Raw genomic sequence first — 229630 nt, 5'->3', positions numbered from 1 at the left:
GCCGAAGGGGCGTGATCGCGGTGGCTTCGAGCGCGACCATCGAGCGGGGGACCGCCGCCGGTCACCGCGTGGACGAAGCCGCGGCTCGCCAGGTCGCGGCCGCGTTCCTCGAGGCCGTCTCGGCCCCCGAGGACCTGCGGGTGAGAGCGGCGTACGCACAGCTGTCCCGTCAGGCCGACTCCTGGTTCGCCCGGCTCACCGCCCCGGCGGTGGGCGATGCCGTACGGGTCGTCTTCACCCGGCTCGACGAGCCCTATGCCGACAGCTCCGAGCTGCTGGAGTCCGTTCGGTCCCACCGAGTCTTGGAGCTGGTGTCGGTGGCGCACGACAAGGAGCGTCGCCATCCCTTGCTCGATGGGATGGTCGGTGGTTCACATGATCGGTTCCGCGCGGTCCACGACATCGTGAGCCACGGGTGGCTCGGCCACGACTTCAGCCGGGACGGGGAGTACTCCGCCTGGTTGGCTGAGGACCGCATCTACCGAGGGGTGGCCCGATGGGTGCTGGGGACGGAGCTCCATGCCCACCACTCGGTTCGCTGGACGACTGGCAGCATCGCCCCGTTCAAGGCGGTGCTCCTCCCGCCGAACCTGCTCCGCGCCTCGATGGACGCCGGGCACCCCGTCGCGCTCTGACCGGGGGCACCGGGGGTCACTCGAACCGGGGCATCGCCAGGAGGACGGCCGTTGCCTCCTCCAGATCGTCGTACTCCGCGAGGATCACCTCGCCGTCGTAGGTCGTGCGGCCGAAGATGGCCCACCGCTCGCTCTCGACCAAGGTCGCCTCGCCGTCGACGCTGATGCCTTGGTCCACGAGCTGGCACAGCGCGGCGACGTCGCGAAGGAGCCGGCCGGTCAATGGTGAGGCCGGATCCCGTGGGGCGACCTCTTGGGTGCGATCCGAGCCTGGATCTGGATGGACTCCCATGGCGAACAACCTCCTGTCAGCCCGGGTGGTGGAGAGGGCCGACGATGTTCGGACAAGACAGGCCCCGTCGCTGTGACACCAGCACCCGCCCGGATGGCGATTTGTCACACCCGGCCTGGCGATCTGGTCTTGCGGGGGAGACCTCTTCGCCATTCCCCACCCGGAGGACCAAGGCCATGTCGTTCTACCTGTCCACCCCGCAGCTGCGACCCACGGGAGTGGAGCCGCTCGAGTTCATCGAGGATCCGGTCCTGCCCGACGACGGTCCGCCGCGGCGCAGCGGCGGCTCTGACGGTTCCGTTGCCGAGGATCGACGGGCAGCTGTGGGGACGGCGTCGGCGAACGACGCCGCCATCGACGCGGAGCAGGTGCTCGTCCGAACGCGGGTCCGCCGCCAGCGGGTGGCGGTCTGGTGGTCGGCTCGGACACAACGGCGGTGAGCGCGCTGGGCCCCCAGCCCCTCTCGGCTCCATCTCTCGAGCGCCTCGGCCCCCTGCGGTCGGTCCGCACCCCCGTCCTCGATGTCGCTTACGTCGATGCCGGCCCGGTGGACGGTCCAGTGGCCGTCCTCCTCCACGGCTTTCCCTACGACATCCACAGCTACGTCGACGTCGTCCCGCTCCTGGCGCAGGCGGGCCTGCGGGTGATCGTCCCCTACCTCCGAGGGCACGGTCCGACGCGCTTCCTCGACCCGGTGACGCCGCGATCAGGTCAGCAGGCCGCGCTCGGGTCGGACGTGGTCGAGCTCCTCGACGCGCTCGACGTTCCTCGGGCCGTGCTGGCCGGGTACGACTGGGGTGGCCGGGCCGCATGCGTCGCCGCCGCGCTCTGGCCCGACCGGTGCGTGGGGCTCGTCACCGTGAACGGTTACCTCATCCAGGACATCAGCACGGCCGATTGCCCGCTCGACCCGGTCCTCGAAGCAGGGTTCTGGTACTTCTTCTACTTCGCAACGGAGCGCGGCCGGCGAGGCCTGCAGGACAACGCGCGCGAGATCGCCCGAGTCATCTGGAGCCGAAACTCGCCCGCATGGACCTTCGACGACCAGACGCTCGATCGTGCCGCAGAGGCGTTCGCCAACGACGACTACGTCGACGTCGTCATCCACTCGTACCGCCACCGCCTCGGCCTCGCCGTCGGCTCGCCGCGCTACGAGGCGCTCGAGCGCCGGCTCGAAGGTCAGCCGCCAATCGCTGTTCCCGCGATCACCATCGATGGCGAGGCTGACGGCAACTTCCCGGCAACCGACGGCGCTCGCGATGCGCGTCGCTTCGTCGGCGATCGACAGCACCGGCGCGTCCCGAACGCAGGGCACAACCTCCCGCAGGAGGCGCCGGGCGCGTTCGCAGAGGCCATCATCCAGCTGGCGCGCCAGAACTGAACTGCGCCACCGCTCAGCCATCGGCCGCCGAGTGCGAACGATCGTCTGAGCGACCGGCTGTCGACCTGAGCGGATCTGCTCGGGCGCGAACGGGCCCCCGGGGTGGGGAACCACCCGGGGGCCCGGAACGCCTTCGCCGCTGGGAGCAGCTCCGTCGGGTCAGGCGACCGATGCGGGGCTGGTGGCGGCGACCGCCCCGATGATGGTCTCGGCCACCTCAGCCGGTCGCGAGACGCTGATCGCATGCGAGGCGCCGGGGATCTCGACCGTCCCCTTGGATCCGGCACGCTCGGCGACGAAGCGATGGAGGTCGGCAGGGATGTTCAGGTCCTGCTCGCCGTACACGAACCACGACGGCAGCCGCTTCCACGCCGGCTCGGCCGAGACCAGGCCGTCGGAGAGAGCCGCCTCGGTGACGGGTCGCTGGGTCGCGGCCATGAGCTCGGCTTCCAGCTGGTGCACGTCGGCGGCGAACTGGTGGCGGAACCGATCCCTGGTGATGGCGAACTCGTTGCCCCCGGTTGCGACCGGGTAGGCCGTGAGGGCCTCCGCCAACGAGCTGCCCTCGAACATCGTGGAGAGCTGGAAGGCCGATTCGCCGGTCTCGGGCGCGAAGGCGGCGACGTAGACGAGCGCCGTCACCGAGTCGAGCTCGGCGGCGGCTTCGGTGATCACCATGCCGCCGTACGAGTGGCCGACGAGGACCACAGGTCCGCTGATGGAGCCGACGACGTCTCGGACGTACGCCGCGTCGCCGGCCAAGCTGCGGAGCGGGTTGGCGACGGCGACGACGTCGCACGGGCCGTGCCCGCTCACGCCGACGAGCCGTGGGTGGTGCACGAGCCGTTCGATGACCGGGTTCCAGCTCGAGGACTCGGCGAACGCGCCGTGCACGAGCACGACGGTGGAGGTTGGGTCTGACATGGGGGTATCCCTTTCGTGGCTGGCCACCGGATGGCGTGCCAGGTGGTTGTGGTGGTCGCTGGAGGGTGGAGGTGCGCGGAGGGCAGCCCCCGCGTCAGGGGTGGAGCACCCGGCGCAGCACGTCCGTCGCCTGCTCGATCGCCGCGGAGGTCGCCTCGGTCTCGCGCAGCGGGTTCAGCATCATGAAGTCGTGGACCGTGCCGTCGTAGCGGACGCTCGTGGTCGGCACGCCGGCCTGGGTGAGCTTGCGGGCGTAGGCCTCGCCCTCGTCGCGCAGGACGTCGTTCTCATCGACGATGACGAAGGCCGGCGGAAGGCCGGCGAGGTCCTCCAGGGTGGCCTGCAACGGCGACGCCGTGATCTCACCCCGACCGGCCGGATCGGGAAGGTACGCGTCCCAGAACCAGGCCATCGCCTGGGCACGGAGGTACGGGCCCTCGGCGAACTCGCGGTAGCTGGCCGTGTCCTGACCGGCGTCGGTGACCGGGTAGTAGAGCGACTGGTGGACGAAGGACACGTCGCCGCGCTGCTTCGCCAGGATCGTCACCGCCGCCGTCATGTTGCCGCCCACGGAGTCTCCGGCGATCGCGATCCGGTCGGGATCGAGGTCGTAGAGGCGTCCCTCCGCGACGATCCACTGCGCCGCCGCGTAGACCTGCTCGATCGCCACGGGGTAGCGGGCCTCGGGCGATCGGTCGTACTCGACGAAGACGACGGCAGCGTTGGTGCCGATGGCCAGCTCCCGCACGAGTCGGTCGTGCGTCCCGGCGTTGCCGAGCACCCACCCTCCGCCGTGCACGTAGAGGATCACCGGGAGCGTCTGGTTGGCCCCGACCGGTCGGACGATGCGCAGCGCGACGTCGCCGACCGCGGCGGGGATCCCGATCCAGGCCTCGTCGACGTCCGCCATGGCGATGGGTGCGGCTTGCACGTCATCGAGCACCTTGCGCGCCGCGTCGGGCTCGAGCTCGTAGAGGAAGGGGGGTCGCGAGGTGGCATCAGCGAACTGCTGGGCTGCCGATTCGAGGATGATCATCGTTTGCTCCTGGGGTCACTGCCGTGAGGCGTTGAGGTTCGGGTGAACGGTGTGGAGACCACACGGCACCTGCTCCCGTGACAGCCCAGGGCCAGGCCGCAGCCGACGCGTGCTTCGACGCTCGACCCGCGGTCGGGTCGCTGGCGATCGACATCCCGCGCGGTCACAGATCGGCGGCCGACGCTGTCTGCGGTTGCCAGTCGATCGTGAAGCACCGTGACCTGGTGAGGGCCACGAGAGGTTGCAGCCGGCCCGCGAGCGCCACCGTTGCGTGGGCGATGCTGCGCTCGCCCGGTGTCTCTGGGAGATCAGCGCCGAGCTCGTCGGCCTCCCTGGCGACGTGGGCTGGCGGGCCGGCCCCCTCGAACCTGGCGCTCAGTCGCCGGCGGCGGGAAGCATGAGAAGGGCGTCGCGACAGGTCTGCGCGCACGCCCGGCACGCCTCGGCGCAGATCCGGCAGTGATCGTGCAGGTGGCTGTGCTTCGCGCACTCATCGGCGCACGCGTCGCAGGCCGCGACGCATGCGTGGAGGATGGCGCGGACCGTGGCCCGGTCGGGTTCGAGCAGGCGGCTGACCACGTCGGCCGTGACGCGACAGACCGCGGCGGCATCGAGGTCGAGGCGGATGCAGCGCCGCAGCATCGCCACGGTCTCCTCCGCGAGGCAGGCGTCGGCGCACACGAGGCACACCTGGGCGCACTCTTCGAGACCGTGGAGGATCTCGGCCAGCTGCTCCAGCTGGAGCGCGCCTCCACTCGTCGGGTGGCTCTCGAGGATCGGCTGGGCATCGGACATGGCGGTGCTCTCATTCGCATCGTTTCGGCGGCGGAGTACGGCCGATCGAAGCGATGACCATCTCGTGCCCGAGGAGACCAGAGCCAGGTCACACCTGTGACACCCCCTGCGAGATCGATTCGTCAGGAGCGCATCTCGAAGGCTCGGCGTGGACCCCACCCCGCCGGCTCGGCGTGACCGCTCGATCTCCGGACGTTTCGCCAGTTCGGAGTGATCGCTGCGCCACGTATCGTGACGACGAGCGCCACCACCACCGGCGTCCGCAGGGCGGTCCTCGACGCGATGGTGATCCCCCCGCCGGCCTCGCATCTGCGAGACCAACCGACATGTGAAGCAGAGGCAGAAGAGTGGACGACGGCAGCGCAGTGGTGACGATCGGGCGCGAAGAGGAACGCCGGACCCTGGCCGATGCGCTCAGCCACGGGGGACGCGGACCGGTGGCGGTGGTGGTCGAGGGCGAGCCCGGGATGGGCAAGACGGTCGTGTGGCGCGAGGCGCTGGCGCAGGCGGAGGCCGACGGGTGCCAGGTGCTGCGGTGCCGACCGGGCGAGGCCGAGGTCGACCTCGCCTACGCCGCGCTCGGCGACCTCCTCGTGGACCTGCCGGCGGGGGCGTTCGATGGCCTTCCCCGGCCGCAACGCGAGGCGCTCGACGTGGCCATGATGCGGGCGGCGCTGCCCCCGGAACCGGTCCCACCGCGAGCCGTCGGCCTCGCTCTGCTCGGCGTCATCCACCGCCTCGCCGCCGACCAACCGGTCGTCATCGGTGTCGACGATGCCCAGTGGCTCGACGAGCTCTCCGAGGGGGCCCTCGCGTTCGCCACGCGCCGCCTGGCCGATGAGCCGGTGGCCGTGATCGCCACCCGGCGTCTCGGGCCGACGCCCGGCTACCCCGCCGACCTGGCCAACGACCTCCCCGGCGGGGTGCGGACCGTGCGTCTCGGCCCCCTCGGCGACTCCTACCTCGACCAGATCCTCCAGGCGCGCTTCGGTGCTGCCGTCGCCGCCAGCGCCCGTGGGCCCGTCCAGCGGGCCGCCGGCGGCAACCCGTTCTTCGCCCTCGAGCTGGCGGGCGCGGTCGCCGCCCACCGGGACGAGCCGGGCTCCGGCGATGACTTCCCGATCCCGCCGAGCCTGATGTCGCTGGTCGGGAACCGTCTCAGCCGCCTCGGCCCGGAGGCCCTCGAGGCGGTCGAGCTCCTCGCCCTGGCGGCCCGCCCCACGCAGGCCCTGCTGGCCCGACTGCTCGGCTCCGCCGAGGCGCACGATGCCGTCGATCAGGCCGTCGCCGCCGATGTCTTCGAACGCGATGGCGAGCGCATCCGCTTCAGCCACCCGCTCCTGACCACGGGCGCTCTCCGTCGCGGCGGGCCGGAGGAGCGCCGCTCCCTTCACCTGCGCCTCGCCGGCGCCGTCGATGAGCCCGAGGAGCAGGCGCGCCACCTCGCCTTGGCCACGGACCAGCCCGACGCTGCGGTCGCAGCGACGGTCGTCATCGGGGCTGACGCCGCCCAGCGGCGTGGGATGCAGGCGGTCTCCGCCCAGCTGCTCGACGACGCGTGCCGGCTCACACCGCCGGCCGATCGCCACGAGCTCCACGAGCGGATGACCCTGGCGGCCGAACGACACCTCGACGCCGGCAACATCGCGCGTTCTCGCGAGGTCCTCGAGGCGCTCGTCGCAGATGTCGGTCCGGGCGTCGAGCGAGCCCGGGCCCTGACCGTGCTCGGCAAGGTCAGGACCTACACCGAGGGCTTCGGGGCGGGGGCCGAGACGTTCCGCGAGGCCCTGGCCCACGCCGACGACGACCTCGCGCTCCAGGTGGTCATCCACGATGCCCTCTCCTGGTGCGAGCACGGCATCGGCGGCACCGAACCGGCCGAGATCCACGCCAAGGCCGCGCTTGCGGCCGCTGAGCGCCTGGGTGACCCCGACGCCATCACGGCCGCCCTGGGGCTCAACGCGTTCATGGATGCCGAGAGCGGCCGCGCCACCGACCCCACCCCGCTCGGGGAGGCGATCGCCCGCCATCCCCCCAGCGAGTGGCGGCAGATCCTGGGCCGGGCCGACTGGATCCACGCGCTGCTGCTGGCGTGGGCGGGAGACCTCGACGCTGCCGGCCCGGCCTTCGAGAAGCTGCGGGACGAAGCCATCGCCCATGGCGACGGGAACTCCCTGCCGGTCCTTCTCTTCAACGTCGCCGAGATCGAGCTGCGAGCCGGCTCCTGGGACGCGGCCCGTGCCAGCGCCAGGGAGAGCCGCGAGGTGGCGGTCGAGATGGGCAAGGCCAGCGACGCCACCATGGGTCTCGCCATCGAGGCGATGGTCGACGCGCACCTCGGTCGGGTCGACGCGGTCGAGGCGGCCATCGCGGAGGCCTTGCCGTCGGCCCGAGCGCTCAGCCACCAGTCGACCCAGCACCTGCTCGCGGTCAGCGGCTTCCTCCAGGTGTCGCTCGGGAACTACCAGGATGCGTGTGTCATCCTCCGGGAGCTGGCCGGGAACCTTCGAGACGCCCAGATCCACCAGCCCGGCGTCTACCGGTTCCACGGCGATGCCATCGAGGCCGAGGTGGGCGCCGGTCACTTCGACGAGGCGGGGGTCCTGCTGGCCGACCTCGAGGGCCTCGCCGGTGAGGGCCACCGCCGGGTCAGGGCGATCGCGCCGCGCGGTCGAGCGCTGCTGCTCGCCGCGCGCGGTGACCTCGACGAGGCTGCAGCCGGACTGCAACAGGCGCTGGCCACGGACCCGCCGGTCGAGCCGTTCGAGCTGGCCCGGCACTGGATGGTCCTGGGGATGATCCAGCGGCGTCGACGTCAGCGGGCCGCCGCCCGCGACGCCCTCACCACCGCCCACGCCATCTTCGTCGACCTCGGCGCCGCGCTCTGGACGGCGCGGGCCGAGGCGGAGCTCAGCCGCACCGGGGTCGGGCCCGCGGGCCGGAGCGGCGACCTCACTCCCACGGAGCGCCAGATCGCGGAGCTGATCGCGTCCGGGCTGACCTACCGACAGGCCGCTGACCAGCTCTTCATCAGCCCGAAGACGGTCCAGTGGAACCTGTCCAAGGTGTACAGCAAGCTCGGGATCAGCTCCCGCGCCGAGCTGCCTGGCCGCCTCGCCGCCGAATCCTGACCAGCGCTCCTGGGTGCCTGGCTGGTTCGGCCTGGCCGGACCAGCCAGGAGACCAGCCATCCGGCCGATATCGCCGCCGATCGTTCGTTCGTACCGTCGCCTCATCGGGTCAAGGGACCCGTCGACCACTGCCTGGTCGAGACGGTACGGGAGCACGAGATGTCCGATCAGAGGTCCGGATTCGGTCCAACCAGCGTCGATGACGACGGGTCGCTCGATGAGGAAGCGACCGACTTCACGGCCCTTCGGCCCCGGCTCCTGGGCATCGCCCAGCGCATCGTCGGGGATCGAGCCGAGGCCGAGGACGTGGTGCAGGACGTGTGGCTGCGGTGGCAGGGGTGCGACCGGACCCGGGTCCTGAACGTGACGGCGTACTTGGTGACCACCACCACCCGGACTGCGATCAACGCGAGCCAGACCGCTCGTGTTCGCCGTGAGTCCCCGATGGCTCCGTCGCTGTCGGATTGCCTGCTGGCGGATCTGACCCCGGGCCCCGAGGTGGGCTTCGAGCGGGCCGAGGACCTGGACAGGGGGCTGCGGAGGATCGCAACGCGGCTCGCACCCCTCGAACGGGCCGCCTTCGTCCTGCGCGAGGGGTTCGGCTACCCGTATCCGAGGATCGCTGAGATGCTCGACCTGACCCCCGCGAACGCTCGGAAGATCGTCAGTCGGGCCGGGATGCGCCTCCCCGGGGCCCATCGGCACGGCATCGACGAGGTCGATCAGCGCCGCCTGCTCACCGCCTTCGCCACCGCCGCAGCGACCGGCGAGATGGCTGGCCTCGAGCGGATGCTCCTTGGCGCCGTGAGCGATCGCCCGCTCCTGGCTCAAGCGTGCTGAGGACGTTCGCCTCGCTGTGCCTGACCGGTCGCTGGCGGGAGTCGCAGAGCGACCAAACAGCCGGTTGCCCTCACGCTGAGTGCCCGCCTCCAGGCATCGGGGGACCAGGACTCCATCCCGCGTCCATCCCGCCTACCGACCCGTTCGAGGCCGTCCCAGAGGGTCGTGACCTGGCCATTTTCGTCCGGTTCGGTCCGGGTTGATCCCAGGTTCGACGGGCTGAACCGCCTCCGAAGCGATAGGTCCCCAGTTCGATTCCGGGCGTGGGCACTCAGAGCTGGCTGCGGCAGTCGTCGGTGTCCTTGCGGAACGAGAGCCGGTAAGGGCCCTCGGCGGCGGCGTCGAGCCACGTCGCCACCGCGGGGTTGTGGTTGGGGTTGAGCAGGGCCAGCTCGGCCATCAAGATCCGCGACTGGCTGTTGGCGTCCTTCGAGTACCCGAGGTCGTCGAGCAGCGCGCAGGCCGACCCGCCCCGTTCGATCAACGACAGGCTGGCCCGGTCGAACGCCCTGGCCCCGGCCGGGTCGGCCAGCGTGACGCCGCCCTCGTAGAAGGCCAGCAGTGAGCTGCTCGTCGGGTGCATGTCGTCGCGGAACGCGAACTTGCCCTCGGCCATCTCGGCGGGCTTCGGCACGAACAGGAAGTGGCCCTCGTCCTGGGCGGCGACCTTCTTCAGGACCTGCTGGTTGTAGCCGTCGACGAACCTCTGGGTGGAGGCCCGCTTGTCGGCGGGGACCTTGGTCAGGTCGAAGAACAGCTCCTCGAGGGCCACGACGGCGTTGGGGGCGTTGGTCCGGTAGAAGCCGGTGAGCTCGGTGCGGAGGTCGGACCAGAACTCGGCGTCGTCGGTGGCGGTGGCGTAGGCGTAGCTGTAGTTGGTGCCCATCGTGTCGATGACCAGCGGACGCTCCTTGGCCGAGCACGTGGCCGTGAACGCCTTGAGCCCCTTGGCGTGCGAGCGGTGGACCGTCCCAGGGGCGGCGAGGATCTTCACGTACTGCCGGCGATCGCCTTTGCCGACGACCCCCTCGTTGCCCAGGATCCGGCCGATCAGCTCGTTGGCGGTCTCGGGGATCACGGTCGCCTGCTCGGTGTTCCTCGAATCACCGAGCAGGACCACCTGCCGATCGCAGCCGTGGGCGTTGGGGTCGTCGTCCGAGCTGCAGGCCACGAGGCCGCTGGCTCCGACGGCGACCAGGAAGACCACCGCGGCGGCGGCCCTGGCCCGAGACGCCGAGCGCTGGTCCACCAGGCCCTTACTCAGCGGGCTTCATCTTCTCGAGCATGGCGCCCATCTGGCGGTGGACCAGGTTCACCGCCTGCAGCGGGCGGATCATCACCCGGAACTCGACGATCTTGCCGTGGTCGTCGCAGCGGATGATGTCGACGCCGTTGACGTACTTGCCCTCCACGGTGGTCTCGAACTCCAGCACCGCGGTGTCGCCCGCCAGGACCTGCTTGGTGTAGCGGAACCCTCCCCCGCTGCCCTCGGCGTCGGCGGCGCTGGTCGGCGCCGCCTTGTCGCCGGGCAGGGTCTGGCCGGCCGCCTCGAGGTACAGCTTGGTGATGGCCTTGCCCTGCTGGGGCGTGAAGACGATCGGCGAGTAGAAGACCACGTCGTCGTGGAGCAGCACGTCGAGCCCTCCTTCGAGGCGCCCCCGCAGGAACTCGTGCCACTGGGCGATGGTCTGTTCGATCATCTCGACCTCCGGGTCAGCAGGCGCCGAGCAGGACGGGCGCGAACGGCACCGTACTGACCGCTGGGGTGCTACATCGGTACGATCGCCGTCGGCTGCGGGACGATCGATCACCGCACCGACGCTCTCGGGGGAGCCAACCGATGATCCGCACCACCCGCGCCAACCCAACCGGTGGTGCCCTACGGCGCCGCCGCGTCGCGCTCGTCGCGTCGGTCGCCGTGGCGGGCTCGCTCGTCCTCGCCGCCTGCGGGGGCAGCTCCTCCGACGGCGCCGATGCCACCAAGGCGTCCACCACGACCACTGCCGCGCCGGTCACCGCGGCCCCTGCCGGCCACGAGGCGACCGGACCGGCGGTCCCGTCGAAGGGCTGCGGCGCCGGCGCCGGCTCCACCAGCGAGCTGACGCTCGACAAGCAGTTCGTCGACGACAGCGACCGCTGGTTCCTCGTCACCACCCCGGGTGCCACCGCCGCCGACGAGCCCCTGCCGCTCGTCCTCGACTTCCACGGCCTGGCCGAGGGCGCCGACATCCACGCCAAGCTCTCCGACCTGGCGCCGTTCGCCCAGGCCCACGGCTTCATCCTCGTCAGCCCCAACGGCACCGGCAGCCCGGTCCGCTGGCAGGTCGACCCCGACATGGCCACCAACCCCGACCTGCAGTACACGTCCGACGTGCTCGACCAGGTCGAGGCCGAGCACTGCGTCGACACCTCGCGGGTCTACGCCACCGGGCTGTCCAACGGCGCGTTCATGTCGTCGACGCTGGCGTGCGCCATGTCGGACCGCATCGCCGCGGTGGCCCCGGTGTCGGGCCTCACCCACCCCGACGGCTGCGCCCCCACCCGGCCCGTTCCGATCCTCGCCTTCCACGGCACGGCCGACCCGATCCTCCTGTTCAACGGCGGCATCGGCGACAAGCTGGGCCACGTCCTGGGCACCGCCGACGGATCACCCGACGCCCCGCTGCCCGAGGCAGATCTGAACGGCAAGGGCTACCCCGCCACCGCCCAGGCCTGGGCCACCGACAACGGCTGCACCGGCAGGCCCGACGACACCGACCTCACCAAGACCGTCGTGAAGCGCACCTGGGACTGCCCCGCCGACGGCACGACCGAGTTCGTGATCGTGAAGGGCGGCGGTCACTCCTGGCCCGGCAGCGCGTTCAGCCAGAAGATCGTCAACGCCGTCGGCCCCACCGACATGAGCGTCGTGGCCGACCAGCTGATCTGGTCGTTCTTCCAGCGCTTCCAGCTCCCCGCCACCTGACGGGCCGGCTCAGCCGGCTTCGGAGCGGAGGGCCACCGGGTCGGCGCTGAGGCGCTGGGCCACCCACACCGGGATGATCGACAAGGTGATGACGACCACCGCCACCACGTTGACCGTGGGGAGCTGGTTGGGCCGGAAGATGTTGTTGAAGATCCACTGCGGCAGCGTCTCCATGCCCGGGCCCGCGGTGAACGTGGTGACCACGATCTCGTCGAACGAGAGGGCGAAGGCCAGCAGGCCACCGGCCACCAACGCCGAGCGGATCAGCGGGAACGTGACGTAGCGGAACGTCTGGAACACGTCGGCGCCCAGATCGGCCGAGGCCTCGTCGACGTTGGGCGCCAAGCGCCGCAGCCGCGCCACCACGTTGTTGAACACCACCACGATGCAGAACGTGGCGTGGGCGATGACGACGGTGATGTACCCGAAGTCGAAGCCCATCTCCCGGAACGCGGCGTTGAGGGCGACGCCCGTGACGATGCCGGGCAGGGCGATCGGCAGGACGATCAGCAGCGAGATGCTGTCGCGCCCGAAGAACTTGAAGCGGTTGACCGCGTACGACGCCAAGCTCCCCAGCACGAGCGCGATCAGCGTGGCCAGCAGCGCCACCTTCACCGACGTGAGCAGCGCGTCGCGCGGCCCAGGAGCGTGGAACGCCCGGTGCCACCACTTGGTGGTGTACCCGGGAGGCGGCCACGTGAACGTGCGCGACGTGCTGAACGAGAGGATGGCGATCACGATCAGCGGCACGTAGAGGAACGCCAGGACCAGCGCGGTCAGCAGCCGGAGGGCGATGCGGGCGGGCAGCGAGAGGATCATCAGAGGTTCTCCAGCGCGCCGCTGCGGCGGACCATCAGGAGGAACAGGATCATGATCAGGACCGGCACGAACGCGAACGCAGCCGCCTCCGGCAGGAGCCCGGCGCCGAAGTCGCGGTAGATCACGTTGCCGATCATCTGCGCCTTGCCGCCGACGATCTGCACGGTGATGTAGTCGCCGAGCGACAGGGAGAACGTGAAGATGGCGCCGGCCAGGATCGACGGCTTGAGCAGCGGCAGCACCACCGACCAGAACGTCCGGCCCGCCTTGCCACCCAGGTCACCCGAGGCGTCGAGCAGCGAGTCGGGCATCTTCTCGAGCCCGGCGTAGATCGGCAGCGCCATGTACGGCAGCCACAGGTACGCCAGCACGATGGTGGTGCCGACGACGCCGAACCCGGGCGAGAACCCGAGCACCTGCTTCATCACGCCGGCCGACGGATCCAGGATCGCCCGCCAGCAGTACGCCTTCACGAGGTAGCTCGCCCACAGCGGCAGCACCAGGGCGACGGCGAGGGCGCGCCGCCAGCGGGGCCGGGCCACCTTGGCCATGAAGAAGGCGATGGGCAGCGCCAGGCAGAGGTCGATCACGGTGACCGACGCCGCGATCCCCACGGTCCGGAAGGTCACCGTGCGGAAGGTGGGGTTGTGGATCAGGTCCGAGAAGTTCTCGAAGCTGACCGTCTTGACCAGGTCACCGGTGAACGCATCGGTCGTGTACAGCGACGTCAGCAGCAGGGCGATGAGCGAGCCGAGGTAGATGACCAGCAGCCAGATCAGCGGGGCGCCGAGCATGGCGCCGAGCTGGGTCCGCGGGTGACGGGTCAAGAAGCGCGACACGCGCCGCCCGGGCCCCGAGGGCCCGGGCGGTGGTGCCGCTTCGGTGGGTGCGACCGCGGTCACGAACCTCGGAGGTCGTTCCAGGCCGCGGTCCACTTCTGGTAGTCGACGCAATCGTCGCCGCTCCCGTCCAAGCACTTCTTGGTGGGGGTGGTCCAGTAGTAGAGCTGCTTGGCGAACGCCGCGTCGTCAGCGTGGTACGTCTTGCAGAAGTTGGGGTCGGTCGTCTCCGTGCACGCCTTCGGGTTGGCCGGTGCCTCGCCGAAGTACTCGGCCACCTGGGCCTGCACCTTCGGTGACGTGATGTGGTCCATCCACTTGTACATGCAGTTGGGGTGCTTGGCCTTCGACGACACCATCCACGTGTCGGACCAGGCGGTGGAGCCCTCCTTCGGCAGCACCGTCTCCACCGTGCCGGGCTTGTCGGCCTCGATGGTGTTGGCGATGACCTGCCAGGTGGTGCCCAGCTGCAGGCTCCCCTTCTCGAACGCGTCGACGGCCTTCAGGTAGTCGGACCAGTACTCACCGACGTTGGGCTTCTGCTGCTTCAGCAGGCTGATGGCCGCATCGAACTGGTTCTGCTTGAGGGCGTACGGGTCCTTGATGCCCAGCTCGGGCTTGGTCTTCATCAGGTACAGGGCGGCGTCGGCGATGTAGATCGGCGAGTCGTAGGCCGTGAGCTTCCCCTTGTAGGGCGAGTCCTTCTCGAACACCGCGCCCCACGAGTCGGGGGCGGGGGTCACGTTGGACTTGTTCCACATGAGGAGGTTGGCGCCCCACCCGTGCGGGATGCCGTAGTTGACCCCGTCGGCCGAGTTGTAGTGGGTGTCCTTCAGGAACGACGAGATGTCGGCGTAGTTGGGCACCAGGTCGGTGTTGACCGGGGCGACGTCGCCGCCCGCGATGAGGCGGAGGGTGGCATCACCCGAGGCCGACACGCCGTCGTACTCGCCGGTCTTCATCAGCTGCACCATCTCGTCGGAGGTGTTGCCGGTCTTGACGTTGACCTTGCAGCCCGAGCTCTTCTCGAAGTCGGAGACCCAGTCGACCTTCGGGTCGTTGGAGCCGTCCTCGGCGTACCCGGCCCAGGCGATGATGTTGAGCGCACCTTCGCCGGCACCGAGCTTGGTGGGGGCCTTGGCCCCGCTGCTGCCGCTGCTGGAGCTGCCGCTGCTCCCGCACGCGGCCGCCGTGAACGCCAGCGCGGTGGCGACGGCGAGACCGGCGATGAGCCGGCGCTTCCTGTGGGTGGTCATGGCTTCCCCCTGGGGGTCGGTGGATGTGTCCTTCTGAGATCGGATGCGGGTCAGGTGGGCTCGGCCGACAGCACGGCGTCGGTGAGCACCTCGTCGGAGGCCGGATCGGTGGGCCGGGGAGCGATCGGCAGGACCTGGTCGAAGCGGCGGTCCCAGGCCAGGCGGACCGGGGTGCCCGGCGCGGTGCCCTCGCCGGTGGCCGCCCGGTTCTGCTCGACGACGACCACCTCGCCGCCGCCGTCGAGGTCGACGATGACCCGCGTGCGCTCGCCCAGGTAGACGGACGACCGGATGGTGCCGGTGGCGCGGATCTCGCCCTCCGCCGCGTCGTGCGGCGCGTCGGCGGCGATCAGCGTGATCTTCTCGGGCCGCACGGAGAAGGCGTCCTCCGACCCGCGCAGCCGGTTGGCCACGGTCCCGTCGAGCACGTTCGACGTGCCCACGAACCCGGCGACGAACGCGGAGGCCGGACGCTCGTACACCTCCGACGGCGTACCGACCTGCTCGAGGTGGCCGTTGGCGAACACCGCGATCCGGTCGCTCATCGACAGGGCCTCGTCCTGGTCGTGGGTGACGAAGATGAACGTGATGCCCACCTCGGTCTGGATGCGCTTGAGCTCGACCTGCATCTCCTCGCGCAGCTTCAGGTCGAGGGCACCGAGCGGCTCGTCGAGCAGCAGCACCCGGGGGCGGTTGACCAACGCTCGGGCGAGCGCGACGCGCTGCCGCTGCCCGCCCGAGAGCTGCGTGACCCGCCGCGAGCCGAAGTCGTCGAGGCGCACCATGGCCAGGGCATCGGCGGCGCGCGACCGCCGCTCGGCCTTGCCCACCCGCTTCACCTTCAGGCCGTACTCCACGTTCTCACCCACCGACAGGTGGGGGAACAGGGCGTAGTCCTGGAAGACGGTGTTCACGTCGCGGTCGTAGGCGGGCAGCCCGGCGACGTCGGTGCCCCGCAGCACGATGCGCCCCTCGGTGGGCTGCTCGAAGCCCGCGATCATCCGCAGGCACGTCGTCTTGCCCGATCCCGACGGCCCCAGCAGCGAGAAGAACTCACCGGCGCGGACCGTCAGGTTCACGTGCTCGACGGCAGAGACGGAACCGAATCGCTTGCTGACATCGATCAGGGCAACATCATCGGTTGAGGCTTCGGTCACGGCGCCCCCTTGTCCAGATGGGCCGAAACTACCAGTCATCCTCCGAGCAGGCACCGGATGTGGGGTCCTGGTCATTCACCCTCCACCGATGAGTCCGGGCCGGTGCACCCGTCCACATGGACTGATTACCCTTGCGTCGGGGCAGTGGTGAACTGCTTCGACCCGTCCCGAAAGGCCTCGTGATGCACGCACCCCTCCTCGGAGGTCCTCGCTGATGGCCCGTCCCACCTGGACCGGCGTCGTGAGCTTCGGCCTCGTCAGCGTGCCCGTGAAGGCGTACACGGCCACCCGCGACAAGGACGTCCGCTTCCACCGCATCGAGCGCGGCTCCGGCGCCCGCATCAAGCAGCAGAACCTGTCTGCGGCCACCGGTGAGCCGGTCGAGGACGACGACATCGTGATGGGCTACGAGCTGGCCCCCGGCCGCCACGTCACGTTCGAGCGCGAAGAGGTCGCCGCGCTCCGCCCCGACAGCACCAAGGCCATCACCGTCCTCGACTTCGTCGACCTCGACGAGGTCGATCCGGTCTACTTCGACAAGACCTACTGGCTCGGCCCCGACGGGCCCGCTGCCGCCGAGCCCTACGACCTGCTGCTCGAGGCCATGGAGCAGCGCAACCGCGTCGCCATCGGCCACGTGGTCATGCGCAACAAGGGCCGCCTCGCCGCCATCCGGCCCATGGGCGGGCTGCTCGCCATGTCGACCATGCGCTACGCCGACGAGGTCATCTCCCGCGACGACATCGACGAGCTCCCCGAGGACCGCCCCGAGGCCGATCAGCGCGCCGTCGACCTGGCCCTGCAGGTGGTCGACACCATGACCGCCGAGTGGGACCCCGAGCAGTACCCCAACACGTACACGGCCGAGCTGCTCCAGGCCATCGAGGCCCGCTCCGACGGCGTGGTGGCCGAGCCCGAAGCCGGCGAGGAGGGCGAGGCCCCCGTCATCGACCTCATGGCCGCCCTGCGCGAGAGCGTGGCCGCCGCCAAGGAGAAGGCCGCGGCCGAGGCCGGCGACGCCGGAGCCGCTAAGGCCAAGCCCGCCAAGAAGGCCGCCAAGAAGACCGGCTGACCCTCAGGTCAGAGGGGTGGCAGCTGCTGGTGGAGGCCGAGCAGGTCGGCCATCGGGTCGCCGACGTCGGCCAGGCGGGCCGGGAGGGTGCGGACGGTCCAGCGGTCGGGCGCGAGGTCGGGGTCGTCGAGCTCGTCCCAGGTGATGGGCACCGAGACGGGGGCGCCGTCTGCGGCGCGAGGGCTGAACGGGCCGACCAGCGTCTTGTTGCGGATGTTCTGCGTGTAGTCGAGGCGGGCCTTGCCGCCGCGGTCGGCCTTGGTCCACGCCCAGCTCACGAGGTCGGGCACGAGGTTGCCGACCATGATCGACAGCTTCTCCACCCAGGCCAGGGTGTCGTCGAAGCCGAGGCCGGGCTCGACGGGGATCCAGATCTGGATGCCGCGCTTGCCCGTGACCTTGATCCCCGCCTGGAGGCCCAGCTGGTCGAGGGCGACCTGGTGCATCTTGGCCAGCAGCACGACCTGCTCCCACGTGGTCTCGGTGCCGGGGTCGAGGTCGATGAGGGCCCAGTCGGGCTCGCGGCTCGTGGCGCAGCTCGACGTCCACGGGTGGTACTCCACCGCCGCCAGGTTGGCCATGTAGAGCAGGGTGGCCGGGCGGTCGACCACCACGTACCAGCGGGTCTCGTCCTTCGCCGCGTCCTCGTTGGGCCACTGGGTCATCCACTCGGGGGCCCGCTTGGGGGCGGCCTTGGCCCAGAAGCCGCCGGCGTCGGTGCCGTTGGGGTGGCGGACCATGTTGCAGGGCCGGCCCGCGAAGTACGGGAGCATCGCCCCCGACACCTGGCCGAGGTAGCGCAGCAGGTCGCGCTTGGTCACGGGCTCCTCGTCGGGGCGGGCCGGGAACAGCACCTTGTCGAGGTTGCTGACCGTCAGGTCCACGCCGTCGACCGCCCACGTGCCCTTGGCCCCCATGGCGTCGAGCGCGGCCAGCTCGTCGGCCGACACCCCCGCCTCGGCCGGCACGATCAGCCCCGGGCCCGGCCGGCCTGCGACACGCCGAGGAACGCGCCGAGGCGCTCGAGGCCGGCGGGCGTGGCCGGGACGAAGTCGGTGAGCTGCGGCGCGTGGATGAGGTGGGCCGAGTGCTGCGCCCGCGAGATGGCCACGTTGAGCCGGTGCCGCGACAGGAGGAACCCGGCCCCGCGCGAGCTGCTGTCGGCGGCCGAGGCGGCCATCGACACCACCACCACCGCGGCCTCGCGGCCCTGGAACTTGTCGACGGTGCCGACCGCCACCGCGGGGAGCCCGGCCCGGTCGAGGCGCTCTCGGATGCGGTTGACCTGGGCGTTGAACGGGGCGACCACGATCACGTCGAGCGGGCCGAGCGGGCGGGTCCCCGGATGGTCGCGGTCGTGCGGATCGGTCCAGGTGCGCCCGATCAGGCTGGCAGCCAGGCGCACCACCTCGTCGGCCTCCTCGTTCGACGCGGCCCGGTTGCCCTGGTGGGCGACGAGGTGGGTGTGCAGGCCGGGCTCGACGCCGTCGAGCGTTCGGTCGCGGGTGCCGGCCTCGGCCTCGAGCCGTCCGTCGTACGCCAGGCCCGACACGACGGTCGTGAGCTCGGGGCGCATCCGGTAGGTGCAGGCGAGGAAGTAGCCGAGCTCGGGCGGCAGGGTGTCGTGGCCGTCGGTGAGCCAGCCGAGCGCAGCCCGGTCGACCGGCTCGGGGTGCAGGGCCTGGCTGACCTGCGGGAGCTGCTGCGGGTCGCCGAGCAGCAGCAGCCGGGGCGCCACCCGCGACACGGCGATGGTGTCGGCCAGGGAGAACTGGCCGGCCTCGTCGACGACCAGCAGGTCGAGGGTCCCCGCCGGCACCCGCTTGTTGCTGACGAAGTCCCAGGTGGTGCCGCCGATCAAGCAGCCGCCCGCCTCGGGGCCCGACGTGGCGCAGGCCAGCAGCCCCGCGTCGTCGGTGGCGGTGCCGAGGTGCGACCCGCTCCCCTTCTCCTTCTTGAGCACGCGGGCCGCGTCGACGCCCTCGTGCACCACCTTGTCGAGGAAGCCCTCCACGGTGCGGTGCGACTGGGCGACCACCCCGATCTTCCACCCCTCGTCGATCAGGGCGGAGATCACCCGGGCACCGGTGGTGCTCTTGCCGGTGCCGGGCGGGCCCTGGACCGCCAGGTACGACCGGTCGAGGTCGTGGAGCGTGCGCACGATGGCGGCCGCCACATCGTCGCCCGCGGCAGGCAGGCCTCCGCCGCTGATCAGGCGCGGGGGCAACCGTTGCAGCAGGTCCATCGCCGGCTGCTCGGCGAAGGTGCCGTCGGCGCGCAGGCAGGTGGCGGCCAGCGCCAGGATGGCGGCGGCGAGCGGTGTGCCCTCCAAGCCGTTGTCGGCGCTGATCGCCGCGGGGAACGGGTCGTGCTCCGCGGCGATCGCCGAGACCTTCGCCGGGAGCGACTCGGTGAGCATGACGAGGTACTGCTCGCCAACCGGCTCGATGGCGTCGAACGTGATGGTCTTGGCGACGCCGCGCTCCACGCCCACCGGGTGGGTGGCGTGGCCGGGGACGGGCGCATCGTGGATGGCGAACAGCTGCCGGTCTCCGGGCGTGAGCTTGAACGAGCCGGGCAGGTCGACCAGGGCCCGGAACGTGCGCTCGAACTTGGTCTTGGGCCGGTGCCAGTCGGCGACCACGGTGATCTCGGCCTGCTGCAGCACGATCATCTCGCCGTCGTGCTCCCAGTCCTCGACCGGCGCACCGACCCGCCGGAAGTGGTCCCACCAGAACGGCAGCACCTCGCGGCGGTGGTACTCGAGCGCGGCGGCGATCATCAGCACCGCCTGCTGCTGGGGCGTGCGCTGGGTCCGGGGGATGTCGATCAGCGGGGCCCGCAGCAGCTCGGCCAGCTCGCGCGCGGGGTTGGGCTTGGCGGGCGGCGTGACCGTGGGGGCCGCCGCATCGGCCGCCGTGGGGCGCTCGCCACCCGGCAGGGCGAGGAGCCAGTCGCGCAGGCGCAGGGTGGAGAGGCAGTCGTAGTCGTTGTAGGCGCGCAGCGCTTCGAGCTTGGCCGCGGCCGCGGCGTCGTCGCCGTCGTCGCGGAGCGTCTGGAACTCGGCGTACCAGACGATCGACTCGGCTCCGCCGGTCACGCCCTCGTCGTCGCGCTGGAGGTCGTCGCCCATGTAGAGGGGCTCGAGCTTCTTGATGCTGTAGCTGCGCTGGGAGACGCGCACCGAGCGGCGGACCACCCCGTACAGGTCGACGAACACGCCGTCCTTCAGGAGCGTGTCGAGCTCGTCGGACCGGGTGCCGTAGCGCTGCACGAGGCGCTTGAGGGCGGTGACCTCATACGGCGCGTAGTGGTACACGTGCAGCCCTTCGAAGCCCGGCGTGCTGCGGCGGGCGGTAAGCCAGTCGATGAACTGCTCGAGCGCGAGCCGCTCCTGGTGCCGGTCGTGGGCCCAGATGGGGTCGTAGTGCGGGCCGCCGTCGTCGCCGTGGATGATCGTGCCCCACAGGTACTCGAGGCCGAGGTCGGTCCAGCCCGCTTCGAGGTGGAGGGGGTCGCCCTCGAAGTCGAAGAACACGTCGCCGGGGTTGGGCTCGGGGATGAGGGCGATGCCGGACGGATCGATCAGCTCGGCGGAGACCTCGCCGTCGGGCTGCTCCAGGCTGCGACTGGCGTCCTGGCCCGCTTGGAGCACGGCCTGGGCGTGGAGCTTGGCGAACACCTGCTCCTTCATGGCCTCGGGGGCCTCGGTGGCCGCGGCCAGCTGCTCCACCGTGGCGATGCCGGCCTCGGCCAGCACCCGGCGCTGGTCGACCCGCATGCCGGCGACGAGCAGGAGGTCTCGCCGGTCCTCGGCCGCCGCCTTGCAGTAGGGGCATCGGCCGCACTGGCGCAGCGCCGGGTCGCCCCACAGCGGAGCGGCGAGCGGGAGCTCGAGCAGGTGGCGCATCCGGTCGGCGCGGTCGACGAGGATCGGCCGCAGGTCGGCGTAGCGGTGGGTGCTGGTGGTGCCGTCGCCCAGCCAGAGGTGGACGTCGATCGGCGCCGGCAGGCCCATGGCCTCGATCTGCGAGGCGTACGACGCCAGCTGGAGCAGCGCCTCGACCCGGGCGTGGCGGGCGAACTTGGTGTCGGCGGGCTCGTAGCGGACGATGCCGTCGGCGCCCGGCGTGCGCACCAGGAAGTCGGCCAGGCCGTGGAAGCGACCATCGAAGAAGGCCCCCTGGAACACCACCTGGGCGCCCTTCTCCATCGCCAGCCGGGTGGCCTCGTGGGCCGCCTCCAGCTCGGCGCGGCTCTTGGTGCTGGGCTGGGCGATCTCCACCACGCCACCGTCCCCGCCTTCGCCGTAGCGCCCGATCAGGTCCTGGTGCACGGTGTCCTCGTGGCCCAGGCCCAGGTCGGCCGCCCGGGCCATCAGCGCGTCGGCCGGCACGACGAGCGGTGCCACCAGGTCGGCCTTCTCGGCCCGCTTCTGGAGCAGCTGGTACTCGCAGCGCAGCGCCGTCACCAGGTCGCTGGCGCTGAACACCCAGTCGTCGTCGAGGCGGAACATCGAAGGCGAGTGTTCCACCTCCCGCGGCCTCCCGCAGACGACCGGTCCGATCCTGCCGGCGGTTCAGGCGATGGGTGGCTCCCGCACCACCTCGGTGGGTGCCTTGTCGGGACGGCGGCCGAGGTAGCGGGGGTGGCGGAGGTGGTCGGTGCCGGTCCACTCGGCGAAGCCCACCTGCACGACCATCGTCGGGTCGACCCAGTGGACCCGCGGCTCGCGGACCGGGTCGGCGAACGGCGCGTCGGGCCGTTCGATGGCCGCCAGCTCGGCGTGCAGGGAGCGGAGGGTGGCGTCGTCGAAGCCGGTGCCGACCTTGCCGGCGTACCGGAGCCGGTCGCCGTCGTAGTAGCCGACCATCAGCGCGCCCAGCCCCGACCGCGCGCCCTTGGGCTCGGTGAAGCCGCCCACGACGAACTCCTGGGCGGCGGTGCACTTCAGCTTCAGCCAGTCCTTGCTGCGCCGGGGCTGGTAGGTCGACGCCAGCCGCTTGGCGATCAGGCCCTCCCACCCGAGCTTGCACGCCTGGGCCAGGAGCTCCTCGGCGTCGCCGGGCAGGGCCTCGCTGCGGATGAGCGGACCGCCCCAGTCGATCACGTCGCGCAGCGCCTCCTGCCGAGCTTCGAGCGGGAGCGTGCGGATGTCGTGCCCGTCGAACCAGAGGAGGTCGAACACCACGTACTGGACGGCGATGTCGGGCCGGGCCGGCTCCCGCTTCCCGGTGCGGTACGAGGTGGTGGTGCCGAGGCGCTGCTGGAGCTGGGAGAAGCTCGTCTGGCCGTCCTCGAAGACCACCACCTCGCCGTCGACCAGCAGCGACCCCTTCGCCCGGGTCTCCAGCGCGGCCGTCACCTCGGCGAACGTCTCGTCGTAGACCTGGCCGTTGCGCGACCGCAGCCGCACCCCCTCGCCGTCGGCCCACGCCAGCACCCGGAACCCGTCGAGCTTGCGCTCGAACGCCCAGGCCTCGTCGAACTGCCGTCGGTCGGTGGTGGTGGCGGCCATCACCGCCACGTCCGCAGGAGCAGCCTTCGGGTCCGTAGCCATCGCCCGCAAGCACACCACATCCCGCCACCCCCACGAACTTGTTGCAACCAGTGCTGCATGGAGCACTCCGTGCAACAAGTTCCGGGGGGGGGTGGGCGGTCGACCCCCACGAACTTGTTGCAACCAGTGCTGCATGGAGCACTCCGTGCAACAAGTTCGGGGGGGGTGGGCGGTCGACGGCGGATGCCGACGGCATGCGCCGGTGAGCGTCCCTACAATCTGACGTCCGGGTGAACGAGGGGGAAACTCACCGCATGGAACACACGTCGTCATCGCGCTCGCTGTCTCGCCGGCGGTTCCTGCAGCTGTCGGCCGCCGCGGCGGCCACCGCCGCGGTGGCGTCGAGCTGCAGCTCCGGGGGGAGCGGCGGCTCGGCCGTGTCCACCACCCGGGCCGCCGCCAAGCCCAAGGCCAAGCTGACCGACATCGACCACGTGGTGATCTTCTTCCAGGAGAACCGCTCGTTCGACCAGCTCTACGGCACCCGCAAGGGCGTCCGGGGCTACGGCGACGCGGACGTGCTGACGCTGCCGAACGGTAAGCCGATCTGGTACCAGCCGGCCACCCAGCACCCCGACGGCTACATCCTCCCGTTCCTCCAGACGGCGAAGGGCCCGGGCGGCCAGTGCAGCGCCGACCCCGACCACAGCTGGGAGGCGCAGCACACGGCGTGGAACGGCGGGAAGATGGACGGGTATGCCCAGACCATGGGCCAGCAGGCGATGGGCTACCTCGGCGCCGACGACCTGGTCTGGTACAACGCGCTGGCCGACGAGTTCACCCTCGCCGACCGCTGGCACTGCTCGGTGCTCGGCCCCACCAACCCGAACCGCCACTACCTGATGACCGGGACGATCGATCCGGGCGCACTCGGCGGCGGGCCGGCCATCGACAACAGCGGCACCGCGTACACGTGGGAGACCTATCCCGAGCGGCTGCAGCGGGCCGGGATCAGCTGGACCGTGTACCACCAGGCCGACGACTTCGACGACAACAACCTCAAGTTCTTCAAGCAGTTCCACGACCTGCCCACCACCAGCGACCTGTACGAGTCGGCCATGCGCAACCGCGAGGTCAGCGAGTTCGAGGCCGACTGCGCGGCCGGCAACCTGCCGCAGGTGTCGTGGATCGTGGCGCCGCAGGCCCTGTCGGAGCACCCGATCTTCGCCCCCGCCGCCGGGCAGGCCTACGTGTACCGGCACCTCAAGGCGATCATGGCCAACCCCAAGCTGTGGGCGAAGACCGCGTTCATCTTCAGCTACGACGAGAACGGCGGGTTCTTCGACCACGTGCCGCCGCCGGTCCCCGACCCGGGCACGAAGGACGAGTTCGTCAACGGCCTGCCGATCGGGATGGGGCCGCGGGTGCCCGGGCTGGTCGTGTCGCCGTGGAGCCGGGGCGGCAAGGTCGACAGCCACGTCTACGACCACACGTCGACGCTGCGGTTCCTGGAGGAGCGGTTCGGCGTGGAGGCCCCGCTGATCTCGAAGTGGCGGCGCGAGACCGCGGGCGACCTGCTCGACGCGTTCGACTTCGACACGTTCGACCCCTCGGTCCCCAAGCTGCCCGACCCCACCGCGCAGGCCGCCGAGGTCACCGCCAACTGCTTCGGCCCGCAGGGCCCCAGCGTCCCCGAGAAGCAGACCGTCCCCGTCCAAGCCTGACCCCCGGCTCATCCCGCGGGCGAGGCGCGTACGCTCCGGCGCGTGCCTGCCCCCCGCCCTCACGTCTCGCTCGGCATCCCCACGTTCGGGGTGCCCGCCACCGGGGACTGGCGGCACCTGCTCGACCTGGCCCGGGCGGCCGATGCGGCCGGGGTCGACCGGCTGGTGCTGCCCGACCACGTCGTGCTGGGCCCCCACACCGCCGACTACCCGTGGGGCCGCTTCCCCACCGACGCCACGGCCGACTGGCTCGAACCGCTGACCACCATCGCCGCGCTGGCCGCGGTGACCGAACGGGTGCGGTTCCTGACCGGCATCCTCGTGGTCCCGGTCCGGCCTGCCGTGCTGCTGGCCAAGACGGTGGCGACGATCGACGTGCTGTCGGCCGGGCGCATCGACCTGGGCGTCGGCGTGGGGTGGCAGCGCGAGGAGTTCGACGCGGTGGGCCTCGACTTCACCCACCGGGGGGCACTGCTCGATCGGACGATCGCCGACTGCCGGACGCTGTGGTCAGGCGGCCCGCTCGACGTGACCGGCGTCGACGGGATCGACAGCCAGGTGTGGTGCGCACCGGTGCCGGTGCAGGAACGCCTGCCGGTGTGGTTCTCCGGGACCCTCGGCCACCGCAACCTGCAGCGCATCGTCGAGCTGGGCGACGGGTGGATCCCGATCATGGGCTCGACCCCGGATGAGGTGGCCGACGGCATCGAGCTGCTGCGCGCCGGGCTCACGTCAGCGGGCCGCGATCCGGCGGCGCTCCAGGTGCGCGCCGCGCCCGCGCTGGTGCGCGACGACCACGGCGTCGACCTGCCGGCCACCCTCGCCGACGTGGCTCGGCTCGTGGCCGCCGGCGTGACCGACGTGCACCTCCCGCTCAAGGCGTTCGCTCCCGACATGGGCGACACGGCTGCGGCCGGCGCGGCGATGGCGCGGATCGTGGAGGCCGTGGCCGCCGCCTCCTGAGTCGGTGGCCACACGCAACGCACCAGAGCGGCGCGCCTGCCAAGCTCCCCTCCTCATCACAGACAGGGGACACGGATGGACGCGCTGGAAGCAGCAGCCGCCTCGGGCGATTCGATCAACGGGCTGGGCACCCACTTCATGCTCGACCTGAACACCTACGCGTACGGCAACACGCTCGGGTTCGAAGGGGCCGACTTCTACCTCGCCGGCCGCTGCGGCGTGCTGGGCGATGCGCCGGCCAGCGTCGTGTCGGCGTCGATCATCTTCTGGGAGCCCGACTTCGTGGCCGCTTCATGGGCCCGGTCCGACGACGTGATGCCGCGCGAGAAGGCCGCCGAGGAGTTCGCCGGCGTGTGCCACCGGTGGGCCGACGCCCACCTGAGCGACGACGTCGACGCGGCGCGGCTGGCGGAACTGGCGGGCCGCCTGGGCGATGCCGCCTCCACGGCCGGCGCGCCGCTGTTCGCCGGGTGGCGAGGCCTCGACGAGCCGGCCGACGATCAGGCCAAGGCGCTGGCCGTGCACCGGGTCAACGCGCTGCGGGAGCTGCGCGGCGCCATGCACGGCGCGGCCGTGCTCACCCAGGGCATCAGCCCGCACGCCGCCGTCGCCCGGCGCACGCCGTACATGCTGCCGGTGTTCGGCTGGCAGGAGCCGCACCCCGACAAGGACGAGGTGCGCGACGCCTGGGCCCTGGCCCAGGCGGCCACCGACCGCGCCCTCGCCCCGATGTACGAGGCGCTCACCGCGGACGAGCGAGCGGAGTTCGTCGACCTGGTCACCGAGGCCCAGGCCACCGTCATCGCGGCCTGACGGCGCGCTCGCCCTCCCGTCGAGGGCTCCTGCGAACGCTGTCCCTTTCGTTCACCCGCCTCGCCGGGGTGCTGGCCCGCTCGAGTCAGACGATGAGGCCGAGGCCCTTCTGGCAGTGCGGGCCACCCCAGTGCTCGACGATCTTGCCGTCGCGCATCCGCAGGATCGCGGTGCCGTTGATCTCGATCCGCTCGCCCGAGGGCGGTAGATCGAAGAACGGCTCGCCGTCGAACGTGCCGCGGACCGACCAGTTGGAGACGATCAGATCCTCGTGCTCGATGAGCAGCTCCACGGAGAACTCGTAGTCGGGGAACGCCGAGCGCACCTGCTCCCACCACTCCTGCTCGTCGCCGCGGACGTCCTCGCCGACGCGGTGGGCGGCGAGCCGATCCGTCACGTGGCTGTGGAACTCGGGAGCCCAGAACGAGAACACCGCCTCCGTGTCCCCCGCGAACATCGCGTCCGAGTAGTCCCCCAGCACCTTCAAGTTCTCCGACATGGAGCGGACCATAACGACCGCACCCCCCGCCTGCTCGCTCGACCCGGGTTGGGCCCGCGCCGGACGGGGCATCCTGTCGGCATGCTCATCGCCGAAGCGTTCGTGCTGCTCGCCCTCGCCCCCAACGGGGCGCCTGCCCGCGGCGCGGCCAACCAGCCCGCGGCCGAGGTCGGTGTCACCGGAGCGCTGATCGCCGAGCTGGTCCTCGACGGCCACGTCACGCTCGAAGGGGGACGCATCGGGCTCACCGGCACCGCACCCGACCATCCGCTGCTCCGCCAGGCGCTCCAGAACGTGGGGCTCCGGAAGGGCCGCAAGCTGAAGTCGCAGCTGGCGTCGATCCGGCACTCGGGGTGGAGCGAGGTGGTGGACGGCATGGTCGCCGCCGGGGTGGTCGGTCGGCAGCGACCCGGGCGCCTGGGCCCGACGCGCCACCCGGTCCTCGACCTGGCGGCGCAGGACGCCGTGCTGGGCGCGGTGCGGGCGGCGGCGGCGAGCGACGGGCCAATCGAGCCGCGGACGGCGACGCTGCTCGCCCTGTCCGGCCCGTGCCAGCTGCTCGAGGTGGTGGCGCCGGACCGGTCGGCCCGCAAGCACGCCAAGCAGCGGATCGATCACGCCACCGATCAGATCCCGACGGCCCGAGCCGTGCAGTCCGTGGTCGACGCCGCCCGCTCCACCATCGAAGCCGCCGCCAGCGTCGCCGTCATCGCCTGACCGCCGCGCTCAGGCCGCATCGACCTCGAGGTCGACCGGGTCGCCGACGTGGATGGGGCCGGAGGAGAGGACGCGGAAGACCGTGCCGGCTCGACGGCGGAGCGCGTGGCGGGCGCCGTCGCCGATGACGTCGTCGAGGAGCTTGCACGGAGCGGCGATGCGGACCACCTCGAGCTCCACGCCGCCGATCGTGATGTGCTCGCCAGGCTTGGTGGGGATGGCGCCGTGGGAGATCGTGATGTTGCGGCGGGTGGAGCCCGGCTCGATGGGCGACCCGAGCGCGGCGGCACCGTCGACCAGGTCGGCAAGCGACTGGACCGTGACGTGGCGGTGGCGGGTGCCGTGGTAGCGGTCGCCCACCAGGCCCTTGCCCGCCTCGGCCTCGACCGTGTCGACCGACTTCATCGGCAGGCGGGTGGCCGGCGCGATGTGGATGTCCACCACCGTGGGCGGATCGATGGGAGCGGCCTCGGCTTCGGCGGGCATGCCCCCAGCCCAGCACATCGATCTCAGGTGCTGGGCACGGGTTCCGCTGGGCAGACTGGCGGCGGAAGGAGATCGGCGTGACGCTCTGGTTCACCAGCGACCTGCACCTCGGGCACGAGAACATCATCCGGTACTGCGACCGGCCCTTCGCCGATGCCGACGAGATGGATGCCGAGCTGGTCCGCCGCTGGAACGAGCGCGTCGCACCCGACGACACCGTGTGGGTGCTGGGCGACGTGGCGCTCGGCCCGATCCACCGATCGCTGGCCCGGGCGGCCGAGCTGGTGGGTGACAAGCGCCTCGTCAGCGGCAACCACGATCGCTGCTGGCCCGGCAACAAGCAGTGGGAGCGGTGGGTGGACCCGTACCGCGAGGCCGGGTTCTCCGAGATCGTGACCGAGGCGACCGTCGATCTGGGCGACGGCGTCGTCGTGCCGATGTGCCACTTCCCCTTCCGAGGCGACTCGCACGATGACGACCGCTTCGTCCCCTACCGGCCGATCGATCACGGCGGCTGGTTGCTCCACGGCCACATCCACGAGCGGTGGAGGGTCGACGGTCGCCAGCTCAACGTGGGCTGCGACGTCTGGGACTACGCGCCGGTCGATGCCACCACCCTTCGAGCGGTGATCGCCCAGGGCCCGGCGTTCGTCCCCGGCGGGGGCTGACGACCGACCGCTCAGGGCTCGGCGGCCAACCACTCGATCAGCGGGGGACGGACGGCCGCGCACCGGGGGCCGCCCTTGTCGTCGGTGAGGCCGAGGCAGCCGACGAGCACGCCGCGCCCGGCCGCCTCGGCCAGGGTGGTGGCGGGCACCCCGTCGAGCATGACCTTCGCCCGCCGGAACATGGCGAAGGCGCCGTCGCCATCGACATCGCCCCACGACAGGTAGATGAAGCGGTCGCCGGGCCGACCCTGGATGTGAGGACCGACGACATCGAACCCGGCGTCGACCGCCTTCACCGCCACCTCGGTGGTCCAGGCCGCTGAGGCGGCATCGCCGGGCGTCAGGTCGAGCAGGTCAGCGGGATGCCCGCGCCGGGGCACGCCGACGTGCACGTTGGCGTGGCCTTCGGCCGGCTCGTCGGAGGCGGCGAAGGTGCGGCCGGGGAGGTCGTGCGCCTCGATCCGGATCAGCATCGAGGCATCGTCGCCCGGTGCTGGCGGAGCCCGCGCCGACGGACCGCGGCGGGCTCAGCCACCCATCATCTCCTGGGCGCGGCGGGCCATCTCGTCGTCGTCGACGTCTTCGATGTGCGAGCCGAGGCTCCAGCGGTGGCCGAACGGGTCGATCACCCCGGCCATGCGGTCGCCGTAGAACTGGTCTTCGGGGGCGCGCACGGAGGTGGCGCCACCGGCGATGGCCTTGTCGTAGACGGCGTCGACGTCGTCGACGTAGATGCTGAGCTGGACCGGCGACCCGCCCACCGTGAGGGGGCCGAGGTTGCCGACTTCGGGCCACTCGTCGGCGAGCATCAGCACCGAGTCGCCCAGCAGGAGCTCGGCGTGGCCGACGCGCCCGTCGGGCGAGCGCATCACGTCGCCGCGCTGCTCGAACCCGAACACATCTCGGTAGAACGCGATGGCGTCGTCGGCGCCCTTGACCGCCACGTACGGCGCCAGGCGGGGGTAGTTGTCGGGGATCGGGTTGACGGCCATGGGTGCCTCCGGGGCGTGCGATCGCGGACGGCGCGCCCGTCCACCGCCCCAGCCGACCACACCATCACCCGGCCCGCCACCGATCGCGGCCGCTCAGCGGATCTGGCGGACCGGAGGTTGCTTTCCCCAGGCTCGATCGGCGGTCATCACCTCGGTCTGGAGACGATCGGCCAGGGCCAGGCAGAGCCGGTCAGCCAGGGACAGCTCGGATGCTTCGACCCAGCGCTCGGCGGCCCGCTCGGCGTCGGCAGCGGTGACCGGCTCGACCGAGATCCCGTAGCTCTCGAGCACGGCGCGCGCCACCGGCCAGTCGCGACCCAGGAAGGCCACCTTCTGGGCGACCTCCGACCAGTTCGCCGCTCCCGCGACGGCACCGTCCTCGAGGGCGCGCTCGACCACGTCGTCGCCCTTCTCCCCGTTCAGGAACGCGAGGAGGGCGGAGGCATCCAGGACCATCACGGACGATTCTCGATCGCAGCGGCGTGGCGGCGGTCGGCCAGGAGATCACCGACCGGATCGGTGCCGGTGAGGCCCGCTCGGACGCGGGCCCTCGCCTGTTCGCGGGTGAGGAGGAGCACGCCGGCATCGGTCTCGACGAGCACGAGGGGCGAGCCCGCGGCGAATCCCGCACGCTCTCGGAGCTCTGCGGGCACCACCAGACGGCCGCGATCTCCCATCGTCACTGCATATGCACCACTCATGGAGTGACCGTACCACTGACCCTTGGCTTGTGGGATTCTTTGGTCTGCGCCGAGGCGAGCCGAGCTCATGACCGCAGGTGCCGTGTTGGTTCCATGACCCGACCGTACGGCGAGGGTGTGACAGCGAAACGGGCCCTGACCTGGCGAATCGGACAAGTACGAGGTCAGGAGCCCGGGGGCGTCAGTCCTTGTGGACCTCGTAGTTGCCGTAGCGGATCGGGGCGCGGAAGCGGGCGATCTCGGGGTGCTCCTTGGCGGCCGCGCCTCGGGCCCGGTTGCCCATGCTGGCGATGATCTCGCCGATGCCGTGGGCGTGCTGGGGGCTGGCCAGGCTCGTGATCTCGTTGCCGATCTCGACCACCGACGGCTCCTCGGTGTTCCCGTAGTCGCCGAAGATCGGGTAGATCGACGCCCCGGCCTGGACCGCGAGGTACAGGTCTTCACGGGTTCCGCCGGCGAACGGCTCCATGACGACGTAGCCGTGCTCGTCCTTCGCGTCTCGAGAACCGCTGCCGGCCTCGATGACGAGGTGGCCGTGGTCGGAGGTCATGAGGTTCATGAACTCCTGGCGGGTGCGGGTGTTCTGCTGCTTGCGGAAGTTGCGCACCCGGCGGTTGAGGTCCTCGTCGGTGATGTCGCCCTCGTTGACGGCTTCGCCGCCGCTGACCGGGAACGTCTTGAGCACGTTGGACGCCTTGCGGAGGATGTCGTCGATCACGTTGAGGCCCATCACCTCGAGGTAGCCGAGGAGCCGGCCGATCATCAGCGTGGTGCGCGTGTCGAGGCGGTCGAACCCGTACCGGTGGGCGGCGCGCGTCAGGTAGCCGAGGTTGAAGCCCACGTCCTGGAACTCGAGGTGCGAGCCGACGAACACGAACGAGTGGCCGTCCGCGAGGCGCTCGAAGAACTTCTCCCGTTCGGCGAAGGCCTCGAACACGTCGATGTTGTCGCCGGCGAAGTCGCCGTGGAGGATCTCGAGCAGCCCGAGGGCCGACTCGGTCTCGGCCGACGACAGCGGGTTCGACCGCAGGAACGCCTGGTCGTGGTTGATGGCGTCGGGCCGGGGCTTGGCGTTCAGCCGCTCGATCGGGATCGGGTTGAAGATCGACGCGAACTCGACGCCGCCCACCTGCTGGGCCGACTCGTAGAGCAGCTTGTCGAGCTGGCGGTGGACGCCGAACATCTCGGCGATCTCCTCCGCCGCCCGGTGCAGCAACCCGTCCTGCTTGGGGGCTGCGACGAGCGAGAGGTCGGGTTCCGTGCTCACGAGACCGGGGCTCCGGTCGGGGCCGGCAGGCCGGACCTGCCGGCCTCCCTGGTCGAGGCGGGCGGGGCGGCAACGAACAACAGCATTGGTGGTGTGACCTGCCCGAGGCCCGGTTCGTTACCCATGCGGGGTGCGCTCAGGGCGGTGACGTGGGGCGATGCCGGTCGACCGGACGGACCTCGGCCGCTACCGTCGGCCGCATGGCGTGCTTCGTCGTGCTCCCCGGTGCCGGCGGGCGCGGTTCGGACTGGTGGCTGGTGCAGGGCGAGCTGGAAGCGCTCGGTCATGAGCTGGTGGGGGTCGACCTCCCGTGCGACCAGCCGGTCGGGCTGGAGGCCTACGTCGATGCCGCGGTGGCGGCCATCGGCGACCGTCGTGACGATCTGGCCGTGGTGGGCCACTCGCTGGGCGGGCTGATCGCGCCGCTGGTGGCCGATCGGGTGCCCGTCGGGCTGCTGGCCTTCGTCACGGCGATGGTGCCGTTGCCGGGCGAGACGGGTGGCGAGTGGTGGGGCGACGTCGGCCAGGGCGAGGCCATGGCCGCTCAGCACCTGCCCGACGGCTCCGACGAGACCGTGTTCCTCCACGACGTGCCCGCCGAGGTGCTGGCGCAGACGGAGCCGCCTCGCGGCCAGACCGACACGCTGTTCGCCGACCCGTGCCCGCTCGAGACGTGGCCGACCGTGCCGACGACGTTCCTGCTCTGTCGAGACGATCGGTTCTTCCCCGCCGAGTGGATGGCCGACGTGGTCCGCAACCGCCTCGGCATCGAGCCGACCGAGATCCCCGGCGGCCACTGCCCCTACCTGAGCCAGCCGAAGGCCCTGGCCGCCGCGCTCGACCACGCCTGGCGCACCCGCTCCGACCTCCCACCCGTGGCTCTCGGCGAACTGGGTTCCTGAGCCAGCCCATCGGCGCGAGGTGCTGGGCTTGCTCAGGGAGACCGGACGGCGACGCCCGGCAGATCCGCGAACCCGGATCGATCGGCGGTGATGACCTCACGCGCGGTAGCCGCAGCGGTGGCGGCGATGATCAGGTCGTGAGCTCCTCGGAGCCGCCCGCTCCGGCGGACGGCGACGAGCAGCGACCGGTGGGCCTCGGCCACCGTCAGGTCGTAGGCGATGATCGGAAGGGCGGCGACGAGATCGTCGAGGAACGCTTGGCGACGGGCCTTGCGCTTACCGGTGGCGATGCTCACCCCGACACCGAGCTCGGCGACGGTGATGGCCGCGAGCGCCGGTGCGTCGTCGTCATCGAGGAGGTCGACGAGCCGGGCTGACGATCGTTCGACGTCGATCAACGTGCTGGTGTCGAGCAGGACGAGCCTCAAAACCGCTCCTCAGGGACCAGTTGCTCCCGTAGGGCAGCAACCTCGCCGGCCCAGGCATCGTCGATCTGGTGGCGCCCGAGCAGGACCTTCAGATCCGCGCCCGTCGCCGCGGCCACCGGCTCCAGCCGCGCGACCACCCGGCCCCGCCGAACGATCGTGTAGCTCTCGCCCCGGTGCTCGACCCCGTCGAGGAGATCTGCGAACCGTCGAGATGCGTCCGTGGCTGAGATCTCCGGCATAAGGATCAGATTATCTGATTTCTGACGGTTCACCGACACCACGTCGCACGTCCTCGCTCTGCGGCTCCGGTCCATGCGGATGACCGTAGAGAGGGGGTCTGACACCGAACAGGCGATCTGACCTGCGGAAACGGACATCCTCTGGCCAGGGGCCTCTGATGAGGGTCGAGCGCGACGAGGGGCCCGGCATCGCGGCCGGGCCCTTCGCTGGGGTGTCCCTCTGGGGTCAGTGCTTGGCGGCGTACTCGGCGCTGTTGAGGTAGATGAGCGCTGCACCTTCAGCGGCACCGGTGGCCTTGCGGGCGGCGACGGCCTCGGCGTAGCGGGTCTTCGAGGGCATGGTGCCGAGCAGCTTGAGGCCGATGACCACCGAGTCGACCTCGGGGGCGAGGTGCCGCACCCCTTCGCTCGACTCGGAGAAGGCGACCATCACGTCACCCCGGGTCATGCCGCCGGCCATCTTGGTCACCCAGTGCTGGAGGCCGGGAGCGTCGGGCTGGCGGTCGAGCACGTTCTTGTAGACCAGCGTCACGAAGGCGGCGTTGGTCGTGTTGCCGTACTTGGTCTTGAACTCGCTGGAACTGGCGAACGACGAGGCCACCTTCGACAGCGACGTGCCGCCTTGGTGCTTCTTCACCCAGAAGTCGAGCCCGCCGAGGTCGGGCTGGCGGCGGAAGAAGGCGTCGTAGAGCCGGGCCACCGGGGCCAGGTCCTTCGTGCAGCTCGAGCCCTGGGCCAGCGTGGCGATGACGTGGGCGGTGGTGGTGCGGCCGTTGGTCAGCGCCGTGGTGGTGGCCCCGACCTGCTTGGCGTCGCCGCCCAGGTGACCGGTCACGGCTGCATCGAACTGGCCGAGGTCGGTGTGCGGGCCCATCGATTCGGGGAGGCGGATGAGGGCGTCGTACGTGCCGTTGGTGTCGCCCGGGACGAGGTTGGCATCGTTCGACCAGAAGGCGGTCACCGTGCCGTCGTCGCTGACGACCGGGTGGTTGTTGCCGAGGCTGGAGATCGTCCCGTTGGTCGCGGTGTCGAGGATGCTCGTGGTCCCGGCGAAGAGGTCCCGGCGGTAGAGGCGGTCGAAACCGTTGCCGGCACCGGCCAGGTTGGTCGCCCGGGACTGGAAGACCACGTAGAAGCCGTCGCCGCTGATCGACACCTGGTCGGACGTGTCGTTGCCCTGGACGCCCTGGTTGTTGCGGCTGACGAGCCGCATGATGCCGGTGGTGAAGTCGTAGACGAACGCATCGCCCTTGACGCCGTTGGCGTCGCCGGCGACGAGGTTGGTGGCGTAGCTGTAGAAGGCCACGTACCGGCCGTCATCGCTCATCGACGCGTCGAACGTGTAGCCATCGGCCTTCACGCCGCCCATGGCCCTGCTGGCGAGCTCCGTGGTCTTGTTGACGCGGTCTCGGCGGAAGGTGGCACCGCCGGGGTTCAGGTTGCCGGGGACCAGGTTGTCGGCATCGGACCGGAAGGCCACGTAGCGGCCGTCGTAGCTCATGGCCAGCTCGTCGGTGCTCGTGCTGGCGATGGCGCCGGCCTGGGTGCTGGACAGGTCGACCCGGGTGGCGACGCCGTTGGGCAGGTCTCGAGCCCACGTGTACCCGGTGTCGTGGTCGCTCCAGACCACTGACTTGCCGTTGCCGCTGATGGCGGCGCTGGCCGCGTACGACGCCACGTTGCCGGGCAGGTAGCTGACCCGGGTGGTGGTGTGGGCGGCGCGGTCGCGGAGGTACAGGTCGGCCTCGGCGTAGGGGGCCTTGGACAGGTTGGTGGCGAGCTCCGAGTTGAACAGGATCCGGTTGCCGTCATCGCTGATGTCGAGGACCCAGCTCTCCTGGTTGGCGGGCTGGCCGGCATCGTTCACCGAGACCAGCTCGACCTTGGTGGTGAGCAGATCCTTGACGTAGGTCTGCCCGTCGCGATCGCTGTAGGTGGCGAACCGGCCGTTGCCGGAGAGGCGCGGCGCGGTGGTCCCGCCCGTGAACTGCTTGCCCGCCGGCGAGTCCGCCTGGACGGTGGCGGTGATGGAGTGCGGCACCGGAACCGCCGACGCGGGAGACGCCCGCAGCGGCAACAGGGTGCTGGTCAGGGCCAGAGACAGGCCGGTGATGGTGGTGATGAGCGTTCGGGTGGAGGTCATGAACAGAGCGTGCGCCCACCCACGACAGGAGTGATGAGCAATCGATGCTCATCGTCGCGTTGGCCCTGCTTGCGGACTAAAGCGACGTCAGGGACGGCTGGCTCCGCCGACACGGTCGAGGAGCAATCCCGACGCAACGGGTCGAGCGCATTCCAGTGCAGCCAGCTCCCCGGGGGGCCGGAACACCCCTACGACGTGACGACCTTGGCGCGGTGGTAGCGGACCGAGGCCAGTGAAAGTCGATGACCGCGAACCTCACGCAGGCGGCCGAGGGATACACCAGTGAGGGTGCACGTGATCGATAGATCGTCTTCGATCTGGATGGCACCTGCATCGAGCCGCACGTGGTCATTGGGACAGAGGCACAAGAGGTTCGGGAGGGAATCGGGTCCGTCATGCGGGCGGCCGAGGGGGACGACGTGGGCGCCTTCGGCGTATCCACCACCCGGCACCAAGACAGCTTCTCCGCACACCTGGCATGCGAAGCCGTGTAGCTCCTTCACCTCACGAGCGACAGCGGTGTCGCGAATGCGGCGGGTAACCACCCCTGAACGGTGCCGAATCTCTGGGTGGAACTCGGGAGCGGAGAGCATTGATGCCTCCCCACCGATCCCTTCGAGCTTGAAGCGGCAGACCTGGAAGCCACCCTTCCCAGTGTCTCGCCAGACCTCCGTCACGGCATAGAGACCGTCGTATCGATATCCGCTGCTCGGCGCATGCGGCGATCTCAACTCCGGACCGCGAAGAACCCGAACAGGGCTTCCCACTCGGTGGGCATTGCGTAGTCCTTCGTTGCCTCCAGTGAACGTCTGATCGTGCGTGTGCACACCATCCGTCTTCCCACCTTCACCGGTGTAGAGGATGAGGCTGCCGTAGTCGAGATCGTCCTCGTACCCCTCGTTCAGCGCCACCGCGACGCTCAGACGAGTCGTTCCATCAAAGTCGATCCCTGCGCCATGTTGTCGATGCATCGACAAGTGCATCGCCGCCTTCCGACCCGAATAGGTCGTACCTACGGGGACGCCAGGGATGGCGCCAACGACCGCTGCCCGCTTCGCCATGTGATGCGCCCTCCCGAGCCGCATCCCTCCACCGCGCAAATCGGACACTAGGGGACCCAACCAAGAGACCGCTGTCCGCGTGGCTACGCCGGGCCCTACGACCTGCTCGATGCACTCGCCTCGCGACCACCGGATCTCGCTCGTCAGGTGTCGACCTCGAAACAACCGATCAGACCGCTCTCAACACCGCGACGGCAAGACTCACGGCGAGGAGAGCGCCGCCTGCCAGCCATCCGAAAAGCGCGGCCCGCCGGTTCACCCAGAGCAGCGTGATCCCTACCGCAACGGACATCAGCGCCGCCAGCCCCAATGCAATCCAAAGCTCGCTCCGGAGAACGAAGCACAGAAGCGCAGGGAGGATCACTCCCGCCAGAAACGCCGAGATCCCCTCCCACAGCGCCTCCGCCGGCGCGAGGACGCCGTGCAAAACGAAGAACGGTTCTGGCTTGGCCGCTGCGTCGAATTCATCGCGGGCCTCGAGGTAAGTGGCGAGGTTTCGGCAACCTGCCTCGAGCGACTCCGTGTCGATCACCGAGTCCCCACCGCTTAAACACCACGACGCGATCCATCCTCGCAACTCCCGAACGGACACCACCGGGCATCCGTCGATCGATCGCGTACCCATCGCGCTAGCTCGGATCCGACCGCACAGCACGACGACCGCCCCAACCTCAAGAGGAAGGGCGATCTGAGGTGAACCCAGGAAGTGACCGACAGACCGTCGGCTCCTGGTCGCCTGGTGAGCCGCCTTAAGAAGACGATCATCCGGGCTATCGAGGTCCCACGGCTCGGCACTCCACTTGGTCTCAACGATCAGCGCACGAGCCCGGCTCACAACGAGGTGGTCCACGTCCCAGGTCTTGAACGAGATCCGGTCGAACGAATGGGCTTCCTTGGCCAGCCCTCGATGGATCTCCTCAGACACCTGCTTCTCTGCGGATGACCCCATCGACCGTTGGGCTGAACCCGTGACCATGATCAGGACGTACACAGGGAACGCGAGGCCGAGGACGATCATTGCTCCCGCCAGAAATCCACCCCACCACCCTCCGATCCACTCGCCGGCGACGAGGCCAAGTGCCGCGAGCGCGACTGGAACGCCCACCAGCAGAGGCCAGTTCGCCCGAAACACATCCCACTGCCGGCGCCGGCTTTCACGCTGCGCCCATCTGCCCGCGCGACCATCAGCCCGAACCCAGCCCTCACTCGAACCCACGCCACCCACCCCCTCGCCGCTCGGCGCCGGTCAGTGTAGAAAGCCGACGGTTGTCCCCAAGAGTTCGTGCATCCAGTGCTCTCCCGAACGAACGGCCGGGTGCCCTCGCCCCTAGCCCTCGCTCGCCGCGCCGCCGCGAGACCGGCCGAGCACTACCCGATCATCGGCGAGCGCTGTAAAGCTCCGGCAGCTCTGGAACGCGACTCCAGTGACTGACCATCCATCGGTCCCGCGGGGCCGAGCGGTCGGGGCGTGCTCAGGCGGAAGGGACCCGCTCCAGCACCGCTACGGGGATCGTGCGGTCGGTGAGCTGCTGGTAGGTGTCGAAGTCGGGGTAGGCCTCGGCGGCCAGGGCCCAGCACTGCTCGCGCTCGTCGCCCTCGACCTCACGGGCCGTCGTCGGCCAGCGGTCGGCGCCCACCTGCACCTCGGTCTGGTCCGCAGCCATCAGGTTCCGGTACCAGTTGGGCGTCACCGGGTTGCCGCCGTTGGACCCGACCACGATCAGATCGTCACCCCGGGTCACCAGCATCAGCATCACCGGGCGGGGCTCGCCGCTCTTGCGCCCCACCACCTCGAGCAGGAAGACGGGCTTGCCGAACATCTTGTTGCCCTTGGTGCCGCCGCTCTCACGGAACTGCGCCACCTGCTTGTGGGTCCCCTTCGCGACGAGGTGGGGGAACCGTCGACTCATGAAGTTCGCGGCACGTCCGGTGATGCTGGCCATCGGGGCACCGTAGGCGGCGGTCGACCTCCCTCCGTGAAGGCGGCCATCCGGTTGTCGCTCCGACGTGGCCACGAGGAGCGACCCGCCGCCGCCCACACCACCGTCCTGACCAGCCCGGACCCGATCGGTGCGGCGGCGGTGCCCTTCGGTGTCACCCCCCATCGGTATGGTCCCCGACATGACCTCGGCGACCGGCGGATGGGTGCGATACGGCACAGACGCCGCCACCGCGCTGCGCGTCGAGATCTCCCGCATCAAGGGCGCCGAGCCCCTCGCGCCGGTCACGGTGGTGGTGCCGTCCAACCAGGTCGGCGTGTCCACCCGGCGCCTGTTGGCCTCCGGCTCGGTGGGGTCGGTGTGCGGGGCCGGTCCCGGGCTGATCGGGGTCACGTTCGTCACGCCGTACCGCCTCGCGGAGCTGCTCGGGGCCGCACCCCTGGCCGAGCAGGGCCGCCGTCCCGTGTCGGTGCCCATCCTCGGCGCCGCCGTCCGCCAGGCCCTCGCCGCCGAGCCGGGCGCGTTCGGGCCGGTCGCCGGCCACGCGGCCACCGAGACCGCGCTGGTGGCCGCGCACCGGGAGCTGCGAGACCTCGACGGCTCGGCGCTCGATGCGCTGGCCGCATCCAGCGTGCGCGCCGGCGAGGTGGTCCGGGTCCATCGCGCCACCCTCGAACGGCTCGCCGCCGGCTGGTACGACGAGGAGGACCTCATGGCCGCCGCCACGTCCATCACGGCGGCCGGCCACACCCCTGCGGAGGTGGGGGCGGTGGTGGTGCACCTCCCCCAGCGGCTGTCTCGCCACGCCGCCGACCTGCTGCGCACCCTCGGATCGTCCACCCAGCTCAGCGTGATCGCCGGCACCACCGGGGTGGCCAAGGCCGATGCCGAGGTGGTCCGCTCGGTCGGCCGCCTCGGGGTCGATCTCGGGCCCCCGCCCGACGAACCGGTCCTGGGTGCCGCCGTGTCGGTCGACCGCACGCGCATCATCACCGCGTCTGATGCCGACGACGAGGTCCGCGCCGCCGTCCGCACGGTGGTCGATGCCGTGCGGGCCGGCACCTCGCTCGACCGCATCGCCGTGCTCTACGCCGCGCAGGAGCCCTATGGCCGCCTGCTCCAGCACCACCTCGACGCGGCCGACGTGCTGGCCAACGGATCGGCCACCCTCCCCCTCGCCGGCCGCCTGGCCGGGCGCACGCTGCTCGGGCTCCTCGCCCTCCCGTCCACCGGGCTGCGCCGACAGGACGTGTTCGCCTGGCTCACCGGCGCCCCCATCCTCCACCAGGGCGCCTGGGCCCCCACCACCGCCTGGGAGCGCATCTCACGAGACGCCGGCGTGGTGGCCGGCCGGGCCGACTGGGACCACCGGCTCCAGCACCTCGCAGACCGGCTGAACGCCCAGGCCGACCGGTTCGAGCTCGAAGCCCAAGAGGACGAGGCCACCGACTGGCGGGTCACCCGCGACCGGCGAGACGCCGCCCGTGCGCTGGAGCTGCGCGGGTTCGTGCTGGGCCTCGCCGACCGGCTCGCCGGAGCGCAGGCCCCCAGCCCCTGGAGCGACCGGGTGCGCTGGGCCAAGCGCCTCCTGGCCGACACCCTCGGCGGCGCATCCAGGCGCACCTCGTGGCCCGAGGCCGAGCGCCGCGCCGCCGAGCGGCTGGTCCTGGCGCTGGATCGCCTGGCCGTGCTCGACGATCTCGAGGGTCCCGTCGGGCTCGACGTGTTCACCCGCGCCCTCACCGTCGAGCTCGAAGCAGACCTCGGCCGCGTCGGCCGCTTCGGCGAGGGCGTCCTGGTGGGACCGGTGTCGATGGGCGTCGGGGTGAGCCTCGACCTGGCCATCGTCGTGGGCATGGCCGAGGGCACCTTCCCCTCCACCCTCAGGGACGACTCGCTGCTGCCCGACGAAGACCGAGACGCCGCCGGGGGCCAGCTCCCCCTCCGGTCCGGCCACGTCGACCGCCTCCACCACCAGTTCCTCGCCACCCTCGGCGGCTCCACCCACCAGGTGCTCTGCATCCCCAAGGGCGACCTGCGCCGCAGCCGCGAGCGGGTGCCGTCGCGCTGGGTGCTCGACGTGGCGTCCAGCCTCGCCGGGGCCACCTGGTGGAGCGACGACCTGCTCCACGCCAAGGCCCCGTGGATCACCCACCTGGCCTCGTTCGACGACGCCGTCCGCACCGCGTCGTCGCCGGCCACCGACCAGGAGCACCGGCTCCGCACGCTCCTCGCCCGCAACGCGCCCCGCGCCCAGCTCCAGGCCACCGCCGCAACCGTCGACGGCACGCTCGCGGCCGGCATCGAGACGGTCGACGCCCGGTGGAGCACCGCGGTCACCCGGTTCGACGGCAACCTCGGCGGCCTGCCCATCCCGTCCCCGGTCGAGCGGGGCACGTCGGCCACCAGCCTGGAGTCGTGGGCGAAGTGCCCCCACGGCTACTTCGTCCAGCACGTGCTGCGCGTCCAGCCCGTCGAGCAGCCCGAAGACGCCCTCCAGATCACACCCATCGACCGCGGCAACCTGGTCCACCGGGCCCTCGAGTCGTTCATCCAGTGGGCGCTCGACGAGGAGCGGGTCCCCTCGCCGGGTCAGGCCTGGACGGCGGAAGACCACGACCGCCTCCGCGCCATCGCCACCGAGCTGTGCGACGAGGCCGAGGCCGACGGGCTCACCGGGCGCTCGCTCTTCTGGCAGCGAGACCGCGGCAAGATCCTGGCCGACCTCGACCGGTTCCTCCACGAGGACGACACCCACCGGGCCGCCACCGGCGCCAGCCCCGTCGCCACCGAGCTCCCGTTCGGCATCGGCGCCTTCGACGCCCTGGCCTTCCCCTTGGGCGATGGACGATCGGTCCCCCTGCGGGGCATGGCCGACCGCGTCGACCGCTCCGCCGACGGCACGCTCCACGTCCTCGACTACAAGACCGGGAGCACCACCCCCTACCGCGGGCTGAGCCCCGACGATCCGCACCAGGGCGGCCGCCGCCTCCAGCTCGCCGTCTACGGCCTGGCCGCCCGCCAGCACGTGCACGACCCGGCCGCGCCGGTGCGCGCCGAGTACTGGTTCACCTCGTCCAAGGGCCGCTTCGAGAAGCTCGGCTACGACATCACCGACGAGGTGCTCGCCCAGGTGTCGGCCGCCATGGCCACCATCGTCGACGGGATCGAGGGCGGCCTGTTCGCCCCGCACCCCCAGCCCCACACCACGTCACCGTTCACCGACTGCCACGCCTGCGACCCCGACGGCCTGGGCACCACCGAGGTCCTGCGCCAGTGGGAGCGCAAGGTCGGAGACCCCGCCCTCGCCCGCTACCTCGATCTCATCACGCCCCCCGAGCCCGAGCCGGCCCTCGCAGCGGAGGAGGCCTCGTGAGCCCGGCGCGAGCCAGCCGTCCGTCGCCTCCCGACCAGGACCAGCGAGACATCGTCCACCAGGCGCTCGGCACCACGCTGTTCGTCGAGGCCGGCGCCGGGTCCGGCAAGTCCACCGCCCTGGTCGGCCGGGTCCTCCAGCTGATCACCACCGGGGCCACCGAGCTGCGGTCCATCGCCGCCATCACCTTCACCGAGAAGGCCGCGGCCGAGCTGCGCGACCGCATCCGCCAAGCGCTCGAACGAGCGGCCGAGCAGGCCCGGACCGACGGCGACGGCACCACCGCAGGCCGGTGCGCCGATGCCATCGACCAGCTCGACGGCGCCGCCATCGGCACCCTCCACGCCTTCGCCCAGCGCCTCCTCGCCGAGAACCCCATCGAGGTCCAGCTCCCGCCCCGCGTCGAGATCCTCGACGAGGTCACGTCCGACGTGCAGTTCGAGCAGCGCTGGTCCGCCTACCAGGACCGCCTCCTCGAGGACCCGGCGATGGAGCGCACCCTCCTCCTCCTGTTCGCCACCGGCGTCAAGCCCGTCGCGCTGCGGGCCCTCGCGCTGGAGTTCGACCGCAACTGGGACCTCGTCGCCGAACGGGTCCCCGCCACCGCGCCCGAGCCGCCGCAGATCCACGATCGGCTCGAGGCCGCGCTCGCATCGGTCGATGCCGCGTGCGCCTCGCTCGCCCACTGCACCGACACGGGCGACAAGCTCGCCGACCGGCTCGGCCAGATCACCGAGTACGCCACCGCGCTGCGGAAGATGGACGACGAGCTCGATCTGCTCGACGAGCTGAGTGGCGTCGGCGCCATCAAGCCCCCCAGCTTCAGCGTCGGCAACATCGGCGCCAAGGGGAAGTGGGCGTGCGACGTCCCCACCCTCCGCGCCGAGGTCCGCGCCGCCGGCGACCAGCTCGAAGCGGTGAAGGGCGAGGTGGCCCAGGCCTGCGCGAAGCGCATCGCGGCCGCCATGCGCTCGTTCACGCTCGACGCCGCCGCCGCCCGCCGAGAGGCCGGCCAGCTCGCCTTCCACGACCTCCTCGTGCTGGCCCGCCAGCTCGTCCGCCAGCACCCGTCGGTGCGCGAGCGCCTCCACCGCCGCTACCAGCGGCTGCTGCTCGACGAGTTCCAGGACACCGACCCCATCCAGATCGAGATCGCGGTGCGCATCGCCGCCGCGCAGCCCGGGTCCGACGACGCCGGCTCCCTCCCCTGGGACCAGGTCGAGGTGGCACCTGGCCACCTGTTCGTGGTCGGCGACCCGAAGCAGTCGATCTACCGCTTCCGCCGCGCCGACATCCGCCTGTTCCTCGACGCCAAGGACCGCTACGGAGCGCACGACGGCCTGGTCACCCTCTCCACCAACTTCCGCACCGGCGAGCCCATCATCCGCTGGGTCAACCATGCGTTCCAGGCGCTCATGTCCGAACCTCCAGGGGTCGACTCCGTCTTCGCCTCCCAGCCCGACTACGTGCCGCTCCACGCCGTGCGTCCCGGCCCCCGCGTCGGCCCCGCGGTCTCCGTGCTCGGCCGCGAGCCCCTGACCGAAGGCTCGGCCGGAGACCTCCGCGCCGCCGAGGCCCGGCAGGTGGCCGCCACGGTCGCCCGGATCCAGGCCGAGGGGTGGAGCGTGGGCGACGAGTCGGCCGACAGCGGCTGGCGCGAGCCCAAGCTCGGCGACATCACGGTGCTGGTCCCCGCCCGCACGTCGCTCCCGTTCCTCGAAGACGCCCTCGAGTCCGCCGGCATCCCCTACCGGGCCGAGTCGAGCAGCCTGGTCTACGTGTCCCGGGCCGTCCGAGACCTGCTCATGGCGCTGCGGGCCATCGACGACCCCACCGACCAGCTGGCCATCGTCTCGGCCCTGCGCAGCCCCCTGTTCGCCTGCGGCGACGACGACCTGTTCCGCTTCAAGGTGCTCCAGCACGGCACCTTCAACCACCTCGCCCGCCAGCCCGACACCGTCGAACCAGGTCCCGTGCTCGACGCGCTCACCTACCTGGCCACGCTGCACCGCGAGCGGCACTTCACCTCGCCCGCCGAGCTGGCCGACCGGGTCGCCCGAGACCGCCGGCTGTTCGAGCTCGGCTTCGCTGAAGGCCGCACGCGAGACGTGTGGCGCCGGCTGCGGTTCGTCATCGACCAGGCCCGGGAGTGGGGCGAGGCCACCGACGGCAACCTCCGCGAGTACCTGCAGTGGGTGGCCCGCCAGAGCAGCGAAGGCAGCCGGGTCGCGGAAGCGGTGCTCCCCGAGTCCGACGACGACGCCGTGCGGATCATGACCATCCACGCCGCCAAGGGCCTCGAGTTCCCCATCACCATCCTGAGCGGCATGTCCACCGCCCCCCAGTCGTGGCCCTCACCCGCGCAGGTGGTCTTCCCGTCGGGTGGCGGGGTCGGCTACCGGTTCGGCAAGGCCGTCTCCACCCAGGAGTTCGAGGACTGGAAGCCCATCGACGAGCAGATGGCCTTCGACGAGCGGGTCCGCCTCCTGTACGTGGCGTGCACCCGGGCCAAGGACCACCTCGTCCTGTCCCTCCAGCGCAAGGCCCGGCGGTCCGCACCCGAGCCGTCCAAGCGCACCAACGCCGAGCTCCTCCTCGCCGGCACCGGCGACCTCCTCGACCAGCTGCCCGACGCGGTGGCACCGGAGGTCGAGGTGGCGGCGGTGTTCCCGGCCTCGCCGCCGTCGCCCCCGCTGCCCTTCGACCAGTGGCGCGCCGAGCTCGACGCTGCCCTGGTCGCCGGGTCCCGGCCTACCACCATCGCCGCCACCGCCCTCACCGCCGAAGGCACCCCCGACCTGGCCCGCGACGAACCGACCGATGCCGATGCGGGCGGCGGACCCCTGGACGCACCACCGCACCAGGCGCCGTCCGATCAGGCGCCGTCCGACCAGGCCCAGGCCGACGAGGGCCAGCCCGCCGAGGCCGGGCTCCAGAAGCGGCCTCGAGACCTCGACCTGCCGCCGTGGCTGAAGGGCCGGTACGGCACCGCCGTCGGGCGCGCCGTCCACGGCACGCTCCAGACCATCGACCTGGCCCACCCGGCCGGCCTGACCGGCGCCGTCGCCGCCCAGTGCGAAGCCGAGGCGATCACCGAACGAGCCGCCGAGGTCGAGGCCCTGGTGCGCGCCGCGCTCACCTCGCCGGTGATCGCCGCGGCCACCGCCGGCCCCCACTGGCGGGAGGTGTACGCCTGCACCCCCACCCCCGGCGGCCGCCTGCTCGAGGGCTACATCGACCTGCTCTACCGGACCCCCGCCGGCATGGTCATCGTGGACTACAAGACCGCCGCCACCGACGACCCCGACGAGCTCGCCCGGCGGGTCGAGGGCTACCGCCTCCAGGGGGCGTCCTACGCCCTCGTGGTGGGCGAGACCACCGGCGAGCCCATCGCCCGGGTGTGCTTCGCGTTCCTCACCCCCAACGGCGCCGTCGAGGTCGATCTGACCGACATCGAGGCCGCCATCGGAGAAGTGAACGCCCTGGTCGCAGCGGGTGTCGAGCAGGTCACCGCGTAGCCGCAGGCCACGCGCCATCCGTCCCGCTGTCAGACCCCCTAGGTACGTTGCAGTCGTTCCCGAAAAGGCGATCCGACATGCCCTTCTCCTACCTCCACGCAGCAGACCTCCACCTCGACACGCCGTTCACGTCCGTGAGCGGCTACCCCGAGCGCGTCGGTGCGGCCCTGCGGGAGGCATCGCTCGAGGCCTGGGATGCGCTGATCTCCACCGCCATCAACCGCCAGGTCGCCTTCGTGGTCCTCGCGGGAGACATCTACGACGGTGCCGAGCGGGGCATCCGGGCCCAGCGGGCGTTCCTCGACGGGGTCACGCGCCTGGCCGAACACGGCATCCGCACGTTCCTCGTCCACGGCAACCACGACCCGGTCACCGAGGGGTGGACGGCCATCACGTCGTTCCCCGCCGAGGTGCACCGCTTCTCGGAGACCCAGGTCGAGTCGATCTCGTTCGAAGCGGGCGGCGAGCAGGTCGTGGTCCACGGCACCAGCTACGCCGTCTCCGCCACCACCGACAACCTCGCCCTCCAGTTCCCGAGCGCATCCCCCGGCGCGTTCAACATCGGCCTGCTCCACGCCAACCTCAGCGGCCTCGGCTCCAAGCACCAGGACTACAGCCCCTGCTCGCTCGACGATCTGCGTCGCACCGGGTACCAGTACTGGGCGCTCGGGCACATCCACCAGCGCCAGACGCCCCACGCCGGCCACCCGTGGATCGTGTACCCCGGCAACATCCAGGGCCGCACTCCCCGCTCCTCCGAGCGCGGCGCCAAGGGGGCCGTCATCGTGGCGGTCACCAACGGCGTCGCCGCCGAGCCCGAGTTCGTCGCCCTCGACCGGGTGCGCTTCGTCGACATCGCGGTGGCCATCGACGACGTGATCGACACCGGCGTCCTCCTCGACCGGCTCGAGGCCGCCGCAGACCCCGCTCGCCACGGAGGCCGCGGCGTGCTCGTGCGAGCCACGGTCGAAGGCAGCGGCCGCCTCCACCACGAGCTGATCACCCAGGCCCGCCGAGACGAGATCCTCCGAGACCTGCGAGACCGCGGCGCCGGCGCCGCGCCGTTCGCGTGGTGGGAGCGCATCACCTGGAAGACCCGCTCGTCGGTCGATGTGATCGACATCCGCCGTCGAGAAGACTTCGCGTCCGACCTGCTCCGCTTCATGGACGAGGCCGCGCCTGCGGTCACCGCCGGCTGGATCGATGAGCTCCCCTCCGACGTCGTGCGGGAGCTGGGGGAGCTCCTCCCCGCCGCCGACGCCCCCGCCATCTGGGAAGCCGCCCAGCGGCTCGCCCTCGAATCCGTCACGGCGCTCGAGCCATGAGGATCCACGGCTGGCACATCGACGGCTTCGGCGTCCACCACGACCAGCAGGTCCAGGACCTCCCGCGCGGCCTCACGGTCATCACCGGCCCCAACGAGTCGGGCAAGTCCACCCTCCAGCACTTCCTGGCGGGCGTCCTCTTCGGCTACCCCAACAAGGGCCGGCCCGACCGGCACGATCCCGTCAACGGCGGCAACTACGGCGGCCGCCTCTTCGTCACCGACGAAGAGGGACGGCCGATCATCATCCACCGCGGCCTGCGCAAGAGCTCGCTGCGGCTCAGCACCGCCGACGGCGATCTCGACCCCTCCGAGCTGGCCGCCCTCGTCGGCGGGGCCAGCAAGGAGCTGTTCCAGAGCGTCTTCGCCGTGCACCTCGCAGACCTGGCCGAGCTCAAGGCGCTCACCGCCGACCAGGTCCGCGAGCGCGTCTTCTCCGCCGGCATCGTCGGGGCCGGCAAGACGGCCGAAGCCGCGCTGGGCGAGCTGGGCGCGGCCCGAGACATGCTGCTGCGCCCTTCCGGTCGCGGTGCCTACCTGCTCAAGTCGCTCCGGGAAGACCTGGCCACCGCCCGAGGCCAGCTGGCTGCGGCCCGCACCGAAGCCGACCACCTCCCCGACCTCCTCGATCAGATCCGCGCCCTCGACGCCCAGGCGGTAGACCTCCGCCAAGAAGCCCGGGCCGTCGAGCTCCAGCTCGAGCTGCTCCGTGCGGTCCAGGCCCTCTGGCCCGCTTGGTCCGCCGCGCGCACCGCTCACGAGGAGCTCACCGCCCTCGGTCCCGTCCCGGCTTGGGACCAGCGGGCTGTCGCCACCCTCCGCGGCGCGGTCACGCTGCGGGCCGAGCGCACCTCAGCGCTGGCGTCGGCCACCCAGCAGCTCGCCGCCGCCACCCAGGCCGCCGAGGCCCTCCCTGTGCCCGGCCCGGCGGTCGCGCTGGCCGAGCCCATCGACGCCATCGCCAAGCAGGCCCACACCGAGCTCCAGCGGCGCGAACGGATCGCCGAGCTGCGTCCTCGTCTCGCCGCCCACCGCGGCGAGGTCGGCGCTGCGCTCGAGCTGCTGGGCCCCGGGCACGATCTCGCCTGGCTCAAGGAGCAGGCCCCCCGGGTCGAAGACGCCGCCGGCCTGCGCACCGTCGCCGCCACCACCGATCACGCCCGCCAACAGGCCGAGGCTGCCTCGGCCGCCCACCGCCGCGTCACCGCTGAGCTGGCCGAAGAAGCCGAAGACCTGCAGCACGCCGCCACCACGGCTGCGGCCGCCGGCGGACCCAGCGCCGAGTCCGCCGCCCGCTACCTCGATGCCACGGCCCGCCTCGTCGCCCTCGTCGGTCAGCGAGACGCCGCCACCCGCCACCTCGCCGCCGCCTCCCAGCGCACCCCCGCTCCGCCCGCCGCCCAGCCCGAACGCGTGCGGCCCCGCGGCCGGCCGGTGGCGATCGCTGGCGTGATCGCCGTGGTCGCCGCGCTCGTCCTGCTCGGCGCCGGCGCCCCCCTGGCCGCCGCCGTCACCGTCGTCGTCGGGCTGGCCCTCGTCGCCGGCGGTGCCGCGCTCGGGCTGGGTGCCCGCACGGCCCCCGCCGCGGCCTCGGCTGCCGCCACCACCGCCACGGTCGACCCGCTCACCACCCACGTCACCGACGAGATCGCCCAACTCGACGCCGAGCTCGTTCCCGTGCTCGCCACCTTGGAGCTCGATCACGCGCCCACCGCGTCGCAAGCGGCCGAGATCCAGAGCCACGCCCACCGCCTCGCCTCTGCCGCCCACGATCGAGACGCGGCCAAGCGCCACACCGCCGACCGGCTCGACGCCCACCAGCGCAGCGCCGCCCGCCGTGCCGCCGCCACCGACGCCGACGTCGCCCGGACCGGCCGAGCCCTCACCGAGGCCCAGCAGGCCTGGACCACGTGGCTGGGGGCCCACCACCTGCCCACCTCGCTCGACCCCGCCGGGGCCGCCGAGTTCCTCACCACCGTCGATCGGGCCCGCACCGCCGCCCACGCCGCCACCCTGGTCGAAGCAGACCTCGACCAGGCCCAGGGGCAGAGCGACGCGTTCGCTGCCGCCGTCGCACCGCTGGCCGAGCAGCTCGGGCTCGACCCGCACCAGGATCCGCTGACCACCGTCGACCTCCTCGCCACCGCCGCCCGCCAGGCCCACCGCCAGGCCCAGGCCATCGAGCAGGCCGCCGCCCTGGTCGAGCACCGCCGCGGCGATCGGGATCAGGCCATCGCCCACCTCGACCGAGCCGATGCCGAGCTCAAGACCCTGCTCGGCGAGGTCTCCGTCGCCGATGCCGACGACGCCCTCGACCAGATCGAACGCGTCGAGCACGCCCGCCGGCTCGGCGCCACCATCGACGAAGCCGAGACCAAGCTCGCCGCCGCGCTCGGCCCCGCCGACGAGCAGCTCCGGCAGGCGCGCAACCTCCTCACCGACCCCGACGCCGACCCGGCCGTCTGGGCCGCGCAGGTCCGCCAGCTCTCGCACCAGGCCTCGGCCGCGCACCAGCAACGAGACGGCGTCCTCCAGCAGCGCTCCACCGTCCAGGGTCAGGTCGACGTGCTCAGCGCCTCCGCCGACATCGCCTCGATCGAGCTCCGGGTCACCGACCTCGAGACCCAGCTCGTCGACGCCGTCACCCAGTGGGCCTCGTTCCACCTCGCCCACCAGATGGTCGAAGGCACCCTCGCCCGCTACCAGCGGGAGCGTCAGCCCGAGGTCGTCCAGCGCGCCGGCACCCTGTTCGAGCAGGTCACCGACGGCCGCTACACCCGCCTCGAGGTCCGCGGCACCGAGGTCGTCGCCATCAACCGAGCAGCCCAAGAGGTGCCGGCCACCGCGCTCAGCCAGGGCACCACCGAGCAGCTCTACCTGTGCATGCGCTTCGCCCTCGCCGAGTCGTTCTCCAAGACCGCCTCGCTGCCGCTGCTCCTCGACGACATCACGGTCAACGCCGACGCCGAGCGCCTCCCCCGCCTCGCCCAGATGATCGCCACCGTCGCCGAGACCAACCAGGTCCTCGTGTTCAGCTGCCAGGACCGCATGGTCGAGCTGCTCCAACAAGCAGACCCGCAGGCCCGCACCATCACCCTCCCCAGCCAGCACCACACCAGCCAGATCGGCCGCGCCGTCAGCTGATCAGCCCACCGGCTACTGGCGGGCCCACTTCTCGCCGACCTCGAGCCGCTGGCGCAGCTGGCCCACCGTCGCCTCGGTGATCCGGCCCACTCCCGACAAGCGGTTCAGCTCACCGTTCACCTGGGCGTGCGTCTGACCCGTGCGGCGCACCAACGTGGCCACGATCTCCGCGTTCTGCTCGCGCAGCCGGCGCTTCTCCTCACGCCGAGTCCGGGCGATGTCGCCACCGATGCCGATGTCGACGCCCAGATCACCCAGCGGCCGACGATCCCCGGCGAGCGGAGGGGGTGGGGCGAGCGTCAGCACCAGCTCCGGATCGTCGTCGAGGCCCGGATCGAGGTCGTCGTCGACATCGTCGATGTCGAAGGCGTCGTGCGCCTGGTGGTCCGTCGCCACCGCGGAGAGGGCGGCGAACAGCGACATCTGCTCCTCCGTCCCCGTGTCGAGCGCGGCGGGGTCGCGCTCGAAGCGCTCCTCCTCGCGCTTGCGCAAGCTGTGCCGGCGCTGGTCGGCGATCTGGAACGCTCGGGTGCGCAGGCGCGGATCGTCGGGGATGAAGAGGTACGCCTTCTGGTTGCGCAGCCCCGGCGTCCACCGCACGAAGCGCCCCACCGCCTGGCGGAAGAACAGCTCGGTCGTGGTGGTGGTGGCGTACACCCCCACCCGCAGGCGCGGGATGTCGACGCCCTCCGACACCATCCGCACCGCCACCAGCCACGGGGCCGTCCCCGCCGAGAACTCGGCGATGCGCGCCGACGCATCGGGGTCGTCGGAGGTCACCACGGTGGCCGCCTGCCCGAACCGGTTGCGCAGCAGGGCCGAGATCCCCCGGGCATGGTCCTGGTCGCTGGCGATCACCAGCCCACCAGCCGCCGGGTGCGTCTCGCGGATCTGGTCGAGCCGGGTCACCGCCTCCCGCAGCACCGTGGGCAGCCACTCGCCCTCGAGCGACAGCGCGGTGCGCAGCCGCTGCGACGACCGGGCCTGATCGAGCGCATCGTCGAACGACGCCGAGTTCATCGATCCGTCGGGCGCCGTCCACTCCATCTCGCCGCCGGTGCGGGGGAAGTACACCGGCCGCACCACGCGGCCGTCGCCCAGGGCGTCGCCGTATCCGTACTCGTAGTCGGGCGCCGCCTCGTCGAGCACGTAGTTCACGAACGGGATGGCGCTCGTGTCGCTGCGGAACGGCGTGCCCGAGATGGCCAGCCGCCGCACCGAGGTCTCGAACGCCACCCGCACCGAATCGCCCCACGCCCGGTCGTCGGCCGCATGGTGGATCTCGTCGAAGATCACGAACGAGTCGGTGGCCACCCGGCGCAGCACGTCGGCGCTCGACGCCACCTGCTGGTAGGTGGTCACGATGCCGTGCATGTCGGCCGGCAGGGCCCCATCGGCCGCCGACCAGGCCGGGTCCAGGTGCAGCGCGAAGCGGGCCGCCGCCTGGGCCCACTGGACCTTGAGGTGAGCGGTGGGCGCCACCACGATCAGGCGCGACCGGGGCCGCTCCGACAGCACGTGACGGGCCACCGTGAGCGCGAACGTCGTCTTGCCGGCGCCGGGCGTGGCCACCGTCAAGAAGTCGTCCTGACCTGCGGCGACGTACTTCTCGAAGGCAGCCTTCTGCCACGGCCGGAGCCGGATGCTGCGGGTCAAGGCCTGCGGAGCGGGGGGAGGGACGACAGCAGCACGGGGAACCGATTGTGCCACGCCGGCACCCCTCCTCCCGACCCGCGGCAGGGTGATCTTCGACCGTCGGAACCCCACCGAGGTCAGCGCCCTGATCGAGCCCGGGCCGCAGCCGCCGACCGCGGCCGACGCCGGGTCGGCCGGCCTCAGACCACCCGGATGCCCGTGCGCTCGGCGAACCCATCGGCCGCGTCGGACCAGCTGGCGAAGGCCGCCTCGGACCCGCGCTCGCTCGGCGACCAGGTCCGCAGCAACCCGGTCCCGTCGGCCGTCTCGGAGGCGTCGACGATCGACGACCCATCAGGGTGGATGCGCGCGTACGGCCGCGACGGCACGCCCGAGCAGGTGACCGAGATGGCCGCCATGGCGTGGACATCACCCCGGTCGAGGGCCGCCCCCACCAACCGGTACCGGAGGGTCTGGTCCCAGCGGCGCAGCCGCACGTCGAGCATCCAACCCCCATCGTGGCTGCGAGCCACCGATGATTCGCTCAGCGCCGTCGACGCCGCCGCGACCGCCTCGGCTCCCGACGGCAGCTCGACCGACAGCCCGAAGTACGGATCGCAGATCAGCTCGGCGCCGCCGCTTCCGCCCACGAGGACGGCGGCGTGCAGGTCGACCACCGGCGCCTGCTCGTCGACGCGCCGCGTGGCCGCCACGCGCACGGGCCCGATCCCCGCCGCATCGACCAGGGCGGCCATGACCGTGGCGAGCACCCAGCACGACCACGTGGGCGACGGCGCGCCGCCGGCGGGCCGCGTCGCCTTCGCCTCGAGGTGGTCGAGCACCCGCCGCGCCAGGAGGTCAGGGTCGGCGCCGGGCGGCACCTCGCCAGACGCGATCGACGCCAGCTTCGCCGTCGACCCGACCGGCACGAGCGTGGGCAGCACCTCGGCCAGGGCACCCGCTCCATCGTCGGCCGCCCACCCGAGCGCGTCGCCCAGATCGCCCGCCAGCCCGGCATCGATCGCCCACGGTCGCTCGGTCTCGGCCACACCCGAGTCTCCCGCCCGACCCCGTGCTCCGCCCAACCAGTTCCCCGCCCCCACCCGCACCCCCGCCAGCCGGACCCCGCCAGCCGGAAGTTTTCTGGTCGATATCCCACCCCATCGGGGGAAGATCGACCACAAAGGGCGGGGCCCACCGTTCTCTGGTCGATATCCCACCCCATGGGGGGAAGATCGACCAGAAAAGCGGGCAGCGAGGGGTTAGTCGGCGAGGAGGTCGGCGGCGAGGCTGGCGATGGCGGTGTCGCGGCGCTGCTGGCGGATCATGTGCTGGTCGAGGCCGGCGGTCAGGTAGCCGACGCTGAGCCCGGTGTCGGGGTCGCCGAACGCCAGCTGGCCGCCGGCGCCGTTGTGCCCGAACGCTCGCGGCGACACCATGCGGCCCATGCCGCGGCGGTGCGACAGACCGTCGTCGCCGGCGACCACCAGGCCGAGGGTGCGGCCGGCGGGCACGCCCCAGATGTCGGGCAGGTTCATCCGCACCCGCTGGGTGCCTTCGACCAGCGCCTCGTGCGACCACTGGTTCGCCGGGTTGGCCATGAGCCCCTGGTACAGCAGGGCGAGGTCTTGGGCCCGGAAGACGCCGCCGCCGCCGGGCACGCCGATGCGCCGAGCGTCGGGGTCGTTCAGGGTGGTCAGGGCGCCGATCGCCACGTCGGGCGGGATCAGGGCGCCCACGTCGATCGAGATGCCGAACGCCTCCTCCATCTCGTCGGCCGTCGGCGGCGTGCCCACGCCCACCGCGTCGAGGATCCCGTCTTGCTGGTCGAGCGGGATGCCGAGCAGGCGCGGCAGGCCGAGCGGCGCGGTGACCAGCTCCTCGATGGCGTCGGCGTGGTCCATGCCGGTGACCTCGGCCAGGATCTCGCCGAGCACCCAGTGGCCGGCGGTCGGGTGGTACACGTAGGCGGAACCGGGCTCGAGCGTGAGCCGCCAGCGCGAGAACGCCTCTCGCCGGCCTTCGGTGGTGGCCCACCGGTTGGGACCGAGCGGCGCCCACGGGAACCCGCCGGTGTGGGTGAGCAGCTGCTCGACCGTCACCACGTCCTTGCCGTTGGTGGCGAACTCGGGGATGTAGGTGGCAGCCGACGCGTGGATGTCGACCATGCCCTCGTCGATCATCCGCCAGATCGCCGCGGCCACCAGGGCCTTGCTGGCGGAGAAGCCCAGGAAGCGGCTGCCGGCGGGAGCGCCGTACGTGGCGTCGACCACGACCTCGCCGTGGTGGGCGACCGCGATCGACACCGCCGGCGACAACCCCTCGTCGACCTCCCGTTGGACCCGTTCGAGCAGCCGGTCCACCTTGGCCGGGTCGATCGACCGGTCCGAGGAGCCGGACGGCGAGGAGGACGAGGAGGCGGCGCTGGCGTCGGTGTCGGTCACGTCCCGGACGGTACGCCGACCGAGCCGGCCTCGCTCAGCAGACCGGTCAGCCGGCCTCGAGGGACAGGCAGGCGTCGGCGCCCTTGATCACCCCGGTGCGGTAGGCCTTGACCCGCTGGAACGCGTCGCCCCCGCCGTTGGCCGAGCCCGAGCCACCGGAGGAGCTGGTCTGCATCAGCACGGCGACGCCCTCGTCGAGGTCGCCGGGCGACAGCACCAGCTGGTACGACTCAGGCGGGTTCGGCGGCAGGAGCGCGGCGGCCCAGGAGCCGGCGAGGCAGTCGCCCTGGAGCGCGGCGCTGGCGTCGTCCTTGGCGGTGCCGAGCTGGTGGACCGCATCGAGCCCGTAGCGGGTGGCGAACAGGGTGGCGACGGCGAAGTCACCGCCCTGCTGGTAGATCTGCGGGATCGTGTCCTGGGCGTCGTAGCCCACGAACCGGTCGGGGATGCAGACGAACACCGACGAGCCCGAGGTGGACTTGCCGCCGCAGGTGGGCGGGTCGTCGGGCGAGAACGCCACCGGGTCGCCCAGCGGGTCCCAGGCCTTGCCGTCGGTGCTGAGCTTGGGGAACGTGTCGGTCCAGTAGGCCTTGAGCGACGGGAACACCAGGTCGGTGATGCCCGGCTCGTCGGTGGTGCCGGTGAGCTGGAGGTTGCCGTTGGCGTTGGCATCGCCCGGGTCCGAGTAGGGGAACTCGTAGGGGGCGGGATCGCCGTCGCGGAACTCCGCGCAGCGGGTGACGCCGTCCTCGAAGCCGTCCTGGAAGGCGCCGACCCGGTCGAAGCCGCTGCCGTGGGCCATCTGGTCGTCGGCGGCGCCGCCGGGGGCGTCGCGCAGGGCGAGGATCCCGGTGATGGCGGTGTCGAGATCGGAGGTGGTGATGGAGAAGCGCTTGCTCTCGCCGTCGGACACGTGCTTGGTCCAGGCGCCGGCGAAGCAGTCGGCCTGGAGCTCGGTGATCACCGACGGCGCCGAGAACTGGGCCCGGTTCTGGATGGCGTGACCCCACTCGTGGGCAATGACCATGGCGACGGTGAAGTCGCCGTACTGCTTGGCCAGCTGCGGCATGAAGCTCTCCTGGTCCCACACCACCGCGTCGCCGTTGGGGCAGTAGAACGCGTTGTTGAGGAGGGCGGAGATGTCGCTGCTGGTGGCGCAGGGGACGGTGCTGGCATCGGTGCTGCTGTCGATGGCGTAGAGCCCGCCCGAGATCGGCTGGTAGTCGCCGCCGTACGCCTTGGGGAACTGGGTCTTCCACCAGTCCTGGAGGTCGGACACGGCGTTGCCGATGACGTTGTCGACCTCGCTGCCATCGGATCCGTTGATCTGCACGTCGGCGGGCGGCACCGCGGCGGCGGTGGTGGTGGCGGGGGCGCTGGTGGGCGGCGTCACGTCGCTGCCGAGGATGTTGCTGTCCTGGCGCTTGGGGGTGGTGCCAGAGGCCACCTTCTGGCCGGCTTGCACGCCGCACGCGCTGAGGGCCAGCAGCCCGACGAGCACGACGGCTCGCCGGCGGTAGTAGGTGGCCCGGGTGGGTGTGTTCACGACGTTCTCCTCCATGCCCACTCGGGCAGCGGGGACCATTTGACCATGGACCCCCCGAAAGTCCGAGTAAGGCGGGCGAAGGGTTCGCGTCAGGCAGAACATGCCCTTCACCAGCGTGGGAGGCTCTGCCCATGGCTCTCGATCCCGCCGCCGTCGTCGCCCGCACCCACCGCGCCTGGGACGACGAGATCCAGCCCGCCCTCACCGACTACATCCGGGTGCCGGCGCTGTCACCGGCGTTCGATCCCGACTGGGCCGCGCACGGCCACCTCGACGCGGTGGTCGACGCCGCCGCGCTGTGGGCGGCCTCCCGTGCCATCGACGGCCTGTCGATCGAGGTGATCCGCCTCGCCGGGCGCACGCCGATCCTCTGGTTCGAGGTGCCCGAGTTCCCGGGCGATGGCAACCAGGGGAGCAAGGGCGTCGACGCCGACACCGTGCTGCTCTACGGCCACCTCGACAAGCAGCCGCCGATGGAGGGCTGGCGCGAGGGCCTCGGCCCGTGGGACCCGGTCGTCATCGACGATCGCCTCTACGGCCGAGGGGGCGCCGACGACGGCTACGCGGCCTACGCGTCGTTGGCCGCCATCGAAGCGGTCCAGGCCGAGGGCGGCACCCACGCCCGCTGCATCGGCCTGATCGAGTGCAGCGAGGAGTCGGGCAGCCCCGACCTCCCCGCCTACGTGGAGCACCTGGCCCGGCGCATCGGGGCCCCGAGCCTGGTGGTCTGCCTCGACTCCTTCTGCGGCGACTACGAGCGCATGTGGACCACCACCTCGCTGCGCGGCCTGCTCGGCGCCAGCCTCACCGTGCAGGTGCTCGACGAGGGGGTGCACTCGGGCAGCGCCGGCGGCGTCGTCCCCGACTCCTTCCGCATCGCCCGCCACCTCCTCGACCGGGTGGAGGACGCCGCCACCGGCCGCGTGCTGGTCCCCGAGCTGTGGGTCGAGGTGCCCGAGGGCCGCACCGGCGAGATCGCCGCCGTGGCCGCCGACCTGGGCGACGCCCTCACCTCCACCTACCCGTACCGCGGCGCCACCCAGCCGGTGGTGCCGTCCACCGACCCGGCGCAGCAGCTCACCGCCAAGACCTGGGAGCCCACGCTGACCGTCATCGGCGCCGACGGCCTCCCGCCCACCCAGACCGCGGGCAACGTCCTGCGCCCCGCCACCGCCCTCGCCCTGTCCTTCCGCCTCCCGCCCACCGTCGACGCCCTCCTCGCGGCGCGCGCCGTCGAGCAGGCGCTCACCGCCGACCCGCCCCACCGCGCCACGGTCACCGTCCACATCGACAGCGCCGAGGGCGGCTGGGACGCGCCGCCCACCGCGCCGTGGCTGGAGGAGGCGATGGCCGCGGCCAGCGAGGCCACCTTCGGGCCGCCGGCACGCAGCCTGGGCGAGGGAGGCTCGATCCCGTTCATGGGCATGCTCGGCCGCCGCTTCCCCCACGCCCAGTTCCTGCTGACGGGGGTCCTCGGCCCGCACTCCAACGCCCACGGTCCGAACGAGTTCCTCCACCTCCCCACCGCCCGCAAGCTCACGGCCGCGGTCGCCCTGGTCCTCGACGCCCACGCCGCCCGCTGACCCCCACCGTTCGGGCGGGTGGAGTCAGGCGGGTGCGTCGAAGGTGATGACGATGGCGGTGCGCTCGGCCTTCCCGACGAGCGACTTCAGCTTGGTACCGATCGACAGCACGAACGCCTGGATGCCGTACTTCTTGCCGATGGCGCTCACGACCGCGTCGAGGTCGGCGCCCTCGGTGACCACCACGGCGGTGGCCGGCACCTCGTCGGCGCCGTCGGCCACCCTGCCCCGCATGTCGCACGCCTGGAGCACGACCTTCGGGTTGCGCCGGATGCGCTTGACCTTGAACGACCCGCCGTCGGTGGTGAACCCGGCCCTCCCGTCGGCCAGCGGGGCGATCCACACGGGGACGGGCACCGCCGCTCCGTCGCGCTTGTAGCTGACGAGCGACACGTACGTGGCCGAGGCGATGTCCATCCCGGTGACGCTACCGACGAGCGCTGGTCAGAACGGCGTGGGCGCCGACCCGCCCGGCGGAGGTGGCGGGGTGGCCGGCGGCGGTGACGGCGGCGGGGGCGCGGCGTGGTCGATCTCCGGCGCGGCCGATGGCGCGGTGGCGACCGAGGGCACGAAGCGGGCAGCCTCGTCGGCCTCGAACAGGTTCCACGACGGCACCTCGACGAACCGGGCGAAGAGGCTGCCGGGGAACTGGGTGCGCCTCGTGCGGAGCACCTCGATGGCGTCGTTGTAGAAGCCCCGGGCGGACGCCACCGACTCCTCGGCATCGGCGATGCGCGCCTGGAGGTCGACGTAGACCGAGTCGGCCTTCAGGTTCGGGTTCGACTCCGCCAGCGCCACCGTGGTCTGCGCCGCCGCCTTCATGCTCTGGTCGGTGGTCTGGGCGTGGGCGAGCGTGGCGTCGGACGGGAGGGTCTCGGTGGGCGGCGGCGTGGGGACGGCGCGCAGCTCGGCCACGGCCGCCTGCACCTCGCGCTCGTGCTCGCCGTAGCCCTTGACCACCTCGACCAGGTTGGGCATGAGCTCGGACCGGCGCTGGAGGCTGATGTCGATCAGCGACCACGCCTTGGCCGCCTGCTCCTTCACCTCGACCTGGCGGTTGTAGTTGCGGAGCAGGGTGATGAGGAACAGGCCACCGACCTCGAGGCCGAGGGCCCAGATCACCAGGAACCACTTGACCTCGTCGAACAGCGCATCGCTGGCGGTGCCCACGAAGATCGCCGTCATGAGCAGGCAGCCCAGCCCGCACAGCCGCGCCGTCCACCCGTTCGACGACGCCACCTGGGCCTCGGACTTGGTGGACACCAGCAGGTCGTCGTCGCCCGAGAACTCGAGCCCCGTGGCGTCGGTGCGGGGCCGGGCGGTGCCCATCAGGTAGATCGGCGCGCCGGCGGCGATGGCCTGCTCGGTGACCCGGTACTTCCCCGAGAGCGACGAGATGGGGTTGGCGGTGTCGGGCGTGTTGTCGAACCACCCTCCGTCGACGGTGGGGGCGAGGGCGAAGCTCGTGTCGGCCATGCTCCGCTGGCGCTCGACGACGTCCTCGCCCACCAGCACCCACTGGCGCAGCTGCCAGCGGCTGTAGGGCGGTGCGAACCCGCGGTCGAGCTCCTCGCAGAGCCCGCGCACCGGCTCGAGGTCGGCGCCGCGCGGGCGGATCAGGACGCGACCGGTCTGGTCCTGGATCCAGAACGGCGCCGCGGTGGAGCGCTTCTCGACGGTGACCCACTCGCTGTCGTCGCCGGACTTCTGGTAGCGCTCGAGCTCCCAGCTGAACCAGACCGCCGGCGTCTGGGTGAACGGGGTGACGATCGGCTGGTAGAGCGGGACGGCCTGGCCGACCACCTCGTTGCGCCCGACGAAGACGCCCCGGCACGTGCTCGTGGGCGTGTCGTCGATCGTCCACTTCTTGCGCCAGCTCGACAGGCACAGCCAGCCGAGGACGAGCGCCACCACCCCGCACACAAGGATCCACACGCCCGCCGGTCTACCAGCACCCGGCCGCCGGGCCGGCCAGGGGTGGCGGGACGCGCCCCGTACGATGGGCACCGTCGTCCACCCGTCGTTTGGAGCATCCGGCCCCATGGCCTCCTCGCCACGTCACCAGAAGCCCGACGAGATCGCGGAGGAGGAGCCCGGCCACGGCCACGGCACCCGGGCGGTGATCGCGGCGCTGCTGGCCAACCTCGCCATCGCCGTCGCCAAGTTCGCGGGCTTCGCCATCACCCGCTCCTCGTCGATGCTGGCCGAGGGCGTGCACTCCGTGGCCGACTCCGGCAACCAGTGCCTGCTGCTGCTCGGTGGACGGCGGGCCAAGAAGGCCGCCAACGAGGAGCACCCGTTCGGGTACGGCAGCGAGCGCTACTTCTGGGGCTTCGTGGTGGCCCTCGTCCTGTTCTCCCTGGGCTCGCTGTTCGCGCTGTACGAGGGCATCCACAAGATCCAGCACCCCGAGCCCATCGACAGCCCGCAGTGGGCGTTCGGCATCCTCGGCTTCGCGATGCTGGCGGAGGGGTTCTCGTTCCGCACCGCCAAGAAGGAGACCGACAAGATCAAGGACGACGCCAGCTACTGGCAGTTCATCCGGCGGGCCAAGCAGCCCGAGCTGCCCGTGGTCCTGCTGGAGGACTTCGGTGCGCTGATCGGCCTCGTGCTGGCCATGACCGGCGTGGGCATCTCGGTGGTCACCGACGACGGGCGCTGGGACGGCTACGGCTCCGTGGCCATCGGGCTCCTCCTCGGGGTCATCGCCATCGTGCTCGTGGTCGAGATGAAGAGCCTCCTGATCGGCGAGTCGGCCACCAAGAAGGAGGTCGAGGCCATCCGCGCCGCCATCGAGATCGAGCCCGACGTCATCCGCGTCATCCACCTGCGCACCCAGCACCTCGGCCCCGAGGAGCTCCTCGTGGGCGCCAAGGTCGAGTTCCTGCACGAGCTGACCGTGGCCGAGGTGGCCGGCACCATCGACCGCGTCGAGCGCACCATCCGCGCCGGCGTGCCCTCGGCCCGGGTCATCTACATCGAGCCCGATGTCCACAAGGCGCACCGGGCCCCCGGCTTCGTCCAGGAGCACGAGGGGCACATCAACCCCGACGATCCGGCCTACGTCGGCATCACCGGCCACCTGCCCGAAGGCGACGACGGCGACGAGATCTGGTCCTGACCGACCGCTGGTCGGCCGGCTGTTGACGCCCGCCCGAATACCTGATGGGGTTGGTCGGGAATGGGGGCGGGTCCGACTAGGTTGACCGTCCCTGCACGCTTCGACGAGACAAAGAAGAGGGATCACCATGCCAACCCTGCGCCTGGGCGACGACGCCCCAGATTTCACCGCGGAGACCACCGAAGGCACCGTCAACTTCCACGACTGGAAGGGCGACAGCTGGGCCGTGCTGTTCTCGCACCCCAAGGACTTCACCCCGGTCTGCACCACAGAGCTCGGCCGCGTGGCCGCCCTCAAGGACGAGTGGGACAAGCGCAACGTGAAGGTCATCGGCATCTCCGTCGACACCTCCGAGAGCCACGAGGGCTGGGCGCAGGACATCAAGGACGTCACCGGCAGCGAGCTCAACTTCCCGCTCATCTCGGATCCCGACAAGAAGGTCGCCGACCTCTACGACATGATCCAGCCGAACGCCAGCGACACCATGACCGTCCGCTCGGTGTTCATCATCGGCCCCGACAACAAGCTCAAGCTGTCGCTCACCTACCCCGCGTCCACCGGCCGCAACTTCGACGAGATCCTCCGCGTGATCGACTCGCTGCAGCTCACCGCCAAGTACAAGGTGGCCACTCCGGTCGACTGGAAGGACGGCGAGGACGTGATCATCACGGGCGCCGTCTCCAACGAAGACGCCGAGGCCCAGTTCCCCGGCTACACCACGGTCAAGCCGTACCTGCGCACCACGCCGCAGCCCGGCAAGTAGCTCGTCCGGCGCTCCGGCCCGCCCACCAGGGCCGGCCGACCGGCGCACGCACGCCACGAAGGGCGGTCCCCCGGGGCCGCCCTTCGTCGCGCCCGGGCTCAGGCGGCGGGTGGTTCGGTGGGCTCGGGTGGCTCGGGCGGGAGGCCGAGGATGACGCGGGTGACGGCGATGAGCTCGGCTCGCACCAGGTCGTGGGGCTCGTGGTCGAGGAGGGCGCCGCCGAAGTCGTCGAACCCGGTGATGCCGCCGAGGGCGGCCAGGATCCGCACCCGTTCGGCGAGCGAGAGGTCCTGGCGGGTGGCCATCGCCTCGACGCGAGCGTGCAGCCGGGTGTGGTCCTCGAAGAACTCCGACGTCTCCGCGAGGGTCTCGACCGCGCTGCGGTTGCGATCGGCCAGCTGGAAGAGCCGGTAGTTGTCGAACATGTTGTCGAGCGTCCAGGTGAGCATGGAGGCCCAGTCCTCCATCGACTGGGCGGCGTCGATCCGGTCGATGAGGTTGGTCTGGAGGTCCACGATCGGTTCGAGCAGGGCCCGGAGGATCTCCTCCTTGGACTTGAAGTGGTAGTAGAGCGCGGCCTTGGTGAAGCCCAGCGGCTCGGCGATCTCCCGCAGCGACGTGCCCTCGTAGCCCTGCTCGGTGAACAGGTCGACGGCCACGTCGAGGATCCGGTCCCGGGTGGATGGCCCGTGAGCGGGCTCAGCGGGCCCGGCGGGTTCGGCGGTGGTGCGAGCAGCCATGTGACACAGATTACTTGACGGCCGGTAAGTTTCCCACTTACCGTGCGGCAAGTAAGGAACCGAACCCACCGGTCCACCACGAACGAAGGTCCCCCATGGCAGAGCTGCCCATGATCCAAGCCGAAGGCCTGTACAAGCGCTACGGCACCACCCAGGCGGTCGACGGCGTCAGCCTGTCGGTCCCCCGCGGCACCATCCTCGGCGTCCTCGGCCCCAACGGCGCCGGCAAGACCACCACCGTGCGGATGCTCACCACCATGACCAAGCCCGACAAGGGCTCGGTCCACGTGGCCGGCGTCGACGTGGTGGCCGACCCCCGGGCCGCCCGACGCCGCATCGGCGTCACCGGTCAGGACGCCACGCTCGACGAGCTGCTCACCGGTCGCCAGAACCTGATGATGATCGGCCAGCTCTCCAAGCTCCCTCGAGCCGACGCCGCGGCCCGGGCCACCACCCTGCTCGCCGAGTTCGACCTCACCGACGCCGGCGATCGCCTGGCGAAGGGCTACTCCGGCGGCATGCGCCGCCGGCTCGACCTGGCCGCCAGCCTGGTGTCGCGTCCCGAGGTCCTGTTCCTCGACGAGCCCACCACCGGTCTCGACCCCACCAGCCGCGTGCGCATGTGGGACGTGATCCGCAACCTGGTCGCCGACGGCACCACGCTGCTGCTCACCACCCAGTACCTCGACGAGGCCGACGAGCTGGCCGACGCCATCTCGGTGATCGACCACGGCAAGGTGATCGCCCACGGCACCGCCAAGGAGCTCAAGGCCACGGTCGGCGGCGAGCAGCTCGAGCTCACCCTCAGCGCGCCCAGCGAGCTGGCGGTCGGCGCCCTCTCCGCGCTCGTCACCGGCGCCATCACCACGAGCGACGACGGCCGCACCATGCGCGCCTCGGTCAGCCCCGGCGCGGGCAAGGCCACCGCCATCATCCGCGCCCTCGACGACGCGGGTGTCGCGGTCGACGACGTCCAGTTCCACCACCCGTCGCTCGACGACGTGTTCTTCGCGCTCACCGGGAACCCGGCCGAGGCGCCCGCCGACCCCGAATCCGATCCCGAGCTCAGCGAGCAGGTTGCCTGATGACCACCATCACCTCACCCACCAGCACCATCCCGACCGCCATCACCGACGCGCCTGCCTCCACCATCGGCCGGGCGAAGGAGTGGGTGGCCGACGTGGCCGTCCTCACCTACCGCAACCTGCTGCACGTGCGGCGCGAGCCGGCCCAGCTGTCCGACGCCACCATCCAGCCGGTGCTGTTCACGCTGCTGTTCGTGTACATCTTCGGCTCGGCCATGCACCTGCCGGGCAACGCGGCGTACCACGACTTCGCCATCGGCGGCCTGGTCACCATGAACCTGACCACCGCCTCGATGGGCACGGCCGTGGGCATGAGCTCCGACCTGTCGACCGGCATGATGAACCGCTTCCGCTCCCTGCCGATGTCGCGCAGCGCCATCCTGGCGGGGCGCACCATCTCGGACCTGCTCGCCGCCACGCTCTGCGGCACCATCGTGCTGCTCACGGGCTTGGTCATCGGCTGGTCGGCCCCCAACGGCATCGGCGGCGTGATCGCCGGCATGTCGGTGGCCCTGCTCTTCGCCTACTCGCTGAGCTGGTTCACCGCCTGCATCGGCCTGGCCGTCGGTGATCCCGAGTCGGCCCAGGGCGTCGGCCTGGTCATCCTCTTCCCCATCGCCTTCTTGTCGACGTGCTTCGTGCCGGCGGCCGGGCTGCCCACGGTGCCCCGGATCATCGCCGAGTGGAACCCGGTGTCGGCCGTGGCCGGCTCGCTGCGCGAGCTGTTCGGCAACCCCAACCCCGCCAGCCTCAGCCACAACTGGCCGGCCCAGAACCCGGTGCTCATGGCCGTGCTGTCGAGCCTGGCCATCCTGGTGATCTGCGTCCCGCTCGCCAGTTCCATGCTGCGCAAGCGCACCACCGACTGACCCGCCCGACCGACAACCCGCTGAGCGCTGGTCGATCTTCCCCCTCACGCGGGGACCATCGACCAGCGTTCCGGCGCGTCCGGGCTTGCTGGTCGATCTTCCCCCTCACGCGGGGAGGATCGACCAGAGAAGATCGGGGGGGGTCAGGTGGGGACGGCGCGGGAGGCCAGGGCGAAGACCCGGAGCCAGCCGGCCCCGTCGATCCCGAGCCGGGCCAGCTGGTGCTCGACCCCGCCGGCCAGCTCCTCGGCCTCGGGCAGCCCCAGCCGGTCGGCGACGGCCGAGGCCGCCATCTCGACGATGACCTTGGCGACCCGGTCGTCGGTGGGCAGCACCGCGCTGCGGGCCTGGGTGATCCGGCGGTGGGCCTCGGCCTCGCCGTGATCGCCCGCGGCGGCCTCGATGGCGGCGGCGGAGCTGGCGATCGCCCGGTCGAGGTACGTGGCCCCGACCGCCCCGTCGACCGCGTCGGCGATGGGCCCGGCTCCACCCGTGGCCGCGGCGGCCGCGGCCAACGCCTGGACGGCCATCACGTTCGGGTCGGAGTCGGTGCGGGCGCGGGACAGGGCGTCGAGCGCACGGGGGACGTCGCCCGCCATGAGGGCGGCGGCGCCGAGCACCGCCGCGGAGTCGTCGCCACCGAAGCCGGCAGCCGCCATCACCTCGATCTCCTCGAGCACCGCCGCACCCCGTTCGGGCTCGCCGATCTGGAGCGCGGCCGCCAAGCGGGAGAACCGGGCCGGCAGCCCGTCGCCGACGCCGGCGTCCTTCCCCGGGTTGCCGGTGCGCACGAGCAGGGCGAAGCCCTCCTCGACGCGGCCGGCCATGACCAGCGCCCGGCCCAGCACGGCGCCGGCCTGGGTGCCGCCGTAGCGGTCGCCGAGCGACGTGAAGGTGCGCTGCGCCTGCTCGGCCATGGTGACGGCCTCGTCGGTACGACCCGACCAGAGGCGGATCGACGCCACGAGCATGAGCATCATCGCCGTGGCCCACGGATCGCTGCGGGCCCGGGCCTCGTCGAGGACCTGCTCGCCCAGCGCCTGGGCCTCGGGGACTCGGCCCTGCTGGAAGCGCACCCAGGCCAGCAGGCCGAGGCTCCAGGCCAGGCCCTGCGTGTCGACCACGTCGCTGAACATGGACACGGCGGTCTGGAGGCGCCGGTCGGCCTCGTCGGGACGACCGCTCACGAAGGCGGCCCACGCCAGGTTCTGCGACGCCCAGCCCTGACCGGCGAGGTCGCCCACCTCCTCGAACGCGGCCAGCGCGGCCTCGGCCGACAGCTCGGCGGCGGTGACCCGGTTGCCGAAGATCTCCACCATCCCGCGGCGCCGCAGGGCCTCGCCCAGGCCGGGCAGGTCGTGCAGCTCACGGAACCGGTCGGCGGCCGCCGACATGGTGGCGATGGCCGCGTCGATGTCGCCTTCCTTCTGCTCGATGGTGCCGCGGGCGATGAGCGCCTGGGCGGCGCACGCACCGTCGCCAGCGCCCTCGGCCAGGCGCAGCGCCACCTCGGCATCGCTGCGGCCCAGCGCCAGCTCCCATCCCTCGGCGGCCGACGACGATCGGGCGAGGTGCAGGCGGATCGCCTCGGCCACCAGGGCGGCGGACTCGGGGTCGGCGTCGTCGACGGTCAGCTTGCCGTCGACCTCACCCAGCAGGTCGAGCGCCTGGGTGTAGAGGCGGATGGCGGCGGGGAGGGCCTGATCCCGTCGGGCGCGATCGGCGGCTTCGGTGACCCAGTGCCGGGCCTTGTCGGCGAGGTCGGCCGGGAACGCGTCGGTCCGGGCGTTCGGGCCCAGCTCGGCGGCCAGCCCGACCGCGGCCCCGTAGTGGTGGGCGAGCTGGTCGACGAGCCACGGCGGGCGGGGGTCGGTGTACTCGGCCTTCGTCTCGATGTAGTGGGCGATGCCCAGGTGGCACTTGGCCCGCTCGGCCTTGGTGATGGTCTGGTACGCCACCTCGCGCACGAGGTCGGACCGGAACCGCCAGCCGTCGCCCTCGATCTCCATGATCTCGTCGGCCGCCAGCTCGGCCATGGCGGCATCGAGATCGAGGTCTCGGTGGAGCTGGCGGTTCATCTCCCGCAGGCCGTTCATGGGCCCGCGCTGGCCGATGACCGAGGCGTCCTGGAGGACCATCCGCAGCGAGGGCGACAGGTCGTCGAGGCGGGCCGCCACCAGGCCGCGCAGGGTGTCGGGGAGGGCGGCGACGCGGCCCGGCTCGGCCACCGCTTCGCCGTCGAGCAGGCTGACCAGCTCCTCGAGGAAGAACGGGTTGCCGCCGCTGCGATCGAGCAGGGCCTCGCTGACCACCGCCGGCACCGGCGCGCCGACGAGGTGCTCGAGCAGCTCGGCCGCGGCCTCGCGGCCCAGCGGATCGAGGTGGAGGGTGAGGGCGTTGTGGCGCCCGTGCTTCGGCGTCCACTGGTCGAGGAGGGCGGGACGGGCCGTGGCCAACACGACCACCGGGCAGTGGTGGATGGCGCCGAAGACCTCGTCGATCAGCGTGAGGACGGCCTCGTCGGCCCAGTGCAGGTCGGAGATCTGCAGCACGAGCGGCCGGCGGCGCGCGGATGCACCGGCGTAGGCGCCGAGCGCCCGCCCGGCCTCCTGGCGGATGGTGATGGGGTCGGCTTCGGGCTGGGGCTCGTAGCCCAGCAGCGTGAGCAGGCCCTCGGCCGTGCGCTGCACCTCGGGATCGGTGGTGCGGCGCTCCATGGTGGCCGCCACCGCCTCGCGCACGGCGATGCGGGCCTCGGCCAGGTTGGCGCCGTCGGGGACCTGCAGGCCCGAGCGCAGCGCGTCGGCCACCGGCCACCACACGTTGGCCTCGCCGTACGGCACGCAGCGGCCCTCGCGGACGATCGCGTTGTGGGTCTCGACCGCCGCGCTGGCCACCTCGTCGGCGAGACGGCTCTTGCCCATGCCCACGTCGGCCACCAGCAGGCACAGCAGCGCCCGTTCGTGGCGGATCGAGCTGTCGATGGCGGTGGTGAGCAGGCTCTGCTCGGCGGCCCGGCCCACCAGCGGCACGTCGACCCGGCGGGCCCGGTACCCCGGCGGGAGCGTGGGCGCCACGGCCACCCAGGTCTCCACCAGCTCGTCGCGGCCCTTGGCGTCGAGCAGGCCCCGCGGCTCGTAGGCGATGTTGTGCTGGGTGGCAGCGTGGGTGGCCGGGCCCACCAGCACCTCGCCGGGCTGGGCGTGGGTCTGGAGGCGGCTGGCCGTGTTGACCACGTCGCCCATGGCCGTGACCGAGCCCGCGGCGCGCATGGCGCCCACCAGCACCTCGCCGGTGTTGATGCCGATGCGCATCTGGAGCTCCTGGCCGATGGCCTCGGCCTCCTCGCAGAGCGTGGCCTGCATGCGCAGGGCCGCCCGGACGGCCCGCTCGGGGTCGTCCTCGTGGGCCGTGGTGGCGCCGAACAGGGCGACCAGGGCGTCGCCGACGATCTTGTCGACCTGGCCGCCGAAGCTGGTGATGTCCTCGGCGAGGCGGTCGAAGCAGCGGTCGACCAGGTTCTTGACCCGCTCGGGGTCGAGGCGCTCCGACAGCGAGGTGAACCCGACCAGGTCGGAGAACAGCACGGTGACCACGCGGCGCTCGTCGTCGACGGTCCGCAGCGGCCGCCCGCACGACGCGCAGAACCGGGCGTCGGCCGCCGCCGTGGCCCCGCATGCCGAACACGTCATCGCCGCAGCATACGTGCGCTAGCCAGAGTTAGCGCGTGTCGGTTTCCGGTGGTTTTCTGCCCTCGGCACCGGCCGGGATCGGACGGCTTCGCGAGCGCGATCCGGCAGGATGAGGGCATGGCGCTCGATCCCACCGACCTGTCCGACGAGGTGCTGGCCTTCCTGGGCGAGTACCAGCTCGCGTCGCTCACCACCGCCCGACCCGACGGCACCCCCCACGTGGTCCCCGTGGGGTTCTCGTTCTCGCCCGACGACGGGCTCGTCCGGGTCATCACCTGGGCCGCCAGCAAGAAGGCCCGCAACGTGGCAGCGGCGCCGGGCGGGCGGGCCGTCGTCTGCCAGGTCGATGGGGGCCGCTGGCTCTCGCTCGAGGGCGTCGCCACCGTCACCGACGACCCGGCTCGGGTCACCGCCGCGGTCGAGGGCTATGCCGGCCGGTACCGCCAGCCCAGCGAGCGCGAGGACCGCGTCGCCATCGAGATCCAGGTCGACCGCATCCTCGGCCGCGCCTGAGCGCACCTCGGAGCGCGCCGGCGGTCAGCGGGCGGCGAGGTCCTCCTCGATGAGGTCGTGGTTGAGCCAGCGGGCGGCGCGGGTGCCCGAGTCGGCGGCGCCGGTGAGCTGGTGCGTGGGGTCGACCGCGCTGCCGATGGCGTAGACCCCAGGCACCGACGTGACGCCCTCGCGGTCGGCCGCCACGAAGCCGTGCTCGTCGAGCGCGGCGCCGAGGCCCACGGCCAGCGAGCTGCCCGCGACGGGCAGGCCCACCACGAACAGGCCACCGCACGGCACCACGGTCCCGTCGTCGACCTCGATGCCCTGGAGACGGCCGCCGGTCTGGACGATCCGCACCGGCACCCGGCGCTCCACCTCGATCCCCGCCTGCTCGGCCGCGGCCATGTCGGTGGCAGCACCGGCGAACGCCACGATGTCGTCGGACCACTGGGTGAGGATGCGGGCCATCATCGGCACCTTGGTCTGGTCGCCGATCAGCGCCAGGCGGCGGTCCTGCAGCTCCCATCCGTGGCAGTACGGGCAGTTGGCGGCATCGCCACCCCACACCTCGGCCAGGCCGGGCAGGTCGGGCAGGTCGACGCGGCCGCCCGTCGCCAGCACGACGCGGCGCGCCACCAGGTCTTCGTGGCCGTCGACCGCCACGGTGAAGCCCTCGTCGTTGCGCGCCACGGCACCGACCCGGCCATCGATCACGGTCACGCCGTAGACCGCCACCTCGTCGCGCAGCAGGGCGACCAGCTCGGTGGGGGCGACGCCGTCGCGCGTGGGGAAGCCCTGGCTGTGGGCCACCCCCTCGTTCATGGGGTGCCCGGCGTCGATCACCACCACCCGACGGCGAGCGCGCCCGAGCACGAGCGCCGCCGTGAGCCCCGCCATCGACCCGCCCACGATGGCGACGTCGAAGCGGTCGGTCGAGCTCGGGGTGGAGGTGGCGGGTTCGGTGGCGTCCATGGGGACGAGGGTACGAACCGCTGATCGAACTGGCACACTTGTTTGCCTATGTGGCAAGACCGTGATGTGGAAGCCGTCGTGCGGGAACGGGTCCGGGCACTGCGCCTCGACCAGGGCACCTCGCTGGCGGAGCTGGGCGAGCGCTGCAACATGTCGGCGTCGATGATCAGCCGGCTCGAGACCGGCGAGCGCCGCCTCACCGTCGACCACCTGGCCGCGCTGGCCCGGGGGCTGGGCGTGGCCGTCGACGAGCTGCTCGCCATGGACACCGACGAGCCGCGCATCAACCCGGTGGCCCACAAGGCCCGCGGCATGACCGTCTGGCCCCTCAGCCACGGCCCCTCCGCCAACGGCATCGTCGCCCACAAGATGCGCTTCGCCTCATCGCGCCGCAAGCCCGACCTCCAGCAGCACCCCGGGCGCGAGTGGCTCTACGTGCTCAACGGCCGCCTGCGGCTCATCGTCGGCGAGCGCGACCACATCCTCAACCCGGGCGAGGCCGCCGAGTTCTCCACCACCCGCCCGCACTGGATGGGGGCCATCGACGGGCCCGTCGAGGTGCTCACGCTGCTCGGTCCCGAAGGCCAGGCTGCCCACCTCCACCCCACCGACTGAGCGAGCGAGCGAGCGGGGGCTACTCCTTGGTGGAGCGGGCGCGGAAGATCAGGCGAGGGCCGCGGTCGTAGGTGAGCCAGTTCCAGGCCCAGTTGGCGAAGACCGAGATCCGGTTGCGGAACCCGGCGAGCATCACCAGGTGGAGGCCCAGCCAGGCCAGCCAGGCCGGGAAGCCGCGGAGCTTGATCCCCAGGGGCAGCTCGGCCACCGCCCGGCTGCGGCCGATGGTGGCCATGGTGCCCTTGTCGCGGTAGTGGAACGGGGCCGACGGTGCGGGCCGGCCGGCGGCGACGCAGCAGATCTGGCGCGCCACGTGGCGGCCCGACTGGATGGCGACGGGTGCCAGCTGCGGGAGCAGGGTGCCGGCTCGGCCCTTGGCGTCGACGATGGCGGCGACGTCGCCGATGGCCCACACGCCCGGGTGGTCGGCCACGCTCAGGTCGGGGAGCACCTCGATGCGACCGCCGCGCCCCGTGGTGAGCCCGAGCGCCGCACCCACCGGGTTGGCCTGCACGCCCGCCGCCCAGATCAGCGTCTGGCAGGGGAGCTCCTCGCCGTCGGCGAAGGTCACCTGGTTGCCGCGGGCCCGCGCCACCTGCACGCCGAGGCGCACGTCGACGCCGCGCTCCTCGAGCGCCCGGCGGGCGTGGCGCTGCGACACCGGGCTGAACGGTCCGAGCACGTGGTCCTGCATCTCGACCAGCACCACCCGGGCCCGATCGATGTCGAGCTGCGGGAAGTCCTTGCGGAGGACCATCTTGAACAGCTCGGTGAGGGCCCCCGCCACCTCGACGCCGGTGGGACCGCCGCCGACCACCACGAAGGTGAGCGCGCCCTCGTCGATGAGCGCGGGCTCGGCGTCGACCGCCTCGAAGCGCTCCAGGACGTGGTTCCGGAGCCGAACCGCGTCGGCCAGGTTGTAGAGGGGGAAGCCGTGGTGGTCGACACCCGGGATGCCGAACGTGTTGGTGCTGGCGCCGGCGGCCACGACGAGGTGGTCGTAGTGGAGGTCCTCGACCTCGTGCTCGTCGTGCTGGAGGTGCAGCACCTTCGCTCCGAGGTCGGCGCCGATCACGGTGGCCTGCCGGAAGGCGAGGTTCTCCTGGCGGGCCACGATGCCGCGCACCGGGTAGGCCACATCGGCGCTGGCCAGACCAGAGGTGGCCACCTGGTACAGCAGCGGCTGGAAGGTGTGGAAGTTGTTCTTGTCGACCAGCGTGACCCGCACCGGCGCATCCGCCAGCTCCCGAGCGGCGGCGAGGCCACCGAACCCGGCCCCCACGATGACGACGTGCAGCGTCTCCATGCCCCCAGCCTACGGGCCCGCCCTCGCCCTTTGTGCGTGATTTCACAAGACCCGGCCGCCCATGCGATCACGTAGCTTCGGGGCGATGAGCAGCGGCTACTCGGGCACGCCCCTGGCGAAGAAGCTCGGCATCCGAGACGGCGAACAGGTCGCCCTGCTGTCGGCCCCCGCCGGGTTCGCCGACGTGCTGGCCGAGACGCTCCCGAACCGGGTGGCGGTGCGGACGCGGGCCACGGGCACCGCAGCGGTGATCGTCACCTTCCACACCGGGCGCTCGCACCTGGAGGGCCGAGTCGACGCGCTGCTGCGGGTGCTCGACGTCGACGGCGGCCTGTGGATCGCCTGGCCCAAGCGGGCCAGCGGCGTGCCCACCGACATCACCGAGGACACGGTCCGCGAGGTGTTCCTCCCGATCGGGCTGGTCGACAACAAGGTGTGCGCCATCGACGACACGTGGTCGGGTCTGCGGGTGGTGTGGCGCAAGGAGCTCCGCGCCGGGCGACGGGCGCTCGCCGATGGCTGACCAGGGTCTCCGCATCGGCTGCTTCCCGGGCTCGTTCAACCCGCCCACCGTCGCCCACCTCGCCGTGGCCGAGGCCGCCGTCCGCGCCGCCGGGCTGGACCGCATCGACCTGGTCCTGTCCCGCGTGGCCCTGGGCAAGGAGGACGTGTCGGAGCCCACGCTCGACCAGCGGGCCGCCGTGCTCGCCGAGGTGGCGGCCACCCGGCCGTGGCTGGGCGTGGCCATCACCGACGCGCGGCTCATCGTCGACATCGCCGAGGCCTACGACGCGGTCGTGATGGGCGCCGACAAGTGGCGGCAGGTCACCGACCCGGCCTGGTACGGCGACGATCCGTCTGCGCTCCAGGCCATCGCGGCGCGCGACGCGGCCGTCGCCCGGCTGCCCCAGGTGCTGGTGGTGCCCAGGGCGGGCGACCGGCCCGACGAGGTGGCCGGGGTGATGGCCGTGCTCGAGATCGACGAGGCCCACGCCCACGTCAGCGCCTCCGAGGTGCGATCGGGCGCCGCCCACGCAGCCGATTGGATCCTCCCCGAAGCCCGGCGCGGCTCGGACCCGGTCTGATGCTGTTCCCCGCGCCGCTGTGGCCGCGGATCGCGTCGGGCGAGGTCACCGTCGCCTTCCGCTCGTGGAAGCGCCCGACCGTGAAGGCGGGCGGCACCCTCATCACCCCCGCCGGCCAGCTCGCCATCGACCGGGTCGAGGTCGTCGATGCCGCCAAGATCACCCGGGCCGACGCCCGCCGGGCCGGGTTCGACGACGCCGACGCCGTCCGCACCCACCTCGGCACCGACCCCGACCCCGACCCCGACCGCCAGGCGTACCGGGTCCGCTTCCACCTCCTCGGCGACGATCCCCGCATCGCCCTGCGGGCCGACGATCACCTCTCGGCCGACGACCGCGCCCTGCTCGACCGCAAGCTGGCCGGGCTCGACCAGCGCTCCCCCACCGGACCGTGGACCACCGCCACGCTCGCGGTGATCCGCGACCACCCGGCCGTGGTGTCCACCGACCTGGCCGAGCGCCTCGGCGACGAACGGCCCCGGTTCAAGCTGAGGGTCCGCAGGCTGAAGGCGCTCGGTCTGACCGAGAGCCTCGAGGTGGGCTACCGGCTGTCGCCCCGGGGCGCTACCTACCTGGCGGGCGACCCCACCGCGCCGGGCGGCTGACACCGCGGGCACCAGTAGGTGCTGCGGTTCTGCTCGCCGTGGCGGCGCATCTCGATGGGCGTCCCGCACACCCGGCAGGGGCGCCGGACCCGCCCGTAGACCGCGAGCGATCCGGGTGGGCCGGCCACGGTGGTGCGCTGCGTGGTGGTGAGGTTGTGCAGCAGGAGCCGGTTGGCCGCGGCCAGCAGGCGGCGGCGCACGTCGTCGGGCACCTCGGCCAGCGGGACGAACGGGTCGACCCGGCACCGGTGGAGGACCTCGGACTTGTACACGTTGCCGATCCCCGACGCGAGCCGCTGGTCGAGGAGGGCGACCGCCACCTCCGTCTCGGGGTGGGCGGCGGCCTCGGCCTCGTAGCGGCGGAGCGCCTCATCGAGGTCGGGGCCCGTGGTGCACAGGTCGGGGCCGAGGTGGCCGATCGGGTCGAGGTCGGTCCCGAGCGCGCCGCCGGGGTGGTCTCGCCGGTACGTGGCGACGGTGGGTGCCGAGAAGCACACCGCCTCCCAGCCCGGGACCGCCACGAGGGCCCGAAGCAGGTGGCGGGGCTTCCGCCACCGGGCCCCCTCGGGGTAGAGGTGCCACGACCCGGGCATGCCCAGGTGCGTCCGCAGCGTGAGGCCGTCGTCGAAGGAGATCAGCAGGTGCTTGCCCACCGCTTCGACCTCGGTGATGGTCGACCCGGGGACCGGGCGGTCGCCGAGCAGGCGCGGTGCCTCGAAGCGGGTGAGCACCGCGCCGACCAGCGCCGGCCGCAGCCGGTTGGCGGTGCGGTGGAGGGTGTCGCCCTCAGGCACGACGGACCGGGCCGAGGATCAGGGCTCGGCCTTGTCGCCGGTCCACTCCTCGTCCTCGGTCTTCCACTTCAGCGCCCGCTCCTCGTTGAGCCGGCGCCAGTCGGCGGCGGCGTCGGCCGAGGGGTACGGGCCGAGGGCGTTGTCGGGATCGTCCCGGTGCTCGGCCTCCTCGGCCCGCTCGTGGGTCAGGCACCAGTACCAATCGATCGCGGGCATGGGGGCCTCCTCCACGGCGGACCGGTTCCACCTGCCTCCGACCATACCGACGACGCGGCCGCCCGGGTCACGAGACCAGGAGGACGGCGCGGTGGTAGGCGCCGGCCACCACCAGGCACGCCGCTCTGAGCAGGGGCGACCGGCGGACGCAGTCGGTCCGCATGTCCTGCAGGAACTGGTCGGTGGCCCGGACCCGACGGGCGTGGGTGTCGATCCCCCCGCCCCAGAGGGCGTCGAGCCGCTTCAGGTTGCGCCAGGCGAAGTCGTGGCGGATGCAGGCGGCGCGGAAGTCGAACGCCGGGCCGGTGTCGGGCGACGACGAGCACAGGTCGGTGCTGACGTCCCAACGGCGGGTGCGGGCGGCGCGCGCATCGAGACGGGTGGGCTGGTCGCGCCACCAGCGCAAGACCGTGGCCGGCGCGACGTGCTGGGCGGCGGCCTGCTCGCTGATCCACCAGCCCTGGAACTGGGGCAGCGGCGTGGCGTACAGCAGGTGGTCGAGCTGGCCGGTGGTGGGTTTGGGTGCGCACCCGGCCATCAGGCCGACGAGGGCGACGGCGAGGGTGGCGATCACGGCCCCGAGACGACGGGGGGCGGCAGACGACAGGCGGCAGGGGTTCACGGTAGGACCTCCGGAGGGAACGGCGGGGAGGCCCTGGCGGTGCACGGGCGAGGTGTCGGGGGAAGGTCTAGCGCAGCACGTGAAGTGGTTTCCACCCCTTTCCGTGCCTGCCCATCATCAGCGGCTGCGGAGGATCAGCCCCCGGTAGCCGTCGGCGAACCCGGCGGCCCGCAGCGCATCGGCGTGGGGCGACTCGCGCGAGGGGGCGCCGTCGATCTTGGTGAGGTCGAGCGAGCGGCGCCGGCCGGTGCGCACCACCGCGGCCAGCGCGTCGGCCCAGCGTTCGGGCCGGTCGGGCGAGAAGGTGACCAGGCTGCGCCCGCCCTTCTCGACGTAGGCCGCGGCCTCGCCGTCGACCAGCACCACCAGCGCACCGGCGGCCCGCGCCGGCCGGCCGTCGGTGACGGGCCACGGCAGGGACGCGCCGTAGGGCTGCGCCGGATCGGTGGCGGCCAGCACCACCACGTCGGCCGCATCGGAGCCGCCCCGGCCGTCTCGCCCGCCGAGCGCATCGGCGGCCCGGGGCTCTCGAGCCGACCGCAGCCGGTCGACGGCGCCCGGCACCGCGAACTGGGCTGCCCCCAGGCCGGCCACGAAGTAGCCCCGGCGGACCGCGCCCCGCTCCTCGAGCGCCTTGAGCACGGGGTACACGCCGGCGAAGCCGCCGAGCGTGCCTTCGCCGAGGGCCGCCTCCCGGGTGAGCACGCCGTAGCGCTCGAGCAGCTGCATGGCGCGGGCGTGGGTGACCTCGGTGGGCGTGGGCGAGGGCTGGCCCGGCGCGGCCACGCGCAGCGCGGCCACCAGGGACCACCGGCCGGCGCCCGACGGCGGGCCGAGCTTGGTGAGCCGACCGGGCCGGGGGCGGGCCCGCCCGGTGGTGGTGCGCTTCGACGACGCCGACGCCGCCACGAACGCCCGCAGCGGGGCGAGCGAGTCGTTGGTGACCTCTCCCGCCCACACCAGGTCCCAGAGGGCGGCGAGGACGGAGGGGTCGTCGTACGGGGCGCCGGCATCGGCGACGGCCCGGACCAGGTCTCCCCAGAACGACGCGCCCCGCTGTTCGAGGTGGGCGCGCAGGGCGTCGTGGATGGGGCCGTCGGGCTGCTCGTCGGACGCCGGTTCGGGGACCAGCAGCTCGACCTGGTCCCGGAACACCAGCCGCACCCGGCCATCGGTGGACCCGAGCGGCGAGGCGCCGATCCACACCAGGTCTCCGGCGGTGCAGAGGGCGTCGAGGTCTGCGGGCCGGTACTCGGCCATGCGGGCGGGGAGCACGTCGGTCTCGAGCACCGATGCCGGGATGGACGCCCCGGCCAGCACCGACAGCGCCTCGACCAGCCCGTCGATGCCCCGGCGGGGCAGGCCCACGCCCTGCCACGCGGGCAGGAACCGCCCGAGCGCGGCGGCCCCCACGGGCTCGACCTCGGACCGCAGCACGGCGAGGGACCGGCGGCGCAGCTGGCGCAGGACGTCGGGGTCGCACCACTCGCGCTCGGCGCCGCCGGGCCGGAACTCGCCGCGCACCAGGCGGCCGTCGGCCACGAGCACGTCGAGCACGGGCCGGACCCGGCCGGCGTCGATGCCCAGGCGGGCGGCCAGCTCACGATCGAGGAACGGGCCGTGGGTGCGGCCGTAGCGCACCACCAGGCTCTCGAGCGGAGCATCGACCGGGTCGGTGAACACCCCCGGCAGCCCCACTGGGATGGCGCAGCCGAGCGCGTCGCGCAGGCGGCCGGCATCTTCCGACGCGGCCCAGCGGTCCTCGCCCGCCATGCCCACCGAGATGATCCGGCGGTCGTCGGCCAGCGTGGCCAGCACCGAGGGCAGCAGCTCGGCCAGCTCGTGGGTGGCTCTGGCGGCCAGCTCCTGGGAGGTGAGCGGGCCCAGCACGCGGAGCAGGTCGGTGACCTCGTCGGCGTCTCGGGCCCGGCGGTTGGATGCCAGCCGCTGGAGCTCTGCCTCCAGCTCCTCGAGCACGAGGGGATCGAGGAGCTCGCGCAGCTCCTCGGCCCCGAGCAGCTCCCGCAGCAGGTCTCGGTCGAGCGCCAGGGCGGCCGCCCGCCGCTCGGCCAGCGGCGCATCGCCCTCGTACATGTAGACGGCGATCCACCCGAAGATCAGCGACTGGGCCATGGGCGACGCCTGCGGCGTGTCGACCTCGACCACCCGCACCTTGCGGGACCGCAGGTCCCGCAGCAGCCCGCGCAGCGCCGGCAGGTCGAACACGTCGTTGCAGCACTCGCGGGTGGCCTCGAGCAGGATCGGGAAGCTCGGGTGCTTGGCCGCCACCGCCAGCAGGTCGGCGGCCTTCTGGCGCTGCTGCCACAGCGGCGTGCGCCGGTCGGGTCGGCGTCGGGGCAACAGGAGCGCCCGTGCCGCCGCCTCCCGGAAGCGCGACGCGAACAGGGCCGTGCCCGGGAGCATCGTGATGATGATCTCGTCGATCTCGTCGGGGTCGATGAGCAGCTCGTCGGTGGGCAGCTGATCGACGGCCTCGGGCAGGCGCAGGACGATGCCGTCGTCGCTCCACATGAGCTCGACCTCCATCCCCCACCGCTCGGCCAGCCGGGCGCGCAGCGCCATGGCCCACGGCGCGTGCACCTGGGCGCCGAACGGGGACAGGACGCAGATCCGCCAGTCGCCGATCTCGTCTCGGAAGCGCTCGACGACGATGGTCCGGTCGTCGGGGACGGCCCCGGTGGCCTCGGCCTGGTCGGCCAGGTAGCCGAGCAGGTTCTCGGCCGCCCACGAGTCGAGGTCGTGGCGCTGGTGCAGCCGGGTGACCGCCTCTTCGACCGGCAGGGCGCGGATCTCCCGCACGAACTCGCCCAGCGCCGCCCCCAGCTCGAGCGGGCGGCCGGGACCGTCGCCGTGCCAGAACGGCATCTTGCCGGGCTGCCCGGGCGCCGGCGTGACGACGACGCGCTCGTGGGTGATGTCCTCGATGCGCCAGGTGGACGCGCCGAGCAGGAACGTCTCGCCGGGCCGCGACTCGTACACCATCTCCTCGTCGAGCTCGCCCACGCGGGTGCCGTCGGGGAGGAACACGCCGTACAGCCCGCGGTCGGGGATGGTGCCGCCCGAGGTGACCGCCAGGCGCTGGGCGCCGGCCCGGCCGCGGATGGTGTCTCCGGCGCGGTCCCAGACCACGCGAGGGCGCAGCTCGGCGAACTCCTCCGACGGGTAGCGGCCGGCCAGCAGGTCGAGCACCGCCTCCCACACCTCTTGGCTGAGCTCGGCGAACGGCGCGGCCCGCCGCACCATGGCCGCCAGATCGGTGACGCTCACCTCGTCGAGCGCCACGCTGGCCACCACCTGCTGGGCCAGCACGTCGAGGGGGTTGCGGGGGTAGGTGGTGTGCTCGATGAGCCCGTCGTGCATGCGCTGGGCCACCACCGCCGCCTCCACCAGGTCGGATCGGTGCTTGGGGAAGATGCGACCCTTGCTGGGCTCGCCGACCTGGTGGCCGGCCCGGCCGATGCGCTGGAGGCCGCGCGACACCGCACCGGGCGATTCGACCTGGATCACCAGGTCGACCGCGCCCATGTCGATCCCAAGCTCGAGCGACGAGGTGGCCACCAGGCCGCGGAGCCGGCCGGACTTGAGATCGTCTTCGATGATGAGCCGCCGCTCCTTCGACAGCGACCCGTGGTGCGCCTTCACCAGGTCGACGTCGACGGGCGGGGCGCCCACCGCCTCGGACGACACGAACTCGTGTTGCTCAGCGGCCAGCTCGTTGAGGCGCGTGGCCAGCCGCTCGGCCAGCCGGCGGGCGTTGACGAAGATGAGCGTGGACCGGTGCTCCTGGACCAGCTCGAGGAGCTTGGGGTGCATGGCCGGCCAGATCGACTTGCGCACCGGACCGCCCGCCGCTGCGCCCGCCACCGGCCCCTCGATCACCGTGCCGAGCGACCCCATGTCCTCGACCGGGACCACCACCTGGAGCTCGAGCGGCTTGCGGGTGCCCGCGTCGACGACGGTGACCGGGCGCCGCTTGCCGGGCGCCTCGAACCCGCCCAGGAACGTGGCGATCTCCTCGAGCGGGCGCTGGGTGGCCGACAGGCCGATGCGCTGCGGCGGCACCTGGCACCGCTCGACCAGCCGCTCCAGCGTGAGCGCCAGGTGCGAGCCCCGCTTGGTGGCGGCCAGGGCGTGGATCTCGTCGATGATCACGGCCTCGACGTTGACCAGCGTGTCGCGGGCCGCCGACGTGAGCATGAGGTAGAGCGACTCGGGCGTGGTGATCAGCAGATCGGGCGGGTGGCGCACCAGCCGCCGGCGCTCGTCGGCCGGCGTGTCGCCCGTGCGCGACCCGACGGTGGGCGTGTGGACCGGGTGGCCCGCCCGCTCGGCGGCGTGGGCGATCCCCACCAGCGGCGCCCGCAGGTTCTTCTCGACGTCGACCGCCAGCGCCCGCAGCGGCGAGATGTAGAGCAGCCGGGTGGGCGCCTTGGGATCGGGCGGCGGCGTGGTGAGGAGCCGGTCGATCCCCCAGAGGAAGGCGGTGAGCGTCTTGCCCGAGCCGGTGGGCGCCAGGATCAGCGTGTGCTCGCCCGACGCGATGGCCGGCCAGCCCTGCTCCTGGGCCTGGGTGGGCGCGGCGAAGGAGGTCTCGAACCAGTCCCTGACGGGCGGGGAGAACAGATCCAGCGCGGCGATGGCCGCAGCCTACGGATCAGGTCTGACAGCGGGTCCGGGCGGCGGCCACCCGGCAGAGGCCCATCAGCCGCCGGTGGTCGTCGTCTTCTCGGTGGTGGTGCCCGCGCCGGGCAGGTCGCAGGCCTTGGTGAGGGCGTCCTGGAGCGCCGACAGCTTGGCCGTGTCGCCACCGTCGGCGAACCCGCCGGAGAGGTAGTCGAGGGCCTGATCGCGGTCGACCTTCTCCTTGGAGCAGGCCTGCTGCTCATCGGTCATCCCCGAGGTGAGCGACCCGATGAAGAGGTCGACGATGTCGACGCCGCAGGGCTCGAACGCGGCGACCAGCTCCTCGCCCTGCTTCGCCGTGAGCCCGAGCGAGGTCCCGTCGAAGCTGGGATCGCTGACCTGGGCCACGGTCACGTCGTGGCCGTGGAGCGTCTCGACCGTGATGGCCTTCACGAACTTCGGCCCGACGCAGGCGGCCTGCTCCTTGGTCAGCACGAGCTGGCCCTGATCCGGGTCGCCGGCGCTGAGGTTGCTCACGAACGCCGCGGCGTAGTCGTCGGCGGTGATGCCGGCGACGGCCTTCGAACCGCCACCGGACCCGGATCCGGACGTCGTGGAGGTGGCCGCGGTCGTGGTGGTGGCAGACGAGCCGTCGGAGCCGCCGGAGGAACCGCACGCGGTGACGGCCACCGCGAGGAGGGCAGCACAGGACAAGGAGACGAGCGTTCGCATCGGGCGAGACTACGGCAGGCGGCTTCGAACCCGGACCGGGCGAGGTACCCTCGCTCCGTGGCCGAGTTCCAATCCCGTGAGTACCACCCGGCGTTCGAGGAGTACTGCGAAGCCATCTTCGAGCTCCACGAAGACGATGTCGAGGTGATCCAAGCCCGCATCGCCGAGCGCTTGGGCGTGTCGCGCCCCGCGGTGTCGGAGATGAGCCGCCGCATGGAGTCGGAGGGGCTGGTCGAGATCGATCGCACCATCCGCCTCACGGCGTCGGGCTCGGAGCTGGCCGAGCGCGTGGTCCGCCGCCACCGCCTCGCCGAGCGCCTCCTCACCGACATCCTCGGGCTGTCGTGGGCCGACGCCCACCAGGAGGCCGGCCGCTGGGAGCACGTGATCTCCGATGCGGTCGAGGCCGCCATCGTGCGCCTCCTCGAGGATCCCACCACCTGCCCGCACGGCAACCCCATCCCCGGCTCGGGCTACACGGCCCCTGTCACGGTCGCCCTGGCCGACCTGGCCGTGGGCGACGGCTTCACCGTGAAGCGCATCCCCGAGGAGCTCGAGTTCACCCCCGGGTTGCTCGACTTCCTCGAGGACGCCTCGATCCAGCCCGGACACACCGGCACGGTCACGGCCAGCTCCCCCGACGGCACCACCACGGTCGAGATCGATGGCCGCCACGTGGGCGTCGGCTCGTTCGCCAGCACCCGCATCCTCGTCGCCGCCTCCTGAGGCCGCTCCGGTGAGCAGCGCCGAGATCGACGAGTACCTGGCCGAGCTCGACGAGCCCAAGCGGTCGACGCTCCAGGTCACCCGCGAGCGCATCGCGGCGGTCGTGCCCGACGCCGAGCAGTGCATCTCGTACAACATGCCCGCCTTCCGGCTCGACGGGAAGGTGGTCGCCGGGTTCGCCGCCTTCAAGCACCACCTCGCCTACCTGCCCCACAGCGGGAGCGTCCTGCGCGAGCTGAGCGACGAGCTGGCGGGCTACACGTGCACCGACGGGTCGCTGCACTTCCCCATCGACGAGCCGCTCCCGGCTGAGCTCATCGAGCAGCTGATCGCGGTGCGCCGCGCGCAAGCAGGCGTCTGACCGCCACCGACGGGGGCCTCAGCCGACGGGCTGAGGCTCGGGGGCGTCGATCGGGGCGAGCACGTCGGGCAGGTCGCCCTGGTGCACGATCGTCAGCAGCTTGGTGGCCCGGGTGAGCGCCACGTAGAGCGCCCGCATGCCCTGCGCCTCTTCGGCGAGGATCCCGGTGGGGTCGACCACCACGGTGGCGTCGAGCTCGAGGCCCTTGACGATGCCGACGGGCACCACGGTGACCTGGTGGTTGAGGCCCTGCTCGATGGCCACCCCGTGGTCGATGCCGACGAGGTCGAGCGCTGCGGAGCACTCGTCGACCCGCGAGGCCGGACAGATGATGGCGACGTTGCCGGTGCCGACCGCGGCGATCTCGTCGCGCACCGCCTGCACCACCGCCGGGGCCAGCTCGTCGTCGAGATCGACGCGCCGGAACACGGGCGGACGGCCGTCCTGGCGGACGGATCGGGGCGGCAGGAGGTCGGGCGCCGACCGGGCCAGCACGCGGGCGGCCAGGTCCATGTTGGGGCCGGGGATGCGGTAGCCGACCGTGAGCTGCTCGCGGTGGGGCGGGCGCCGGTTGGGCAGCAGGGACAGGATCTCGTCCCAGTCGGCGTGGGCCCAGGCCCCGGTGGACTGGGCGATGTCGCCCACCACGGTGAGCGAGCCGTTGAGCGAGCGGCGGCTGATCATGGCCAGCTGCATGGGCGACAGGTCCTGCGCCTCGTCGACCACGATGTGGCCGTAGGTGCGGATCTCGTCGTCGTCGCGGCGCTGCTTGCGGGGCTTGGGGCCGAGCATGGAGCGGGCCTCGTCGAGCAGCGGCACGTCGTCGTGGGTCCACACCACGTCGTCGATCGACTCCGACCGGGGCCGGTGGAGCAGCTCGACGCGCTCCTTGGCCAGGTGGCGGCCGGCCGCCAGGTACAGCAGCGCCTTCGATCCGTAGAGGTCGTGCAGGAGCTGGGCGGGCGTGAGGACCGGCCACATCTCCTCCAGCGCAGCGCGCACGTCGGGGTGCTTGCGGACCTGGCGCCACACCTCGGTGGGCTCGAGCGGCGTGCGGGACGAGTTGGCCAGGTGGAACGCCACCTCGCGCTCGACGAACCGCCGGCCGGCGTTGTGGTGGCGGTACCGCCGGCGGGCGTCGCGGACGATGTCGGCCGACGTGCCCACCGACAGGTGGAGCGTCTGCAACCCGAGGCCGATGCGCAGCGAGCGCCGCAGCGGGCGCTTGCGGTCGCGGACCGCCTTGGCCAGGACCTGGCTCATGATGGCGTCGCCCTTGAGGCGGGCCACCCGCTCGCGGTCGCGGCCGCGGATCTTCACGCCGTCGACGAGGTCGGCCAGCACGGCCAGCTCCACGCCCGACTCGCCGAGCGATGGGAGCACCTGCTCGATGTAGGCGAGGAAGAGCCGGTTGGGGCCGACCACCAGCACGCCCTGGTCCTCGAGCGGGAAGCGGTGCGTGTAGAGGAGGTACGCGGCCCGGTGCAGCGCCACGACGGTCTTGCCGGTGCCGGGGCCGCCCTGGACCACCAGGACGCCGGGCAGCGGGGCCCGGATGATCTCGTCCTGCTCGCCCTGGATGGTGGCGACGATGTCGCCCATGCGCCCGGACCGGGCCGTCTCCAGCGCGGCGATCAGCGTGCCCTGGCCCTGGAGCCCGGCCGCCTCGCCCAGGTCGAGCGCGTGCTCGCCGAAGAGCTCGTCTTCGATACCGAGGAGCTGGCGCCCGCGGGTGGCGAAGTAGCGGCGGCGGGCGAGACCCATCGACTGCCGGCCGGTGGCCCGGTAGAAGGGCTCGGCCACGGGTGCCCGCCAGTCGACGACGACCGGCTCCTGGTTCTGGTCGGCCACGGCGAGGCGCCCGATGTAGAAGGTCTCGCCACCCTCGTCGGGCTCGCGGTCGACCCGGCCGAACAGCAGCGACGCATCGCCCAGGTGGAGCTGCGTCAGGCGGTTCGTGACCGTGTCGTAGATGACCTCGCGCTCGAAGCGGGCCTGCTCGGTGCCACCCGATCCCACCTCGACCATGCCCTTCAACCGGTTCGCCGAGGTGCGCGCCTCGTCGAGGCACTCGTACGCACGGTCGATGTAGGCCTGTTCAGCAGCCAAGTCGGGATGGATCGGCATGTGGTTCTGCGGCAGTCCTTCTGGGCGACGGACCCCTTTTCGGGGATTCGAAAGCTTAGCCCCGCCCGCCCCCGATCGGACCGGTCACCTCCGGCGCAGGTCAGGCGCAGGTCAGGCGCCCAGGTCTTCGCCGATCTCCTTGAGGGCGTCGCGCAGGGCCATGCGGATGCGGCGGGCCTCGGCGGGGAGCAGGTGGGCCACGAGGCCTTCCCCGGGCTTGCCGATCTCGTCGACCGTCAGCACGATGCGCGGCTCGGCGTCGTCGTAGTCGTCGGCGATGGCGATCGCCCACGACACGGGGGCCAGGTCGGGGTCGTCGGCCACGACCGGGTCCTGCGTGGGGTCGAACGGATGGTCATCGATCGAGCGGCGCATGGCTGCATCCAACCACGGCGCGCCGGTGGCAGGATGCGTCGATGCTCGAACGATTCAAGGCGGGGTACGAACACTTGTTGGGCCTGGAGCCCGTGCCGGGCGTCGACTCGCCCACCGACCCGGCCACCGAGGCCCAGCACCGCGCCGTCCTGGAGCTGCTGGTCGCCACCATGTTCTCCGACGGCACGGTCAGCGCGACCGAGCTCGAGGAGATCGACGCCTTCAGTGGCGAGCACCAGTGGGACACGCCCACGTTCTCGTTCAGCCAGGCGCTCGGCTCGGCCACCTCGACCGTCCGCAACGCCCGCGACCGCGAGGACGGCATCGACGCCCTGCTCGCCCAGGCCTCCTCGGTGATCACCGAGCCGGAGCTGCGCGCCACCGTGGCGGCGGCCTGCCGGCTGGTGGCTTCGGCCGACGGCACCACCGACGATGCCGAGTCGGCGTGGATCGCCGCCGTCGAGCGCACCTTCGGCGGCTGACGAAGCCCCGGCAGCGACCGGGATGGGGCGGGGCGGGGGCCCACCGATAGCCTCGGCCCGTGGTCAGCGCCGACGCCCCGTTCCTCCGAGCCTGCCGACGGGAGCCCCACGACCGGGTCCCGGTGTGGTTCATGCGCCAGGCCGGGCGGGCGCTCCCGGAGTACCGGGCCATCCGCGGCACCGGGACGATCGTCACCGCCATCCGCACTCCCGACCTGGCCACCGAGATCACCCTGCAGCCCGTCCGCCGCTACGGCACCGACGCCGCCATCCTCTTCTCCGACATCGTCACGCCCATCGAGGCCATCGGCTTCGGCGTCGACATCGAGCCGGGTGTGGGCCCGGTCGTCGAGCAGCCGTTCCGGTCCGCCGACGACCTGAAGCGGATCCGCCCGCTCGACCCCGAGGCCGACACGCCCTTCGTGCTCGAGACCGTGCGCAACCTGGTCCGCGAGCTGGGCGATGTGCCCCTGATCGGCTTCGCCGGCGCCCCGTTCACGGTGGCGGCCTACCTCATCGAGGGCCGGCCCAGCCGCACCTACGAGAACACCAAGCGGCTCATGTACACCGACCCCGAGCTGTGGTTCGCGCTGATGGACCGGCTCGCCGACCTGGCCCTCGCCTCGCTCCACAGCCAGGTGGCCAACGGCGCGTCGGCCGTGCAGCTGTTCGACTCGTGGGCCGGGGCCCTGTCGCCGTCCGACTACGTCCGCTACGTGATGCCGGCCTCGCAGAAGGTGCTCGAGGGCATCGGCTCCACGGGGGTGCCGCGCATCCACTTCGGCGTGAACACGGGTGAGCTGCTCACCCACATGCGCGACGCCGGCGCCGACGTGATGGGCATCGACTGGCGCATGGACCTCGACGATGCCCGCACCAAGCTCGGCGACGGGACCGCGCTCCAGGGCAACCTCGATCCGGTGGCGGTGCTGGCCGGTGCGGAGGTCGCGCTCGACCGGTCCCGCGAGGTGCTGCGCCGCGCCGGCGGGCACCGCGGCCACATCTTCAACCTGGGCCACGGCGTCCTGCCCGACACCGACCCTGAGGTGCTCGAGCGGGTCGTGGAGCTGGTCCACACCGAGGGCAAGGTCACGTGACCGCGCCACCCGCCGCTGGTCGCGTCGGCGTGGTGGTCATGGCCTACGGCACCCCCGCCACCCCCGCCGACGTCGAGCCGTACTACACGCACATCCGGCGCGGCCGCCCACCCACGCCGGAGCAGCTGGCCAACCTCCAGCTCCGCTACGACGCGCTCGGCGGCACCTCCACGCTGGCCCAGCGCACGGCCGACCAGATCGCGGTGATCGCCGCCGCCCTCGAGGCCGAGGTGCCCGGCCGCTTCGTCGTCACGCTGGGCCAGAAGCACGCCTTCCCGTTCATCGAGGACGGCGTGGCCACCCTGGCCGCCCAGGGCGTCGAGTCGATCATCGGCGTGGTGCTGGCCCCGCACTACTCCGGCTTCAGCGTCGGCGAGTACCAGGCGCGCGTGGCCGAGTCGGCCGCGGCCGCCGGCCTGCCGGCCACGGGGATCGAGCGCTGGCACGACCTGCCCGAGTACCGCACGTTCCTCGCCGCCGCCATCGCCGACGCCCTCCCGCTGCTGCCGCCTCGGACCGAGGTGGTCTTCACCGCCCACTCCCTGCCCGAGCGCGTCCTGGCCGGCGACCCGTACCCCGACGAGCTGCGCACCTCCGCGGAGGCGGTGGCTGAGTCGATCGACCTGCGCCACCGTGGCGTGATCGACGGTCCCGCGTCGGTGGGCGACCCGCGCTGGTCCACGGCCTGGCAGAGCGCCGGCGCCACCCCCGAGCCGTGGCGCGGCCCCGACATCCTCGATGTGATCCGAGAGCGCGGGAACACCCGCGAGGTGGCCGGCATCCTGGTCTGCCCCCACGGCTTCGTGGCCGACCACCTCGAGGTGGCCTACGACCTCGACATCGAGGCCCGCCGCGTGGCCGCCGAGGCCGGCATCGAGTTCGCCCGCACCCGTGTCCTCAACGACGACGCCTACGTCCTGAGCGCCCTGGCCCGCCGCATCGCGGCCATCGCCGGCCCGGTGCCGTGACCCGGCCCGACCACGTCGTCGTCCTCGGCGGCGGCCTGTCCGGCCTGGTGGCGGCGTACCGGCTGTCGCAGGGCGGGGTCCACGTCACCGTCATCGAGCCCCACCGGCTCGGCGGCAAGCTGCAGACGTCGGTGGTGGCCGGGCGACCGGTCGACGAGACGGCCGATGCCTTCCTCCTGCGGGTCCCGTGGGCGCTCGCCCTGTGCCACGACCTCGAGCTCGACGGCGAGCTGATCTCGCCCGCCGAGCGCACCGCCCACCTCTTCCTCGACGGCGCCCGCCGCGCCATGCCCGGCGGCCACGTCATGGGCGTCCCCACCGACCTCGACGCACTCGCCGCCACCGGCGCGGTGTCGGCCGCCGCCATCGACCGGGCCCGCGCCGACCTCATCGCGCCGGCCGACCCGCACGACCCCTACGTGACGGGCGACGACGTCGCCATCGGCCCGTACCTCCGCCGCCGCCTGGGCGACGAGGTGGTCGACCGCCTGATCGATCCGCTGCTGGGCGGCATCAACGCCGGCGACACCACCACCATGAGCCTGGCCGCCGTCGTCCCGCAGCTCGACGCCGCCGCCCGCTCCGGCGACCCGAGCCTCATCCGATCGTGCCTCGCCCAGCGCGAGCGGGCCGCGGCGTCCGGCGCCTCACCCGACGCGCCGATCTTCGCCACGCCCATCGGGGGCATGGCCCGCATCATCGACCTGCTCCTCGCTCTCATGCCCGGCGTCGACATCCGCGTCGGCCACGGTGCCGATGCCATCGAGCGCACCCCGGCCGGCGTGCGGGTCACGGTGGCCGACGGCTCAGTGGTCGAGGCCGACGCGGCCATCGTGACCACGCCCGCGCACGTGGCCGGGCCGCTGCTGGCGTCGGCGCTGCCCACCGTCGGCGCGGCGCTCACGGCCATCGACCACTCGTCGATCGCCATGCTCACCATGGCCTTCGACGGCGAGTCGATCGGTGACACCGCCGGGGCCAGCGGCTGCCTCGTCCCGCGCGGCGAGGGCACCCTCGTCACCGCGATCTCCTACGCCACCTCCAAGTGGGCCCAGCTCCGAGACCCCGAGCGCGGCGACGTGATCCTGCGCACCTCGGTGGGCCGCACCGGCGACCTGCGCTTCGCCGACCTCGACGATGCCGCCCTCACCGAGCGGGTCCTCGCCGACCTCGACCAGATCGTCGGCGTGAGCGCCGCCCCCACCGAGGTCCGCATCGGCCGCTGGGACCGCTCGTTCCCGCAGTACGCCCCCGGGCACCTCGACCGCATCGCCGCCGTGCAGCAGGAGCTGGCCGCCACGCCGATCGCCCTCGCCGGCATGGCCGTCAACGGCGTCGGCATCCCCGCGTGCGTGCGGTCGGCCGAAGACGCGGTCGCCCGGCTCGGCGTCACCTGGCCCACCCGCCGCAGCCTCAGCACCTGACCGACCCGCCGGACGCCTCGCCCTGATCCCTTCCGCCCAGCCGCCGTCGGCCAGACTCGTCGGCTGATGTCCGAGCCGTCCGCCACCCCGTCGAGCACCGACCCCGACGAGGGTGACCTCCCGCGCTGGCTGCGGCTGCGCCACTCCCCCACGTTGAAGGCGGTCGTCGCCGGGCTGCTGCTCGCGGCGTCGATGCCGCCGTGGGGCTGGTGGCCGCTCGCGTTCATCGGCATCGCCGTGCTCGACCGCCTCCTGGCCGGCACCACCTGGAAGCAGCGCCTCTACCGCGGCTCGATGGTCGGCTGGGCGCTGTTCACGCCCACGGTGTTCTGGATCGTCCAGCTCACGGCCCCCGGCTACGTGATCGCGGTGCTCTTCTTCGGGTTCCTGCTCGGCGCCTTCTGCATCGCCGTGCCGCCCCGGGCGGGGCGGGCCCTCGGCCTGATCGGCGTCTGGGTGCTGTGCGAGTCGCTGCGCGCGGCGTGGCCGTTCGGCGGCGTCCCCCTGTCGATGCTCGCCGTCGGCCAGGTGGCCGGGCCGCTGTCAGCCGTGGCCCGCATCGGCGGCGTGCTCGGGATGGCGGGGGTCACCGTGGCCCTGGGCATCGCCCTGTCCGCCCTCTCCACCCGCCAGTGGGCGAAGGCCGGCGCCCTGGTCGTCGTTGCGCTCGTCGTCGTCGGCGTGGCGGTGGTGGCCCCCAACGGCACGCCCACGGGCAAGGAGATCGACATCGCCCTCGTGCAGGGCGGGGGCGCCCAGGGCACCCGCGCCATCAACACCGACCGCCGCAAGGTCTTCCAGCGCCACCTCGACGCCAGCGCCAAGGTCCCGCCGGGCATGGACCTGGTGCTGTGGCCCGAGAACGTGGTCGACACCGACTTCGCCGTGCAGAAGGCCCAGGAGGGCGTGGAGCTCCAGGAGCTGGCCCGCCGCCTCGACGCACCGTTGGCCGTCGGCACGACCGAAGGGGTGAGCGACACCAGGTTCCGCAACTCGCAGCAGGTGCTCGACGCCCAGGGCAACTGGGGCGACCGCTACGTGAAGGTCCAGCGGGTCCCGTTCGGCGAGTGGGTGCCGTTCCGGTCGCTCATCGAGAAGGTGGCCCCCGACACGCTCGCCTCGCGCGACGCCACCGTCTCCCACCAGTCCGGCCTGCTCCGCACCAAGGCGGCCCCGCTCGCCACGGTGATCTCGTGGGAGGTGTTCTTCGGGCACCGGGCCCGCTCGGCCGTGCGGGCCGGCGGCCAGCTCCTCTACAACCCGACCAACGGCTCCACCTACACCGGGACGTTCGTGCAGACCCAGCAGGTCGCCAACTCCCGCCTCCGGGCCATCGAGTCCGGCCGCTGGCTGGCCCAGGTCGCCCCCACCGGCTTCAGCGCCTTCGTCAGCCCGACCGGCCAGGTCCACCAGCGCACCGCCACCCGCGAGCAGGCGGTCCGCGTCCGCCGCGACGTGCCCCTGCGCACCGGCCTCACCTGGTACACCCGCTACGGCGACACCCCGTGGCGCCTGGCGGCCGCCTGGCTCCTCGCCGGCGCGTGGCTCCTGGCCTGGTTCAGCGCTCGGAAGGGCCGGTCGGCGATGGAGCGTCCACCTCGAGCAGGAGCGTGACGGGCCCGTCGTTGACCAGCTCGACGGCCATGTCGGCTCGGAAGCGGCCGGTGGCCACGGTGGCGCCCAGCGACCGGAGCTCGGCGCCCAGCTCCTCGATCAGCGGCTCGGCCTGCTCGGGCGAGGCGGCGGAGATCCACGACGGTCGACGACCCTTGCGGGTGTCGCCGTAGAGCGTGAACTGGCTGATGACGAGGACCTCGCCGCCCACCTCGCCCACGGCCAGGTCGGGCCGCCCGTCGGGCCCGTCGAACACCCGCAGGTGCCACACCTTGGCGGCCAGCGCCCGAGCCTCGTCGACCCGGTCGGCATGGGTGACCCCGACCAGGACGCACAGCCCGGGACCGATCGCGCCCGTGACCTCGTCGCCCACCGTCACCGACGCCCGCGTCACCCGTTGCACCAGCGCTCGCATGGCGAGATCCTGCCCCACGGGTCCGCCCAGCCCGGCGATCGCGACGTGACACCTGGCACCTGCCGGCGGGAATCCGGGGAAAAACGGACCGGTTGCAGGGAGGCTGGCACCCCGCTCGCTTGACCCAGTGGTCAAGAACCCGAAAGGCTAGGCGTTCCATGGCCTCAGCTGACCGTCCCCTTCGCATCGCACTCCTCGCCTACCGGGGCAAGCCCCACTGCGGTGGCCAGGGCGTCTACGTCCGCCACCTCTCGAAGGCGCTGGTCGACCTCGGCCACGAGGTCACCGTGTTCGGCGGTCCGCCGTACCCCGAGCTGGACCCGCGCGTCCCGCTCGTCGAGCTGCCCAGCCTGCAGATCTACAACGACTACTTCCCCATGCGGCAGCCCGGCCTCTGGGAGCTCAAGAACTGGAAGGACTGGCTCGAGGTCAGCGCGTTCACGTTCGGGACCTTCCCCGAGCCCCTCGCGTTCACCATGCGCGCCTGGGACGAGCTCAAGAACCGCACCGACGAGTTCGACATCGTCCACGACAACCAGTCGCTGGGCTTCGGGCTGCTCGCCATCGAGCACGAGGGCCTGCCGGTCATCGCCACCATCCACCACCCCATCACCGTGGACCGCCGGCTCGAGATCGAGCACGCGCAGGGCTTCTTGAAGAAGTTCAACCTGCGCCGCTGGTACGCCTTCGTCGACATGCAGACCGAGGTGGCCCGCCGCCTCAAGCGCGTCATCACCGTGTCGGAGAACTCGTTCAAGGACATCCACGCCGACCACAAGGTCGACACCGACCGCATGCACATCGTGCCGGTGGGCGTCGATCCCGAGATGTTCCTCCCGGTCGCCGGCGTCGAGCGCAAGCCCGGCATGCTGATCACCACCGCCAGCGCCGACGTCGCCATGAAGGGCCTCCGCTACCTCCTCGAGGCCGTGGCCAAGCTCCGCACCGAGCGCCCCGACGTCACCCTCACGGTCATCGGCAAGGCCAAGCCCGGCGGCGAGTCCGCTCGCACCATCGACGACCTCGGCCTGTCCGACGCCGTCACCTTCGTGTCGGGCGTGAGCGACGAGCGCATCGTCGAGCTCTACTCCGAGGCCGAGATCGCCGTCGTCCCCTCGCTCTACGAAGGCTTCTCGCTCCCGGCCATCGAGGCCATGAGCTGCGCCATCCCGCTGGTGGCCACCACCGGCGGCGCCGTGCCCGAGGTCGTCGGCCCCGACAACGAGACCGCCTTCCTGGTCCCTCCCGGCGACGGCGAGGCCCTGGCCAGCAAGATCGCCTACGTCATGGACAACGAGGAGATCGGCCGCAAGGTCGGCCTCGCCGGCCGCCAGCGGGTCATCGACCAGTGGAGCTGGCGCCACACCGCCGAGAAGACGGTCGAGGAGTACCGCGCCCGGCTGGCCCAGAAGTAGCCGGGACCACCACACCATGCTCACCGTCAACTTCGACCGCCTGGGGCTCAAGCCCGGAGACCTCGTCCTCGACATGGGCGCGGGCGCCGGCCGCCACGCGTTCGAGGTGTACCGCCGTGGCGCCCACATCGTGGCGCTCGACTACTCCCTCGCCGACCTCAAGGACTGCTCGGGCCTGTTCGCCGCCATGGAAGACGCGGGCGAGGCCCCCGCCGGCACCCACTGGGCCACCGTCAACGGCGACGGCACCGGCCTCCCGTTCGGCGACGACACGTTCGACTACATCATCTGCTCCGAGGTGATGGAGCACATCCCCGACGACGCCGCCGCGGCCCGCGAGCTGGCCCGGGTGCTCAAGCCCGGTGGCCTGCTCGCCGTCACCGTGCCCACGTTCCTGCCCGAGCGGATCTGCTGGGCGCTCTCCGAGGAGTACCACGCCCCGTTCGTGCCGGGCGGCCACGTGCGCATCTTCACCGAGGTCGAGCTGAAGAACCGCTTCACCACCGCCGGGCTGGTCCCCGAGGGCACCCACCACGCCCACGCGCTGCACTCGCCGTACTGGTGGCTGAAGTGCGCCGTCGGCCCCACCAACGACGACAACCCGCTGGTCCAGGCCTACCTGAAGCTCCTCACCTGGGACATCATGAAGGCCCCCAAGCTCACCCGCTGGACCGAGAAGGCCCTCAACCCCGTCTTGGGCAAGAGCCTCGTGCTCTACGCGCGCAAGCCGGCGAACGCGGCGGAGCCCGTCCGTGGCTGACATCACCGTGCCCGAGGTCGACGGGGTCATCACCGCCGCCGAGGTGCAGGCCACGGTCGACGCCATCGCCGACTGGCAGCTGCCCAACGGCATGGTGCCGTGGTACCCGGGCGGCCACGCCGACCCGTGGAACCACGTCGAGGCGGCCATGGCCCTGGCGCTCGGCGGCCGCGTCGCCGAGGCCGAGCGGGCCTACGACTGGCTGGTGGGCCTGCAGCGCCCCGACGGTGCCTGGCACCAGTACTACGTCGAGGACGGCATCGAGGACGACAAGTTCGACCTCAACGTGGTCGCCTACGTCGCCGCCGGCGTCTGGCACCACTGGCTCCTCACCGAGGACCGCGGCTTCGCCGAGACGATGTGGCCGGTGGTCGAGAAGGCCATCGACTACGTGCTCGAGCTCCAGCAGCCCCGCGGCGAGATCCTCTGGGCCCGTCACGCCGACGGCACCCCGTGGCCCTTCGCGCTGCTCACCGGCTCGTCGAGCATCTGCCACAGCCTGCGCTGCGCCATCGCCCTGGCCGAGCTGCTCGACCACGAGCGCCCCGATTGGGAGCTCTCCGCGGCCCAGCTGACCCACGTCATCCGCCACCAGGAGGCCGACGCCTTCGCCCCGAAGCACCGCTGGGCCATGGACTGGTACTACCCGGTCCTGGGCGGCGTGATCCTGGGCGAGACCGGCAGGGCCCGGCTGGCCGACCGCTTCGACACGTTCATCGACGACGGCCGCGGCGTGCGCTGCGTCAAGGACCGGCCGTGGATCACCGTGGCCGAGACCTGCGAGTGCCTGCTGGCCCACCTGGCCGTCGGCGAGCGCGAGACCGCCGAGCGCCTGTTCAGCTGGGTGCAGCAGTACCGCGTCGAGTCGGGCCGCTACTGGACCGGCACGGTCTACCCCGACCTCACCCACTTCCCCGCCGACGAGCAGTCCACCTACACCGCCGCTGCGGTGGTGCTGGCCGCCGACGGCCTCTGGGGCGCCGGGCCCACCTCGGCCCTGTTCACCGATCACGACGCGGTCCTCCCGGCCCTGATCGACATCACCGAAGAAGACGACGCCTCGGCCGAGTAGCCCCCGCCCCTCGCCATGAGGGCGAGTTCGTGGAGCGTCAGGCGCCGGGGGCGGTGAGGACGCGGAGGGAGCCGACGGCGCGGCGCTCGACGAAGCCGTCGTCGAGGGCGCGGAGGTAGATCTCGTACGGGGGGCGGCCGCCTTCGGCCGGGTCGGGGAACACGTCGTGGATGCAGAGCGTGCCGCCGGCGGCGACGTGGGGCGTCCACAGGTCGTAGTCGCGGTGGGCGGGATCGTGGCCGTGGCCGCCGTCGATGAACAGCAGGGCGAGGGGCGTGGTCCAGTGATGGCCGACCGTGGGCGAGTCGCCCACCAGGGCGACGACCGAGCCCTCGAGCCCGGCGTCGAACACGGTGCGCCGGAAGGTGGGGAGCGTGTCCATGCGCCCGATCTCCTGGTCGACCAGGTCGGCGTCGTGGTGCTCCCAACCGGCCTGGTTCTCCTCGGAGCCGCGGTGGTGGTCGAGGGCGAACAAGATGGTCCCGGTGGTCTGGGCGGCCGCACCCAGCCAGACCGACGACTTCCCGCAGTACGACCCCACCTCGAGGTACGGACGGTCGGCGACCGACCCGCTGGCCTCGAGCGCCGCCTCCCAGAGGGCGTCGCCCTCGTCGGTGGGCATGAACCCGCGGGCGGCGATGGCCGCCTCGTGCAGCGCCGCGGGCATGGGGGAACGGGGATCGATCACGAGGGCAGACACTACGTGGGCCCGGTGCCGGGCCCACCACCTCAGGTGGGGGTGAGGCCGGCCTCTTCGAGCTCGATGTCCTCGTCGTACGGCGTGTGGTGATCGGTGCCGAACATGATCTTGTCGAGGAAGATGTACTTGAGGACCCAGAGGGTGCCGAAGCCGGCGATGTTGGCCGCCATCACGCTGATGGTTCGCTCGAGGTCGTTGCCCTTGGTGAGGTGCACGGCCAGGGCCACGGCGCCGGTGGACAGGATCCAGCCGGCCACGGTGAACGCCCAGAACGGCAGGACCTCGCGGCGCAGGTGGGCCTTGCCCTTCTTGCCCCAGACCCAGTACTTGTTCAGCGCGAAGGCCGGGATCGAGGTGATCATGGTGGCCGAGAGGTTGGCCGGGATGGCGCCCATCTTGAGCACGCCGAAGAACAGGATGATCAGCATCTGGGTGATGCCGACGCAGATGACCGACGTGGCCGTGTAGCGGATCGCCCGCTGGCCGGCCTCGGTCTTCGAGTGCGCCCAGAGCGCAGTGGGATGGAGCTTGTTCACGGAGAACCGATGGTAGGTGGCGGCAGCACTCACGATGTAGTCAGTCGGCACTTCCGGGCGGTGGTTGAGGCGTGCCCTGGATGGCGCGACGGCGTGCGGACCGTGCCACGATGCCTCGATGGAACAAGCGGCGGTCGACCAGCTGGTAGCGCTCCTGGACCTGGAGGACATCGAGCTCAACCTGTTCCGCGGCCTCAGCCCGGAGATCGACCAGCAGCGCGTCTTCGGTGGGCAGGTGGCGGGCCAGGCGCTCGTCGCGGCCGCCCGCACCGTCGACGAGGACCGGTCCGTGCACTCGCTGCACGCCTACTTCCTCCGACCGGGCGATCCCCGGGTGCCGATCCTGTACGAGGTCGATCGCCAGCGCGACGGCCGCAGCTTCACCACCCGCCGCGTCGTGGCCATCCAGCACGGCCGACCCATCTTCAACCTGTCGGCGTCGTTCCACCGGCCCGAGGGCGGCTTCGAGCACCAGTTCGAGATGCCCGCCGGGCTCCCCGATCCCGACGACCTCGAGGACTTCGCCACCCGGTGGGCGCCCTACAAGGACCGCCTCGGCGACTGGTACACCCGGCCGCGGCCGATCGACACCCGCTACGTCGACTGGGCCCCGCCCGACCGCGCCGACCCGCTGCCGCCGCGCCACAAGGTCTGGGTCCGCGCCAACGGGGTGCTCCCCGACCAGCCGGTGCTGCACGACTGCGTGCTGGCCTACCTGTCCGACATGACCCTGCTCGACACCACGCTGCTGCCCCACGGCGGCACGTTCATGAACCAGCGGGTCCAGATGGCGAGCCTCGATCACGCCATGTGGTTCCACCGTCCGTTCCGCGCCGACGAGTGGCTCCTGTACGACCAGGACACCCCGTCCGCGTCCGACGGCCGCGGCCTCGCCCGCGGGTTCTTCTTCACGCAGGCCGGCGATCTCGCCGTCTCGGTGGTGCAGGAAGGCCTCATCCGGAGGCTCGAGGGGTGACGGCCCGGATGCGGACCTCACTCGCCGCGCCCCTGCTCGCCGCGGCGGTCTGCGTCGGGCTGCTCGCCGGGTGCGGCAGCGACGGCGGCGATGCCGGCCAGACCACCCCGTCGGTGACCCAGGTCGGTGCCGAGAGCTCCACCACCGCCCCGGCGGGGACCGAGAGCACCACCGGCACCACTGCCGGCGCGCCCGAGATCGATTCGGTGGTGGCCGCGTCGGTCCACACCCCCACGGTGCTGACCTCCCGGCCCGGCGACGGCGGCCACCTGTGGGTGGCCGAGCGCGCCGGCCGCGTGCGGCGCATGGCCATCTCCGACGAGGGCAACACCCTCACCCCGGCCGCCGACTACGCCCTCGACATCTCCGACCAGACCACCACGGAGTCCGAGCGCGGCCTGCTCGGCCTGACCTTCTCGCCCGACGGCAAGACGATGTACGTCAGCTTCACCAACTCCCAGGGGAACTCGCGGGTGGTCTCGTACGCCATGGACGGCAACGAGGCGGATGCGTCCACGGCCAAGACCCTGTTCGCGGTCGACCAGCCGTATCCCAACCACAACGGCGGCAACATCGCCTTCGGCCCCGACGGGAAGCTGTGGCTCGGCCTCGGCGACGGCGGGTCCTCCGACGACCCGGAGAACCGGGCGCAGAACCCGTCGACGCCGCTGGGCAAGATCCTCCGGATCGACCCCGCCAGCGCCAAGAGCGAGATCGTGGTGTCGGGCGTCCGCAACCCGTGGCGCTGGTGGTTCGACACCGACGGCAGCCTGTGGATCGGCGATGTCGGCCAGAACCACGTCGAGGAGATCGACCACCTCCCCGCCGGCAAGATCGATGGCGCCAACCTCGGCTGGAGCGGATACGAGGGCAAGCAGCCGTACCTCGACGGTCCCGGCCGGCGCCCCGCCGACGCCATCCCGCCCGTGTTCGAGTACACCCACGACGGCGGCAACTGCTCGATCACCGGCGGGTTCGTCTACCACGGCAAGGCCATCCCCCAGCTCGATGGCGCCTACCTGTTCGCCGACTACTGCGCCGGACGGCTCCGGGCCATCACCGTGGGCTCCGACGACAAGCTCGACCACGAGTACGACCTGGGGATCGACATCGAGAGCCCGATCTCGTTCGGCGAGGACCAGCAGGGCGAGCCCTACGTGCTCTCCGAGGGCGGCAACATCGTGCGCCTCATCCAGGCCAGCTGACCCTGCCGGTCCGAGCTGAAAACGACGAGAGCCGCCGACCCGAAGGCCGGCGGCTCTCGTTCAGCGCGTGCTGAAGATCAGATCACGCGGACGTTCTGGGCCTCTTCGCCCTTGCGGCCGGGGGCCACGTCGAACTCGACCTTCTGGCCCTCGTCGAGGGACTTGTAGCCGTCGCCGGCGATGTTGGAGAAGTGGACGAACACGTCGTCGCCCTGCTCCCGAGAGATGAATCCGAAGCCCTTCTCAGCGTTGAAGAACTTCACGGTACCTGTGGTCATGCTTTTCCTTAAGTGTTGACCGGGCCCTGTGAGGGCTCGGCGCACGTGACCCGTTTCGATCACGTTGCAGATGAACGTTACTGCATTTCGGGACGAGTGTGTTCTTTCGTTGTAAATCATTTCCTGACCAGCCGCGTCACGCGCCCCGCCGAACTCGGTGGCCGTCCGGGCCGGACTCCGCGAGGCTCTCGCCGTGCCGATGCTGATCCCGCCGGTGGTGCCTCCCGGGCAGATGGCTGCGTCTCCGCAGCCGGTGATCGTGGGCGACGGGATCCGGCTGCGGCCGTGGGCACCCGACGACGCCGACGTGGTGCTCGAGGCGTTCGAGGTCCCGGACATCCAGCACTGGCACTTCCGCCGGCTGGACAGCGTGGAAGAAGCCGAGGGTTGGATCGCCGCCACCGAGACCGGCTGGAGGACCGAGGTGCAGGCGCACTGGGCCATCGTCGCCGCCCCGGGACCGGACCGCCCGGTCGGGCGCATCGCCCTGCGGCCCGAGCTGGCGGCCGGCGCGGGCGAGATCTCCTACTGGTTGCTGCCGTCAGCGCGCGGGACGGGCACGGCGACCCGGGCGACGCTGGCGCTCACCGCGTGGGCGTTCGCCGAGCTCGGCCTCCACCGCCTCGAGCTCAACCACTCGACCCAGAACCCGGCGTCGTGCCGCGTGGCCGAGCGGGCCGGGTTCGCGGCCGAGGGCACCCGTCGCAGCGCGCAGCTCCTGGCCGACGGCTGGCACGACCTCCACGCCCACGCCCGGATCGGCTGACCCCGCCCGGTCCTGCGGCGCGGTCAGCCGGCCCAGGGCGGGTCGCCGATGACGATGCGGTCGAGCGGTGAGCGGACCGTGCCGAACCGGCCGTCGTCGCCCACCCAGCTGTGGTGGGCCTCGGTGACCTCGTCGCGGGTGCGGGCGACGTAGTTCCACCACATGACGAGCTGGTCGGGGAACGGCGTGCCGCCGAGCAGCAGGACGCGGGCGGGCGCGTCGGCGGTGAGCGCCAGCTCGCGGCGGCCGACCCCGAGGTAGCCGAGGCGCCCGGGCTCGAGCAGCGTGCCGTCGACCGCCACCGCTCCGTCGAGGACGGCGACGGCGTGCTCGTGGGTGGGCGCCAGCGGCACGGTGGAGGTGCCGACCTGCAGGGCGAGGTCGGCCCCGAAGTGATCGGTGTCGCGGCGCGCCGGCGACGTGGTGCCGGCCAGCTCCCCCACCAGGACGGTGGCCGCCCCGTTGTCGAGCTCGACGCGGGGCAGCTCGAAGTGGTGCTCGAACGCCGGGGCACCGAACCGCGTGGCATCGGGCAGCGCCACCCAGAGCTGCACCCCGTGGAGGGTGCCGTCGTAGACGCCGCGGGTCTCTTCGGAGTGGGAGACGCCGGCGCCCGCGGTCATCAGGTTGAGCTGGCCGGGCCGGATCACCTGCTCGGAGCCGAGGCTGTCGCGGTGCAGGACCTCGCCGTGCAGCAGCCAGGTGACGGTCTGGAGGCCGATGTGGGGGTGCGGGGCGATGTCGAGGCCGTGCTCGGCCGTGACCGGGCCCGGGCCCATCTGGTCGACGAAGCACCACGCGCCCACCGTGCGGCGGGCCCGGTACGGGAGCACCCGCTGCACCTGGAACTCGCCCACCTCGGCGGCGCGGCCCTCGGTGACCTCGATGTCGGCGGGAGGCACGCGATCGCTCATGGCCCTGTTCTACCGAGTCCGATCAGCCGAGCGCGGCGTAGACGGCGCGCTCGAACGCGGCGTTGGCCGCCAGCACCTTGGGATCGTGGAACGGCAGGACCTGGGTGGCGAAGACGCCCGTGACCCGGCGGGTGCGGTCGATCCAGTAGTAGGAGTTCGCGGCGCCGGCCCACGCCAGGCTGCCGGGCGACCGGCCCTCGGCCGTGGCCTCGGTGTTGATCAGGAAGCTCAGGCCCCAGGCGGCCCGCTGGCCGGGGAGGAGCTCGACGTCGGCGGTGAACGTGGGGTTGGTCGACGACCAGCCGGTGGCCGAGAGCTCGCCGAGGTGGTCGCGGCCCATCTCGTCGACGGTGGCCTCGGCCAGGACGCGCGCCCCGTCGAGCGCGCCGCCCTCGAGGATCATCCGGGTGAAGCGGAGGTAGTCGGAGACCGTTGAGTACAGCCCGCCGCCGCCCGACGCCATCTCGTAGGGGGTGCCGTCGGTCAGCGCCTCGTTCGGCAGGGCGATGAGGCCGTCGGGCATGCTCAGGGTGAGCGCGGCCAGCCGGGCGTGGACCGCGGCCGACGGCTGGAACGACGTGTCGACCATGCCGAGCGGGCCGAGGACGTGCTCCTGGAAGTACGCCCCGAGGTCCTGCCCCGACACGGTCTCGACCACCCGGCCGGCCCAGTCGACGCCGATGCCGTAGGACCAGCGGGTCCCCGGGTCGGCGGTGAGCGGGTGCTCGTAGCTGCCTTGCGAGTTGCCGGGCGCCGGCTCGATGGTGGGCAGGTGCTGCGCGAGCACGGCGTCGGCGAAGTCGTACCCGAACCCCGACGTGTGCGTGAGGAGGTTGCGCAGCGTCACCGGGCGGGTCGGCGGACGCAAGCGGGCGACGCCGTCGCCGTCGAACCCGTCGATGACCTGGACCTCGGCCAGGTAGGGCACCAGCTCGCCGGCCGGCTCGTCGAGCGTGACGCGGCCCTGCTCCACGAGCTGCATGACCGCGGACGCCGTCACCGCCTTGCTCATCGAGAAGATCCGCACCACCGAGTCGGTCGCCATCGGCGCTCCGGCAACGGCCTCGCCGGCGGCGCCGAGGTACGCGCCCCGGTCGGACCAGGCGGCGGCGACCACGCCGGGAGCCGCCCCATCGGCGACGGCACCCGCGAGCACCCCATCGATGTCGGCGTCCATCTCGCCCTCCGTACCGTCGTGGATCGGAGGGGACCCTACGACCACCCCTGGCGGGCCGCTCCCCCCAGGATCTGACGGCCCGTCAGGGAGAATGTGCTCGAACGGGCGGCGGGCAGCAAGACTCGTGGGGAAAACGAGAACACGTTGCAGAAACGGACCTAGGCCTGATGTCTGAGCACGAGCAGATCGAAGCAGCGCGGGAGCGCTACAAGGCCGAGCGCGAGAAGCGCCTGCGCTCCGACGGCCAGGCCCAGTACTCCCAGCTCGACGAGGTCGACGAGGCCTTCGACCACGATCCGTGGGTCGAGCCCGGCTTCACCCGGGACCCGCTCACCGAGTCGACCACCGTGGTCATCGTCGGCGGCGGGTTCGCCGGGATGCTCACCGCCAAGGGCCTCATCGAGCGCGGCGTCACCGACTTCCGCATCATCGACAAGGCCGGCGACTTCGGCGGCACCTGGTACTGGAACCGCTACCCGGGGTGCATGTGCGACGTGGAGTCGCTGATCTACCTGCCGCTCCTGGAGGAGACCGGCTACACGCCGTCCATGCGCTACGCCCCGGCGCAGGAGATCTTCGAGCACTGCCAGCGCATCGGCCGCACCTACGACCTGTACCCGCACGCGCTGTTCCAGACCGAGATCGACACCACCGTGTGGGACGACGACGCCGCGCGCTGGACGGTCACCACCTCCCGCGGCGATCAGCTGTCCACGCAGTTCCTCATCACGGCCGGCGGCATCCTGCACAAGGCCAAGCTCCCCGCCATCGAGGGCATCACCGACTTCGAGGGCCGCGCCTTCCACACCGCCCGCTGGGACTACGGCTACACCGGCGGCAGCCCCACCGAGCCCATGGACCACCTCGCCGACAAGCGCGTCGGCATCATCGGCACCGGCGCCACCGCGATCCAGGTGGTGCCGCAGCTCGCCAAGAGCGCCAAGGAGGTCTACGTCTTCCAGCGCACGCCTTCGCCCGTCGGCGTGCGCGCCAACGCGCCCATCGACCCCGACTGGGTGGCGTCGCAGCCGGATGGCTGGCAGCGCGAGCGGATGCTCAACTTCACCCAGGCCGTCACCGGCGACAAGCCCGCGGTGAACCTGGTGGGCGACGGCGCCACCCGCCTCCTGTGGGACGACACGCAGCAGGCCGCCGCCACCCCCGAGGAGCAGACCGAGCTGGAGCGCCTCGACTTCGAGGTGATGCAGGGGCTCCGGGACCGGATCGACGAGGTCATCGACGACCCGGAGACCGCCGAGAAGCTGAAGCCCTGGTACGGCAAGCACTGCAAGCGCCTCTGCTACCACGACGAGTACCTCCAGGCCTTCAACCTGCCCAACGTCCACCTGGTCGACACCAACGGCCTGGGCGTGCGCCGGGTGACCGCCGCCGGCCCGGTGGTCGACGGTGTGGAGTACCCGCTCGACCTGCTCGTGTACGCCTCGGGCTTCGAGGTCACCACCGGCCTCGTGAGCCGCCTGGGCTTCGACCCGGTCGGCCGCGGCGGCGTGAAGCTCAGCGAGCGCTGGGAGGACGGCGCCCACACGCTGCACGGCGTGCTGACCAACGGCTTCCCGAACCTGCTGGTGTGCCACTTCATCCAGGCCGGGTTCGGCCTGAACTTCCACCACTACCTGGCCGAGCTGACCACCCACCTCACCGCCATCGTGGCCACCTCGGTCGAGGAGGACATCGTGTCGATCGAGGCCACGGTCGAGGCCGAAGACGAGTGGCTCGCCCTCCTGTGGGAGGCGGGCAAGGGCTTCGGCCGCTACTCCGCCTCCTGCACGCCGAGCTTCCACAACAGCGAGGGCGCCCGGACCATGGCGGCGGCCCGCAACGTGGTGCACCCCGGCAACCTCATGAACTACGCCGCCCACCTGGAGCGCTGGCGCGAGGCCGGCGACCTCCCCGGCACCACCGTCGTCCGCGCCGACGAAGGCGCCGAAGCGGCGAGCTGACCGGCGGTAGGGTCCATCCGATGCGCCAGGAGACGGTGTTCGACGCCTGTGGCGGCACGGACGGGGTGACCGCCCTGGCCCACGCCTGGCACGAGCGGGTCCTGGCCGACGAGGTGGTGGCCCACGCGTTCAGCCACGGGTTCCACCCGGACCACACCGCGCGCCTCGCGGCCTACTGGGCCGAGGCCCTCGGCGGCCCCGCCACCTACTCGGACCGGTACGGCGACGAGAGCACGGTGGTGCGGATGCACAGCGGCAACGGACCCCACGACGACATGGACCGCCGGGCGATCGCGTGCTTCGACGTGGCCGTCGCCGACACCGGTCTCGACCAGGATGAGGAGCTCCGCCGGGTGCTCCACGACTACTTCGCCTGGGCCACCACCTCCACGATGGCCCGGTACCACCACTCGGCCGACGACGTGCCCGACCACCTCCGGCTCCCCCACTGGTCGTGGACCGGCCTGGTCGATCCCGACGAGGCCCCCTAGGCGGTCGGCTTCTGCCAGACGGAGACGTGCTGCGTGCTCTCGGCGGTGAACGGCGAGCGGTGCCAGTCGCTCCACCGCTCCTGGCGCACCAGCCCGGCCATGGTGGCCATGAGGTCCAGCTCCGACGGCCACACGTAGCGGTGGAGTGACCGGAACACCTCGGCCCGACCGTCGCCGATCCGGTAGTGGTGGGAGACGAGGCGCTGCTCGACGACGTCGTACTCGTCGATGCCCACGTGGCCGTCGGACACGTCGAACGGCACGAGGGTCTCGCCCACGGGCAACCGGCGCAGGCGCGGCACGCCGACCTCGACGACGAAGTGGCCGCCCGGATCGAGGTGGGCCGCGGCGTTGGCGAAGCAGGCCACCTGCTCCTCCTGGGTGAGCAGGTTGCCGATCGCGTTGAACACCAGGAGGACGAGCCCGAACGAGCCGTCGGCCCGGGTGGTGGCCATGTCGCCGACCGCCACGGGGATGGCCTCCCCGCCGGGCTTGGCCCGAAGCTCGGCCACCATCGCCCGGGACAGCTCGATGCCGGCCACGTCGAGGCCGCGCTCGCGCAGCGGCAGGGCCACCCGCCCGGTGCCGATGGCCAGCTCCAGCACCCGCCGACCCGCGGCCAGCCCGGCGAGGAAGGCCACCGTGGGCTCGAGCTCCTCGGGCGCGAACCGCACGGCGTGGTCGGCGTCGTAGGTGGGCGCCACCCGCTCGTCGAAGATCCCGTCGGCGCCCACCGGTCCAGGCTCGCCGCGCCGCCGCATCCCGGCACCACCGATTTCGCCAGCGGGGCGGCGGTACAGTCCGCAACCTCGGGCCGCGGCGGCACCGCGGCCGCCGCTGCCAAAGGAAACCCACACGATGAGCCACGATCGCCGCTTCCGCTTCGGGGTGCAGACCTCCACCGCTTCATCGGGCGAGGAGTGGGCCGCCCTCGCCCAGAAGGCCGAGGACCTGGGCTACGCCACCATGTTCCTCCCCGACCACTTCGGCGACCAGCTGGCGCCGGTCCCCGCGCTCGCAGCCGCAGCCGCCGCCACCACCACGCTTCGCGTCGGCGCCCTGGTGTTCGACAACGACTACAAGCACCCGGTGGTGCTGGCCAAGGAGCTGGCCACGATCGACGTGCTGTCGGGCGGACGGCTCGAGATCGGTCTCGGCGCCGGCTGGATGACCAGCGACTACGAGCAGTCGGGCATCCCCTACGACAAGCCGTCGGTGCGGGTCGACCGCTTCGAGGAGGGCCTGGCCGTGATCACCGGGCTGCTGAGCCCCAACCCGGTCACGTTCGAGGGGGTGCACTACCAGGTGACCGCCATGGACGGCCGGCCCAAGCCCATCCAGCAGCCCGGCCCGCCGATCCTCATCGGTGGCGGCCTCAAGCGCATGCTGACCCTCGCCGGCCGCCACGCCGACATCGTCGGCATCAACCCCACCATCCCCAACGGCGCCGTCGATGCCGAGGCGGCGCGCTCGGGCCTGGCAGCCGTCACCGACCAGAAGCTCCAGTGGGTCCGCGACGCGGCCGGCGAGCGCTACGACGAGATCGAGATCAACCTCCTCAACTACGCGTGCATCGTCACCGATGACCGCCAGCAGGTGGCCAAGGACTTCGCCCCCCTGTTCGGGATCTCGCCCGACGACCTCCTCGAGTTCCCGCACGCGCTCGTCGGCACCGTGGACGAGATCTGCGCCTCGATCGAGGCCAACCGCGAGCGGTACGACGCCTCGTACATCGTCGTCCAGCGCGACGCCATGGAGGCCATGGCGCCCGTCGTGGCCCGCCTGGCCGGCACCTGACCGACCGGCACCTCCGAAGCGGCGCGCTAGCGCGCCGCGTCGGGATCCGTGACCCGTTCGTACGTGACGTGGATGGCGTTGGTCGATGGGCGGACCTCGGCCTGCCGGTAGCGCCGGCGGGTGCCCCGCCCGAACAGCGGGGTCCCACCGCCCAGCAGCATCGGAGCGATGTGCAGGCGCAGCTCGTCGACGAGATCGCCGTCGAGCGCCTGGGCGATGACGTCGCCCCCACCCATGATCACCACGTGGCCCTCGCCGGCGACCAGGCGCGCCTGCTCGATCGCCTCGGATACCCCGGCCGCAAAGGTGAACCGCATGCCGAGGTCGCGCTCGAGCCGCACCTCGCTCGGGGGCGAGTGGGTGACGACGACGAACGGCGGCGTCCCGACCTGGTCGGCGCCGTAGCCCATCGTCTCGTTCCAGCCGTGGGGGCCGTCGACCGTGTCGAAGAGCCGTCGGCCCATCACGACCGCCCCGCTCACCGCCGTCGCCCCCTCGAGGATCTCGGTGTCCACCCGATCCTGGGAGAAGACCCACTCGTGGAGCTCCTCGGCGTCGCCGAGGCCGTGCTCCACGTCGGCTCCCGGCCCGGTCACGTACCCATCGAGCGACATCGTGATGTCAGCGATCACCTTGGTCACGACCGGCTCCTCTCTCGAACCCCTCTACCCGCTCAGACTGCCTGCGAATCCTCCACTCATCGCGAGCACCTCGGCCGAGGCCGCCGCGCCCTGCGGGCCGGCACCACCACTGGTCGAGAGAAGCGGCTACTGGGTCCGCCACGAGCGGACGATGACGAGCTGGGTGCTGCCGGGCTTGCGGAGCTCGACCAACGCGCGGGCGGTGACGTCTCCCTCTCCGGGACTGGTGGCGGTCGCGGTGATCACCACGTAGCGCTTGTCCGTCGCCGAGGTCCCGACGGTGAAGATCGGGACGCTGCCGTCAGAGGTCCCGCTCAGCTTGAGGTGAGCATCGTGGATCACCGCACCGCCCCGGAAGACGCTCAGGCCGTTGGGCCCGTCCAGGTCGGCGTCGGCGTTCGGCGCGTAGAACAGCCCGTGGATGGCGACGGCAGGGCTGCCGCCGCTCGTGTCGAACACGGTGTCCGGCGGCGTGGACCTGAGGTACCCACCGGCCGTGGCCGGCACGCCGACGAAGGAGACCCGGGGGGTCACGCCGGTCTCTGCCGGTCCCGGAACCCGCGAGTGCAGCTCGAACTCGTCGTTGTTCTTGAACGACAGGTTCGAGCTCCCACCGAAGATCCATTCGACACCGAACCCCGTCCCGCCGCCGCCCGGCATGGCGTCTGCGTTCGCCCGGCACGGGGTGGTCAGCGGCGACACATCCGAGGGGTTCGAGCCGCCGGTGACGGTCCGGCCGACGGGCACCTGCCAGCTCCCGATGTTCTGGAAGTAGTAGACGCCGCTGACGAAGTAGTTCTCGCCGAGCAGGTCCGGGGCGGCGGTGTAGGTCCCGGGATAGAAGACCCGGCAGCTCCCGTAGGTGTCGGCCGCCTTCGGGGCCGCGGGGACCGGGGGCAGGACATGAGGCGGGTCGGGAGGCGGAGCGGTGGTGCACTGCCACGAGTAGGGCGGCGACGGCGTGACGGTCAGCCCGGAGGGCTTGGTCATCGAGCCGGGACAGGTGGCGCCGTGCTGGTACACGGACCCCTCGGTGTTCTTGAAGCTCCCGGAGATGGCGCCCTGCACGTACAACGGGCCGTTCAGGCCAGCAGTGCCCCCGGCCTGCTGGAGGAGGTCGCCGGTGATGATCGCGGCCCAGCCGGAGGCACCGAGCGGCAGGTCGCCGCCCGGGGCGACCTGGCACGACACCGTCGCCGTGCGTCGGTTCACGATCGCCGGGGCCAGCGCCGACGGGCTCTCGGTCGTGCAGGCGGTGGGGTCGATCCGGAGGCGAGCGATGGCCTGCTCGATGCCGGCGTCCGCCGCGTAGGTCCGCTCGGTCCGGCTGCGCACGATGACGGTCGTCTTGAGGTTCACCGTCACCAGGTCGAGCACACCGGCGATCAGCACGCCGAACACGATCATGAACACCAGCACCAGGAGCAGCACCGTGCCCTGCTCGCCCTCCCGGGCCGGGCGCCGGCTGCGGGGCGCGCTCACGTGACCACCAGGGACGCGGACCCGGCCGAGCTGGCGCCGAGGATCGTGATGGTGTGCGAGCCCGGGTCCCACTTCGGGCCGGTGGCGATGGTGGCCGTCCAGGTCGAGCCGCTCGAGGTCAGCGCGGCGGTGGTGTCCGTGCCCTGCGGCGCGTACTTGATCTGCAGTCCACTGCACGTCCCGCTGGTGGCCACGGTCACGGCCACCGGTGCGATCAGCCGGCCGTTCGGGGCTCGGCCGACCGGGTTGGGCGAGGCCACCACCGAGGTGATCGTGCACGGTACGAACGGGCTCACGGTCAGCCCGATGGTCGGTTGCTGCACCGCGACGGTGCCCGTCTGCACCACGGTGATCGCCTTGGTGCCGGCCGTCCATGCGTAGGCCGACCGGCCGAGCGACGCGGTGTACGCGCTGCCTGAGGCGGTCAGGGCGACGGTCACCGGTGCGGCGGCTCCCGGCGTGAACGCCAGCGACAGCGGCGTGGCGCACAGGCCGGTGGTGGTCAGCGACACACCCACATCGGCCGCCAAGGCGCTCCCCGCGCCCATCGCCGCGGGGTTGGGCGTCAGCGTCGCCGCCGCCACGGTGCACGGAGGCGAGACCGTCAGGCCCAGCGTCGGGTTGAGCACGGTCGCCGGGACGGCCTGCCCGATCGTGAGGGTCTTGGTGCCCGACGTCCACGCGTAGCCGGCCTTGCCGAGGCTCGCCGCGTAGGTCGTGCCGAAGGGGATCAGCGGGACCGTCACCGCCGAGCCCGAGCCCGGGGTCAACGACACGGTCAGCGGCGCGACGCACGACCCCGAGACCGACACGGAGACCGACACGTCGGCGGCGAGCGTCGTGCCCGAGGCGATGGCCACCGGGCTGGGGGTGGCGCTGGAGCTGTCGACCTTGCAGGGCAGCGGCGGGGCCGTGGTCGGGACCGCCGGATCCGGAAGGGCCGCCGGTTCGGTCGGCGTCCGGCTGTGCCCGGTGACCTCGAAGCGCTGCCCGGCAGGTGCCCGCAGGGTCACGGCGAGGGTGACCGTCGTGGTGCCGTCGGTGTCGGTCTCGACGGTGGCGGATGCTGCGGCGACGCCCTCGGCGATGGAATCGGTCGTGGCCGGCGCACCGACGGTGCAGGAGGACCGGAGGAGATCTCCCTGGGCGCTGTCGAACCGGTAGGCCACCACCCGCTGGTCGTCGCCGGGTCCCGCCGAGACCGGGAGCCGGACCACGTTGGCGCCCTCGTCGCTGCCGGCGCAGCCCGTCGCGGCGGGGGTGGCCGTGATGCCGGCCGGCGCGGCGCTGGCGACGTCACGGGGGAACGAGTTGGCGACGATCTCCGAAGCATGGGAAGCGGCCAGCCGCTCCGTGGTGGCGCCGGTCGTGCGGAAGCCGACGGTGAGGGCGCCGGCGATCGCCCCGACGATCAGGCCGCTCATGACCACGTAGAGCAGGACCTCGATCAGCGTGGTGCCCCGCTCACCTCCGGAGACCAGGGCGCGGTCGCGGGTGCTCATCCGTCCAGCTCGCCCTTGACGAACTCCAGCTGCTGATGGAGGCCGCCGCCCGGGTGGTCCACCACGATGGTGATCCGCTGGAGCGGGAGATCGTTGGTCGCGTTGTCGTAGCAGGTGGTCCCGTAGGTCGTGCCGTCCCAGTAGGTGATGGCCGTGATCTGCACGGTCGAACCGCTCCACCCCGCGGCGCTGGCGGCCTGGCGGGCGGCCGCCAGGTACGACGCGCTGGTGGGCGACGCGCAGGTCACCTTCGGCGTCTCCTTGACCCGCTCGGCGGCGCTCACGAGCACCCGCTCCACCGCAGACCGCCTGCGGTGGTAATCGGACGAGCGCACCGCTGCGCCCATGGCTCCGAGGACGCCCACGACGAGCCCACCCATGAGGGTCACCGTGATCAGGACCTCGATCAGGCTTGCACCACGCTCGCTGGCGGGGGAACGTTCGCTACGCACGTGCGCCCCCTCCAGTCCCGCAACAGCGGGGGTACGGGCCTCAGGTGCACGACGGCGCGAGGGACCTCACACTGCGCCCGGGGGAGGCGCCGTGCGTCGGATGGGGTTCAAGTCCGCCGGTAACCACGGCTCCTGAAGACGAGGACGGTTCCGGCGGGCACGGTGGCACCGAGACGGCGAGGCGAGCACATGGCAGGGCCTTCCAAGGGGGTGGTGGCCCATGAGCCGGTTTCGCCCTTCGCTCCCCCTCCGAAGAACCCGCGACCAAATCGGAGGGATCATTGCTCTCATGGTGGTGAAGGTGTCCGTCCATCTCTGGACAAATGTCAGTAGACATCACGGAGCGCGGCCATGTCAAGGAATTCGCTACGTAGAGTGTTGACCACACCGCGGTCGGGTTCGCTCCGCTACCCCTCGTCGAAGGTGGAGCGGAAGACGGTTGCCCCGGTCTTCGCTCCGTCCAAGTAGCCGTAGGTCCCGTGGTCGCGGAGCTCGGTGGCGGCTTCCACCACCGCCCCGAGCGCGGCCAGGGCGAACCAGCCGCCGACGGAGATCCGCCGGACGCCGAGGGCGGCCAGCTCGGCCACCGGCGGGCATCCGGGGCGGGCGACGACGTTGACCGGCCGGTCCACCTCGGCCAGCAGGCTGCGCAGGGCGTCGGGCTCGGTCACGCCGGGGGCGAAGAGCACGTCGGCTCCCGCCTCCTGGTAGCGCTGCAGCCGGGCGATGGTGTCGGCCAGGTCGTCCCGGCCCCGGATGTGGTTCTCGGCCCGGCCCGTGAGCACCAGGTGCACCGGTCCGCGGTGGGCGGCCTCGGCTGCGGCCGCGACCCGATCCGCCGCCAGCTCGACGTCGTAGATCGCGGCTCCGTCCCAGTCCTCGACCGAGCACCCGGCCAGGCCCGCGCCGACGGCGAGCTCGATCGTCTCGGCCACCCCCTCGGGCTGGTCGGCGAAGCAGTTCTCGAGGTCGGCGGAGACGGGGAGGTCGACGGCCGCGACCACGGCCGCAGCGTGGGCGATGGCCTCGTCGCGGTCGACCGCTCCGTCGAGCCGGCCGAGCGTCGCCGCGAAGCCGCTGCTCGTGGTGGCCAGCGCCTCGAAGCCCAGCGCCGCCAGCACCTTGGTCGAGCCGAGGTCCCACGGGTTCGGCATCAGCAGTGGGGACGGCCCCTCGTGCAGGGCGAGGAACCGCTCGGCCTTCTCCGCTTGCGAAGCCACAACACGACGCTACCCACGCTGGTCGCCGCTTGCTTGGGGTGACGCGGCCCTCCGGGCCACCGACCGCCCCGGGTGTCGGCTACTTGCCGTCGAAGAAGTCGTCGTGGGCTTGGGGGTCCTCCGGGAGGTCCCACAGGTCGAGGACCTTGCCGTCACGGAGACGGAGGATGTGCACCTCGTCCACCGCGATCGACGCGCCGTCGGGGCGGGTCGCCGTCTCGCGCATGACCACGGCCGCGTGCTCGTCGTCAGCGTAGATGCCCTTGATGTCGAGGGCCTGGGTGCCGGCGGTGAGCTCGAAGTTGTGGACCAGCGCCGCGGTGATGGCGTCGCGGCCCTTGTGGTCCCCGCTGTTCGGGCCTTCGCCACCGAAGTGGAACACGCAGTCATCGGCCAGGTCGGCCAGTGCGCCCTCGAGGTCGCCCTTGGTGAACGACTCGTAGGCGTGGCGGACCACGGCGACGTTGGGATGCTCGGCCATGACGGCCTCCCTTCTCCCGGTCGGCGATCCACCGACCGCCTCGCGACCCTAGGCCCGCCCCTCGCCGAGCGCTCGTGAGCGTCCAAGCGCCATCGAGGTCCAGCACGGTCGCTGGCCGCGAGGCTCAGGCGTCGCCGGTGTAGCGGTAGACGTTGGTCTCCCTCGGCTCGAAGCCGAGGCGCTGGTAGAGGCGGTTGGCGGCCTCGCGGCTGGGACGGGAGGTGAGGTCGACGGAGCGGGCGCCGTGCTCGGCCGCGACGTCGATCGCGTAGCGGTTGAGCGCCTCGCCGACGCCCTGGCCGCGGGCGTCGCCGTCGACCACCACGTCCTCGATCCAGGCCCGCAGCCCGGTGGGGATGCGGAACAGGACCAGGGTGAGCGACCCGGCGATCGAGCCGTCGTCGCCCCGGGCGATCAGCAGGTAGGTGGCCGGCGAGGACACGATCTCCTCGAGCTGGTCCCGGTTCGGCGGCGGCGACGAGGACGAGAGCTGCGGCGTGAGCCGGACGAACGCTTCGACCAGCTCGTCGGTGACCTCATCGGCGATGGCAACGGTGACAGGCATCGGCGACGACCCTAGGGCCAGCCCGAAACCCGAGCGGTCGCTCGTCTCGCGGGACAGCTAGATGTCAGCGGATGGTCACCGTCTGTGTATCCGAGCGACGACTGGACGCAACACCAGACTCGTACCGTCAGCGCCATGAACTGGCTGCCCCCCTTGCTCCGTGGTCTCGGCACCGCTGGTGCCGCGGCCAACGCTCGAGCCGAGCTCGAGACCGCCCACGTCCGCAACCTGCAGGCCGCCTTGGTGGTCCAGCGGGTCAACCGCTCCGGCGCCGGCCATCCCCTGTTGCCGGCCGCCGAAGTACGGGTCGCCTGACGACCCACTGGTCGAGCGCCGGGTTCCGGCTGTCCCCCCAGGACCCGGCGCTGACCAGCGACGTCCCCTTCCGCGGCGCGCGGCTGGGGTCAGTCGCGGGCTTCCTCGGTAGCGTGTTGGCGTGAGTTCCCTCCGCTGGCACCACCGCCCGAAGCTCCGCCAACCCGTCCTCATCGCCGCCTTCGAAGGGTGGAACGATGCGGGCGACGCCGCGTCGGGAGCCGCCCGCTGGCTGGCCGACCGCTACGGCGCCGAGCTGGTGGCCACCATCGATGCGGAGGAGTTCTTCGACTTCACCACCACCCGGCCGATCGTCGAGATGCTCGACGACGGCAAGCGCCGCATCACCTGGCCCGACACCGAGCTGTGGTCGGCCGCCACCGATGCGCCCGCCGACCTGATCATCATGGTGGGCCACGAGCCGCACCTGAAGTGGCGCACCTACAGCAAGGCGGTCACCGAGGCCGCCGATGCGCTCGGCTGCTCGATGGTCCTCACCCTCGGCGCCCTGCTGTCCGACGTGCCCCACACCCGTCCCACCGCCGTGTCGGGCACCGCCGACGACGCCGACCTGATCGAGCAGCTCGACCTCACCCACTCCACCTACGAGGGCCCCACCGGCATCGTCGGCGTGCTCCACGCCGCCTGCCAGGAGCGGGGCATCCCGTCGGCGTCGCTGTGGGCTGCGGTCCCCACCTACGTGTCGGGAGCGCCATCGCCGAAGGCCACCTTGGCCCTGGTCGAGCGGGCCTGCACGCTGCTCGGCCTGCGCCTCCCGGTCACCGACCTCCAGATCGCCACCGCCGCCTACGAGCGCCAGATCGACGAGCTCGTCGAGGCCGACGAGGACACCGCCGCCTACGTGGCCGGCCTCGAGGAAGCCGCCGACGACGAGGAGCGGGACGCCGAGTTCGGCGGATCGGGCGGCTCGGGCGAGACGCACCCCGAGGGGCACCCCTCCGCCCACCACGAAGACCTCGCCCCGCTCGAGGAGGCCGACCCCGACGCCTTGGTCGAAGAGGTCGAGCGCTTCCTCAGAGGCGACTGACCCCGGTCACCCCTGCCAGGGCGGGTCTCGGGGCTCGTCGAAGAAGACGGGGTTGGGCGCGTTCCGGATGGCGGCGAAGGCCATCTCGCCCCACTGCTGGTAGCCGGCGAGCGGGGCGGGGAGCGCGTCCTGGGCGAACCAGCCGACGCCGGTGGTCTCCAAGGGATGGGCCTTCAGCTCGCCGCCGACGGCCCGGCAGTGGAACACCAGCGAGTACAGCGGGACGTGCGTGAGGCCGAGGCGCAGGCCATCGAGGACGGCGATAAGGCCCACCACCTCGCAGTGGATGCCGGTCTCCTCGGCCACCTCCTTCACCGCCACCTCGGCCGGCGAGTAGCCCACGTCGGCCCAGCCGGTGGGGTACAGCCAGATGCCAGAGTCGGACCGCTGGATCAGCAGGATCTCGCCGGCGTCGTTGCCCACCACCGCGCCGATGGCGACCTTGGGCGTGACGTAGCCGGGCACGCCCTTGCCGACGCCCTTGAGCCACTCGTCGATCTGGGTCTCGTGGTCGACGCCGAGGCTGGTGTGGTGGCGGATGTCGGCCGCGACGGCCAGCACCTCCTCGAACCGCTCCCGCTCGTACAGGCTCTCGGTGAACCCCAGCCCGGTGCGGGCGATGCCCGCCAGCGCCTCCGCCCACCGCAGCAGATCCGTCTCCGTCAGCGCCGGACGGTCGCCCCCATCACCCATGCCCGGACCTTACCGGCGAGCACCGGGGGCTCGTTCACGTCACGGCGTGGAGGAGCGAGCGCTCGAGCTCGGCGCGGAGGGCAGGGTCGGTGAGGAGCGTGCCGTCGGTGTGGGTGACGTAGAAGGCATCGACGATGAGGTCGCCGAGGGTCTGGATCTTGGCGGTGCGCACGTCGAGGTCGAACTCGGCGAACGCCCGCGACACCTTGTAGAGCACCCCGATGCGGTCGCGGGCGTGGACCTCGACCACCGTGGCGACGGTGGAGGCCGCGTCGTCGAAGCGCACCGCCGGCGGCGGCAGGTCGGGCCGCGACGCCTTCGGCGCGTAGGCCCGGACCCGAGCGGCGAGCCGGGCCTCGATGGCCATGCGCCCCTCGAGCGCGGCGTGCAGCGAGTCGGTGATGCGGTCCCACGGGATGAGCGAACCGAAGCGCGACGTGACCTGGAAGATCTCCAGCGCCATGCCGTCGACCGCGGTGGCGTCGGCGGCGCGGACCTCGAGCCCCTCGATGGCGAGGACGCCGGCCACCCGGCTGAACAGGCCGGGACGGTCGGCCGTGATGACGGTGACCGTGAGGCCGCTGGTCTCGACCACCGTCTCACCGCCGGCCATGACGGCGGCCTGGTGGGCGTTCGGGAAGTCGATGGTGGACAGCGAGGACTGGGCGCCGCCCTCGAAGTGGTGGTCGACGCGGCGGACCAGCTCCCGCACCAGCTCGGCCTTCCACGTTCCCCACGCGGCGGGGCCGGTGGCCAGCGAGTCGGCCTCGGTCAGCGCCGCGAGCAGGTGGAGCCGCACCGGGTCGCCGACGGCGGTGGCCACCGTGGTGATGGTGGTCTCGTCGGTGAGGTCTCGGCGGGTGGCGACGTCGGGCAGCAGGAGGTGGTGCCGGCACATGTCGACGAGCACGGCGGTGTCGTCGGCGTCGAAGCCCATGCGGGGGCCGATCTGCGCGATGAGCTCCATGCCCACCTCGGTGTGGTCGCCGGGCCGGCCCTTGGCGATGTCGTGCAGCAGTGCCCCCATGACCAGTAGGTCGGGCCGCTCGACCTGGTCGACGAGCGCGGCCGCGTTGGCCGCGGTCTCGAGCAGGTGCCGGTCGACGGTGAACCGGTGGTAGGCGTTGCGCTGGGGCCGGTTGCGCACGCTGGCCCACTCGGGGAGGTAGCGCTCCCACAGCCCGGTGTGGTCGAGCGCCTCGATCACCCCGATGGCGTGGTGGCCGCAGAGGAGGAGGTCGATGAAGCGCGCCCGCAGGGTCTCGGGCCACGGCTCCACCGGCATCGGCGAGCGCTCGACCAGGCGGGCGAGGGTGGCCCGGGAGATGCGGGCGTCCTTGTCGGCGGCCACCACGGCGACCTCGAGGATGAGCTCGGGCCGGTTGGCCGGGTCGACGCTGCCCTCCAGCGTGAGCTGGCCCTCGCGGACGACCATGCCCGGGGCCCGTTCCCGGCTGCGCCAGCCGAGGAGGCTGATGGATGTGGCCAGGCTGGCTCCGACGCGGTCCCAGGTCTCGTCCGCGATCCACGCCACCACGCGGGCCGCCGACGCGATGCCGGCCATGAGCTCATCGGCCGACATGCCGAGGGCGGCGCCCACCGCGTCCTGGTCCTGGAGCGTGAGCCGGTCGCCGACGCGACCGGTGGAGCGGTGCAGCTCGACGCGCGCCGCGAACAGGGTGCGCTCGGCTTCGGCGAGGGCTTCGGCGTCGCCGTCCTCGAGCACGGGCCGGGCCGCCTGCGCCCACCGCAGGGCGTGGATGTCGCGCAGCCCGCCCCGGCCCTCCTTCAGGTCGGGCTCGAGCAGGAAGGCCACCTCGCCCTGCTGGGTCTGACGGGCGGCCACGGAGTCGCGCAGCATGGCGAGGAACCGCTTGGCGCGCTTGTTCCACTGGGCCGCGGCCGCCGTCTGGAGCTCGGCGGTGAGCGTCTCGTCGCCGGCGAGGTGGCGCATGGTGAGCAGCGACGTGGCCGTGTCGAGGTCTTCGGAGGAGAGGTCGAGCGCCTCCTTGATGGTCCGCACCGAGTGCCCGAGCTTCAGACCCTCGTCCCAGATCGGGTACCAGATGCCCTCGGCCACCTCGGCCGGGGCCGACCGGCCCCGGTGGAGCAGGAGCAGGTCGAGATCGGAGGCCGGGGCGAGGTCGCCCCGGCCGTACCCGCCGACGGCCACGAGGGCCACGTCGAGGTCGGGGTGGTCCGCCGTGGCGGCGGTGAAGCGGTCGACCAGCCAGGGGTCGACCGTTCCCCGCCACGCCTCGGCGAACGCGCACCCTCGCAAGGACCCGTCAGCCAGCAGCCGGTCTCGATCGGTTGCCAACGTCATGCGGGGTCCTTGCTCGGGTCAGATTGCGTCGGGACCTTGCTCTCCCGTGCGGATGCGGATGACGCTCTCCACCTCGGAGATCCAGATCTTTCCATCACCGATCTTGCCCGTTCGAGCAGCAGCCACGATCACATCGACCAGCGCCTGCACCTGGGACTCCTCGACGACCAGCTCGAACCGCACCTTCGGCACGAAGTCGACCTGGTATTCGGCGCCTCGATAGACCTCGGTGTGGCCTGCTTGCCGGCCGAAGCCCTGGACCTCCGTCACGGTCATGCCCGCCACGCCTGCGCCCTTGAGCGCTTCTTTGACCTCGTCGACCCGGTACGGCTTCACCACTGCGGTGATCTTCTTCATGACGTCCCTTTCTAGAGGTTGTTGTACGCGGTCTCGGAGTGCAGGACCTGATCGAGCCCGATGTCCTCGGTCTCCTCATCCACCCGCAGGCCGATGGTGGCCGAGACGCCCCTGGCGATCGCATAGGTCACGACGAACGAGAAGGCGAACACGACCACCGTGCCGACGGCCTGGTCCTTCAGCAGCTCGAGGCTGCCGCCGTCCATGAACAGTCCGGGGTGGGTGACCGCCGGGTTGATCGCCTTGTCGGCGAACAGGCCCAGGACCAGCGACCCGAAGATGCCGCCGACGAGGTGGACGGCCACCACGTCGAGGGCGTCGTCGAGCTTGATCTTCTCCTTGATCTCGAGCGCCAGGTAGCAGATCGTGCCGGCGGCGAAGCCGACGATCATCGCGGGCATGGAGCCCACGAACCCGGCGCACGGGGTGATGGCGACCATGCCGGCCACGGCTCCCGACGCCGCACCCAGCGTGGTGAGCGACTTGCCCTTCACCCGCTCGATCAGCAGCCAGCCGAGCATGGCGGCGGCCGGCGCCAGCAGGGTGTTGATGAACGCCTGGGCGGCGATGCCGTCGGCGGCCAGCGCGGACCCGGCGTTGAAGCCGAACCAGCCGAACCACAAGATCCCGGTGCCGAGCATCGTCCAGGGCAGGGCGTGCGGTGGCATGTGCTCCTTGCCGTGCCCCTTGCGGGCCCCGATGACCATCAGCACGGCGAGCGCGGCGGCTCCGGCGTTCACGTGGACGACGAGTCCTCCGGCGAAGTCGAGGGCACCCATCTTGGCGAGCCAGCCGCCGCCGAACGCCCAGTGGGCCACGGGTGCGTAGACGACCAGCAACCAGATCCCGATGACGAGGGCGTAGCCCCCGAACTTGAGCCGGTCGGCCGTCGCTCCGGTGATGAGCGCCGGCGTGATGATCGCGAACGTCATCTGGAAGACGATGAACAAGATGTCGGGGATGGGCAGCCCGAACTGATCGTTCGTCATCCCGATGTTCTTGAGGCCGACGTAGTCGAAGTTCCCGAGCCAGCCTCCGTCACCGAAGTTGCCGAACGCGAGCGATGCCCCGACCAAGGCGAACAGCACCGCCAGCAACCCGATGGCGAAGTAGTTCTGCATGAGCATGGCCAGGAAGTTCTTCGCACGGACCATGCCGCCGTAGAAGAACGCCAGGCCGGGGGTCATGAACAGCACCAGGGCGGTGGAGATCATGACCCAGGCGATGTTGCCTGCGTCCACGGGAGCACCTCTCAGTTGGGGAAAGAATGGCGACATCTTGGTCCGGGCGACGTTGCCTCCCCGTGTTCCCGGTGTTTCGTCTGAGCAAATGCGTTCACAACTCTGACGGTTCTCTGTTGGTTCCCTTCCTGACCGGCACCCAACGCGTCGCGGGCGCGTCGATGCCACGAACCTGTCGCCCGCTCCATCGGGCTGCCGCCGGGCGGGGAGCTAGGAGAGGGTGGAGCGGGCCGCGAGCTGGAACGCGTCCCACAGCGGCGACACCGCCGGGGCGTACGCGAGGTCCAGATCGACGAGCTGCGTGGCCGTCATCCGCGCCGTGATGGCGGTGGCCAGGGTGTCGATCCGCTTGCCGGACCGGTCGGCGCCGACGAGCTGGCCACCGATGAGCCGCCCGGTCCCGCGCTCCGCGAGCACCTTGGCGTGCAGCGGCTTGGCCCCCGGGTAGTAGCCGGCTCGAGTGGTGGCCTCGACGGAGCCCACCTCGTACTCGATGCCTGCAGCGTCGGCCTGCGCCATGCTCAGGCCGGTGCGGGCGATCTCGATGTCGCACACGCGCGTGACGGCGGTGCCCAGGACGCCCGGGAAGCTCGCGTAGCCGCCACCCAGGTTGACGCCGGCCACGCGACCCGTCTTGTTGGCGACGGTGCCGAGCGCCACCAGCACCCGCTGGCCGCTCACCTGGTGGATCGTGTCGGCGCAGTCGCCCGCCGAGTAGATCCCCTCCCGGCTGGTGCGCTGCCGGTGGTCGACCTTGATGGCCCCCTTGGCGCCGGCCTCCAGGCCGGCGTCGAGCCCGATCGCCGAGTTGGGCGCGACGCCCAGCCCCAGGACGACCAGGTCGGCATCGACCGGCCCCGAGGCGGTCAGGACCCGGCCGGGCTCGAACCCCTGCACCCTCGTCCCGAGGCGCAGGTCGATGTCGAAGCGGCGGATGGCGTGGCCGACGTGGACGCCCATGTCGGGATCGAGGGTCCCCATCGGCTGGGCGTTCGAGTCGACGAGGGTGACCTTGGCCCCGCGCAGCACGAACGCCTCGGCCATCTCCAGCCCGATGTACCCGGCCCCCACGACGGTCACGGCGCGGCAGCGGCCGGCCTCGACCGCGTCGAGCAGGGCGCGCGCATCGTCGAGCGTCTGCACGCCGTAGATGCCGGGCCCGTCGATCCCCGGCAGGTCGGGGCGCATTGGCCGCGAGCCGGTGGCGATGTGGAGCAGGTCGAACCCGAGGTGGAGGGTGCGCTCCTGGTCGACGGCCCGCACCTCGAGCCGCCGGGTGTCGAGATCGATGCCGACCACCTCGTGACGGGTGCGCACATCGATCCGGAAGGCGTCGCGCAGGTCCTGCGGCGTCCGCACGATCAGGTCCTCGAGCGCACCGACCGAACCGCTCACGAGATAGGGGATGCCGCACGCCGAGTACGAGACGTAGGTGCCCTTCTCGAGCACGACGATCTCCAGGTCGGGGCGGCCCCGGCGCGCGTTGGTGGCGGCCGTCATGCCCGCGGCATCACCGCCGATGACCACCAAGCGGTCTGCCATGCGGCGCAGACTACCGATCCCCGGCCCAGGCCCGAGGCCAATCCCCCGCACTTCGCTCAGAAACGGTGGTTTGGGCACGACCGTGCGAAACTGGAGCCATGGCCGTGCGTCAAGACTGTCGCCACTACTCCACGCGCACCGTGGCGTCAGGGGAGCAGGTCCAGCGATGTCGCGTGGATGCCAACGACAAGGCACCCTTCGCCTGCCCGGAGTTCTGCTTGTTCTTCGAGCCCAGATCCATCACCGACGCCGGCTGGCGGCGCTTCGAGGGCGAGGACGACACGTGAGGATCACCGCCAAGGTCGATTACGCCGTACGGGCCGCCATCGAGCTCGCCCGGGCCTACCCCACCGACGACTCCCGGCCCGTGCCGCTCACGCGGCAGGCCATCGCCGAGGCCCAGGACATCCCGTCGAAGTTCCTCGAGCACATCCTGGCCGACCTCAAGCGGAGCCAGATCGTGGGCAGCGTGCGGGGCGCCGACGGGGGCTACTGGCTCTACCGCCCGCCCACCGAGATCACGATGGCCGACATCATCCGTGCGGCCGAGGGCCCCTTGGCCGACGTGCGAGGCGAACGGCCCGACGCCCTCGACTACCCCGACGACCTGGCCGCCCTCCAACGGGCCTGGGTGGCGGTGCGGGCCAACCTCCGTGCGGTGCTCGAGCACGTCACCCTGGCCGACCTCCGCGACGGCCAGCTCATCCCCGCCGTCGACCGCCTCGCCGATCCCGACGACGCCTGGCAGCTGCACTGACCGTTCAGGCCGAGCGCGCCCAGGTGCTGAGCAGCTTGGCCAGCGGGCCGGCGCTCCCCCAGAGGTAGCCCTGCACCAGCGAGATCCCGCCGAGGGCCGCGAGGGCCACCTGGTCATCGGTCTCGACGTCGGCCGCCAGCACCTCCATCTCGAGCGCCTCGGCGCCGGCGACCACCGATCGCAGGAGCGCCACGTCGGCGCCGTCGGACGGGATGAGGCCGGTGAGGCTCAGCCGCAGGCAGGCGACCGGGATGTGGCGGAGCTGCTGGGGCCGCAGCGCACCCGAGCCGAAGTCGGCGACGGCGAACCGCACGCCCAGGGCGGCCAGCGCCGCCACCGATCCGGCGCGCACGCCCTCGGCCAGGTCGGCCTCGTCGGCCACGAGCACCAGCCGCGCCGGGTGGAGCCCCGAGCGGCGCAGGACATCGGCCACCACGTACGGCGTGCCCGGCCACGCGACGCGGCGGCCGTCGAGGCGCACCGACACCCACCAGCCGAGCTCGGCGGCGATGCCCCCGGCGAGCTCGGTGGCCACCGCCTCGAACAGGTCGTCGCCGGGACCATCGGTGCCGATCGCGGCGGCGAGCTCGACGCCGCGGATGCGACCCGACGCCCGGTCGAACACGGGCCAGTAGCGCGCCTCGGCCGACCGCGCCTCGGGGCGCGCCAGCAGGGTCCTCGTGCGCTTGGCCATCACCGGGGCAAGTCGACCCGACGCCGGATCATGACGATCGGCGCGAACTGGTTCGAGGTCAGCGCAACCGGAGGCGGAGGTCGACGAGGTCGATGTCGTGGCCGGCGAGCTCGATGGCCCCGAGGTCGGTGCTCCAGAACGCGGCGCCCTGCCAGGGATCGGGTCCGTCCTCGGGCGCGTACGCCGCCGAGACCACCGCCACCACCCGGTAGGTGCCGGGCGCGACGTCCTTGAGCTCCCACCTGCCGTCGGAGCCGGTGAAGGCCGCCTGCACCAGGACGCCGTCGTGGTCGAACGCCTCCACCAGCACGCCGGGCACCGGCAGGTCGGCCTGGCCGATCTCGGGGTGGGGCCTGGTGGCGCGACCGGTGAGCCGAGCAGGGACCAGCGGCGCCACGACGGTGGTGGTCGTGGTGGCCGGGTCCGTGGTGGTGGTGGTGGTGGGGCGCGGCACCTGCGTGGTGGTGGCCGGCACCCCGGGACTCGGTGATGCCGGGACCACCGATCGCGGGGCCGTGGTGGGCACCGCGGTGGTGGCCGGCGCGGTGGAGGGCACCGCGGTGGTGATGGTGGGCTCGGAGCGGGAGGCCGAGGGCGACGAGGTGCTGGCGGCGTCGACCGAGGTGGCAGAGGTGGGCTTCGTCACCACGCTGCTGGACGGCACGACCCGGGTGGTGGCGACCGCGGCCGCCTCGTCCGGGCCACCAGGCCCCGGGGACCGGCCGGCGCCGGCCAGGCCCGCAGCCGCAGCGGCCACCACCACGACGACCACGACGACCGCCACCACCGTGGTGCCGATCCCGCCGGCTGCGGCTCCGCCCGCCGCGGCGCCGGCACCCGCACCACCGCCGCCCGCGCCACCACCGGCGGATGCGTGGCCGGCCACCGCCACCCCGCCGAGCGCGCCGGCGCCGGCCGCTCCCGCCGCGGCGCCCGTGGCCGCCAGGCCCTTCGCCCACAGCCCCGCCGTGAGGAGGCCGAACGGAGCGACGGCGCGGAACGCCCCACCCATGACGTCGACCCCTCGCGTGACGTCCCGGCACGACGGGCAGCCCTCGAGGTGGGCCACGACGTCGTCGAAGCCCTCAGGGATGCAGCCGGCCGCCACATAGGCACCGAGGCGGCCGTTGAGCGCGGCGCACGCATCGTCCACGCCGTGGTGGCGGTACGCGTCGAGGTAGGCGGTCAGCAGGCCTTGGCGGGCCCGGTACGCGAGCGCCGAGGCGGTGCCGGCCGACACGCCGAGCATCGGGGCGATCTCGGCCGGCTTGCGCCCCTCCACCTCGGTCAGCCACAGCACGTTGCGCCACCGCTCGGACAACCCTCGGAACGCCTCCGACAGGAGCACGTGGGCCGACGGGTCGTGGTCGTCGAGCGGCTCGGGCGCCACCGGCTCCTGCTCGGCGGCGGTGGGCTCATCGACGGCCCAGAGCTCGACCACCTCCGACTGGCGGCGACGGCGGCGCTGGGTGCGCCACGCCTCTCGCCGCACGGCGGTGGTGAGGTAGTAGCGCAGCGTGTCGGTGGGCCCCTTGCCGTTGCGGACGGCCGCGAAGACGCGCAGGAACGCCACCTCCGCCACGTCCTCGGCGGCGGAGGAGTCGCCTTGCGAGAGGGCCCGGCGGGCGGTGGCGACGGCGTGCGCGCGGTGGCGCTCGTAGAGGATCCCGAACGCCCCGGCCGACCCGTCGCGGGCCGCGTCGAGGAGCAGGGCCTCGTCTCGGGGATCGTCGTGCGCCCCGGTGGGCAGGTGGGCGGCGCGGGGTTCGGTGGAGGTCACAGCGTCAAACGGGGGTCGGGGCCAGGACGATGCGGTCTCACGTTCGCCCAGAGAGACTTCACTACGAGGTCAAACCCCCGAAGGCCGCCGTCATGACGGCGACGCCAAGAAATCTTCGGATCTCTTCCAGACCGTGGCGACCGGCCCGCCACGATCGCCCATCCTGCCCGCTCAGCGGCGACCCTCCGCGCGCCGGCGGGCCAGCACCACGTGGGCCTTGGCCGCGCCCCACACGATCCCGGGCTCGTGCAGCGCCGGGTGGAGATCGGCGAACGAGGCCGGGGCCAGGCCGTACACGTCGTCGGGGAAGGCCCGCTCGGCGAACTCGTCGCGCACCACGGGCGGCACCCCGGCGCCGGCCAGCACCTGGGTGGGGTACCGCACGGCCGACCGCAGGACCGCCAGCGGACCGGTGGCCTGAGCGTCGACGTCCTGCTCCAGCAGGGCGCGCACCTCGGGCCCCACCTGGGCCGCCGCCTCACGCCCGGCGTCGGCCGCCGCCCCGGCCAGCGCCCGGGACGAACCGGGGCGCCACGCCTCGGCGAGGTCGTGCACGCAGCGCACCACCCAGCCCGGCAGCGCCCGCTCGATCGCATCGGCCAGGACCGCGGCGTGCGCGGCCAGGAGCTCGTCGTCGGAGGGGCCCGGAGGGGGGTTGTCGGGGCCGGGCACGAACGGCGAACCTAGCGGGGTGATCATCCGCGCGTTCTCCGTGTTCGAGGGGATCGTCTACCACTGCGGGCTCATCGACGGCACCAACCCGTGCCGGCCCACGCTCGAGGTCGACGCGGTGATCCGGCCCGGCGATGCCGATGCCGGACCGCTGCTGCTGCCCCTCGCGGACTACGTCACCATGGCCGGCGGCGCCGCGGCGGTGCGGACCTGCATCGAGCGGTTCCGGACGAGCGGGCGCATCGTCGACCACCTCGGCGTGGCCCACCTCGCCTTCCCGTTCTGGACGCCGCTGCAGCTCGACGCGCCTCACCCGGTCGGGTGACCGCCATCAGGAGCGTGAGGGCGACCGGTACCGTGGTGCGGTGCTCGCTGCCCCCCGATGGACGATCTGCCTGCTCCTGGCCGTCGTCCTGGGGGGTGCGCTGACGGCTCCGGCCAGCCCCGCCACCGCCGATGACCTGCCTCCGGTCGAGACCAACATCATCGGCGGCACGAAGGCCACCGCCGGCCAGTTCCCGTTCGCCGCCGCGCTGCTGCGGCGGGGCGAGAGCCGCACCGCCGGGCTGGCGTGCGGAGCCAGCGTCCTGTCGCACTCGTGGGTGCTCACCGCCGCGCACTGCCTGCTCGACGAGGACGACGAGTACCCCGACAGCCAGTACGGCAACTACGTGGGCCCCTCCAAGTACGACGTGCTGACGGGGACCACCAGCCTCACCGGGACCGGAGGCCAGCGCCTCCGGGTGGCCGCCATCTACGTGCACCCGTCGTACGACGTCGCCGACCAGGACGACGACGTGGCCCTGCTGCGGTTGGCCCGCCCCACCAGCTCCGCCGCCGTCGCCGTCATCGGGACCTCCAGCGCCGAGCTGGCGCTCGACGACACCGGGGCGGCGGCCACCGCGGCCGGTTGGGGGCTCACCAGCCCGCCACCGTCGCGCACCATCTCGCCCGACCTCCGCTCCGTCGGGCTCCCGGTGCAGAGCGACGCCACCTGCACCGCCGCCTACCCGCCGGGCAAGACCGACCCGTTCGGGAACATGACCGAGTACCACGCCTCCAACATGCTGTGCGCCGGCCCGATGAGCGGCGGCAAGGACAGCTGCTCGGGCGACTCCGGCGGCCCGCTCCTGGTCCGCGCCCCCGACACCAGCTGGCGGCTCATCGGGACGGTCTCGTTCGGCATCGGGTGCGCCGAAGCCGGCCACCCAGGGGTGTACCAGCGGCTCACGACGACGTCGTCGTGGATCGCCCGCACCCGTCGGCTCGGGCCGTTCAACCCCGACGGCAGCGCCTTCATCGCCCAGCAGTACCGCGACTTCACGGGCCACCAGCCGTCGGCGGGCCAGCTGTCGTCGTGGCGCACCAAGCTGGCCGGCCAGCCCGGTGCCGACCTCATCACCGCGCTCGCCGCGTCCGACACGTGGGACCGCAACGCCGGCATGAACATCCGCCTCTACCGCGCCGCGTTCCTGCGCAACCCCGACACCGCGGGCCTCGCCTACTGGGTGCAGCAGCGGTGGGGCGGGCGCAGCGCCGGCTGGATCGCCAACCAGTTCACCAGCTCCTCGGAGTTCGAGGGCCGCTACGGCGCCCTGACCGACGACGGCGCGTTCCTCACACAGCTGTACCAGAACGTCTTCCACCGCGACCCCGACCCGAGCGGCCGCGACTTCTGGCTGCACCGCCTCGGTGCCGGCGAGCGCCGGGGCGACGTGCTGCTGTCGCTGTCGGACTCATCGGAGTACCGCAAGAGCACGGCCACCACCGTGCGCATCATCGCCACCCGGTTCGGCCTCCTGCGGGAGGCGCCCACCCCCTCGGTCCTCACCGCCAGCGCCGCCATGAGCCAGCGGGCGCTGATCGACTCGCTGAGCGCCTCGTACCGCTACGCCTCCCGGTTCAGCGGGTGAACGAGGAGCCGGCGGCGGACGAGCCGGCGCCCCGGACGGCCACGCGCCGCACGATCATCACCGGCGTCGCCGCGGCCCTCGCCGGGGCAGGGGCCGGCGCCGCCGCCGTGGCCCTCAGCTCCGACGATGCCGAGGCCGCCCCCCGGATCGCCGCCGGGAGCGTCGCCGGTGGCGACGGCGGGCCCTGGCACTACGTGGCCCCGGGCGGATCGATCCAGGACACCATCGACGCCGGCGCCCGGGCCATCCAGCTGGGCGACGGCTCGTACCCGGTCGACCGGCCCCTCGTCCCCACGCCGGGCTGCACCATCCGCGGCATCGGCGAGCGCACCGTGGTGGTCGCCACCACGTCGATGGCCGCCGTGGTGGCGGTCGGCGCCGGCGGGCCCATCGGCGGCGTCACCCTGGCCGAGCTGGTCGTCGACGCCGCCAAGAAGGCCGTCACCGGCATCGACATCGACATCGTGGGCACCTCGGGCAACCTGCGCGGCGAGCCCGACGCGGCGTGCCGGTTCGACGACCTGTGGGTGCTCGATCCGGTGCAGGACGGCATCGTGTACCGCGGCACCGACACCCAGGCGTGCACCACCACGCGCACCCGGGTCCGCCGCGCCGGCCGCCACGGCTACCGCATCGAGGCGCCCGACAACACGTGGATCGCGTGCGAGGCCACCACCTCGGGCACCGGCGGCGCCGGGTTCTACGTCGGCGTCGCCATCGACGGCTCCGACGGCATCGGGGCCGCCAACCTCCACTTCCACGCCTGCAAGGCCTGGTACTGCCGAGGGTACGGGTGGCACATCGCCACCGGCCGCAACTCGTTCGTGGGCTGCGAGGCGCAGGACACCGCCGGCCACGGCTGGCTGATCAGCGCCGCCCGCAACACGTTCAGCGGCTGCATCGCCGACACCGCGGGCATGGCCGACGTCGGCGGGACGGCGGCGACGGCCGACGGCTTCCACGTGGTGCCCGGCGCCGAGCTGTCGCTCACCGGCTGCCTGGCCTTCGACCGCGAGCCCGGCGGGCTGCCCGCCCAGCAGCGGTACGGGTTCAACGTGCCGAAGGCCCTGGTCGACGACGGCCTGCTCGTCGCCCCCACGGGCTGGGGCAACGTCGACGGCCTCATCAACGAGCGCCGGTAGCCGACCTGTCAGGGTGGAGTACCAGGCCAACCACCCTCGAAAGGGCCCAGTGAGCACCCGGACGCCGCCCGATCCCGCGGGCACCGATCCCGTCGACCCCGACCTGAGCGTGATCATCTCGACCTACGCGCGCCCGGTCCAGGTCCGAGAGGCGATCGCCGCGGTCGTGGGCCAGGACCACCCCGGCGCCATCGAGACCCTGGTGGTGTGGGACAAGAACGAGCCCGAGTGGGAGCTCGCCAGCGACGATCCGCACCGGCCCGTGCGGATCTTGTTCAACGACCACGGCAACGGCCTCCCCGGCAGCCGCAACTGCGGCGCCGAGGCGGCCACCGCCCCCGTCCTCGGGTTCTGCGACGACGACGACCTCTGGCTCCCCGCCAAGGCCCGCCGCCAGCTCGCCCTGCTCAAGGACACCGGCGCCGACTGCTCCACCACCGGCCTCGAGGTGCTGATCGACGGCAACGTCATCCCCCGGCGCGGCACCGACGGCATCCTCCGCTACGCCGACCTCCTCCGGTCGCGCCGGATGGAGGCCTACATGGGCACCGCGGTCGTGCGCGCCGAGGCGTTCTGGAACGAGATCGGCCCGCTCGACGAGCACATCCCCGGCGGCTACGCCGAGGACTACGACTGGATGCTGCGCGCCACCCGGCACCAGCCCGTGGTCGTCGATCCCGAGCCGCTGCTGCGCATGCGCTGGATCGTCCAGTCGCACTTCCGCGACCAGTGGCCCGACTGGGAGGCGGCGCTGGGCCAGGTGCTCGAGCGCAACCCCGAGTTCTCCAGCGAGCCCAGAGGCCGGGCGCGCATCGAGGGCCAGATCGCCATCGCCATCGCCGCCCAGGGCCGCCGCAAGGACGCCCTCCGGCAGGTGCGCACCACCCTCGGCTGGTCGTGGAAGGAGCCGCGCGCGGTGCTGGCGCTGGCCGTGGCGGCCGGGGTCCCCGCCGAGAAGCTGAGCGCCGCGCTGAACAAGCGCGGCCGAGGGCTGTGACCGTTCGCAGCCGCCCGTCGTCCTCGCTCGCGGCGGTCACCGACCTGCTGGACCTGCAGGCCGCTCCGGCCGGTGACGCCGCCGCCGACCGCACGCGCCTCGGCGTGGTGTCCGATCGCTTCCTCGTCCCCGTCGGGTTCCCCGATGCCACCGCCGAGGCCTGCCTCGCCTACCTCGGCCTGCGCGATGCCCGGACCCGCGTGACCCGCGGCGCCGTGGGCCTGGCGCTCAAGGCCCGCCTGGCCCGCGTCGTCATCGGTCGCGAGCTCACCGCCGCCACCGGGCCCGGATCGCTGCTCGCCCACCTCGACGACCTGCTGCACGACCCCGACGAGGAGCCCGGCCTGGCGGTCGGCGTCGGCCTCGGGTCGATCGACGAGGTGTGGAAGCCCACCCTCCAGGTGTTCCGCCCCGACGGCACGCCGGCGGCGTTCGTGAAGATCGGCCTGGGCCCCGTGGCCGACCGGCTGGTCGCCACCGAGGCGGCCACCCTCCGAGCATGGGCCCGAGACCCCGACCCCCGGCTCGTCGTCCCCGACCTGATCGCCGAGACCACCTGGGACGGCATCCGCATCGCGGTCGTCGCTCCGCTCCCCGCCGACGTGCGCCGCCTCCCGCTCGGCGCGCCGTCGGCCTGGGCCGTGCGCCAGCTCGACGGCACCACCACCGCCACGCCCTTCGACGCGCCCTGGTGGACCGACCGGCGCACGGCGTGCGCCGACCAGCCCGCCGTCGACCGTCTCCTCGACCGGGTGGCCGAGCGCCACGACGGCGACGAGCACGAGTGGGCCCGCTGGCACGGCGACTGGGTGCCGTGGAACCTGGCCCGCTGCCACCGCGGGCTGGTCGCATGGGACTGGGAGTACTCCGAGCCCGGAGCGCCCGTCGGCCTCGACGAGGTCCACGGCGCCTACCAGCACGCCCGTGTGGTCCAGGGCCGCCCCATCGCCGAGGCCCTCACCACCGCCCGCCGGGGAGCGACCGCGTGGCAGGCCGACGCCCACGTCGCCATGCTGATCACCCGCAGCGCCGAGCTCGAGCGCCTGGGCGGATCGCCGCCCGCCGACCAGCCCGAGCTGCTCACGGCCGCCGCCGCCGCCATCGGGGCCGGCGCGTGACCGCCCCCGAGGACACCACGACCGCGGCACCAGCCCCCGCGGCGCCCGGATCGGTGGGTGCCGTGGCGCGCGGCGGGGCCCTGAACCTGGTGGGCTCGATCGTCTACGGCGCCGCCAACTTCATCCTGCTCGTGGTGCTCAACCGGGTGCTGGGCACGGCCGATGCCGGCATCGTCCTCGTCGCCATCGCCATCTTCAACATCCTCGAGACCGTCGCGGAGCTGGGCTGCGGCACCGGCCTGGTCCGGATGATCAGCCGCGACCGGGCCATGAACGAGCAGGAGCGCCTGCGGGCCACCGTGATCGTGGCCGTGGTGCCGGTGGCCGTCGCCTCGGTGTTCTTCGCTGCCGTCCTCTGGGTGCTCGCCGAGCCGTTCGCACAGCTCCTCGCCTCCGACGGCGACACCCAGCTGGTCGCCCACGTGCTGCGGGCCATGGCGCTGTTCATGCCGTTCGCCACGCTGCACTCGGTGCTGGTGTCGGGCACCCGCGGCTTCAACACGATGATCCCCCAGACCGTCATCGAGCGGGTCGGCCGGGCCACGGCGCTGCCGATGGTGGTGGCGATCGCGGTCGGCCTGGGGATGGGCCCCGTCGGGGTCGGCGCCGCCTGGGCGGCCACCACCGTGGTGGCCCTGTGGTTCTCCTCCCGGTCGATGTGGAAGCGGGTCAAGCGGGCCACCGCCAACAAGGGCCTGACCCCGATCCCGGCCGACCTCGCCATGGCCCGCGAGTTCTGGGCCTTCACCGCGCCGCGCGCCATCGGCCAGACGGCCGAGGTGGCGGTGAACTGGATCGACACCGTGCTGATCGGCGTGCTGGTGTCCACCACCGCCGCGGGCATCTACGCCTCGGGCACCCGCTACATCCTCCCCGGCGTCTACGCCGCCGCGGCCCTGATGCAGGTCACGGGACCGCAGATCAGCGGGCTGCTCTCGAAGGGCCTCAAGCACGAGGCGTCGCAGCTCCTGAAGGTGGTGTCGGGCTGGCAGACCGCGGTGATGTGGCCGCTGTACCTGGTCACCGCCCTGTTCCCCACGCCGCTGCTGCGGGTGTTCGGGCCCGAGGTCGTGCAGGCCAAGGGGGCGCTGGTGGCCATCTCGGTGGCCATGTTGGTGACGGCACCGGTCGGACCGGTGCCTGCCGTGATCCTGATGGCGGGCCGCAGCCGCCAGGCCATGTTCAACACGCTCGTGCTGGTGGTGATCAACGTGGGCGGCAACCTGCTGTTCGTCCCCACCCACGGCATCACCGCCGCCGGCATCACGTGGGGCGCCACGATCCTGGTGGCGGCGCTGCTGCCCGGGTGGCAGACCAGCCGCTCGCTGGGCATCGCCACCCTCGGCCGGCCGGCGGCGGTGGCCGTCGCGGTGTCGGCGGTGACGATCGGCCTGATCGGCTTCGGGGCCCGCATCACGCTGGGTGACGACGTCTCCGGACTGCTGGTCACCAGTAGTGTCGGCGTCTTCGCGTACGCGATCGGCCTCACCCTCGTGCGGTCTGAACTCCACCTGGATGCCTTGTGGAACGGCATCCGCCGCCGATCCTGAACCCGCAGACCTAGGCATGAGGACCGAATGAGCGAATTGGAAACCGGCTTCCGGATCGGCGACGTGGTCGCCATGATCACCCGACGATGGCCCATCATCGTCGGCTTCGCCGCGGTCGGGCTGATCGCCGGCTACCTGGTCTTCTCCAGCGCGCCCACCTCGTACAGCGCGACCGCTCGCGTGCAGGTGAAGCCCATCACCATCAACGAGTTCGACCCCGGCAACAAGAGCGACGAGGTCGACATCGCCACCGAGAAGGAGCTCGTGAAGTCCGACGCGGTCGCCGAGACGGTCCGCAAGGCCCTGAACCTCAGCGGCGAGAACCGAGCCATCCTCAGCCGCGTCGTGGTGGCCGTCGACACCACCACCAAGTCCGATTCGATGGCCATCACGTTCGCCGGCGACAGCGCCGAGCAGGCCCAGAAGGGCGCCAACGCCGTGGCGGCCGGGTACCTGAGCGCACGGGAGTCGGCGGCCAAGAACACCGTCGACTCGTCGCTCTCCCGCGTGAACAGGCAGATCGCCGATGCCCGGCAGACGCTCACCGACGCGCAGGCCGCCGTCGACGCCGCGCCGCCCCAGAGCGCCCAGCGCACCCAGGCCCAGGTGGCCGCCCAGGCGGCGCAGAACAACCTGTCGACGCTGCAGGCCTCGGCCTCGCAGCTGAACCAGTTCGACCCCAAGACGGTCGGCGTCTTCTACCGGAAGGCCAGCCTGCCGGCGGCCACCACGTCGAAGATGGCCATGGGCAAGGGCGTCGGCGTGTTCGGCCTGTTCGTGCTGATGGGCCTGGGCGTCGCCTGGCTGATCGACCGGCGCGACGGGCTGGGCGGAGGGCGCCGCCGCGTCGAGCAGATCGTCCCCGGCGCCAACATCCGGATCATGCCGGGAGCCGAGCGCACCCAGGCCTCGCCGGCCGAGGTCGACACCGCCATCGACCGCCTCGCCGTCGAGCTGGTCGCCGGTGGCGCGCCCGGCCGTCCCGTGTCGGCGCTGGTGATCGGCGCCGGGATGGAGCCCCCCGTGGCCCTCGCCGAGGAGCTGGCCTCGAGCCTGGCCTTCGCCGGCATCCCCGCCCTGTTCGTGCTGGCCGGATCCTCTGACCGCGAGCTGCGCCACGCCCACAGCGTCGTGTCGTTCGCCGACCTGGTCACCTCCGGCGCCAGCATCGCCGGCCCCGCCGGCCTGCCCGCCACCGCCGGCGATGCGTCGCTGTCCGCCGCACCCACGGTCACCTGGCTCCGGCCCAAGGGCTCGGCCGAAGCCGCCGGCCTGCTGCGCCGGGCGGTGGTCGACTCGCTCGTCACCCGCGCCGGCCGGGAGCGCTACGAGGCCGTCATCTTCGTCGCCCCCTCGCCGAGCCGCACCGCGGCCGGCACCGCCCTCGGCCAGTGGGTCGGGCGCACCGCCATGATCGTCGGCCCCGACGAACGGCCGCAGGCCGAGGCCGTGGCCACCGCGCTCGCCGAGGCCGACGTGCGCGTCACCGAGGTCGTCTGGACGTGACCGTCACGGGGGACGCGGTCGACGCCGACCCGGTTCCCCGCCCCACCCCACGGGCGCGGAGCCTGCGGCCCACGCTGGCCACCTGGCCGTTGTGGTCCATGACCGCGGCCATGCCCCTGGCCTACCTGCTCGGCCTGCAGGGCCTGGTGTGGTGCCTGCCCGCCGTGGTGTTCGGCGCCCGGATCCTCAGCGACCGCAAGGTCCGCTTCCCCAAGTCGACCATCCCCCTGATCCTGTTCCTCGGCTGGATCCTCCTGTCCACGGCGATGATCGGCTCGGGCACCGGGTACCTGCTCTTCCTGTACCGCTGGCTCCTCTTCGCCGGCGCCCTCACCACGTTGGTGTGGCTCGTCAACGTGCCCGAGGAGCGGGTGCCGTCGATGCAGATCATCGACTGGATGGCGGCGCTGTGGATCTGCCTCGTCGTGTTCGGGTACCTCGGCATCCTGCTCCCCGACTTCGTCCAGCGGTCCCCGTTCCAGATCATCCTGGGCCCGATCGGCCGGATGGGCTTCGTCGACGAGGTCTCGCGATGGCGGTTCGCCGAGACGCAGTCCGCGCTCACCGGCTCACCGCTGCCGCGCCCTGCCGCGCCGTTCAACGCCACCAACGGCTGGGGCGCCGCCATCGGCATCCTCACGCCGTTCTTCATCCGGTCGTGGATCGTCCAGCCCGACCTCCGCCGCCGCCGGATCGGCTACGCCCTCGGCCTCGCCGGCGTGATCCCGATCCTCGTGTCGGTCAACCGGGGGCTCTGGATCAGCCTCGGCGTCGCCCTCGTCTACTACGCCGCCCGCAAGGCGCTGCGCGGCAAGCTCGGGCCGTTCTTCGTCCTCGTCGGCACGATGATCGCGGTCACCGCCCTCCTGGTCATCACGCCCGCCGGGCGGCTGGTGCAGGACAAGATCGACAACTCGACCAAGTCCAACGACTCCCGCGCCAACCTCTACGGCGAGGCGTGGCACGGCGCGCTCCAGTCGCCGCTCATCGGCAACGGCGCCCCCAAGCGCGCCGAGGGCGCCGACCCCAAGCTGCCGCCCATCGGCACCCACGGGATGCTGTGGTACCTGATGTACGTCCACGGGTTCGTGGGGATGGCGCTGTTCCTCGCGTGGCTCGCCGGCGAGGTGCTGCGTTCAGGACGCGTCAGAACGGCCGATGGGTGGTGGACGCACCTGGCCCTCGTGATCGGGTTGGTGCAAGTTCCGTTCTACGGCCTGCTCCCCCAGGTGGTGCTCTTCGGCATCGCCGCGGGCCTGTCGCACCGAGAGGATCCAGGATGACCACCTCCCCCGCCACCACGGGCGGCCGGGCCGCGGGAGGGCGCACGCTCGACACGACCGACGCCCCCCTGCTCACCAAGGTGCGCCGCAGCCGCGCCGGCACCGCCCTCACCGATGCCGGGAAGGCCACCCTGCGCGCCTACGGCGTGGCCACGGCCGGCCGCCGCCGCGGTCCCGAGCTGGTGGTGGTCGGAGCCAAGCGCGGCGGCACCACGTCGCTCTGGAAGTACCTCGACTCGCATCCGGGCATCCTCCCGACCTTCCCCCGGGCCGAGCAGATCAAGGGCACCTACTTCTTCGACGAGGAGTGGGCGCACGGCGAGCGCTGGTACCGGTCGCACTTCCCCACCGACCGCACCCGGGCCCGCGCCGCTATGGAGCTGGGCTACGAGCCCATCGCGTTCGAGGCCAGCCCGTACTACCTGTTCCACCCGCACGCCCCGGCCCGCGCCCACCAGACCGTCCCCGACGCGCTGATCGTCGCCCTGCTCCGGGACCCGGTCGAGCGGGCGTTCTCGCACTACAAGGAGCGCCGGAACCACACCGAGCCGCTCGCCTTCGCCGATGCGATCGCCGCGGAAGCGGACCGGACGGCCGGCGAGGAGGAGCGGATGCTCGCCGATCCGAGCGTGATCTCGATGGCGCACCGGCACCAGACCTACGTGGCCCAGAGCCGCTACGCCCCCATGCTCGAGCGCTGGATCGGAGCCTTCGGGCCCGACCAGGTGCTGGTGGCGCCGGCCGAGGAGTTCTACGCCGACCCCCAGGAGCTCTGCGACCAGATCACCGACCGGGTCCACCTCCCTCGCCACGACCTGGGCAGGCCAGAGCCTTTCAACAGCGAGCCCAGTGCCGATATGGATGACGAGGTCCGCACCGCGCTGCGCGCTTCGTTGAAGGACGACATCGAGGCGGTCGAGCAGCTGCTCGGCCGGCCGATGCCCTGGCCACGCTGAGGTACCCCGGAAGCCATGCGAGTGCAACGACCGAGCAAGCGGACCCTGATCGTCGCGGCCTCGCTGACCCTCCTGGCGGCCATCCCCCTCGTCAACGCCGTCCGCACCAACTCGGCCTCGGCGGCGGACGCGGTCGCCGGCGACGGCACCACCCCGGCCACGGCCGGCGCCTCGTGCTGGGGCATCAAGCAGCAGTACGCCTCGTCGGCCACCGGCACCTACTGGCTCAACAGCGCCGCGCTGGCCCGGCCCCAGCAGTTCTGGTGCGACATGGCCACCGACGGCGGCGGCTGGGTCCTCATCGGCCGCGGCCGCGACGGCTGGACGTTCAACCCGCTCGGCCAAGGCAGCGCGGCCACGGTGCGCGGGACCACCGACGGGCAGGCGGCGTTCGCACCCGCTGCGCTCGACACCGGCACGATCAACGACCTGCTGGCGGGCCAGACGGTCGACACCCTCACCGACGGCATCCGCCTCGAGCGCTCCACCGCCACCGACGGCAGCACCCGGCAGGACTACCGGCTCTACCCGCAGTCCAAGCACTGGACCTGGAGCCTCCCGGCGGGGCAGCTCCTGACCAAGGTGGCCATCGACGGCACCACCTACCTCGGCTCCAACACCGCCAACACGACCACCACCGCGTACGGCCAGACCACCAACGCGCTGTCCGGTGTGACCGGCGCCCGGCAGCTGTTCACCACGGCCTGGGCCAACCACCACAAGGTGCAGGGCTTCTCGTTCGGCAGCGGGGTGAAGGGCGGCTCGAACGCGGCGTCGAACCACCTGTGGACCTACGGCACGGAGGGCAGCCCGCTGGCCTTCACCCGCGTGTGGATCCGGCCCCGCGTCGCCAACGACGCCGCCGGCTTCACGCCGCTGCCCAGCGCCGGCCTGCCCGCCCAGCCGCTGCCTGCCCAGCTGAAGAGCAAGTCCGAGGCCGCACCGTGGGGCGTGGTCGGCCTCGACCACACCGACGAGCCCACGATCGAGCCCTACAACACCACGGTCCTGGCGATGAAGGTCACCGCCGACCGCACCTTCGTCGGCGGCCGCTTCACCGGCGTGCAGAACGGCCCCACGGCCTCGCCGGTCGCCCAAGCGCACCTGGCCGCGTTCGACCTCGACGGCAACTGGATCAGCAGCTTCCGGCCCACCGTCGACGGCCGCGTGTGGAACATCGTCGCCACCCCCGACGGGAAGCTGATCATCGCCGGCGACTTCACCAACGTGAACGGGGTCGCCAACACCGCCGGCCTGGCCGCGCTCGACCCGAGGACGGGTGAGGTCATCACCGGCTGGAAGGCCAACATCGCCCGGTCCAACGGGTCCCGCCCGCTGGTGCGGGCCCTGGCCCTCCGGGGCACCACGCTGTACGCGGCCGGCACCTTCAACCGGGTCACCGCGGGGACGTGGAGCACCATCTCGGTCACCAACGCCATCAGCCTCAGCACCGCCAACGGCAACCCCGGAACGTGGCGGCCGCGGCCCTCCGCATCGACGGTCGACCTCCGCGTCACCGACAACGGCGCCCGCGTCCTGATGGCCGGCTACTTCGCCGACATCAACGGCGACACCAACCAGGGCTACTTCGGCATCACCGATGCCGCCACCGGGAGCCCGACCCCGGGGATCGGCGCGTGGATCCCGTCGACCGGATCGAGCGCCAAGTACCAGCAGGCCGTCCTCGACCTGGGCGACGGGCGCATCATGGTGGGCGGCTCCGAGCACGACGACCAGGTGTGGGACCGCGACCGCACGAAGCTCATCGACTCCACCATCACCAAGCAGGGCGGCGACACGCAGGCGCTCGAGCTGTTCGACGGCAAGGTGTACCTGGGCTGCCACTGCGGTGACTGGGTGTACCAGGGCACCAACAACTGGTCCTCGCCCACCGGGTTCCGCTCGGTCGAGGCGATCAACCTGGTCGGCGCGTTCGATGCCGGCACCTTCGAGTACGACACCGGGTGGTACCCCTCGGGCCTGAAGGGCGAGAAGGGCGAGGGCATCTGGGCCATCGACAAGGACAGCCGCGGCTGCCTGTGGGTCGGCGGCGACCTCGTGCGCGGCGCCTACTCCGGCGACGCGGCCACCGACTGGCTCGGCGGGTTCGCCCGCTTCTGCGCCGCCGACGCCACCGCCCCCACGCCCCCCGCCAACCTTCGGTCCACCCCCTCGGGCGGCGGCACCACCGTCAGCTGGGCCGCGTCGACCGATGACAGCGGCACCGTGTCCTACGACGTGTACCGCAACGACCGGGTCATCGCCACGGTCTGGGGCACGTCGTACGACGACCCGAGCGTGACGGGCACCCAGCGCTACACCGTGCGCGCCGTCGACGCCCGCGGCAACCGGTCCGCGGCGCCGGCTCCGATCAGCGTCAACGGCCCGTCGCCCAAGATCGCCACCGCCATCGCGTTCGGCAGCACCTGGCGCTACGCCGACTCCGGCGCCGATCAGGGCACGGCGTGGAGGTCGGCCACCTTCGCCGACTCGGCGTGGAAGCGCGGCCCCGCCCGCCTGGGTTGGGGCACCACCGATCTGGCCACCACCCTCACCGCGAAGCCGCAGACCGCGTACCTCCGCTCGTCGTTCGACGTGGCCGACCCGGCATCGGTGCGCGTGGTCGAGCTCAGGCTCAAGGTGGCCACGGGCGCGGTGGTCTACGTGAACGGCGTCGAGGCCGGTCGGGTCAACATGCCCGCCGGGAAGATCACGTCCACCTCGCCGGCCGCCGCGTACGTCGCTGGCGCCGCCGAGACCGCCACCAACACCGTGGTGGTGCCGGGCACCATGCTCGTCGCCGGGTCGAACAGCATCGCCGTGGAGCTGCACGCCATGACCGCCGGCGCCACCCGAGGGTTCTTCGACCTCGAAGCCACCACCTACGGGTCCGGCGGCGATGCCCAGGCGCCCGCCGCGCCGGGCGTCAGCGCCTCCGCCTCCACGGGCCGGGTCGACCTCACCTGGACCGCGGCCACCGACGACACCGCGCTCGGGGGCTACCTGATCTCCCGCGACGGCACCACCATCGCCGCCACCGGGCCGACCGCCATGGGCTACGTCGACGGCGAGGTCGACACCACCGGCGCCCACACCTACGTGGTGACCGCCTACGACACCAACGGCAACACCGCACCATCGGGCCCGGTCGCCACCAAGGCCCAGGTGAACAGCGCGCTGCTCGCCTACGGCGCGGTGTGGCGCTGGTCGTTCACCGAGGCCGGCCAAGCCACCGGGTGGGCTGCCCCCGGCTTCGACGACAGCACCTGGGCCACCGGCCCCGCCGAGCTCGGGTTCGGCGACGGGGACGAGAAGACCGTCATCTCGACGGCCGCCGCGCCCCGGCCGCTGACCGGCTACTTCCGGATCACGGTCACGGTCGACGATCCGGCGGCGTTCCAGAGCGTGCTGGCGGAGCTGATCCGCGACGACGGCGCCGTGGTCTACGTGAACGGGGTCGAGGTGGGCCGCGACAACATGCCCGCCGGCCCGGTCACCGGGACCACCAAGGCGCCGGTCGCCATCACCGACCGCACCGCCGAGCGGACGCCCGTGAGCATCAGCGTCCCGGCGTCGGCCTTCGTGCCCGGCGCCAACACCATCGCGGTGGAGGTCCACGGCAACGATCGCTACACCGGCGATCTCAGCTTCGATCTCAAGCTGACCGGCCGTCCCTGACCCTTCCCCGCCCTTCCACCACGAAGCGTGGTGAAGAAGGCCGACTTGTCACGCTCCGTGAAAGCCCCTACCCTGCCACGAAGCGTGACATCGTCCCGAACTGCACACGCTCCGTGTGCAAGGGACGCGGGAGGCACCACCAGCGATGCGCAATCGACGACCCACCAAGCGGACCACGTTCGGAGCAGCCCTCGTCGGGCTCCTCGTCATGGTCCCTGCCTTCGTCCTGGTCAGCGGCGACGGGGCGCAGGCCGCCACCGCCGCGGCCGGTGACGGCACCACCGCCGCCACCGCCGGGGCCTCGTGCTGGGGCATCAAGCAGCAGTACCCGTCGAGCGCCAGCGGCACCTACTGGCTCAACACCGCCGCCCTCGAGCGTCCACAGCAGTTCGCCTGCGACATGACCACGGACGGCGGTGGCTGGGTCCTGCTCGGCCGCGGTCGCCAGGGCTGGACCTTCAACCCGTTCGGCCAGGGCAGCGCGGCCACCGTGCGCACCACCACCGATGGCAGCGGCGCCTTCTCCCCCGCCGCCCTCGACAGCGCCACCATCCAGGCCCTGCTCAACGGCCAGACCGTCGACACGCTCGCCGACGGCATCCGCGTCGAGCGGGCCACCAACACCACCGGCACCACCCGCCAGAACGTGAAGCTGTTCCCCAAGTACAAGGACTGGACCTGGAGCTTCGCCGCGGGCCAGCTGCTCAACAAGGTGGTCATCGACACCACCACCTACAACGGCTCCAACACCTACGACACCTCCGCCAGCACCGCCGGCCAGACCACCAACGCCCTCTCCGGCCAGCAGGGCACCAAGCGCCTGTTCACCTGGGCCTGGACCAGCCACGCCAGCAAGGCCGGCTTCTCGCTCGGCAGCGGAGTGAACGGCGGCTCCAGCAGCAGCACCAACTTCCTCTGGACGTCAGGCAGCGAAGGCAGCCCCATCCCGTTCAGCCGGGTGTGGATCCGGCCGCAGATCCTGAACAGCGCAGCCGGCTTCAGCCCGATCCCGGCCGCCGGCTTCACCGCCACCTCCAAGCCCGCCACCCTGAAGAACCGCTCCGAGTACGCCAACTGGGGCGTGGTCGGCATCGACCACACGAACGAGCCCAACATCGAGCCGTACAAGACGAACGTCCTGGCGATGAAGGTCACGGCCGACCGCACCTTCATCGGCGGCCGGTTCACGGGGGTCCAGAACGGCCCGGCCGCCTCGCCGATCGCCCAGCCCTCGCTGGCCGCGTTCGACCTCGACGGCAACTTCATCTCGACGTTCCGCCCGCAGATCGCCGGCCGGGTCTGGGACATCGCCCTCACCGCCGACAACAAGCTGATCATCGCCGGCGACTTCACGAGCGTGAACGGCCAGCCCAACACGCAGGGCCTCGCCGCCCTCGATCCGGTGACCGGCGCCTCGATCACCACCTGGAAGGCCAACGCCTCCCGGGCCGACGGCACCCGATCGTTCGTCCGGGCGCTCGACGTGCGCAACGGCGTCGTCTACGCCGCCGGCAACTTCAACCGGGTCGTCGGCGGCACCTGGAGCCCGATCTCGGTCACCAACGCGGTCGGCGTCAGCGCCGCCGACGGCTCGCCCACCACGTGGCGGCCCCGCCCCAACGGCTCGACCGTCCGCCTCCAGGTCACCGACGACGGCACCCGGGTCCTCATGGCTGGGTACTTCACGAGCATCAACGGCGACACCAACCAGGGCTACTTCGGCATCGTCGACACCGCCACCGGTGCCCCCATCAGTGGGCTCGGCCCGTGGCAGCCCTCGATCGGCGCCAAGGCCAAGTACCAGCAGGCCGTGGCCGACCTGGGCGACGGCCGCGTCATGGTCGGCGGCTCCGAGCACGACAACCAGGTGTACGACTGGAACCGCACCAAGCTGCTCGACTCCACCATCACCAAGCAGGGCGGCGACACCCAGGCCCTCGATGCCGTCGACGGCAAGGTCTACATGGGCTGCCACTGCGGCAACTGGGTCTACGAGGGCACGAACAACTACTCCTCGCCCAGCGGGTTCCGATCCGTCCAGCCCATCAACCTCGTCGGCCAGTGGGACGCCGCCACGTTCACCTACGACACGTCGTGGTACCCCTCGGCGCTCAAGGGCGCCTCGGGTGAGGGCGTGTGGGCCATCGACAAGGACAGCCGCGGCTGCCTGTGGGTCGGCGGCGACCTCGTCCGCGGCGCCTACTCCGGCAACGCCGGTGCCGACTGGCTCGGCGGCTTCGCCCGCTTCTGCGCCGAGGACGTCACCCCGCCCTCCGCACCCACCAACCTCACCTCCAGCACCTCGGGCTCGAGCGTGATCCTCAAGTGGGGCGCCTCCACCGACGCCAGCGGCACCGTCGCCTACGACGTGTACCGCGACGACCGGGTCATCGGCACGGTCTACGGCACCACCTACACCGATCCCGAGGTCGCCGGCAGCCACCGCTACACGGTCCGCGCCGCCGACACCCGGGGCAACCGTTCGGCGTCGCCGGCACCCATTAACCTCAACGGCCCCTCGCCGGTGATCGCCCAGCCCGTCCTCTTCGGCACCAGCTGGAAGTACCTCGACACCGGCGTCGACCAGGGCACGGCCTGGCGGGCCACCGGCTTCGCCGACGCGCCGTGGCCGGCCGGCAACGGCAAGCTCGGCCGCGGCCGCACCGACATCGCCACCACGATCGGCGCCACGAAGCCGCTCACGCAGTACTTCCGCCGCACCTTCACCGTGGCCGACCCGGCGTCGGTGAAGACGCTCGACCTGAAGCTGTACGAGATGCAGGGAGCCGTGGTCTACGTGAACGGCGTCGAGGCCGGTCGCCTGAACATGCCCGCCGGCGCCATCACCGCCACCACCCCGGCCGCCAGCTACCTGGCCACCGCCGACGAGAGCACCACCAAGACCGTGACGGTTCCCGGCTCGCTCCTCGCGGCCGGCACCAACTCGATCGCGGTCGAGGTCCACTCGGTGACCGCCGGCGCCGGCCGCTCGGTGTTCGACCTCCAAGCCACGCTCTACGGCCCCGGCGGCGACACCACCGCACCCTCCGCCCCCTCGCTCACCGTCGGCGCCACCACCGCCGGGACCAACCTGGCGTGGACCTCGTCGACCGACGACCTGGCGCTCGGCGGCTACTCGATCACCCGCGACGGCCAGCCGCTCGCCGTGACCGGACCCACCTCGGTCGGCTACCTCGACACCACCGCCGACCCCGCCGTGCCCCACGCGTACGTCGTGACGGCGTTCGACATGGACGGCAACACCGCGGCCTCCAACACCGCCAACCTCGGGCTGGTCGCCAACCCCAACCTCCTGGCCTACGGCGCCTCGTGGCACTGGTTCTACGCCGAGGGCGGCCCGGCCACCGGATGGGCGGACGCCGCGTTCGACGACAGCACCTGGGCCACCGGTCCCGGTGAGCTCGGCTACGGCGACAACGACGAGAAGACCGTCATCTCGACGGCTCCGACGCCCCGGCCGCTGACCGCCTACTTCCGCACCACGGTCGACGTCAGCGATCCGACGGCGTTCACCTCCATCGTCGCCAACCTGATCCGTGACGACGGTGCCGTCCTGTACGTCAACGGCGTCGAGATCGGCCGGGACAACCTGCCCGCCGGGCCCATCGCGTTCGCCACGCCGTCGTCGACCATCATCTCGGACCGCACGGCCGAGAAGACGCCCGTGCAGTTCACGATCCCGTCGTCGGCCTTCCACGCCGGCGCCAACGTGATCGCGGTCGAGGTCCACAACAGCGACCGCTGGAGCGGCGACCTGTCCATGGACCTCAAGCTCACCGGCCAGCCCTGACCAGGGGCGCACTGAAGATCAGGCGGATCCGGCCGATGGGTTCCCGGATGGATGGAACCAAGGCTGGACGATCGCGCCTGCTCCTCGCCCTGGTGGCGGTGGCCACGCTGGCTGCCGTGGTCACCGTGGTGCGCGGCGGCCAGGACGACCAGGCCGCCGCCGCGGTCGCCGCGGCCGGCGACGGCACCACCGCGGCCACCGCCGGCGCATCGTGCTACGGGATCATCCGAGCCCTCCCCTCGAGCCCGTCGGGCACGTACTGGCTCTACACCCCCGCCATGGACCGGCCGGCGCAGTTCTACTGCGACATGACCACCGAGGGCGGCGGCTGGGTCCTGATCGCCCGGGGCCGGGAGGGCTGGACGTTCTCGCCCACCGGCCAGCAGGGCGCCTCCGCCGTCCGCAGCCCCGTCACCGGCTCCGCCGCGTTCGCGCCGGCCGCGCTCGACAACCCGACCATCACCGGGCTCATCAACGGCGCCTCGCCCGCCAACCTGGGTGACGGCATCCGCGTCGAGCGCTCCACCAACACCGCGGGCACCACCAAGCAGCAGATCAAGATGTTCCCCCGCTTCTCGAAGTGGACCTGGATGTGGAGCGGCGGCCAGCTGCTCAACAAGATCACGATCGACGGCACCTCCTACGCCGGCTCCAACACCCGGGACACGTTCGAGACCGACATCGCCGGCCAGACCACCAACAAGCTGGCGGGCGTCCAGGGCACCAAGCGCCTGTTCACCTGGGCCTGGTCGAACAACGACAACCAGGCCGGCTTCACCTTCGGCAGCGGGGCACCCGCCGGGTCCACCAGCGCCACCAGCTACCTGTGGCGCCAGTCGTCGAACGCCTACGCCATCCCGTTCACCCGAGTGTGGCTGCGGCCCCGCCTCGGCAACTCGCTCAACCCACCGGCCATCCCGCTGAGCGGCTACGGCGCCTCGCCCGAGCCGGCGGGCCTGAAGGACCGCAGCGAGCTGGCGCCGTGGGGCGTGGTCGGCCTGAACCACACCGGCGAGCAGACCGTCGAGCCGTGGAACACCAACGTGCTCGCCGTGAAGGCCACCGGCACGCGGGTCTTCGTGGGCGGGCGCTTCACCGGCGTGCAGCACGGCCCCGGCGCCGCCCCTGTCGCCCAGCCGTCGCTCGCTGCGTTCGACCTCGACGGCAACTGGATCAGCACCTTCCGCCCGGTCATCGCGGGACGGGTCTGGGACATGGTCCTCACCGCCGACAACAAGCTGATCATCGCCGGCGACTTCACCAGCGTGAACGGCGTCGTGAACACCCGAGGCCTGGCCGCGCTCGACCCCACCACCGGCGCCGTGATCGCAGGTTGGAAGGCCCGCGTCAGTCGCGTGGGCGGCACGGCGTGGCGCGTCCGCACGCTCGACCTGCGCGGCTCGTGGATCTACGCCGCCGGCACCTTCGACCGCGTCGTCGCCGGCACCGACACGGTCCCCGTCGCGATCGCCCACGCCATGAGCATCAGCACCGCCAACGGCGCCCTCGGCACGTGGCGGCCGAAGCTGAACGGATCGGCGGTCGACGTCTCGGTCACCAACGACAGCACGCGGGTGCTCGTCGCCGGGTACTTCACCTCGATCAACGGCAGCACCACCCACGGCAACTTCGGCATCACCTCCCTCTCCACCGGCGCTCCCGTCGCCGGCACCGGCGCGTGGAGGCCGTCGACCGGCACCACCACGTCCAACCGCTACCAGCAGGCCGTGGCCGACCTGGGCGACCGGCTCCTGGTCGGTGGCTCCCAGCACAGCACCCAGCTCTGGAACAAGACCCGGACCACGCTGATCGACTCCGACATCACCAAGCCCGGCGGGGACACCCAGGTCATCAAGCTCGTGGGGGCCAAGGCCTACATCGGGTGCCACTGCGGCGGGTGGATCTACGAGGGGACCAACTCGTACACCTCGCCGCCGTCGTTCCGCACGATCGAGTCCATCAACCTGGTCGGGGCGATCGACACCGCCACGTGGACCTACGACACGTCGTGGTTCCCGGCGTCGCTCAAGGGCGCCAGCGGCGAAGGCGTCTGGGCCATCGACAGCGACAGCCGGGGCTGCCTGTGGGTCGGCGGCGACCTGGACCGAGGGGCGTACTCGGGCAACGCCGCCACCGACTGGCTCGGCGGGTTCGCCCGGTTCTGCCCGCTCGACGCCACGGCGCCCACCACCCCGGGCTCGGTCGCGGTGGCCAGCACCGGCACCAGCCGCAAGGTCACCTGGACCGCCGCGACCGATGCCAGCGGCGCCGTGACCTACGACGTGATCCGCAACGGCCGCGTCATCGCCACGGCCTCGTCGGCCACCCTCACCTACGTCGATCCGGATGCGCCGGCCGGCACGCAGTACACCGTCCGGGCCGTCGACGCCCGCGGCAACCGCAGCGCCTCGTCGGCGCCCAAGACCGTCTGATCATCGGCCGAAGCAGGACATCTGTCCTGGTACGTTGCCGCAGTGGTCGCACAGGAACGTCTCGGCGAGGTGGCAGAGCAGCTCGACGCCGAGCGGTTCGTGGGGCGGCGCCGGGCGCTCGACCTGGTCGACGCCGCCGTCACCGGCACCAGCTCCCACCGCATCGTCCACGTCCACGGGCCCGGCGGCGTGGGCAAGAGCGCGCTGCTGCGCGCCATCGAGCGCCAGGCCCGCGACCGGGGTCGCGAGGTGGTCCACCTCGACGGCCGCCTGGTGGCGCCCGCACCGGATGTGCTCGCCGCCGAGGTGGCCCGCGCCGACGCTGAAGGCTCGGTGCTCATCATCGACGAGGTCGACGAGCTGGCCCCCCTGCGCTTCGAGCTCCGCAGCCTGATCCGCTCGACGCTGCCGGCGTCGAGCGTGGTCGTGCTGGCGGGACGCCGGCCCCCGGGCCGGGAGTGGTTCGATCAAGGGCTCGAGGCCATCTCGGTGGAGGTGGCCCTCCGCCCCCTGACGATCGCCGAGGGACGGGAGCTGCTCGAGCGCTACGACATCACCGATGCCACCGTCGTCGAGCAGCTCCTCACGTGGGCCGCCGGGTACCCGCTGGCGCTCACCGTCGGAGCCAACCTGCGCGGCACACCGGTCGACAGCGAGCTGCGCGCCAACGTGGGGGCAGACACGACCGATGGCGGGCTCGACGACGTGATCGTCGCCCGCCTCGGCGGCCGGGAGCTCGCCGGGGTCGATCCCGACGTGCTCGACGTGGCCTGCATCGCCCCCGCCGTCGATGCCCGGCTCCTGGCAGCGGTGCTGCCGGGCCGGGCCACGCGGACGGGCCTGGCCCAGCTGCGGGCGCTGTCGGTGTCGGAGCCGCTCGGCCAGCGCACCACCCTGCACCGGCTCGTCCGGAGCGCGCTGCGGTCCCGCCTGCGCAACACCGATCCCGACCGCTACCGCACCACCGTGGTCCGCGTGGCCGACCACCTGCGCAAGCGGGCGCTCACCGAGGACCCGATGATCGTCCTCGAGCTCGCCAGCCTGGTCGAGCACCCCGAGCTGCGCCTGAGCTTCGACGCGAGCACCACCCACTACGCCGACCACCCCCGGCCGGGCGATGTCGAGACCGTCGAGGCGTTCACGGGCGCCGGCGGCACGGCGTGGTTCGCCCGCTTCCGCCGCTGGTGCGAGGAGCAGCCGAACCAGGCCATCACGGTGCGCCGGGCCACGGGCGAGCTGGTGGCCATGTCGGTCATCTGCATGGCCGACGAGATGCCGCCGTGGGCCGAGGACGACATCGAGACCGGCCCGTTCCTGCGCCACGCGCGCGCCGCCGGCCGCCTGGCCGAGTCGGGGCACATGCACGACACGATCATCATGGAGGACCCTGACGACGCCGCCGCGATCGCCGAGGTGATCCGGGTCGGCAACGCCGGCGCCCTGGCGGCAGGCGCGGTGAGGACCCCTCGGTACGTGTACGTGACCGCCACCGCGTGGAACGAGCACGACGGCACCGCGCCCCTGGGCTACCAGGACGTGCCCGAGCTGCGCCGCCACGACGATGAGCGCGAGCTCTCGACGATCATGACCGACTTCGGTCCCGACGGGGCGGTCGGCCAGATCTACAACCTGGTCCTCATGGAGCAGCAGGTGGAGCCCTCACCCCAGGCGGGCGTCCAGGCCCTGGCGCTGGTGGCTGCCCTCCGCTCGTTCCACGACGACGTCGCCCTGGCCGCCAGCCCGCTGGCCCCCGCTGACGCCGGCGACGACGAGGCCGAGCGCGCCGAGGCCGTCCGGGAGGTCGTCCGCCAGTCGATCGACGCGGCGTTCGGGCCCTCGGCGCCGGACCAGGAGCTCCGCCGGGCGATCGAGCGCACCTACCTCGACCCCGACGGCGGCCACGGCGTGGCCCAGCGCGAGCTGCACATGAGCCGGTCGAGCTTCTACCGCCACCTCCAGAAGGCCCGCCAGCACCTCGTCGACCGCGCCGCCCCTCCGCCTGCCTGAGCACGGGCGCGCCGACGCGCCCAGGATCAGTGGTCGATCTCGGTGCCGTCGGGGCGGTAGACGTGGAGGCGGCCGCGCTGGTCTCGGCGGACGGTGAAGCCGTGTTCCTTGAGCCGGTTGTGCCTCCCGCACGCGGGTCCCCCGTTTCCGGGGTTGGTTCTCCCGCCGCTGCGTCTCGGCTGCAGGTGATCGGCCTGGCAGTGGGCGATCTTGACGCCGCATCCGGGCCAGTAGCAGGCGACCGAGGAGAGCATGACGGCTTCTCGGAGCGGTCCGGTGAAGAGCTTGTGGAGCCCGCTCATGTCGAGCACGACGCCGTCCCATCCGACCACCGCACGTCGGATGCGCCCGGCGAAGGCGTTGGCGAACGCCTCGGTGGGGTCGATGGGGTGCCCTGCGCCCGTCTCGCAGCGGAACTCCCGCCCGGGGTGGTCTGCCGGGTCGTGACCCGTGGCCTCGTCGCTCCCGCCCGCGTCGTGTCCACCGCACGACGGCTCGGTGGGCGCGGCGTCTGGTGCGGCGGTCTCCGCATCGCCTGCGCGAGGAGCCATGTCCGCGTCGTCGGGAAGCGGTCCGAGATCTGGGACCGGCCGGGGCTCGACGTTCGCTCCGGCGGCGCGGCGGGCCTCACGCTCGAAGGTCTCGTTGTCCATGACGATCGTCAGGTCGATGGGCGCACCGCCGGGCGTCGCGGCGAACGCGTTGGCGGCGAGCTCGAAGATCCGCGCCACCGCATCGGCGTCGCGCTGGTCGAACGTGCGCGCCAGGTGCTCGACCGTGGTCGCCTCGCCATGGACATCGCGAGCCTCCGCCCAATCGGCCTGGAACTCGGCCTCGACGAACGCCCGGAAGATCGCGTGCATCTGCGCTCCGGTCAGGCCGCCGACGAGGCACAGCAGCTCCCAGCCTCCATCGAAGTCCTGCAGCAGCCGCGCGCGACGGTTCTCGTGGGCCCGCCGAGCTCGATCGGCGGTGCCGTCCTCGTCGACCATCCGCACCCAGTTCGTGAGCCGCCGGTCGAGCTCCGCGTACTCGAGCACCGCCGCGAGCTGAGCGACCTGGGCGTCGATCTTGACGAGCTCCGCCTGCACGCGGGGGTTCACGTACACCAGCGAGATCCGGTCCACCTGGCACGCCCCGATGCGGCCCGTGGCGAGGGCGAGCTTCACGGCCGGCATGGCCGCGAACATCCGTCGAGCCCGGTCCCGCCGCTTGGCCTCCGGCTCCGACAGGTGGCTGACGAGCCCGACCATCACCCGGCCGGACGCATGGCCATCGACGAGGTGCAGACCTCGCTCCTCGATGGTCTCGATCACGTCGATCTGCTTGGACCGCATCCGCCGCCCGTACCGCTCCACCCTCCGGGCCAGCGCCGCGGCCTCCATGATCGACCCCGGGTCCAGCTCGAGCGCATCGAGCGCATCGAACGCCGCGTCGAGGCCAGCGAACACTGCCTGCGCACGAGGATCGGAGACGGCAAAAACCATGCCCTGATCATACGAAGGGGGTATGACAACGAAGCCCTCTCTGTCCGTTTCGATGCCTTCTGATGTCCGAATCGCAGGCGACGCCGACCGCGGCAGCAGGGCCCACCGCCCGGACGTTCGCCGAACCGCCCAGGTTGGCGGGGCTCCCCTACGCTGGATCGCTGCCCCGGCCGCAACCACCGCCGTCGATCCCGAGGAACCGTCCTGATGCCCAAGCCTGCTGTCGTCCTGCTCTCCGGTGGGCTCGATTCGTCCACCGTCGTGGCCATGGCGCAGCGCGACGGGTACGACGTGCACGCCCTGTCGTTCTCGTACGGGCAGCGGCACACGGTCGAGCTCGAGTCGGCGAAGGCCGTCGCGGCGGTGGCGGGTATCGTGGACCACCGGATCATCAACATCGACCTGGGGGCGTTCGGCGGCTCGGCGCTCACGGACTCGTCGATCGAGGTGCCCAAGCACGACTCGCCCGATGAGGCCGACGACGGCATCCCCGTCACCTACGTGCCCGCCCGCAACACCATCTTCTTGTCGTTCGCCCTGGCCTTCGCCGAGGTGATCGGATCGTCGGACATCTTCATCGGGGTCAACGCCCTCGACTACTCGGGCTACCCCGACTGCCGCCCCGAGTTCGTCGCCGCGTTCCAGGACCTGGCCCGCCTCGCCACCAAGACCGGCGTCGAGGGCAGCACCCAGGTCACCATCCACGCCCCGCTCATGGAGATGACCAAGGCCCAGATCTCCACCGCCGGTACCGAGCTCGGCGTCGACTACTCGATCACCACGTCCTGCTACGACGCCGACGACGACGGCAACGCCTGCGGCCGCTGCGACGCCTGCCACCTCCGCCACCAGGGGTTCGTCCAAGCCGGCCTCGACGACCCCACCCGGTACCAGCCCGGCGCCGCACCCGCATGACCTACCTGGTCAAAGAGGTCTTCCTGACCCTCCAAGGCGAAGGCGCCCAAGCCGGGTCGCCCGCCGTGTTCTGCCGCTTCAGCGGCTGCAACCTCTGGACCGGCCGCGAGGAGCACCGCCACCTCGCCATCTGCCAGTTCTGCGACACCGACTTCGTCGGCACCGACGGCCCCGGCGGCGGCCAGTTCAAGACCGCCGCGAGCCTCGCCGACCACGTCGCCGCCACCTGGACGGGCGACGCCGCCGACGGAAACCGCCTCGTCGTCTGCACCGGTGGCGAGCCCCTGCTCCAGCTCGACGACGACCTCGTCGACGCCCTCCACGCCCGCGGCTTCCGCATCGCCATCGAGACCAACGGCACCCTGCTGCCACCCGACGGGATCGACTGGATCTGCATGAGCCCGAAGGCCGGGGCCGACCTGGTGCTCACCCGCGGCCACGAGCTCAAGCTCGTCTACCCGCAGCCCCTGCTCACGCCCGCCATGGTCGAGCACCTCGAGTTCGAGCACCTCTTCCTGCAGCCGATGGACGGTCCCGACCGCGACGCCAACACCAAGGCCGCCATCGCCCACTGCCTGGCCCACCCGCGCTGGCGCCTCAGCGTCCAGACCCACAAGTACCTAGGAATCCCCTGATGGAGATCTACAAGCGCTTCACCTTCGAAGCCGCCCACCACCTGCCCAACGTGGCTCCCGGGCACAAGTGCGCCCGCGTCCACGGCCACGGCTACCAGGTGACGATCACCGTGACCGGCCCGGTCGGCGCCGAGTCGGGCTGGGTGGCCGACTTCGCCGACCTGTCCGCCGCGTTCGCGTCCGTCCTGAGCGAGCTCGACCACCACGACCTCAACGGGATCACCGGCCTCGAGAACCCAACGGCCGAGGTCTTGGCCATCTGGATCTGGGACCGCCTGGCCCCCGCCCTCCCGGGCCTGAGCGCCGTCGACGTGGCCGAGACGCCCACCAGCGGCGCCATCTACCGCGGCCCCGCCACCTGATCCTCCGCTACGGGAGGCGGGCGAAGGTCTCGGTCTCGATGCCGCCGCGGGCGCGCTGGGTGACGTGGACCTCGACCCACGTGGGCGCGGCGGCCCGGGTGACCTCGGTGGCGATGTCGACGGCCATCTGCTCGGCGAACACGGCGGCGTCGCGGAACGACCAGAGGTAGAGCTTGAGCGACTTCGACTCGATGCAGCGGGCGCCCGGCTCGTAGGTGATGACCACGGTGGACAGGTCGGGCTGCTCGGTGACCGGGCACATCGAGGTGACCTCCTCGCACGTGAACCGCACCTTGGTGCAGCCGTCGGGGGCCGGGAAGGTCTCGAGGTGCTCCACGGGGTGGCGCACCGTGGCCCCCAGGATCGTCAGCCCATCGGTCGCACCCTGTTCAGCCACGGGGCGATGGTACCGGCCGCCGACCGGTGAACGCCCGGACGCGAGACGCCCGCCCGGCTGGAGAGCGGCGGGCGGGCGTCGAGGCCCTCGCGGGCGAGTGTCAGGAAGCGAGGGGTCGAGATCGACGGCGATCAGGCCGGGGTGTACACCCGGACGTAGTCGATCTGGTAGGTCTCGTCGGCGGGGTCGCTCCAGTCGACCCGGTTGATGCCGCTGGTGGAGCAGCTGCCCGGGGCGGTGCCGGCGATGCTGCACCGGTTGAGCTGGTCGAGGTAGCCGAGCGTGCCGTCGGGGCTGCCGACCCAGCGACCGCCGACGGCCAGGTTCAACGCGATGTCCCAGGTGGAGGCGGCATCGGCCGAGCTGGTCCAGGCGTGCTTGGCATCGACGTAGGTGTGGACCTGGACGTCGTCGACGTAGAAGGTGAAGCGCACGCCGGCGGGATCGGGGGTGATCTCCACCGCCCACGTGTGGAAGCCGGGCTTGTTGGCCGGGTTCTCGAACGCCGTGGTCTTCTTCGACACGTTGCTGACCCCGTCGAGGTGCAGCGTCTGGGTGGTCTTGCCCGGCACCTGGGAGTGGAAGTACTCCATGATGTCGACCTCGGCCGTGCCGGCCCCGTTGTGGTGGCGCAGCCAGAACGCCGGCCACAGGCCCTGGGCGTGGGGCAGCTTGGCGCGCATCTCGAAGCGGGCGTAGCGCGGGTAGTAGGTGCCGGTCTCACGGGACCCGACGAACCCCGACGTGTAGTTCATGGCCCCACCGCTGGGGCAGGTGACGGCCTGCTTCTTGGCCACGATCCGCAGCGAGCCGGCCGACTCGGACACGTTGTTGGGCGTGTTGCACTCCAGCTCCAGGTTCGAGCTGCCGTAGTTCGAGTGATACGGCTGCCACCTCGACCCGTCGAGCGCCGTGTCGTTGAACTCATCGCCGCCGACGAGCTTCCAGCCCGCCAACCCCGACGGCACCGCCGTGGTGGTCGTGGTGGTCGGAGTGATCGGAGCCGCCGTGGTGGTGGTGACCGCGGGGGCGGCCGTGGTGGTGGTGACCACCGCGCCGCCGGCGCCGCCGGAACCACCGGAGCCGGGGACCTCGGCCTGGGCGGCGGGCTGGCAGGCCGCCAGGCCGAGCATCACCAGACCGGCGAGGAGGGCTCGACCAGCGAGCGGGGACTTGGGGTGGGTGAACATCGCCTTACCAACTTCGTGAACGTCCAGTTCTGACGTTGTTGGTTACGGCGCGGCCGGCGCGGCGCTTGAGCGCAGAGAGCGACAAATTCACCACTTTGAGCGATATTTCGCACCCGGTCACGGGCTTCTCACGCAGTGCGGTCAGAATGCCACACTGCGTATCGCGTCAGGTAGCGGAAGGACCACCGAGAGCGAGGTTCAGGTTCCCGGAGCGGAAGCCTTCGAGGTCGAGCGTGACGTACCGGTACCCGGCCGATCGGACCGCGTCGACCACCTCGGTGCGCCGCTCGACCACCTCGGCCAGGCGGTCGACCGGGACCTCGAGCCGGGCCAGATCGCGGTAGTGACGCACCCGCAGCTCGCCGAACCCGAGCGCCTTCAGCGCCGCCTCGGCCGCCTCGACCTCGGCCAGCACGCCGAGGGAGACGGGCGTGCCGTACGGGATCCGGCTGGCCAGGCAGGCCGCCGCCGGCTTGTCGGCCGTGCGCAGGCCCAGGTGGCGGCTGAGCTCCCGCACCATGGCCTTGGTGAAGCCGGCCTCCACCAGCGGGAAGCGCGCCCCCCGCTCGGCCGCCGCCTGCTGGCCGGGCCGGTGATCGCCGAGGTCGTCGACGTTGACGCCCAGCACCACGGTGGCGCCCGCCGCCTCGGCCAGCGGGCCGACGGCATCGATCAGCGCGGTCTTGCACCAGTAGCAGCGGTCGCCTTCGTTGGCGACGTAGCTGGGGTTCTCGAGCTCGTGGGTCACCACGGGCTGCCAGGTCAGGCCCCACTCGGCGGCGAGCGCCTCGCAGTCGGCGTGCTCCGCTCCGGCGAGCGAGGCCGACACGGCGGTGACCGCAGTGGCGCCCGCCGGCCCGAGCACGTCGTGCGCCACCCATGCCACCAGGGCGGAGTCGGCGCCGCCCGAGAACGCCACCACCATCGGCCCGATCTCGTGGGTGACGGCTCGCAGGCGCGCGTACGCCTCGCCCACCTCGGGCGACAGCGCCGGAGCGTCGACGGCGGTCACGACGGGAGCGCGACGGTGGACGGCACGGACCTGCGGATCAGTCCGGGACGCCGGCAGCGTCGAGCACCTCGGTGAGGGAGCCCACCGCCCCCGAGATGAACTGGCCGAAGTCGGCGTACTTGGCCGACGCCTCGTCGAAGCGCATCTTGTAGACGACCTCCTTGAGGTCGTCGGGCTTCTGGGCGAACAGCGTGACGCCCCACTCGTAGTCGTCGACGCCGGCGGACCCGGTGATGAGCTGGACGATGCGGCCGGCGAACTTCCGTCCGCTGGCGCCGTGCTCCATCATCAGCTCCTTGCGCTCGTCGTAGGGCAGCGTGAACCAGTTGGCCTTGCGCTCCCGCTTCTTCGACATGGGGTAGAAGCACCAGGCGCTCATGCCATCCGGCGGCAGCACGGGGTACAGGCGGGCGTTGGCCATCTGCTCGGGCAGGCCCTGGGCGTACTCGGACAGCTCGGTCATCGACAGGTACGAGTCGATGATGGTGAGCCCGGCGACGCTCAGCGCCGTCTGGAACGACTTGAGGCGCCACCAGTCCTTGCCCAGCGCCATGAAGGCGATGTCGGCCTTGTGGCCCAGCACGGCGACGGGGACGACCTGGAGGTCGTCGGCCTGGGCCGCCTTCACCGCCGCCTCGATGGCCGCCCGATCCGTCCCCTCGCCGACCGTGCAGAACAGGTGGAGGACACCGACACCGATGGAGGACTCGAGGGGCTCAGGCATGGCACGAGGCTACCGCCGCACCCCCTTCCGGCCCACAGCCCGGAGGCCCCCCAGCGACCGCGCGAGGGTTTCCGGGCCAGTGGCGTCACGATCGCCGCCGAGGACGGTTGGTGCAGTCGGTGGGTCGGGGCGGGGCGGATTCGCCCTCCTGCGTCGTCCCGACTCGCCACCCGTGCGGTAGACCGTCACCCATGGCCGCTCCCCCGTCCGACCCGTCGCCCAGCGACGTGCTGCTGGCCGACATCGCCGCCAACAAGCACGACCCCAAGGGCCTGCTGCTGGTGGTCTCGTACCGGGTGGCCTCCGAGGCTCGCCGGTTCGGGCAGGGCTCGCTGTTCAAGCGCCTCTTCGTGCTGCCCGTCCTGCTGACCTACCGGGTGGTCGTCGAGTGGGTGCTCGGCGTGGAGCTCCCCGCCCAGGTCGTGGCCGGCCCGGGGCTGCGCATCCGCCACGGCCAGGGCCTGGTGGTGAACACCGGCACGGTCCTGGGGGCCAACGTGATGCTGCGCCACAACGTCACCATCGGCAACATCCGGCGCGGTCCGGGCGACACCACCGGCTGCCCCACCATCGGCGACGACGTCGAGCTCGGCGCGGGTGCCGTCGTGGTCGGTCCCATCACCGTGGGCGCCGGGGCGCTCATCGGCGCCAACGCCGTGGTCAGCCGCGACGTGCCGGCCGGCGCGGTGGTCCGCGCCCCGCTCCCCGCCGTTATCGAGCCCACCGCCCCTGGGGGCGAGCGCAACCCGGATCTCGACGACGACCCCGACCTCGGCGACCTGGGCGACGATCCGGCCCGGACCACCACCTCCTGACCCGCCCGGGTCAGCTGGCCGACTCGCCCCGGATGGGGACCACGTTGCTGACCGCGGCATCGGCCGCGGCGCCAGCGGCCTCCGCCGCCTCGCCGCCGGCCCGGCCCTCGCGGAGGAGCCGGCGCCAGCGGTTGCGGTTGAACGTGACCGGGTCGGTGGTGGCGATGAAGCCGTTGAGCAGCTCGACGAAGCGCTCGGGGTCCTGGTGGTGCGGGAAGTGGCCGGCGTCGGCGAAGATCTCCAGCTGGCTGCCGGGCATCATCTCGTGGGCGATCTGGGCGTGGGCGACGGGGATCACCGCGTCGTGCGCACCCCAGATGAGCAGGACGGGCATGGCCTCGGCGAGGTAGCTGCGGTCGAGCATCGTGACGACCTGGCCCCGCCAGTCGACGACCGACCGCAGGGTCCGCGAGAACGCGCCCCGGGCGGCGACGTCGGGCAGCGCGTCGAGCACGCGGCTCAGCTCCTCGGCGTCGCGGCCCATGTCGGTGCCGCTGCGGCGCAGCAGCTCGATCCCGGCCATCGCCGTCAGCCGCACCGGCGGGAACCGCAGGAACGGGAGGAACAGGTCGGCAGCCGGCGTCGACGCCAGGCGCAGGAACGGGCTGACCTCGCGCGACACGCCGCCGCTCGACACCAGCGCCAGGCGCTCGACGCGGGTGGGGTGCTGGTAGGTCATCTGGGCGGCGACGCCCCCGCCGAGCGAGTGGCCCACCACCGTGGCCTTGTCGATGCCCAGCACGTCGAGCAGGTCGCGCATGCCGTTGGCGTAGGCGGCGACCGAGTAGTCGGCGCGGGGCTTGTCGGACTCGCCGTGGCCCAGGAGGTCCGGGGCGATCACCGTGTACTGCTCGGCGAGGGTGCGCATCAGGGGCACCCAGCTGGCCGAGCTGTCGCCGATGCCGTGGAGCAACAGCAGCGCCGGCCCCGATCCGCACACCCGGTAGGCGCGGCGATGGCCGTGGATCGTGACGAACTGCGTGGTGGTGTCGAACGGTGCGGCACGCGGCCTGCGTCGCCTCGATGGTCCGGCCATGTGCGCTCGTCCTCCCCGGCGCGCACCCCGGTGGCGCGGCGCCCGTCCCCTGACGTGCCCAGCAGGATACGGCCGGCCCGTGACCGGACCCGAACCCGTCGTGTGAACGCTCTGTGACCGGGCACCCTGCCCGCTCCCATCGGATCCGAGCGCCGGCGGGTGATGGAGGACGGCAGGACGGGGCGCGACCTGCGGAGGATCGGTACGCTTCCGCAGGCAGGTGCTCGGCGAGAGGGACGATCCCCATGGCCGTTCAGGCAGTCGTGCTGGGAGCCCCCAACACCCCTGATCGTCGGCGGAGGACGACCTCGTGACGCGGGCCGACCCCGTCGCCGCGTCCGCCCCGGACCGCGCTGGCGTCCCGATGGCGATCAGCCCGTTCATCGGGCGCGCCGCGGAGCTGCGCGAGCTCGAAGCGCTCCTCGGCGAGCACCGGCTGCTGACGGTCACCGGACCGGGCGGATCGGGGAAGACCCGGTTGGCGCTCGAAGTGGCGCACCGGGCCCAGGGTGCGACCGTGGTGGGCGTCATCGAACTGGCCCCGGTCGCCCGGCCCGACCTCGTGGGCGAGGCGATCCGCGTGGGCCTCGACGTCCCCGAGCGCCCCGACCAGGAGGCCCGGGACCTCATCGTCGCCGCGATCGGAGACCAGCGCGAGCTGCTGGTGCTGGACAACTGCGAGCACGTGATCGAGGCGGTCGCCGACGTGGTCGGGTTCCTCCTGGCCCGCTGCTCACGGCTGGTGGTTCTCACCACCAGCCGTGAGCGCCTCGGGATCCCTGGGGAGGTGGGGTGGGTGGCGCCGGCCCTGGCCCTGCCGCCGCGGGGCACCACGGCGCCCGCCGCGATCGCGACCGCCGATGCCCTGAGGCTGTTCGACGAGCGGGCCCGTCTCGTGCAGCCGTCCCACGTCCTCGACGCCGACAGCGCACCCGTCGTCCTCGATCTCCTGCACCGGCTCGATGGCATGCCCCTCGCGATCGAGCTGGCTGCCGCGCTCCTTCGGGTGATGAGCCTGAACGAGCTGACCCGGCACCTGGCGGAGCACGCCACGCTTCCCGACGACCCAGGGCGGCGCGCCACACCCCGCCACCAGACCCTGACCGCGTCCATCGCGTGGAGCCACGACCTCCTGACGGCGCCGGAGCAGATCACCTTCCGCCGCCTTGCGGTCTTCGCCGGCGGGTTCGGGATCGACGCGGCGACGGCCGTCGTACCGGACCCGGTGCTCGATCGGCGATCCGTCCGGACGGTCCTGACCGGGCTGGTCGACCGATCGCTGGTGCAGGCCGAGCGCGGTGGCGATGGCGAGATGCGGTTCTCCCTGCTCGAGACGCTTCGGGCCTTCGCCTTCGAACGGCTGGAGGAGGCCGGCGAGGCCGCGGCGGTGCGCGACCGCCACCTCGGCTGGGTGCAGCAGATGGCGAGCGAGGCCGAGCCCGCCTTGACCGGTTCGGCGCAACGGCCGGTCCTCGACCGGCTGGAGCTCGAGCACGCCAACCTGCGGGCCGCGCTCGACTGGGCGACGAGGTGCGGCCGCGTCGACGACGCCGGTGCCATCGCCGCCGACCTCACCTGGTTCTGGAAGCTGCACGGCCACCTGACCGAGGGCCTGGCGGTGCTCGAGCTCGCGGCCGACGACGCCACGCTCGAGCCGGACCTCGGACGTCGGGTCCGCTGGTCGCAGTCCGACCTCCTCTACTGGGCCGGCCGCTTCGGGCCCAGCTACGAGCTCGCCGTCGAGACCCTCGAGGAGGCGGAAGCTGCGGGCGACGACTGGATCGTGGCCCGCAGCCTGTGGGGGATGGCCAACGTCGAGTGCTTCATCGCGCCGCCCGCCGCGCACGAGCACGCGAGGCGGGCGGCTGCGGTGGCCCGCACCACCGGCGACGCGTGGTGCCTGGCCGTCTCCCTGCAGGTCCAGGTCCTGACCTCGGCTCCCGATGCCCCCGGTGCCGCTCCGTGGATCGCCGAGGCGGAAGCGATCGGGATCGAGCTCCGCAACCCCCAGCTCGACGCGTGGAACAGCGTCCTCGCGGTTCGCCGCTTCGCCGAGAGCGCGGCGTGGCCGGCGGCCGACAGCTGGTACGAGCGCGGGTTGGACGCATCGCTCGCCATCGGCGACGCCCCGACCCGCGTCACGCTCACGTTCATGCACGCCGCGACCATGCTCGAGCGCGGCCGACCCGAGGTCGCCGCGGCAGCCGTCGAGCGGTGCCGCAGGCAGGTGAGCGATCAAGGCGCCGATGCCTACCAGGAGCTCCTGGAGGCGACCGACGCCCGGATCCTCGTGCGGACCGACCCCACCGCGGTCTACGCGCGGCTCATCGATCGCCCGCTGCCCACGGGGGCGGTGGTGTCGGTGCTCGATGTGCTCCCCCGAAGCGTGGCGGCTCTGGCGGCCCTGCTGATCGAGGGGCCCGAGACGGCGCAGACCTGTGCCGAGGCCCTCGAGCTGGCGCGTCGTCTCGGCAAGCCGGAGTCGCTCGTGAACCAGCTCCTGGTGTCGGCGCTCAGCGTCCTCGACCACGACCCCTCCGCGGCGGAGGCCCTCCTGCACGAGGCGCTCGAGACCCTCGGCGGTCCTTCCGCGGTGGCGCGGGCCCACCTGCTGGAGGCGCTCGGCGCGGCCGCGGCCGCCCGGCAGCTCGACCTCGACGCGGCCCGGCTCATCGGTGCGGCCCGGGCCTGGCGGGCCGGCCACGGGTGCGCAGCGCCGGTGTGGACCCTGCGCTCCATCGCCCCGCTCGAGCACGACGCCCGGTCACGGATCGGGTCGGAGGCCTTCGACGCGGCCGTGGACGAAGGAGCGACGATGACGCTCGACGACGCCACCCGGTATGCCCGTCGACGTCGTGGCGTGCGCGGCCGCGCCCCTGCAGGCTGGTCGAGCCTCACGCCGACCGAGGCCCGGGTGGTCGACCTGGCCGCGGAGGGGCTCACGAACCCGGCGATCGCGGCGCGGCTCTTCGTGAGCGTCGGCACGGTCAAGACCCACCTCAACCACGTCTACGCCAAGCTCGGCCTGACCAACCGGACCGAGCTGGCGGCCGCGGCCGCCCGGCGCAACGCCCCGCAACCGCACGCCGCCGCGCCGCACGATCAGCCGGTGTAGGCCGCCGGGGTGACCGGGGCGAGGGCGGGGGCGGGAGGCGCGGCCGGCGGAGTGGTCGGCGAGGCGGTCAGCGGAACGTTCGTCGTCACCGGTTCGGGATCGAGCTGCGACGTGTCGATCGTCCCCGAGTAGGTCCCGGCGCCGACGCCGTACGCATCGCTCCTGCCCTCGAAGTGGAGGAGTCCGGTGAGGCCCCGCAGCGGACCCGTCGCGCTGACGATGGCCGCGTCGAGGAGCGTGAGCTGCGTGGCGTCCTGCGTGAAGTGCTCCTTGAAGGTCACGGTGCCGGCACCCAGGTCGGCGACGGTGCCGGTGAAGACCTCCACCAGGTTCCCTTCGCTCTCCTTGGTGACGGGGTCGTAGGTCACGGTCCCGAAGTACTGCGTGCTGCCCGTGAAGGTCCCGCCGAAGTTGGTGCTGTTGCTGGTCTGGGCGAGGAGCTTGGTCGGGTCGTCGGGATCGGGGGCCACGATCGGGGAACGGCCGATCGGGGTCTCGTAGGTCCCCGTTGCGGGTTGCGGACCGGGGCCCGCCGCCCCGGCCAGCTGTGGCACCACGCCCACGACCGCCAGGGACACCATCGACATCAGGACAACGAGCACACGGGTCTTCGCCATGGACCCGATGGTGCGCCCTCGTGCGCACGAGTACATCCACCGATGGGTGGAGATCGCGGGACGGGGACCGCCGGACAGGGCCACGAACGCGGCCGTGCAGCGGCGGGCCGAGTTAGGTTCCCCCGTGGCGGCCGAGGGTGCCGCCCGTGAGGAGTCACCATGGTCCGCCGCCTGCTCGCCGTCCCCGCTGTGGTCGCCGTCGTCATCGTCGGCACCGGCCTCGCCGCGTGGGCGCACGTCACCGTGGACCCGGGATCGGCGCCGAAGGGCGGCACCGACCAGGAGCTCACGTTCCGCGTGCCCAACGAGGACAACACGGCGAGCACCGTCAAGGTTGACATGCAGATTCCCAGCGATCCTCCGCTGGTCGGGGTCGAGGCCGCGTCGATGCCCGGCTGGAAGGTCGAGGTGAAGACGGTGAAGCTGGCCAAGCCCATCACGACCGACGACGGGACCATCACCGAGGCGGCCAGCGAGGTGATCTGGACCGGCGGCTCGATCGCCCCCGGGGAGTACGGCGACTTCCGGCTGATCGTCGGCCAGCTCCCCGACGACGCCGACCAGGTCAGGTTCCCCACCATCCAGACGTACTCGGATGGCCGCGAGGTGTCGTGGATCGACGACACCCCCTCGGGTGGAGGCGAGGCCGAGCACCCCGCGCCGGTCCTCACCCTGACCGCCGCGGCCGACACCGGAGGCGCCGACACCGGTGGCGCCGCCACCACGACCACCCCCGCCGTCGCAGTCACCGCGGCGAGCCAGTCCGATGTCGACGACGCCAACTCCAAGGCCACCATCGGCATCGTCATCGGCATCGTCGGGGTCCTGGTCGGCGCCGCGGCGATCGTCATCGCCCGCCGCCGCAGCGCGACGGACTGACCGGACCCTCGGCCCTCGTCGTCGCCTGGCACGACGGGGGCAGGTTCGACCCGAGCCCGAGCGCGAGCGAGGGGCGGCGAGCCGAAGCTCAGCCACCCCTCGATCGGTGCAACACGACGGGTCTGGACCGTGCGGCAGGAGCCGCAGCGAGACCCGCTCGGACTAGAAGTCCTCCATGCCTCCACCCATGCCGCCGCCGCCGCCCTCGGCGGGCTTGTCGGCGATGACGGCTTCGGTGGTGAGGAACAGGGCCGCGATCGAGGCCGCGTTCTGCAGCGCCGAGCGGGTGACCTTGGCGGCGTCGGGCACGGCCGGCAGCATCTCGCCGTAGGTGTCGTCAGCAGCGTTGTAGCCCTGGGTGCCGGTGAGCTCCTTGACCTTGGAGACCACCACGCCGCCTTCGAGGCCGGCGTTGAGGGCGATCTGCTTGAGGGGAGCCTCGACGGCCTTGGCCACGATGCGGGCACCGGTGGCGATGTCGCCCTCGAGCTTGTCGGCGGCCTCGAGGATGGCGGGGATGGCCCGGATGAGGGCCACGCCACCGCCGGGCACGACGCCCTCTTCGATGGCGGCCTTGGCCGTGCTCACCGCGTCTTCGATGCGGTGCTTCTTCTCCTTGAGCTCGGTCTCGGTGGCAGCACCGACCTTGAGCACGGCGACGCCGCCCGACAGCTTGGCGAGGCGCTCCTGGAGCTTCTCACGGTCGTAGTCGGAGTCGGTGTTGTCGATCTCGGCCTTGATCTGCGACACGCGGCCGGCGATGTCTTCCTCGGAGCCGCCACCTTCGACGATGGTGGTCTCGTCCTTGGTGATGATGACCTTCTTGGCCGAGCCGAGGAGGTCGAGCGTGGTGGCGTCGAGCTTGAGGCCGACGTCTTCGCTGATGACCTGGGCGCCGGTGAGCAGGGCGATGTCCTGCAGCATGGCCTTGCGGCGCTCGCCGAACCCGGGGGCCTTGACGGCGACCGAGCGGAACGTGCCGCGGATCTTGTTGACCACGAGGGTGGAGAGGGCCTCGCCCTCGATGTCCTCGGCGATGATCACGAGGGGCTTGCCGCCCTGCATGACCTTCTCGAGCACGGGCACGAGGTCGCGCACGGCGGAGATCTTCGACGACACGAGCAGCACGTAGGCATCGTCGAGGACGGCCTCCATGCGCTCGGGGTCGGTCACGAAGTAGGGGGAGATGTAGCCCTTGTCGAAGCGCATGCCCTCGACGAAGTCGGTCTCGATGCCGAACGTGTTCGACTCCTCGACGGTGATGACGCCGTCGCGGCCGACCTTGTCCATGGCCTCGGCGATGGCCTCGCCGATCTCGGCGTCGTTGTTGGCGGAGATGGAGGCGACCTTGGCGATCTGCTCCTTGTCGTCGATCTCGACGGACAGGGCGTGGATGCTGATGACCGCGGCCTCGACGGCGGCTTCGATGCCCCGCTTGAGGTCCATCGGGTTGGCGCCGGCGGCGACGTTCTTCAGGCCCTCGGTGACCATGGCCCGAGCGAGCACGGTGGCGGTGGTGGTGCCGTCACCCGCGACGTCGTCGGTCTTCTTGGCGACCTCCTTGACCAGCTCGGCGCCGATCTTCTCGTAGGGGTCTTCGAGCTCGATGTCCTTGGCGACGGAGACGCCGTCCTTGGTGATCGTGGGGGCACCCCACTTCTTCTCCAGCACGACGTTGCGGCCCTTGGGGCCGAGCGTGACGGCGACGGCGTCGGCGAGCTGGTTCATGCCGGATTCGAGGGCACGGCGAGCCTGCTCGTCGAAAGCGATGATCTTGGGCATCCCTGGGTTCTCCTGGAGGCGGATGACGGTGACTAGCTGATGACACGGCTAGCACTCCCCGATGGAGAGTGCTAACAGCCAACCACTTCTCGCCACCGTTAGCAACCGCGGGGCGAGACTGCTAACCAGCACGGCCCGGTCCGACCCTCCGCCGGGCGGGTTTCACCACGCTGTGCAGCGCAAACGGGTCGTACGACCCATCTCGATCCCACGCCGCGCACCGATGGATAGGGGCCGGGTCGCTCAGGCGATCCGGCGTGTGCGGGCGGGCCATCAGCAGCTGGAGGGAGGCTGCTGGTGGTCCGCCGCCAACCAGATGGACCGCTGCCACCCGTCGGCGTCCCATCGAACTGGACGTCGCCGGTGGGGTGACGGGCGGATGGTCCCCAGGCCGTTCGTGCCGATCCCCTCCGGCAACGTCCGCCGACCGGGCGCGCCGAAGGAGCGCCTCGCCCGGCGATCAGCTCGGAGCCGGGTGGGTCAGATGCCGCCGGCGACGGCAGGGATGATGGAGACGGTCTCGCCGTCGGCCACCGCCGTGTCGAGGCCGTCGCGGAAGCGCACGTCGTCGTCGGCCACGTAGAGGTTGACGAAGCGGCGCAGGCCGCCCTGGTCGTCGAGCAGGCGGTCCTTGAAGCCGGGGTGGACGGCCTCGAGCGAGGTCAGCACCTCGCCGACCGTGGAACCCTCGAGCGAGACCTCGGAGGCGCCGCCCGTGAGGGTGCGGAGGGTGGTGGGGACTCGGACGGTGACGCTCATCGACGGGGACCTCGGCTCGAACTCGACCCGGCGACCGCCGGGGCGCACGTGATCGTAGTAGCGGCCTCGGACCGTTCCACCACGGCGGCTCCCCGCGAACGACAGGTTTCGGTTGGGATGCCTTCATGGTGGCGCAACGCTGACGACGCCATCGATCCGTACCGTGGTCGGGGAGCTGCAACGGGAACGACGCCCAGGGTTCGGCACCTCGCCGGCACCCGTCTTGCCCGGGAACGGTTGACCGATGACGATGACGCCCATGACCACGTCGAGCGACCAGCGTGGGGTGCGGTCGCATCCCGAGCACGCGTTCGACCTCGCCACCGTGCTGGCCGACAAGGTCGCCACCGGGACCACGGTCTCGGCCTGCATCCCCGCCCGCAACGAGGACGCCACCGTCGGCTTCGTGGTCGCCGCCATCCGCGGCGCCCTCATCGACGGGGCCATCGCGGCTCACGGCCACGCCCTCGTCGACGAGATCGTCGTGGTCGACGACCACTCCACCGACGGCACCGCGGCGGTCGCCCGCGCCGCCGGGGCCCGCGTCGTCGACGCCGCCTCCGTGCTCGCCCACCACGGCGAGGGCCACGGCAAGGGCGAGGCGCTGTGGAAGTCGGTCCACGAGTCCACCGGCGACATCGTGGTGTGGGTCGACGCCGACATCGTCGACTTCGACCCCGACTTCATCCTGGGCATGGTGGGCGCGCTGATCTCCGATCCCGAGATCGACTTCGTGAAGGGCCACTACCACCGGCCCGAGGCCCACGGGGTGGGAGGGGGCCGCGTCACCGAGCTGCTGGCCCGGCCGCTGCTGTCGCTGTACTTCCCGGAGCTGGCCGAGATCGCCCAGCCGCTCGCCGGCGAGTACGCGGGCCGCCGCACCCTCCTCGAGCGGCTGCCGTTCGTGGTCGGGTACGGCGTCGACGTGGCGCTCCTCATCGACGCCGTGCGGATCGCGGGCATCGAGCGCATCGCCCAGGTCGACCTCGGCGTCCGCCACCACCGCAACCGCACCCTCGACGAGCTCGGCCCCCAGGCGCTCGCGGTCGGCCAGGCCATCCTCGACCGCGCCGGCGTCCGGCCGCCCGGCACCGCCGTCCTGCACCGCCCGGGCAAGGACCCGCTGCCCGTCCCCATGCACGAGCGCCCCCCGCTCTCGTCCCTCTGACCCGACGCGCCTCCGCGCCGCGGGCTGGGTAGAACCGTGTACCAGCGACCACGTTCTGCACGCGCCGAGCGGCGGGGACCGGCGCGGCGGGGCGGTCAGACCCAGACGGCGATGCGGCGGCCGGTGGCGGGGTCGAGCTCGGCCGGGTCGCCCAGCGCCAGGGCGCGGCCGTCGGCGTGGCGGAGCGCCGACCAGGCGGCCGCCGCGGCATCGAGCACGTCGTCCACCGGGACGCGGCCGGCGGGCCCGAGATCGGCAGGCAGCACGATCGGCGGCTCGGCGGCGCGCAGCAGGGCGAGGCGGTGGAGCGTCCCGCCGGCGGTCTTCTTGTACTCGGGGACGTCGGCGCCGTTGAGCTGGCGGAACGACGCCTCCGGGAACACCTCGACCAGCCGCTCGTCGCCGAGGGCGAGCTCGGCCGCCTCCCGGATCCTTGCCATCAGCCCCATCGCCTGGGCGCTCATCTTGGGCATGCCGATGGCGGCGAGGTGGGCGTTGGCCTCGGCCTGCGAGGTGAAGCCGATCGCGCTGCGGTGCGGCGCCCAGAAGACGCTGCTGCGCCGGATGCCGACGAACGCCTTGGCGGCCACGTCGGCGTGGCGCTTCGGGCCGTCGACCAGGCCGATGGGGATGTCGACCCCGACGACGCGGACCGGATCGCCGGGCGCCGCCGCGTCGACCGCGGCGATCAGCCCGGCCAGGGCGGGGGCGAGGTGGGCGCCGGCGAAGCCGTGGTCGTCGATGACGACCCCGACCCAGCCGTGCCGGCCCGCCGCATCGACCCCCAGGGCGCGCACGATCAGCCGGCGAGCCGGGCCTTGACCAGCGCCGAGACCTTCTTGCCGTCGGCCTTGCCGCCCACCTTGGCCATGGCCGCCTTCATGGCCAGGCCCATCTGCGAGGGCTCGGAGAACCCGCCCTCGGCGAGGGCCTCGTCGACCAGGGCCTCGATCTCCTCGTCTGACACCGGCGCGGGCAGGTAGGCCGCGAGGACGTCGCGCTCGGCGAGCTCGCGCTCGGCGCTCTCGGTCCGGCCGCCGGCGGTGAACGCCTCGGCCGCCTCGTCGCGGCGCTTGGCCTCCTTGGCCAGCAGGGCGACCACCTCCTCGTCGGTCAGGTCGTGGACCTCGTCGCCGGAGACCTTGGCCTCCTTGATGGCCGCCAGGGCCATGCGGAGCACGGAGAGCTTGAGCTCGTCGCGGGCCTTCATGGCAGCGGTGAGGTCGGTCTGGATCTGGTCGGCGAGCATGCGGGTTCTCCTGGCGTCGGTCCCGCCACTGTGGCCCATGGGACCGCGACCGGGCACCCCGGATCCCCGATCGGGCCCTCCGACCAGGAAGATCGCTGCGGATTCGGGAGGGACCAGCGCCGGGCGCCCGTAGCCTTGAGCGGATGTCTCCGGCCCGATCGCTCCTCGAACACCCGGGGATCGAGGCCATCTTCGTGCCGGGGAGACCGGCGCGGACCGGCCGGTTCGCGCTCTGGGAGCCCGGCCGCACGCCGGCCACGTTCACCGACGCGCTCGACGTGGTCCTGCCGGCCGGAGACTCCGTCCGCCAGCGCACGGTGCCCGTCACCTACGTCGACCTGATCGACGTGCTCGACGCCCTCGTGGAGCTGGCGCCCGACGCGCCCTGCGGCGCCTCGGTGCACGGCTGGGCCGTGGCCGCCCGCAGCGCCCTGCACCTGATCGCCCGCGGCCGCCTGCTCCCCGCCGTCGACGAGGACGGGATCGACGGCTGGCGGATCGGGCCGCTCGACCCGGCCGACCTCGAAGCACGCGACGGCGCCGCCGATGCCCTGCCCCCCACCGCCCACGCCACCGCGCTGCCGGGCACCGCGCCGCGCCGGGTGTCGTCACCCCGGTGGCTGGTGGCCCGGTTCTGGGACGCCATCGCCGACGCGTACGTGCGCACGGCCGCGGCCGCACTGGTCTCTGGCCAGGAGGCGTTCGCCGTGCGCGAGCGGGTGGCCCTCGTCCCGGCCCGCGGCGAGGTCGTCCGGTCCGAGGCGTCGGTCCTGGGCATGGAGCTGGCGTCGGCCACGTGGGGCGGTTCGGCATCGGTCCCGTCGTGGCTGCAGTCGACGTCGTCGTCCGCCGAGGCCGACATCACCGTGGCCCTGCGCCTCGACGACGCCGGCACCCACGCCACCGACCCCCAGCACGCCGCTCCGGTGGACGCCGCCGCTGACGCGACCACCGACACCGACGCCGACGCCGACAGCACCGCCGTCGACGGCACCGAGCTCGACATCGCCTCGGCGTCGACGTTCCGCGCCGTGCTCGAGGTGGGCAGCATGGCCGACCGGAGCCTCGTGCTCGACGCCGTCGACCTCTGGGCCGCCCCGCACGCGGTGGCCGAGCGGTTCGGCGCCAACGTCGAGGACTCGGTGCTGCTGACCCTCCGGCGCGGAGCACGGGTGTGGGCCCCCGTCGGCCGCCTGCTCGACGAGGCGCGGCCGTCCGAGCTGGAGCTGACCGGCGCCGAGGTCGAGGACCTCCTCGGACCGGTGGCCACCGAGCTGGCCGGCTCGGGCATCGAGGTGAAGTGGCCCGCCGGCGTCCTGCAGGCCGTCGACCTCAAGCCGGTGGTGGCCTCCGACAGCCTCGGAGCCGACCGACCCGCGGGGATGAGCTTCGACACGCTGTGCGAGCTGCGCTGGGACGCGTCGATCGACGGCGAGCAGCTGAGCCCCGACGAGCTGGCCCTACTCGTCCAGGCCAAGCGCGGGGTGGTGCGGCTGCGCGGCCGCTGGGTCCGGGCCGATCCCGGCAAGCTGGCCCGGCTGCAGCAGCGCCGCAAGGTCACCGCCGGCGAGGCGCTCGCCGCGGCGCTGAGCGGCGACCTGATCGTCGACGGCGAGGAGATCGCCGCCGAGGTGCAGGGGCCGCTGGCGCTGCTGGGCGAGCGCCTGCGCACGGTCAGCGACCGCGGCGACTGGAAGCCGCCGGCCTCGCTGCGCGCCGAGCTCCGGCCGTACCAGCGCGACGGGGCCGCCTGGCTCTCCGAGATGGCCGACCTCGGCCTCGGTGGCGTGCTGGCCGACGACATGGGGCTGGGCAAGACCGTGCAGTTCCTCGCCCTCCACCTGGCCCGCCACCCGGGCCCCTCGGGGCCCACGCTGGTCATCTGCCCGGTGTCGGTCCTGTCGAACTGGGCCCGGGAAGCGGCGCGGTTCGCACCGGGCACCCCCGTGCTGCGCTACCACGGCACCGACCGCAGCCTCGACGACCTGCCGCCCGACGCCATCGTGCTCACCACCTACGGCGTCGCCCGCCGCGAAGCCGCCACGTTGGCCGAGCACCAGTGGGGTCTCGTCGCCGCCGACGAAGCGCAGGCCATCAAGAACCCGATCAGCCGCACGGCGAAGGCCCTGCGCAAGATCCCTGCCGACGCCCGCTTCGCCCTCACCGGCACGCCCGTCGAGAACCGCCTCGTCGACCTGTGGGCGCTGCTCGACTGGACCACGCCCGGCCTGCTCGGCCCGCTCGACCGCTTCCGCCGCGAGATCGCGGTGCCCGTCGAGCGCGACCGAGACCCCGACGCCGCCGAATCGCTGGCCCGCCTCGTCCGGCCGTTCCTCCTGCGCCGCCGCAAGTCCGACCCCGACATCGCGCCCGACCTGCCGCCCAAGACCGAGACCGACCGCATCGTCCCGCTCACCACCGAACAGGTCACCCTCTACAAGGCCACGGTCGACGAGGTCATGGAGCAGGTCGAGCACGCCGAGGGGATGAGCCGCCGCGGCCTGGTCCTCAAGCTGCTCACCGGCCTGAAGCAGATCTGCAACCACCCGGCCCAGTACCTCAAGCAGGACGGGCCGATCGCCGGGCGCTCCGGCAAGCTCGAAGCGGTCACCGAGCTCATCGACACGATCGCGTCCGAGGGCCAGTCGGTCCTGGTGTTCACCCAGTTCGTCGCCATGGGCCACCTGCTCAAGACGCACCTGGAATCGCCGGGCCGACCCGTCCAGTTCCTCTACGGCGCCACGCCCGAGGCCAAGCGCCAGGAGATGGTCGACCGCTTCCAGGCCGGCGAGGTGCCGGTGTTCGTGATCTCCGTGAAGGCCGGCGGCACGGGGCTCAACCTCACCCAGGCCACCCACGTCATCCACTACGACCGCTGGTGGAACCCGGCCGTCGAGGACCAGGCCTCGGACCGGGCCTGGCGCATCGGCCAGGACAAGCCGGTCCAGGTGCACCGCATGGTGTGCGAGGGCACCGTCGAGGACCGGATCTCCGCGCTGCTCGCCGAGAAGCGGTCGATCGCCGATGCCGTCGTGACCTCCGGCGAGGGGTGGGTGTCGGAGATGGGCGACGACGACCTGCGCCTGCTCGTCGCCCTCGGCGCCGATGCCGACGGGGGCATGGGCTGATGGCCGCGGTCCGCCAGTTCGGCTCCACCTGGTGGGGCCGCGCCTGGGTCGACGCGCTCGAGGGACGCGCCAAGCTCGACCCCAACCGCCTGGCCCGCGGCCGCACCTACGCCCGCCAGGACCGGGTGGCCCGCGTCGAGGTGGGCCCCGGCAAGATCACCGCGCTGGTGCGCGGCAACCGCGCCCTTCCCTACAAGGTCACCATCGACGTGCCCACCTACGGCGACGACGACTGGGTGCGCCTGGCTGCGGTCATCGCCAAGCGGTCGGGCATCGCCGCCGCCCTCCTCGACGGTGAGCTCGACCCGGCGGTGATCGATGATGCCGAAGCCGCAGGGGTCCGCCTGCTCCCTGGACCGGGCGACCTCAAGCCCCGGTGCTCGTGCCCCGACTGGGCCGACCCGTGCAAGCACGCCGCGGCCGTCTGCTACCTGGTGGCCGACGCGCTCGACGCCGACCCGTTCGTGCTGTTCACCCTGCGCGGCGGCACCAAGGAGGGCCTCATGGGCCTGGTCCGCGCCCAGCGGGCGTGGGACGCCCAGCAGGCCGCGGCCGGCGACCGGCCCGGCGCCGCGGGCTCCGGAAGCTCCGAGGCGCCCGCCGTGGGCCCGGGTGGAACCGGCCGGATGGTGGCCGCCGCGTTCGGCGGCGGTGCCGTGGTCGATCCGGGCATGGTCGCCCGCGAGGCGTGGGCCCGCTCCCTGGCGCCCCACCCCGAGCGGCGCGAGCTCCCCCGCGCGCCGGGCACGCCGTCCACGTGGCCCGCCGACCCGCCCCGCGACGCGCCGTTCACCGCCGCCGGGCTCACCGACCTGGCGTCCGACGCTGCCCGCCGGGCGTGGGCGCAGCTGGCCGAAGGGTCCCCGAGCTACCTCGACCTCGACGAGCAGACCGACCTCGCCCGCCGCGCCGCCGACCGCCTCGGCCGCCTCGAATCGCTGCTCGAGCTGTCGCGGCGCGTCGGCGCGTCGAGCGCCCAGCTCACCCACCAGGCCCTCGCCTGGCGCAGCGCCGGGCCCGCCGGCCTCGAGGCCATCGAGGAGGCGCTGTGGCGACCGCCCACCGAGGTGATCGACCAGGGGCTCGACGCGTTCGACGAGGCCGGGATCGATCCCGACGACGTGCAGGTGCGATCGAACCGGCTCACGTCGGGCGACGTGCAGCTGCGGGTGTCATCGGACGGCCAGTGGTGGCGCTTCGAGCGCCGCGGCCGGGTGTGGGAGCTGGTGGAGCCACCGGCCCCGACTCCGAGCGACCTGCTCTCGGGCGGCTGAGGCGGCGGAGGCGGCTGCTGCCGGTCAGGGCCCGAAGATGGTGCCGGTCACGTCGATCACCTGCTTGGGGCTGCTCACGTTGTCGACCTGGAGGGTGAGCGACGCGCCGTCTTCGCGGTACCAGGTGCAGAACAGCGAGCCGGCGGCCCCTTGGCACCCGTCGGGGAGCCAGTGGTCGGCCGGCTTGTAGGTGAGGCCGGCCAGCTCGGCCCGGGCGGCGGGCGTGGCGTAGGCGGCGACGGACGACAGGCTGCCGGTGCGCCAGGCGTGGAAGGTGCGCCCGGCCTCGTTGCTGCCGAGCGAGATGCGCTGCACCGAGCTCACCTTGTGGGTCTGGCTGGTGACGCCCAGGATCAGCCGGCCCTCGAGCTTGTTCACCCACGTGCAGTAGGTGGTGCCGGCCGTGCCCTGGCAGGTGATGAAGCCCCACTTGGCGGTGGTGGTGTACGGCTGGCTGAAGAGCTGGGTCTTGGCCGAGCTGGTGATCATGGTGGAGGTGGCCGCCGCCGGGTTGTCGGCCTTCCAGGCGTCGAACACCTTGCCGGCGGGGCTGACGGGCACGTCGCAGGCGGCCAGGAGGACCAGCGCGACGGCGATGGCGACGCCGACGCCGGCGGTGCGGCGGGCACCGGACCGCTCGGTTCGAGGGGCACGACGAGCAGGGGCGACGGGCATGGGGAGCTCCTCACGGTGGACGGTCCCCCTGATCATCCACCCTGGACACCCTTCCAGCCAGGGATGGGCGCGCATCGCTACTGGGGAAGCGGCGGCATCTGCGGGAGCGCCGATTCGAACAGCCCGGCTTCGAGCCCGTCCAGCACCCGGTCGACCTTCTGGTGGGCCCGCACGCGCTTGGCGAACGGGAGCAGCTCGGCCACGTCGATCGCCGAGGTGACCTCCTCGAGCGCGGCGAGCACCGGATCGAGCTCTCGCGCCAGCTCGGGCCGGCCCTCGCCCAGACCCAGCACCGAGGCCCGCAGCCGCTGCACCCGGCGCTCGAGCTTGCGGCGCCCGAAGCGGTCGGCGATGGCGGCCGGTGCCGGGTCGACGCCGTCGGCGGCGAGCTGGGCCCGGCGCGAGCTGCGCTCGGCCCGCCACTCCTTGGCGTTGTCGGAGATCGAGCGGCCCTGCTTGGCCAGCTGGGCCCGGACGTCGGGGTCGCTGAGCCGCTGCAGCGCGATGAGGGCCAGCGAGATCGAGACCCGCTTGAGGTCCTTCGACGCCTTCTTGGGAAGCTCGGCCATCTCCTTCAGCCTGCCATGGGTCAGCCAGCGGGGGTGAGCAGCACCAGGGGGATCTCCCGCTCGGTCTTCTCCTGGTACCCGGCGTAGTTCTCGTGGCTGCTGGTGATGGTGGGCCACAGGCGGGCCCGCTCGTCGGCTCCCGCGACCGCGGCGAGGTAGGGCTTGGCGGCCGCCCCGGCGTAGGCCACCTCGACCTTCGGGTCGTCTCGCAGGTTGAGGAACCACGCAGGATGGGTGTCGTCGCCGCCGCGGGAGGCGACCACCACGATGGCGTCGCCCTCCTGGAGCGGCGAGGTGAGCATGACCGAGCGCTTCTGGCCGCTCTTGCGCCCGGTGGTGGTCAGCTCGAGCACCTTCATGCCGCTGGCGCTCCACCCGATCTTGCCGAACGACACCTTGAGGACCAACCGGTGGGCGGCGTTCATGGTCTTGAGGGCGAGGTCGCTGGGCATGACAGCACGCTACTGGCGACCGGCCGACCCTCGCGGGGCCGCGAGCAGCAGCCAGCTGGACTCAGGCGCGGACGCGCAGGAGGTCGGCGCCCGGGCCCTGGAGCTGGGCCACGCACGCGGCCCGGCCGGCCAGCGCGCCCGCCATCGCCAGGGCGGGACCCTGGACCAGGTGGTCGCCCTCGCCGAGCGGGAGGTCGAGGTCGTCGGGCTCGAGGCGCAGATCGTCGGAGCGGACGGCGCCGAAGCCGCGCCCGGCCTTGCGGGTGAGCAGGAACGGCAGCGAGACCGCCAGCGCCTCCGGCGCGACCGCCACGGATCGGCCGAGCGGCTGGAGGATGTCGATGCCGTGGACGATCACATCGGTCAGCGGCGCCTCGGGCCCGAAGCCCGGCGGCGTGAAGCGGTGGGCGGCGTTGGCCCGCAGGATCTCGATGCACGCGTCGGGGTCGGTCCGGTCGGCCAGGTCGATCGCGAAGCGGGCGTTGGCCCGGTCGAAGCTGCCTGCGGCCTTGACGATCCCCGTGAGGAAGCCGACCACGCCCATGGTGAACGGGACGTCGAGGTGGGCGAGGACCTCGCCGTTGGTCCACTCGCCGCAGAGCGACGGCCGATCCCAGTCGTCGTCGGCCAGGTCCTGGAGCTCGTCGGCGAGACGGAGGCGTTCGGCGGCGATCAGGGAGAAGGTGTCCACGACGCGACGCTACGGCAGCGCCCGCCGATCGTCAGGCGGCACGGGAGCGCGTGGCAGCATCGGACCATGACGCCTCCCGCTGACCCGACCACCGATGGGGAGCTCCCGTTCGGCGGATGGGTGCTGCGGGCCGGTCAGGATGCGCTCGACGTCGATGCCGCCCTCGCCCGCTTCGGCCAGGTGTGGCGCTGCCCGATCCCGTCGTCAGAGCGGGCCGCGCAGATGGAGCCGGGCCAGCCCTGCTTCCTCGTCCGGACCGACCGGTCTCGCGTGATCGGCATCTGGGCGGTGGGCGAGGTGGTGGCACCGTGCCTCTCGCTCCCCGCGGGCACCGCGCTCCTCCCGGGCGAGGCCGGCATCGTGCCCGACGGCACGGAGACGCTGGCCCGGTCCTACGCCGAGGTCGAGCTGCTCCCGCTCGCCAAGCCCATCGCGCTCGACAAGCTGCTCGCCGACCCGGTCCTGGCGGCCAGCGAGCTGGGCCGCGCCGCCGACCTGCTCGATCCGCTCGCCCTCACCCCTCGTGAGCTGCGGGCCGTGGAGGCCATCGAGTTCTGGATGGAGCCGCCGAGCGACGAGCTGCGCGCCGCGCTCGACGCGGTGCTGGCCCGCGAGGACGACATCTTGGACCGCCTCGACGGCGCCTGACCGCGGCGGGGCCGGCGCCCGATCCGGAGCGGGTGCTCGGATCGGCCCGAGCACCCGCTGCGCATCAGCCGGCGCGGGTGGCGAACGACGGCTGGTGGATCTGGTCGCGGACCAGGGTGGCCAGTGAGGTGGGGAGGGCCAGGGCGGCAGCGAAGGCGTTGCGCTGGACCAGCGTGGGGGTGCGGCCGAGGAGGTGGATGTAGATCACCGCGGCGTCGGTGTTGCCCACCTGCTTGCGCTTGTACTCGCTCGACTCGGAGAAGTTGGTCATCACCTGGCCGCGGTTCTTCTTCTTCTGGTCGAGCTGCGCCGTCCAGTAGGCCACGCCGGACGCCTCACCGGGGCGGCCCAGCACGTTCTCGTAGATCTTGTCGACGAAGGCCTTGTTCGACAGCGGCCCGTAGCGGTTCGTGAACTCGCTCGACGCGGCGAAGCTGCTGGAGATCTTCGTGAGCGACCACCCGCTGCGCTTCTTGCCCAGCCAGTAGTTCAGGCCGTTCGCGTCGGGCACCCGGACCAGGTAGGCGGAGTACAGCCGCACCGTCGGGTCGACGTTCACGGTGGCGTCGGTGCCGGTGCGCAGCGCCGCCACGAGGTCGCCGGGGAGCTTGGCGCCGCTGTTGAGCTGGGCCAGCCACGACGCCTTCTCGGCGCTGGTGGGCGCCTGGCCCGTGAGCCACGTGTACATCTCGGTGACGGCCACGGGGCCGGAGGTCCAGGGCATCCACCACTGCGGGGTGACGGCGGTCGACGCGGCCGACTGCGGGCCGGTGCCCACGGCGTTGGTGGCCGCCACCTCGAACGTGTGGACCACCCCGTTGGCGAGGCCGGTGATGGTCGTCGAGGTGGTCCCGGCGGGGAGGGTCACGGTGGGTCGGGCCACGCCAGCGGCGTAGGGCGTCACGACGTAGCCGGTCAGGGCGGACCCGCCGTCGGATGGCGGCGCCGTCCACACCACCGTGGCCTGGCCCTCGGCGGCCGTCACCGCGCCGATGGCGGGTGCGCCGGGGACCGTCGCCACCGGGGCCGCGACGGTGATCGAGACGGTGCCGGAGTCCGACAGCGAGCCGTCCGACGCCGAGAACGTGAACGAGTCCGGGCCGGAGTACCCGTTCGCCGGCGTGTACGTCAGGTTCGGGGCCGTGCCCGACAGGGCGCCGTGCGCCGGGCTGCTCGTCGTCGCGAACGTCAGCGGGCTCGACTCGGGATCGGTCCCGGCCAGCGTGATCGCCTTGGCCGTTCCGTACGCCACCGCCACCGACTGATCCGTCGCCGTCGGCGCCTGGTTCGGCGGATCGACGACGGTCGTGCTGATCAGCACCGTGTTGGGGTTGGTGGCGGTGCAGCTGGCGTTGAACGGACCGAGGAACGTGCTCGCCTTGGCGGTGATGGAGGTCGGGGACGTCCACGAGATGGTGCGGGCCGGGCCCGCCACCGTCGTCTTCATCTGCACGTCGGGCACCGAGGGCGGCGTGCCGCCGTTGGTGATCTTCACGCTGCCGGTGAACGTGGCGGTGAGCGAGCTGCCGCTGACCGACCAGGTCTGGCCGCTGAAGCTCGACGGGGTGAAGGTCACGTCGTCGATGGTCACGCCCGTCGGGATCGGGACCACGATCTTCACCTCGGTGACGGTGACGTCGACGGGGACATCGCCCACCGGCACCGGCACGTGGAGGGTGTCGTTCACGACGCTCCCGGCGACCACCGGGTCGACGTCGTCGGTGCCGGTCACCGAGGCGGTGGCCGTGGTGGAGTTGATGATCGGGATCCCGGTGCAGCTCACCTCCAGCGGCGTGGCGCCATCGGCCCCCGCCACCCCCGGTGCGACGAGCGCGATGCCCGCCCCCAGCACCACCGCAGACAATGCGGCAGCAAGCGCGCGTCGTGAACCCATGTGTGTCTCCCCCCGGAGTCGTCCCCTTGTGGGCGGCGACCGTACCAGCGCTGACGTGGGCGCGCGTGCGCGTTCGGGCCGGCCGCGATGCCGGGTGCACAATGGCCCCATGGGTGGTCACGGCGACGACGAGCGGCTGCAGCGCGAGGCCACCACCGCGTCGATCCTGCGGGCCTTGTCCACGCTGGCGGTCGACCGCCGCAAGGTGGGCTACGACGTCTCCGGCTCCGGCCCCACCGCGATGGCGTGGCTCGGAGCTCTGCCGAGCAACGCCGACGACGGCGACCCCACCCGGCTCGGGGCCGTCGGCACCGGCGCAGCGGCGGTGTCGAGCCCCGACCTGCAGGGCCTCCAGCGCTACGACGCCCTCACGCCCGACAGCGCCGACCTCCGCCTCGGTTGGCTCTGGATGGTCGGCACCGCCCTGATCGAGGGGCAGCGGCAGCGGGTGGTCCTGCCCCTGCTGAGCCGGCCCGTGCGCATCCACCAGCTCCCCGCCATCACCAAGAAGGCCGACGCCACGTGCACCATCGAGCCGATCACGGCCTGGGACCTCTGGCCGCTCATCGAAGACCCCGACGTGGCCTCCCAGCTCGAGGCCGAGGCCACGTTCGGCGGCGGCGCCCTCGATGCCACCACGCCCCAGGCGCTCCTCGACCGGCTGCCGATGCTGCGGTACTGGGTCGACCACGTGGTGGCGGCGTCGGGGCTGCCGAAGATCCGTCAGATCCTGATCCCCACCGATCCTCGATCGGTCACCTCGACCGACCTGGTGGCGATCGCCGGGTACGGGGTCTACGCCGACGTCGGCGCCGACCCGTCACGCCCCAAGGAGACGCTGGCCAACTGGAGCACCAACCCGGCCGCGGCCGGCTCCGCCTTCGCATCGCTGTACCTCGGGCCGGCGCCGGACCAGGCGACCGATGACGGCACCGCGCCGGGCTCCACGCCGATCGCCTCACCGTTCCCGCTCACCGACCGCCAGAGCGACGTGATCCACCGGGCCGGGCGCGACCCGATCACCGTGCTCTCCGGCCCGCCCGGCACCGGCAAGAGCCAGACCGCGGTGGCCGCCGCCCTCCACGCCATCGGCAAGGGCCAGTCGGTGCTCGTCGCCACCCAGTCCCCCATGGCCGCCGACGTCCTGGCCGAGCTGCTCGACCGCGTCCCCGGCCCCACGCCCGTGCTGTTCGGCGGCGGCGAGCGCGCCGGCACGCTGGCCGAGAAGCTGGCCGATGGCATCGGGGCACCCACCACCGCCGACCCCGCCCACCGCGACACCGCCGCGGCGGCCACCGTCGGCACGCTGACCACCGCGATCGACGCCGACCTCGACGCCCTGGCGGCCGACGCAGCCTGGCGCACGCTCTGCACCACGCTGCCGGCCCGGCTCGACGACGCACCGCTGCTCCTCGACGTCGACGCCACCGTCCGTCCCGCCGATGCCGACGCCCTGCTGGAGCGCTGCCGCCAGGTCCGCGGCGTGTTCGCCTCGTGGCGGCTGCGGCGCGCCGAGCGCGCGCTGCGCACGCTCGTCGGCGCACCCAGCACCACGAGCCTCGACGACCTCGCCCACGCCGTGGAGCTGGCGCGGGTGCGCGAGCGGGCGCGCCGCGCCGCGCCCGGCGACCGCACCCAAGCCGACCAGCGCTGGGCCACGCTCGTCGACGCCGAGCGCGTCCACCGCACCGCCCTCGCCAAGGACCTGGCGCAGGACCTGGCCGAGCGGCCCGACGGCGACGCCCGCCGCGCCGTCGCCGCGCTGGCCACCGCGCTCCGCTCCGGCCGGGCCGCCCGCCACTCGCACCTGGCCGCCATCGACGTCCACCAGCTCACCAAGGCCCTGCCCCTCTGGGTCGGGACGCTCGGCGACATCGAGCACCTCCTGCCCGCCACGGCCGCCGCGTTCGACCTGGTGATCCTCGACGAGTCATCCCAGATCGACCAGCTCGCCGCCAGCGCCGCCCTGCTCCGCGCCGAGCGGGCGCTCGTCATCGGCGATCCCCGGCAGCTGCGGTTCGTGTCCTTCCTGTCCGACGGCCAGGTGCGCGCGGCGCTGCGGACCGAGGGGATCAGCGAGCTCCACGACCGCCCCGACCTGCGCCGGGTCAGCGCCTTCGACCTGGCCGCGTCGTCCTCGCCGGTGGCCTTCCTCGACGAGCACTTCCGCTGCGTCCCCCACCTGATCGGGTTCTCGGCCCAGCGCTTCTACGACGGCCGCCTCACCGTGGCCACGCGGCACCCGCGCAACGAGCACCTCCTCGCCATCGACGTCCACCGGATCGACGGCGAGCGGACGAAGGGCGTCAACCAGGCCGAGGTGACCCACGCCGTCGACCTGGTCGCCGAGCTCCTCGCCTCCACCACCGGGTCCATCGGCGTGGTCAGCCCGTACCGGCCGCAGGTCGATGCGCTGCGCCGCGCCGTCGGCGAGCGCATCCCGATCGAGCAGCTCCAGACCGGCCGGGTGCGGGTGGCCACCGTCCACGGCATGCAGGGCGCCGAGTGCGACGTCGTCATCGCGTCCTTCAACACCAGCGAGGCTGGACGGAGCCGGGCGTTCCTCGAGGACCCCAACCTGTTCAACGTGCTCATCACGCGGGCCCGCCAGCGGTTCGTCGTGCTGGTGGCCCACGACGCGCCCCACCAGGGGCTGCTCGCCGACTACCTCCGCTGGGCCGACCACGAGCCCGAGCAGCCGCCCGACGCCGGCCCGGCCGACCCGTGGACCGCGGCGGTGGCCGGGGTCCTCCACGACCAGGGCACCACGGTCCGCGCCGGCTACCGGGTGGGGCGGTGGACGATCGACCTGGTCGTCGGCGACCGCGCCGACGCGGTGGCCGTGGCCACCCGCGTCCACCCCGACGGCCCGCAAGCCCACATCGAGCGACACCTGGCCCTCGACCTAGCGAGCTGGCGCCAGGCCGAGGCCTTCCCCGCCACCTTCGACGGCGATGCGGTGGCCACCGCCATGGCCATCACCGATCTGCTCCCGGTCCACCCGGCGAACTGACCGGCGCGGGCTCCCGCCACCCGTGCTCAGGCGCGAGCCGGTCAGGCGCCGGTCCACACCGGCGGGCGGCGGTCGGCCCACGGGTGGGCCTGCTCGAGCTGGGCGGCGATGCGGATCAGGACGTCCTCGCGGGCAGGTGCGGCCACGAGCTGCATGCCCATCGGCAGGCCCTCCTCGCTGACGTGCAACGGCACCGAGATGCCGGGCTGGCCGGTGATGTTGAACGGCGCGTTGAACGCCGACGGCGACACGGACCGGAACAGCCCCGTGAGCGGCTCCTCCTTGGTGGAGCGGAACTGGCCGAGCGTGGGCGGCAGCTCCGGCAGGGTCGGGGTCAGCAGCAGGTCGAACCCGTCGACCTCCCACCACGCCACGGCGCGACGGGTGATGGCGTGGAGCCCGTCGATCGCGGCCAGGTACTGGGTGGCGCTCACCAGCCGGCCCGCCTCGGCGATGGCCCAGGTGCCGGCCTCGAAGCCGTCCTCGGTGAGCGGCGCGCCCACCAGCTCGGAGAGGTGGTCGAGCTCGAGCGCCACCCAGGCCGTGTAGGCGGTGAGGAAGTGGGCCGTGGCCGAGCCGTCGGCGAACGCCGACGGTGACGCCTGCTCGACGCGGTGGCCCAGCTGCTCCAGCAGGTTGGCGGTGGCCTCCGTGGCCGCCGCCACCTGCGGGTCGACCTCGACGCCGCCATCGAACGAGGTGGCGGTCCAGCCGATGCGGAGGCTGCCGGGATCGGCGGTGAGCTCGTCGACGTAGGGCCGCGCCGGCGGCGGCGCCCAGTAGGGATCACCCACGCCGGGACCGGCCACGGCATCGAGGAGGGCGGCGGTGTCGCGGACCGAGCGGGTGACCGCCAGCCGGGCGACCAGGCCACCCCACGCTTCGCCCAGGTCGGGGCCCAAGGTGGAACGGCCGCGGGTGGGCTTGAGCCCGACCAGTCCGCACTCCGACGCCGGGATGCGGATCGAGCCGCCGCCGTCGCCGGCGTGGCCCATCGGCACGATGCCCGCCGCCACCGCGGCGGCCGATCCACCGCTGGAGCCGCCGGTGGACCGACCCAGGTCCCACGGGTTGCGGCTGGGCCCGTAGGCCTCGGGCTCGGTGGTGGTCACCAGGCCCAGCTCGGGGGTGTTGGTGCGGCCGATGAAGACCAGGCCTGCGTTGCGGAACCGGGTGGTCAGCTCCGAGTCGTGCGGGGCGATGTACCCGTGGTCCTTGAGGAACTTGGTGCCGCAGTGGAGGGGCTGGCCGGCGGCGGTGCCGTCGAGGTCCTTCAGCACGAACGGCACGCCGGTGAAGGGTCCCTCCGGCAGCGGCTCGTGCGCTTCGGCGATGGCCTCCTGGTAGCGCGGGTGGATGATCGCGTTGATCTCGCCGTTCACCTTCTCGGCACGCGCCACGGCACCCTCCACCAGCTCGGCGGCGGTCACCTGACCCGAGCGGACCAGCTCGGCCTGGGCGGTGGCATCGAGGGCGGCGACATCAGCGAGATCGGTCATGGCCGCACCATACGTTCGCCGTCCCGGCCTTGCTCGCCCCCGGGGGCGGGGTCAGAGGGAGGCGAGGTGGGCGGCGACGGCTTCGGTGATGCACGCCGCCGTGTCAGCCATCGCCCGCTCACGGCCGAACGAGGAGACCAGGGAGACCGCGGGCACGCGGTCGCCCACCCCGTCGAACACCTCGCCCGCCACCACCAGGATCGGGACGCCGAACTCGGCGGCCAGCCCGGCGAGCCCGCCCACCACCTTGCCGTCGAACGAGGCCTCGTCGAGGAAGCCCTCGCCGGTGACCACCAGGTCGGCCTCCTCGACCGCGGTGGCCAGGTCGAGCTCGTCGGCGATCAGCTCGAACCCCGACTCGACCGTGGCCCCGACCGCGGCCAGCCCGCCCGCCAGGCCGCCGGCCGCGCCGCCGCCGTCGATCGTGGTGACGTCGACGCCGTGGTCCTCGAGGTACACCTGGGCGAGGCGCTCGAGCCGGCGCGACAGCAGCTGCACCTGGCTGGCGGTGGCGCCCTTCTGCGGGGCGAACTGCTCGGCGGCGTCGAGGAAGCGGCAGTGGACGTCGACCGCCGCCACGAGGTCGACGCCCTTGAGCCGAGCCGCCGGGAACAGGGCCCGGAGCGCCGCCAGGCCGCCGTCGGTGGTGGCCGAGCCGCCGTGGCCGACGAAGATCCGCTTGGCCCCGCCATCGAGCGCCTCGACGATCAGCTCACCCGTGCCGGCGGTGGACGCGGCGATGGGGTCGTTGGCCTCGGCGCCGCCCGCCAGCAGCAGGCCCGACGCCTGGGCCATCTCGATCACCGCCGTGCGGCCCGAGAGCCGCCAGCCGGCCGGGACCGGATCGCCCAGCGGACCGGTGACCACACTGACCTTGTTGGCGCCACCGAAGGCCTCGGTGAACCCTTCGCCGCCATCGCTCATCGGCACCTGGCGGGTGCGGGCCCGGACACCGCGGCCGGCGGCGGCGATGGCCGCGGCCGCCTCCGAGGCCGTGGCGGTGCCACGGAACTTGTCGGGGGCGGCGAGGATGCGCACGCACCCATGGTGCCCGACCCGGCCGACCCCTGGCACCCGACGCCCGCGACACGCCGCGTTCAGGCCTCGCCGGCGGCGAGCTGATCGGCCAGCCACCGCGCCGGCGTGCGGGCGGCCGCCGCCGCCCGCAGCTCGCGGGCCCGGCGCGCCCGCTCGGGGGGCGGCGCGTCGAGCGCGTCGCCCAGGGCGCGGGCCGTGGCGCCCACGTCGAACGGGTCGGCGCGCCAGGCGCCGTTGCCGCCGAGCTCGTCCCAGGCCCCCGCTTCGGGCGACAGCACGAGCTGCCCGTCGCGGCGGGTGAGCAGGGCCGCCTCCTTGGCGACGAGGTTGAGCCCGTCGCGGATGGGGTTGACCAGCACCACGTCGGCCCGCTGGAGCGCGGCGACCGAGCGGGGGTAGTCGTCGTGGGGGTCGTAGGCGATGGGCGTCCAGGTGGCGGTGCCGAAGCGCTCGTTGACCTCGGCGACGCGGGCGGCCACGGCCTGCGCGTACCGGTCGTACGCCGGCACCCCCTGGCGCGAGGGGTACACGAACGCCCCGAAGACCACCGTGCCGTGCCGGTGCGGCTCGGCATCGAGCAGCGCCTCGTACGCGTCGAACCCGCGCAGCACGTTCTTCGACAGCTCGAGCCGATCGACGCGCACGATGAAGGCGCGGTCGCCCACCAGCTCGTCGAGCTCGGCACGCGCGGCCTGCGTGGCGGGAGCCGATGCTGTGGCCTCCAGGTCAGCCTCGTCGGGGCCGAGCGGCGCCACGAACGTGCGGCACGCCGGCACGCCCAGCGCCGCGCACGAGTCGGTGAAGTCGTGCTCCCACCGAGGCGAGTGGAAGCCGCACGCGTGGTGGGCGGCCATGCCGTCGAGCAGCTCCCGGCCCACGGCCCCAGGCAGCATCCGCAGCCAGGCGGGCGGGGCGAACGGCGTGTGCGAGAAGTGCACCAGGTGCAGGTCGGGGCGGGCCTCGCGCAGGGCGGGGGCCATCAGGCACAGGTGGTAGTCCTGCACGAGCACGACGGCGTCGGCCGGGGCGTCCCGGGCCACCGCCGCGGCGAACGCCTGGTTCACCTGCCGGTAGGCCTCCCACGGCCCATCGGCCCACCCCGAGGGCCACGATGGCTCGTAGACCGGGTCGAACAGCCCGTGGTGCGCGAACCACAGGGCCTCGTTGCACACCCGGTCGTAGAAGGCCACCCAGGTGTCGGGGTCGATGTCGATGAGCCGCACCCGGAACCCCTCGGCGGTGGTGACGCCGCGGCCGGCGACGACCCGGTCGCCGTCGGTCATCGACGCCGCCACCCAGATGGTGTCGGTGTCGCGCACCATCGGCCCGAGCCCGCTCACCAGGCCGCCCGCTCCGCGGCGGGCCCGGACCCCGTCGGGCGCGTCGCCGTCGACCTCGAACGACACCGGGCCTCGGTTGGACACGATGACGATCGGTCGACCCTGGTGCTCCACGGTGTCGCTGGCGTCCATCGGGGTCACCCTAGAAGGCGGTCCGGCCGCTGCCGACCGGCCGGGCGATCAGGGCCGCAGCGCCTCGAGCAGGCGCACGATGGCCAGCTGGTCGGGCAGGACCAGCTGGACGCGGCGGCGCACGTCGTCGGGCAGCTCGGGCCCGTCGATCGCCACCGACACGCCTCGTTCGCCCAACCCGAGGTGGTCGAGCGCGGCGAACGCCGGCAGGTCGCCCACGTCGTCGCCGGCGAACAGCACCCCGGTGGCGTCACCCGCGAGGTCTCGCAGGGCGCTGCCCTTGTCGGCCGGGATGGGTGGGTGGAGCTCGACGGACATCTTGGCGGGCCGGATGTCGAGGGCGAGGCGGCCGCCCACCTGTCGGGCCAGGAGCTCGGCGCCGTCCTGCAGCTCGGGGCGGGTGCGGACGTGGAGCGTGATGGACAGGCCCTTGGGCTCGACGCCGATGCCGTGGAGCTCGGTGCCCGGGGCCGTGGCCGCCTCGATCTCCCGCACCGCCTCGGCCACCACCGGGCGCCAACGCGGTGCCTCGGGGTGCCCGACCACCTCGCCGCCCACCCGGCGCTCCAGGCCGTAGAGCCCGGAGAGCGCGACGGAGGACGGGAGCACCCCGGCGAGGAACGCCACCGGCCGCCCCGACACGGCGCCCACCAGCCGGTACGACCCGGCCAGCTCCTCGAGCAGCTCGGTCACCCCGGGCAGGGCGGTGGCCGCCGCGGGGTCGTCGACCACCGGAGACAGCGTGCCGTCGAAGTCGAACAGCAGCACGGTGGCCGCCGGATCGGCGCGCAGCGGCGCCACCACGGAGGCGAGGTCGAGGGGCACGGCGAGACAGGGACGGGGCCGCGGCCGCAAGGCGACGGCGGCGCGTCAGCCCGTGGTGGTGGTGGTGGAGCCGGTGCTGCCGCCAGCAGCCGTGGTGGTGGTGGTGCCGGAGACGGGCGGCTGGTCGGCACCCAGCACGACGACCACATCGGCATCACCCACGGCGGTCCCGGCCGGAACGTCGGCGATGGGCTTCACCGCGTCGGTGTTCTTGCCGATCACCCCGGCGACGGCGATGGCGTCGGCCTGGAAGTCGGGTGCGTAGTAGATGGTGGTGGTGGTGGCCGCCGCGGCGTTGCCCGGCGTGTTCATCGTGTAACCGCTCTGCCCGATGGTGCTCGACACGGTGCCGGCGGCGCCGGTCTGGCCGCTGCCGTTCAGCACGACCACCTTGACCTCCGAGGGGGTGTGACCCGAAGCGGCGGTGGTGGTGGTGCCCTCGGCCGCCGTGGTGGTGGTGCCACCCAGGGCTGCCGTGGTGGCCGGGCCGCTGTTGGTGTCGGCCGCGCTCTTGTTGCCGCTGCTGCCGCCGTCGCCCCAGCTGAACAGCAGCAGGAAGCCCACCACCAGCGCCACAGCGAGCACCAGGAGGCCACGGACATTGCTGTCGAGGCCGCCAGGCCGAGCTTCGGGTGCGGTCATCGAGGGTGCCGATCGGTGGGGTGCATCCGGACCAGCGTTGTCGGCCGCACCACCTGATGCAAGCACCCCTCCGCTCGACGGCTGCTCACCGGCGCTCGAGGAACGCCAGGATCTCCCCTGGTTCTGGCGTCACGACGACCGATTCGCGGTACTGCGGGTCGCCGAAGAGGGCCTGCAGGACGGGCAGGACGGGCAGCCGCTCGCTCCAGCACGCGTCGGTGTCGAGGAACGCCATCGGGCTGAACCGGCCGTCGACGACCCGGTACACGTTCTGCGTGGCGTCCTGGAAGATCTCCTGCACCGTGCCCGCGCTGCCGGGCGCGTAGACGACGCCGTCGACGGCGATGGAGAGCAGCCCGTCCTCCCGCAGCGGGTTCGAGAAGTACTTGGCGATGTGCGACGCGAACGGTGTCGGCGGCTCGTGTCCGTAGAACCAGGTGGGGATGGCCAGGCTCTCGCCTCGGCCGCCCGGGTCGAGCTCGGCGAGCAGCCGGAACGCCGGCACCTGCCACCGGTGGATCGCCGCCAGCATGTCGATGTCGACCACACCGCCGGGCGCCACCAGGCCCGCGGCGGGCGGGAAGTCCGGCACCGTGGCCAGGTCGGCCAGCGCCGAGGTGAGCGCCAGGTCACCCGCGTTGGCCAGCACGGCGCCGAGGTGGGTGGCCTCCATCGCTCCGGGCCCGCCGCCCGACACGACGAGCACGCCGTCGCGGGTGAGCGACCGGGCGAGCGTGGCCACCTGCTGGTACGCAGCGTCGTCGCGGGCCATGGCGTGGCCGCCCATGATCGCCACCACCCGCCGCCCTTCCAGCAGGGTGGTCCGCTGCTCGGTGACCGACTGGTCGTGGAGGGCCCGCAACATCCCCACCTCTCGGTTGGGCGCGAGGAGCGTCGACCGGTAGGCGCGGAAGTCGGGCGTCGACGCGTACGACGCGGGATCGTCGACGGAGAAGCCGGCGAACAGCTCGTCGGGCGAGTACAGCTCCGAGCGGAACGGCAGGACGGGGAACACGTCTTCCACGGCTCGAACCTAACGGCGCACCTACCCGTCCACCTGGGCTTCCGCCCGGGTCGGGGCGCGTCGGCCCGGCCAGCGGGCAGACTCGGTGGCCGATGGACACCACCACCGATGACCTGGCCGCAGGCGTGGCCCACTTCCGCGAGACCGGCTGGCTGCTCACCCAGACGCTCGACGCCGAGGGGGTGGCGGAGCTCCAGTCGTGGGTCGACGAGGTGGCGGCGTGGCCCGACGACGGCCAGGGGTGGATGCACCACCGCGAGCTCACCGACCAGGGGCCCAAGCTCTGCCGCAGCGAGAACATCATCCCGTTCCACAAGGGGCTCCGCGATCTCCTCACGACAGGACAGCTGCTCGACACGGCCTCGGCGCTGCTCGGCCAGCCGGCCGTGCTCTACAAGGAGAAGGTCAACTACAAGCTGGCCGGCGGCGCCGGGTACGCACCGCACCAGGACGCGCCCGCCTACCCGTTCATCGATGCGCACGTCTCGTGCATGGTGGCGGTCGACGACGCCACGCTCCAGAACGGCTGCCTCGAGGTGGTGGAGGGCATGCACCACGAGGTGCTGGCGATGGACGACGGCGGCTGCATCGCGCCCGACCTGGTGGCGTCGTACGAGTGGAAGGCCGTCGAGGTCCCCGCCGGCTGGACGCTGTGGTTCCACTCGCGCACCCCGCACCGCAGCGGCCCCAACGACTCCGGCGTGCCCCGCCGCGCCCTCTACCCCACCTACAACGCGCTCGCCGAGGGCGACCTCCGCGCCGACTACTACGCCGAGAAGGTGGCCCGCTTCACCGCCGAGGGCGGCCGGGCCGACGGCATGGTCCAGGTGTCGCTGATCAACGACTTCCAGGGACGCGCCGTCTGATGCCCGCCGCCTCGGTCGCCGACGTGCTGGCCCTGTTCGACGGGTGGGCCAGCGACCCGTACGACGAGGAGGTGTCGCAGCTCGACCACGCCCTGCAGACCGCGGCGCTCGCCGTGGCCGACGGCGCCACCGACGAGCTGGTGGCCGCCGCCCTGCTGCACGACGTGGGCCACCTCCTCGACCTGCGCGACCGGAACCACCACGACCACCGTGATCTCGACGACGCCGTCGACCTGCACCACGAGGCCCGAGGCGCCCGGTGGCTGGCCCCCGTGTTCCCGCCCGCGGTCACCGGGCCGATCGCGCTGCACGTGGCGGCCAAGCGCTACCGGTGCGCCGTCGAGCCCACGTACCACCAGGGGCTGTCGGCCGGGTCCACCGCCAGCCTGGAGCGCCAGGGCGGGCCGATGGCCGCCGACGAGGTGGCTGCGTTCGAGAAGCGGCCCACCCACCTCGACGCCGTGCGGCTCCGGGCCTGGGACGACGGCGGCAAGGTCGACGGCCTGGCGATCCCTCCGCTCGCCACCTACGTCCCCCTCCTCGAACGGGTCGCCGCCGCCTCCTGATCGAGCCGGGGCCTACCCTCGGCCGATGGACGTCGACGAGAGGCGCACGCCGGACGACGAGGTCGGGCGGCAGATCGCCGCCGGGCGCGACGCCACCATCCACGCGATCGGGACCGACCGCGTCCTGCGCCGCATCCCTGGTCCCCAGCGCGACCTGCTGCCCGAAGCCACCGCCATGGAGGCGATCCGGGCCACGGGCTACCCGGTGCCGGAGGTGTTCCGGGTCGGTCCCGGGGAGATGGTCCTGGCCCGCATCGACGGCCCGACGATGCTCGACGACCTCGAGGCGCACCCCTGGCGGATCGACCGCCACGCCCGCACCCTGGCCGACCTCCACACCCGCCTGCACCGGATCACGCCGCCACCCGGGCTCGTGGCCTACCACGTGCCCGGCGACGCCGTGCTCCACCGCGACCTCCATCCGGGCAACGTGATCCTCTCGCCCGACGGACCGGTGGTGATCGACTGGACCAACGTGCAGCGGGGCGACCCGGCCGCCGACGTCGCCCTGTCGTGGATCCTCATGGCCGCGTTCGAGCTCGACGACGAACCGATCACCGGCTCCCTCCCGCACCGGGCCTTCGTGCGCGCCGAGCGGGCCATCACGCCGTGGATCCGCAAGCGCCTGGTCGCCACGTTCCTGCGAGCCAGCGGCGTCGTCGAGGAGGCCCGCGCCGTGTTGGCGGCCGCCGCCGAGGATCGGCTGCTGGACCGGAACGTCCGGCCGGGCGAGGCGCTGGCCATCAAGGCCCTGGTGGCGCGAGAGGCCCGACCGCACCCGGGGTGATGCCGGTCAGCGCACCAGGGCTGCGGCGTAGTACTCGTCGCTCGATCCGAGGGCGATGGCCAGCCTGATGTCGGACGACGTGGCCAGCTGGGCGACGCCGGCGCTGAGCTCGGCGGCGGTGGGCTGGCGGCGGAGCAGATCGACGTACTGGACCGTGACGCGCCGCCGACGGGACTCGTTGGTGGCGTAGAGCTGCTTGGCCATCGACAGCCGCGAGGTGCCGCCGTCGAGCTTGGCGACCCACGAGGCGCGCTCGCCGGTGGACGGGACCCGGCCGAAGATGGCCTGGAACGTGGCGTCGACGAACCCGGTGGTCGTGCCGCCGGTGTGGCCGAGGTACTCGTTGGACGCCGTGAGGTTGAGGACGAGCGTGGCGATCGGCATGCCGGCCTGCACCCGGTCGGCCCAGTACTCGCGACCCGACGGATCGGGGGTGCGCCCGAGCACGTCGGTGAACGCCCGGGTCACGATCTTCACCGAGTACTCGTGGGACCGAGACATCTTCAGCACGAACGAGGCGCGGGTCTCCTTGCCGGTGTCGAGGCGCCCGCTCCAGTACGCCTGGCCGCCGGCGTCGGCGGTACGGCTGAGGAAGTCGCGGTAGACCGCGGCGACGTAGGCCTGGGTCGGCGTGGCCACCTGGATGTTCGCCAGCACGGTGTCGGAGAGGTCGGTGCCGTCGAAGGCCCGGTAGGCGAAGAAGTCGGGGCCGGAGTAGCCGGCGGTGGCGGTGTAGGTGAACGACCCGTCGTCGCGGAGGGCCACCAGGCCGTGCTGGGCGCCGGTGACGATCGACGCCGTGAGCGGGTGGCCTCCGGGGTCGGTGTCGTTGGCGAGGACGCCGGGCGCGGCGACCGTGAGGGCCCGCCCCGAGACCGCCGCGTACGAGTCGGCGGTGGCCACGGGCGGCCCCTCGCCGGTGCTGGCCCGCGCGCACGTGGAGCCGGCGAGCTGGAGGGAGAAGGCCCGGATCGAGCCGGTGTCGCCCGAGGCCGAGTCGACGGCCTTGAGCGTCCACGTGCCGTGGGGGTCCTCCCCGTCGAAGGCGCTGAGCGGCGTGGCCGGCCTGAACGTGCCCGTGAAGGGCGCTGCGGTGGAGGGCTGGTCCTGGATGGGCGTGTCCGAGGCGTCGCTGAACACCGTCTGGCAGAGGTTGTTGCCGCTCTCGCCGGCTCGCGCCATCAGCACGGCTGTGGTCCCGTGGGGCGAGGTCAGCGAGAGGGTGAGATCGCCCACGTAGGAGTGGTCGATCCCGACCGTGGTGGACCCAGAGGCGGCCGAGCACGCCCTGCCGCCGATGGTCACGGTGAGGCCCTGGATGAGCGCCGTCGAGGCCACCGACACCGACGCGCTCCCGCCCGCTGCGCTCTTGTCGGGGACGGCCACGACACCGCCGCGGTAGGCCACGTCGTCGACGGCTGCGGGCTGGCCCACGACGACCCGCACCGGGAGCTCGACGGCGGGCTGCGATCCGCCCGCGTAGGACACGGTGAGGGTGAGCGAGAGGGTGGCGCCGCACGCGCACCCGGGCGCCACCGCGATGCGCAGCGGCGTCCCGGTGGGCGACCCGGTGGCGCCTGGGGCGATGGGGCCGTAGCTCGTCGTGCCCTGGATGACCGTGGCGTCGGCCGAGTCGGAGGTCAACGTGGCGGTGATGCCGGTGGCCGGGGCCACGCCGGCGTTGGTGAGCAGCGTCGAGACGGTGGCCGTCTCACCGGGCTCGACGAACCCGTCGCCATCGCCGGCCTGGGGCGTGATCGTGGTGGTCCCGGCCGCGAGCTTCGCCCGGCCCGTGGCCCCGACGGCCACCAGGAGCGCCCGCGCCATCACGATGCCCGCGCCGGTGTCGGGGTCGACCCCCGCGGCCTCGATGTCGAGGGCGCTCGCCGCCATGGCGGCCTCCAGCTGGCCCGGCGTGAGCGAGGGCTTCGCCTCGAGCGCCAGGGCCGCCAGCGCGGCGGCGTCGGGCGCGGCGGCCGAGGTGCCGAAGAACGGGTTGTAGCCGGCGGTGGCCGTGGTGATGCCGTCGGCGGCGGTGAGGTCGACGGCGTTGCGCGCCACCCCGCCGGTGGCCGTGAGGTTCCCCGGGGTGATCGCCGCGCCCGATGGCGTGAAGTACTGCCGGACGGGACCGTCGGACGAGAACACCTCGCTGACGCTGGAGCTGGTGAACAGCCCGGGGTACGGACCGGTCGGGCTCGACCCGTTCAGCGCGGCGGCCGCCGGCGTGGCCGCCACCGACACCGCGTCGACGCTGGCGTTGTGGCCGCGGACCGAGCCGCCGGTCCCGTACGCGAGCCGGCCGCGGTTGGTGTAGAGGACCAGGTAGCGGCTGGCCGCGGCCGCCTTCTTGGTGACGACCACGCGGCCGCCGACGGGCGAGGTGCTGATCGACTCGGCCGGGTTCTGCGTACCGCTCTGGATGTTCGTCGACGAACTGGTGATCGCGGTGCCGTCGCTGTTGAGGAGGTACAGGTCGTAGTCGTTGGCCGAGGCCCCCACGGGATCGGACCACTGCAGGTTGAGCTGGCCGCCGGTGGCCGTGATCGCGTTGTACCCGACGCCGTGGCCCCAGCCGTGCACGCGCATCCCGGTGGGGAGCGGAGCGGCCGAGGCCCCGGCGTCCTGGAAGTCGCCCTGCCAGGTGCCCGACGTGCCGTCGGCGAGGTTGCCGCCGTTGCCCGCCGAGGTGAAGTAGGTGGCGCCCTGCGCCCGGACGGTGGAGATGGCCTGGGCCACGGGCCCGTCCTGCATCGTGGGCTCGGCGAAGTAGGTGATGTCGTCGACGATGATGCCGCAGCCCGACGCGCGCAGGGCGACGATGTTCTGGGCGAACGAGGCCTGCCCGTTGAACCCGCTGGCGAAGCCGAGGCCGGCGCCCGGGGCGATGTCGTGGATCAGCTCGAGCATCGCCGTGCCCTCGTCGCCGGTCCCCTCCTGGCCGCTCACCACGTCGACCGCGGGGAGGTCGCCGCTGCCCTGGCGCAGCGCCAGGCTGTCGACGCCGTCGGACAGCACGCACACCTTCACGCCCGCGCCATCGAGCGCGTAGTCGGCGCGGACGGTGTCGGCCCCGTGGACCACGTCGGCCTCGCTGGCGGCGCTGCCGGCCGACGACGTGGCCGCGTCGCCGGCCACCCGGTTGGTGGTGGCCTCGTCCGCCGGCCGCACCTCGGCCACCTCGCCGCGACCCGCGAGGGTCACCACCGCATCGAGCGGCACCTCGGCCCGCACCGCGCCGTAGGCCGGGACGCTCGCCACGACCGAGCCGCCGCTCGTCGCGATGGATCGGAGCAGCGCGGGGGTCACCTCGGCATCGATGTCGACGAGCACCGATCCGGCGTCGGGGGTGACCGTGCTGCGGAGCTCGGGCGCCCCCTCCACGGCGACGCCCGTCGCGTCCTCCTGGACCGCGTAGAGGAGGTTGGAGTCGACCTTCTGCTCGGCGGGCGTCCGGCTCGCCTTGTCGTCGGCGATGGCCTCCATCTGATCGGCCACCGAGGGATCGCCCTGCCCCGACGCGCTCGTCGCCTCCGGCGCGGCCGGTGCGGCCTGGGCCCTCGTGCCCGGCGCGGCGGCGGACGCCGTGGCGGGCCCGACGCTCGGTGCCGCGGTGGGGGCCGGCCCGGCTTCGGCCGCGGCAGGGAGGCCGACAGCCGAGGCGACGACGAGCGCCAGCGCCAGGGCGCGGCGCCAGGGCCGTCGCCCGCCGGCGGTCCCTGCTTGGTGCACCCGGTCGATCCTTGTTCCGTGGTCGTCGTCCTGCGTCGCTCCGGCGCGCTCCATCCGCCCCGCGACCCTCCAGCCTAGGCGGCGACCCTCGATCGGCCAGGGGCAGGGCGGGCCTGACCGCGACCTCGCTCGACCCCGTCCGCGGGAGCAGATCAGGGAAATCGGTCCGTATCCCTATCGGGCGGCATGTTCGGTCCGACCTGTTGACCCATGGACCACGCGTTGGGCTTCACCCTGAAGTGGATCGGACGCATCTTGATCCTGGCCGCCGTGTTCGTGCTCGTGAGCAGCCTCTTCCTGCCCGATGCCGTCCAACCGCTGAACTCGACGCTGTGCCCGGCCGGCACCAAGCTCGACAACGGCCGCTACGCCCAGCCCGGCAGCCCCGACAACGCCAAGCTCGAGCTGGTGTGCACCGGCGCAGAGCACACCGAGGTCGTGGCCCACAAGCTCCTGCTGTTCGTGATCGGGCTGATCGCGGTCGGCCTGGCCTCGATCTACCTCGGCCAGCGGATCGTCCGCCCCCAGTTCCACCGACCCGTCACGCCCTCCCTGCACTGACCGGCGCGCCCGGCCGGCCGCCGGGCCGGGCCGCCGCTCCGCTGCCGGGCCCGCTCAGATCGGGGCCGGGGTCGCCAGGTCCGGGGGCAGCACGATGGCGGGCGACGACGCCGCGTCGGGGTGGAGGGCGTCGCCGGGCGCCGGGTAGCCGAGCAGGAAGCCCTGGCCGTAGTGGCAGCCGAGCGCTTGGAGGCTGCGCAGCTGGTCGAGCGTCTCGATGCCCTCGGCGATCACCTCGAGGCCGAGGGACCGGCCGAGGCTGACCACCGCCCGCACGATCTCCGCATCGCTCGGATCGACGCCCAGGCCGGCCACGAACGTGCGGTCGAGCTTCACCGACTGGATGGGGAAGCGCTTGAGGTAGGCGAGGCTCGAGTAGCCGGTGCCGAAGTCGTCGATCGACAGCCCGACCCCCAGCTTGTGGAGCCACTCGACGGCCCGCAGGGTGGCCCGGTCCGCCCCGATCACCGTGGCCTCGGTGAACTCGAGCACCAGGTCGGCGGGGGCCAGGCCGTGATCGTCGAGCCCCGCCTGCACCTGCTCGGTGAAGCCCGGCGCGCCCAGCTCGCGGGCCGACACGTTCACGGCCATCTGGCGCGGGGAGCGGCCGCCGTGCTCCGCCCGCCAGGCGGCCAGCGTGGCGCACGCCCGGTCGAGCACCAGGGCGCCGACCGACACGATGAGCCCGGACTCGTCGGCCACCTCGATGTACTCGCCCGGCAGCTCGAGGCCGCCGTCCTCGCCCCGGATGCGCAGCAGCGCCTCGGTGGCGGCCAGGTGGCCGTCGGCGAGGTCGATGATCGGCTGGTAGTGGACCTCGAGACGGTCGTGCTCGAGCGCATCGCGCAGCACCTGCTCGGCGGTCATGCGCCGCAGCGCGGCGGTGCGCAGCGACTCCGTGAAGACGTGGTAGCGGTTCCGGCCCTTCTCCTTGGCCCGGTAGAGGGCCGTGTCGGCATCGCGCAGCAGGTGCTCGGACCCCCGGCCGCTGTCGTAGGCGATGCCGATGGACGCCGTGACCGTGACCATCCCCTGCGGCAGCTGGATCGGCGCCGCCACCACCTCGCCCACGCGCTGGGCCAGGGCGATGACCTCCTCGGTCTCGCCCACCGACTCCACCAGCACCACGAACTCGTCGCCGCCGAGCCGGGCCACGGTGTCACCGGCGCGCACCACGCCCTCGAGCCGCTGGGCCACCTCCACCAGCAGCTGGTCGCCCGCCTCGTGGCCCATCGAGTCGTTGACGAGCTTGAACCGGTCGAGGTCGAGGAACAGCAGCGCGGTGAGGTCGCCCAGCCGGCGGGCCCGGTCGACGGCGTGGCCCAGGCGGTCGTTGAGCAGCGCCCGGTTGGGCAGGCCGGTGAGCGAGTCGTGGAACGCCTGCCAGGCCAGCCGGGTGGCCGCCTCCGCCCGTTCGGTCACGTCGCGGACGTTGGCCACGATCCCGCTCACCGCCGGGTCGCTGAGCCGGTTGGTGGCGACGATCTCGACGTGGCGCCAGTCGCCGTCGGCGGTGGCCACCCGGACCTCGGAGAGCGCCGTGAGGGACGGCTCGATGACGAGGCGACGGAACACCTCGTTCAGCTCCGCCTGGTCATCAGGGTGCACGACCGACGTGAACGGCGTGCCCAGCCAGGCGCCGTGGGCGTACCCGAGCAGCCGCTCGGCGGCGGGGCTGTGGTACGTGATGCAGCCGTGCTGGTCGATCACGCAGATGATGTCGGTGCTGCGCTCGACGAGGGCGGCGAACCGCTGCTGGCTCGACCGGAGGGCCTCGTGCGCGGAGGCCAGGGCGTCGATCGTGGCCCGGCGCTCCGTGATGTCCTGGACGTGGGAGATGAAGTAGCGGGGCTCGCCGTTCGGGTGGCGCACCATCGACACGTCGAGCTGGATCGGCACCTCGTGGCCCTGCGCGTGGAAGTAGCGCTTCTCCATGGAGTACGCCGAGATCTCCCCGGCGATCATCTCGCGCACCTGGGCGAGGTCGGCGTCGAGGTCGTCGGGATGGGTGATGTCCTGGAACGTGAGGGCGAGCAGCTCGGGCGCGGTGTAGCCGACGATCCGGGTCAGGGCGTGGTTGACCCACATGAACCGACCGTCGGGCGAGACGAGCGCGATGCCGATGGGCGCCTGCTCGAACGCGAGCTGGAACTCCACGGGAGCACCGTCGATGCGGGGCACCACGACCGCATCACTCATTGGGCTACCCCTTCCCGACCAGCTGACGATGCCACGAGGTGAACATCGGCGCGCTTCGACCGGAACTGAACGACAGGAGGTCAGCTTAGGTTCGGCCTGGTCGCATCGGGACGGGAACCCGTCCGGAGGTCAGGTGCGCGTCAGGTGCGCGTCAGGCGGGCGTTCATGCGGGCGTTCAGGCGTCGGGGGCGACCGACGCGAAGGCCCGGGCCCGGTCGAGCTGCGCGGTGCGCTCATCGGTGCCCAGGGCGCCGACCAGCACGTAGTCGTCGGCGAACTCCGCCTTCAGCTCACCGTGGGCGTCGAGCATCCAGGCCTGGGCCATGCGGCGCGGCACCCGCACCTGAGCAGGCACCTCGAGCGTGCCGAACACCCGGTCCCAGATGGGGAGGGTGACCCCGTGGTTCGAGTTCGGGTGGCCGAAGTGGTGGTGGAAGTGGTGCTTGCGCAGCCACCGCTGGTACCCGGTGGAGGGGGCGGAGAGGTGGGCCTGGGCGTGCTGGTACTCGTAGAAGAAGTAGCCGGCGGTCCAGCCCACGGCCACGGTGATCCCGAACGCCAGGCTCACGGTGACCCAGCCCAGCGGCATCCACAGCACGAACCCGACGAGCAGCATCCCGGCCCAGCTGAGCAGGTGGATCGAGGAGAACGACCACCCCGCCGCCACGTGGTGGTTGAGGTGCTCGCGGCTCATGATCCCCTTGCCCTTGAGCTCGTGCATCGCGAAGCGGTGCAGCAGGTACTCGAAGAGGTTCCAGAGCAGGAAGCCACCGGCGAACGCGGCGCCGAGGAGCAGCGCGGTGGCCATCACGCCTCCGCCTCCGACCGGGCGGCGCGGGCCCAATCGGCGGAGAGGGCCCGGGCCGAGGCCAGCACCGCCGCGTCGGCACCCCAGCCCACCAACAACGTGTCGGTGAGCTGGGAGCCGAGCGCCTCCCCCGTGGTTGGCAGCCCGGTGACCAGGCCGTCGGTCAGGAGCGCGCCGTTCAGCGCCACCACCCAGGCCAGGGTGCGGGCGAACGACGCGTCGACCGTCTCGCCGAGCGGGCCGACCATCGGCTGCCCGGGCTGCATGGCGCCCACCTCGGCGGCCGCAGCGAGGAGCCGCTGCGGCTGGGCGAGCACGTGGAGCGCCGCGGGCACCACGCCGCCGGCGTCGTCGACGTCTTCGACACCGGGCGTGACCAGGAGCTGCTGCTGGAGGCGGAACTCTCGGCGGTGGCGGACCGGGGCGTCGAGGAACAGGTCGGAGAAGGCGCAGAGCTTGGCCAGGGCCGAGGTGGCGAGGTCGACCCGGTCGCCGGCGGCCCGGGCCCGGTCCCAGGCAGCCTCGCTCTCGGTGCCGACGCGGGCGAGCACCACCAGCGCCCGCTCCTGGAGGGCGGCCATGAGCGCGCTGCGCGACGAGAAGTAGGTGTAGAGCGACGCGGTGGCGTAGTCGCCCGCATCGGCGAGCGCCGCCATGGTGAGCCCGTCGACCCCGTGGTCGTCGACGATGTCGAGCGCCAGGTCGAGCAGGTGGTCTCGGCGCGCCTCGCGCTTGCGAGCCCGGCGGTCGATAGGTTCCGAGGTAGCGACGTTTTCCGAAGGCACGTCGGAAAACGTACCCACATCGCTCCATCTGGTCAACCCCCCACCCAAAACGCACGAACTTGTTGCAGCCAGTGCTCCATGGAGCACTGGCTGCAACAAGTTCGGTGGTGCGTGGGGGTGGCGCGTGGGGGTGAGGGTCGGGTGGACCCCGCGGGTCAGGCGGTGGGGAGGGTCTTCTCGATGTCGGCGGCGATCTTCTCGGGCTTGGTGATCGACGGGTAGCGCTTCACCACGTTGCCCTCGGGATCGACCAGGAACTTGGTGAAGTTCCACTTGATCTTGTCGCCGAGCAGGCCGCCCTTCTGGGTGCGCAGCCACTTGTAGAGCGGGTGGGCGTCGGCCCCGTTGACGTCGACCTTGGCGAACATGGGGAACTTCACGCCGTAGTTCAGCTCGCAGAACGACTCGATCTCCTCCTCGTCGCCCGGCTCCTGGTGACCGAACTGGTCGCACGGGAACCCGAGGACCACGAGGCCGTCGTCGCCGTACTTCTCGTAGAGCTCCTCGAGCCCCTTGTACTGCGGCGTGAACCCGCACTTGGAGGCGGTGTTGACCACCAGGACGGCCTTGCCCTTGTACTGGGACAGGTCGGTCTCGGTGCCGCCGATCGACGTGGCGGAGAAGTCGTGGAGAGAGGTCACAGCGGGGATCCTTCGGATGGGGTGGGCGCCGAACAGCAGGAGCAACCTGGTTCGGGGCCAAAGCCTTCCACGGATGGGGCAGGCTGGCGCCCATGGCCACGGTCCCGATCGAGCGCGCCCTGCGCGACGCCCAGCCGGGATCGTTCTGGCTCGATGCCGCCGATCGGCCGGCGGCCCGGCCGCCGCTCGACGGGGCCACCACCTGCGACCTGGCCGTGGTGGGTGGCGGCTACAGCGGGCTGTGGACCGCGCTGCTGGCCAAGGAACGACACCCCGACCGCGACGTGGTGCTGCTCGAGGGCGATCGGATCGGATGGGCGGCGTCGGGCCGCAACGGCGGGTTCTGCGCCGCCAGCCTCACCCACGGCGAGGCCAACGGCCGCGACCGCTGGCCCGACGAGTACGAGCAGCTCGCGGCGATGGGCCGCCAGAACCTCGACGAGCTCGAGGTCGCCGTCGCCCGCTACGGCATCGACTGCGACTTCCACCGCCGCGGCGAGCTCACCGTCGCCACCGAGCCCCACCAGGTCGCCGAGCTCCACCCCAGCGATCCCGACGATCCCCACGAGGCGTTCTGGGACCGCGAGCAGATCCAGGCCGCGGTGCACTCGCCCACCTACCTGGCCGCCCACCTCGACCGCACCACCGCCCTGGTCGATCCGGCCCGCCTGGCCTGGGGGCTGGCGCGGGCAGCCCAGGAGCTGGGCGTGCGGATCGTCGAGCACACGCCGGTGACGGGGATCGACGGGTCCGGGAGCAGCGTGGTGCTGCGCACGCCCCGGGGATCGGTCACCGCCCGCCAGGTGGCGCTGGGCACGAACGTGTTCCCGTCGCTCGTGCGCCGCACGCGCCTGCTCACCGTGCCCGTCTACGACTACGTGCTCATGACCGAGCCGCTCAGCGAAGCGCAGCTCGACGGCATCGGGTGGGCCGACCGCCAGGGCATCGGCGACAGCGCCAACCAGTTCCACTACTACCGGCGCACCGCCGACGACCGGATCCTGTGGGGCGGCTACGACGCCGTCTACAACTTCGGCGGGCGGGTGGCCGATCGCCACGACCAGCGCCCGGCCACCGCGGCGAAGCTGGCCGAGCACTTCTTCGCCACGTTCCCGCAGCTCGACGGGCTCCGCTTCTCCCACGCGTGGGGCGGGCCGATCGACACGTGCACCCGGTTCTGCGCCTACTTCGGCACCTCGCACGGCGGCCGGGTGGCCTACGCCGCCGGGTTCACCGGCCTGGGCGTGGGCGCCACCCGCTTCGGGGCGAACGTGATGCTCGACCTGCTGGCGGGCGAGCCCACCGAGCGGACGCGCACCCGGATGGTGCGCACCACCCCGGTGCCGTTCCCGCCCGAGCCCCTGGCCTGGGCGGGCATCACCGCCACCCGCTGGTCGCTGGCGCAGGCCGATCGCAACCAGGGGCGGCGCAACCTCTGGCTGCGCACGCTCGACCGGCTGGGCCTGGGCTTCGACTCCTGACCCCCCCGCCCGGTCGAGCTCCGTGCGGATCGGGTGCGCCGGTGCGCCGGATCCACACGAAGCTCGTGGGTGGGGGTTCAGATGATCAGGCCTTGCCCTGCAGGGTGGCCAGCTTCTCAATGGGAGCCTTCAGCGTGGAGGCGTCGAGGCTGTCGCCGAGGGAGACGATCGTGATCTGGGTGCCGACGTCGCCGGTGGTCATGACGAGCATGGCGACGGTGGCGTTGACCGTGGTGCCGTCGGCGGCGGTCAGCTTGTAGGTGCCGCTCAGGCCGGCGAGGTCGTCGGTGCCGAGGTCGAGGTCGGAGTCGTCGGCCAGCGACCCTTCGGCCTTGAGCTCACCGTTGTTGGTGAGCGTCTTCTGGAGGGCCTTGTCGATGCAGGTGACGACGGTGGGGTCCTTGAAGGGGGCGATGGCGGCCGAGGCGGCGTCGGCATCGGTGAAGATCACGGTCTCGGCCCCGAACTGGGTGCCGTCGGCCTGGTCGAACGATCCGACGACGAAGGTGTCGGTGTCGAACTTGGCCAGCTGGTCGCTGTCGTCGGCGAAGCTCGGGTCGCACGCGTCCATGGGGCTGGCGCTGTCGTCGGCCGTGGTGGGGGTGGCGGTCCACCCGTCGGGGAAGTCGGACACGGTGAGGTCGACGGTCTTGGCGCGGGCCTCGGCGTCGCCGTTCGTGGCGGCCGTGGTGGTGGTCTTCTCGGCGGTGGTGGTGCTGGTGGTGGTCTTGGGCTTGGTGGTGGTGGTGTCCTTGCTGGAGTCGCTGCCCCCTGAGGTGCCGCAGGCCGACAGCAGCAGGGCGGCGCAGACCGCCGCTGCACCCAGGTACTTCCGATGACGTTGCACGTGCACGATCGCTCCGATTCCGTTGGTGAGGTGGCCGCCTGGAGCACAATCCTGCCCCAGCCGCCGACCCTCCCTGGACATAGGTCCACACACGGGGCGGGCAGCACGGCCGCGGCCCGCGCCGGGACCGACCCTCGCCCCCTGCCCTCCTACGGCTCGACCTCGAGGCGCCGCCGCAGCTCGACGTAGACCTCGGTGCCCACCACGCCGACGAGCTCGTCGCCCAGCGAGTCGATCACCGGACGGTCGCCGACGTAGGCCCGTTCGCCCTCGGTGCAGCACCAGGCCATCGTCTCGCCCTCGGGCCCCCAGTCGGCGCGGGACCACCGGCGGACGGTGGCGCGCTCGCGGCCGCCGTCGAGCGGCTCCCAGTCGACGCGGATCGGCAGCTGCCAGCACACCGACGGCTTCCAGTCCATCGGCCGCTCGCCGTCGGCCTCGGCACCGAGGTGGAGCGCGCAGCCGGCGCCGCCGGGGAAGCCGGGCCGGTTCAGGAAGATGCAGGCCCCGTCGACCACGCGGGTGTTGGTGGCGGTCTCGTCGCTGAACACGCCGCCGGCCGCCGCCTCGCGGTGGAACTGGAACAGCGCCGGGTCGAGCATCCGGGCGAAGGCCGCCACGGTGCGGGCCTCGTCGTCGCCGTCGAGGTGCGCGCCCACCGAGCAGCACCCCTGGTTCAGGTGCTCGGTGGGCTCGTCGTGGATGCCCAGGCAGCCCCGGCCCCAGATGCAGGACCAGTTCGACTCCAGGAACGTGCGCTCGACCACCCAGTCGACCTCGGGGGTGTCGACGTGCTCCCACTGCTCCCCGTCGGTCGCACCTTCGTCCATGGCGGAAGCCTGGCACGGCGCCGTGGTCCTAGCCTGCACTCGCCCGCCCGCCTGCACCGCCCTGGGGAGCCCATGACCCGCCGCCTCCGTCCCATCGCCCTCGTCATCGCCCTGGCGGCGGTGCTCGCGGCCTGCGGCACCTCTGGCGGCGACGGCTCGAAGGCCACCACCACGACCTCCGCGGCCGTGTCCACCACCGCGCCCACTGCCAGCACCACCGGCGGGGGCGCGTCCACCACGGCCGGCACCACCGGCTCCACGCCCGCCGCCCTCCCGGCGTGCCAGGACCTCCTGCAGGAGTACACCGACCGGTTCACCCCCGACGACCTGAGCAGCATCGCGTCGTTCTTCCGCGAGTACGCCCCGCTGATGCCGGCCGAGGTGCGCGCCGCGTCGCTGCGCATCGCCACCGCCTACGAGCGCGCCGGCGACCTGACCAAGCTGAACCTGGCCGACACCGACCTCACCGCCGACGCCCAGACGTTCTCTGACTGGCTGACCGCGGGGTGCCCAGCCGGGTGACCACTCCCACGGCGGCACCCTGATGCGCTCGGCGTTCGATCGCTTCGTCTCGCTCGTCGCCCGGCTCATCACCCGCGGCCTCTACCGGTCCGTCGAGGTCGTCGGGCTCGATCACCTCCCCAAGGGCCCGCGGCTGATCGTCGCCAACCACTTCAACGGGTTCGTCGACCCCGTGGTGATCGCCGGGGCGATGGGCGAGCTCCCCCGGTTCATCGCCAAGGCCACCCTCTGGAAGACCCCCGGGGTGCCGCTGCTGATGCGCCTCGTCGGCGTGCTGCCGGTGCACCGCTCAGCCGACGGCGGTGGCGACAACTCCCGCACGTTCGACGACGTGGTGGCCGAGCTCCACCACGGGATGACGGTGGCGATCTTCCCCGAGGGGACCACCCACGACAACCAGCACCTCTCGCCGGTGCGGACCGGCGCCGCCCGCCTGGCGCTCGACGCCGCCGAGTCCGGCGTGGAGGGCATGCACGTGGTGCCGGTCGGGGTCACGTTCGAGGACAAGGTGGCGCTCCGGTCGCGGGTGGTCATCCGGGCGGGCACCCCCATCGATCCCGCCGGCCCCGCCTACCGGGACGTCGACGGCACGCCCCTGGGCTCGGAGCACCACGAGGCGGTGCGGGCCCTCACCGACGAGATCCGCGCCGGCCTGGCCGCCGCCGCGCCCGACTTCGACACGCTGCTCGACGCGGTGGAGATGCGCCGGGCCGCCGACGTGGCCCTGCGCGCCCACCCGCTGCCGCCGCTCGCCGAGGTGTCGCTGGCCAAGCGGGAGGCGCTGGCCAAGCAGCTCGACCACCTGCCCACCGAGGAGCGCGACCCGATCGCCACCGCGGCCGCCGAGTACGAGCTGCTGCTCGGGGCGGTCCGCATCAGCGACCGGTACCTCGCCCCCAAGGTCGGCGTGCGCGACCTGGTGGTCCGGCTGATCACCACCGGCGTGCTGGTGGCGCTGCTCGCGCCGTTCGCCGTGGTCGGCGTCGCCGTCAACCTCATCCCCACCCTGCTGGTCGTGCTGGCCGGGCTGGCGGCCAGCGCCCCGGTCTCGAAGGGCACCAACCGCGTCCTGGTCGGGTTCATCGCCTTCCCGGCCACCTGGATCGCGCTGTCGGTGTTCGACGTGGGCAGCGGCTGGGTGTCCGATGCGCTGGCCCTGTTCACGTCGCCGCTGTCGCCCGAGATCGATTGGTTGTTCGGGTCCCGCGGCGGGTGGGGCGCGTCGCTCCTCGTGTTCATCGCCTGCCCCGCCCTCGGCCTGCTGGCCGTGTGGCTCGCCGAGCGGGTCATCCGGGTCTACGCCACCTGGCGGGCGGTCAGCACCAACCTCAACCGCCGGGGCCAGCTCGGCGATCTGCTCGAGCGCCGCGGCCGCCTCGTCGAGATGGTGCACGACGCCCGGGCCTGGCCCGGGACCTGACCGCGCTGGGTGACGGCCTCCCCGCGGTCCGAACCCGACCGGGCGACGCCTGTGCAACACTCGGCACCACGGTGGACGAGGGGGTTGCGTGACCACGACCGGTGAGCTGTCGATCGGTGAGGAGCAGGCCGCAGGCGCTCCCGACGCGCTGGTGCGCCAGGCGGCGTCGGTGCTGCTGGGGAGCCCCCAGCCCATCGCCCTGGCGGTCGACGCCTTCTTGGCCCGCGGCCACGTGCTGTTCGAGGACGTGCCGGGCGTGGGCAAGACGCTGCTGGCGAAGGCCCTGGCCGAGTCGATCGGCGGCACCTTCGGCCGAGTCCAGGGCACCCCCGACCTCCTGCCCTCCGATCTCACCGGCGTCTCCTACCTCGATGACGACCGCCGCACCTGGGTGTTCCGCCCCGGGCCGCTGTTCAACAACGTGGTGCTGGTCGACGAGATCAACCGCGCCACGCCCCGCACCCAGTCCGCGCTGCTCGAGGCCATGGCCGAGGGCCAGGTCACCGTCGACGGCACCACCCACCCCCTGCCCGATCCGTTCCTGGTCATCGCCACCCAGAACCCGCAGGTCGACGATCCGGGCACGTTCCCGCTGGTGGCCGGCCAGCGCGACCGGTTCTCGGTGTCGCTCTCGCTCGGGCTCCCCGGCCGCCAGGCCGAGCTGGCCCTGCTGGGCGGAGCCGGCGGCACCCGCGCCCTCGGATCGCTGGCCCCGGTGGCCCCGCTCACCGAGTGGCTGCGCCTGCGCACCGAGGTCGATCGGGTGTTCCTGCACCCCAGCGTCGCCGCCTACGCGCTCGACCTCGTCGACCTCATCCGCCAGCGCTCCACCTCGCGCCAGCCGATCTCCCCGCGCGCGGCGCTGGGCGTGGTGCAGGTCGCCCGGGCCCACGCCCTGTCGGATCGTCGGGACCACGTCCGTCCCGACGACGTGCAGGCCGTCGCGGTCGCGGCGCTGGCGCACCGCATCGTCGACGCCACCAACGACGACCTGTCCACGGCGCGCCGCTGGATCGACGACTTCGTCCGCCAGGTGCCGGTGCCCCCGGCTCCGGGTGGGTGACCCACCGTGGCCCGCCGGAACGACCGACCTGATCGCGTCCACCACCGGCCGACCGGCCTCGGGGTCGCCCTGCTCGCGCTGGCCGGCCTGGCCCTGATCTTCTGGTGGGTCACCGAGGTGGAGGTGCACCTCGCCATCGCCACTGCGGTGCTGGTGGCGGTCGTGATCGACGGGGTCATCGCCCACCGCACCATCGCGCCCATCCGCTTCGACCTGCGCTCGCCCGACGAGATCCCCGCCGGGCGCGAGTCCACGTGGACCGCGCTGGTGGAGGGGTGGACGCGCCCGATCACCCTGCGGCCGCTGCTGTCCGGTCCGCCCGTCGACCTGATCGTCGACCACGGCCGGCTCGGGTCGCTGCCGTGGCCGCCCCTGCGGCGCGGGGTCGTGCCGTTCGCCGCGGTCGATGCCCGCGCCAACGGTCCGCTCGGCCTGGTGGCCACCGGCCGGCGCCACCACGTGGTGCTCCCGCTGCCGGTGCACGTCACCCCGGAGCCGGTGGCGGCCGATGTCCGCTGGCCCAAGCCGCGCGCGGTGGCGTTCGGCGGCGCCGAGGGGGCGCCCATCGGCGACGACATGTTCCGGTCGGTGCGGCCCTACCAGTTCGGTGACGAGCGGCGCCGCGTGCACTGGAAGGCCACCGCCCACCACGGCGAGCTGATGGTGCGCGAGTCCGACGGGCTCGGCGTGGTGCGCGTGCGGATGATCGTCGACCTCGGCCCGCCCGGGCCCGCCGGCGAGCTGGTCGCCGGCCACGCGGTCTGGGCCGCCGCCGCCATGCTCGACCGGGGCTGGAGCGTCGAGCTGGTCACGCTCGACGCGTCGCACGAGGTGCCGCGGCTCCGCACGCTCGGGCGCGCGTTCGGCGCCTCGCCGATCCTCGAGGACCCCCCGCTCATCCCGCTGCCCACCCTGTCGGCGCCCGTGCGCAGCGCCAAGGACGCGCGGCTGCGCCTCGCCTGCACCGCCAACGGCTCCCCCATGGCGGGCAGCGGCTGGCAGGGCGCCACGTGCCGGGTGACCCGCGACGGGATCGAGTGGTCGTGACCGGCACCGTCGGCCCGTCGGGTTGGGGCCCACCGGGCGGGAGCGGCGCCGGGCCCGGGTACGCACCCCCACCTCCCCCTCCGGGCCCGCTGGTGCCCGAGCCCGACGATGGCCGTCGGTCCACGGCCGCGTCGCCGCTCGCCGGGCTGCGGAGCCAGCTGCTCACCTACGCCGTGTGCGCTCTCGCGCTGTGGCTGGTGTGCGCAGCGATCGAGCAGCCGTCGTGGGGCGTGGTGGCGGCGGTGGTGCTCGGCGCCGCGGTGGCCGTCGCCGTGGCCGCCGACCTCATCCGACCGTACGGGCGCTTCGCCGGCCTCGTGGTGGGCACCCTCGCCACCATGGCCCTCGCGCTGCTGCTGGCGTTCGTGAGCGCGCCCGCATCGACCTGGACGGTGGTGCCGCTCGCGGGCCTGTTCATCGCCGGTCTCGACTGGCGGGTGGTGCGCCGGCTGCTCGTCGCCCCCTTCCTGGCCGGGCTCCTCGTGCTGGTGGGCGTGGCGCACCGCGAGGCGTGGACGTACCCCACGGCGCTGGCCTGGCTGGTGCTGGCGTTCGCGGCGTGCGCCTCGCTCGAGGCCGACCGGCGCGCCGCCCAACCCAAGGTGGCCGCCGTCTCCCCCGGTCCGGTGGCCCCCGACATCCGCTCCGGCGACCTGATCACCACCATCCTGTTCGCCCTGGCCATCGCCCTGGTGGCCGCGCTCGTGCTGAGCGTGCCGTCGTGCCGCCACCCTTCTCCGGGCTCCTCGTCGGGGTTCGGCTCGTCGTTGGGCTCGGGCTCCGGGTCGTCCTCCGGACCGGGCTCGGGCCGGGGCCACTACGACGGCAACGGCCAGTGGATCCCCGACAGCGGCCGCCGGTACGTCCCCGATGCCGGCGGCCAGTACCTGGTCCCCGACGACGGATCCGGGCAGGGCCAGCCCTCCGGGGTGCCATCGCCCACGCTCCTCCCGAAGGGCACGACCCCGGGCCGGGGCGACACCTACCAGACGCCCGATGGATCGACGCTCACCACCGAGCGCCGGCCCGACGGCACCGGCCGCATCACCGTCCACCACGACGGCCAGGCCGACCGCACCTTCGTCTACCGCGACCTGCCCGAGGGGACCACCGCGATCGACGAGCTCGACGCCGACGGCAACGTGGTGCGCACCTACGTCTACGACCCGAACGGGAAGTACGCCGACCAGACCAGCGGCGCGACCCCCGCCTCCCCCGAGCAGCAGCAGAAGCAGGCCCAGGACCACTCGCTCCACGTCAACGGCCGAGCCATCCTCGCGGTGATCCTCGGGCTGGCCCTGATCGCCGGGATCGTGGCCCTCGTCCGCCGCCACCTGCGCCGGCCGCCACCGCCGCCCGCGCCCCCGTGGGCACTCCAGCTCGCCCGCGACCTCGAGCACGAAGGCGCCCGCCGCGGCCGTCCCCGCCGCCGGTCCGAACCGCTGGCCGCCTATGCCGCCGCGCTGTCCGACACCGCCCTTCCCGACGAGCGGATCGCACGCGTCGGCGCCATCGTCTCCACCGCCCTGTTCGCGGCCCACGAGCCGGCGGCCATCGATCGCGAGTGGGCCATCGCCACGCTCACCCAGGTCGTCGACGCCCACCCCCCGCCCACCCGCGCCGAGCGCAAGGCCCTGGCCTCGGCCGCCGCCGGCGCCCCGGACGCCTGAGCCCGAGCCGCTCGAGCTCGCCGAGACCACCCCGCCGTTCCGGCCCCGATCCGGGCGGCTGGTGCCACGCCCGGATCTCCACGCGGACGAGGGGGTTGAGGGCGTCACACGGGAGGGTCGTTGCCGGACCGGCGACGATCGGCCAACCTTGCGGCCACCATGACTGACACCGAGCCGACGCCACCCCTCCCCGACTCCTGGGCCGATGACGACCGAGAAGCCGCTCGCAAGGCGGGCAAGGGCCGCATCATCCTGATCGTCGTGGGCATCGCTGCCGTCGTGATCCTCGGCGCCCTGGCCTTCGTCGTGATCAGCACCCACGACACCCGCGAGCGGGCCTGGCCCGCCACGGTGAACGGGCGGCCCGACGGGCTGGGCGGCGAGCGCGAGACCACCGCCGACGTCAACCTCGCCGCCGATCCCGGCGTCTACATCTGGAGCGGCTTCGACGGCTGGCACCTGTGGGTGGTGAACGGGGGCGACCTGAAGGGGATCAAGGGCACCATCACCAGCAATGCCGAGATCTCGCGGGGCGCCCCCTCGGCGCCCGGCGACGGGACCGCCACCGTCAAGGGCAAGGAGCTCACGTTCGACCTCTCGGGCGACGCGCCGCTCGCCGGCGTCGACTTCGAGCCCGGCCTGTCGAAGCACCTCGAGTTCCAGATCGAGGGCCCCGACGGCCCCATCGATGCCTCGGTGGTCACCACCGGTCGCAGCGGCACGGCGGTCGCCGCCCTGCCGTTCGTGATCGACAAGCACGTCGTCGAGAAGAGCTGACCGACACCGCGGTCACCGCCTTGCCGGGCCCGTTCTAATGCCATACATTAGAACGTGTTCTAGAAATCAGGATCTCGGCAAGGAGACTTCCCATGGAGTTCGGACTGTTCCTCAACGGCTACCTGCCCGGGCCGGCCGCCCATGACCCCGAGTCCGAGCACACGATGATCATGCGGGAGATGGAGTACGCCATCCACGCCGACGGCTTCAACTGGAAGTACGTCTGGATCGGCGAGCACCACGGGCTGGTCGAGTACTCGCACATGTCGGCGCCCGAGACCGTGTTCAGCTACATCACCGCCAAGACCGAGCAGATCCACGTCGGGTCCGGGATCATGAACCTGTCCCGCCCGGTCAACCACCCGGTGCGCAACGCCGAGCGCGTCGCCATGCTCGACCACATCACGAACAACCGCTACGAGTGGGGCACCGGCCGCGGCGCCGGCAGCCACGAGATGGCCACGTTCGACCTGCTCACCTCGGAGACCAAGGCCATGTGGGACGAGGCCGCCACCGAGATCCTGCGCATGTGGGAGCAGAAGGACTACACGTTCGAGGGCGAGTTCTTCCGGGTCGAGAAGCCCCACAACGTCCTCCCCAAGCCGAACGGCCCCGGCCACCCACCGCTCTGGGTGGGGTGCGGCAACCCCGGCACGTTCACCAAGGCCGGCGAGCTCGGCATCGGCGCCATCGCCTTCAACTTCGAGCCCGTCTACAACCTGAAGGGCCGCATCGAGGCCTACAAGGAGGGCATCGCCAACTGCACCGAGCCGCTCGGCCAGTTCGTCAACGACAACGTGATGATGACCAACGCCGTCGTCTGCCTCGCCGACCGGGAGCGGGCCCGCGAGATCGCCATGTCCCCCGGCCGGGGCTACATGAACACGATGATCAACGTGTACCACGACACCATGCCGCCCCAGCCGGGCGCGGTGAAGTGGCCCAACCCGCCGTACGTCATCCCCGACGAGGCCACGCTCGACTGGCTGATCGAGGCCGGCTACCTGCTCTGCGGGTCGCCCGACGACGTGCTCGAGCAGATCGCCAAGTACCAGGACGTGGGCTGCGACCAGCTGGTGTTCGGCATCCCCAACGAGGGCTTCGAGCACGACGAGGTCCTCGAGATGATCGAGCTGTTCGGATCGAAGATCATCCCCGAGTTCGACCACGAGCCGATCCACCGCACCACCCGGATGCGCGCCACGGCCCAGCGCAAGTACCCCGACTTCGCCCACCCCCTCCCCGAGGGGCTCGACGTCGGCGTCATCCCCACCAACGCGCTGCTCCCGCTGGGGAGCTGAGCCCACGGCCCCCACCGCCACCGCCACCAAGGAGCGCCTGCTCGACGAGGCCGAGCGGCTGTTCGCCGTCGGCGGCGTCGAGGGCGTGACCACCCGCCAGATCACCGAGGCCGCCGAGCAGCGGAACACGTCGGCGGTCAGCTACCACTTCGGGTCGCGCCAGGGGCTCCTGCGTGAGCTCCTCGCCCGGCGCGGCGGCCCGGTCGACCAGGAGCGGGGCGCGCAGCGCTCCCGGGCCGGCGCCGCCCCCTCGCTCCCCACCCTCGTGAGCTGCCTGGTCACGCCCTACGCGGCGCTGCTGGCCGAGCCGACCGGCCGGTCGTACCTGCGGATCGTCGCCCAGCTCCGCGGCCGGTTCGCGGCGTGGCGCGTCGAGTCCGACGCCGCCACCACCGAGCACCTCGCCCGCATCCTCGACGAGATCGAGGGCCGGCCCACCGCCCCCGCCGCCGTGCGACGCGAGCGGGTCGTCGCCCTGATCATGCTGCTGACCGGTTCGGTGGCCGAGCGCGCCCGCCGCATCGACGACGGCACCGGCAACGAGCTCACCCACGACGAGTTCGTGCAGAACCTCGTGGACATGTGCGCCGCCGTGGTGTCGGCCTGAGCGGCCCGACGGTCAGGAGTTGGCGGCCCAGTAATCGCTGTCGCCGCCGTCGTCATCGGACGGTTCCACCACCAGCTCGTCGGCGCTGACCGGCTCGGTGAGCACGGGCGACGACGCCATCGCCGCCGCCTCGGTAGGCGCCACCACCGGCTCCTCGTCGGCCGCAGCCGGAGCCTCGGCACCCTCGCTCGCCTCGGCATCGGCCTCGACGGAGACGACGACCGCATCCGGGGCCGGCTCGGCCTGGAGGTGCACGTCGAGGACGACGGTCTCCTCGACGGTGTCGACCGCCGGGGCATCGACCACCGGGGCTCCGATCGCCGGGACCGCGGTGGTCGCGGTGGCCGCGACGCCGGCCGGCGCCGTGTCGGCCTGGGCGATGGCGATGGCCGCGTCGAGCTGGGCCATGCGCTGGCGGGCGACCCAGCCCTCGAGGGCCGACGGCACCCCCGCCTCGCGATCGCCCCAGTCGACAATCTCGTGGCAGCTGCTGACCAGCTCGTGGAGCGCCCGGCGGTCCTTGCGGGTGACGCCGGGGATGAAGCCCAGGCCCAGGATGAAGCTGAACGGGAAGGCGAGCGTGCGCCACAGCGCCTTGACGGGGCCGAGCGGCGTGCCGTCGAGCGCCACCACCCGCAGGCCCACGAGGGCCTTGCCTGGGGTGCGGCCGGCGATCTCGATGCTGCCCCACAGGTAGAGGCCGAACCACGAGAAGTAGCCGATGATCCAGGCCAGCCCGGCCCCGCTGGTGGGGTGGAAGAGGTCGCCCGTGAACAGCTCGAGCAGCGACTTGCCGAAGTAGACGACGATGCTGAAGATCGCCGACACGAGGAACAGGTCGACGCCGAAGGCCACCAGGCGGCTCACCGGACCGGCGGGGCGGCCGGTGGCGCTCAGCTTCGCCGACTGGGGCAGCGGCTGGCGCTTGCGCCGGAACAGGCGGTCGATGGCGCCGAGGATGATGATGTCGACGCCCACCAGCTGCCGGCGGGCGAGGTCGAGGGTGCGGGCGATGATGCCGGTGCTCGCCTCCGCCACGATCTCGTCGATGCCCGCCTTGGCCACGATGGCCTTGATGTCGACGTCGTCGAGCAGAGCGTTGAGATCGACCTGGCCGATCACCGCGTTCATGTCGATCCGGGCGATGAGCGCGCTCACGTCGATCCGGCCGAGCAGGGCGTCGATGTCGATGCGGGTCAGGAGGGCATCGATGTCGATCCGGGTCAGCAGCTCGTCGATGTCGACCCGAGCCATGAGCGCGTCGATGTCGAGCTCGCCGATGAGCGCATCGACGTCGACCGCATCGACCACGGTGGGGACGATCGCCCCCATGAGCCGGTCGACAGGCGAGCGATGTTCGGTCACGAGACGGACCGTAATCCCGGGCCGGCGTCACGGCGTGCCAAAACGCAGAGCGCCGTGGGGGCCGAAGCCCTCACGGCGCTCATGCTCCCGAAGGAGGCGTGCTCAGCTGGCGAGGATCTTGGCCTTCTGGGCCTCGAACTCCTCGGCGCTCAGGACCCCGCTGTCGCGGAGGCCGGCGAGCTTGGTGAGCTCCTCGGCGGTGCTGGCGCCCCCGGAGGCACCCACCGTGCTGCGGATGTAGGCCTGCGCAGCCTCGTCACGCGCCTTGGCGTCTTCCATCGCGTGCTCACCCATCTTGTGACCACGGGCGATCAGGTAGACGAACACACCGAGGTACGGGGCGACGATCACGAAGAAGATCCAGAAGAACTTGGCCCAGCCACCCATGTCGTGGCTGCGGAATATGTCCGAGAACACCATGATGAGCAGCCAGATCCAGATGAAGAACATCGTGAACCAGATGAAGGACCAAAGGACCTGTCCGGTACCGAACTCAGAAGCGAGCATGTTGCATTGCCTTTCGTAACTTCAGGCTCCATGGCGGAGTGCCTTGGAGGTAGATCGAGGCTCGGGCGATCACGCGATTCTCCATGCTCGCCACCCGCGGCGATTTCCGCGGCTCACCCTATTGCATGATCGGACATCGATCGTGACCGAAGATGTTTCTTTGTACCGAGCACGCATCCCCGATCACCTTGGTTCCGACCCACCCGGAGGGGTGACGGTTTCACGTATCTGGGTCCCGTAGGTTCACCACCCGTGGACGTGAGGGCGCTGGAGATCGCGATCGGGGGAGGTGCCCTGCTGGGCGCGTCGGTGCTCGGCGCGCGCCACCCGGTCATCCACCCGCTCGAGGCCCGGGCGTTCCACGCGGTGAACGGGCTGCCCGGCTGGCTCTACCCGGTGCTGTGGGCCCCGATGCAGCTGGGCAACCTCGTGGTCGGCACGGTGGTCGGGCTCGTCGTGGCGTGGGCGGTGGGCTCCTGGGCGGTCGCCCTCGGCGTGGTCCTGGCCATGCTGCTCAAGCTGGTGGTGGAGCGGCTGGTGCGCCGGGAGGTCGAGCAGTACCTCCAGGTCCGCCAGCGCCCCGGCACCAGCCAGGTGGGCGCCATCTTGCGCGGCGACGTGCCGAGCAGCGGCCCCAGCTTCCCGTCGGGCCACGTGATCCTGGTGGCGGCCATCAGCACGGTCCTCACGCCGCAGCTGAGCTCGCCGGTGATCTTCATCCCGTTCGTGATGGCCGTGCTGGTGGCCCTGGGCCGCGTCTACGTCGGCGCCCACAACCCGCTCGACGTCACCTCTGGCTTCGGCGCCGGCCTGCTGATCGGCGGGCTGCTGGCCCTGGTCCTGCGCTGACCCGCTGACCCGCGGGGTCAGCCCGCCAGCGCCGCCACCTGCCGGTGCAGGTCATCCAGCACCCCCGGCTGCGCCTTCAGCGAGGTGCGGGTGGCGCCGCTGAGCATCGGGAGCCGCAGGCGCGGGAGGGCGGTGGCCATGGCGTCGTCGCCCACGGCCCGCCGGCCGGCGTCGAGCGCCCGGGCGGAGCCCACGACCGTGGCGCACGAGGCGGTGATCTCGGCCAGGTCGGTGGCGAGGAGCAGGTCGGAGGCGGCCAGCTCGCTGAAGCCGAAGTCGATGATCCAGGCCGCGCCGTCGTCGGCCATGAACACGTTGGCCAGGCGGAGGTCGCGGTGCGCCACCCGGTGGCCGCGCAGGACCAGCAGCTGCTCCCACACCTTGTCGAGCACCTCGTCGGTGAACTCGTCGGCCTCGAGGCGGTCGAGCGAACGGCCGGCGATGGCGTCGTAGGCGAGGACGTAGCCCGCGGGCGCAGCCGTGGCGAACGCGGCCACCCGCGGCGTGCGCACCCCGAGCTGGCGGGCGGTGAGCGAGACGAGGGCCTCGTGCTCGACGGCGCGGCGCAGCGAGGAGTCGGGCTTCTCGTCGCCCAGGTCCCGCGGCTGGATGCGGCGGTAGATGCGGAACAGGAGGTCGGCGCTGCGCTCGTCGGCCCCGAGGGCCTTGACGAACAGCTTGGAGCCGTCGGGGGCGGTGCCGAAGTAGGGGGTGGAGCCTCGGGCGTCGAGGCTGGCCTGCTCGAGCTTGGCGAGCGGTTGGCCCACGGCTGCGAGGCCCTCGGCGATGGCCTGGCCCGACGGGCGCTGCGACGGCGCTCCGAGGAAGACGATCACCGCGGCGCCCGCCGCCCAGCCGGAGAGCAGGGCGAGGATCGTGTCGAAGGCGACCGGTGCGCTCACGAAGTGGATCAGCGCCACCGCCAGGGTGAGCGCCCACGCGACGCGCCGCCACGAGCGCGGCACCCAGGGGCCGGCCACGGTGACCACCGCGGCCAGGGCGGCGACCGTGCCGGCGGTCCAGGTGTCGGTCGATCCCACGGTGGCGACGGGCGTGAGGTTGGTGACCTGGGCGCCGGCGTCGGCCGTGATGCTGCCGAGGACCCTGGTGAGCACCGCGGCCACCGCTGCCGCCAGCACCCCCGCGACGACCACCCGCCAGGCCTTGCCGCGGATGATCGCGATCCCGGCCGCGACCACCAGCACCACGCCCACCACCTGCGCCAGCACGCCCAGCACCGTCATCAGCCCGCTCGGCAGCTCGTCGAGCCCCCGGATCAGCTCCGAGACGAAGGTGACCATCGACTCGCCGAAGACCGCGCCGAAGAAGGTGACGAGCAGGAGGCACACCACCGCCGTGGCGAGGCGGAGGACGTCGCTGGGGGCCATGGTGACGCGACCGACGTCGCTGGCGATGACCTCGACCGGCTCCATCAGATGCCGACCTCGGCCTCGATGCGGCCATCGGCGATGGCCGCCATCAGCTCGGCGTGGTCGCGGTCGTTCTGGTCGGCGTAGGCGGCGGCGAACGTGGACATCGACCGGTCGAACACGGTGCCGGGGCCCAGGTAGGAGGCGATGGCGATGCGGTCACCGGAGCGGGCGTGGGCCCGAGCCAGGGTGCGGGCGCACATGCGGCCGTAGACGGCGAGGCCCGGCGCCATCATCGCCTCGATCGGCACCGACGCCTTCCAGTCCCACAGCTGGCGGACGAAGAAGTCGCGCTGGGTGCCATCGATCCCCACGGCCTGCATCCACCCCAGCAGGATGTCGCTCGACGCCTGGGTGAGGCGCTGCCCCTGGACCACCCGCTCGCCGTGGGTGGCGTACCTCGATCGGGGCAGGAACCCCTCGAGCACCGAGCCCTGGGCCTCCTTGACCTGCAGGATCAGCGGATCGCCCAGGTCTCGGCCCACGAAGAGCACCACCCACGCCCGGGTGCCGACGCTGCCGACGCCCACCACCTTGCGGGCCAGGTCCTGGAACTCGTAGTTGCGCAGCAGGTGGCGGCGATCGTCGTTGAGGCTCTCGTGGTACAGGTCGAGCGAGTCCCGGATGGTGCCGATGTACTGCGCCGCTTCACCGTGGCCCACCAGGTCGCTGACGGGCACCAGCAGCGGCGGGTCGTGGATGAACTCGAGGCGGCCGTCGACCTCTCGGGTCAGCTTCCCTGCGGCGCGCATCTGGTCCTTGGTGTGCGCCTTGGCGAGGAACTTCTCGGTCTGCTTCACCGCCCGGGGCAGCGCCTGGCTCCTGATCTCGTCGAACGCCTCCTCGACCGACTCCGACGAGTACCAGACCTCCAGGTCGCGCATCTCGGCGAACCCGTACATCGCCTCCCGGTAGGCCCGAGCCGCCTCGACCACGATGTGGCTGCGGTCGGGCGCGGCGATCCCGCGGTCGCGCGCCGCCACGTCGAGGCTGGCCACCAGGCGCTTCATGTCCCACTCGAAGGGGCCGGGCAGGGTCTCGTCGAAGTCGTTGAGGTCGAACACCAGCTTCCGCTCCGGCGAGGCGAAGCCGCCGAAGTTGCTGAGGTGGGCGTCGCCGCAGAGCTGGACGTCGAGCCCCGTGTGCGGGGTGGCGGCGAGGTCAGCGGCCATCATGAGGGCGGCACCCCGGTAGTTGGTGAACGGCGAGGCGCTCATCCGTCCGTGGCGGATCGGGACGAGCTCCGGCACGCGGGTCGCGGCCTGCTGCTTCAGCAGCTCGATGGGGTCGTGGGTGCGCAGCGAGGGATCCCACACCGCCAGCGTCGAGCGCGGGACCGCCTGCCGGGCCGCGCGGCCGGCGGCGGTGCGCTCCTCGACGGACGCGTGCGGCGCTCCGATCAACGGCAGATCGTTGGAGGTGGTGCTCATCGGTGGTGCCTTTCGCGGCGGGGTGGCGACGAGCGCGACGGGCGGCGGCATCGCTCACCCGCCTCGCGCTGTCGAACCGACGTCTTATCAGGCGTCACCTTCGGTCGCGGCCAGGTGGGGAGGGCCGGGGGCGGCGATCACCGGCCCGGGATCGTTTGGTAAGAATGGCGCTGCCACGGCGACGCCCACCTGGGCGTGCGGGCCACCACACAGAGGAAAGACAGCGTGACCGACGAAGACGTGCACGGACCGATCGATTTCGTCCTGATCGAGTATCCGGGCGATCACCTCACGGGCGAAGCGGGGGCGGCGCTCCTCGACCTCGTCGATGCGGGCACCATCCGCATCTGGGACCTCATGATCCTGACCAAGGATGCCGACGGCACCGTCGTCGGCATCAACATCGAAGACCTCGACTCCGACCACCTCGGCAGCTTCACCGTCTTCGCCGGCGCCGAGACCGGGCTGCTCAGCGACGACGACATCCAGGAGGCCGGCCACGCGCTCGAGGCCGGCACCGTCGCCGCCCTCATCGTGTACGAGAACTCCTGGGCCATCCCCTTCGTCGCCGCCACCCGCCGCGCCGGAGGCCAGCTCGTGGCCGGGACCCGCATCCCCGCCGATACCGTCATGGAAGTGCTCGCCGCCGCTGAAGCGGCCGACTGAGAGGGTTTGACCGATGCCAGGATTGCTCCGAGGAGTTGCCCGCACGGCGGTCGTCGCCGGAACTGCCACCGCCGTCAGCGGTCGCGTCCAGCGCCGCCAGGCGGAGAAGTTCACCGACCGCGACGCGCAGATCTACGCCGACCGGAACGCGGCGTACCAGCAGGACGTGGCCCAGCCGCAGCCGCAGTACGCGCCGCCGCAGCAGCAGTACGCGCCCCCGCCTCCCGCCCCTGCGGGTGGCGGCCAGGACACCATCGAGATGCTCAAGCAGCTCGGTGAGCTCCACGCGTCGGGTGTGCTCACCGACGAGGAGTTCGCCGTCCAGAAGTCGAAGGTCCTGAACGGCTGATCACCCCGGCCGCCTCTCGGCGGCCGACCACAGACCGAGACGTGCCCGCCGCTTCACCGGGGCGGGCACGTCCGCGTCTGGGCTGGGTCAGTGGCCGTGCTCGAAGCTGTCGATGGCGACGGTGATCGACAGGATCAGCGCCGGGTCGGCATCGGCGTCCATCTCGACGCCGTAGGTGTCGCGGATGCGGAACCACTTCTTGGAGATCTCGGCGATCTTGTCGCCGTCCTGCTCGATCTCGTACTCGTGGTCGACGATGTTGCCGTGGGCCTTGAGGTTCTTGCCGTCGGTCTCGATGACGAAGCGGTCGCGGATGCCGATCATGGCCTTCTTGACCTTGTACTCCTTGCCGCCGACCTCGATCTTCACCGCGTCTCGGACGCTGAGCTTCTTCTCGCGGATCAGCGCCGCCTCCTTGCCGTGCGCATCTTCGAGGATCCAGGTGTCGCGGAAGCGGACGGCCTTGCCGTTGACCCGGAAGGCCTTGTTCCCGTCGGCGTCCTCGATCCAGTAGTCGTCGCCGATCGCGATCATCTTCTGGCGCATCTGGTACCGGACGGTCTTCTCACGCTTGAACAACCCCATGCCCTGCTCCTCTGGGTGACGCGCCGTGCTGGCGGGTGGTGCGAGGGCAGACCGTAGGCCAACGCCGGGCGGAGACGAGGGCGAGGGCGAGGGCAGCCATGGCGCGCCTCGGCCCGCAGACGCGGCAGGATTCGCCGATGGCCGAGACCACCACCACCACGAAGGTCGCCACGGCGGCCGCCGGGAGCGTGCTGCTGACGCTCGCCACCGCGCAGTTCCTCATGACCCTCGACAGCTCGGTCATGAACGTGTCGATGGCCACGGTGGCCGACGACGTCGGCACCACGATCACCGGCATCCAGACCGCCATCACGCTCTACACGCTCGTCATGGCCACGCTCATGATCACCGGCGGCAAGATCGGGACGATCATCGGGCGGCGCAAGGCGTTCGCCATCGGCTGCGTGATCTACGGGGCGGGGTCGTTCACCACCGGCCTGGCCCCCAACCTGCCGGTGCTCATCTTCGGCTGGTCGTTCCTCGAGGGCGTCGGCGCCGCCCTGATCCTCCCGGCCATCGTCGCCCTCGTGGCCGGCAACTTCGAGCCGGCCGCCCGGCCTCGGGCCTATGGCCTGGTGGCGGCGGCGGGGGCCATCGCCGTGGCCGCCGGCCCGCTGATCGGTGGTGCCGCCACCACCTACGCGTCGTGGCGGCTCGTGTTCTTCGGCGAGGTGTTCTTCGTCCTGATCATCCTGGCCCTGACCCGCAAGATCGCCGACGCCCCCGCCGAGGGCCACCACCACCTCGACCTCACCAGCACCCTGCTGTCAGTGGTGGGCCTGGGCACCGCGGTGTTCGGCGTGCTGCGCTCGAGCGAGTGGGGCTGGGTCACGCCCAAGCCCGGTGCACCGTCGCTGCTGAACACCTCGCTCACGTTCTGGTTCATCATCTTCGGCCTCGGCGTGGTGTGGCTGTTCTTCATCTGGCAGCACCGGCTCCTGCGCAACGGCAAGGAACCGCTGATCGACCCGAGCATGTTCTCCAACCGGCAGCTCACCGGCGGGCTGGTGATGTTCTTCTTCCAGTTCCTGCTGCAGGCCGGGGTGTTCTTCATCGTCCCGCTGTTCCTGAGCGTGGTGCTCGAGCTCTCGGCCATCGACACCGGCCTGCGGATCATGCCGCTGTCGGTGGCGCTGCTGCTGGCCGCCGCCGGCGTCCCCAAGGTCTGGCCGGAGGCCTCGCCGCGCCGGGTCGCCCGGGTGGGCCTGCTGCTGATGCTGGGCGGCATCCTCACGCTGATCGGCGGCATCGACATCGATTCGGGCGCAGGCGTCGTGGCCGTGCCGCTCATCCTGATCGGGCTGGGCATCGGCGCCCTGTCCTCGCAGCTCGGCGCGGTGACCGTGTCGGCCGTCCCCACCAGCGAGAGCGGCGAGGTGGGGGGCCTGCAGAACACCGCCACCAACCTCGGGGCCTCGCTGGGCACCGCGCTCGCCGGCTCGGTGCTGATCGCGGTGCTCACCGGCTCGCTGATCACCGGGATCGCCACCAACGACCAGGTGCCCGCCGCGGTGCAGGACCAGGCCGCGGTGGAGCTCGCCTCGGGGGTGCCGTTCGTGTCGAACACCCAGCTGTCGGCCGCGCTCGACGACGCCGGCGTCCCGAGCGAGGCCAACGCGGCCATCGTCTCGGAGAACGAGGCGGCCCGCGTCCAGGGCATGGACACCGCCCTCGCCGTGCTGGCCATCTTGGCCACGGTGTCGCTGTTCTTCACCCGCCGGGTGCCCACCACCCAGCCCACGGGCACCGACGACGCGGCGGCCGGCGCCGGGCCCGACCCGGATCGAGGCCCGGAGCCCTCTCCGGCTCTGGCGTAGGGCCGATCCTCAGGCTGGACCCGGACGGGGCGGCACCCGTGTTCGGGAGGTCCGAGGTCCCCGTGTCCGATGTCCGGTAGCAACGGGACCGATGAGCTGCGGTGGGGCCATCGAAAGCAATCATGGACCTATGTCGAACACACGTTCGACATAGGTGGTGGCGGGCCTAGCGTGGGTGCATGACCCCGCCCCGCACCTCCGACGCCGCCGACGGCGCTCCCGTCGATCGGTACGACCAGGTGCTCGAGGAGATCGCTCGCCTCCAGGGCGTCATCAACATCGCCCACGGACAGATGGTCGACGTCGCCAGGCAGGCCATCGCAGATGGGGTGTCCGGCGGCGATCCGCTCTCACCCAAGGACTGGGTCGCGTGGCGGACGGGCATCTCGCCCGAGCGGGCCGCAGACATCGTGCACCTGGCCGAACGATCCGAGGAGCTGCCGTCGGCCACCGAGGCGCTGCGGATGGGGCTGCTGTCGGTCGACCAAGCGGCCGAGATCGCTCGGCACGTTCCCCCCGCGTACGACGAGTCGGCCACGCGGGTCGCCCAGTGCTGCACCGTCCAGCAGCTCCGCCAGGCGCTGCCCTGCTACGCCGATCCCAAGCTCGATGGCGCCCGCAAGCGTCGACGCGGGGTGGCCACGGGCGTCGACGAGGAGGGATGGTGGATCCGCGGCCGTCTGCCCGAGGCCGAGGGGGCCCTGATCGATCGGGCGCTGAAGGCCAAGCAGGAGGACCTCGAGCGCGAGGCCCGCACAGAGACGCCCGAGGGCGAGCGGCCGCCACACGTCTCGCTGGCTGATGCCCTCCTCGCCCAAGCCGAAGACGACCTCGCCGCAGCCGCAGCGGCCCGGCCCGGGACCGATCGCTACCTCGTCCATGCCCACCTCCAGGCCGGACCGCACGGCCTCGAGCTCATGACCCACCTCGGCGTCGCGCTGCCCGAGGGCCAGCGCCGTCTCATCTTGTGCGACGCCAAGCTGCGGGCCGCACTGCACCACGGCATCACTCCGGTCGCCATGGGCCGGGCCACCCACATCGTCAACCGCCGGCTGCGGCGCCTCGTCGAGCACCGAGACGGCGGGTGCGCGGTGCCGGGCTGCCACCGCACCACCCGGCTCGACGTCCACCACATCATCCACTGGGAGGACCAGGGCGTCACCGAGACCTGGAACCTGCTCACGCTGTGCCGGGCCCACCACCGGCTGCACCACCTTGGCGAGCTCGGCATCGAGGGCAACGCCGACCTGCCCCGTCACCGAGACGGTGGGGTCGTGTTCACCAACCGGCACGGCCGTGTGCTCGACGCCACGGGCGAGCCGATCCTGCCCGACGTGGGTGGAGCAGGCGGTAGGGCCCGCTCCACCGCTGCCGTCGAGCGAGCGGCCGGGGCGCTCGGCATCGCGCCGCACCGCTACCTCCCGCCCACGGGCGAGCGGCTCGATCGCCGCCAGTTCCACCTCAACGCCTCGCCACCGCTCACCCCGGCCGGCGACGACCTCCTGGCCGCGCCACCCGATGATGAGCCGCCCCCCGTCAGCCCTGACGGATCTCATGCCCGTCGCGGTCCAGGCACCGACGCGGCCAGCCCCATCACCGTCGACGGCCCCACCGCCACCGACCCCACCCGGGCCGGGCCGGCCGCGGGCTGACCCGGCGCGATCAACCCCTCGACCACCGCGCCGAACCCCCGGTCCAACGACCGGTGTCCCATCCATCTCGCACCAGGCCGTACCTGCGGCCCCATCGGCGCACCTCCTCGCGCGCCCGGACCACCGGCATCACGACCCGGGCTCGGCGGAGACGCCGGCGCCACCCTGCTCCAAGCGTCAGCGCCGGGAGCGGTCCATCTGAGGAGCGGCCACCGCGGCACCAGCTGCCCGGGGTCCGCCGGTGAGAGCAGGGAGCGGTCGTCGCTCGGCCGTCAGGCGGTTCAGCTGTCGGTGGGCGGGACCCAGGCGGCGGGGCGCTTGGCCAGGAACGCACCCATGCCCTCCTTGGCCTCGTCGCTGGTGAACAGCTCGGCGGAGAACCGCTGCGTCCAGGCGAAGGCGTCGTCGACCGGCATCCCGGGGACCTCGGCGAGGAGGCGCTTGCTGGCCGCGATGGCCTCCGGCCCTCCCGCCAGCAGGTCGGCCACGATCTCGGCCACCGCCGCGTCGAGCTCGGCGGCCGGGACCGCGGCGTTGATCAGGCCGATCCGCGCCGCCTCGGCCGCGGGGAAGCGGTTGCCCCGGAGGAACGCGGCCCGAGCATCGGCCTCGCGCAGCTTGGGCAGGCAGAGCACCGAGATCATGGCGGGGGCGACGCCGACGCGCACCTCGGTGAACCCGAACTTGGCGGAGTCGACCGCCACCGAGATGTCCATCGCCGCGGCCAGGCCCATGCCGCCGGCGACGCAGTGGCCGGCGATGCGGCCGATGTAGGGCTTGGGCGAGCGGCGGAAGCGGGCGAACACCGCGGCCATGTCGACGGTGCGGCCGCCGGCGGCCGACGACTGCTCCGACAGGTTGGCGCCGGCGCAGAACACCGACCCGGTGTTGGTGAGCACGACCACGCGGACCGCTGGGTCGGCATCGGCCGCATCGAGGATGTCGACCAGCTCGATCAGCAGGTCGGTGCTCAGCGCGTTGCGGCGGGGCTCGTCGTCGAGCGTGACGGTGAGGACGCCCGCATCGAGCGCCGTGTCCACGAGTGCCATCAGGAGTCCTTCGGGTTGGGGCCGTCGGTGGCCGGACCGGCGAACGCCTGGGCCCGGATCAGCCAGTCGCGGGCGCGATCGCCGGTGATCTGCAGGTGGGTGTCATCGACGTGGCGGCGCTGCGTGACCACCAGGCAGAAGTCCTCGGCCGGGCCGGTGACCGTGTTCTCGTCGTCGTCTCCCCATGTCCAGGTGGCGCCCGACGGTGCCGTGAGCACCAAGGCCACATCGCCCTCGGGCACCTCCATGCCCCGGTTGAGGTAGCTCCACTTCCGGGTGGCGTACCCGAGCTGGGCGATGTGCCGGAGCCGGTCGGTGGCCGGGCGGTGGCCGTCGACGGCATCGACGATGTCCTGGCCGTGGGCCCACGTCTCCATCAGCCGGGCGGTGAGGAACGACTTGGCGCCCATGGATGGGCCGTACCAGTCGATCCGGGCGTCGTCGGCCAGCGCAGCCGAGCTGGCGGCGAGGCGCTCGCGGTTGGCGCGCCACGCGGCCAGCAGGTCGGCCGGCGGGAGGAAGCGCCACGCATCGAGCTCGAACGCGTCGATCGCCTCGTCGCCCCCCGCGGCGGCCTCGAGCAGGTCGTGCACCGACGCCGTGAACGCGGGTGGATCGTCGATGGCGAGCGCGGCGTTGCCGTCGAAGTACGTCAGGTGGGCGAGCTGAGCGGCCACCGTCCACCGGGGGCTGGGCGTGGGGAGCGCGAACTGCCCCGCGGTGAGCCCGGCCACCACCGCGTCGAGGGCAGCCTGCTCGTCGAGCAGGTCTGCTCGGACTTCCGATACGTCCATGGTCTCAACCTTCCAGATCGCGGCAGCCGGTGTCAGCTGCGGTCGCTGTGCACTTCTGTGTCCCCACGACACCCAACGGCACGGCCCGGGTCGGGGTCATGGGCGGGGGAGGCCGGCGAGGATGATGTCGACGACGGCGTCGGCGGCCACCTTGGGCGACGAGCGCAGGGTGGCCATCACCTCGGGGCGGATGAAGTCGTGGCCCAGGTTGGCCAGGGCCCGGGCGACCGCCGCGGTGTCGACCTCGGCGATGTCGCCCCGCTCGACAGCAAGGTCGAGCAGCGTGCGGGTCACGGCGACGACGTAGTCGGCGTGCTCGCCGTTGCGGCGGCGGGCGGCGGGCACGTCGGCGAGGTCCCGCGAGTACGCCGGGGTGGTGCCGCTGACCGCCTTGGTGGCGGCGCTCAGGTAGGTGCGGATGGCATCGAGCGGCGCCAGGTCGGGGCTGATGGCCGCCATGGCCTCGCGGCCCACGTGCCAGAGGTGGACGTCGGCGACCGTGAGCACCAGCTCGTCGCGGCTCGGGGCGAGGCCGTACAGCGTGCGCAGCGAGCAGTTCAGGCTGGCGGCGATCTCCGACATGGTGAGGTGGGCGAAGCCGTCGCGGAACAGCGCGCCCAGCTCCTGGAGGAGCTCGCGCTGGCGCGGGGTGAGGGCCTGGACCTGCTCGCGAGTGAGCACGGGCCGCGGCGCGGGCACGGCGCGCAGGCGGCGCTCGACCTCCGACACGACGGCGGTGGTCACGGCGCCGCCGGCCCCGCCGGCGCCGGGAGCAGCGACTCGGGCAGGTCGACCACTCGCGCCCGCAGCCACTCGCCCAGGCCCTTGGCCTGGCCGTCCTGACGGGTCGACGCGGCCACGCCCTCCTGGAGCAGGCCGTGGAGCACGAAGTTGACCGACCAGATGTTGGGCAGCGGGAACCGCTCGACCCGCAGGCCGGCCGCCTCGGGCAGGAGCTCCTGGAGGCGTTCGACGGTGAGGTGCTCCGCCAGCCAGGCGTAGGCCTCGGGCGAGCGGGCGAACACGCCCAGGTTGGCGTTGCCGCCCTTGTCGCCCGACCGGGCGCCGAACACCCGACCGAGCGGCGCCCGGACGGTGGGGCCGCCTGGGGCCGCGGGCAGGTCGGTGCCGGCCGGCACCACGACGACATCGGCCGCCGGCGCCACCGAGTCGACCACGGTCCGCGGCCCGCCGAGGACGACGACGTGCTGGGGCACGAGGTCGGCCGGCACGACCGCCGGGCGGTAGACCCCGAACGGCCTGGCCACCCCCGTCCCCGCCACCGCGAACAGTCCGGGGATGGTGGCGAGGGCCAGCTCGTTGATGGCGCTCGCGGCCCCCTTCACCTTGCGCTCGTCGGGGTCCTTCAGCGTGATCCGCCAGAGGGCGACGGCCTCCTCGTTCGACACCGGGTCGGCCTTGTCGGTGCGCACGACCTCGGTGGTGACGCTGGCGATCTCGTCCTTGCCCACCGACGCCGACGCCCAGAACGCGGCGTCGACCAGCTCGGCCTTGGCCTCGATGTCGAGGCCGGTGAGCGCCACGTTGAGGTCGGTGCGGAACCCGCCGAGCTCGTTCATGGCGACCTTGAGGGTGGCCGGCGGCGGCTCGCCCCGGGTGCCGGTGAGGGCCACCCGGTCGGGGGCGACCTGCTCGAGGTGCACGGTGTCGAAGCGGGCGGTGACGTCGGGGCCGAGGTACGCGGGCGAACCGATCTCGTAGAGCAGCTGCGCGGTGACGGTGCCGATGGTGACCGCGCCACCGGTGCCGTCGTGCTTGCCGATGGTGCTGCTGCCGTCGGCGGCGATCTCGGCCCACGGGAACCCGGTGTGCGTGAGGCCGCTCAGCTCGGTGAAGAACGAGTAGTTGCCCCCGGTGGCCTGGGTGCCGCACTCGATGACGTGGCCGGCCACCACCGCGCCCGCCAGCTGGTCCCAGTCGTCCCGCTGCCAGCCGTGGTGCCACGCCGCCGGCCCGCACACGACCGCCGCGTCGGTGGTGCGGCCGGTCACCACGATGTCGGCCCCGGCGTTCAGCGCCTCGACGATGCCCCAGCAGCCGAGGTAGGCGTTGGCGGTGAGGAAGCGGGACGTGTCGCCCACCGGCTCGCCGGTCTCGAAGTGGTCGAGGTGCACGCCCGCGGCCACCAGCTCGGGCAGGCGGGGCAGCAGGTCGTCGCCGTCGACGTAGGCGATGGTGGGGTGGAGCCCGAGCTTGTCGGCCACCTCGGCCACCGCCTCGGCGCAGCCGTCGGGGTCGAGCCCGCCGGCGTTCGTGACCACCTTGATGCCGCGGTCGAGGCAGGTGCCCATGACCTGCTCCATCTGGGTGACGAAGGTGCGGGCGTACCCGCCGCCGGGCCGCTTCATGCGGGTCCGGGCGAGGATCAGCATGGTGAGCTCGGCCAGCCAGTCACCGGTGAGCACGTCGATCGGGCCGCCCTCGACCATCTCGCGCGCCGCGCCCAGCCGGTCGCCGTAGAACCCCGAGCAGTTGGCGATCCGGATCGGCCCGTTCATTGGACCCTCCCACCCGCCAACCCCCGGAACGTTCTGTGCTGACCCGGAGCTTCCACCGGCTCGTCACAGAAAGCTCGGGTGGTTCGGGGCGTGGTTCGGGTGGTTCGGGGCGTGGTGGGGGTCATGGGGCGACCTCACCGGTGGCTTCGGTCGGTTCGAAGACGAGGAGGACGGCGCCGTTGGCGACCTGGTCGCCGGTGGCGACGCGGACCTCGGCGACGGTGCCGTCGGCGGGGGCCGACATGTGGTGCTCCATCTTCATGGCCTCGAGGACCACGAGCGTCTCCCCCGCCGTGACCGCCTGACCCACCGCCACCCGCACGTCGAGCACCACGCCGGGCATGGGCGCGATGAACCCGCCGGCCACCTCGGCGGGACCGGGCACGGTGAACCGCGGGACCAGCTGGAGGCTGGCCGTGGACGAGCCGATGGACAGGTGCAGGTGGTCGCCGTCGAGGGTGATGCGGGCGGTGCTGCGGTGGCCGTCGACCTCGATGTCGATCGACTCGGGCGTCCACTCGTGGACGACGGCGCGCCCGTCGTCGCCGACGGCGAACGTGCCGTCGCGCTGAGCGCGGTAGCGGACCGTGGTCTCGTGGTCGCCCCAGCGCAGGCCGACGGTCTGGGCCGGCAGCCGGGCGTTGCGCCAGCCGCTGGGCATGGCGGCCAGCACAGGGGCGGTGCGCCGGTTGCGCTCCTGGAGCCACAGGGCGGCGACCGGCCCCATCCGCTCGAGCCCGGCGAGATCGGGCTCGACCGCGAGCCGCGGGCGGACCCGCTCGATGAAGTCGGTGGTGGTGTCGCCGGCGAGGAACTCGGGCGTGCGCAGGACCGCGGCCAGGAAGTCCCGGTTGGTGGTGAGCCCGCCGAGGTGGAGGCGCTCGAGGGCGAGGGCGAGGCGCAGGGCGGCCTCGACCCGGGTGGGGGCGTGGGCGGTCACCTTGGCCAGCATCGGATCGAACTCGACGCCCACCACCGAGCCCACCTCGACGCCGGAGTCCCAGCGGACGGCCGGCTCGGCGGCCGGCTCGAACGCCTCGATGGTGCCGGTGGCCGGGAGGAACCCGGCCGCGGGATCCTCGGCGTAGAGCCGGGCCTCGATGGCGTGCGTCTCGGCGCGGTGCGAGCGCAGGTGCTCGGCGGCTCGGCGCGCCGTGGCCGACATCGGCTGGCCGTCGGCCACGAGGAGCTGCTCGCGGACCAGGTCGACGCCGGTGACCTCCTCGGTGACGGGGTGCTCGACCTGGAGCCTGGTGTTCACCTCGAGGAAGAAGAACTCGCCGGTGGCGTCGTCGACGAGGAACTCGACCGTCCCCGTGGACGTGTAGCCGATCGCCTCGGCCAGCGCGAGGGCGGCGGCCCCCATGGCCTCGCGGGTCGGTTGCTGGATGCCGGGCGAGGGCGACTCCTCGATGACCTTCTGGTGGCGGCGCTGGATCGAGCACTCCCGCTCGCCCAGGTGCACGATCGTCCCGTGATCGTCGCCCAGGATCTGGATCTCCACGTGGCGGGACCGGGCGACGTAGCGCTCGAGGAACACCCGGTCGTCGCCGAACGAGCTCTTGGCCTCTCGCCGGGCGGCAGCCACGGCCTCATCGAGGTCTTCGGCGCGCTCGACGATGCGCATGCCCTTGCCGCCACCGCCGGCCGACGCCTTGACGAGCAGCGGGTAGCCCACGGTCCCGGCCTGGGTGGCGTCCTCGGTGGAGGGCAGGGTGGGGACGCCGGCGGCCACCGCCGCGGCCTTGGCGTTGATCTTGTCGCCCATCGCCACGATCACCTCGGGCGCGGGGCCGACCCACACGAGCCCGGCGTCGATCACGGAGCGGGCGAACCCGGCGTTCTCGGACAGGAAGCCGTAGCCCGGATGGATGGCGTCGGCGCCGGACCGGCGGGCGGCCGCGACCACGGCGGGGCCGTCGAGGTAGCCGCGTTCGAGGCGCACGGCCTCGTCGGCGTCGGTGACGAACGGGGCGCGGGCGTCGGCGTCGACGAACACGGCGACGGTCCGGATGCCCATGGCCCGCGCCGTGCGGATGATGCGGCGGGCGATCTCGCCGCGGTTGGCGACGAGCAGCGTGGAGGTGGGGGTGGAGGTGGAGGTCACGGTGCTCACAGCCGGAACACCCCGTAGCCCTCGGTGCCGGCCACCTCTCGGCTCGCCGCCACCGACAGGCACATGCCCAGCACGTCGCGGGTGTCGCGGGGGTCGATGATCCCGTCGTCGGTGATGGCGCCGGTGGCCCGCAGGGCGAGGGAGCCCTCCTCCTGGATGGCCTCGACCATCGCCACGATGCCGGCGTCCTCGTCCTCGTCGAACGCCTCGCCCTTGCGGGCGGCTTGGCCCCGGCGGACCATCGACATGACGCCGGCGATCTGCTTGGGGCCCATCACCGCGATCTTGGCGGTGGGCCACAGCCAGGTGAACCGGTTGCCGAACGCCCGGCCCGACATGCCGTAGGTGCCGGCGCCGTACGACGCGCCGATCACGACCGTGAGGTGCGGCACGGTCGAACTGGTCACCGCGTTGATCATCTGCGAGCCCTTCTTGATGATCCCGTCGGCCTCGAAGTCGCGGCCGACCATGAACCCGGTGATGTTCTGGAGGAACACGAGGGGCACGTCGATCTGGTTGCAGAGCTGGATGAAGTGGGCGGCCTTCTGGGCGGCATCGGGGTAGATGACGCCGTTGTTGCCCAGCACGCCCACCGGGTAGCCGTGGATGCTCGCCCAGCCGCACACCATGGTGGGGCCGAAGCGGGGCTTGAACTCCTCGAAGCGCGAGCCGTCGACCGTGCGGGCGATCACGTCGCGCACGTCGACCGGGGTGCGCAGGTCGCGGCTGACCAGCCCGAGCAGCTCCTCGGGATCGTGGATCGGTGCATCGGGCGACAGGGTGGGCTCGGGCCCGGCCTTGCGCCAGTTGAGGTGCGACACCACCTCGCGGCACATGCGGATGGCGTCCATCTCGTCGTCGGCGAAGTAGTCGCCCGTGCCCGAGACCTCGGCGTGGAGCTGGGCGCCGCCGAGCGACTCGTCGTCGCTGTCCTCGCCCGTGGCCATCTTGACCAGGGGCGGGCCGGCCAGGAACACCTTCGACTGGTCCTTCACCACGATCGTGTAGTCGGACAGCCCGGGTTGGTAGGCGCCGCCGGCGGTGGACGATCCGAACACCACGCACACGGTGGGGATGCGCAGCTTCGAGAGCTCGATCATCTCGTAGAAGAAGCGGCCGGTCTCGGCGAAGTGGGTGGTCTGGGTCTTGGGCCCGTCGCCGCCCCCGCCCATGCGCAGGTCGGCACCGGCCGACTCGACGAACGAGACGTACGGCATGTTGTTGTCTCGGGCGATCTCGATGGCCCGCATCCACTTCTTGCCGGCATACGGCGTGAGGGCGCCGGCCAGGACCGTGGGGTCGTTGCCCATGATCACGCACTCGACGCCGGCGATGACCCCGATGCCGACGACCATGCCGCCGCCCATCGTGTAGTCGGACTTGTAGCCGGCGAGGGCGCTGATCTCGAGGAACGGCGCGTCGGGGTCGAGCACGTTGGCGATGCGCTCGCGGATGGGCAGCTTGCCGCGGCTCCGCAGGCGCTCGGTGCGCTCGGGCCCGCCGCCGGCCTCGGCTTCGGCCAGCAGGACGTCGATCTCCGCGAGCTGCTCGAGCACGTCGGCGCGGTTGCGGGCGAAGGGCTCGCTGCCGGGGTCGACGGTCGAGGCGAGCGGAGGGGCCAGCAGGGTTCGCTCCATCGCCGGACCCTACCTGCGGTAAGGAAGTGCCGCCAGTGTTACCCTCGCGGACCGCCGTCGGCCGACAACACCGAACCCGGCACGGATCCAGGTCACGGGTGGCCGCCTTCCATGCCGGATTCTCCCGAGACCGACGCGGGCACCGTCGAAACGGACAAGGATCAACACCATGAGGAACACCATCACCGACATGCTGGGGATCGACGTCCCGATCTTCGCCTTCAGCCACTGCCGCGACGTGGTGGCCGCGGTGTCCCGGGCCGGCGGCCTGGGCGTGCTGGGCGCCGTGGCCCACAGCCCCGAGCAGCTCGAGATCGACCTGGCGTGGATCGAGGCCGAGGTGGGCGACAAGCCCTACGGCGTCGACCTCATCATCCCGGCCAAGTACGCCGGCGACGAGGGCGGCGGCTACACGATGGCCGACATCGCCAACCTCATCCCCGGCGAGTACTGGGAGTACGTCGACGAGATCCTGGCCCGCTACGACGTGCCGCCGATGCCCGACGACGTGGGCGGCGCGCTGTTCCAGGTGAAGGGCGACCAGCCGCTCCCGTTCTCCGAGCGCGCCTCGGGCCCGCAGCTCGAGATCTCGCTCGCCCACCGCACCGCGTTCGTGGCCAACGCCCTCGGCCCGCCGCCGCAGCACATGATCGACCGCTGCAAGGAGGAGGGCCGCCTGGTCGGCGCCCTCGCGGGCAAGGCCGTGCACGCCGAGCGCCACGTCCAGGCCGGCGTCGACATCATCGTCGCCCAGGGCGGCGAGGCCGGCGGCCACACCGGCGAGATCGGGTCGATGGTCCTCATCCCCGAGGTGGTCGACGCCGTCGCCCCCGTCCCGGTCCTCGGCGCGGGCGGCATCGGCCGGGGCCGCCAGATGGCCGCCGCCATGGCGCTGGGCGCCCAGGGCGTGTGGTGCGGCTCGGTGTGGCTGACCACCGAGGAGGCGGAGACCCACCCGGCCGTGAAGGCCAAGATGCTCAAGGCCACGTCCGCCGACACCGTGCGCTCCCGCTCGCGCACCGGCAAGCCCGCCCGCCAGCTGAAGTCGGCGTGGACCGAGGAGTGGGACAACCCGGAGCACCCGCCGCTCGGCATGCCCCTGCAGCCGATCCTCACCGCCCGGGCCATCGCCCGCATCGACCGGGCCGCGATGACCCCTGGGTCGGGTGCCGAGAAGCTGGCCAACTACTTCGTGGGCCAGATCGTCGGGAACATGAACGAGACCAAGAAGTCGGCCGACGTGGTGTTCGAGATGGTCGACGAGTTCATCGACGCCATCAACGGCGTGCGCAGCCAGATGGAGGCCTGACCGGACGGAGGCGCCGGGTGGCAGGCAGTACCTTCGTCCTGCCTCCCCCGCCCCGCCTCGCAGCCAGGACAACCCGTGGATCCGGTCCCCTCCCAACCGACAGCTGACGAGCCGTCGGACGGTGACGCTGCCGCCGCAGGAAGCGCCGAGGCGGCCGGCCCGGCACCGAAGACCGGCGCGCTCCGCCAGCGCGCCACGGCCCTCACCGACCAGGCCAAGAAGCTCCAGGAGGACAGCCGGGCGACCATCCCCCCGGTCGACATCGGGTTCTCCGCCCTCGAGCGCGACAACCACATCGGCGGGTTCCTCCTGGCCGGCGCCATCGCCTTCCGGCTCTTCGTCTACCTGTTGCCGATGTACCTGCTGGCCCTCGTGATCGCCGGTGCCGCGTTCGCCTTCGACCCCGACGACCCGTCGAAGGTGGCCAACAGCGCCGGGATGTCGAGCTACCTGTCGCAGTCGATCGGCGACGCCGCCAAGACCTCGCACAAGAGCCTGTGGCTGCTCATCCCCGTCACCCTCTACGCCGTGGTGTCCGCCGGTCTCTCGGTGCACAAGGCCATCGCCAGCTCGCACTCGCGGGCCTGGGGCCTGCCGGCCGTGCCCAAGAGCAAGCCCCACTACGTCGCCCTGGGCGTCCTGGTGTTCTCGCTGGTGGTGCTGGGCGTGAGCCGGTTCCTCTCGGTGATCCGCCACGGCCCTCTGCTCCCGGTCGCCATGGTGATCGGGGCGGCCATCTACACCGGGCTGTGGGTGCTGGCGTCGCGCGGCCTGCCCCGGGCCCCGGGGGCCAACCTCTGGGCGCTGGTGCCGGGCGCGATCCTCGTGGGCGCCGGCACGCAGGGCCTCTACCTGTTCAACGTGCTGTACCTGAACCGCAAGATCGAGTCGGCCTCGGCGGCGTACGGCGCCCTGGGCGTGGCCGCGTCAGCGCTGCTGTGGCTCTACTTGCTGGGCCGCCTGATGGTCGCCGCCCCCGTGCTGAACTCCACCCTGTGGCACCGCAAGCACGACCCCGGGGGCGGGCTCGGCGTCGCCGGCGACGAGCCGCTCGCGCCGCCCACCGAGGGCTCCTCCCGCCCATCGGCTCCCTAGCCGCTGCCCGGCGGCCGGCGCCGGAAGCGGGCGTCTGAGCGCCGGGTCGGCGGGCCGGCGCGGGCGGTTGCGCGCGTGGTGCATGCTCAGGACATCGCCACCAAGACCGCTGCCTCCGCGCCCTCCGGCCCCGACGACGGCGCCCTGCGCGCCGCCCGCCTTGGCGCGCAGCTGCTGACCGACCGCTGCGCCACCACGCCCGAACAGGTGGTCGAGCACCTCCTCGCCGTGCAGGCCCAAGACGCCCGAGCCGCTCGCCTCTCGGTGCGGGCCCGGTCCACCGGGCTCACCGCGGCCGACGTCGACGCCGCGCTGACCGAGCGGCAGACGATGGTGGTCGGGTGGCTGCACCGCACCACGCTCCACCTCGTCCCCGCCGCCGACTACTGGTGGCTCCACCAGCTGCTGTCACCGCGGCAGGTCACGTCGAGCGCCACCCGGCTGCGCCAGGAGGGCGTCGACGAGGTCGACGCCGAACGGGGCGTCGACCTCATCGCCGGGACGCTGCGCGACGACGGCCCCCAGACCCGCGACCAGCTGCGGGCCCGGCTCGACGCGGCGGGCATCCCGACCGCGGGCCAGGCGCTGGTCCACCTGCAGCTGGCGGCATCCATCGCCGGCCACCTGGTCCGGGGGCCGATGGTGGGCGATCAGCAGGCGTTCGTCCACGCGCCCACGTGGCTGGGCGAGCCCGAGCCCGAGGACCGCGATCTGCTCCTGGCCCGGCTGGCCGAGCGGTACCTCGTGGGCCACGGCCCGGCCGATGCCAAGGACCTGGTGAAGTGGACGGGCCTGGCGCTGGGCGCGTGCCGCCAGGGGCTGGCGGCCATCGCCGACCGCACCGAGCCCAGCGGTCCCGACGGCCGGGTGCGCCTGGCCGACCGGCCCGTGGCCACCGAGCTCCCGACCCCCCGACTGCTCGGCGGGTTCGACCCGATCCTCCACGGCTGGGTGGCCAAGGACCTGTTCGTCACCCACCTGCCCCAGGTGGTCACCACGAACGGGATCTTCCGCCCGACCGCGCTGGTCGACGGCCAGGTCGTGGCCACGTGGTCCCCCGCCGGGGCGCGCGTCACGCTCAAGCCGCTGGCCGGCATCTCGGTGGCGGCGATGGATGCGCTCCAAGCCGACGCCGACGACATCGCCCGCTACCTCGCCGTCGACCCGCGGCCGATCACGATCGACGCCCTGAGGCGCTGATCCGGTCGGGGCCCGGACCGGGCCCGATCGTCAGCGCGTGGTGATCGGCAGGACCACGGGGCCGCGGAGGGTCATCGAGCTCTTCCACCTCACGTCGGCCCGGTCGACCCGGTGGTCGGGGAAGGCGGCGCAGACCGCCGGCAGCACGATCCGGGCCTCGAGGCGGGCCAGCGCGGCGCCGACGCAGTGGTGGATGCCGTGGCCGAACGACAGCGACCTGTTGTTGGGCCGGTCGAAGTCGAGCTCGTTGGGGCGCTCGAACGCTTCGGGATCGCGGTTGGCGGCACCGAGCGCCAGCATGGCGATCTGACCGGCCTTGATGGTCTTGCCGTCGAGCTCGATGGTCTCGGTGAAGATGCGGTCGGTGTTCTGGACCGGGCTGTCGAAGCGGAGGAGCTCCTCGACGGCGGCGGGCGCGACCGTGGGGTCCTCGGCCAGGCGCGCCCGCAGATCGGGACGGTCCGACAGGGCCACCACGGCGTTGCCGAGCAGCCCGCTGGTGGTCTCGTGACCGGCGGTCATGAGCAGGGCGATCATCGACTGGAGCTCGACCCGGCTCAGCTTGGCGCCGCCGTCCTCGTCTTCGGCCTGGATCAGCTTCGACAGCAGGTCGTCGCCGGGCTCGGCGGTGCGCACGTCGATCCAGCCGTCGAGCGCCGCCTTCATCTCCCGCATCGCCGCGGCCATCTCCGCCGGCACGAACGCGTTGATGGGATCGATGACCTTGGCGTACTCGTCGGACCAGGCCTTGAGCCGGCCCCAGTCCTGCTCGGGCACGCCCAGCAGCTCGCCGATGACGTAGATCGGGAGCGGGGCGAACACCGACGAGAACAGGTCGACCGTGGGGTCGTGGCGGACCTTGCCGATCAGCTCCTCGGTGATCTCGGCGACGCGGGGCTCGAGGCCCTCGACCGTGCGGGGCGTGAAGGCCCGCGACACCAGGCGGCGGAGGCGGGTGTGGTCGGGCGGGTCGACCAGGAGCATCGACTTGGTGAACGTCTCGCGGTCGGCCCCGGCGAGCTTCGACCACGGCGACACGACCGAGAACAGGTCGCCGCGGTCGACCGACACCGGCGACCGGAACACGGTCTCGCACTCGTCGAACGACGACACGATCCAGTTGTTCAGCCCGCGGTGCCACACCACCTTGCCCTTGGCGCGCAGCTGCTCGTACGCCGGGTACGGGTCGACGTTGAGCGCCGGGCTGAACGGGTTCCACGGCTTCAGCAGCGTGTCGAGCACGGGGGCCAGCCGCGATGAGCGGTTGACCCTTCGCAGCACCGGAAGGGCGACCTGTTCGACGCGCATGCGCGAAGTCTCCCACGGCCCCGGCGGCGGCGGCCCGGTCATCGGGCACAGCCTGGCGGCCGGCCCGGCGGCCGTGCGGCTAGGCGGTGGCGGGCACCGAGGCGTCGGCGGCCACGTCGGCACCGGCGATGACGCCCGCGTCGTCGTCATCGGCCGGATGCGACGCGGGCCGGGTCAGCGCCAGCAGGAACAGCGGGAGCGTCACCCGGCCGAAGCCCCACCAGTACCACCAGACCAGCGGGCCGAGGCACGAGACGAACGCCACGTGGGCGACGAGGATCCCGCGCAGCACCGCGTCGCGGGAGCGCCACAGCTCGACGCACGCCGCCACCAGCAGCACGAACGTGATCAGCTCGGGGAGCTGCCAGTGCGGCACGGTCCGGACCAGCCCCACGAACGGCAGGCCCATCTGCGCTGAGCCGGTGGGGAACGCGCCGATCCGCAGCCGCACCACGCCGGCCCACAGGACGTACGCGAGGGCGGGGATGCCGAACGGCAGCGCCGGACGGAGGCGACGGGTCTGCGCCATCGTCGTCAGCGCCAGGCCGAGCGGGATGAGCAGCGTGGTCTCGCGGGTGAGCGCGGCCACGCAGAACAGCACGATGCCGAGCGAGTGCCGGCCCCGCAGCCACGCCGCCAGGCCGGCGAACGCGACGACGACGGCGAGCGGCTCGCACAGCCCGGGCCACCGCAGGCAGGCGATGGCCGCCGGCGTGAGGATCACCAGCTCCCCCCAGCGCAGCTCCCGGCCGAGCGCCCGGGCCACCGCACCCGTCGCCAGCGGCAGCAGCCCGATGCCGATCACGGTCAGCACCAGGATCATCGGCGCGAGCAGCGACCGCTGGCCGCCGAGCGACGCCACCCAGTCGACCCAGCCCTGCACCGGCCGAGCCGCCCGGTACGCCGCCTGGTGCTGATCGCCCGAGTACCCGGCGGTCAGGTGGGCCAGGCTGGGATCGGTCGCCTGCTGGGCGAACGCCTGGCCGTCCATCTGCGCGACCAGCACCTCGGCACGCGACTGCTGGGTCGAGAAGACCGTCGTCCACGTCCCCATCTGCTGCCCCGCCGGCACCGTCGCCCACGACAGCAGGATCCACAGCGCGGCCAGGCCGGTCACGATCGCCGCGGCGCGCCACGGGCGCCGGTCGGCGGCAGCCGCCGTCGAGGCAGGCACGGGCGCGTGCCGATCGTGGCCGAGGGAGTCCGTCACCCCTCTCCATCGGCACCAGGTCCAGCTCGTTGACCGTTCCGGCTCACCGCGCACCACCGGGCCCCGCAGCCGCGTGCTCCGGTGCACCGGGGTGCGCGGGGTGGTGCTGGTACCCCTCTCGGCCTGGGCGGTTGCCCCCTTGCCCGAATCGGCCAGCTCAGGTCAACTGACCCCATGGTCGATGGTCCCTGGAACGCCAGCGAGCAGCCGATGCCGGGTCCGCGGTGAACATCGCGTGGTACCGGTTCCGGTGCACGTTCGCGCGCCGGTGGTTGGGCTACCTCGGGGTGGCGCTGCTCATCGCCCTGGTGGGTGGCGTGGCCATGGCATCGGTGGCGGGGGCCCGGCGCACGGCCTCGGGGTTCCACCGCTTCCTGGCCGACAGCAACCGCTCCGATCTGGCGATCGACAGCGGGCCCTACGACCCGAAGGTCATCGAGGCGGTCGGTGGGCTCCCCGAGGTCACGGGCCACCAGACCTACGTCGCGTTCTACACCGCACGTCTCGACCCGGACGGAGCGCCGATCTTGGACGCGGTGACCGACCAGGGCGAGTGGGTGGGGAGCGTGGACGGGCTCTACTTCGACCAGGACGCCATGGCCATCACCCACGGACGGATGGCCGACCCGACGAAGGTCGGCGAGGTCGTGATCAGCGAGTCCATGGCCGAGCTGACCCACTACGGCGTCGGCCAGCGGCTTCCGGTGGGTGTGTTCAGCGCGGATGACGTCGAGTCGGGCAACGAGGCGGCGGCACCGAAGGACTCCCTCACCGTAGAGATCGTCGGCATCGGTGTGTTCACCGACGAGGTGGTGCAGGACGAGGTCGACCGGGTCCCGAGGGTCCTGGCGACGCCGGCGTTCACCGCCAAGGAGCGGCAGTGGGCGACCTACGCCTGGACCGGGCTGAGGCTGCGACGGGGCGCGGCCGATGTGCCGCGGGTCAAGGCGGAGTACGCCGGGCTGCTGGATCCGGGATCGCCCGTGTTCTTCCGGGAGACGGCGATCACGGCGGCTCAGGCCCAGCGAGCCATCCGGCCGCAAGCGGTGGCCCTCGGAGTGTTCGGGCTCATCGCGCTCCTGGCCACCCTGGTCCTGGCCGGGCAGGCCCTCGGCCGGCAGCTCGCGGTGGAGCGTGACGATCTGCCGCAGCTGCGGGCGATCGGGGCGGGTCCGGGCACGACCGCGGCGCAGGGCTTGGTCGGCGCCGCCCTGGTCATCGCGGTGGGTGTCGCCCTGGCCCTCGTGGTGGCCGTGCTGTTGTCCCCGCTGGCCCCCATCGGGTCGATACGGCGGGTGGAGGTCGATCGGGGCGTCTCCGTCGATTGGGCCGTGCTGGCCGCCGGTGCGGCGACCTTGGTGGTCCTGCTGTCGCTCGTGGCGGTGACGCTGGCGTGGCGCCAGGCCCCGCACCGGTCGGCGCACCGGGGACGACCCAACGCCCGGCCGTCGAGGGTGGTCCAAGGAGCGAGCGCTGCAGGGTTGTCGGTCGCCGCGGTGCTGGGCATCGGGCGCGCCGTGCGCCCGGGCACCGGCCGGACGGCCGTGTCGACACGGTCGGTGATGGTGGGTGCCGCGGTGGCCATCATGGCCATGACGGCGTCGCTCACCTTCAGCGCCAGCCTCGACGCCCTGATCTCCCAACCCCAGCTCTTCGGGTGGAACTGGGACGAGATGCTGCTCGCCAGCTCGGGCTACGGCAACCTGCCGAAGGCCGCCACCGCGAAGGTCCTCGACGCCGACTCGAACGTCGAGGCGTGGAGCGGCATCTACTTCGGCTCGATGGAGCTCGACGGGATGAACGTCGCCGTGATCGGTGGGCAGCCCGACGCTGCGGTGAACCCACCCATGTTGAGGGGTCACGCGCTCAACGGCCCTGATGAGGTGGTGCTGGGCGAGCAGACCCTCGAGCAGCTCGGCAAGAAGATCGGTGACACCGTCTCGACCACGGACGACTCGGGACCGGCCCGACTGCGCGTCGTCGGGACCGCGACGCTGGCCACGCTCGGTGTCGGTCACGGTTCGCACACGTCGATGGGGACCGGGGCGCTCGTCGACTACCAGCACATCCCTGGCGTCCACCGCAACGACGCGGGCATGGCCGACCCCGGGCCGAACGCGGTGATCGTGCGGTTCAAGCCGGGGACCGACACCTCCCAGGCCCACCGCGACCTGGCCAAGAAGGTGCCTCCGCTCGCCGTCTCGGGCAACAGCGTCGACCCCGTCGGCGTCCAGAAGCCCGCCGAGATCGTCAACTACCAGGACATGGGGTCGGCGCCCGCCATCCTGGCCGGCGGTCTGCTGGTCGCAGCGCTGCTGTCGCTGATCCTCGCCCTGTT

At 72.4% G+C, this 229630-nt stretch carries 200 protein-coding genes (2 of these 200 running past the window's edge); 93 read left to right on the top strand and 107 right to left on the bottom strand.

The genetic code is table 11. From position 1 onward, the window contains the following. Both ACPPVX_RS14685 and ACPPVX_RS14680 read left to right on the top strand, forming a co-directional pair. Positions 1-15, top strand: partial view of a hypothetical protein gene (locus ACPPVX_RS14685; protein WP_426571310.1) — the 3' portion only. It extends 222 nt beyond the left edge of the window; only the last 15 of its 237 coding nucleotides appear in the window; the start codon falls outside the window, past its left edge; it ends in the stop codon at positions 13-15. A 5-nt stretch (positions 16-20) separates the two neighbouring features. Continuing rightward, positions 21-635 (top strand): hypothetical protein, encoded by a 615-nt coding sequence (locus ACPPVX_RS14680; protein ID WP_426571309.1) that lies wholly within the window; start codon positions 21-23, stop codon positions 633-635. Between the two features lie 16 nt (positions 636-651). On the opposite strand, the gene ACPPVX_RS14675 is transcribed toward ACPPVX_RS14680, so the two are convergent. Then, complete coding sequence (locus tag ACPPVX_RS14675) at positions 652-927, bottom strand: hypothetical protein (RefSeq protein ID WP_426571308.1); 276 nt, start codon at positions 925-927, stop codon at positions 652-654. Positions 928-1103: 176 nt separating this feature from the next. Between ACPPVX_RS14675 and ACPPVX_RS14670 the strand changes: the two genes are divergently transcribed. Both ACPPVX_RS14670 and ACPPVX_RS14665 read left to right on the top strand, forming a co-directional pair. After that, positions 1104-1367, top strand: coding sequence for a hypothetical protein (locus ACPPVX_RS14670; RefSeq protein WP_426571307.1), 264 nt, complete (start codon positions 1104-1106; stop codon positions 1365-1367). Further along, positions 1364-2308, top strand: a complete 945-nt coding sequence (locus ACPPVX_RS14665) for an alpha/beta fold hydrolase (protein WP_426571306.1) — start codon at positions 1364-1366, stop codon at positions 2306-2308. Before ACPPVX_RS14670 ends, ACPPVX_RS14665 begins: the two co-directional genes overlap by 4 nt. A gap of 159 nt (positions 2309-2467) precedes the next feature. Here ACPPVX_RS14665 and ACPPVX_RS14660 read toward each other — a convergent pair whose 3' ends face one another. The 3 genes from ACPPVX_RS14660 to ACPPVX_RS14650 form a co-directional block, all read right to left on the bottom strand. Next, positions 2468-3232, bottom strand: coding sequence for an alpha/beta fold hydrolase (locus tag ACPPVX_RS14660; protein ID WP_426571304.1), 765 nt, complete (start codon positions 3230-3232; stop codon positions 2468-2470). A gap of 94 nt (positions 3233-3326) precedes the next feature. Next, positions 3327-4268 (bottom strand): alpha/beta hydrolase, encoded by a 942-nt coding sequence (locus tag ACPPVX_RS14655; RefSeq protein WP_426571303.1) that lies wholly within the window; start codon positions 4266-4268, stop codon positions 3327-3329. 375 nt (positions 4269-4643) lie between these two features. After that, on the bottom strand, positions 4644-5063 hold the full coding sequence (locus ACPPVX_RS14650) for a four-helix bundle copper-binding protein (RefSeq protein WP_426571302.1): 420 nt from the start codon (positions 5061-5063) through the stop codon (positions 4644-4646). 347 nt (positions 5064-5410) lie between these two features. On the opposite strand from ACPPVX_RS14650, the gene ACPPVX_RS14645 reads away from it, so the two are divergent. Next, positions 5411-8194 (top strand): helix-turn-helix transcriptional regulator, encoded by a 2784-nt coding sequence (locus tag ACPPVX_RS14645; protein WP_426571301.1) that lies wholly within the window; start codon positions 5411-5413, stop codon positions 8192-8194. Positions 8195-8353: 159 nt separating this feature from the next. After that, positions 8354-9034, top strand: a complete 681-nt coding sequence (locus ACPPVX_RS14640) for a sigma-70 family RNA polymerase sigma factor (RefSeq protein WP_426571300.1) — start codon at positions 8354-8356, stop codon at positions 9032-9034. 271 nt (positions 9035-9305) lie between these two features. Here ACPPVX_RS14640 and ACPPVX_RS14635 read toward each other — a convergent pair whose 3' ends face one another. Together ACPPVX_RS14635 and ACPPVX_RS14630 are read right to left on the bottom strand one after the other, a co-directional pair. Further along, positions 9306-10283: a hypothetical protein gene (locus ACPPVX_RS14635; protein ID WP_426571299.1), complete on the bottom strand. Its 978-nt coding sequence runs from the start codon at positions 10281-10283 to the stop codon at positions 9306-9308. Positions 10284-10290: 7 nt separating this feature from the next. Next, entirely contained in the window at positions 10291-10734 is a 444-nt protein-coding gene (locus tag ACPPVX_RS14630; RefSeq protein ID WP_426571298.1) for a nuclear transport factor 2 family protein, read from the bottom strand. A 140-nt stretch (positions 10735-10874) separates the two neighbouring features. Here ACPPVX_RS14630 and ACPPVX_RS14625 point away from each other — a divergent pair, with 140 nt between their 5' ends. Then, the gene (locus ACPPVX_RS14625) at positions 10875-11999 is read left to right on the top strand and encodes an alpha/beta hydrolase family esterase (protein ID WP_426571297.1); all 1125 of its coding nucleotides are present in this window, start codon (positions 10875-10877) and stop codon (positions 11997-11999) included. Between the two features lie 9 nt (positions 12000-12008). Here the strand turns inward: ACPPVX_RS14625 and ACPPVX_RS14620 are convergent, their stop codons facing one another. The 4 genes from ACPPVX_RS14620 to ACPPVX_RS14605 all read right to left on the bottom strand — a co-directional run bounded on the left by ACPPVX_RS14620 (position 12009) and on the right by ACPPVX_RS14605 (position 16109). Beyond that, positions 12009-12818, bottom strand: a complete 810-nt coding sequence (locus ACPPVX_RS14620; protein WP_426571296.1) for an ABC transporter permease — start codon at positions 12816-12818, stop codon at positions 12009-12011. After that, positions 12818-13612 carry an ABC transporter permease gene (locus ACPPVX_RS14615; RefSeq protein ID WP_426575043.1) on the bottom strand — a complete coding sequence of 265 codons (795 nt, stop codon included), beginning with the start codon at positions 13610-13612 and terminating at the stop codon, positions 12818-12820. The genes ACPPVX_RS14620 and ACPPVX_RS14615 overlap by 1 nt, the downstream gene beginning before the upstream one ends. 104 nt (positions 13613-13716) lie before the next feature. Further along, positions 13717-14913, bottom strand: coding sequence for an ABC transporter substrate-binding protein (locus ACPPVX_RS14610; protein WP_426571295.1), 1197 nt, complete (start codon positions 14911-14913; stop codon positions 13717-13719). Positions 14914-14963: 50 nt separating this feature from the next. Continuing rightward, positions 14964-16109, bottom strand: coding sequence for an ABC transporter ATP-binding protein (locus ACPPVX_RS14605; protein ID WP_426571294.1), 1146 nt, complete (start codon positions 16107-16109; stop codon positions 14964-14966). Between the two features lie 175 nt (positions 16110-16284). Here ACPPVX_RS14605 and ACPPVX_RS14600 point away from each other — a divergent pair, with 175 nt between their 5' ends. After that, entirely contained in the window at positions 16285-17142 is an 858-nt protein-coding gene (locus ACPPVX_RS14600) for a Ku protein (RefSeq protein WP_426571293.1), read from the top strand. Positions 17143-17150: 8 nt separating this feature from the next. On the opposite strand, the gene ACPPVX_RS14595 is transcribed toward ACPPVX_RS14600, so the two are convergent. The 3 genes from ACPPVX_RS14595 to ligD all read right to left on the bottom strand — a co-directional run bounded on the left by ACPPVX_RS14595 (position 17151) and on the right by ligD (position 22660). Continuing rightward, complete coding sequence (locus ACPPVX_RS14595) at positions 17151-18110, bottom strand: DNA polymerase domain-containing protein (RefSeq protein ID WP_426571292.1); 960 nt, start codon at positions 18108-18110, stop codon at positions 17151-17153. 2 nt (positions 18111-18112) lie between these two features. Next, positions 18113-21658: a TM0106 family RecB-like putative nuclease gene (locus ACPPVX_RS14590; RefSeq protein WP_426571291.1), complete on the bottom strand. Its 3546-nt coding sequence runs from the start codon at positions 21656-21658 to the stop codon at positions 18113-18115. 63 nt (positions 21659-21721) lie between these two features. Next, complete coding sequence (ligD, locus tag ACPPVX_RS14585; protein ID WP_426571290.1) at positions 21722-22660, bottom strand: non-homologous end-joining DNA ligase; 939 nt, start codon at positions 22658-22660, stop codon at positions 21722-21724. A 296-nt stretch (positions 22661-22956) separates the two neighbouring features. Between ligD and ACPPVX_RS14580 the strand changes: the two genes are divergently transcribed. The 3 genes from ACPPVX_RS14580 (at position 22957) to ACPPVX_RS14570 (ending at position 26142) form a co-directional block, all read left to right on the top strand. Then, positions 22957-24366, top strand: coding sequence for a phospholipase C (locus ACPPVX_RS14580; protein WP_426571289.1), 1410 nt, complete (start codon positions 22957-22959; stop codon positions 24364-24366). A 42-nt stretch (positions 24367-24408) separates the two neighbouring features. Then, complete coding sequence (locus ACPPVX_RS14575; RefSeq protein WP_426571288.1) at positions 24409-25329, top strand: TIGR03619 family F420-dependent LLM class oxidoreductase; 921 nt, start codon at positions 24409-24411, stop codon at positions 25327-25329. Positions 25330-25404: 75 nt separating this feature from the next. Next, a complete protein-coding gene (locus ACPPVX_RS14570) occupies positions 25405-26142 on the top strand; it encodes a helix-turn-helix domain-containing protein (protein ID WP_426571287.1) in 738 nt (245 codons plus the stop codon). Between the two features lie 85 nt (positions 26143-26227). On the opposite strand, the gene ACPPVX_RS14565 is transcribed toward ACPPVX_RS14570, so the two are convergent. Then, a complete protein-coding gene (locus ACPPVX_RS14565) occupies positions 26228-26641 on the bottom strand; it encodes an ester cyclase (protein ID WP_426571286.1) in 414 nt (137 codons plus the stop codon). Between the two features lie 81 nt (positions 26642-26722). Here ACPPVX_RS14565 and ACPPVX_RS14560 point away from each other — a divergent pair, with 81 nt between their 5' ends. Beyond that, the gene (locus ACPPVX_RS14560; protein WP_426571285.1) at positions 26723-27358 is read left to right on the top strand and encodes a GOLPH3/VPS74 family protein; all 636 of its coding nucleotides are present in this window, start codon (positions 26723-26725) and stop codon (positions 27356-27358) included. A gap of 9 nt (positions 27359-27367) precedes the next feature. Here ACPPVX_RS14560 and ACPPVX_RS14555 read toward each other — a convergent pair whose 3' ends face one another. Further along, entirely contained in the window at positions 27368-27844 is a 477-nt protein-coding gene (locus tag ACPPVX_RS14555; protein ID WP_426571284.1) for an MOSC domain-containing protein, read from the bottom strand. 77 nt (positions 27845-27921) lie between these two features. Here ACPPVX_RS14555 and ACPPVX_RS14550 point away from each other — a divergent pair, with 77 nt between their 5' ends. Next, complete coding sequence (locus ACPPVX_RS14550; RefSeq protein WP_426571283.1) at positions 27922-28512, top strand: metallophosphoesterase; 591 nt, start codon at positions 27922-27924, stop codon at positions 28510-28512. A gap of 11 nt (positions 28513-28523) precedes the next feature. On the opposite strand, the gene ACPPVX_RS14545 is transcribed toward ACPPVX_RS14550, so the two are convergent. The 5 genes from ACPPVX_RS14545 to ACPPVX_RS14525 all read right to left on the bottom strand — a co-directional run bounded on the left by ACPPVX_RS14545 (position 28524) and on the right by ACPPVX_RS14525 (position 31472). Further along, positions 28524-28985, bottom strand: coding sequence for a DUF5990 family protein (locus ACPPVX_RS14545; protein WP_426571282.1), 462 nt, complete (start codon positions 28983-28985; stop codon positions 28524-28526). A gap of 54 nt (positions 28986-29039) precedes the next feature. Next, positions 29040-29504, bottom strand: a complete 465-nt coding sequence (locus ACPPVX_RS14540) for a VOC family protein (RefSeq protein ID WP_426571281.1) — start codon at positions 29502-29504, stop codon at positions 29040-29042. Positions 29505-29597: 93 nt separating this feature from the next. Continuing rightward, entirely contained in the window at positions 29598-29960 is a 363-nt protein-coding gene (locus tag ACPPVX_RS14535; RefSeq protein WP_426571280.1) for a PIN domain-containing protein, read from the bottom strand. Continuing rightward, complete coding sequence (locus ACPPVX_RS14530) at positions 29960-30205, bottom strand: AbrB/MazE/SpoVT family DNA-binding domain-containing protein (RefSeq protein WP_426571279.1); 246 nt, start codon at positions 30203-30205, stop codon at positions 29960-29962. Before ACPPVX_RS14530 ends, ACPPVX_RS14535 begins: the two co-directional genes overlap by 1 nt. A 181-nt stretch (positions 30206-30386) precedes the next feature. Further along, positions 30387-31472 carry a hypothetical protein gene (locus ACPPVX_RS14525; RefSeq protein WP_426571278.1) on the bottom strand — a complete coding sequence of 362 codons (1086 nt, stop codon included), beginning with the start codon at positions 31470-31472 and terminating at the stop codon, positions 30387-30389. A gap of 200 nt (positions 31473-31672) precedes the next feature. On the opposite strand from ACPPVX_RS14525, the gene ACPPVX_RS14520 reads away from it, so the two are divergent. Continuing rightward, positions 31673-32374 carry an alpha/beta fold hydrolase gene (locus ACPPVX_RS14520; protein WP_426571277.1) on the top strand — a complete coding sequence of 234 codons (702 nt, stop codon included), beginning with the start codon at positions 31673-31675 and terminating at the stop codon, positions 32372-32374. Between the two features lie 32 nt (positions 32375-32406). On the opposite strand, the gene ACPPVX_RS14515 is transcribed toward ACPPVX_RS14520, so the two are convergent. The 6 genes from ACPPVX_RS14515 to ACPPVX_RS14490 all read right to left on the bottom strand — a co-directional run bounded on the left by ACPPVX_RS14515 (position 32407) and on the right by ACPPVX_RS14490 (position 38188). After that, complete coding sequence (locus ACPPVX_RS14515; RefSeq protein ID WP_426571276.1) at positions 32407-32802, bottom strand: PIN domain-containing protein; 396 nt, start codon at positions 32800-32802, stop codon at positions 32407-32409. After that, positions 32799-33083, bottom strand: a complete 285-nt coding sequence (locus tag ACPPVX_RS14510; RefSeq protein ID WP_426571275.1) for a type II toxin-antitoxin system Phd/YefM family antitoxin — start codon at positions 33081-33083, stop codon at positions 32799-32801. Before ACPPVX_RS14510 ends, ACPPVX_RS14515 begins: the two co-directional genes overlap by 4 nt. 184 nt (positions 33084-33267) lie before the next feature. Then, positions 33268-35184: a DUF4214 domain-containing protein gene (locus ACPPVX_RS14505; RefSeq protein WP_426571274.1), complete on the bottom strand. Its 1917-nt coding sequence runs from the start codon at positions 35182-35184 to the stop codon at positions 33268-33270. 188 nt (positions 35185-35372) lie between these two features. Further along, on the bottom strand, positions 35373-36245 hold the full coding sequence (locus ACPPVX_RS14500) for a YDG/SRA domain-containing protein (RefSeq protein WP_426571273.1): 873 nt from the start codon (positions 36243-36245) through the stop codon (positions 35373-35375). Positions 36246-36414: 169 nt separating this feature from the next. Continuing rightward, on the bottom strand, positions 36415-37350 hold the full coding sequence (locus ACPPVX_RS14495; protein WP_426571272.1) for a hypothetical protein: 936 nt from the start codon (positions 37348-37350) through the stop codon (positions 36415-36417). Between the two features lie 367 nt (positions 37351-37717). Continuing rightward, positions 37718-38188, bottom strand: a complete 471-nt coding sequence (locus ACPPVX_RS14490) for a nitroreductase family deazaflavin-dependent oxidoreductase (protein WP_426571271.1) — start codon at positions 38186-38188, stop codon at positions 37718-37720. Between the two features lie 178 nt (positions 38189-38366). Between ACPPVX_RS14490 and ACPPVX_RS14485 the strand changes: the two genes are divergently transcribed. The 4 genes from ACPPVX_RS14485 to ACPPVX_RS14470 all read left to right on the top strand — a co-directional run bounded on the left by ACPPVX_RS14485 (position 38367) and on the right by ACPPVX_RS14470 (position 49547). Then, complete coding sequence (locus ACPPVX_RS14485; protein ID WP_426571270.1) at positions 38367-41561, top strand: PD-(D/E)XK nuclease family protein; 3195 nt, start codon at positions 38367-38369, stop codon at positions 41559-41561. Further along, positions 41558-45079 carry a UvrD-helicase domain-containing protein gene (locus ACPPVX_RS14480; protein ID WP_426571269.1) on the top strand — a complete coding sequence of 1174 codons (3522 nt, stop codon included), beginning with the start codon at positions 41558-41560 and terminating at the stop codon, positions 45077-45079. Before ACPPVX_RS14485 ends, ACPPVX_RS14480 begins: the two co-directional genes overlap by 4 nt. A gap of 77 nt (positions 45080-45156) precedes the next feature. Further along, the gene (locus ACPPVX_RS14475; RefSeq protein WP_426571268.1) at positions 45157-46404 is read left to right on the top strand and encodes a metallophosphoesterase family protein; all 1248 of its coding nucleotides are present in this window, start codon (positions 45157-45159) and stop codon (positions 46402-46404) included. Then, complete coding sequence (locus ACPPVX_RS14470; RefSeq protein ID WP_426571267.1) at positions 46401-49547, top strand: AAA family ATPase; 3147 nt, start codon at positions 46401-46403, stop codon at positions 49545-49547. Before ACPPVX_RS14475 ends, ACPPVX_RS14470 begins: the two co-directional genes overlap by 4 nt. A gap of 12 nt (positions 49548-49559) precedes the next feature. On the opposite strand, the gene ACPPVX_RS14465 is transcribed toward ACPPVX_RS14470, so the two are convergent. The 4 genes from ACPPVX_RS14465 to ACPPVX_RS14450 form a co-directional block, all read right to left on the bottom strand. Continuing rightward, the gene (locus ACPPVX_RS14465; protein ID WP_426571266.1) at positions 49560-51203 is read right to left on the bottom strand and encodes a DEAD/DEAH box helicase; all 1644 of its coding nucleotides are present in this window, start codon (positions 51201-51203) and stop codon (positions 49560-49562) included. Positions 51204-51382: 179 nt separating this feature from the next. Continuing rightward, positions 51383-52231 carry a hypothetical protein gene (locus ACPPVX_RS14460; protein ID WP_426571265.1) on the bottom strand — a complete coding sequence of 283 codons (849 nt, stop codon included), beginning with the start codon at positions 52229-52231 and terminating at the stop codon, positions 51383-51385. Positions 52232-52444: 213 nt separating this feature from the next. After that, positions 52445-53626, bottom strand: coding sequence for a serine hydrolase domain-containing protein (locus ACPPVX_RS14455; protein ID WP_426571264.1), 1182 nt, complete (start codon positions 53624-53626; stop codon positions 52445-52447). Positions 53627-53672: 46 nt separating this feature from the next. Further along, complete coding sequence (locus ACPPVX_RS14450) at positions 53673-55172, bottom strand: neutral zinc metallopeptidase (protein WP_426571263.1); 1500 nt, start codon at positions 55170-55172, stop codon at positions 53673-53675. A 131-nt stretch (positions 55173-55303) separates the two neighbouring features. On the opposite strand from ACPPVX_RS14450, the gene ACPPVX_RS14445 reads away from it, so the two are divergent. Next, a complete protein-coding gene (locus ACPPVX_RS14445; protein WP_426571262.1) occupies positions 55304-56755 on the top strand; it encodes a M20/M25/M40 family metallo-hydrolase in 1452 nt (483 codons plus the stop codon). Between the two features lie 24 nt (positions 56756-56779). On the opposite strand, the gene ACPPVX_RS14440 is transcribed toward ACPPVX_RS14445, so the two are convergent. Both ACPPVX_RS14440 and ACPPVX_RS14435 read right to left on the bottom strand, forming a co-directional pair. Beyond that, positions 56780-57172 carry a PPOX class F420-dependent oxidoreductase gene (locus ACPPVX_RS14440; protein WP_426571261.1) on the bottom strand — a complete coding sequence of 131 codons (393 nt, stop codon included), beginning with the start codon at positions 57170-57172 and terminating at the stop codon, positions 56780-56782. A gap of 27 nt (positions 57173-57199) precedes the next feature. Next, a complete protein-coding gene (locus ACPPVX_RS14435) occupies positions 57200-58690 on the bottom strand; it encodes a LemA family protein (RefSeq protein ID WP_426571260.1) in 1491 nt (496 codons plus the stop codon). 106 nt (positions 58691-58796) lie between these two features. On the opposite strand from ACPPVX_RS14435, the gene ACPPVX_RS14430 reads away from it, so the two are divergent. Then, entirely contained in the window at positions 58797-59876 is a 1080-nt protein-coding gene (locus ACPPVX_RS14430) for a cation diffusion facilitator family transporter (protein ID WP_426571259.1), read from the top strand. A 127-nt stretch (positions 59877-60003) separates the two neighbouring features. Continuing rightward, complete coding sequence (locus tag ACPPVX_RS14425) at positions 60004-60639, top strand: peroxiredoxin (protein ID WP_426571258.1); 636 nt, start codon at positions 60004-60006, stop codon at positions 60637-60639. Between the two features lie 98 nt (positions 60640-60737). Here the strand turns inward: ACPPVX_RS14425 and ACPPVX_RS14420 are convergent, their stop codons facing one another. Further along, positions 60738-61379, bottom strand: a complete 642-nt coding sequence (locus ACPPVX_RS14420; RefSeq protein ID WP_426571257.1) for a TetR/AcrR family transcriptional regulator — start codon at positions 61377-61379, stop codon at positions 60738-60740. A 95-nt stretch (positions 61380-61474) separates the two neighbouring features. On the opposite strand from ACPPVX_RS14420, the gene ACPPVX_RS14415 reads away from it, so the two are divergent. Both ACPPVX_RS14415 and ACPPVX_RS14410 read left to right on the top strand, forming a co-directional pair. After that, the gene (locus ACPPVX_RS14415; RefSeq protein WP_426571256.1) at positions 61475-62464 is read left to right on the top strand and encodes an ATP-binding cassette domain-containing protein; all 990 of its coding nucleotides are present in this window, start codon (positions 61475-61477) and stop codon (positions 62462-62464) included. Further along, positions 62464-63333, top strand: coding sequence for an ABC transporter permease (locus ACPPVX_RS14410; RefSeq protein WP_426571255.1), 870 nt, complete (start codon positions 62464-62466; stop codon positions 63331-63333). The genes ACPPVX_RS14415 and ACPPVX_RS14410 overlap by 1 nt, the downstream gene beginning before the upstream one ends. 143 nt (positions 63334-63476) lie before the next feature. On the opposite strand, the gene ACPPVX_RS14405 is transcribed toward ACPPVX_RS14410, so the two are convergent. After that, complete coding sequence (locus ACPPVX_RS14405) at positions 63477-67025, bottom strand: adenylate/guanylate cyclase domain-containing protein (protein WP_426571254.1); 3549 nt, start codon at positions 67023-67025, stop codon at positions 63477-63479. A gap of 117 nt (positions 67026-67142) precedes the next feature. Here ACPPVX_RS14405 and ACPPVX_RS14400 point away from each other — a divergent pair, with 117 nt between their 5' ends. Beyond that, positions 67143-67538 (top strand): pyridoxamine 5'-phosphate oxidase family protein, encoded by a 396-nt coding sequence (locus ACPPVX_RS14400; protein WP_426571253.1) that lies wholly within the window; start codon positions 67143-67145, stop codon positions 67536-67538. Positions 67539-67562: 24 nt separating this feature from the next. Here ACPPVX_RS14400 and ACPPVX_RS14395 read toward each other — a convergent pair whose 3' ends face one another. Then, positions 67563-68492, bottom strand: a complete 930-nt coding sequence (locus ACPPVX_RS14395; RefSeq protein WP_426571252.1) for an NAD(P)/FAD-dependent oxidoreductase — start codon at positions 68490-68492, stop codon at positions 67563-67565. A gap of 48 nt (positions 68493-68540) precedes the next feature. On the opposite strand from ACPPVX_RS14395, the gene ACPPVX_RS14390 reads away from it, so the two are divergent. Further along, positions 68541-69107, top strand: a complete 567-nt coding sequence (locus tag ACPPVX_RS14390; RefSeq protein WP_426571251.1) for a helix-turn-helix domain-containing protein — start codon at positions 68541-68543, stop codon at positions 69105-69107. A 19-nt stretch (positions 69108-69126) separates the two neighbouring features. Here the strand turns inward: ACPPVX_RS14390 and ACPPVX_RS14385 are convergent, their stop codons facing one another. Beyond that, on the bottom strand, positions 69127-70413 hold the full coding sequence (locus tag ACPPVX_RS14385; RefSeq protein WP_426571250.1) for an NAD(P)/FAD-dependent oxidoreductase: 1287 nt from the start codon (positions 70411-70413) through the stop codon (positions 69127-69129). An 85-nt stretch (positions 70414-70498) separates the two neighbouring features. On the opposite strand from ACPPVX_RS14385, the gene ACPPVX_RS14380 reads away from it, so the two are divergent. The 3 genes from ACPPVX_RS14380 to ACPPVX_RS14370 are packed head-to-tail and all read left to right on the top strand — an operon-like array spanning position 70499 to position 72103. Next, positions 70499-70936, top strand: a complete 438-nt coding sequence (locus ACPPVX_RS14380; protein ID WP_426571249.1) for a DUF3052 domain-containing protein — start codon at positions 70499-70501, stop codon at positions 70934-70936. Continuing rightward, positions 70929-71498, top strand: coding sequence for a hypothetical protein (locus ACPPVX_RS14375; protein ID WP_426571248.1), 570 nt, complete (start codon positions 70929-70931; stop codon positions 71496-71498). Before ACPPVX_RS14380 ends, ACPPVX_RS14375 begins: the two co-directional genes overlap by 8 nt. Next, complete coding sequence (locus tag ACPPVX_RS14370) at positions 71498-72103, top strand: hypothetical protein (RefSeq protein WP_426571247.1); 606 nt, start codon at positions 71498-71500, stop codon at positions 72101-72103. Before ACPPVX_RS14375 ends, ACPPVX_RS14370 begins: the two co-directional genes overlap by 1 nt. On the opposite strand, the gene ACPPVX_RS14365 is transcribed toward ACPPVX_RS14370, so the two are convergent. The 5 genes from ACPPVX_RS14365 to ACPPVX_RS14345 all read right to left on the bottom strand — a co-directional run bounded on the left by ACPPVX_RS14365 (position 72067) and on the right by ACPPVX_RS14345 (position 79111). After that, the gene (locus ACPPVX_RS14365) at positions 72067-72897 is read right to left on the bottom strand and encodes a DNA-formamidopyrimidine glycosylase family protein (RefSeq protein ID WP_426571246.1); all 831 of its coding nucleotides are present in this window, start codon (positions 72895-72897) and stop codon (positions 72067-72069) included. The two genes, ACPPVX_RS14370 and ACPPVX_RS14365, sit on opposite strands and share 37 nt — an antisense overlap. 18 nt (positions 72898-72915) lie before the next feature. Beyond that, positions 72916-73113, bottom strand: a complete 198-nt coding sequence (locus ACPPVX_RS14360; protein WP_426571245.1) for a hypothetical protein — start codon at positions 73111-73113, stop codon at positions 72916-72918. Positions 73114-73180: 67 nt separating this feature from the next. Then, entirely contained in the window at positions 73181-73687 is a 507-nt protein-coding gene (locus tag ACPPVX_RS14355; protein WP_426571244.1) for a phospholipase A2, read from the bottom strand. Positions 73688-73852: 165 nt separating this feature from the next. Beyond that, positions 73853-78394, bottom strand: a complete 4542-nt coding sequence (locus tag ACPPVX_RS14350; RefSeq protein ID WP_426575042.1) for an Lhr family helicase — start codon at positions 78392-78394, stop codon at positions 73853-73855. 63 nt (positions 78395-78457) lie between these two features. Then, positions 78458-79111: a hypothetical protein gene (locus ACPPVX_RS14345; RefSeq protein ID WP_426571243.1), complete on the bottom strand. Its 654-nt coding sequence runs from the start codon at positions 79109-79111 to the stop codon at positions 78458-78460. A 57-nt stretch (positions 79112-79168) separates the two neighbouring features. On the opposite strand from ACPPVX_RS14345, the gene ACPPVX_RS14340 reads away from it, so the two are divergent. Then, positions 79169-79837 (top strand): metal-dependent transcriptional regulator, encoded by a 669-nt coding sequence (locus tag ACPPVX_RS14340; protein ID WP_426571242.1) that lies wholly within the window; start codon positions 79169-79171, stop codon positions 79835-79837. Positions 79838-79847: 10 nt separating this feature from the next. Beyond that, complete coding sequence (locus ACPPVX_RS14335) at positions 79848-80198, top strand: iron chaperone (protein WP_426571241.1); 351 nt, start codon at positions 79848-79850, stop codon at positions 80196-80198. Between the two features lie 18 nt (positions 80199-80216). Here ACPPVX_RS14335 and ACPPVX_RS14330 read toward each other — a convergent pair whose 3' ends face one another. Next, positions 80217-82307 carry a HelD family protein gene (locus tag ACPPVX_RS14330; RefSeq protein ID WP_426571240.1) on the bottom strand — a complete coding sequence of 697 codons (2091 nt, stop codon included), beginning with the start codon at positions 82305-82307 and terminating at the stop codon, positions 80217-80219. Between the two features lie 129 nt (positions 82308-82436). Beyond that, a complete protein-coding gene (locus tag ACPPVX_RS14325) occupies positions 82437-82700 on the bottom strand; it encodes a hypothetical protein (protein WP_426571239.1) in 264 nt (87 codons plus the stop codon). Between the two features lie 41 nt (positions 82701-82741). Here ACPPVX_RS14325 and ACPPVX_RS14320 point away from each other — a divergent pair, with 41 nt between their 5' ends. From ACPPVX_RS14320 to lnt, 5 genes are all read left to right on the top strand, one after another. Further along, a complete protein-coding gene (locus tag ACPPVX_RS14320; RefSeq protein WP_426571238.1) occupies positions 82742-83182 on the top strand; it encodes a TerB family tellurite resistance protein in 441 nt (146 codons plus the stop codon). Positions 83183-83241: 59 nt separating this feature from the next. Next, positions 83242-84279, top strand: a complete 1038-nt coding sequence (gene hemE, locus ACPPVX_RS14315) for a uroporphyrinogen decarboxylase (protein ID WP_426571237.1) — start codon at positions 83242-83244, stop codon at positions 84277-84279. After that, positions 84276-85247 carry a ferrochelatase gene (hemH, locus tag ACPPVX_RS14310; protein ID WP_426571236.1) on the top strand — a complete coding sequence of 324 codons (972 nt, stop codon included), beginning with the start codon at positions 84276-84278 and terminating at the stop codon, positions 85245-85247. Before hemE ends, hemH begins: the two co-directional genes overlap by 4 nt. After that, positions 85244-86671 carry a protoporphyrinogen oxidase gene (hemG, locus tag ACPPVX_RS14305; RefSeq protein WP_426571235.1) on the top strand — a complete coding sequence of 476 codons (1428 nt, stop codon included), beginning with the start codon at positions 85244-85246 and terminating at the stop codon, positions 86669-86671. The genes hemH and hemG overlap by 4 nt, the downstream gene beginning before the upstream one ends. Before the next feature lie 66 nt (positions 86672-86737). Further along, entirely contained in the window at positions 86738-88285 is a 1548-nt protein-coding gene (gene lnt, locus ACPPVX_RS14300) for an apolipoprotein N-acyltransferase (protein WP_426571234.1), read from the top strand. Here the strand turns inward: lnt and dtd are convergent. Beyond that, entirely contained in the window at positions 88230-88700 is a 471-nt protein-coding gene (dtd, locus tag ACPPVX_RS14295) for a D-aminoacyl-tRNA deacylase (RefSeq protein ID WP_426571233.1), read from the bottom strand. The genes lnt and dtd overlap by 56 nt on opposite strands. A 158-nt stretch (positions 88701-88858) precedes the next feature. Here dtd and ACPPVX_RS14290 point away from each other — a divergent pair, with 158 nt between their 5' ends. From ACPPVX_RS14290 to ACPPVX_RS14280, 3 genes are read left to right on the top strand one after another with little or no spacing between them, the layout of a single operon-like run. Next, complete coding sequence (locus tag ACPPVX_RS14290; protein ID WP_426571232.1) at positions 88859-90115, top strand: glycosyltransferase family 4 protein; 1257 nt, start codon at positions 88859-88861, stop codon at positions 90113-90115. A 16-nt stretch (positions 90116-90131) separates the two neighbouring features. After that, positions 90132-90875, top strand: coding sequence for a class I SAM-dependent methyltransferase (locus tag ACPPVX_RS14285; RefSeq protein WP_426571231.1), 744 nt, complete (start codon positions 90132-90134; stop codon positions 90873-90875). Next, positions 90868-91947: a prenyltransferase/squalene oxidase repeat-containing protein gene (locus ACPPVX_RS14280; protein ID WP_426571230.1), complete on the top strand. Its 1080-nt coding sequence runs from the start codon at positions 90868-90870 to the stop codon at positions 91945-91947. Before ACPPVX_RS14285 ends, ACPPVX_RS14280 begins: the two co-directional genes overlap by 8 nt. 37 nt (positions 91948-91984) lie before the next feature. Here ACPPVX_RS14280 and ACPPVX_RS14275 read toward each other — a convergent pair whose 3' ends face one another. Continuing rightward, a complete protein-coding gene (locus ACPPVX_RS14275; RefSeq protein WP_426575041.1) occupies positions 91985-92614 on the bottom strand; it encodes a class I SAM-dependent methyltransferase in 630 nt (209 codons plus the stop codon). 62 nt (positions 92615-92676) lie between these two features. Further along, positions 92677-93183, bottom strand: coding sequence for a GtrA family protein (locus ACPPVX_RS14270; protein ID WP_426571229.1), 507 nt, complete (start codon positions 93181-93183; stop codon positions 92677-92679). Positions 93184-93301: 118 nt separating this feature from the next. Between ACPPVX_RS14270 and ACPPVX_RS14265 the strand changes: the two genes are divergently transcribed. Both ACPPVX_RS14265 and ACPPVX_RS14260 read left to right on the top strand, forming a co-directional pair. Further along, the gene (locus ACPPVX_RS14265) at positions 93302-94159 is read left to right on the top strand and encodes an acyl-CoA thioesterase (protein ID WP_426571228.1); all 858 of its coding nucleotides are present in this window, start codon (positions 93302-93304) and stop codon (positions 94157-94159) included. Positions 94160-94167: 8 nt separating this feature from the next. Further along, positions 94168-95364 carry a PQQ-dependent sugar dehydrogenase gene (locus tag ACPPVX_RS14260; protein ID WP_426571227.1) on the top strand — a complete coding sequence of 399 codons (1197 nt, stop codon included), beginning with the start codon at positions 94168-94170 and terminating at the stop codon, positions 95362-95364. A 77-nt stretch (positions 95365-95441) separates the two neighbouring features. On the opposite strand, the gene ACPPVX_RS14255 is transcribed toward ACPPVX_RS14260, so the two are convergent. Next, on the bottom strand, positions 95442-95642 hold the full coding sequence (locus tag ACPPVX_RS14255) for a cold-shock protein (protein ID WP_421121161.1): 201 nt from the start codon (positions 95640-95642) through the stop codon (positions 95442-95444). Between the two features lie 199 nt (positions 95643-95841). Here ACPPVX_RS14255 and ACPPVX_RS14250 point away from each other — a divergent pair, with 199 nt between their 5' ends. Continuing rightward, positions 95842-96408: a GNAT family N-acetyltransferase gene (locus ACPPVX_RS14250; RefSeq protein ID WP_426575040.1), complete on the top strand. Its 567-nt coding sequence runs from the start codon at positions 95842-95844 to the stop codon at positions 96406-96408. A 23-nt stretch (positions 96409-96431) separates the two neighbouring features. Here ACPPVX_RS14250 and ACPPVX_RS14245 read toward each other — a convergent pair whose 3' ends face one another. Together ACPPVX_RS14245 and ACPPVX_RS14240 are read right to left on the bottom strand one after the other, a co-directional pair. Then, on the bottom strand, positions 96432-97322 hold the full coding sequence (locus ACPPVX_RS14245) for a pirin family protein (RefSeq protein ID WP_426571226.1): 891 nt from the start codon (positions 97320-97322) through the stop codon (positions 96432-96434). 22 nt (positions 97323-97344) lie between these two features. Then, positions 97345-98499 (bottom strand): serine hydrolase domain-containing protein, encoded by a 1155-nt coding sequence (locus ACPPVX_RS14240; RefSeq protein ID WP_426571225.1) that lies wholly within the window; start codon positions 98497-98499, stop codon positions 97345-97347. Between the two features lie 167 nt (positions 98500-98666). On the opposite strand from ACPPVX_RS14240, the gene ACPPVX_RS14235 reads away from it, so the two are divergent. Next, the gene (locus tag ACPPVX_RS14235) at positions 98667-100460 is read left to right on the top strand and encodes a flavin-containing monooxygenase (RefSeq protein ID WP_426571224.1); all 1794 of its coding nucleotides are present in this window, start codon (positions 98667-98669) and stop codon (positions 100458-100460) included. A 20-nt stretch (positions 100461-100480) separates the two neighbouring features. After that, positions 100481-100951, top strand: coding sequence for a group II truncated hemoglobin (locus ACPPVX_RS14230; protein ID WP_426571223.1), 471 nt, complete (start codon positions 100481-100483; stop codon positions 100949-100951). Here ACPPVX_RS14230 and ACPPVX_RS14225 read toward each other — a convergent pair. After that, complete coding sequence (locus ACPPVX_RS14225; RefSeq protein ID WP_426571222.1) at positions 100948-101685, bottom strand: class I SAM-dependent DNA methyltransferase; 738 nt, start codon at positions 101683-101685, stop codon at positions 100948-100950. The two genes, ACPPVX_RS14230 and ACPPVX_RS14225, sit on opposite strands and share 4 nt — an antisense overlap. A 124-nt stretch (positions 101686-101809) precedes the next feature. Between ACPPVX_RS14225 and ACPPVX_RS14220 the strand changes: the two genes are divergently transcribed. Further along, positions 101810-102748: a TIGR03621 family F420-dependent LLM class oxidoreductase gene (locus ACPPVX_RS14220; RefSeq protein WP_426571221.1), complete on the top strand. Its 939-nt coding sequence runs from the start codon at positions 101810-101812 to the stop codon at positions 102746-102748. 26 nt (positions 102749-102774) lie between these two features. On the opposite strand, the gene ACPPVX_RS14215 is transcribed toward ACPPVX_RS14220, so the two are convergent. The 7 genes from ACPPVX_RS14215 to ACPPVX_RS14185 form a co-directional block, all read right to left on the bottom strand. Then, complete coding sequence (locus tag ACPPVX_RS14215) at positions 102775-103389, bottom strand: dihydrofolate reductase family protein (protein ID WP_426571220.1); 615 nt, start codon at positions 103387-103389, stop codon at positions 102775-102777. A gap of 126 nt (positions 103390-103515) precedes the next feature. Further along, complete coding sequence (locus ACPPVX_RS14210) at positions 103516-104871, bottom strand: hypothetical protein (protein ID WP_426571219.1); 1356 nt, start codon at positions 104869-104871, stop codon at positions 103516-103518. Continuing rightward, entirely contained in the window at positions 104868-106373 is a 1506-nt protein-coding gene (locus tag ACPPVX_RS14205; RefSeq protein ID WP_426571218.1) for a hypothetical protein, read from the bottom strand. Before ACPPVX_RS14205 ends, ACPPVX_RS14210 begins: the two co-directional genes overlap by 4 nt. Beyond that, entirely contained in the window at positions 106370-106753 is a 384-nt protein-coding gene (locus ACPPVX_RS14200) for a hypothetical protein (protein WP_426571217.1), read from the bottom strand. Before ACPPVX_RS14200 ends, ACPPVX_RS14205 begins: the two co-directional genes overlap by 4 nt. 479 nt (positions 106754-107232) lie before the next feature. Then, a complete protein-coding gene (locus ACPPVX_RS14195; RefSeq protein ID WP_426571216.1) occupies positions 107233-108045 on the bottom strand; it encodes an isocitrate lyase/PEP mutase family protein in 813 nt (270 codons plus the stop codon). A gap of 79 nt (positions 108046-108124) precedes the next feature. Beyond that, complete coding sequence (locus ACPPVX_RS14190) at positions 108125-108526, bottom strand: nuclear transport factor 2 family protein (RefSeq protein WP_426571215.1); 402 nt, start codon at positions 108524-108526, stop codon at positions 108125-108127. 124 nt (positions 108527-108650) lie between these two features. Continuing rightward, positions 108651-109091, bottom strand: coding sequence for a GNAT family N-acetyltransferase (locus tag ACPPVX_RS14185; protein WP_426571214.1), 441 nt, complete (start codon positions 109089-109091; stop codon positions 108651-108653). A gap of 135 nt (positions 109092-109226) precedes the next feature. Here ACPPVX_RS14185 and ACPPVX_RS14180 point away from each other — a divergent pair, with 135 nt between their 5' ends. Then, positions 109227-109406 carry a hypothetical protein gene (locus tag ACPPVX_RS14180; protein ID WP_426571213.1) on the top strand — a complete coding sequence of 60 codons (180 nt, stop codon included), beginning with the start codon at positions 109227-109229 and terminating at the stop codon, positions 109404-109406. A gap of 121 nt (positions 109407-109527) precedes the next feature. Then, the gene (locus ACPPVX_RS14175; protein ID WP_426571212.1) at positions 109528-110454 is read left to right on the top strand and encodes a PAC2 family protein; all 927 of its coding nucleotides are present in this window, start codon (positions 109528-109530) and stop codon (positions 110452-110454) included. 6 nt (positions 110455-110460) lie between these two features. On the opposite strand, the gene ACPPVX_RS14170 is transcribed toward ACPPVX_RS14175, so the two are convergent. The 5 genes from ACPPVX_RS14170 to ACPPVX_RS14150 all read right to left on the bottom strand — a co-directional run bounded on the left by ACPPVX_RS14170 (position 110461) and on the right by ACPPVX_RS14150 (position 116613). Continuing rightward, entirely contained in the window at positions 110461-111147 is a 687-nt protein-coding gene (locus ACPPVX_RS14170; protein ID WP_426571211.1) for an NUDIX hydrolase N-terminal domain-containing protein, read from the bottom strand. Positions 111148-111181: 34 nt separating this feature from the next. Continuing rightward, positions 111182-113473, bottom strand: coding sequence for a [protein-PII] uridylyltransferase (locus tag ACPPVX_RS14165; RefSeq protein WP_426571210.1), 2292 nt, complete (start codon positions 113471-113473; stop codon positions 111182-111184). A gap of 18 nt (positions 113474-113491) precedes the next feature. After that, positions 113492-113830 carry a P-II family nitrogen regulator gene (locus ACPPVX_RS14160; protein ID WP_426571209.1) on the bottom strand — a complete coding sequence of 113 codons (339 nt, stop codon included), beginning with the start codon at positions 113828-113830 and terminating at the stop codon, positions 113492-113494. An 11-nt stretch (positions 113831-113841) separates the two neighbouring features. Further along, the gene (locus ACPPVX_RS14155; RefSeq protein ID WP_426571208.1) at positions 113842-115071 is read right to left on the bottom strand and encodes an ammonium transporter; all 1230 of its coding nucleotides are present in this window, start codon (positions 115069-115071) and stop codon (positions 113842-113844) included. Positions 115072-115281: 210 nt separating this feature from the next. Beyond that, positions 115282-116613, bottom strand: a complete 1332-nt coding sequence (locus ACPPVX_RS14150) for an FAD-dependent oxidoreductase (RefSeq protein WP_426571207.1) — start codon at positions 116611-116613, stop codon at positions 115282-115284. Between the two features lie 283 nt (positions 116614-116896). On the opposite strand from ACPPVX_RS14150, the gene ACPPVX_RS14145 reads away from it, so the two are divergent. Then, positions 116897-117370 carry an RrF2 family transcriptional regulator gene (locus tag ACPPVX_RS14145; protein WP_426571206.1) on the top strand — a complete coding sequence of 158 codons (474 nt, stop codon included), beginning with the start codon at positions 116897-116899 and terminating at the stop codon, positions 117368-117370. 4 nt (positions 117371-117374) lie between these two features. Here ACPPVX_RS14145 and ACPPVX_RS14140 read toward each other — a convergent pair whose 3' ends face one another. The 3 genes from ACPPVX_RS14140 to ACPPVX_RS14130 all read right to left on the bottom strand — a co-directional run bounded on the left by ACPPVX_RS14140 (position 117375) and on the right by ACPPVX_RS14130 (position 120516). Then, positions 117375-118064, bottom strand: coding sequence for an EAL domain-containing protein (locus tag ACPPVX_RS14140; RefSeq protein ID WP_426571205.1), 690 nt, complete (start codon positions 118062-118064; stop codon positions 117375-117377). Between the two features lie 58 nt (positions 118065-118122). Continuing rightward, entirely contained in the window at positions 118123-119844 is a 1722-nt protein-coding gene (locus ACPPVX_RS14135) for a sigma-70 family RNA polymerase sigma factor (RefSeq protein WP_426571204.1), read from the bottom strand. A gap of 171 nt (positions 119845-120015) precedes the next feature. Then, complete coding sequence (locus ACPPVX_RS14130) at positions 120016-120516, bottom strand: hypothetical protein (RefSeq protein WP_426571203.1); 501 nt, start codon at positions 120514-120516, stop codon at positions 120016-120018. 19 nt (positions 120517-120535) lie between these two features. On the opposite strand from ACPPVX_RS14130, the gene ACPPVX_RS14125 reads away from it, so the two are divergent. The 13 genes from ACPPVX_RS14125 (at position 120536) to ACPPVX_RS14065 (ending at position 142909) form a co-directional block, all read left to right on the top strand. Then, entirely contained in the window at positions 120536-120841 is a 306-nt protein-coding gene (locus ACPPVX_RS14125; protein WP_426571202.1) for a hypothetical protein, read from the top strand. A 40-nt stretch (positions 120842-120881) separates the two neighbouring features. Further along, on the top strand, positions 120882-122429 hold the full coding sequence (locus ACPPVX_RS14120) for a trypsin-like serine protease (RefSeq protein WP_426571201.1): 1548 nt from the start codon (positions 120882-120884) through the stop codon (positions 122427-122429). Further along, positions 122426-123571, top strand: coding sequence for a hypothetical protein (locus tag ACPPVX_RS14115; RefSeq protein WP_426571200.1), 1146 nt, complete (start codon positions 122426-122428; stop codon positions 123569-123571). The genes ACPPVX_RS14120 and ACPPVX_RS14115 overlap by 4 nt, the downstream gene beginning before the upstream one ends. Positions 123572-123620: 49 nt before the next feature. Then, positions 123621-124568 (top strand): glycosyltransferase family 2 protein, encoded by a 948-nt coding sequence (locus ACPPVX_RS14110; protein ID WP_426571199.1) that lies wholly within the window; start codon positions 123621-123623, stop codon positions 124566-124568. Then, entirely contained in the window at positions 124565-125686 is a 1122-nt protein-coding gene (locus tag ACPPVX_RS14105; protein WP_426571198.1) for a hypothetical protein, read from the top strand. The genes ACPPVX_RS14110 and ACPPVX_RS14105 overlap by 4 nt, the downstream gene beginning before the upstream one ends. Further along, positions 125683-127236 (top strand): oligosaccharide flippase family protein, encoded by a 1554-nt coding sequence (locus tag ACPPVX_RS14100; protein ID WP_426571197.1) that lies wholly within the window; start codon positions 125683-125685, stop codon positions 127234-127236. The genes ACPPVX_RS14105 and ACPPVX_RS14100 overlap by 4 nt, the downstream gene beginning before the upstream one ends. A 27-nt stretch (positions 127237-127263) precedes the next feature. Continuing rightward, a complete protein-coding gene (locus tag ACPPVX_RS14095; protein ID WP_426571196.1) occupies positions 127264-128742 on the top strand; it encodes a Wzz/FepE/Etk N-terminal domain-containing protein in 1479 nt (492 codons plus the stop codon). Beyond that, a complete protein-coding gene (locus ACPPVX_RS14090) occupies positions 128739-130025 on the top strand; it encodes an O-antigen ligase family protein (RefSeq protein ID WP_426571195.1) in 1287 nt (428 codons plus the stop codon). Before ACPPVX_RS14095 ends, ACPPVX_RS14090 begins: the two co-directional genes overlap by 4 nt. Then, positions 130022-130981 carry a sulfotransferase gene (locus ACPPVX_RS14085; RefSeq protein WP_426571194.1) on the top strand — a complete coding sequence of 320 codons (960 nt, stop codon included), beginning with the start codon at positions 130022-130024 and terminating at the stop codon, positions 130979-130981. The genes ACPPVX_RS14090 and ACPPVX_RS14085 overlap by 4 nt, the downstream gene beginning before the upstream one ends. Positions 130982-130996: 15 nt before the next feature. Next, positions 130997-134659, top strand: coding sequence for a fibrinogen-like YCDxxxxGGGW domain-containing protein (locus ACPPVX_RS14080; RefSeq protein ID WP_426571193.1), 3663 nt, complete (start codon positions 130997-130999; stop codon positions 134657-134659). Between the two features lie 145 nt (positions 134660-134804). Next, the gene (locus tag ACPPVX_RS14075) at positions 134805-138470 is read left to right on the top strand and encodes a fibrinogen-like YCDxxxxGGGW domain-containing protein (protein ID WP_426571192.1); all 3666 of its coding nucleotides are present in this window, start codon (positions 134805-134807) and stop codon (positions 138468-138470) included. Between the two features lie 47 nt (positions 138471-138517). Continuing rightward, entirely contained in the window at positions 138518-140902 is a 2385-nt protein-coding gene (locus ACPPVX_RS14070) for a fibrinogen-like YCDxxxxGGGW domain-containing protein (protein ID WP_426571191.1), read from the top strand. A 42-nt stretch (positions 140903-140944) separates the two neighbouring features. Further along, positions 140945-142909, top strand: coding sequence for an ATP-binding protein (locus ACPPVX_RS14065; protein WP_426571190.1), 1965 nt, complete (start codon positions 140945-140947; stop codon positions 142907-142909). Between the two features lie 26 nt (positions 142910-142935). Here ACPPVX_RS14065 and ACPPVX_RS14060 read toward each other — a convergent pair whose 3' ends face one another. After that, a complete protein-coding gene (locus tag ACPPVX_RS14060) occupies positions 142936-144396 on the bottom strand; it encodes a hypothetical protein (protein ID WP_426571189.1) in 1461 nt (486 codons plus the stop codon). Positions 144397-144603: 207 nt separating this feature from the next. Here ACPPVX_RS14060 and queC point away from each other — a divergent pair, with 207 nt between their 5' ends. From queC to queD, 3 genes are read left to right on the top strand one after another with little or no spacing between them, the layout of a single operon-like run. After that, positions 144604-145311, top strand: coding sequence for a 7-cyano-7-deazaguanine synthase QueC (queC, locus tag ACPPVX_RS14055; RefSeq protein ID WP_426571188.1), 708 nt, complete (start codon positions 144604-144606; stop codon positions 145309-145311). Beyond that, a complete protein-coding gene (gene queE, locus ACPPVX_RS14050; protein WP_426571187.1) occupies positions 145308-145946 on the top strand; it encodes a 7-carboxy-7-deazaguanine synthase in 639 nt (212 codons plus the stop codon). Before queC ends, queE begins: the two co-directional genes overlap by 4 nt. Continuing rightward, on the top strand, positions 145946-146308 hold the full coding sequence (gene queD / locus ACPPVX_RS14045) for a 6-carboxytetrahydropterin synthase QueD (protein WP_426571186.1): 363 nt from the start codon (positions 145946-145948) through the stop codon (positions 146306-146308). Before queE ends, queD begins: the two co-directional genes overlap by 1 nt. Positions 146309-146315: 7 nt before the next feature. Here queD and queF read toward each other — a convergent pair whose 3' ends face one another. The 4 genes from queF to ACPPVX_RS14025 all read right to left on the bottom strand — a co-directional run bounded on the left by queF (position 146316) and on the right by ACPPVX_RS14025 (position 149631). After that, on the bottom strand, positions 146316-146705 hold the full coding sequence (gene queF / locus ACPPVX_RS14040) for a preQ(1) synthase (protein WP_426571185.1): 390 nt from the start codon (positions 146703-146705) through the stop codon (positions 146316-146318). A gap of 131 nt (positions 146706-146836) precedes the next feature. After that, positions 146837-147895 carry a glycoside hydrolase family 16 protein gene (locus ACPPVX_RS14035; RefSeq protein ID WP_426571184.1) on the bottom strand — a complete coding sequence of 353 codons (1059 nt, stop codon included), beginning with the start codon at positions 147893-147895 and terminating at the stop codon, positions 146837-146839. A 166-nt stretch (positions 147896-148061) separates the two neighbouring features. Next, entirely contained in the window at positions 148062-148907 is an 846-nt protein-coding gene (larE, locus tag ACPPVX_RS14030; protein ID WP_426571183.1) for an ATP-dependent sacrificial sulfur transferase LarE, read from the bottom strand. A 37-nt stretch (positions 148908-148944) separates the two neighbouring features. Next, the gene (locus ACPPVX_RS14025) at positions 148945-149631 is read right to left on the bottom strand and encodes a chlorite dismutase family protein (RefSeq protein WP_426571182.1); all 687 of its coding nucleotides are present in this window, start codon (positions 149629-149631) and stop codon (positions 148945-148947) included. 191 nt (positions 149632-149822) lie between these two features. Between ACPPVX_RS14025 and ACPPVX_RS14020 the strand changes: the two genes are divergently transcribed. Then, the gene (locus ACPPVX_RS14020; RefSeq protein WP_426571181.1) at positions 149823-150446 is read left to right on the top strand and encodes a serine O-acetyltransferase; all 624 of its coding nucleotides are present in this window, start codon (positions 149823-149825) and stop codon (positions 150444-150446) included. Between the two features lie 10 nt (positions 150447-150456). On the opposite strand, the gene ACPPVX_RS14015 is transcribed toward ACPPVX_RS14020, so the two are convergent. Then, on the bottom strand, positions 150457-151482 hold the full coding sequence (locus ACPPVX_RS14015; protein WP_426571180.1) for an alpha/beta fold hydrolase: 1026 nt from the start codon (positions 151480-151482) through the stop codon (positions 150457-150459). A 310-nt stretch (positions 151483-151792) separates the two neighbouring features. Here ACPPVX_RS14015 and ACPPVX_RS14010 point away from each other — a divergent pair, with 310 nt between their 5' ends. Then, positions 151793-154597, top strand: a complete 2805-nt coding sequence (locus tag ACPPVX_RS14010; RefSeq protein ID WP_426571179.1) for a helix-turn-helix transcriptional regulator — start codon at positions 151793-151795, stop codon at positions 154595-154597. Here the strand turns inward: ACPPVX_RS14010 and ACPPVX_RS14005 are convergent. Next, positions 154585-155214 carry a DUF3224 domain-containing protein gene (locus ACPPVX_RS14005; protein WP_426571178.1) on the bottom strand — a complete coding sequence of 210 codons (630 nt, stop codon included), beginning with the start codon at positions 155212-155214 and terminating at the stop codon, positions 154585-154587. The genes ACPPVX_RS14010 and ACPPVX_RS14005 overlap by 13 nt on opposite strands. A gap of 159 nt (positions 155215-155373) precedes the next feature. On the opposite strand from ACPPVX_RS14005, the gene ACPPVX_RS14000 reads away from it, so the two are divergent. Next, on the top strand, positions 155374-156093 hold the full coding sequence (locus ACPPVX_RS14000) for a YcnI family protein (RefSeq protein WP_426571177.1): 720 nt from the start codon (positions 155374-155376) through the stop codon (positions 156091-156093). A gap of 162 nt (positions 156094-156255) precedes the next feature. On the opposite strand, the gene groL is transcribed toward ACPPVX_RS14000, so the two are convergent. Beyond that, the gene (gene groL / locus ACPPVX_RS13995) at positions 156256-157875 is read right to left on the bottom strand and encodes a chaperonin GroEL (RefSeq protein WP_426571176.1); all 1620 of its coding nucleotides are present in this window, start codon (positions 157873-157875) and stop codon (positions 156256-156258) included. A gap of 480 nt (positions 157876-158355) precedes the next feature. Further along, positions 158356-158634 carry a ubiquitin-like small modifier protein 1 gene (locus ACPPVX_RS13990; protein ID WP_426571175.1) on the bottom strand — a complete coding sequence of 93 codons (279 nt, stop codon included), beginning with the start codon at positions 158632-158634 and terminating at the stop codon, positions 158356-158358. A 244-nt stretch (positions 158635-158878) separates the two neighbouring features. Between ACPPVX_RS13990 and ACPPVX_RS13985 the strand changes: the two genes are divergently transcribed. After that, positions 158879-159802 carry a glucosyl-3-phosphoglycerate synthase gene (locus ACPPVX_RS13985; protein WP_426571174.1) on the top strand — a complete coding sequence of 308 codons (924 nt, stop codon included), beginning with the start codon at positions 158879-158881 and terminating at the stop codon, positions 159800-159802. A 95-nt stretch (positions 159803-159897) separates the two neighbouring features. Here ACPPVX_RS13985 and ACPPVX_RS13980 read toward each other — a convergent pair whose 3' ends face one another. Further along, positions 159898-160599 (bottom strand): DUF429 domain-containing protein, encoded by a 702-nt coding sequence (locus ACPPVX_RS13980; protein WP_426571173.1) that lies wholly within the window; start codon positions 160597-160599, stop codon positions 159898-159900. A 2-nt stretch (positions 160600-160601) separates the two neighbouring features. Then, entirely contained in the window at positions 160602-161051 is a 450-nt protein-coding gene (locus tag ACPPVX_RS13975; protein ID WP_426571172.1) for a GatB/YqeY domain-containing protein, read from the bottom strand. A 143-nt stretch (positions 161052-161194) separates the two neighbouring features. Here ACPPVX_RS13975 and ACPPVX_RS13970 point away from each other — a divergent pair, with 143 nt between their 5' ends. Together ACPPVX_RS13970 and ACPPVX_RS13965 are read left to right on the top strand one after the other, a co-directional pair. After that, positions 161195-164179 (top strand): DEAD/DEAH box helicase, encoded by a 2985-nt coding sequence (locus tag ACPPVX_RS13970; RefSeq protein WP_426571171.1) that lies wholly within the window; start codon positions 161195-161197, stop codon positions 164177-164179. Beyond that, entirely contained in the window at positions 164179-165453 is a 1275-nt protein-coding gene (locus ACPPVX_RS13965; protein ID WP_426571170.1) for an SWIM zinc finger family protein, read from the top strand. The genes ACPPVX_RS13970 and ACPPVX_RS13965 overlap by 1 nt, the downstream gene beginning before the upstream one ends. Before the next feature lie 24 nt (positions 165454-165477). On the opposite strand, the gene ACPPVX_RS13960 is transcribed toward ACPPVX_RS13965, so the two are convergent. The 4 genes from ACPPVX_RS13960 to ACPPVX_RS13945 all read right to left on the bottom strand — a co-directional run bounded on the left by ACPPVX_RS13960 (position 165478) and on the right by ACPPVX_RS13945 (position 167840). Then, a complete protein-coding gene (locus ACPPVX_RS13960; protein WP_426571169.1) occupies positions 165478-166128 on the bottom strand; it encodes a hypothetical protein in 651 nt (216 codons plus the stop codon). Positions 166129-166205: 77 nt separating this feature from the next. After that, positions 166206-166697: a hypothetical protein gene (locus ACPPVX_RS13955; protein WP_426571168.1), complete on the bottom strand. Its 492-nt coding sequence runs from the start codon at positions 166695-166697 to the stop codon at positions 166206-166208. Between the two features lie 20 nt (positions 166698-166717). After that, the gene (locus ACPPVX_RS13950) at positions 166718-167149 is read right to left on the bottom strand and encodes a nitroreductase/quinone reductase family protein (protein ID WP_426571167.1); all 432 of its coding nucleotides are present in this window, start codon (positions 167147-167149) and stop codon (positions 166718-166720) included. 61 nt (positions 167150-167210) lie between these two features. Then, positions 167211-167840, bottom strand: a complete 630-nt coding sequence (locus tag ACPPVX_RS13945) for a maleylpyruvate isomerase family mycothiol-dependent enzyme (RefSeq protein ID WP_426571166.1) — start codon at positions 167838-167840, stop codon at positions 167211-167213. Positions 167841-167906: 66 nt separating this feature from the next. On the opposite strand from ACPPVX_RS13945, the gene ACPPVX_RS13940 reads away from it, so the two are divergent. Further along, positions 167907-168488: a hypothetical protein gene (locus ACPPVX_RS13940; protein ID WP_426571165.1), complete on the top strand. Its 582-nt coding sequence runs from the start codon at positions 167907-167909 to the stop codon at positions 168486-168488. A gap of 64 nt (positions 168489-168552) precedes the next feature. Here the strand turns inward: ACPPVX_RS13940 and ACPPVX_RS13935 are convergent, their stop codons facing one another. After that, positions 168553-170382, bottom strand: a complete 1830-nt coding sequence (locus ACPPVX_RS13935) for a DUF4214 domain-containing protein (protein ID WP_426571164.1) — start codon at positions 170380-170382, stop codon at positions 168553-168555. Positions 170383-170491: 109 nt separating this feature from the next. Between ACPPVX_RS13935 and ACPPVX_RS13930 the strand changes: the two genes are divergently transcribed. After that, positions 170492-173395, top strand: a complete 2904-nt coding sequence (locus ACPPVX_RS13930) for a DEAD/DEAH box helicase (protein WP_426571163.1) — start codon at positions 170492-170494, stop codon at positions 173393-173395. 41 nt (positions 173396-173436) lie between these two features. On the opposite strand, the gene ACPPVX_RS13925 is transcribed toward ACPPVX_RS13930, so the two are convergent. From ACPPVX_RS13925 to ACPPVX_RS13900, 6 genes are all read right to left on the bottom strand, one after another. Further along, positions 173437-174894, bottom strand: a complete 1458-nt coding sequence (locus ACPPVX_RS13925; protein ID WP_426571162.1) for an amidase — start codon at positions 174892-174894, stop codon at positions 173437-173439. 51 nt (positions 174895-174945) lie between these two features. Then, complete coding sequence (locus ACPPVX_RS13920; protein ID WP_426571161.1) at positions 174946-175932, bottom strand: glycerate kinase; 987 nt, start codon at positions 175930-175932, stop codon at positions 174946-174948. Between the two features lie 59 nt (positions 175933-175991). Continuing rightward, positions 175992-177404, bottom strand: coding sequence for an alpha,alpha-trehalose-phosphate synthase (UDP-forming) (locus tag ACPPVX_RS13915; RefSeq protein WP_426571160.1), 1413 nt, complete (start codon positions 177402-177404; stop codon positions 175992-175994). Positions 177405-177452: 48 nt separating this feature from the next. Beyond that, a complete protein-coding gene (gene otsB, locus ACPPVX_RS13910; RefSeq protein WP_426571159.1) occupies positions 177453-178229 on the bottom strand; it encodes a trehalose-phosphatase in 777 nt (258 codons plus the stop codon). Between the two features lie 45 nt (positions 178230-178274). Next, positions 178275-178871: a LytR C-terminal domain-containing protein gene (locus tag ACPPVX_RS13905; RefSeq protein WP_426571158.1), complete on the bottom strand. Its 597-nt coding sequence runs from the start codon at positions 178869-178871 to the stop codon at positions 178275-178277. A gap of 85 nt (positions 178872-178956) precedes the next feature. Continuing rightward, on the bottom strand, positions 178957-179895 hold the full coding sequence (locus ACPPVX_RS13900) for an LOG family protein (RefSeq protein WP_426571157.1): 939 nt from the start codon (positions 179893-179895) through the stop codon (positions 178957-178959). Positions 179896-179987: 92 nt separating this feature from the next. On the opposite strand from ACPPVX_RS13900, the gene ACPPVX_RS13895 reads away from it, so the two are divergent. Genes ACPPVX_RS13895 through ACPPVX_RS13885 form a run of 3 tightly spaced genes read left to right on the top strand, consistent with a single transcriptional unit; the run spans position 179988 to position 182114 of the window. Then, a complete protein-coding gene (locus tag ACPPVX_RS13895) occupies positions 179988-180761 on the top strand; it encodes a phytanoyl-CoA dioxygenase family protein (RefSeq protein ID WP_426571156.1) in 774 nt (257 codons plus the stop codon). Further along, on the top strand, positions 180761-181327 hold the full coding sequence (locus tag ACPPVX_RS13890) for an HD domain-containing protein (protein ID WP_426571155.1): 567 nt from the start codon (positions 180761-180763) through the stop codon (positions 181325-181327). The genes ACPPVX_RS13895 and ACPPVX_RS13890 overlap by 1 nt, the downstream gene beginning before the upstream one ends. Positions 181328-181352: 25 nt before the next feature. Further along, a complete protein-coding gene (locus ACPPVX_RS13885) occupies positions 181353-182114 on the top strand; it encodes a phosphotransferase family protein (RefSeq protein ID WP_426571154.1) in 762 nt (253 codons plus the stop codon). Between the two features lie 6 nt (positions 182115-182120). Here the strand turns inward: ACPPVX_RS13885 and ACPPVX_RS13880 are convergent, their stop codons facing one another. Next, a complete protein-coding gene (locus tag ACPPVX_RS13880) occupies positions 182121-185846 on the bottom strand; it encodes a DUF4214 domain-containing protein (RefSeq protein ID WP_426571153.1) in 3726 nt (1241 codons plus the stop codon). A 210-nt stretch (positions 185847-186056) separates the two neighbouring features. Between ACPPVX_RS13880 and ACPPVX_RS13875 the strand changes: the two genes are divergently transcribed. Beyond that, the gene (locus ACPPVX_RS13875; RefSeq protein ID WP_426571152.1) at positions 186057-186407 is read left to right on the top strand and encodes a hypothetical protein; all 351 of its coding nucleotides are present in this window, start codon (positions 186057-186059) and stop codon (positions 186405-186407) included. 54 nt (positions 186408-186461) lie between these two features. Here ACPPVX_RS13875 and ACPPVX_RS13870 read toward each other — a convergent pair whose 3' ends face one another. The 4 genes from ACPPVX_RS13870 to ACPPVX_RS13855 form a co-directional block, all read right to left on the bottom strand. Next, positions 186462-188606, bottom strand: coding sequence for a putative bifunctional diguanylate cyclase/phosphodiesterase (locus ACPPVX_RS13870; RefSeq protein WP_426571151.1), 2145 nt, complete (start codon positions 188604-188606; stop codon positions 186462-186464). A gap of 175 nt (positions 188607-188781) precedes the next feature. Beyond that, complete coding sequence (locus tag ACPPVX_RS13865; protein ID WP_426571150.1) at positions 188782-189414, bottom strand: sterol desaturase family protein; 633 nt, start codon at positions 189412-189414, stop codon at positions 188782-188784. Beyond that, complete coding sequence (locus ACPPVX_RS13860) at positions 189414-190199, bottom strand: TetR/AcrR family transcriptional regulator (RefSeq protein ID WP_426571149.1); 786 nt, start codon at positions 190197-190199, stop codon at positions 189414-189416. Before ACPPVX_RS13860 ends, ACPPVX_RS13865 begins: the two co-directional genes overlap by 1 nt. Positions 190200-190354: 155 nt before the next feature. Further along, positions 190355-190840 (bottom strand): glutathione peroxidase, encoded by a 486-nt coding sequence (locus ACPPVX_RS13855; RefSeq protein WP_426571148.1) that lies wholly within the window; start codon positions 190838-190840, stop codon positions 190355-190357. Between the two features lie 92 nt (positions 190841-190932). Between ACPPVX_RS13855 and ACPPVX_RS13850 the strand changes: the two genes are divergently transcribed. Next, positions 190933-192321, top strand: coding sequence for an NAD(P)/FAD-dependent oxidoreductase (locus ACPPVX_RS13850; RefSeq protein WP_426571147.1), 1389 nt, complete (start codon positions 190933-190935; stop codon positions 192319-192321). A gap of 85 nt (positions 192322-192406) precedes the next feature. On the opposite strand, the gene ACPPVX_RS13845 is transcribed toward ACPPVX_RS13850, so the two are convergent. After that, positions 192407-193168: a hypothetical protein gene (locus tag ACPPVX_RS13845; RefSeq protein ID WP_426571146.1), complete on the bottom strand. Its 762-nt coding sequence runs from the start codon at positions 193166-193168 to the stop codon at positions 192407-192409. Positions 193169-193317: 149 nt separating this feature from the next. Further along, on the bottom strand, positions 193318-193998 hold the full coding sequence (locus ACPPVX_RS13840; protein WP_426571145.1) for a hypothetical protein: 681 nt from the start codon (positions 193996-193998) through the stop codon (positions 193318-193320). A gap of 72 nt (positions 193999-194070) precedes the next feature. On the opposite strand from ACPPVX_RS13840, the gene ACPPVX_RS13835 reads away from it, so the two are divergent. From ACPPVX_RS13835 to ACPPVX_RS13800, 8 genes are all read left to right on the top strand, one after another. Then, complete coding sequence (locus ACPPVX_RS13835) at positions 194071-194520, top strand: hypothetical protein (protein ID WP_426571144.1); 450 nt, start codon at positions 194071-194073, stop codon at positions 194518-194520. Positions 194521-194542: 22 nt separating this feature from the next. Next, positions 194543-195940, top strand: a complete 1398-nt coding sequence (locus tag ACPPVX_RS13830) for a 1-acyl-sn-glycerol-3-phosphate acyltransferase (protein ID WP_426571143.1) — start codon at positions 194543-194545, stop codon at positions 195938-195940. Positions 195941-196028: 88 nt separating this feature from the next. Then, complete coding sequence (locus ACPPVX_RS13825; protein ID WP_426571142.1) at positions 196029-197003, top strand: AAA family ATPase; 975 nt, start codon at positions 196029-196031, stop codon at positions 197001-197003. 6 nt (positions 197004-197009) lie between these two features. After that, positions 197010-198050, top strand: a complete 1041-nt coding sequence (locus tag ACPPVX_RS13820; protein WP_426571141.1) for a DUF58 domain-containing protein — start codon at positions 197010-197012, stop codon at positions 198048-198050. Beyond that, positions 198047-199720 (top strand): hypothetical protein, encoded by a 1674-nt coding sequence (locus ACPPVX_RS13815; RefSeq protein ID WP_426571140.1) that lies wholly within the window; start codon positions 198047-198049, stop codon positions 199718-199720. The genes ACPPVX_RS13820 and ACPPVX_RS13815 overlap by 4 nt, the downstream gene beginning before the upstream one ends. 159 nt (positions 199721-199879) lie before the next feature. After that, positions 199880-200497 carry a hypothetical protein gene (locus ACPPVX_RS13810; protein WP_426571139.1) on the top strand — a complete coding sequence of 206 codons (618 nt, stop codon included), beginning with the start codon at positions 199880-199882 and terminating at the stop codon, positions 200495-200497. Positions 200498-200589: 92 nt separating this feature from the next. Beyond that, positions 200590-201798 carry an LLM class flavin-dependent oxidoreductase gene (locus tag ACPPVX_RS13805; protein ID WP_426571138.1) on the top strand — a complete coding sequence of 403 codons (1209 nt, stop codon included), beginning with the start codon at positions 200590-200592 and terminating at the stop codon, positions 201796-201798. A 37-nt stretch (positions 201799-201835) separates the two neighbouring features. After that, entirely contained in the window at positions 201836-202405 is a 570-nt protein-coding gene (locus ACPPVX_RS13800) for a TetR family transcriptional regulator (RefSeq protein WP_426575039.1), read from the top strand. Between the two features lie 12 nt (positions 202406-202417). Here the strand turns inward: ACPPVX_RS13800 and ACPPVX_RS13795 are convergent, their stop codons facing one another. Both ACPPVX_RS13795 and ACPPVX_RS13790 read right to left on the bottom strand, forming a co-directional pair. Beyond that, positions 202418-203770: an RDD family protein gene (locus ACPPVX_RS13795; protein WP_426571137.1), complete on the bottom strand. Its 1353-nt coding sequence runs from the start codon at positions 203768-203770 to the stop codon at positions 202418-202420. Between the two features lie 102 nt (positions 203771-203872). Next, positions 203873-204277: an SHOCT domain-containing protein gene (locus ACPPVX_RS13790; RefSeq protein ID WP_426571136.1), complete on the bottom strand. Its 405-nt coding sequence runs from the start codon at positions 204275-204277 to the stop codon at positions 203873-203875. Positions 204278-204529: 252 nt separating this feature from the next. On the opposite strand from ACPPVX_RS13790, the gene ACPPVX_RS13785 reads away from it, so the two are divergent. Then, a complete protein-coding gene (locus ACPPVX_RS13785) occupies positions 204530-205126 on the top strand; it encodes a phosphatase PAP2 family protein (protein ID WP_426571135.1) in 597 nt (198 codons plus the stop codon). Positions 205127-205143: 17 nt separating this feature from the next. On the opposite strand, the gene ACPPVX_RS13780 is transcribed toward ACPPVX_RS13785, so the two are convergent. Together ACPPVX_RS13780 and ACPPVX_RS13775 are read right to left on the bottom strand one after the other, a co-directional pair. Next, entirely contained in the window at positions 205144-206559 is a 1416-nt protein-coding gene (locus ACPPVX_RS13780; RefSeq protein ID WP_426571134.1) for a hypothetical protein, read from the bottom strand. After that, a complete protein-coding gene (locus ACPPVX_RS13775) occupies positions 206559-207986 on the bottom strand; it encodes a DUF2252 domain-containing protein (protein WP_426571133.1) in 1428 nt (475 codons plus the stop codon). The genes ACPPVX_RS13780 and ACPPVX_RS13775 overlap by 1 nt, the downstream gene beginning before the upstream one ends. A gap of 225 nt (positions 207987-208211) precedes the next feature. Here ACPPVX_RS13775 and ACPPVX_RS13770 point away from each other — a divergent pair, with 225 nt between their 5' ends. Together ACPPVX_RS13770 and ACPPVX_RS13765 are read left to right on the top strand one after the other, a co-directional pair. Beyond that, positions 208212-208652, top strand: coding sequence for a DUF6325 family protein (locus ACPPVX_RS13770; RefSeq protein WP_426571132.1), 441 nt, complete (start codon positions 208212-208214; stop codon positions 208650-208652). A gap of 13 nt (positions 208653-208665) precedes the next feature. Further along, positions 208666-209001 carry an SHOCT domain-containing protein gene (locus ACPPVX_RS13765; RefSeq protein ID WP_426571131.1) on the top strand — a complete coding sequence of 112 codons (336 nt, stop codon included), beginning with the start codon at positions 208666-208668 and terminating at the stop codon, positions 208999-209001. Positions 209002-209088: 87 nt separating this feature from the next. On the opposite strand, the gene ACPPVX_RS13760 is transcribed toward ACPPVX_RS13765, so the two are convergent. Next, positions 209089-209586, bottom strand: coding sequence for an LURP-one-related/scramblase family protein (locus ACPPVX_RS13760; RefSeq protein WP_426571130.1), 498 nt, complete (start codon positions 209584-209586; stop codon positions 209089-209091). Between the two features lie 137 nt (positions 209587-209723). On the opposite strand from ACPPVX_RS13760, the gene ACPPVX_RS13755 reads away from it, so the two are divergent. Beyond that, positions 209724-211403, top strand: a complete 1680-nt coding sequence (locus tag ACPPVX_RS13755; protein ID WP_426571129.1) for an MFS transporter — start codon at positions 209724-209726, stop codon at positions 211401-211403. A gap of 179 nt (positions 211404-211582) precedes the next feature. Then, entirely contained in the window at positions 211583-213055 is a 1473-nt protein-coding gene (locus tag ACPPVX_RS13750; RefSeq protein WP_426571128.1) for a DUF222 domain-containing protein, read from the top strand. A gap of 281 nt (positions 213056-213336) precedes the next feature. Here ACPPVX_RS13750 and ACPPVX_RS13745 read toward each other — a convergent pair whose 3' ends face one another. The 6 genes from ACPPVX_RS13745 to ACPPVX_RS13720 all read right to left on the bottom strand — a co-directional run bounded on the left by ACPPVX_RS13745 (position 213337) and on the right by ACPPVX_RS13720 (position 221170). Next, on the bottom strand, positions 213337-214104 hold the full coding sequence (locus ACPPVX_RS13745) for an enoyl-CoA hydratase/isomerase family protein (protein ID WP_426571127.1): 768 nt from the start codon (positions 214102-214104) through the stop codon (positions 213337-213339). Continuing rightward, positions 214104-214898: a TIGR03084 family metal-binding protein gene (locus ACPPVX_RS13740; RefSeq protein ID WP_426571126.1), complete on the bottom strand. Its 795-nt coding sequence runs from the start codon at positions 214896-214898 to the stop codon at positions 214104-214106. Before ACPPVX_RS13740 ends, ACPPVX_RS13745 begins: the two co-directional genes overlap by 1 nt. A gap of 96 nt (positions 214899-214994) precedes the next feature. Next, the gene (locus ACPPVX_RS13735) at positions 214995-215642 is read right to left on the bottom strand and encodes a TetR/AcrR family transcriptional regulator (protein WP_426571125.1); all 648 of its coding nucleotides are present in this window, start codon (positions 215640-215642) and stop codon (positions 214995-214997) included. Beyond that, entirely contained in the window at positions 215639-217417 is a 1779-nt protein-coding gene (locus tag ACPPVX_RS13730; RefSeq protein WP_426571124.1) for an acyclic terpene utilization AtuA family protein, read from the bottom strand. Before ACPPVX_RS13730 ends, ACPPVX_RS13735 begins: the two co-directional genes overlap by 4 nt. Before the next feature lie 121 nt (positions 217418-217538). Then, complete coding sequence (locus ACPPVX_RS13725; protein WP_426571123.1) at positions 217539-219533, bottom strand: acetyl/propionyl/methylcrotonyl-CoA carboxylase subunit alpha; 1995 nt, start codon at positions 219531-219533, stop codon at positions 217539-217541. Next, a complete protein-coding gene (locus ACPPVX_RS13720) occupies positions 219530-221170 on the bottom strand; it encodes an acyl-CoA carboxylase subunit beta (RefSeq protein WP_426571122.1) in 1641 nt (546 codons plus the stop codon). The genes ACPPVX_RS13725 and ACPPVX_RS13720 overlap by 4 nt, the downstream gene beginning before the upstream one ends. 169 nt (positions 221171-221339) lie before the next feature. Here ACPPVX_RS13720 and ACPPVX_RS13715 point away from each other — a divergent pair, with 169 nt between their 5' ends. From ACPPVX_RS13715 to ACPPVX_RS13705, 3 genes are all read left to right on the top strand, one after another. Beyond that, a complete protein-coding gene (locus tag ACPPVX_RS13715) occupies positions 221340-222479 on the top strand; it encodes a nitronate monooxygenase (RefSeq protein ID WP_426571121.1) in 1140 nt (379 codons plus the stop codon). 75 nt (positions 222480-222554) lie between these two features. Continuing rightward, complete coding sequence (locus ACPPVX_RS13710; protein ID WP_426571120.1) at positions 222555-223574, top strand: hypothetical protein; 1020 nt, start codon at positions 222555-222557, stop codon at positions 223572-223574. Between the two features lie 75 nt (positions 223575-223649). After that, positions 223650-224774, top strand: a complete 1125-nt coding sequence (locus ACPPVX_RS13705; RefSeq protein ID WP_426571119.1) for a winged helix DNA-binding domain-containing protein — start codon at positions 223650-223652, stop codon at positions 224772-224774. 30 nt (positions 224775-224804) lie between these two features. Here the strand turns inward: ACPPVX_RS13705 and ACPPVX_RS13700 are convergent, their stop codons facing one another. Both ACPPVX_RS13700 and ACPPVX_RS13695 read right to left on the bottom strand, forming a co-directional pair. After that, on the bottom strand, positions 224805-226082 hold the full coding sequence (locus ACPPVX_RS13700; RefSeq protein ID WP_426571118.1) for a cytochrome P450: 1278 nt from the start codon (positions 226080-226082) through the stop codon (positions 224805-224807). Positions 226083-226161: 79 nt separating this feature from the next. Beyond that, a complete protein-coding gene (locus ACPPVX_RS13695; RefSeq protein ID WP_426571117.1) occupies positions 226162-227256 on the bottom strand; it encodes a hypothetical protein in 1095 nt (364 codons plus the stop codon). Between the two features lie 260 nt (positions 227257-227516). Between ACPPVX_RS13695 and ACPPVX_RS13690 the strand changes: the two genes are divergently transcribed. Beyond that, on the top strand, positions 227517-229630 hold the 5' portion of the coding sequence (locus tag ACPPVX_RS13690) for an ABC transporter permease (RefSeq protein WP_426571116.1). 328 nt of this gene lie beyond the right edge of the window; only the first 2114 of its 2442 coding nucleotides appear in the window; the start codon lies at positions 227517-227519; its stop codon lies beyond the right edge, outside the window.

This window comes from Aquihabitans sp. McL0605 (genome assembly GCF_049993875.1).
In the GTDB taxonomy this organism is placed as follows: domain Bacteria; phylum Actinomycetota; class Acidimicrobiia; order Acidimicrobiales; family Iamiaceae; genus Aquihabitans.
This window is presented reverse-complemented; position numbering and strand designations above follow the sequence as displayed.

Coding starts and splice junctions, on each gene's coding strand:
- ACPPVX_RS14265 (WP_426571228.1), top strand. CDS start 93,302: ATGGAACAAGCGGCGGTCGACCAGCTGGTAGCGCTCCTGGACCTGGAG.
- ACPPVX_RS14405 (WP_426571254.1), bottom strand. CDS start 67,025: ATGACGTGTTCGGCATGCGGGGCCACGGCGGCGGCCGACGCCCGGTTC.
- ACPPVX_RS13895 (WP_426571156.1), top strand. CDS start 179,988: ATGGACACCACCACCGATGACCTGGCCGCAGGCGTGGCCCACTTCCGC.
- ACPPVX_RS14545 (WP_426571282.1), bottom strand. CDS start 28,985: ATGCTGATCCGGATCGAGGCGCACGACCTCCCCGGCCGCACCTTCGCC.
- ACPPVX_RS13930 (WP_426571163.1), top strand. CDS start 170,492: ATGGGTGGTCACGGCGACGACGAGCGGCTGCAGCGCGAGGCCACCACC.
- ACPPVX_RS13935 (WP_426571164.1), bottom strand. CDS start 170,382: ATGGGTTCACGACGCGCGCTTGCTGCCGCATTGTCTGCGGTGGTGCTG.
- ACPPVX_RS14345 (WP_426571243.1), bottom strand. CDS start 79,111: ATGCGAACGCTCGTCTCCTTGTCCTGTGCTGCCCTCCTCGCGGTGGCC.
- ACPPVX_RS14390 (WP_426571251.1), top strand. CDS start 68,541: ATGTGGCAAGACCGTGATGTGGAAGCCGTCGTGCGGGAACGGGTCCGG.
- ACPPVX_RS13750 (WP_426571128.1), top strand. CDS start 211,583: ATGACCCCGCCCCGCACCTCCGACGCCGCCGACGGCGCTCCCGTCGAT.
- ACPPVX_RS14165 (WP_426571210.1), bottom strand. CDS start 113,473: ATGACGTTGGCAACCGATCGAGACCGGCTGCTGGCTGACGGGTCCTTG.
- ACPPVX_RS14440 (WP_426571261.1), bottom strand. CDS start 57,172: ATGGACATCGCCTCGGCCACGTACGTGTCGCTCGTCAGCTACAAGCGC.
- ACPPVX_RS14000 (WP_426571177.1), top strand. CDS start 155,374: ATGGTCCGCCGCCTGCTCGCCGTCCCCGCTGTGGTCGCCGTCGTCATC.
- ACPPVX_RS14655 (WP_426571303.1), bottom strand. CDS start 4,268: ATGATCATCCTCGAATCGGCAGCCCAGCAGTTCGCTGATGCCACCTCG.
- ACPPVX_RS14160 (WP_426571209.1), bottom strand. CDS start 113,830: ATGAAGAAGATCACCGCAGTGGTGAAGCCGTACCGGGTCGACGAGGTC.
- ACPPVX_RS14150 (WP_426571207.1), bottom strand. CDS start 116,613: ATGGCAGACCGCTTGGTGGTCATCGGCGGTGATGCCGCGGGCATGACG.
- ACPPVX_RS14560 (WP_426571285.1), top strand. CDS start 26,723: ATGCTCATCGCCGAAGCGTTCGTGCTGCTCGCCCTCGCCCCCAACGGG.
- queE (WP_426571187.1), top strand. CDS start 145,308: ATGACCTACCTGGTCAAAGAGGTCTTCCTGACCCTCCAAGGCGAAGGC.
- ACPPVX_RS14005 (WP_426571178.1), bottom strand. CDS start 155,214: ATGGCGAAGACCCGTGTGCTCGTTGTCCTGATGTCGATGGTGTCCCTG.
- ACPPVX_RS13890 (WP_426571155.1), top strand. CDS start 180,761: ATGCCCGCCGCCTCGGTCGCCGACGTGCTGGCCCTGTTCGACGGGTGG.
- ACPPVX_RS14660 (WP_426571304.1), bottom strand. CDS start 3,232: ATGTCAGACCCAACCTCCACCGTCGTGCTCGTGCACGGCGCGTTCGCC.
- ACPPVX_RS14555 (WP_426571284.1), bottom strand. CDS start 27,844: ATGCCCGCCGAAGCCGAGGCCGCTCCCATCGATCCGCCCACGGTGGTG.
- ACPPVX_RS13755 (WP_426571129.1), top strand. CDS start 209,724: ATGGCCGAGACCACCACCACCACGAAGGTCGCCACGGCGGCCGCCGGG.
- ACPPVX_RS14020 (WP_426571181.1), top strand. CDS start 149,823: ATGGCCGCTCCCCCGTCCGACCCGTCGCCCAGCGACGTGCTGCTGGCC.
- ACPPVX_RS14320 (WP_426571238.1), top strand. CDS start 82,742: ATGCTCGAACGATTCAAGGCGGGGTACGAACACTTGTTGGGCCTGGAG.
- ACPPVX_RS14485 (WP_426571270.1), top strand. CDS start 38,367: ATGACCTCGGCGACCGGCGGATGGGTGCGATACGGCACAGACGCCGCC.
- ACPPVX_RS13850 (WP_426571147.1), top strand. CDS start 190,933: ATGGCCACGGTCCCGATCGAGCGCGCCCTGCGCGACGCCCAGCCGGGA.
- ACPPVX_RS14080 (WP_426571193.1), top strand. CDS start 130,997: ATGCGAGTGCAACGACCGAGCAAGCGGACCCTGATCGTCGCGGCCTCG.
- ACPPVX_RS14035 (WP_426571184.1), bottom strand. CDS start 147,895: ATGTTCACCCACCCCAAGTCCCCGCTCGCTGGTCGAGCCCTCCTCGCC.
- ACPPVX_RS14415 (WP_426571256.1), top strand. CDS start 61,475: ATGGCAGAGCTGCCCATGATCCAAGCCGAAGGCCTGTACAAGCGCTAC.
- ACPPVX_RS14235 (WP_426571224.1), top strand. CDS start 98,667: ATGTCTGAGCACGAGCAGATCGAAGCAGCGCGGGAGCGCTACAAGGCC.
- ACPPVX_RS13745 (WP_426571127.1), bottom strand. CDS start 214,104: ATGGCACTCGTGGACACGGCGCTCGATGCGGGCGTCCTCACCGTCACG.
- ACPPVX_RS13775 (WP_426571133.1), bottom strand. CDS start 207,986: ATGAGCACCACCTCCAACGATCTGCCGTTGATCGGAGCGCCGCACGCG.
- ACPPVX_RS14615 (WP_426575043.1), bottom strand. CDS start 13,612: ATGCTCGGCGCCCCGCTGATCTGGCTGCTGGTCATCTACCTCGGCTCG.
- ACPPVX_RS14380 (WP_426571249.1), top strand. CDS start 70,499: ATGAGCAGCGGCTACTCGGGCACGCCCCTGGCGAAGAAGCTCGGCATC.
- ACPPVX_RS14610 (WP_426571295.1), bottom strand. CDS start 14,913: ATGACCACCCACAGGAAGCGCCGGCTCATCGCCGGTCTCGCCGTCGCC.
- queD (WP_426571186.1), top strand. CDS start 145,946: ATGGAGATCTACAAGCGCTTCACCTTCGAAGCCGCCCACCACCTGCCC.
- ACPPVX_RS14325 (WP_426571239.1), bottom strand. CDS start 82,700: ATGCGCCGCTCGATCGATGACCATCCGTTCGACCCCACGCAGGACCCG.
- ACPPVX_RS14505 (WP_426571274.1), bottom strand. CDS start 35,184: ATGACCTCCACCCGAACGCTCATCACCACCATCACCGGCCTGTCTCTG.
- ACPPVX_RS14590 (WP_426571291.1), bottom strand. CDS start 21,658: ATGTTCCGCCTCGACGACGACTGGGTGTTCAGCGCCAGCGACCTGGTG.
- ACPPVX_RS14250 (WP_426575040.1), top strand. CDS start 95,842: ATGCTGATCCCGCCGGTGGTGCCTCCCGGGCAGATGGCTGCGTCTCCG.
- ACPPVX_RS13915 (WP_426571160.1), bottom strand. CDS start 177,404: ATGGACGCCAGCGACACCGTGGAGCACCAGGGTCGACCGATCGTCATC.
- ACPPVX_RS13970 (WP_426571171.1), top strand. CDS start 161,195: ATGTCTCCGGCCCGATCGCTCCTCGAACACCCGGGGATCGAGGCCATC.
- ACPPVX_RS14360 (WP_426571245.1), bottom strand. CDS start 73,113: ATGCCCGCGATCGATTGGTACTGGTGCCTGACCCACGAGCGGGCCGAG.
- ACPPVX_RS14260 (WP_426571227.1), top strand. CDS start 94,168: ATGCGGACCTCACTCGCCGCGCCCCTGCTCGCCGCGGCGGTCTGCGTC.
- ACPPVX_RS14170 (WP_426571211.1), bottom strand. CDS start 111,147: ATGGGTGATGGGGGCGACCGTCCGGCGCTGACGGAGACGGATCTGCTG.
- ACPPVX_RS14085 (WP_426571194.1), top strand. CDS start 130,022: ATGACCACCTCCCCCGCCACCACGGGCGGCCGGGCCGCGGGAGGGCGC.
- ACPPVX_RS13730 (WP_426571124.1), bottom strand. CDS start 217,417: ATGAACGGGCCGATCCGGATCGCCAACTGCTCGGGGTTCTACGGCGAC.
- ACPPVX_RS14640 (WP_426571300.1), top strand. CDS start 8,354: ATGTCCGATCAGAGGTCCGGATTCGGTCCAACCAGCGTCGATGACGAC.
- ACPPVX_RS14200 (WP_426571217.1), bottom strand. CDS start 106,753: ATGGGTGGGCTCGTCGTGGGCGTCCTCGGAGCCATGGGCGCAGCGGTG.
- ACPPVX_RS14650 (WP_426571302.1), bottom strand. CDS start 5,063: ATGTCCGATGCCCAGCCGATCCTCGAGAGCCACCCGACGAGTGGAGGC.
- ACPPVX_RS14580 (WP_426571289.1), top strand. CDS start 22,957: ATGGAACACACGTCGTCATCGCGCTCGCTGTCTCGCCGGCGGTTCCTG.
- ACPPVX_RS13715 (WP_426571121.1), top strand. CDS start 221,340: ATGAGGAACACCATCACCGACATGCTGGGGATCGACGTCCCGATCTTC.
- ACPPVX_RS14540 (WP_426571281.1), bottom strand. CDS start 29,504: ATGGCCGTCAACCCGATCCCCGACAACTACCCCCGCCTGGCGCCGTAC.
- ACPPVX_RS13865 (WP_426571150.1), bottom strand. CDS start 189,414: ATGGCCACCGCGCTGCTCCTCGGCGCCGCGTTCGCCGGTGGCTTCCTG.
- ACPPVX_RS14400 (WP_426571253.1), top strand. CDS start 67,143: ATGGCGCTCGATCCCACCGACCTGTCCGACGAGGTGCTGGCCTTCCTG.
- ACPPVX_RS13885 (WP_426571154.1), top strand. CDS start 181,353: ATGGACGTCGACGAGAGGCGCACGCCGGACGACGAGGTCGGGCGGCAG.
- ACPPVX_RS14490 (WP_426571271.1), bottom strand. CDS start 38,188: ATGGCCAGCATCACCGGACGTGCCGCGAACTTCATGAGTCGACGGTTC.
- ACPPVX_RS13780 (WP_426571134.1), bottom strand. CDS start 206,559: ATGGAGCCGGTCGAGGTCATCGCCAGCGACGTCGGTCGCGTCACCATG.
- ACPPVX_RS14230 (WP_426571223.1), top strand. CDS start 100,481: ATGCGCCAGGAGACGGTGTTCGACGCCTGTGGCGGCACGGACGGGGTG.
- ACPPVX_RS14385 (WP_426571250.1), bottom strand. CDS start 70,413: ATGGAGACGCTGCACGTCGTCATCGTGGGGGCCGGGTTCGGTGGCCTC.
- ACPPVX_RS13765 (WP_426571131.1), top strand. CDS start 208,666: ATGCCAGGATTGCTCCGAGGAGTTGCCCGCACGGCGGTCGTCGCCGGA.
- ACPPVX_RS13805 (WP_426571138.1), top strand. CDS start 200,590: ATGGAGTTCGGACTGTTCCTCAACGGCTACCTGCCCGGGCCGGCCGCC.
- ACPPVX_RS14445 (WP_426571262.1), top strand. CDS start 55,304: ATGGCTCTCGATCCCGCCGCCGTCGTCGCCCGCACCCACCGCGCCTGG.
- ACPPVX_RS13975 (WP_426571172.1), bottom strand. CDS start 161,051: ATGCTCGCCGACCAGATCCAGACCGACCTCACCGCTGCCATGAAGGCC.
- ACPPVX_RS14605 (WP_426571294.1), bottom strand. CDS start 16,109: ATGACTGGTAGTTTCGGCCCATCTGGACAAGGGGGCGCCGTGACCGAA.
- ACPPVX_RS14500 (WP_426571273.1), bottom strand. CDS start 36,245: ATGGCGAAGCGGGCAGCGGTCGTTGGCGCCATCCCTGGCGTCCCCGTA.
- ACPPVX_RS13700 (WP_426571118.1), bottom strand. CDS start 226,082: ATGCGCGTCGAACAGGTCGCCCTTCCGGTGCTGCGAAGGGTCAACCGC.
- ACPPVX_RS13790 (WP_426571136.1), bottom strand. CDS start 204,277: ATGCTCGCTTCTGAGTTCGGTACCGGACAGGTCCTTTGGTCCTTCATC.
- ACPPVX_RS14420 (WP_426571257.1), bottom strand. CDS start 61,379: ATGGCTGCTCGCACCACCGCCGAACCCGCCGGGCCCGCTGAGCCCGCT.
- ACPPVX_RS13960 (WP_426571169.1), bottom strand. CDS start 166,128: ATGCCCGTCGCCCCTGCTCGTCGTGCCCCTCGAACCGAGCGGTCCGGT.
- ACPPVX_RS14180 (WP_426571213.1), top strand. CDS start 109,227: ATGAACTGGCTGCCCCCCTTGCTCCGTGGTCTCGGCACCGCTGGTGCC.
- ACPPVX_RS14025 (WP_426571182.1), bottom strand. CDS start 149,631: ATGCCTGAGCCCCTCGAGTCCTCCATCGGTGTCGGTGTCCTCCACCTG.
- ACPPVX_RS14095 (WP_426571196.1), top strand. CDS start 127,264: ATGAGCGAATTGGAAACCGGCTTCCGGATCGGCGACGTGGTCGCCATG.
- ACPPVX_RS14475 (WP_426571268.1), top strand. CDS start 45,157: ATGCCCTTCTCCTACCTCCACGCAGCAGACCTCCACCTCGACACGCCG.
- ACPPVX_RS13965 (WP_426571170.1), top strand. CDS start 164,179: ATGGCCGCGGTCCGCCAGTTCGGCTCCACCTGGTGGGGCCGCGCCTGG.
- ACPPVX_RS14205 (WP_426571218.1), bottom strand. CDS start 106,373: ATGAGCACCCGCGACCGCGCCCTGGTCTCCGGAGGTGAGCGGGGCACC.
- ACPPVX_RS14410 (WP_426571255.1), top strand. CDS start 62,464: ATGACCACCATCACCTCACCCACCAGCACCATCCCGACCGCCATCACC.
- ACPPVX_RS14255 (WP_421121161.1), bottom strand. CDS start 95,642: ATGACCACAGGTACCGTGAAGTTCTTCAACGCTGAGAAGGGCTTCGGA.
- ACPPVX_RS13810 (WP_426571139.1), top strand. CDS start 199,880: ATGACTGACACCGAGCCGACGCCACCCCTCCCCGACTCCTGGGCCGAT.
- ACPPVX_RS14565 (WP_426571286.1), bottom strand. CDS start 26,641: ATGTCGGAGAACTTGAAGGTGCTGGGGGACTACTCGGACGCGATGTTC.
- ligD (WP_426571290.1), bottom strand. CDS start 22,660: ATGGCCGCCACCACCACCGACCGACGGCAGTTCGACGAGGCCTGGGCG.
- ACPPVX_RS13840 (WP_426571145.1), bottom strand. CDS start 193,998: ATGGACGAAGGTGCGACCGACGGGGAGCAGTGGGAGCACGTCGACACC.
- ACPPVX_RS13985 (WP_426571174.1), top strand. CDS start 158,879: ATGACGATGACGCCCATGACCACGTCGAGCGACCAGCGTGGGGTGCGG.
- ACPPVX_RS13925 (WP_426571162.1), bottom strand. CDS start 174,894: ATGACCGATCTCGCTGATGTCGCCGCCCTCGATGCCACCGCCCAGGCC.
- ACPPVX_RS14375 (WP_426571248.1), top strand. CDS start 70,929: ATGGCTGACCAGGGTCTCCGCATCGGCTGCTTCCCGGGCTCGTTCAAC.
- ACPPVX_RS14245 (WP_426571226.1), bottom strand. CDS start 97,322: ATGAGCGATCGCGTGCCTCCCGCCGACATCGAGGTCACCGAGGGCCGC.
- ACPPVX_RS14185 (WP_426571214.1), bottom strand. CDS start 109,091: ATGCCTGTCACCGTTGCCATCGCCGATGAGGTCACCGACGAGCTGGTC.
- queC (WP_426571188.1), top strand. CDS start 144,604: ATGCCCAAGCCTGCTGTCGTCCTGCTCTCCGGTGGGCTCGATTCGTCC.
- lnt (WP_426571234.1), top strand. CDS start 86,738: ATGTCCGAGCCGTCCGCCACCCCGTCGAGCACCGACCCCGACGAGGGT.
- ACPPVX_RS13740 (WP_426571126.1), bottom strand. CDS start 214,898: ATGGACGTATCGGAAGTCCGAGCAGACCTGCTCGACGAGCAGGCTGCC.
- ACPPVX_RS14425 (WP_426571258.1), top strand. CDS start 60,004: ATGCCAACCCTGCGCCTGGGCGACGACGCCCCAGATTTCACCGCGGAG.
- ACPPVX_RS14075 (WP_426571192.1), top strand. CDS start 134,805: ATGCGCAATCGACGACCCACCAAGCGGACCACGTTCGGAGCAGCCCTC.
- ACPPVX_RS14070 (WP_426571191.1), top strand. CDS start 138,518: ATGGATGGAACCAAGGCTGGACGATCGCGCCTGCTCCTCGCCCTGGTG.
- ACPPVX_RS14600 (WP_426571293.1), top strand. CDS start 16,285: ATGGCCCGTCCCACCTGGACCGGCGTCGTGAGCTTCGGCCTCGTCAGC.
- ACPPVX_RS13835 (WP_426571144.1), top strand. CDS start 194,071: ATGACCCGCCGCCTCCGTCCCATCGCCCTCGTCATCGCCCTGGCGGCG.
- ACPPVX_RS14620 (WP_426571296.1), bottom strand. CDS start 12,818: ATGATCCTCTCGCTGCCCGCCCGCATCGCCCTCCGGCTGCTGACCGCG.
- ACPPVX_RS14060 (WP_426571189.1), bottom strand. CDS start 144,396: ATGGTTTTTGCCGTCTCCGATCCTCGTGCGCAGGCAGTGTTCGCTGGC.
- groL (WP_426571176.1), bottom strand. CDS start 157,875: ATGCCCAAGATCATCGCTTTCGACGAGCAGGCTCGCCGTGCCCTCGAA.
- ACPPVX_RS14015 (WP_426571180.1), bottom strand. CDS start 151,482: ATGGCCGGACCATCGAGGCGACGCAGGCCGCGTGCCGCACCGTTCGAC.
- ACPPVX_RS14240 (WP_426571225.1), bottom strand. CDS start 98,499: ATGGACGCCGACATCGATGGGGTGCTCGCGGGTGCCGTCGCCGATGGG.
- ACPPVX_RS14275 (WP_426575041.1), bottom strand. CDS start 92,614: ATGCCCGCGGCGCTGCACGAGGCGGCCATCGCCGCCCGCGGGTTCATG.
- ACPPVX_RS14395 (WP_426571252.1), bottom strand. CDS start 68,492: ATGGACGCCACCGAACCCGCCACCTCCACCCCGAGCTCGACCGACCGC.
- ACPPVX_RS14530 (WP_426571279.1), bottom strand. CDS start 30,205: ATGAGTGGTGCATATGCAGTGACGATGGGAGATCGCGGCCGTCTGGTG.
- ACPPVX_RS14570 (WP_426571287.1), top strand. CDS start 25,405: ATGGACGCGCTGGAAGCAGCAGCCGCCTCGGGCGATTCGATCAACGGG.
- ACPPVX_RS14290 (WP_426571232.1), top strand. CDS start 88,859: ATGGCCTCAGCTGACCGTCCCCTTCGCATCGCACTCCTCGCCTACCGG.
- ACPPVX_RS14630 (WP_426571298.1), bottom strand. CDS start 10,734: ATGATCGAACAGACCATCGCCCAGTGGCACGAGTTCCTGCGGGGGCGC.
- ACPPVX_RS14470 (WP_426571267.1), top strand. CDS start 46,401: ATGAGGATCCACGGCTGGCACATCGACGGCTTCGGCGTCCACCACGAC.
- ACPPVX_RS14220 (WP_426571221.1), top strand. CDS start 101,810: ATGAGCCACGATCGCCGCTTCCGCTTCGGGGTGCAGACCTCCACCGCT.
- ACPPVX_RS13905 (WP_426571158.1), bottom strand. CDS start 178,871: ATGACCGCACCCGAAGCTCGGCCTGGCGGCCTCGACAGCAATGTCCGT.
- ACPPVX_RS13955 (WP_426571168.1), bottom strand. CDS start 166,697: ATGGCCGAGCTTCCCAAGAAGGCGTCGAAGGACCTCAAGCGGGTCTCG.
- ACPPVX_RS14190 (WP_426571215.1), bottom strand. CDS start 108,526: ATGGCCGAGCATCCCAACGTCGCCGTGGTCCGCCACGCCTACGAGTCG.
- ACPPVX_RS13990 (WP_426571175.1), bottom strand. CDS start 158,634: ATGAGCGTCACCGTCCGAGTCCCCACCACCCTCCGCACCCTCACGGGC.
- ACPPVX_RS13760 (WP_426571130.1), bottom strand. CDS start 209,586: ATGGGGTTGTTCAAGCGTGAGAAGACCGTCCGGTACCAGATGCGCCAG.
- ACPPVX_RS14675 (WP_426571308.1), bottom strand. CDS start 927: ATGGGAGTCCATCCAGATCCAGGCTCGGATCGCACCCAAGAGGTCGCC.
- ACPPVX_RS14430 (WP_426571259.1), top strand. CDS start 58,797: ATGGCCTCCTCGCCACGTCACCAGAAGCCCGACGAGATCGCGGAGGAG.
- dtd (WP_426571233.1), bottom strand. CDS start 88,700: ATGCGAGCGCTGGTGCAACGGGTGACGCGGGCGTCGGTGACGGTGGGC.
- ACPPVX_RS13950 (WP_426571167.1), bottom strand. CDS start 167,149: ATGCCCAGCGACCTCGCCCTCAAGACCATGAACGCCGCCCACCGGTTG.
- ACPPVX_RS13875 (WP_426571152.1), top strand. CDS start 186,057: ATGGACCACGCGTTGGGCTTCACCCTGAAGTGGATCGGACGCATCTTG.
- ACPPVX_RS14670 (WP_426571307.1), top strand. CDS start 1,104: ATGTCGTTCTACCTGTCCACCCCGCAGCTGCGACCCACGGGAGTGGAG.
- ACPPVX_RS14285 (WP_426571231.1), top strand. CDS start 90,132: ATGCTCACCGTCAACTTCGACCGCCTGGGGCTCAAGCCCGGAGACCTC.
- ACPPVX_RS14520 (WP_426571277.1), top strand. CDS start 31,673: ATGGCGTGCTTCGTCGTGCTCCCCGGTGCCGGCGGGCGCGGTTCGGAC.
- ACPPVX_RS13720 (WP_426571122.1), bottom strand. CDS start 221,170: ATGGAGCGAACCCTGCTGGCCCCTCCGCTCGCCTCGACCGTCGACCCC.
- ACPPVX_RS13870 (WP_426571151.1), bottom strand. CDS start 188,606: ATGAGTGATGCGGTCGTGGTGCCCCGCATCGACGGTGCTCCCGTGGAG.
- ACPPVX_RS13830 (WP_426571143.1), top strand. CDS start 194,543: ATGCGCTCGGCGTTCGATCGCTTCGTCTCGCTCGTCGCCCGGCTCATC.
- ACPPVX_RS14535 (WP_426571280.1), bottom strand. CDS start 29,960: ATGGTCCTGGATGCCTCCGCCCTCCTCGCGTTCCTGAACGGGGAGAAG.
- ACPPVX_RS13940 (WP_426571165.1), top strand. CDS start 167,907: ATGACGCCTCCCGCTGACCCGACCACCGATGGGGAGCTCCCGTTCGGC.
- ACPPVX_RS14140 (WP_426571205.1), bottom strand. CDS start 118,064: ATGGCCAAGCGCACGAGGACCCTGCTGGCGCGCCCCGAGGCGCGGTCG.
- ACPPVX_RS14370 (WP_426571247.1), top strand. CDS start 71,498: ATGCTGTTCCCCGCGCCGCTGTGGCCGCGGATCGCGTCGGGCGAGGTC.
- ACPPVX_RS14625 (WP_426571297.1), top strand. CDS start 10,875: ATGATCCGCACCACCCGCGCCAACCCAACCGGTGGTGCCCTACGGCGC.